Source organism: Pseudomonas sp. PAMC25584, from assembly GCF_058135675.1.
On record NZ_CM176870.1, the window covers coordinates 5565001 to 5794288 of the forward strand.

Sequence of the window (229288 nt, forward strand, 5' to 3'; positions counted from 1 at the left end):
CGACGCGCAACAAGCCACAAATGCACCTGTCGATTCGCCGTTTGCCCAGATCGAAAGCGCCCCCGACGAAACCGACAAAACCGCCCAGCAGCAGGCTGCACCTGCGCCAGCGCTGGCCAAGAACCCTCAGCATCGCGAGGTGATCGTCGGCAAGGGCGACACGCTTTCCACGCTGTTCGAGAAGGTCGGCCTGCCTGCCGCCACTGTTAATGAGGTCTTGGCCAGCGATAAACAAGCCAAGCAATTCACCCAGCTCAAGCGCGGTCAAAAACTCGAGTTCGAACTGACCCCCGACGGCCAGTTGAACAACCTGCACAGCGACCTCAGCGACCTGGAAAGCATCACCCTGACCAAGGGCGCCAAGGGCTTCGCATTCAATCGCATCACCACCAAACCAGTGATGCGTTCCGCCTATGTACACGGCGTAATCAACAGCTCGCTGTCGCAATCGGCCGCCCGCGCTGGCTTGTCCCACAGCATGACCATGGACATGGCCAGCGTGTTTGGCTACGACATCGACTTCGCCCAGGACATCCGCCAGGGTGACGAATTCGACGTGATCTACGAGCAGAAGGTCGCCAACGGCAAAGTGGTCGGCACCGGCAACATCCTTTCCGCGCGCTTTACCAACCGCGGCAAGACATACACCGCCGTGCGTTACACCAACAAACAAGGCAACAGCAGCTACTACACCGCTGATGGCAACAGCATGCGCAAGGCCTTCATCCGGACACCTGTGGATTTCGCCCGCATTAGCTCGCGCTTCTCCATGGGTCGCAAGCACCCAATTCTGAACAAAATCCGCGCCCACAAAGGCGTCGACTATGCCGCTCCGCGCGGTACGCCCATCAAGGCTGCAGGTGACGGCAAGGTTCTGCTGGCCGGACGTCGCGGCGGTTACGGCAACACGGTGATCATCCAGCACGGCAATACCTACCGCACGCTGTATGGCCACATGCAAGGGTTCGCCAAGGGCGTACAGACTGGGGGCAACGTGAAGCAGGGCCAGGTGATCGGCTACATCGGCACCACCGGCCTGTCCACCGGCCCACACTTGCACTATGAGTTCCAGGTCAATGGCGTACACGTCGATCCACTGGGCCAGAAACTGCCGATGGCCGACCCGATAGCCAAGGCCGAACGCGCGCGCTTCATGCAACTAAGCCAGCCGCTGATGGCACGCATGGATCAGGAGCGCTCCACCCTGCTGGCTTCGGCGAAGCGTTAAGGTATGCCGCTCTATATAGGTGTGATGTCAGGGACCAGCCTCGATGGCCTCGATATCGCACTGATCGAACAAGACGAGGCGATCAAGCTGATCGCCACTCACTACATCCCCATGCCTGACGACCTGCGCGAGGAACTGCTCGGCCTGTGCGCCAGCGGCCCGGATGAGATCGCCCGCTCAGCCATTGCCCAGCAGCACTGGGTGACACTCGCCGCCCAGGGCATCCATGCCCTGCTGGACCAGCACAACCTCAAGCCCCAGGACATTCGCGCGATCGGCAGCCATGGGCAGACCATCCGTCATGAACCGGCACGCGGCTTCACCGTACAGATCGGTAATCCCGCCCTGCTCACCGAGCTGACCGGAATCACCGTGGTCAGCGACTTCCGCAGCCGCGACGTTGCCGCGGGTGGCCAGGGCGCGCCCTTGGTGCCAGCTTTTCATGAAGCACTGTTTGACGAGCGCAGCGGGAATCGTGCGGTGTTGAATGTCGGAGGTTTCAGCAACCTCAGCCTGATCGAGACCGGCAAGCCCGTAGCCGGCTTCGACTGCGGCCCGGGCAATGTCTTGCTGGACGCCTGGATTCACCAACAGCGCGGTGAACACTTCGATCGAGAGGGTCAGTGGGCTGCCAGCGGTAAAGTTGAACCTCGACTGCTCAGCGCGCTGCTCGGCGACCCCTTCTTCTCGACCAAGGGCCCAAAAAGCACCGGGCGCGAAGTGTTCAACCTGGAATGGCTGCAACAGCACCTGGCACGCCTGCCCGCATTCGCCCCCCAGGACATCCAGGCCACGCTGCTCGAACTGACGGCGCTGACCATCGTCGAGTCCCTGCAAACCGCCCAACCCCAGACAGAGACCCTGCTGGTCTGCGGCGGCGGCGCCCATAACGCCACACTGATGAAGCGCCTGGCCGCGCTGCTGCCATCGACCCAGGTCAGCAGCACCGCCACCTGCGGCGTAGATCCCGACTGGGTCGAAGCCATGGCCTTCGCCTGGCTGGCCCATTGCTGCCTGGAAGGCATCGCCGCCAACCGCCCCAGCGTCACCGGCGCGCGCGGGCTGCGAGTCCTGGGCGGGATCTACCCCGCCTGACTGCCCCCCCATAATCCGCAGACAGCAAAACGCCGCTTGGCCGATCAAAGCCAAGCGGCGTTTTTGTATCCGCTACCGATCAGATCGAGAACGAAGACCCGCAACCACACGTAGTGGTGGCATTAGGGTTCTTGATCACGAAACGCGAGCCCTCAAGACCTTCCTGGTAATCCACCTCGGCGCCTGCCAAGTATTGGAAACTCATGGGGTCCACAACCAGGCTCACGCCCTCGCGCTCAACGATGGTGTCGTCATCGGCCACTTCTTCATCGAAGGTAAAACCGTACTGAAACCCTGAACAACCGCCGCCCGTAACAAATACGCGCAGCTTCAAGCGATCATTACCCTCTTCATCGACCAGGCTCTTCACCTTGTGCGCAGCACCGTGGGTGAATTGCAAAGCCGTGGGGGTGAAGGATTCAACGCTCATGCTGATAATCTCCCGGCGTACCGCCGCCATATGCGTAATGGTCGGCATTATCCGCTTCTCCTAGAAAAGCGGTCAACTATTATGGGCACAGCGGCGAGCTTCAAATCGCCAGCTCCAAGCATGCAGCTTACAACTTGAAGCCTACAACTGCTCTTAAGGCAGCATGCCCGCGTGGGACAATCCCAGCTTCTCATCCAGGCCGAACAGGATGTTCATGTTCTGCACCGCCTGGCCCGACGCGCCCTTGACCAGATTATCGATCACCGACAGCACCACCACCAGGTCACCGTCCTGAGGACGATGCACGGCAATCCGGCACACATTGGCGCCGCGCACGCTGCGGGTTTCCGGATGGCTACCGGCCGGCATCACGTCGACGAACGGCTCGTTGGCGTAGCGCTTTTCAAACAGCGCCTGCAGATCGACCGAGCGATCCACCACAGTCGCGTACAGCGTCGAGTGAATGCCACGGATCATCGGGGTCAGGTGCGGCACGAAAGTCAGCCCCACGTCCTTACCGGCGGCGCGACGCAACCCTTGGCGGATTTCCGGCAGATGGCGGTGCCCTTTTACCGCATAGGCCTTCATGCTTTCCGACGTCTCGGAGTACAGCGACCCCACTGCGGCCCCACGACCGGCGCCGCTGACACCCGACTTGCAGTCCGCGATCAAGCGCGAAGTATCCGCCAGCCCAGCTTCGAGCAATGGCAGGAAACCCAACTGCGTCGCGGTCGGATAGCAACCCGGCACGGCGATCAGGCGCGCTTGCTTGATCTGTTCACGATTGACTTCCGGCAGGCCGTACACCGCCTCTTCCAACAGCTGCGGCGCACCGTGTGGTTGGCCGTACCATTTGGCCCACTCATCGGCGTCCTGCAGGCGGAAGTCCGCCGACAGATCGATGACCTTGGTACCGGCGGCCAGCAGCTCACCGGCCAGCGCATGGGCAACGCCATGGGGTGTGGCAAAGAACACCACGTCACAGGCGCCGAGGGTCTTGATGTCCGGCACGCTGAACGCAAGGCCGTCGTAATGGCCTCGCAGGTTCGGATACATATCGGCCACAGCCAGACCGGCCTCGGATCGGGAAGTGATGACCACCACCTCAGCTTGCGGATGCTGTGCCAACAGACGCAGCAATTCGACACCGGTGTAACCCGTGCCGCCGACGATACCGACCTTGACCATAAACCTGCCCTCAACGAACCCACTGGAAAGCTGTCGATAATAGGGGCCGCATCGTTCTGCGACAACCGCCAACGTGACGTAAGGACGCATGAGCCACTACTATCTTCAGTTACCGTGAACCTGGGAATAACTAAAAATGCTCTATCTATGGGTCAAAGCCTTTCATATCGTCGCCATCGTGTGCTGGTTTGCCGGGCTGTTCTACCTGCCGCGCCTGTTCGTCTACCACGCACAAAGCGAGGACACCGTGAGCAAGGAGCGTTTCAGCGTGATGGAGCGCAAGCTGTATCGCGGCATCATGGGCCCCTCGATGCTTGCCACGCTGGTCTTCGGCATCTGGATGATCGCCCTCAACCCCAGCCTCTTCCATATGGGCGCGTGGCTCCACGTCAAGCTGACCCTGGTCGTTCTGCTGATCGGTTACCACCATATGTGCGGCGCGCAGGTAAAACGCTTCGCCCGTGGCGAAAACACCCGCAGCCATGTCTTTTATCGCTGGTTCAATGAAGTCCCGGTTCTGATATTGCTGGCTATCGTAATTTTGGTCGTGGTCAAACCGTTCTAACGTCAATGACTCGGGGTACATCTAATGTCGCTGCCCGCTTTGCTTGAACAACGTCTGCGCCTGCCCGTCGTGGCGGCGCCGATGTTCCTGATTTCCAACCCGCAACTGGTCCTGGCGTGCTGCCGAAATGGCGTGGTCGGGAGCTTCCCGGCGCTGAACCAGCGCGAAAGCAGTGGTTTCAAGGCTTGGCTGGAGGAAATCGAAGCGGGCCTGGCGCAGATGGACAACCCCGCGCCCTACGCCGTCAACCTCATCGTCCATAACAGCAACCCACGGCTGGAGGCTGACCTGGCGATCTGCGTGGAGCACAAGGTGCCGATCGTCATCACCAGCCTCGGTGCGGTGAAGGAGTTGGTCGACGCCGTACACAGTTATGGCGGCCTGGTTTTTCACGACGTGACCACGCGGCGTCACGCCGAGAAAGCCGCCGAAGCCGGGGTGGACGGTCTGATCGCGGTGGCCGCCGGCGCCGGTGGCCATGCCGGCACCTGGAGTCCGTTCGCGTTGATCGCCGAGATTCGCCAGTTCTTCGATAAAACCCTGCTGCTGGCCGGTTGCCTCAACCACGGGCACGAGATCCTTGCCGCCCAGTTGCTCGGCGCAGACCTCGCGTATCTCGGCACCCGCTTTATCGGCACCACCGAAAGCCACGCGCCGGATGCGTATAAAGAGATGCTGCTCACATCGCGCGCCGTCGACATCGTGCACACTGCCGCAGTCTCTGGCGTGCCCGCCAGCTTTATGCGCCAGAGCCTGGAAAACGCCGGATTCGACCTCGCCGCCCTGCAAGACAAAGGCGAAGTCAATTTCGGCGCCAAGCTCAAGCCGTTGAGCGACGAGGCCAAGGCCTGGAAGACGGTCTGGTCCGCCGGCCAGGGCGTCGGCGAGATCGATGATTTACCCGGCGTCGATGAACTCGTTGCCCGCCTGGATGCCGAATACCGCGAAGCCCGTGAGACGGCGGCACAATTGCGCTGGCCGCGCTGATACACTTGCTGGCCCCGCCGCTGTGACGCGGGCCTGCCCACCTCCCCCTGTAACGTGACAAGGATGCCCGCATGAGCGACAACCGTTTCAAGATTGTGTTTGATGGAGCCTTGCTCCCGGGTGTCGAAAGCACCACCGCTAAGCTGAATCTCGCCGAACTGTTCAAAAGCGACGTTGAGGCCATCGAGAAGCTCTTTACCGGCCGCCCCGTTGCCCTCAAGCGCGACCTGTCGCGCCCCGATGCCGACACCTACCTCACCGCGCTGAAGAACGCCGGGGTCGACGCACGTATCGAAGCCGAACAGCCCGTGGCCTTCAGCCTCGACGAAACCCACGAGACAGAGTTCTCCGCCCGCCCTGCCGCCTCCCCGTATGCACCACCGCGCGCGACAGTGGGCGACGACTTGCCGGAGTATGCCGAGCTCAAGGTTTTCACGATCCATGGCCGCATCGGGCGCCTGCGTTACCTGGCCTGGACGCTGGTCCTCACCGTCGCAATGCTCGTCGCCTCGGGCATCCTCGCCACTGCTGGCTTCGCCGTGGCGACCGCTTCGCCGACGGCAGGCATCATTCTGGGTTCGCTGCTGGGCTTTGCGCTGTTCGTGGCGATTGTCTGGGTCAGCGTGCAAATCGGCGTGCAGCGTCTACACGACCTGGGCTGGTCGGGCTGGCTGTACCTGCTGAACCTGGTGCCACTGGTGAACAGCATTTTCCCGTTGTTGCTGCTGGTGTTGCCGGGTAACACAGGCGCCAACCAGTACGGCGCGCCGCCACCGCGCAACTCCACGGCGGTGAAAGTCCTGGCCTCCCTGTGGCTGGCGTTTATTCCGTTGATGCTCATCATCGTGATGGCTTTGGGGATGAACGGCTACCTGGACCAACTCGAAAGCAACGTCGACAGCAGCTACGAAAGCAGCTCCATCACCTCGGATGACGACGTCGATCAAAGCGTGATCGTCGATGAAGCAGACGTGCAAAGTGCTGACGACGCGGCCGAACCTGTAGACTCTCCAGAACAGTGAAGAAACGCCCGCCGCCTGTGATGCCTCTGTCACAGGCCCGGCGGCGTTGCGATGGAGAAAGGCATGACCCGTTACGCTCTGATCACCGGTGCCTCCAGCGGCATCGGCCTGGCCTTGGCCGAAGCGCTGGCCCGGCGTGGCCGCAGCTTGATTCTGGTGGCCCGCCAGCGTGATCAGTTGGAAAGCATTGCAATCGAATTGACGCAACGCTTCGGCGTCGAGGTGCTGTTCCGTGCCTGCGACCTGGGCGAACCGCTGCGCTTGTCCGGGTTCCTGCTGGAACTTGAGGAAGGCGAGCGACAGATCGACTTGCTGATCAACTGCGCTGGCATGGGCACCAGCGGGCCGTTCCTGGCCCAGGACTGGATGACCGAGCAGGACCTGATCGAAGTCAACATCCTCGCACTGACCCGTATGTGCCACGCCCTCGGCAATGCCATGGCCCTGCATGGCGGCGGGCAGATCCTGAATGTCGCCTCGATCGCCGCATTCCAACCCGGCCCATGGATGAGCAGTTACTACGCCAGCAAGGCCTATGTACTGCACTTCTCCGAAGGCTTGCGCGAAGAATTGAAAACCTGCGGCATCAAGGTCTCGGTATTGTGCCCCGGCCCGACGCGCACGGCGTTCTTCGGCACGGCGCAAATGGACACCACCAAGCTCGAGCGCAGCGCGCACTTGATGAGCCCGGAAGAAGTGGCGCTCTACACCGTGCGCGCACTGGAAAAGAACAAAGCCATCATCATCCCCGGCCGCCGCAACCGCTGGCTGGCTTTCAGCCCGCGCTTGAGCCCACGCTGGCTGACACGCAAGATCGCCGGCGCGATCAACAAGGCCTATTGCCCGCGCTGACGGCCTGAGTACACTCACCCTGCACATTCACAATGGAGAAACAGCTTTGGATACTCTGTTCACCAAAATCATCAACAGAGAAATACCCGCGAAGATCATCTATGAAGATGACCAGGTCCTGGCCTTCCACGATATCGCCCCACAAGCGCCGGTACATTTTCTGGTTATCCCGAAAAAACCGATCCGCACCCTGAACGACCTGACCGAGGACGACAAAACCTTGGCCGGGCATATCCTGTTCACCGCCCAGCGCCTGGCGCTGGAACTGGGCTGCGAGAAAGGCTTCCGTGTGGTGATGAACTGCAATGAAGAAGGTGGACAGACCGTTTACCACATCCATATGCATGTGCTGGGTCAGCGCCAGATGAACTGGCCGCCGGGCTGATACGCCTGACACAAGGGTCGCCAGCCCCGGCATGCGACCCCATGCCCTTGACTCAGCGCAAACGCTTCGCCCTCTCTTGCGGTAAACTGGCCGCCGAGATTCTTCCCGGAGGTCAGCATGACTACCCAACGTCACTACTCGCCGATTGACCGTCTGTTGCTGCAAGCCGACACGGCCATGCGCACGCTGTTGCCATTCAGCGGCCAGCCGTATCGCCCGTCGCCCGCCATCGTGCAGCCCGATGCGCAAATGAGCGAGACCGACACCCGCCACGTCGCTGGCCTGATGCGTATCAACCATACCGGTGAAGTCTGTGCCCAAGCGCTGTACCAGGGCCAGGCGTTGACCGCCAAGCTGCCGCAAGTGCGCGCGGCAATGGAGCATGCTGCCGAGGAAGAAATCGACCACCTGGCCTGGTGCGAGCAACGTATTCGCCAATTGGGCAGTCATCCCAGCGTGCTGAACCCGCTGTTCTATGGCCTGTCGTTTGGGATTGGCGCCGCCGCCGGCTTGATCAGCGACAAAGTCAGCCTGGGTTTTGTCGCCGCCACGGAACGGCAAGTGTGCAAGCACCTGGATGAGCACCTGGAACAGTTACCGGCCGAAGACGAAAAGTCCCGGGCGATTCTTGAGCAGATGCGCATCGACGAAGAACACCACGCAGAAAGCGCACTGGATGCCGGCGGTTTCCGCTTCCCAGCGCCGGTGAGGTTTGGCATGAGCCTGATGGCCAAGGTCATGACCAAAAGCACCTACCGCATCTAAGCCGAAAAAAGGGCGCTATCAAAGCGCCCTGTCGTTATTGCCGGCGAATCCCTGGATCAGCCCAACTCAATGATTTCGTAATCATGGGTAATCGCGACACCCGCCGCGCCCAGCATGATCGACGCCGAGCAATACTTCTCCGCCGACAGCTCGATGGCGCGCTTGACCTGGGCTTCTTTCAGCGCCCGGCCCTTGACCACGAAATGCATGTGGATCTTGGTGAACACCTTGGGATCTTCAGTCGCACGCTCGGCTTCGAGGAAGGCTTCGCAGCTTTCCACGGCCTGACGGGATTTTTTCAGGATGCTGACCACGTCGAAATTGCTGCAACCGCCTACACCAAGCAGGAGCATTTCCATCGGGCGAACGCCCAGGTTGCGGCCGCCGGCTTCCGGCGGACCGTCCATGACAACGACATGGCCACTGCCCGACTCACCGAGGAACATGGCTTCGCCCGCCCATTGGATGCGTGCCTTCATCGCCCAGACTCCACTGCTAAAAAAGGGTCGCCAGCTTAGCACAGGGCCCGCGGCCGACAGCTTTTCCGCGCAACGTCATCAATCGTCAGGGTGCCACGGTAAATTGGTTAATAGAGTCACAATGTGTCTGGTAAGCTGGCGCCAAATGAGTGGCGCATTGCCATCCTTTGTGCGACGTGTATCAATGTAGATACGGCTAGATAAAAACAAGTCCAACCACCCTGTGCAGTCTTTTTCGGGATACAACCATGGTTGCTTTTACTCCCATACCCAAGATCAAGAATCTCGACAGACTGCTGACGCATTGCCAGAGTCGTCGGTACCCGGCCAAGCACAACATCATCTGCGCAGGCGAACGCTCCGAAACACTGTTCTTCATTATCAAGGGCTCGGTCACCATCCTGATCGAGGATGAAGACGGCCGCGAGATGATCATTGCCTACCTCAATACCGGCGATTTCTTCGGGGAGCTGGGGTTATTTGAACAAGCCGGCAAAGAGCAGGAGCGCAGCGCCTGGGTGCGGACCAAAATCGAGAGCGAAGTGGCGGAGATCAGTTACGCGAAGTTTCGTGAACTGACTCAGCACGATCCCGACATCCTCTACGCGCTGAGCGGCCAGATTGCCCAGCGCCTGCGGGACACCACACGCAAAGTCGGCGACCTGGCATTCTTTGATGTCACCGGCCGCGTGGCCCGTTGCCTGCTGGAGCTGTGCAAACAGCCCGACGCCATGACTCACCCGGATGGCATGCAGATCAAAGTCACGCGCCAGGAGATCGGGCGCATTGTCGGTTGTTCACGGGAGATGGTCGGCCGCGTGCTCAAGGATCTGGAAGAGCGCAACCTGGTAAACGTCAAAGGCAAGACGATGGTCGTGTTCGGCACCCGCTAACCCGGCAGGAAGCCGGCCAGCATCTGCCGGTACAAAGTATCCAGCCGGCTGATCGCGTCCGGCGCGGGGAAGGCTTCGTGCAGGGCGATATGGCTGTCGGCGCGAACGCGCTGTTCCAGGCCGCAGGCTTGATTGAAACGATTGACCGCAGCAATCAGTTCTTCGCGGTCGTTGTCCAGCAACAAGGCTCCGTGTACCAACCCCACCGGACGGCCACCACTTTGGCGCCAGCGCTGGGCGGTGCCGACCATTTTGCGGCCATTAAGGTTGACGTTGTAGCGACCGTCGCAAAACGCCCCATCGATCTCGCCGACGGAGGCATCGCCGCCCAATTCGAGCAGCAGGTCGCAGATCGGCTGGCACAAACGCAGGTAGCCGGTTTCGATGCGCGCCTGATCGCCTTCACTGCGCGGCGGTGCGTAGACCAAAGCGATATTCACCGTGGCGCTCGACTGCGGCACCGGCTCGCCGCCGGTTTCGCGCAACAGCACCGGCCAACCGGCCTGCGCCGACACCTGGCTAGCCAGCTCGAACGCCGGCAAGCGGCTCAAACGACGCGGCATCACCAATGCCTGGTCGCTGGGTTGCCAGAACAGCAAGCCAAACGCCCGCTCACCCGCGCACACTTGCGCCAGTAAGGCCTGCTCCGCAGCAAGCCCGGCTTCGACGGTCATCGACACTGGCTGGATCATCGAACACCTACCTCGCTGAATAAACACAAAACCCAATGAGGCAGGGGCGGTGCGACGGTTCGACTTGCTCCCGATGGCGGAGTGTCAGTCAGTACATCTATCAACTGATACACCGCTATCGGGAGCAAGCCCCCTCCCACATGTTGACCGCACTTCAAATACTGACCGTGGTTTGATCAATCCAGGGTCGAACCGCTGACCGCCACACCGCGCTCCGGGAAGAACAGGCGTTGCAGTTCGGCGCCCGGGTTCTCAGCGCGCATAAAGGTCTCGCCCACCAGGAACGAATACACGTCGCTGATTTCCATCAGCTCCACGTCGGCGCGGTTGACGATGCCGCTTTCGGTAATCACCAGACGGTCGCGCGGGATACGCGGCAGCAGGTCGAGGGTATTTTCCAGGCTGACTTCGAAGGTGTGCAGGTTACGGTTGTTGACCCCCACCAGCGGCGTGTCGAGGGTTTTCAGCGCACGTTCCAGTTCATCGCCGTCGTGAACTTCCACCAGCACATCCAGGCCAACGCTTTTGGCCACGGCCGCCAGCTCGGCCATCTTCACGTCATCCAGCGCAGAGACGATCAGCAGCACGCAGTCGGCGCCCAGGGCGCGGGCTTCAACGATCTGGTACGGATCGATCATGAAGTCCTTGCGGATCACCGGCAATTTGCACGCCGCGCGGGCCTGTTGCAGGAACAGATCGGAACCCTGGAAATAGTCGACGTCGGTCAGCACGGAGAGGCAAGTCGCCCCGCCTTTCTCATAGCTGACGGCGATTTCCGCCGGTGCGAAGTTTTCGCGGATCACGCCTTTGCTCGGCGAGGCCTTCTTGATTTCAGCGATGACGGCCGGCTGCTTGAGCTTGGCCTGGGCGATCAAGGCCTTGGCGAAGCCACGCGGCGCATCGGCGATTTTCGCCTGGCTTTCCAGCTCGGCCAGGCTCACGCGGGCACGGCGTTCAGCGATTTCTTCGACTTTGCGGGCCAGGATCTTTTCTAGAACGGTCGGCACACTCATCCTTCATTCTCCATCTTGAACACCGCAGTAAAGGCACCCAGTTCTTCGAGCTTCTCGCGTGCAAGGCCGGTGTGCAACGCGTCATGCGCGAGGGCCACGCCTTCTTTAAGACTATAGGCGTGATCGGCGGCATAGAGCGCAGCACCGGCATTGAGCACGATCATTTCTGCGGCTTTCTGGCCGTTTTCGGTCTTGCGACGCCCCAAGGCGTCCTGAATCAGCGCCAGGGAGGCCGCCGGGCTTTCCACCGCTAGGCCGTGCAGGCTCTGGCTCTTCATGCCCAGGTCTTCGGGCTCGACCCAATATTCGGTGATCTGATCATTCTTCAGCTCCGCCACAAAGGTCGGCGCCGCCAGGCTGAATTCGTCCAGGCCGTCTTTCGAATGCACCACCAGCACATGCTTGCTGCCCATGCGCTGCAACACTTCTGCCAACGGCCGGCACAGGGCCAGGCTGAACACGCCCACCACCTGATGCTTCACACCGGCCGGATTCGTAAGCGGGCCGAGCATATTGAACAGGGTACGCAGGCCGAGATCCTTGCGCGGGCCGGCAGCATGCTTCATCGCGCCGTGGTGGGACTGGGCAAACATGAAGCCGATGCCCACGTTGTCGATGCAGCGCGCCACTTGGACGGGTGTCAGGTTCAGGTAGATCCCGGCCGCTTCGAGCAGATCCGCGCTGCCGCTTTTGCCGGAAACCGCTCGGTTGCCGTGCTTGGCCACGGTGCAACCGGCCGCCGCGACCACGAAGGACGCCGCCGTGGACACGTTGAAAATATTCGCACCGTCGCCGCCAGTGCCGACCACATCGACCACACCGTCGAGGGTTTTGAGCTCGACCTTGTCTGCCAGCTCACGCATCACCGACACGGCGCCGACGATTTCGTCGATGCTCTCGCTCTTCATGCGCATCGCCATCATGAACGCGCCGATCTGCGCGTCGGTGCATTGACCGGTCATGATCTCACGCATCACATCGCTCATTTCCGCGGTGCTCAGGTCCAGATGGCCGACGATACGGCTCAGGGCAGTCTTGATATCCATGAAAAGTCCTTAGCGCGTGCCGCCGCTCTGCTTGAGAAAGTTGGCGAACAGCTCGTAGCCCTGCTCGGTCAGGATCGACTCGGGGTGAAACTGTACCCCTTCGATATTCAGTGTCTTGTGGCGCAGGCCCATGATCTCGTCGACCGAGCCGTCGTCCAACTGAGTCCAGGCGGTCAGTTCCAGGCAGTCGGGCAGGGTTTCGCGCTTGACCACCAGCGAGTGGTAGCGCGTCACGGTGACCGGCAGCTTGAGGCCCTCGAACACGCCGAGGTTGTTATGGAACACCGGGCTGGTCTTGCCATGCATCACTTGGCGCGCCCGCACCACCTCACCGCCAAACGCCTGGCCGATAGACTGGTGGCCCAGGCAAACGCCGAGGATCGGCAGCTTGCCGGCGAAATATTTGATGGCTTCAAGGGACACGCCCGCTTCGGTCGGCGTACACGGGCCAGGCGAAACCACGATGCGCTCCGGGTTCAGTGCGGCGATTTCGGCGACGGTCAGTTCGTCATTGCGCACCACCTTGACCTCGGCACCGAGTTCGCCCAGGTACTGCACAACGTTGTAGGTAAAGGAGTCGTAGTTATCAATCATCAGCAACATGGGGGAAACCTCAAGAATTCTTAGCCCTGGGGGGTCTGTTCAGCCAACGCCACTGCGCGGAACATGGCGCGGCGCTTGTTCAGGGTTTCTTCCCATTCGAGGGCCGGCACCGAGTCGGCGACGATCCCGCCACCGGCCTGCACATGCAGCTCCCCGTCCTTGATCACCGCAGTGCGAATCGCAATGGCGGTGTCCATGTTGCCGTTCCAGGCGAAATACCCTACGGCGCCGCCGTAAACACCGCGCTTGACCGGCTCCAGCTCGTCGATGATCTCCATCGCCCGAATCTTCGGCGCGCCCGACAAGGTGCCCGCCGGCAGAATCGCCCGCAACGCGTCCATCGCGGTCAGGCCGGCCTTCAACTCGCCGGTGACGTTGGAGACGATGTGCATCACGTTGGAATAGCGCTCGATGACCATCTTCTCCGTCAACTTCACCGAGCCGATTTCCGAGACGCGCCCGGTGTCATTACGGCCCAGGTCGATCAGCATGAGGTGCTCGGCGATTTCCTTGTCGTCGCTGAGCAGGTCTTCTTCCAGCGCCAGGTCCGCTTCCTCGGTCGCGCCACGCGGGCGGGTGCCGGCGATCGGGCGCACGGTGATCAGGTTGTCCTCGACGCGCACCAGCACTTCCGGCGAACTGCCGACGACGTGGAAGTCGCCGAAGTTGAAGAAGTACATGTACGGCGTCGGGTTGAAGCAACGCAGCGCGCGGTACAGATCGATCGGCGCGGCCTTGAAGTCGATGGACATGCGTTGCGACGGCACCACCTGCATGCAGTCGCCAGCCAGGATGTATTCCTTGATGGTATCGACCGCCCGCTCGTAGTCATCCTGGGTAAAGCTGGAGCGGAACACCGGGTCGGCCGCAGGCGGACGGCGCAGGTCCAGACCGCGACGCGGGGTGATCGGCTGGCGCAGTTTTTCCAGCAGGGCTTCGAGGCTGGCCAGGCCTTCCTCGAAAGCGTCGGCCTGGGATGGGTCGGCGAGCACGATCGCGTGCATCTTGCCAGCAAGGTTGTCGAACACCACCACGGCGTCGGAAACCATCAGCAGAATATCCGGAACGCCCAGCGGATCGGGGTTCGGGCATTTGCCCAGGCGCTTTTCCACATAACGCACGCAGTCGTAGCCGAAATACCCGACCAGGCCGCCGTTGAAACGCGGCAACCCAGGGATGGTCGGCACGTTGTAGCGCGCCTTGAAGGTTTCGACGAAGGCCAGCGGGTCTTCGACGTCATGGCTTTCGATCTCGACGCCGTCATGGGTGATGCTGACGTGATGGTCGTACACCCGCATGACAGTGCGGCACGGCAGGCCGATGATCGAGTAACGGCCCCACTTCTCGCCGCCCTGTACCGATTCGAGCAAGTACGAGTTGGGCTCGTCGGCCAGCTTCAGGTAGATCGACAGCGGCGTATCGAAGTCGGCCAGGGTTTCGCAGGCCAGGGGGATACGGTTATAGCCGGCAGCGGCCAAACGCAGGAATTCTTCGCGGATCATGAGGTGCCTCGTGGCATGAGGGTCTAACGGTCAGGTATGCAAACGTGCCGCAACGCGCGGCGAGGATCAGTCAGGCGCGCCAACGCCAGCGGGCCAGGGCCTTGATGACTTTCATCCAGAGTTTGCGAGTGACTACCACGATGGCACTTCCAGAGGGGGACGGATCGGTGTCTGGCAACGTTATCTCAGCGCCAGCTCCCAAGCAACCGGGGATTAGCCGGCGCAGGTCATCAATCACCAGCGAGGGCGACTCTTCGGCGATCGGCCGACCGTGGTTATAGCCGTAACTCAAGGCGACGCACTGCACGCCCGCCGCTTTGGCCGCGAGCACATCGCTGCGCGAGTCGCCGATAAACAACGACTCGGACGCCGGGATATTGGCCATTTTCATCACAAAGAACAGCGCCGCCGGGTCGGGCTTCTTCTGCGGCAACGTATCGCCACCGATGATCCAGCGGAAGTAACGGCCGATTTTCATCTGGTCCAACAGCGGCGCGACGAAGCGCTCCGGCTTGTTGGTGATCAGGGCCATTTCCACGCCCTGCTTGCTCAGCCATTTGAGGGTGTCGCGCACGCCGGGGTACACCACGGTCAGTTCGTGGTGGTCTTCATAGGCCGCATTGAACAATTCCAGGGCGTGCTCGGCCTCGACATCATCGACACCCTCGGCATCGATGTGGTTGGCCAGCGCCCTGCGCACCAGCTTCTGCGCGCCGTTGCCGACCCATTCGCGCACCGGCTCGATGCCGACCGGCTTGCGCCCCAGCTTGAGCAGCATCTCGTCCACCGCCGCTGCCAGGTCCGGCACCGAATCGATCAACGTACCGTCCAGATCGAACATCACCAACCGTGGCAGTTTGCCGGGGAACAGCCGCTCAAAGCCACTCATGGACGCGCCAGCGCCAGTTCTGCACGCATCTTGGCGATGACTTCCTGGTAGTCAGGCGCATTGAAGATCGCCGAGCCGGCCACAAAGGTGTCGGCGCCGGCCGCAGCGATTTCGCGGATGTTGTTGACGTTGACCCCACCGTCGATTTCCAGGCGGATGTCACGCCCCGAGGCATCGATCAGCGCGCGGGCTTCGCGCAGCTTGTCGAGGGTGCCGGGGATGAACTTCTGCCCGCCGAAACCTGGGTTGACGCTCATCAGCAACACCATGTCGACCTTGTCCATCACGTACTTGAGCACGTCCAGCGGGGTGGCCGGGTTGAACACCAGGCCCGCCTTGCAGCCGCCTTCGCGGATCAGTTGCAGGGTACGGTCGACGTGCAGCGAGGCTTCCGGGTGGAAGGTGATGTAAGTCGCACCCGCGTCAATGAAGTCACCGACGATGCGGTCCACCGGGCTGACCATCAGGTGCGCGTCGATCGGCGCGGTGACGCCGTACTTGCGCAACGCCGCGCAAACCATCGGGCCGATAGTCAGGTTGGGAACGTAGTGGTTGTCCATGACGTCGAAGTGGACGAAGTCGGCACCGGCGGCCAACACCTTGTCCACTTCCTCGCCGAGGCGGGCGAAGTCGGCGGAGAGAATCGATGGAGCGATAACGAAGGGCTGCATGACGCACCTTTTTTGAGCTAAATCACGATGGCGCGCATTGTATACCTCATGCTTTGCCCTGCGCACCGTGACCTAACTAAACGGCTAGTACGCTGCCCGGTAGATTTTCTCGATATCGGCGACGCTGAGCCGGCGCGGATTGTTGCGCATCAGGCGCTCGATACCCGCCGCTTCCGTGGCCATGCCCGCGAGGGCGTCTTCGGGGATGCCGAAACTGCGCAGGCCCGAAGGGATCTCCACGTCGGCACACAACCGCGTCATCGCCTCGACCGCCTGGTCGGCGGCAGCGTTGACGCTCAGGCCGGCGACATTCACGCCCATTGCTTGGGCAATGTCCTGCATGCGCTCGACACAGGCCAGCTTGTTCCAGTGCATGACATACGGCAGCAACAGCGCGTTGCTCACGCCATGGGCGATATTGAAGCGCCCGCCCAGCGGGTAGGCCAACGCATGCACCGCCCCGACCCCGGCGTTACCGAACGCCATCCCGGCCATCAGGCTGGCGGTGGCCATGTCGTCGCGGGCCTGCAGGTTGGCCGGGTTGGCGTAAGCCTTGGGCAACGCCTTGGTAATCAGCTTGATCGCGCCGATGGCCAAGGCATCGGTAATCGGTGAGGCATTCAGCGACAGGTAGGACTCGATGGCATGCACCAGCGCATCCACGCCACTGGCGGCGGTGACGCTGCGCGGGCAGGTCAGGGTCATCTGCGGGCTGATGAGTGCGACGTCCGGCAGCAGGAAGTCACTGACAATGCCCTTTTTCAGTTGTGCGACCTTGTCGGAGAGGATCGCGACGTTGGTCACTTCCGAGCCGGTGCCGGCCGTCGTGGGAATGGCGATCAACGGCGGGCCCTTGCGCGGTACCTGGTCGACGCCGAACAGATCCGCCAGGGCACCGTGATAACCGGCATAGGCCGCCACGCTTTTGGCGATATCGATTGCACTGCCGCCGCCCAAGCCGATCAGGCCGTCGTGCCCGCCTTCGCGGTAGGCGCGCATGCAATCTTCGACAATGGCGATTTCCGGGTCGGGCAGCACCCGGTCAAAGATCTCGTAGGCGCGCCCGCCCAAATGCGCCAGCGCCAGCGCAACAGTGCCTGACTTGACCAGCGCGGCGTCGGTGACGATCAGCGGGTTGTCGACATCCAGCCGCGTCAGCTCGGCGGCCAGTTGTTCGATGGCACCGGCGCCAGTCAGCAGTTTATGGGCGATCTTGAATGAGGAAGTACTCATGTGCGCGGCCTCTTGTTGATTGTGGGCTGGCACAAGAGTAGCTGAAGGAGATCGGTTGTATTCCATTCAACAGCTGAATGGTCACAGAACCCATGTGGGAGGGAGCAAGCTCCCTCCCACATTTAGACCTGGGCGGTACGCAGTTTTTCGCTACGGCCGCGCAGCCATTCCAGGGTCAGCAGCAACAACACCGAAAAGGCAATCAGCAAGGTCGCCGCTGCCGCAATCGTCGGGCTGAGGTTTTCGCGGATACCGCTGAACATCTGGCGCGGCAGGGTAGCTTGCTCGGGGCCGGCGAGGAACAGCGTCACCACCACTTCGTCGAACGAGGTGGCAAACGCGAACAACGCGCCGGAAATCACCCCCGGCGCAATCAGCGGCAAGGTCACCCGGCGAAACGCGGTCAACGGCGATGCCCCCAAGCTGGCCGCCGCCCGCACCAGGTTATGGTTAAACCCCTGTAAGGTCGCGGACACCGTGATGATCACAAACGGCACGCCCAACACGGCGTGGACCACGATCAGCGAGAAGAAACTGTTACCCAGCCCCAGCGGCGCGAAGAACAGGTAACTGGCCACGCCGATGATCACCACCGGCACCACCATCGGCGAGATCACCAGGGCCATCACCAGCGCCTTGCCGGGGAAATGCCCGCGGGTCAGGCCGATCGCCGCCAACGTGCCGAACACCATCGCCAGCACGGTGGCCGCCGGGGCGACGATGATGCTGTTCTTCAGCGCACGCATCCATTCGGCCGAGGCGAAGAAATCCTGGTACCAGTGCAGCGAGAAGCCTTGCAGCGGGTACACCAGGAAACTGCCGCTGTTGAAGGACAGCGGGATGATCACCAGCACGGGCAGAATCAGGAACAGCAGGATCAAGCCGCAGAGGATCCGCAAGCTGTAGAACCACACCCGCTCCACGGGCGACATATAAGGGCTCAGCATCGCAAGGTCTCCTTAGCTCAGGCGCAGGCGGCTGGCGCCCACCAGCCGGTTGTAGATCAAGTACAGCACCACGGTGGCCAGCAGCAGCAAGCCGCCCAACGCCGTCGCCATGCCCCAGTTGATGCTGGTGTTGGTGTAGAAGGCCACGAAGTAGCTGACCATCTGGTCGTTCGGGCTGCCCAGCAAGGCCGGGGTGATGTAGTAACCAATCGCCAGGATGAACACCAGCAGGCAGCCTGCGCCCACACCGGCGTAGGTTTGCGGGAAGTACACACGCCAGAAGCTGGCGAATGGGTGACAGCCCAGGGAAATCGCGGCGCGCATGTAGGTCGGCGAGATGCCTTTCATCACGCTGTAGATCGGCAGAATCATGAACGGCAGCAGGATATGCACCATGGAGATGTAGACCCCGGTGCGGTTGAACACCAGTTCCAACGGCTTATCGATCAGGCCCATGCCCATCAGCGCGCTGTTGATCAGGCCGCCGGACTGCAGCAGCACGATCCAAGCCGCCACGCGCACCAGGATCGACGTCCAGAACGGCAGCAGGACCAGAATCATCAACAGGTTGCTTTGCCGTGCAGGCAGGTTGGCCAGCAGGTAGGCCAGCGGATAGGCCAACAGCAGACAAACAAAGGTGATCACCAGGCCCATCCAGAAGGTGCGGGCGAAGATGTCCAGGTAGATCGCCTGGTCCGGCGTGGCCGGGGCCACTTCTCCGAGGTCGTCGATGCGGTGATCGACGGCCGCCAGCAGGTAGTACGGCGTCAGGCTGCTGGTATTGCGTCGGATCGCCTGCCAGTACGCCGGGTCGCCCCAGCGTTCATCGAGGGTTTCCAGCGCTTCTTTATAAGAGGCCGGCGCTGCGGTAAACGGCAGCGCACGGGCGGTTTTGGTCAGCAGGCTACGATAGCCGGCCAGTTCCATGTTCAAGCGTTTGGACAGATCGCCGAGGGTCTGGTTTTTGCGCGCTTCACCGAGGTCTTCGCTGAGCGCCTGGTACACCGGCTCGCCAGGCAAGCCGCGACCGTCCCAGGTCTTCACCGCCACCACCGTGCGCGGCAAGCCACCCACGACTTCCGGGTTACCGACACTTTTGTACAGCAGCGCAACGATCGGCACCAGGAACACCAGCAGCAAAAACAGCACCAGTGGCGCAATCAAGGCCTGGGCCTTCCAGCGATTAAGCCGCTCGGCACGCGCCAGGCGCTGCTTGAGGGTGGGGCTGTTGACCTCGGTCGAGGGAACGGCGATGGCCATGGCTAACTCCGAAACTTGAAAATGAATGCACTCTTCCAAACGCAGCAGATCCCCTGTGGGAGGGGGCTTGCTCCCGATGGCGGAATGTCAGTCAGTACATATACCAACTGATACACCGCTATCGGGGGCAAGCCCCCTCCCACATGGAGTTACTTGGCAGCCCAGGAATTGAAGCGCTGCTCGAGTTGCTCGCCGTTATCGGCCCAGAAGCTCACATCGATCTGCACCTGGTTGGCAATGTTCTCAGGCGTGGTCGGCATGTCTTTGAGCACGTCCTTGGCCAGCAACGGTACGGCTTGGGTGTTGGCCGGGCCGTAAGCGATGTTTTCCGAGTAGATCTTCTGCTGCTGCGGCTGCACCGAGAAGGCGATGAACTTCTTCGCCGCTTCTGCACGATCCTTGGCCAGGCCTTTTGGAATAGCCCACGCGTCGAAGTCGTAGATGCCACCGTTCCAGACCACTTTCAGGTTGCTCTCTTTCTGTACGGCAGCGATGCGACCGTTGTAGGCCGAGCTCATCACTACGTCACCCGAGGCGAGGTACTGCGGCGGTTGCGCGCCGGCTTCCCACCACTGGATCGACGGCTTGAGTTCGTCGAGTTTCTTGAACGCACGGTCCTGGCCATCTTTGCCGGCCAGCACTTTGTACACATCCTTCGGCGCTACGCCGTCGGCCATCAAGGCGAACTCGAGGGTGTACTTGGCACCCTTGCGCAGGCCGCGTTTGCCAGGGAATTTCTTGGTGTCCCAGAAATCCGCCCAACTGGTCGGCGCGCTGCTCAGCTTGTCGGCGTTGTAGGCGAGCACGGTCGACCACACGAAGAAGCCCACGCCGCATGGCTGGATGGCGCCTTTCACGTAGTCAGCGGTGTTACCGAACAGTTTCGGGTCCAGCGGTTCGAACATGTCTTCGTCACAACCACGGGACAGTTCCGGCGATTCCACTTCCACCAGGTCCCAGGACACGCTCTTGGTGTCGACCATGGCCTTGACCTTGGCCATCTCACCGTTGTACTCGCCAGCGACGATTTTGCCGTTGCCTGCACTTTCCCACGGTGCATAGAAGGCCTTGACCTGTGCTGCCTTGTTCGCGCCACCAAAGGACACGACCGTCAGGTCCGGGCCGGCCATGGCCTGTGTCGCGCCGATCAAACCGATCGCCAGTGCGGAATACTTAAGGGATCTCAACATTGTTGTTCTCTCCACGTGCAGGGTTGGTGAAGCCATGGGGGCGATTATTTCGCCTCTAGAAGTGGGTCGAGTGCGCGAACGTGCTCGACTTGCCAGCCAATCGGTACCACGTCGCCGACCGCCAGTGCCGGGTCCAGCTCGGCGATCGGTTGTTTCACAAAAAAATCGGTCATGCCGCAGACTTCCAGGCGCACGCGCACGTGGTCGCCCAGGTAAACGAATTCCGCTACTCGCCCGGAGAAGCGGTTCACGCAACGTTCGCTGGAGCCATTGAGGCTGACGCGCTCAGGCCGCACCGACAAGGTCACCGGGCCGCCGACCTGGCCGACGTTCACCGCCAGCGCCTCGACTTTCTCGCCCCGCGCCAGCTCGACTACGCAGCGGTCGCCGGTGTGGCTGTGCAGGCGACCGTTGAGACGGTTGTTTTCGCCGATGAAGTTGGCGACGAAGGTGTTCTTCGGCTCTTCATACAAGGTGCGCGGCGCAGCGATCTGCTGGATCTCGCCCTGGTGGAACACGGCCACCCGGTCCGACATGGTCAAGGCTTCGCCCTGATCGTGGGTCACATACACCACGGTCACGCCGAGGCGTTGGTGCAGGTGCTTGATCTCCATCTGCATGTGCTCGCGCAATTGCTTGTCGAGGGCGCCGAGGGGTTCGTCCATCAGCACCAACTGCGGTTCGAACACCAGCGCCCGAGCCAATGCCACACGCTGTTGCTGGCCGCCGGAGAGTTGCGCCGGGTAGCGCTGGGCGAAGGCGTCGAGCTGGACCATGCTCAGCACGCGTTTAACCCGCTCGCTGACATCGGTCTTGCTCAACCCCCGCACCGACAGCGGAAACGCCAGGTTCTCGGCCACGGTCATGTGCGGGAACAGCGCGTAGTTCTGGAACACCATGCCGATATCACGCTTGTGCGGCGGCACGTTGTTGATCGCGCGCCCGGCCAGCTGAATTTCGCCAGCGGTCGGCGTTTCGAAACCGGCAAGCATCATCAGGCTGGTGGTCTTACCCGAACCCGACGGCCCTAGCAGGGTGAGGAACTCGCCCTTGCGAATCTCCAGGTTGAGGTCCTTGACGATCAGGTTCTCGCCGTCGTAGCTCTTCTGCACGCCACGAAAGCTGACCAGCACATCATTTGAATCCACCTCGCTCATACCCGCACCTTTGTATTTTGGACTGCTGTGGCACAAGCGTAGTCCAGGGACGGGGCCCCGGAAATCGGGGGCCAGGAGAGAATCACATCAGCCGGATGGAAGGTTGTGGGTAGGGCATGCCCTACAGCGATGGCGGGGATAGGACAGAGCCGCTATGAGCGCCAGGCTGCAAGCGGCAAGAACCGGCAACTGTCGCTTTGAAGGGGGTCGCAAACAGGCATGTCGTCAGAGCAGCTTGTGTTCCATGGCGTACTTCACCAGTTCCGCCAGGGAGGTGATATTGAGTTTTTGCATCAGGCGCGCCTTGTGGGTGCTGATGGTCTTGCTGCTCAACGCCAGTTGCTGGGCGATGTCGTTGACGTTGGCGCCCTGGGCCAGGCGCTCGAACACCGAGAACTCGCGCTCCGACAGCAGCGAATGCAAGGGCCGTGAATCGGTCAGGCCGACCTCGAAGACCATGCGGTCGGCCAGGTCCGGGTCGATATAACGACCACCGGCCGCAACCTTGCGAATCGCCATCAGGAGCAGGGCCGGGTCGCTGTCCTTGGTGGCATAACCGGCCGCGCCCACCTTCAAGGCCCGCGCGGCCATCTGCGCTTCATCGTGCATCGACAGCACCAGGATCGCCGGCGGGTTGCTCAGCGCACGAATCCGCGCAATGGCTTCCAGGCCGTTGACGCCAGGCATCGAGATATCCAGCAGCACCACCTCGCAAGGCACATGGCGCAAGGTCTCCAGCAACTGCTCGCCATTGCCCGCCTCGCCCACCACCAGCAGGTCTTTGGCCAGGCCGATCAATTGCTTGATGCCTTCACGCACGATGGTGTGGTCTTCGGCTACCAGTACACGGATCACAGGGGCTTCCTCTTATCGTTATGCATCCAGCGGCACCGTCACACTCAGGGTGGTGCCCTCCCCCAGCTCGCTGTCCAGGCTCAACTGCCCGCCCATGATCAGCACACGCTCACGCATGCCGACCAGGCCAAACGACACCGGGCGACCCTGGGCCTCGACGAAACCGACGCCATCGTCGCTGATGGTCAGCCGCAGTTGCTTGCCCTCCACCGCCAGGGTCAATTCGACAGTATGCGCCTGCGCATGGCGCATCACATTGGTCAGCGCCTCCTGCAGGATACGGAACAGGCCGATGGCCTTGGCATCGCTCAAGGCCGGCAGGTTATCCGGGACTTGCACCAGGCAGGGAATCTGCGTGCGCGCTTCGAAGCGCCGCGCCTGCCACTCGATGGCCGAGGCGATCCCCGCGTCGAGAATTGGCGGGCGCAACGCGGTGGCCACGTCGCGCACCAATTGAAACAGTTGGGCAATCAGGCGCTTCATGCTGTTCAGGCGCTCGTTCAGGCCGGGGTCCAGTTGCGCATAGGCCAACTCGCACATGGAGGTTTCCAGCTTGAGCACGGTGAGCATTTGCCCAAGTTCGTCGTGTACTTCCCGGGCGATGCGCGCCTTTTCTTCTTCGCGCACGGTTTCCAGGTGCGCCGACAGCTCACGCAACTGCGCTTCGCTTTGCAGCAACGCGGCCACATAGCGGCGACGCTCGGTGACGTCATTAAGGTAGACCACCAAGTATTCGCCTTCGGCAAACCGCAGAAAGCTCAACGACACCTCGGCCGGCAGGATGCTGCCGTCTGCGCGCAGGCAGTCGGCGGCGAAGTGCTGCGGGCCGTCTTCACTGTTGCGCGCGCGTTTCCATAGGTTCAGCCAGCGGTCCATGCTCAGGCTCGGGTCGAAATCGGCCAGCGGACGCTCGATCAACGCGCCGGGACCGTAGCCGAGCATGGTTTCCGCCGCCAGGTTGGCGTAGCGCACATGACTGTCCCAATTGACCCAGAGGATGCCGACGGTACTTTGATCGATGGAAAATTGTGTCAGGCGCAGCGCTTCGGCGCCGGCAGCGCGTGCGGCGCTTTCTTCGCGAGCGGCGAGCAGGTTGTGCTCCAGTACTCGTTGCTGGCGACGCTGCCAAAACACTACCGCGAGGCTGGCGAGCAGCAGCAACCCCAACAGCAGGCAGAGGTTTTGCCACAGGCCGGGAGACTCGGATAGACGCGGGTATTTGGGTTGCAGCCAGCGGTTGTGCAACTGGTCCAGATCGCGGGCGGGGATGGCGCGCAACGCGCTTTCCATGATGCCGGACAGTTCCGGCCAGTCGCGGCGGGTCGCCACGCGCAGCAATTGCGGCAGGCCGATATCGCCGACCACCGCCAGCCCGGAAAACTCAGCCTCGCCCGACAACCGGCTCAGTTGCGCCTCATCCACCACGGCATAGCGTGCCTGCTGGCTGACCAGCAACTGCAAGGCCTGGCGTTCCATGGGCACGCCTTGCACGTTAAGGCCGGGATAAGTGCTGCGCAAGTAATCGGCCACGGCGCTGGGCATGCGCACAGCAACGCGGGAATGCTCGTCGAGTTTTTCCAGCTCCACCGCACCGCCGCCCTCACGGACACCGACGATGTGCTGGGGCACGCGCATATACGGGTCCGTGAACAACCACAGACGCAAACCGGCCGGGGTTTGCTGCAGACCGGGAGCAATGTCCACCTCGCCGTCGCGCAGGGCGGCTTCCAGTTGCTCCTGAGTGGGGAAGTTGCGCCACGTCAGCTCGATGTTCAGGGCCTTAGCCAGCCATTGCATCAACTCGACATTGGCCCCCGACAACCGCTGCAGACGCCGATCGTATTGCGCATACGGCGCCTGCAAGACCAGGCCCACCCGCAATTCCGGGTGCTGCGCCAGCCATTCGCGTTGCGGCACAGTGAGCTGCGCTTGCGCCGCGACAGGCGCAGGCGCCGCCCCCGCCATCAAGGCAAAGCACATACAGCCGATAACCAGCAGACAGCGAAAACCCATGATCCACGTCTCACATCACTGACAAATACTGACCAACCCATTAGGCTGCTGGAATCACTTCTGGCCGGGAATAAACGATGCCACCTCGAAACCGTTCGGCACTGCCAGCATTGTGCCTGTCACTCCTCTTTACCGCCGTCTTTTCTGCCCAGGCCGCCGACGCGCCTGCGCCGGCAGCCGAAAAACCGCTCGAACGCCTGCCCCTGCCGGAGCGTAGCCAGGAAGAAGCCAGCGCCCTCGAGCGCCAAATCCCACGGGAAGAACAGCAACAGTTGCAGGCCGGCAGCGATTCATTCCTGGCCCTGTGGAAACCGGCCAACAGCGCCGAAGCCGAAGGCGTGGTGATTATCGTCCCAGGCGCGGGTGAAAATGCTGACTCGCCGCAAGCAATTGCGCCATTGCGGCGTAAATTGCCGGATGCCGGTTGGAGCACCCTCAGCCTATCGCTGCCGGACGTGAACCTGGACACGTTGCCGCCACGGGTGATCGAGGCGCCCAAGGCTGCCGTCGACACCAGCAGCAAAGACGGCAGCACCGCCGCAAAACCGATCGAGCAAGCCGCCAGCGCAGAAGCCGAAGGCACCGACCCGGCCGTGGTGCCGGGCGCGGATGAACAGGACAAGACCGATGCCAAGCGCATCTTCGAGCGCATCGATGCCGCCGTCGCTTTCGCCCAGACCCAAGGCGCCCGCAGCGTCGTGCTGCTCGGCCATGGCAGCGGCGCCTGGTGGGCCGCGCGTTACCTGAGCGAGAAACAACCGAGCCAGGTGCAGAAGCTGGTGATGGTTGCGGGCAAGGCACCTGTAGGTCGCCAACCGGACCTGCAACAACTCGCCCCGGGTTTGAAAGTGCCCACGGCGGATGTCTTCTACCAGGACGCCGCCCAGGACCGAGACACCGCACGGGAACGCGCCCAGGCCGCCAAACGTTTGAAGAATAACGGCTACAAGCAGGTGTCACTCAAGACCGTGCCCGGTAACAGTGCAGCCGAGCATGAGCAGCTGTATCGACGGGTTCGCGGGTGGTTGAGCCCCGAGCCCAAAGACAGCTGATCGCCCGCGCCAAAACGGGGCGACTATCAGAAATCCCGCCGCTCGCGAATCAACGTATAGGCGTTATGCAGTTCGCGGGTTCGCTCGGTGGCCTCAAGCACTTGCGCCGGGCTGGCACCGGTGCCGGCGATTTTGTCCGGGTGATGGCGGCTGAGCAGGCGGCGATAGGCGTGCTTGATCACCGACGGTTCGGTGGTGGTGGTCACCCCCAGAATCCGCAACGCCTCCTGATACGCTGCGCCACGGCTGGCCACTGGCTTGCGCTCCGGCGCGTAATCGGCGGCCAGCGCCTGAAGCTGTTGTGGTGTCCAGCCCAACCACTTGCCCCACAGGCTGATCAAGTCGCGCTCGGCATCATCCGCACGGCCATCCGCCCAAGCCATCCGCCAACAGGCGCGCAATACGCCTTCTGCCGCGTGGGGCTGGGACTTGAGGACGCGCAGGTAGGCACGCACCCGGTCAGAACCGGATTTACCGCGATTGAACGCCGTAATCGCGCGGCGCTGGGCCGGCTCCGTCATGTCCAGCGCACGCATTTCCTGGCGTGCCTGCTGGATATGCCCGTCCACCACGCGGCCATTGCTTTTGGCCAGGCGGCCCAGCAGCACAAACAACAGTTCGTCATTGCGCAACGCCGGGCGCCCGCCCAGGCGCTCACGCAATTGTGCCCAGCTTTGCAGTTGCAGGCGGCGATCCAGCGCCTGCCCCAGCAAGGCGCCCAACAAGCCACCCGGAATACTGGCAATGGCGAAGCCAGCCCCGGCGCCGATCAGCGTCCCTGGCCACAACATCTTAGCGCCCCGCTGTCAGCAGGGTTTCGACTTGCGCCAGGCGCTCTAGCGTGCCGACATCAATCCAGCGTCCCGTCATGTGTTCCCCCGTTACCTGCCCTTTCGCCATCGCCGCGCGCAACAACGGCGCCAGCTTGAAAGCACCGGCGCTGCAACCCGCGAACAATTTGGGGTCGAGCACTGAAATGCCACTGAAGGTCAGGTTATCGGCACCGGGCGCTGCATCATGAAGCACGCCATGATCCAGGTAGAAATCTCCGCCCGAGGGGTGATGCGCCGGGTTATCGACCATCACCAAGTGGGCCAGGCCCTGGAGGGGGCGCTGGAGCTGGGCGAAGTCGTAGTCGGTCCAGATATCGCCATTGACCACCACAAAGGGCTCACCCCCCAGCAACGACAATGCCTGGAAAATCCCGCCGCCGGTTTCCAAAGGCTCGCCCTCGGGGGAGTAGCGGATGCGCAGACCAAACTGCGCACCGTCGCCCAAATAGCTTTCGATCTGCTGGCCGAGCCAGGCATGGTTGATCACGATATCGCTGAAACCGGCCCTGGCCAGCGCTTCCAGGTGGTACTCGATCAGGCGTTTGCCGCCCGCCTGCACCAGCGGCTTGGGCGTGTGCAAGGTGAGCGGACGCATCCGCTCGCCTTTGCCGGCCGCCAGGATCATCGCCTTCATACGCTCGCCTCGGCGGGTTCGCGCAGGCTGGCCAACAGTTCAGCCAGTTCGCCCAGCTCCGGGCGGTCCGCCAGCACCGCTTCTATATAGGCAAAGAAGCGCGGCACGTCGGCCAGGTAGCGTGGCTTGCCGTCGCGGTGGCAAATGCGCGCGAAGATACCGATCACCTTGAGGTGACGCTGCACGCCCATCAGGTCGCAGGCGCGCTGGAAGTCGTCGAAATCCGCCTGCACCGGGATGCCCAGCGTCGCGGCGCGCTCCCAGTAGCCGCGCTGCCATTCGCGCACGCGGGCCTGGGGCCAGCTGAGGAACGCGTCCTTGAACAGGCAAGTGATGTCGTAGGTCACCGGGCCATAGACCGCGTCCTGGAAGTCCAGCACGCCGGGGTTGGGCTCGCTGATCATCAGGTTGCGCGGCATGTAGTCGCGGTGTACCAGCACTTTCGGCTGGGCCAGGGCGCTGTCGATCAGGCGCTCGCTGACACGCTGCCAGAGCGCCTGCTGGTGCGCGTCGAATTCGATACCCAGGTGGCGGCGCGCGTACCATTCGGGGAAGAGTTCCAGCTCGCGGCGCAGTAAAGCGACGTCATAGCTGGGCAGCGGCGCGTGCATCGGCAACTGCTGAAAAGCCAGCAAGGCGTCGATGGCATCGGCAAACAATTGATCGGCATTTTGCTCGTCAATCACGTCCAGGTAGGTTTTTCTGCCCAGGTCGTTGAGCAAAAGAAAGCCGCGCGGCAAATCTTCTGCATAAATTTTTGGCACATTTATTCCGGATTTCGCCAACAAATCGGCGATATCGACGAAAGGTTTGCAGTTTTCCTGGGGGGGTGGAGCGTCCATCACCACGAAAGTATGCGCCCCGCCTTCCCAGCGGAAGTAGCGCCTGAAACTCGCGTCACTACTGGCCGCGGTCAATGTGGCCGGGGGTACGACGCCCCAGTCCTGAGCGTTGAAGAGGATCGGCAACTGCTCATCCAGCCAGACTTTCAGCTGTTGTAAACGTAGATCTTGCTCGGGCATTACAAGGGTCTCCGACGGCGCTAGCCGTCAAGCGGGTCATGCTTTATTATCACGCATCTTTTTCAGACCATCGAGAGGCGTGCGGCCCACACCGCGGGCAGATGGCACGCAGGAAGCCCGGACTAATAAGATGGCATTGAAATCCCCCGCGTTTCGTAGAAAATTTCCGTTGCTGGTAACCGGCAGTCTGCTGGCCATGCAACCTTTCGCCACCTCATTCGTGGTCGCCGCGGAACAGTATGACTGCTCAGTCTCTGCTTCGGGTGCCTGGGATTGCGCGCCGAAAACCGCCGCCGCCCCATTGCCACCGCGCCCGGTGCATGACGGTGCAGCCGTCAGCTCGGCCAACGGCACGGCGCAAGCCAACGCTGAAGGCAGCACCGAGGCCGAGCCGAAGACCATGCTGGTCACCGAAGCCAAGGGCCGTGGCCTGCGTTCGCGCAGCGCCGACTACAGCCACCTGGACTGGGTGCCCCGCGAGAAGCTGACCGCCGCCCAACTGGCTGAAACCGGCCCTTATTGCTCCGGCGCGTACATCGAGCCGACTCGTCCTGGCATGAACGACAAGACGAACCAGAGCGATGCACCGACCTTCATCGGCGCCAAGGCTTCGCGTTACGAGCAGGAACAACAGGTCGCGACCCTGGCCGGTGACGTCGTCATGCGCCAGGGCAGCATGCAGCTGGAGTCTGAGGAAGCCAGCCTGTACCAGGCCGAAAACCGTGGCGAGCTGAACGGCAATGTCCGTCTGCGCGACAACGGCGCCCTGATCGTCGGCGACCACGCCCAGGTCCAGCTCGATACCGGCGCGGCGCAGATCGACAACGCCGAATACGTGATGCACAAGTCACGCGTGCGCGGTAACGCGCTGTACGCCAAGCGCGCCGAAAACGCGATCATCCGTCTCAAGGACGGTACGTACACCACCTGCGAGCCAGACAGCAACGCCTGGCAGCTCAAGGGCAACAACATCACGTTGAACCCGGCCACCGGTTTCGGTACTGCCACCAACGCGACGTTGCGGATCAAGAACATCCCGATCCTGTACACCCCTTACATCTATTTCCCGATCGACAACCGTCGTCAATCCGGCTTCCTGCCGCCGAGCTTCAGCACCGGCAGCGAGACTGGCTTTACGCTGGTGACGCCTTACTACTTCAACCTGGCACCGAACTACGACGCCACGTTGTACCCGCAATACATGACCAAACGCGGCTTGTTGATGGAAGGCGAATTCCGCTACCTCACCAAATCCAGCGAAGGCCAGTTCGGCGGCGCGTACCTGAACGACGACAGCGACGAACGCAGCAAGCAGACCGATTACGAAAAAACGCGCTATATGCTCAATTGGCAGCATAAGGGCGGGCTGGATTCGCGTCTGACGACTCAGGTGGATTACACCAAGATCAGCGATCCTTACTACTTCCAGGATTTGAAGTCGTATGAAGAAGGGGTTCAGAGTCGCGATTTCCTGAACCAGCAAGGGTCTGTGGCTTATCGAGGCGATTCTTACCAAGCGCGCTTGAACGTCCAGGCTTATCAGTTGGCAACGATCTCTCAGATCACGCCATATGATCGGTTGCCTCAGATCACTTTCAATGGTGCGCTGCCGTACCATCCGGGCGGGTTGAATTTTACCTACGAGACCGAAGCGGTTCGCTTTGAACGCAGCCTCGAAAACGGCACGTTTACCGATCAGAATGGCGTAGAGTCGGCTCGACTGGACACATACGTCACAGGCCTGACCCGTGCAAACGGTACGCGTTTGAACGCGGCCCCCGCCGTCGACTACCCGATGAACTGGACCTACGGTTTTATTACGCCGAAGTTGAAGTACGTCTATACCAAGTACGACCTCGACCTTGACGGTACCGGCAAGACGCAAATGGCTGCAGCCGGTCAGACGTTCAAAAGTTCGCAAGACCGCGCCGTGCCAATCGCCAGCGTCGACAGCGGCCTGTACTTCGACCGCAACACCAACTGGTTCGGCAAAGACTATCGCCAAACCCTCGAACCGCGTGCGTTCTACCTTTATGTGCCAAATAAAGACCAGAGCGACATCCCGGTTTTCGACACCAGCGAATACTCGTTCAGCTACGCCTCGCTCTTCCGTGACAACCGCTTCAGCGGCACCGACCGGATCGGCGATGAGAACAAACTGTCCCTGGGTGTTACTAGCCGCTGGATCGAAGAAAACGGCTTCGAACGCCAACGCGTCAGCGTCGGCCAGGCTTTGTACTTCAAGGACCGCGAAGTTCAACTGCCGGGTATCGTGGCAGCCGACCGCGCCGATGCGCAGTCGAACGTATCGCCCATCGCCCTGGACTACGAGTTCCGCTTCAACCGCGACTGGCGCGCCACTGCCGATTACAACTGGGACACTGAAAGCCACGCCCCACGTTCCGGCAGCGCGATGTTCCACTACCAGCCGGAAGACAACCCGAACAAGGTCGTCAACCTCGGTTATCGCTATCGCAATGACCAGGTGGTCTACAACCAGCTGACCGGCAAATGGCAGTTTGGCGGCGACTACGGCACTCCTGGTACAGATAACTACGTGAAGGATTACTACAAAATCCAACAACACGACTTCTCGATGATGTGGCCGATCATTCCCCAGTGGAACCTGATCACCCGCTGGCAGTACGATTACGCCCGCAACCGTACCCTGGAAGCCTTCGGTGGTTTCGAGTACGACAACTGCTGCTGGAAACTGCGCGTCATCAACCGTTACTGGGTTTCCAACGACGAATACAGCCAGATCGCCCCGCTTAACGAAAAGGGTGACCACGGGCTCTTCCTCCAGATCGTCCTCAAAGGACTCGGCGGCCTGACCGGCGCCAAGGTAGAGAGCTTCCTCGACAAAGGCATTCAAGGTTATCGTGAACGTGAAGATCAAGCTTTCTGATTGTCTGCGCCCGCTCGTGCTGGGCGCGCTGTTCCTGGGTACCGTATCGGCGCATGCCGCGGTTCAACAGCTGGATAAGGTCGTGGCCATCGTCGATAACGACGTGATCATGCAGAGCCAACTGGACCAACGGGTCAAGGAAGTTCAGCAAACCATCGCCAAGCGTGGCGGTGGCGTGCCGCCTACCAGCGTCCTGGACCAACAGGTCCTAGAGCGCCTGATCGTCGAAAACCTGCAGTTGCAGATCGGCGACCGTTCCGGCATCCGTATTTCGGACGAAGAACTGAACCAGGCCGTCGGCACCATCGCGCAACGCAACAACATGAGCATCGATCAATTCCGCGCCGCCCTGGCCCACGATGGCCTGTCCTATGAGGACGCACGTGACCAGATCCGCCGCGAAATGATCATCAGCCGTGTGCGTCAGCGCCGTGTGGCCGAGCGAGTTCAGGTCTCCGAGCAGGAAGTGAAGAACTTCCTCGCATCGGACCTGGGCAAGATGCAGCTCTCCGAAGAACTGCACCTGGCCAACATCCTGATCCCGACACCGGACAGCGCCAACTCCGAGCAGCTCAATGCCGCCGCCGCCAAAACCCAGGCGATCTATGATCGCCTGAAGGGCGGTGCTGACTTTGCTCAAATGGCCATTGCCCAGTCCGGCAGCGACAACGCCTTGGAAGGCGGCGATATGGGCTGGCGCAAAGCCGCTCAATTGCCACCTCCGTTTGACCGTGAACTGAGTGCCATGGAAGTGGGCGGCATTACCCAGCCAGCCCGTACCCCTGGCGGCTTCATCATCCTCAAGCTGCTGGAACGTCGTGGCGGCGAAACCTCGCTGAAAGACGAAGTACATGTTCGTCACATCCTGGTTAAACCAAACGAAATCCGCACCGAAGCGCAAACCAAGGAACTGGCCCAGAAGATCTATGACCGCATCGAAAGCGGCGAAGACTTTGCCACCCTGGCCAAAAGTTTCTCGGAAGACCCAGGCTCTGCCCTCAACGGCGGCGACCTCAACTGGATCGACCCGAAAGCGCTGGTGCCGGAGTTCCAGGAAGTGATGGCCAAGACCCCGCAAGGCGTACTGTCCAAACCCTTCAAGACTCAATATGGCTGGCATGTACTGGAAGTCCTTGGCCGCCGCGCCACCGACAACACCAGCCAGGCCCGCGAACAGCAAGCCCTGACCGTGCTGCGCAACCGCAAGTACGATGAAGAGCTGCAAACCTGGTTGCGTCAGATCCGTGACGAAGCCTACGTTGAAAACAAACTGCCAGGCGCCGAGCAAACAGGCACCAACCAGGCAAACCAGTGAAACCCCAGCGTTTCGCAGTCACACCCGGCGAGCCGGCCGGCATTGGTCCAGACCTGTGCCTGCTGCTCGCCTCGCAACCCCAGCCACATCCCCTGATCGTCATTACCAGCCGCGACCTGCTCCTTGAGCGGGCCGCGCAACTGGGCGTGTCCGTCAAGTTGCTGGACGTTGCGCCGGGTAACTGGCCCGACCTGCCAGCCCCTGCGGGCAGCCTGTATGTGTGGGATACCCCGCTGCTGGCCAAGGTGGTCACCGGGCAACTGAACAAGGCCAATGCGGCCTTTGTGCTGGAAACCCTGACCCGCGCCGGACAAGGCTGCCTCGACGGCGACTTCGCCGGCATGATCACTGCCCCCGTACACAAGGGCGTGATCAACGAATCCGGTATCGCCTTTTCCGGCCATACCGAATTCCTCGCCGAACTGACCCACACCGCCCAAGTCGTGATGATGCTGGCCACGCATGGCCTACGCGTCGCCCTGGTGACCACACACTTGCCGCTGCGCGATGTGGCCGATGCCATCACCGTCGAGCGTCTGGAGCGCGTCACGCGCATCCTGCACGCCGACCTGCAACAAAAATTCGGCATCGCCCAACCGCGCATCCTGGTCTGTGGGCTCAACCCTCACGCCGGTGAAGGCGGCCACTTGGGCCATGAAGAAATCGACATCATCGAACCCACCCTGGAGCGTCTGCGCCAAGACGGCATGGACCTGCGCGGCCCATTGCCTGCGGACACTCTGTTTACCCCCAAATATCTGGAGCACTGCGACGCAGTGCTGGCGATGTACCATGACCAAGGGCTGCCCGTGCTGAAATACAAAGGCTTCGGCGCCGCAGTCAACGTGACATTGGGCCTGCCGATCATCCGTACTTCCGTCGACCATGGCACCGCCCTGGACCTGGCAGGCAGCGGCAAGATCGACACCGGCAGCCTGCGCGTGGCCCTGGAAACCGCCTATCAGATGGCCGAGACCCGTATATGACCGAGCATTACCAACACCGGGCGCGCAAGCGCTTCGGGCAAAACTTCCTGCACGACGCTGGCGTGATTGACCGCATCCTGCGCTCCATCCACGCCAAGCCCGAAGACCGCCTGCTGGAAATCGGCCCGGGCCAGGGCGCACTGACCCAAGGCCTGCTGGCCAGCGGCGCTCAACTGGACGTGGTTGAACTCGATAAAGACCTGATCCCGATCCTCAACCAGCAGTTTGGCGGCAAGTCCAATTTCATCCTGCACCAGGGCGATGCGCTGAAGTTCGACTTCACCAGCCTCAATGCCGCGCCCAACAGCCTGCGGGTCGTGGGCAACCTGCCGTACAACATCTCCACGCCGCTGATCTTTCACCTGCTGAACAACGCCGGGATCATCCGCGACATGCACTTCATGTTGCAGAAAGAAGTGGTTGAGCGCCTGGCTGCCGGCCCGGGCGGCGGTGATTGGGGCCGTCTGTCGATCATGGTTCAGTACCACTGCCGCGTCGAACACCTGTTCAACGTTGGCCCGGGCGCGTTCAACCCGCCGCCGAAGGTCGATTCGGCCATCGTGCGCCTGGTGCCCCACGCCGTGCTCCCGCACCCGGCCAAGGATCACAAACTGTTGGAGCGCGTCGTGCGCGAAGCCTTCAACCAGCGCCGCAAGACCCTGCGCAATACGCTCAAAGCGCTGTTGAGCAACGCCGAGATCGAAGCCGCCGGCGTCGACGGCAGCCTGCGTCCGGAACAACTGGACCTGGCCGCGTTCGTGCGCCTGGCCGACCAGCTTGCGATCCAGCCGCCACCCGTCGCGGACTGAAGCCCGACCCTGCACCCGGCCAGACAGCATGTCTGGCCTAGTGCACACCTCTTGGCCTAGACTGACCCGCATCTGCTGTCCTCCGCTTTTGCTTTTAAGGCCTCTTGCATGTCCGATCCTCGCTACCAGATCGACGTCAGCGTCGTTACCCGCTTCCTGGCGGACCAATCGCAACCCGAACACAACCGTTTCGCCTTTGCCTACACCGTCACGGTGAAAAACAACGGGCTGGTGCCGGCCAAGCTGCTGTCACGCCACTGGGTGATCACCGACGGTGACGGTCAAGTGGAGGAAGTGCGTGGTGCCGGCGTTGTCGGCCAGCAACCGCTGATCGATAGCGGTGCCAGCCATACCTACAGCAGCGGCACGGTGATGACGTCCAAGGTCGGCACCATGCAAGGCTCGTATCAGATGAAAGCCACCGACGGCAAACTGTTCGACGCGATCATCCAGCCATTTCGTCTCGCCGTGCCCGGAGCCCTGCACTGATGGCAACCTATGCGGTCGGCGACCTGCAAGGCTGCCTGGAACCCCTCAAGTGCCTGCTCGAACGCGTGGCCTTCGACCCGGCGAACGATCGCCTGTGGCTGGTGGGCGACCTGGTCAATCGTGGCCCCGAATCCCTGGAGACCCTGCGCTACTTATATGGCCTGCGCGATTCCCTGGTGTGCGTACTGGGCAACCACGACCTGCACCTGCTGGCGGCTGGCAGTAACATCGAGCGTCTGAAAAAGGGCGATACCCTGCGGGAAATCCTCGAAGCGCCGGACCGAGTCGACCTGCTGGACTGGCTGCGCAGGCAAAAGATCATGCACTACGACGAGCACCGCGACATGGTGCTGGTCCACGCCGGTATTCCACCGCAGTGGACGCTGAAAAAAGCCCTCAAGTGCGCTGCCGAAGTCGAAAGCGCCATGGCCGATGACAACCGGTACATCGCCTACCTCGAGGGCATGTACGGCAATGAGCCAGTGAAATGGGACAACGAGCTGACGGGCGTCGCGCGCCTGCGCGTGATCACCAACTATTTCACACGTATGCGCTTCTGCACCGCCGACGGCAAGCTGGACCTCAAGAGCAAGGAAGGCGCCGACACCGCGCTGCCCGGCTACAAGCCGTGGTTCGCCCACAAGGAACGCAAGACCCGCGACACGAAGATCATCTTCGGTCACTGGGCGGCCCTCGAAGGCAAATGCGATGAACCCGGCGTGTTCGCCCTCGACACCGGCTGCGTGTGGGGCGGCGCCATGACCCTGATGAACATCGACACCGGCGAGCGCCTGACCTGCCAGTGCCCCTCCCCTATTCCCCTTACCCCGACGGTCGCCGCGAAGCGCTAGACGCCGCGTGCCGCCAAGCCCAAGGAGCCCGCCATGAGCGAATTCAAACGTATCCCACCCGAACAAGCCCAGTCCCTGCGCGAACAAGGCGCGGTGGTGGTGGACATTCGTGACCCCCAGACCTACGCCCTGAACCACATCAAAGGCGCACGACACCTGGACAATCACAACATCGCCGACTTCATCCGCGCCGCCGACCTCGACGCGCCCGTGATCGTGGCCTGCTACCACGGCAACTCCAGCCAGAGCGCGGCCGCCTATCTCATCAGCCAAGGCTTCTCCGACGTCTATAGTCTGGACGGCGGCTTTGAGCTGTGGCGCACGACCTATCCTGCAGAAATTGCCTCTGACGATTTGCTATAATTTTTTTCACCCCCCGCTATCCCGCGTGACGCTTGGGCTTGCGCCGTTTCTGACGAACGGCGCAGTCAAACTAATTGTGTATCACGCCTTTACCTCGCAGATTCCGAACTATCCTTAAGCGCAGGCCATCCGAATCAGGGGAGAGCCGGTACACCGGCGTGCGGGTCATCGGTAGCGTTATAGGGTGTTCTGGGGGGAAAACGGCCATTGGCGATCGTCAATGACTGCCAGCATCGACTGATTGATCCGGCGTCGGCTCCACGTATCGAGCGAGGTGACGACGTCATGAGTATCTTTAGCCACTTCCAACAACGCTTCGAGTCCACACAGCAGGAAGAACTCACGCTGCAAGAGTATCTCGAGCTGTGCAAAAGCGACCGCAGCACCTACGCGTCTGCCGCCGAACGCTTGTTACTGGCAATTGGCGAGCCGCAGTTGGTGGACACCGCCAATAACTCGCGCCTGTCGCGAATCTTCTCGAACAAGGTGATCCGCCGCTACCCGGCCTTTGAAGACTTCCACGGCATGGAAGAGTGCATCGACCAGATCGTCTCCTACTTCCGGCACGCCGCCCAAGGCCTGGAAGAGAAGAAACAGATCCTCTACCTGCTCGGTCCTGTTGGCGGCGGTAAATCGTCCCTGGCCGAAAAACTCAAACAACTGATCGAGAAGGTGCCCTTCTACGCCATCAAGGGCTCACCGGTCTTCGAGTCGCCCCTGGGCCTGTTCAACGCCACGGAAGATGGCGCGATTCTCGAAGAAGACTTCGGCATCCCACGGCGCTATCTCAACACCATCATGTCGCCGTGGGCCACCAAACGCCTGTCCGAGTTCGGCGGTGACATCAGCCAGTTCCGCGTGGTGAAACTCTACCCGTCGATCCTCAACCAGATCGGCGTGGCCAAGACCGAGCCGGGCGACGAGAACAACCAGGACATCTCGGCGCTGGTGGGTAAAGTCGATATCCGCAAACTGGAAGAATTCCCACAGAACGACGCCGACGCCTACAGCTACTCGGGCGCACTGTGCCGGGCCAACCAGGGCCTGATGGAATTCGTGGAGATGTTCAAGGCCCCGATCAAGGTGCTGCACCCACTGCTCACCGCCACCCAGGAAGGCAACTACAACAGTACCGAAGGCCTTGGCGCGATTCCGTTCACCGGGATTTTGCTGGCCCACTCCAACGAATCGGAATGGCACACCTTCCGCAACAACAAGAACAACGAAGCCTTCATCGACCGGATCTACATCGTCAAGGTGCCGTATTGCCTGCGGGTCAGCGATGAAATCAAGATCTACGACAAGCTGCTGTTCAACAGCGCCCTGGCCAAAGCCCATTGCGCGCCCGACACCTTGAAGATGCTCGCGCAGTTCACTGTGCTGTCGCGCCTCAAGGAGCCGGAAAACTCGAATATCTACTCGAAGATGCGTGTGTACGACGGCGAAAACCTGAAGGACACCGATCCCAAGGCCAAGTCTATCCAGGAATACCGCGACACCGCCGGCGTGGATGAGGGCATGAACGGCCTGTCGACGCGCTTCGCGTTCAAGATCCTGTCCAAAGTGTTTAACTTCGACCCTCACGAGATCGCCGCCAACCCGGTCCACTTGCTCTATGTGCTGGAACAGCAGATCGAACAGGAACAGTTCCAGGCCGAGACCCGCGAACGCTACCTGCGCTTCCTCAAGGAATACCTGGCGCCGCGCTATATCGAGTTTATCGGCAAGGAAATCCAGACAGCGTACCTGGAGTCCTACAGCGAGTACGGCCAGAACATCTTCGACCGCTACGTGCTGTATGCCGACTTCTGGATTCAGGACCAGGAATACCGCGACCCCGAAACCGGCGAAATCCTCAACCGTGTGGCCCTCAACGAGGAACTGGAAAAGATCGAAAAACCGGCCGGCATTAGCAATCCGAAGGATTTTCGCAACGAAATCGTCAACTTCGTGCTGCGCGCCCGCGCCAACAACAATGGCAAGAACCCCACCTGGCTCAGCTACGAGAAGCTGCGGGTGGTCATCGAGAAGAAAATGTTCTCCAACACCGAGGATCTGCTGCCGGTCATCAGCTTCAACGCCAAAGCCAGCAAGGAGGATCAGCAAAAACACAACGACTTCGTTACACGGATGGTCGAGCGTGGCTACACCGACAAACAGGTACGGCTGCTCTCCGAGTGGTATCTGCGGGTGCGCAAATCGCAGTAAGGCAGCGACAGGTGTGCAATGCCAGGCCCATGGCCTGGCAGGCGACCGCTTGTCTCTAAGCTTCCAGCTCGCGGCTTGAAGCTTGTAACGTGAAGCTGCCCGGAGGGCTCCCCATGAGCTATGTGATCGACCGACGCCTCAATGGCAAGAACAAGAGCACGGTAAACCGTCAACGTTTCCTGCGGCGTTACCGTGACCACATCAAAAAGGCCGTTGAAGAGGCCGTCAGCCGCCGCTCCATCACCGACATGGAGCATGGCGAACAAATCAGCATTCCCGGACGCGACATCGACGAACCGGTGCTGCACCACGGCCGGGGCGGCAAGCAGACTGTCGTGCATCCGGGCAACAAGGAATTCACCACCGGCGAACATATCCCGCGCCCCCAAGGCGGTGGCGGCGGCAAGGGCCCCGGCAAGGCGGGTAACTCCGGCGAAGGCATGGATGAGTTCGTGTTCCAGATCACCCAAGAAGAATTCCTCGAGTTCATGTTCGAAGACCTAGAGCTGCCCAACCTGGTCAAGCGCAACCTGACCGGCACCGACACGTTCAAGACCGTGCGCGCCGGGATCAGCAATGAAGGCAACCCTTCGCGAATCAACATTATCCGCACCCTGCGTTCGGCTCATGCCCGGCGTATCGCCCTGTCCGGCAGCAGCCGCGCCAAACTGAGAGAGGCCAAGGAAGAGTTGGAGCGCATGAAGCGCGAAGAGCCGGACAACTTCGGCGATATCCAGGCAATCGAGGCGGAAATCGAGAAACTCAGCGCGCGCATACACCGCGTGCCGTTCCTCGACACCTTCGACTTGAAATACAACTTGCTGGTCAAACAACCCAACCCAAGCTCCAAGGCGGTGATGTTCTGCCTGATGGACGTGTCTGGCTCCATGACCCAGGCCACCAAAGACATCGCCAAGCGCTTTTTCATCCTGCTGTACCTGTTCCTCAAGCGAAACTACGACAAGATCGATGTGGTCTTCATCCGCCACCACACCAGCGCCCGGGAAGTCGACGAAGAAGAGTTCTTCTACTCGCGGGAAACCGGCGGCACCATCGTCTCCAGCGCGTTGAAACTGATGCAGGAAATCATGGCCGAGCGCTACCCGGCCAACGATTGGAATATCTACGCAGCGCAGGCCTCCGACGGCGACAACTGGAACGACGACTCGCCGATCTGCCGGGATATCTTGATCAACCAGATCATGCCATTCGTGCAGTACTACACGTATGTCGAGATCACTCCTCGTGAGCATCAGGCGCTGTGGTTCGAATACGAGCGCATCGGCGAAGCCTTCGCCGATACATTCGCCCAGCAGCAATTGGTCTCGGCCGGCGATATCTACCCGGTCTTCCGTGAACTCTTCCAGCGCAGGTTAGTGACATGACCGCCAAAGAGCAGAAACGCCAACCCATTTCCACCGGGTCCGAGTGGACCTTTGAACTGATCCAGGCCTACGACCGGGAAATCAGCCGTATCGCGGCCGGTTATGCCCTGGACACCTACCCCAACCAGATCGAAGTGATCACCGCCGAACAGATGATGGACGCCTACGCCTCGGTCGGCATGCCCCTGGGCTACCACCATTGGTCCTACGGCAAACACTTCCTCAGCACTGAGAAGTCCTACAGCCGCGGCCAGATGGGCCTGGCCTACGAGATCGTCATCAACTCCGACCCGTGCATTGCCTACCTGATGGAAGAAAACACCATCTGCATGCAGGCACTGGTGGTGGCTCATGCCTGCTACGGGCATAACAGTTTCTTTAAGGGCAACTACCTGTTTCGCACGTGGACCGACGCCAGTTCCATCATCGATTACCTGGTGTTTGCCAAGCAGTACATCATGCAGTGCGAGGAGCGCCACGGCATCGATGCGGTGGAAGACTTACTCGACTCCTGCCATGCCCTGATGAACTACGGCGTCGATCGCTACAAACGCCCTTACCCGATTTCCGCGGAAGAAGAACGCCTGCGCCAGAAGGAGCGAGAAGAACACCTGCAGAAGCAGATCAATGACCTATGGCGTACCATTCCCAAACGCGCCGGCAAAAACAACGACAAGGACAATGCACGCTTCCCCGCCGAACCTCAGGAAAACATCCTTTATTTCCTGGAAAAACACGCGCCGCTGCTAGAGCCTTGGCAACGGGAAATCGTACGCATCGTGCGTAAGATCGCCCAGTACTTTTACCCACAGCGCCAGACCCAAGTGATGAACGAAGGCTGGGCAACGTTCTGGCACTACACCCTGATCAACGATCTGTACGACGAAGGCCTGGTCACCGACGGCTTCATGATGGAGTTCCTCACTTCCCACACCAGCGTGGTGTTGCAACCTGGCTTTGACAGCCCGTATTACAGCGGCATCAACCCCTATGCGCTGGGCTTTGCCATGTACCGCGACATCCGGCGCATGTGCGAACACCCCACCGAAGAAGACCGCCACTGGTTCCCGGAAATCGCCGGCACCGACTGGCTTTCCACCATCAAGTTCGCCATGAGCAGCTTCAAGGATGAGAGTTTCATCCTGCAATACCTGTCGCCCAAGGTGATTCGCGACCTCAAGCTGTTCAGCATCCTCGATGACGACCTCAAGGACGACCTCACGGTGCCGGCCATCCACGACGAGCCCGGCTACCGCACCATCCGCGAAACCCTGGCGGCGCAATACAACCTGGGTAACCGCGAGCCCAACGTGCAGATCTACAGCATCGATGTGCGCGGCGACCGCTCGCTGACCCTGCGTCACCAGCAGCACGACCGCAAACCCCTGGGCGAGTCCACTGAGGAAGTGCTCAAGCACCTGCATCGGCTGTGGGGGTTCGATATCCACCTGGAAACCCTGCAGGGCGATCAGGTGATGAAAACCCACCACGTACCGCCGCGCAGCGATCACAACGACAACGATTACGGCCGCCTGGACCTGGCCGTCGTTCATCTCTGAAACGGCAAAGCCTCCATTGGCCGGACACAGGCGTTATCCTGTGCGGCTAATGGAGGCTTTTTCATGAAAATCTACACAGTCGGCGGCGCGGTGCGTGATCGCCTTCTCGGCATCAAAGTCACCGATATCGACCGCGTCGTCGTCGGCGCAACGACCGAGGAAATGCTCGCCAAGGGCTACAAACCGGTGGGCGCGGACTTCCCGGTATTCCTCGACCCGAAAAACGGCGACGAGTACGCCCTCGCCCGTACCGAGCGCAAGAGCGGCCGGGGCTATGGCGGCTTTGTGTTTCACGCCAGCCCCGAAGTTACGCTGGAAGAAGACCTGATCCGCCGCGACCTGACCATCAACGCCATGGCAGAGGACGACGACGGCAGGCTGACCGACCCCTATCACGGCCAACGCGACCTTGAAGCACGCATTTTACGCCACGTTTCCCCGGCGTTCGCCGAAGATCCCCTGCGTGTATTGCGGGTTGCGCGTTTTGCTGCGCGCTACGCCCACCTGGGTTTTACGGTAGCCCCGCAAACCCTGGACCTGATGCGTCAACTCAGCGAATCCGGTGAACTGCAAGCCTTGACGCCAGAGCGCAACTGGAAAGAGATTTCCCGCGCCCTGATGGAAGATCAACCCCAGGTGTTCATCCAGGTGCTGCGCGATTGCGCCGCCCTGAAAACCTTGATGCCGGAAGTCGACGCACTGTTTGGCGTGCCGCAGCCCGCAGCCCATCACCCCGAGATCGACACCGGCGTTCACACCTTGAGCGTGCTCGAACAGGCCGCCGTGCATCATCAGCCCCTGACGGTGCGCTGGGCCTGCCTGCTGCATGACGTCGGCAAAGGCCTGACGCCTGTGGATAAGTTGCCGCAGCATATTGCCCACGAGCAGCGCGGCCTGAAGCTGATCAAAGCGGTCAATGAACGCTTCAAGGCGCCCAAGGACTGCCAGGAACTGGCGCTGCTGGTGGGCCAATACCACACCCATGGTCATCGCGCGCTGGAGCTGAAAGCCTCGACATTGCTGGAGTTGCTGCAGAGTTTTGACGTTTACCGTCGGCCGCAGCGTTTTGAAGAGTTTGTGGTCGCCTGCGAGATGGACGCACGAGGTCGCACAGGCTTCGAGCAACGCAGTTATCCACAGGCTGATTATTTGCGCGGCGCCGCAAAGGCCGCGCGCGAGGTCGCGGTGGCGCCGTTGCTGGAAAAGGGCTTTAAAGGCCCCGAACTGGGCGAGGCCCTGAAGCGCGAACGGCTCAAGACATTGAAAGCCTACAAGAACCAACACGCCCTATAGGAGCGTGCTGGGTGTAAGTTGCTGGCCCTGCCATTCGAATCCGACGGGCGCCAGCACCTGATCGATCTGCGCATCCCGCCACAGCTCAGCCAGCGTCTTGCCCACTTCAGGGTGTACGCGATCCGGCGCCATCATCGACAGCGGCCACAGCACGAAGGCATTTTTCAGGATTTCTGCACGCGGCAGGACCAGGCCATCGAAGTTACCCACCAGGTCACCGTACAACAGCACATCGATATCCAGCGGCAGGCCTTTGCGATCCGGCGCATAGCGGCCATTGTCCGCCTCAATGGATTTCAACCGGCGATCCAGCTCCATCAACGACAGATCGGTGAAAGCCGACACCACCAGGTTGAAGAACGGCCCGCTCTTGATGCCCACCGGCTGGCTCTCGAACACCGCCGAGCAGCGCACGTCGATCAAGAAGCCCGCCAGCGCATCCAGGCCCGCACGCAGATGGGGCTCGCGCTCCATATTGCTGCCAAGACCCAGGTAAATCTGAGTTAGCGACATCCGCGCTCGATCTCCACGCCCACGCCCTTGGCGGCCGGCACGGCCCCCGGCTTGGTCAATTTGAGGTGCAGCCAGGGAATCTGGAATTCACTCATCAGCACTTCGGCCAGACGCTCGGCAAAGGTTTCCACCAACTGGTATTGCGACTGCTCGGCAAAGGCCTGGATGCGCGCGGACACACTGGCGTAATCCAGCGCCAGAGTGAGGTCGTCACCCGCGGCGGCCGGGCGGTTGTCCCAGGCGAAACTCAGGTCCAGGCGCAGGCATTGCTTGATGCCGCGCTCCCAGTCGTAGGCCCCGATCACGGTGTCGACTTCCAGGCCTTCGATAAACACTCTGTCCAAGCTCTTCTCCGCAGCACGACAAGGGCGCGATGCCCCGTTAGAATCAGGGCGTCCTCGCCCGGAATAGTTAGCATGTTTTGGTCACTGGCGATTCTCGCCTACCTGCTCGGCTCGCTGTCCTTCGCCATTTTGCTCAGCCGCCTGACGGGAAATCCCGACCCGCGAATGAGTGGCTCAGGCAATGCCGGCGCCACCAACATGTTGCGCCTGGCCGGCAAGAAGCTCGCCGTCCTGACGCTGCTGGGCGACGTCTGCAAGGGCCTGCTGCCCGTACTGATCGCCAGCCTCGCCGGCCTTACCCTGCAACAGCAAGCCTGGATTGGCGTATGCGCCGTCCTCGGCCATCTGTTTCCGCTGTACTTTCGTTTTCGCGGCGGCAAGGGTGTCGCCACGGCGGCCGGCATGCTGCTGGGGATTTACCCTCCGGCAGCGCTGCTGGCGGTGCTCGCCTGGCTGCTGACGTTCTACCTGACCCGCACCAGCTCGCTGGCCGCACTGATCGCCACGCCGCTCACCCTGCCGTTGCTGGCCTGGCAGGAACCGGCGGCGCTGTTGCCGATGAGCGTGCTGACCCTGCTGATCGTCTGGCGCCATCGCGGCAATTTACGCGACCTGTTTGCCGGGCGCGAACGGCATTTTTAAATCCCGCCGATGAATCCCGCTCACCTTGAGCGCTCACAACGGTGACAACTGCTCCATCGGCCAGCGTGCCTGTACGCTGATCGCCAGGCTTTCGTGCTGACCGGCCTGCAGGCGCTGGCACCCGGCATAAGCGATCATCGCGCCGTTGTCAGTGCAGAACTCGGGGCGCGCATAAAACACATCGCCCTTCATGTCGCCGAGCATTTTTTCCAGGGACGCGCGCAAAGCCTTGTTGGCGCTGACGCCGCCTGCGATCACCAGGCGCTGCATGCCCGCCTGTTTCAGGGCACGCTTGCACTTGATGGTCAAAGTCTCCACCACGGCCTGCTGGAACGCCAGCGCGATGTCGCAACGGGCTTGCTCACTGTCGTCCCCGGCGCTGACGCTGTGCTGCCAGGTATTCAACGCGGAGGTTTTCAAGCCGCTGAAGCTGAACATCAGGCCCGGGCGATCACACATCGGCCGCGGGAAGGTGAAGCGGCCGGCGACCCCCTTTTCAGCCAGGCGCGCGATTTCCGGACCGCCGGGATAATTGAGGCCCATCATCTTCGCGGTCTTGTCGAATGCTTCACCGGCGGCATCATCCAGGGACTCGCCCAACAGCGTGTATTGACCGATCCCATCGACCTGAACCAGCTGCGTATGCCCCCCCGAAACCAACAAAGCGACGAACGGGAACTGCGGCGGTGTTTTTTCCAGCATCGGCGCCAACAGATGGCCTTCCATATGGTGTACGCCGAGGGCCGGAATATCCCAGGCAAATGCCAGCGCTTGGGCGCAAGAAGCCCCAACCAGCAGGGCTCCGACCAATCCTGGGCCGGCGGTGTAGGCGATCGCATCGATCTCGGTCGGCACGCAGCCGGCCTCGTCGAGCACCTGGCGAATCAACGGCAGCATGCGCTTGACGTGATCACGGCTGGCAAGCTCCGGCACCACGCCGCCATAGGCACGGTGCAGGTCGATCTGACTGAACAGTGCATCGGCCAAAAGCCCGCGTTCACTGTCGTAAAGTGCGACACCGGTTTCGTCGCAGGAGGTTTCAAGTCCCAGTACTAGCATGGGTTTGCGCCTTGTAGAGGCTGAATTCGAAGGCGCGCATAATAGTCGCCACACCCCCTCCCGACTAGCGGTTTTCGATCAGAGGCTTTGCATTCCTGGCAATGAGGGGTTAACATCCGCAACCCTTAAAAACCGACGACCTCAGCCGCGAATTTTTTGCGACGAGAACGTTGATTCCCGGTAATGAAAGAAGGTAGCTCTGGATGCCAGCCGTCAAAGTAAAAGAGAACGAACCCTTCGACGTAGCTCTGCGTCGTTTCAAGCGCTCCTGCGAAAAAGCCGGTGTTCTGGCTGAAGTTCGTAGCCGCGAATTTTACGAGAAGCCAACTTCTGAGCGTAAGCGTAAAGCAGCAGCCGCTGTTAAGCGTCACGCCAAGAAAGTTCAGCGCGAGCAGCGCCGCGCCGTTCGTCTGTACTAATACACAGACGTTCGTAGCAAGCTTCTGCCAAGCCCGGCCCTCAGCCGGGCTGTTGGCATTTGCGGATATCGCTTGATGCTTCATCGTCGACGCCGCACACGCGACCGAGACACAGCTTCACACGTCAGGACTGGCTCTTCTGCCAGCGGTGCGCGTCTCTTCTGACGAGCCTAACAAGGCTACTGACGAGCACACTTAATTTCTTCAAGCAGACGATCGACTGTGTCGGCTGTGCCCATCGATGCGCTTCCGAGGCCTGCCATTGGCCTAAACCGGACGCCGGGGCGACATTTCTTCGCCGAACAGACTGAATAGAAATTAACGTCAGTGAATGTTCGGCAGATACACTTCCTGACAGCCCAAGCAGACGATTGATGGTCGAGCCATACGATACGTGCGCTTGAGCACTTCACGGGCCCTCATTCCCACGCAGTGATGACGAGAACGCCATGGCCGGGCTAATTCCCCAGAGCTTTATTGACGACCTTCTGAACCGCACCGACATCGTCGATGTGGTCAGCTCGCGCCTGCAAATGAAGAAGGCGGGCAAGAACTACACCGCCTGCTGCCCGTTTCACAAGGAAAAGACCCCGTCGTTCAGCGTCAGCCCCGACAAGCAGTTCTACTACTGCTTCGGCTGCGGCGCGGGCGGCAACGCCCTCGGCTTTATCATGGACCACGACAACCTGGACTTCCCCCAGGCCGTCGAGGAACTGGCCAAAGCCGCCGGCATGGAAATCCCCCGCGAAGAAAGTGGCCGCCCGCACAAACCGCGACAACCCACCGATTCGCCGCTGTACCCACTCCTGACCGCCGCCGCCGACTTTTATCGCCAGGCACTCAAGAGCCATCCGCAGCGCAAGGCCGCCGTCGACTATCTCAAGGGTCGCGGCCTGACCGGCGAAATCGCCCGCGACTTCGGCCTGGGCTTCGCCCCGCCGGGCTGGGACAACCTGTACAAACACCTGAGCAGCGACACCCTCCAGCAAAAAGCCATGATCGACGCCGGCCTGCTGGTGGAAAACGCCGAGACCGGCAAACGCTACGACCGCTTCCGCGACCGCGTGATGTTCCCGATCCGCGACAGCCGCGGCCGGATCATCGCCTTCGGTGGCCGCGTACTCGGGGACGATAAGCCCAAGTACCTCAACTCGCCGGAAACCCCAGTGTTTCACAAGGGCCAGGAACTCTACGGCCTGTTCGAAGCGCGCAAGAACAACCGCAACCTCGACGAAATCATCGTGGTTGAAGGCTATATGGACGTGATCGCCCTCGCCCAGCAGGGCCTGCGCAATGCCGTGGCGACCCTGGGCACCGCCACCAGCGAAGAACACTTGAAGCGCCTGTTCCGTGTAGTGCCCAGCGTGCTGTTCTGTTTCGACGGCGACCAGGCAGGCCGCAACGCCGCCTGGCGCGCCCTCGAAGCCACGCTGCCGTGCCTGCAGGATGGACGCCGCGCACGCTTTTTGTTCCTGCCCGAAGGCGAAGACCCGGACACCCTGGTCCGCTCCGAAGGCACCGACGCCTTCCGCGCGCGCATCAATCAACATGCGCAACCGCTGGCGGACTATTTCTTCCAACAACTGACCGAAGAAGCCGACCCGCGCTCCCTCGAAGGCAAGGCGCACATGGCCACCCTCGCAGCGCCGCTGATCGACAAAGTGCCGGGCGCCAACCTGCGCATCCTGATGCGTCAGCGCCTGCTGGAAATCACCGGACTGAGCGGCGAAGCGGTCAGCCAACTGGTCCACAGCGCGCCGCAAGACGCACCGCCCGCCTACGACCCAGGCATGGATTACGACGCCATGCCGGACTATTCCGACTTCCACCAATCGCAGGAGGCCTACACGCCCCAGCAGGAGTGGACACCGAAAAAGCCCGGCGCCGGCGGCAAGAAATGGGACAAGAAACCCTGGAGCAAAAACGGCAAGCGGGGTGATCGCGACGAGGCCTACGCCCCGCGCACCCCGGTGGCCGTAGAAGCACCTACGCTGATTGCCTTGCGCACACTCATCCACCATCCGCAATTGGCGGGCAAGGTGGAGAGTGCCGAGCACTTTGCCAACGAGAGCAACACCTATGCCCAGGTCCTGATCGCACTGATCGAGGCCGTGCAGAAAAATCCTAAGCTAAACTCCATCCAACTGATGGCCCGCTGGCATGGCACCGAACAAGGTCGTTTGTTGAAAGCCCTCGCGGAAAAGGAGTGGCTAATTGACGGCGATAACCTTGAACAACAGTTTTTAGACACCATTACTAGGTTATCTGCGGGTCAGCACACGCAGACCCTCGATGAACTCATCAAGAGAGCGAGGCAGCCGGGATTATCGGCTGAAGAGCAAATTCAGATAGCAAAACAGATGCGCGACCTCTTAAAACAGAATGTTTCCGCATCAAACCCGACCTTAACTGGCGCGTGAGGTCGTAGCTCGGGTATAATCCTCGGCTTGTTTTTTGCCCGCCAAGACCTTCAGTGGATAGGGTGTTATGTCCGGAAAAGCGCAACAGCAGTCTCGTATCAAAGAGTTGATCACCCTGGGTCGTGAGCAGAAGTATCTGACTTACGCAGAGGTCAACGACCACCTGCCTGAGGATATTTCAGATCCAGAGCAGGTGGAAGACATCATCCGCATGATTAATGACATGGGGATCCCCGTACACGAGAGTGCTCCGGATGCGGACGCCCTTATGTTGGCCGACTCCGATACCGACGAGGCAGCAGCTGAAGAAGCCGCTGCCGCGTTGGCCGCGGTGGAGACCGACATCGGTCGCACGACTGACCCTGTGCGCATGTATATGCGTGAAATGGGTACCGTCGAGTTGCTGACACGCGAAGGCGAAATTGAAATCGCCAAGCGTATTGAAGAGGGTATCCGTGAAGTGATGGGCGCAATCGCGCACTTCCCTGGCACGGTTGACCACATTCTCTCCGAGTACACTCGCGTCACCACCGAAGGTGGCCGCCTGTCCGACGTCCTGAGCGGTTATATCGACCCGGACGACGGCATTGCGCCACCTGCTGCCGAAGTGCCGCCGCCTGTCGACCCGAAAGCCGTGAAAGCGGACGACGATGCCGAAGAGGACGACGCTGAAGCCAGCACCGATGACGAAGATGAAGTCGAAAGCGGTCCAGATCCGATCGTCGCTGCCCAGCGTTTCGGTGCGGTTTCCGATCAAATGGAAATCACCCGCAAAGCCCTGAAAAAGCACGGTCGCTCCAACAAGCTGACGATTGCCGAACTGGCGGCGCTGGCTGAGCTGTTCATGCCGATCAAGCTGGTGCCGAAGCAATTCGAAGGCCTGGTTGAACGCGTTCGCAGTGCCCTTGAGCGTCTGCGCGCACAAGAGCGGGCGATCATGCAGCTCTGCGTTCGTGATGCGCGCATGCCGCGTACCGACTTCCTGCGCCAGTTCCCGGGCAACGAAGTTGACGAAAGCTGGACCGACGCACTGGCCAAGGGCAAGGCGAAATACGCTGAAGCCATTGGTCGCCTGCAGCCCGATATCATCCGCTGCCAGCACAAGTTGACCGCACTTCAGACCGAAACCGGTCTGACGATTGCCGAGATCAAGGACATCAACCGTCGCATGTCGATCGGTGAGGCCAAGGCCCGCCGCGCGAAGAAAGAGATGGTTGAAGCGAACTTGCGTCTGGTGATCTCCATCGCCAAGAAGTACACCAACCGTGGCCTGCAATTCCTCGATCTGATCCAGGAAGGCAACATCGGCTTGATGAAGGCTGTGGATAAGTTCGAATACCGTCGCGGCTACAAGTTCTCGACCTATGCCACCTGGTGGATTCGTCAGGCGATCACTCGCTCGATCGCCGACCAGGCCCGCACCATCCGTATTCCGGTGCACATGATCGAGACCATCAACAAGCTCAACCGCATTTCCCGGCAGATGTTGCAGGAAATGGGTCGCGAACCGACCCCGGAAGAGCTGGGCGAACGCATGGAAATGCCTGAGGATAAAATCCGCAAGGTATTGAAGATCGCTAAAGAGCCGATCTCCATGGAAACCCCGATCGGTGATGACGAAGACTCCCACCTGGGTGACTTCATCGAAGACTCGACGATGCAGTCGCCAATCGATGTCGCCACCGTTGAGAGCCTTAAAGAAGCGACTCGCGACGTACTGTCCGGCCTCACTGCCCGTGAAGCCAAGGTACTGCGCATGCGTTTTGGCATCGACATGAATACCGACCACACCCTTGAGGAAGTCGGTAAACAGTTTGACGTGACCCGTGAGCGGATTCGTCAGATCGAAGCCAAGGCGCTGCGCAAGTTGCGCCACCCGACGCGAAGCGAGCATCTGCGCTCCTTCCTCGACGAGTGATCCCAGAACCCCCGGCCCAGGCCGGGGGTTTTGCTTTCTATAGATTACTTTCTATAGATTCAGTCCCGCGCAACACCCCATCCTCGCAATGCCCGTCTACACTCGAAACATTCCCCGTGCCATAACGAGACCGTTATGCCCAGATTGCCGACTGTGCTGTTGCTGTCGCTGCTGACCTGGACCGCAACGGCTGGCGCCTTGACTCTCACGGAGGATGAGCGTGGCTGGTTGGCGGACCACCAGGAGCTGCGCCTGGGGGTGGATGCCTCCTGGCCCCCCTTCGAATACCGCGACGAGAATGGTCGCTACCAAGGCTTGGCGGCGGATTACGTGCGCCTGATACAGGACCGCCTGGGCGTCAGGATCAAGCTGATCGAGCCGATAAACTGGAGCGCTGTACTCGAGCAGGCCCGCAACAACCAGCTCGACCTGCTGCCGGGCATCATGTCCACCCCCGAGCGCCAGGCCTATATGGCGTTCACGCGGCCATACCTGGATTTCCCCGTCGTCATCCTCGCCCATGAAGGCGGTGCGCAACCGCGCAACCTGAAGGACCTCTACGGGCTCAAGATTGCCGTGGTGGAAAACTACGCGCCCCATGAATTGCTGCGCACCCACCACCCCGACCTCAACCTGGTGGCCATGCCGAATGTGAGCTCGACCCTGCAAGCGCTGGCCACTGATGAAGTGGACGCGGTGGTCGGCGACCTGGCCTCGATCGTGTGGAGCCTGCGCCAGCTCAAGCTCGATGGCTTGTACGTCAGCGGTGAAACGCCCTACCGCTACCAACTCGCAATGGGCGTGCCTCGTGACAACAAAATGCTGGTGGGGATTTTGGACAAGGTCCTTGCCGACCTCAGCCCGGACGAAACGCAAGCGATCCAGCAACACTGGGGCGGCAGCCTCACCGATCACCACACGTTCTGGACGGATCTGCTGACGTATGGCCTGCCCACGATACTGCTGCTGAGCACCGTATTGGTCATCGTGATTAGGATCAATCGTCGGCTCAGTTCAGAAATTTCCCGGCGTGTCGCCCTCGAGCAGGAATTGCGCAGCAGCGAATATCACTATCGCGGCCTGGTGGAAAGCTTGTCCGCCATTGCCTGGGAGGCCAGCATTGCCGATTTCACCTACAGCTACGTGTCGCCGCATGCCGAAGAATTACTCGGCTACCCTAGCGCCCATTGGCTGATTCCAGGCTTCTGGCGCAACATCATTCACCCCGCCGACCTGACGCGCACAGAAGCCTATTGCTACCGCGAAACCCGCGCCAACCGCGATCACAGCGTCGATTACCGAGTGATCACCGCCGACGGCCGGTGCCTGTGGGTACGCGACATTGTCAGCCTGATCGAACACGGCCATGAACCGGTGCTGCGCGGTTTGATGATCGATATCAGCGAAGCCAAGCGCACGGAAGAGGCGTTGCAGTTATCCGAGCAAAAGTTTGCCTCGGTGTTCCAGCAGTGCCCCGACATCCTGGTGATCGCACGGATGTCCGATGGCTGCCTGCTGGAGGTCAACAAAGCGTTTGAGGATCAAGTAGGCCTGAAGGCCGAGGACGTGATCGGTAAAACCGCTACTACGCTGAATATCTGGGGTATCCCGGGCATCGGCCTGGAGCTGTTGAAACGGGTGCAGTCCACCAGCATTCGCAACCTGGAAATGCCCTTCCTGCGCAGCAACGGCCAAGCCTTTACCGGGCTGATTTCCGCCGAGCCATTCCAGCTCGACACGACCGAAGCCTTGGTAGTGGTGGTGCGCGACATCACCGAGCTCAAGGAAACCCAGCAACAGTTGCAAACGTCTGAAGAAAAATTCGCCAAGGCCTTCCACGCCTCGCCCGACGGTTTGCTGCTGAGCCGTCAGAGCGACGGTCTGCTGATTGAGGTCAACGAGGGGTTCAGCCGCATTACCGGCTTCCCCGCCGCAACCTCCCTTGACCAGTCGACCTTGGACCTGGGCATCTGGGTCGACCTCAACGAACGCACACACATGCTGGAGCTGCTGCAACGCGACGGGTCTGTCCGCGATTTCATCTGCCATATCCGCCGCAGCGACGGGCAGATTCGGCTCTGCGAGGTGTCCAGCAGCCCGCTGCCCATCGGCAATGACGATTGCATGCTGACCATCGCCCGGGACATCACCGAACGCCAACAGATGCAGGAAAAACTGCAACAGGCCGCCACCGTCTTCGAAAGCACCGCCGAAGGCGTGTTGATCACCGACACCCGACAAAACATCAGCGCCGTTAACCGCGCCTTCAGCGAAATCACCGGCTACAGCGAAGCTGAGGCCCTCGGCCACACCCCGCGCCTGCTCGCCTCCGGCCTGCATGACAGCGCGTTCTATGCCGCGATGTGGCACCAGTTGACCACCCATGGGCATTGGCAAGGCGAGATCGCCAACCGCCGCAAGAACGGCGAGGTCTACCCCAGTTGGCTGACCATCAGCGCCGTGCGCAACCGCGACCAGGCGATCACGCACTTCGTCGCGGTGTTTGCCGACATCTCCAGCCTGAAACACGCCCAAGCGCGCCTCGACTACCAGGCGCATCACGACCCGCTGACCGGCCTGCCCAACCGAACGCTGTTTGAAAACCGGCTACAGGCCGCGCTCGCCAATCAACAGGAGAGCGGCAACCAGGGCGCCGTGCTGTTCCTCGACCTGGACCGCTTCAAACACATCAACGATAGCCTCGGTCACCCGATCGGCGATCTGCTGCTCCAGAACATCGCCGTGCGCCTCAAGGAGCAACTGCGCGACATCGACACCGTCGCCCGCCTGGGCGGCGACGAATTCATCATCCTCCTGCCCGGCCTGCAGCAAGCCAGCGACGCCCAGTACCTGGCCAATAAACTACTGGCCTGCTTCACCCCGCCATTCCAGGCGGGCGAACACGAGTTTTTTATCAGCGCCAGTATCGGCACCAGCCTATACCCGCAGGACGGCATGGACGTCGCCACCCTGGTCAAAAACGCCGACGCCGCGATGTACCGTTCCAAAGCCAAGGGCCGCAACCGTGTCGAAGGCTACACCCGCGACCTGACCGCCCAGGCCAAAGAACGCGTGGCGCTGGAACACGAACTGCGCCGGGCGATCGAGCGCGATGAGCTGAGCCTGTATTACCAGCCCAAACTGAGCCTGAAGACCCAACAACTGATCGGCGCCGAAGCGCTGATCCGCTGGCACCACCCGACCTTCGGCGACGTGTCGCCCGAACACTTCATCGCCCTGGCCGAAGAGAACGGCATGATCCTGCAAATCGGCGATTGGGTCCTGGAACAGGCCTGCCAACAAATGCACGCCTGGCAAACCGCCTTCGAGCGCTTCGGCCCGCTGTCAGTCAACCTCGCCGGGGCACAACTGCGCCAACCCAACCTGCTGTCACGCATCGAACAGTTACTGCGCGATTACCGTCTCGAACCCGGCTGCCTGCAACTGGAGATCACCGAAAACTTCATCATGAGCCAGGCCGAAGAAGCGCTGGACGTGCTGCACCAGCTCAAACACCTTGGCGTACAACTGGCGATCGATGATTTCGGCACGGGTTATTCATCCCTCAGCTACCTCAAGCGCCTGCCGCTGGACTTCCTGAAAATCGACCAATCCTTCATCCGCGGCCTGCCCGACGACCCCCACGACGTGGCGATCGTGCGCGCCATCATTGCCCTGGGCCACAGCATGCAATTCACCATCATTGCCGAAGGCGTGGAGACCCCCGCACAACAAACCTTCCTCGCCGCCGAAGGCTGCGAACAGATGCAAGGCTACATCGTCAGCCTGCCCCTGCCACCGGAGCTTTTTGCCGCGACGTTTCTTCGTATGAAGGTTCAGGATTTTTCGGATAGCACAGTGGAGAAACCATCGCTATAATCCGCGACCTGTTAAGGGCCTATAGCTCAGTTGGTCAGAGCAGAGGACTCATAATCCTTTGGTCCACGGTTCTTATGTGGTACGAATGTTGGTGTGGCATTTTAACCTGATTTTTGATAGCTTTGCACTTTCTCAGCGCCACTGTAGCTCAATTGGTTAGAGCAACCGACTCATAATCGGTGGGTCGCGGGTTCGATTCCCGCCGGTGGCCCCATCTCCCCTTACAATCAAGCACTTAGCGCACTCCGCAGACGGCCAACGGCCATGCTGACGGAGCTTTCTGCGTTGGCCTGATTCACCCACTTGAGTCTTTTCCTTGACAAAGGCAAGTGCGACACCCAAAGCTAATAGGGTGTGGTATTTGGAATAAGAGCTCATGAAAAACTTCATCTTGGTCGAAGCGCCCGTTACGAGCGAGGCTAACTACATCCTGCTTCATCTCGACCCTGGCATGCCCGACGAGGCACGCGAGTTCAAACCGTTCACCGACTACACGAGTTGGCTGGCGCGTAGGGGCTATGCCGTAAACACCGATAAGCTCTACTCGGAGCACGTTGGCCGCTTCATCGACTACGTGTACGAGGCGACGAAGACCCAATTTCCTGCAGATGTCGAGGTCACTATCGAGACCGTCATCTACAGCTATCAGGTTTATCTCCTCTTCGGTACAGACGCCACAAATCCGATAGCGAAGACGCTGGCCCATAGCCTGGGAAAGACACGGCTAACCGGTCAAAACTCAATCGCAGAATCAATAGAGTCGTCTATTCGATGGTTTCTTGAGGTAGCCGAGTCAAAAAACATGACAGCACCTGACCATCTGTTCAGTCGGTTCTGCTCGAGCAATGCCGAATATCGAAGTCAATATGAGGTTTCGGCCCAAAAAGCTAATTCATGGATGGCAGCAGTCATTCGTGGCTCGCTGAACTCAGTTTTGCCTAAACGCAAGAGAGATAAGCTGTTTGCTAAAGCAGGGCGTAGGAACAGCAAACACGACAAGCAGCCGTTCAAGATCCTCCCATTCCCTATAGAACGATCCGTCGACTTTCTCAGACAGGCCAAGCCTGCAAAGTCCACGACATTTTACAGGGATATGACGCTATACGCCCTACTTGCCGCGACAGGTTCGCGTACAAGCGAGGCGCTACAAGTTCGAATGTCTGACATCGATGATGACGATTTTGCAGTGTTCCTACGCGACCCCTTTGCGAGGAAAGCGCTTGGTATTACTGAAGAAGAGCATAAGCTTCTCTCCTGGAAAGGTCGGGAGACCGAGGTGACCTTCATGATTGAACCGTTCGCTAAAATATTCTGGGAGAACCTTGAGAAGTACCTGACCCTAGAATACAACTCTAGTGTTGGACATGATTTCTTATTTCAAAACACTGACGGCAGGCCCTTCTTCGCAAGCGACAGGAGCAGCCGTGACAAAACCTTTAAGAAATACTCTTTGAAGGCAGGCTTGCCGGACGTCACAGGCATCAGCACTCACTCTCTGAGGCATATGTACGGAACCTACACGCTTAATTACATGCCAGTTCCTGGTCAAACCCTTCCTGGCCTACCCATTACCTACGTGAAGATCCTGATGGGCCATGCCAGCGTTACATCCACGATGAAGTACGCGAAGCACGACACCGACATCATCGAAGCATACATTCAACATGCTAACCAGTACGTCATGCAAAGAGGCGATGCCTCCTTTACCACAATTCGCGAGGAATTTTATCTGCGCCAGCTCGAAGTATTGAAGGACGAGGCGAATCGCATTCAAGGGACGCAGCATGATTAACCTGACTAAGGATATTCAGATTATCAAAACTGGAGCGCCTCTTGATAGCTCCATTAAAGAGGCGATCACGAAAGCCAAGGCTTGCGTCTGCAAAGAGCTGTTTGGCACGAACTATATCTCTCCAAGTAAGGTAACAAGCGGCGCTCGTAACGAATATTACAACGCGTCCATCGTGCGCCTGTTTGATGACCACCTGAACGTGTCGAATGCACCTATTTATGATGAAGTGTGGGTGCGTAATGCTTTAGCTTGCACGAAAAAGACTGCACCGATAGAAATTGCGAAGCAGGTCGTTCCGAAGGCCTCTATTGACTGGCTCAACAAGTCTTCCTTGGAGAGGCTGAGTAAAGACTGCGTCTTAATTCTTCACTTTCTCTGGCAGGAGCGAGCTGTCCTGCTCCCGGCTGACCTAAGGAAGCCCACGGTTCACAATCAGGACGAAGGAACCAACTTCTATGAGTTTGCTGCAGCATCCTATACCGAGGTGCTTGCATTTGTGAGCAAACCGTTTGTCTCGCATGTTACCTACGAAGACATTCCGGACATTACCTCCGTAATGAAGCCTAGTGCCGTCAAAAACTTTGGATGGTACGCATGGCGCATGATTCGTTGCACAGACTGGCATAGAATCGAAGACATCAATCCAGATGACATCGCTGACCTCGCCGACCACTTGGTCTTAACGCGAAGAAATGACGTTGACTGGTTCCAGTACCCCATCGCCCCAGCCGCGTTTTGGAACTATGTTCAGAGGCTGTATTCTGACAGATGTAGCCAGGCCGCCGTCCGCCCTAAAAATGATTTGCACGCCAGTAGAAAAGCTCTGGCATCTGGCGAATATGACTGTCCTGATGAGCACAAGGAAAGTGTCGAGTCGTGGTTGAAATATCAGGACAAATACACCGGCTTACAAAAGTCTCGGGGAATTAAGTCTTTCGACGCTTACAGCAAGAGCTTCTCAGTTCTGAATACCTGGTTGTTTGGCGAATACCCTACTGCCACGGGATTGCTTCCTCCTCACCCAAGTGAGCTAAATCGGACGCACATGGAAGGCGATGGATACATAGGCTTCCTCACTTTTCTTCGTCGAGGCAGGTCAAACTCAACGATCCAGCAGATCATGTACCACATCACCAGCTTCTTCAACTACTTGACGGCTCACTCGAGCGCCGACGATAAACTTTCTGGTTTTGTTTGCCCCATACTTGAGCTCGATTTCCCCATCGTGCGAAGAAGGAATAGCTCTAATAAGCCTGCATTTCATTCTGAGCATTTCCCATACCTTCTCCAATACTGCTACGCGATAGAGTCTTTCACAACTCACCTAGCCGAAAGGGTATATCACGAACAAATAAACCTATTCGACAAAAAATTCAGGGCTGATATTGAAACAAAGGACTGGAACAATACCCAAAAAATCGTTCAAACTGAAAAACTTGGGTACGTTCCAATTGTGTTCTACCGGAACCCATCATTTGACGCTTCGCAGCCTAAATCCGAAGATAATCGCCCCATGAAGTATGAGGCGCTGCGACTTCTTCCAAGGTTCGTCGTGCCAATTATTGAACACTCGGTTGAACGCGAAGGGAAGTGGGTGTTCTATCCTCAGCTCAATTACATCAGACATAATATCATCGCACTGGAGACAGGGGTTCGTAGTATTCACATACGTTGGCTAGAGAAGCGAACCTATGATATGCGAATTGATCGTTCAAGACCCCTGCCTCCGCTTTGCAAGTTACGCATCAACACTGACAAAGTAAACGGCCCCTGGGACGCTACTGTTTCGAAGACGGTAATTGAACTGCTGGATCGTCAAAAAGCCATGATCCCTTGGTTTAACGATCCCGCAATGGATGTCGAAACCTGGTATGACTACCATGAAGAAAATGAGCATGGCAAAATCATCACGCTATTTCCGAAGGGAACAAGTCCTGGCGTGCTGACTCCGGAGGCCTATGCGAAATATTTCAAAAGGCTAATTTATTCTTTCGACTTGTTCTGCAGGTTTCAGCTGGGCATTGAGGCGACGAACGCAATGCCAGAGGCTGTGGGGGATCTGGAATCTATTGATGATCCTCACGACTATCTCACCGTGATCAAACTTGAGGGACAGGCCTGCAAATTAATCGAACATACCCCGCACTCCTGCCGAGTATCAGTTGTATCTGAATACATCCCAATTTTGCCGCCACACATCATCGGCGCATTTATTACCGGCCATGCCAGTGATGAACATGTAATGTATTACGCAAAAGTTGACCCTGCATACCTGAAATCGGTTGCCCAGTATCAAAAATTGAGTATTGAGCATGGTTGGCTAGTTGACCGCCCAGCAATGTCTAACATCAAAGCAGAAGACGTTGCATCGAAGCTTCAGCAGGCTTTCCGGCGAGACAAGGAGAAGTCTCTGATTGACTTCGGTGCGATCTCATTTGACCGTGAGACCAAGGATGATGTGGTTTCGGGTGTCAGGGAGACAAGGCAGCGCCCCATCGACTCGCTGGCCTTCATGCCCACTCATATCTGCCCATTTGGTAATCGTTGCCCAGCGGACGTCGTTAAAGACCTGGGTGCCATTCCTGGGATAAGTATGCCGTGCGGGGGCTGCTATTACTCGGTCAAAACTGTCGACCACCTGCCAAGGATATACGGTCACATTCGTGTGCTGACTGACGAGTGTAGCGAGCTGGAGGCCTATATCGCTGAGTCTAAAAGGAATGGAGCATCGCCTGAAAGCCTTGTGCCAAAAGCCAATCGTCGCAAATTCCTCGCCGCAGAGATCATCTCATGGAGCGTTACTGCTCACTGCCTCGAGCAAATGCATAACGAAATCAAAACGCGTGAGAGCTTCCTGGTAGAGAAACCTGAAATCGTCTCAGAGCACCTGGAGCGCTTAGAGCTCAAGAAAGACTCGCTTTCCAACCTGATTGCTCGCACTGCAGAAGCCAAGTCGCATGCGGAGTATTTCACTCCACAGTTAGACAAGCAGGTTAAAGTGGCAAGAAACAAGCTCCTTGCATTCACTGGGGACTTTAACCGTATGCTGCAAGAAGCTCCTACAGGATTCACGTTGATCGATGAATTTAGGGGCCTGATTCGGTCTACGTGTGAAGTTCTGGGTCTTTCACTGCATGATTTGAATGATGCAATGAGTAAGCCCATGGCCTTGGAACGACCTACTGCAATCCTGAAGCTAATTTCGAGCCCAGGAGGTGTTCCTGCATGAGCAAAGGTGCGAAAAAGGGCCAAAACCGCTTTGCAGGCTCTCAAAAGCTGAACCGCGACTATAGAATTTCCCGAATTAAAGACGAAGTAATCCCTAAGCTGAAGTCTTTCGTAGGAAAAGCATCATTCGATGGGGTTACGCCTTACTCAAGATTCTGCGCCGAACTTTACAACGATGGGCTTCCCGTAAACGAAAAGAAGATTGGCTACAGAACCTTGGTACAGAGCACTGACTATTGGACTCTGCTCGGGCCAATATTCTTCAAGCACTGGGATGCTGCTGGAAACATGGAGTCCAAGAAGGACAAGCTTGTCGGAAAGCTGGCCGTTCAGCGAGCAGACCAACTTCAAGCTGAGACAGAGAAACTGAGGAAGGAGGTCGAAGCTCTGCGCTCAGCCCTCCGTAGCCATGGTGCTCAGCCAGTAACCCTGCCGGACACAACGCATGTGGATCAAGGATTCATGGCGAAGTTTGACAAAACCTGCCGGGCCCTCAAGTTGGTGCTCGATGCAAGTGATGGGATGTTTACGGTTGACATGCAGGCTAAAAAGATTTGCTGCAGTTTTGACGACCTTGAACCTAGGGAGGGACTCGTGCCAACAGAGGTGGTTGAGCCGTTCATTCTGTGGTTGAAAGCGAAAGAGAAAAGCCATGGACACAAGTGATCAGAAGCGCTCTCCGTACGACCGCTACAGGGACTACGTGCTGCAGCTTGAACAGGCTGGAAAAAAATTCCCTGTGAATCAGTTTGGCGCCGTCAACTTCAGCAAAGTCGCTGATGAATGTGGTAATCGTAGGCAGTGGTTTTCTGAAAGCGCCAAGAAGATCTTTTGCTCACAGGGCAAAACCCTTGAGCAGGTCATCGCGAAGGACATTCGCCGCATAGGCAGTGAGTTTGTTGCGGCCAAAGATCCTGAGTCTCTGGCGATTGATATGGCGGATTCGAAAAGTCGCGAAGCGAATCGGTTGCGAGTAATGCTTGAGCAAAAGTCGAAGGAAAACGAACTGCTCCGCGAGCAAGTTGAGCAACTCTCTGCCGAGCTGCGGTTGCTTCGCACATCTGCACAGGAAATCAGTAGCCAGCAGGACTTGATGATCGACTCCGGGCGGTCATTCATCCTATGAGCAATCTGTCGAGCGTGATCCAGGTGAGCTCGGTGAAGCCAGGCAGTTTTGGCGGTGCAGTCTTTTCCGGGCGCATCATTGGCCAAAACAAAATTTACACATGCAGAGCAAGCTATAAAGTCATAACCCGCATTCCTCAACCCGGTGAATGCTGGCAGTTCAAAGGCTCGATCACAGGGCATGATCAGTACAGGGATTTCGTTCTGATCGAAAGCTGTCACATCGTAAACCTGCCCATAGCGGCATATGTGGAACGATTGCTGATAAAGCATCCTGCATTTCGCGGGCTGTCATTCGGCAAAGCGAAAGTCTCGAAACTGGTCAGGGCATTTGGCGCAGAAAACCTTGCTCAGGCATTGACTGCAGGCAGGGTCAGCTACCTGGCGGAATTTATTAATCCCGATCTCGCCCAGAAGGTCGTGGATGCCTGGAGGACACTGCAGGATGAGATTTCAACGATTGAATTTCTCATGGAGCACGACTTCGATCCTGGGCTCGCCAAAAGCATTCTCAAGGTTTGCCAGACGGATACGGTAGAGCGCCTAAAGCTTAATCCGTACAGCCTCATTGCGTTTCAAGGCATCCACCCGAACATGTGGAAAATCGTAGACGCCGCAGCAGCCAAGCTAGGCATACCTCGTGATGACCCACGCAGGCTGGCCGGCCTTGTGGAGAATTTGCTCTATGTGCGCTTGGATCAGGGCCATACCGCATACGAAATAGAAGAGCTAAAAGCCGCCCTGATGCAGAAGCTTCCATCCGCCAGACTGGCAGACCAAGCTATCGAATGCGCCCTAAAAAGGCGTGCTGTATGCGTTAAGAAGGATCAAGGGACGACGCTTATCCAGCCACTGGGAGCGGCCCTTGTCGAAAGTAAACTCGAGCAGCGAGTCGCGAGTCTACTGTCCGCTCAGGCCTCATTGCTTCACGGTTCTCCGCAGGAACTGGAGCAAGCGATTGAAGATTACTGCGCACACGGTGAGAGCGTGCCTGGACACTCACTCACCCGAGACCAGAAAAGCGCAGTGCTGATGGCGCTTACTAATCGCATCAGCACGCTGACTGGATTTGGCGGTACGGGCAAGACAACCGTGCTGAAAGCCATCGTTGATATAGCCTCTCAGCACCGCCCAGTGCATGTCTTAGCACTGAGTGGAAAAGCCAAGGAGCGCGCCAAGGAGTCTGTTGGCCGAGACACCTACACGATCCACAGCTTCTTGATCAAAATCAGCACCGCAAGCTCAGGGATCAGCACTGGAGGCGACCCTCTGGTAATCATTGATGAATCCAGCATGGTAGACATCGCCTTGATGCTGAAACTGCTGAATGCCTTCGCGAAGAAAGAACTGTCTCTCTTGCTAGTAGGCGATACCGGTCAGCTATCTCCGGTTGGTTATGGAATCTTCTTCCATGCACTGGCCAAATCGAAGGCGATACCGTCGACTCACCTGATCAAGGTTCACAGGTCTATCGGCAACAGTCACCTTCAGAACATCGCCATGAAGATTAGATCTGGTCACCTGGACACCTTGCCATTCTGGAATGGCGAGCGCGATGGGGTTTATCTGATCCCCTGCACAAACACGCAGGACATGCTGACACACCTCGCGAAGATCAAGCAGATCATCCCTGACGCTCAGATCCTGACGCCACACATGTCTGATCGCATGCCGGATTCCGGGCACAAGATAAACAAACATCTGCAAAGCGCCCTCCAGCATACAGACGAGACGCAGGGCATCTGGATGGGCAAATACTGGCTGCGAGTTAACGACCCCGTCATCGTCACCCAGAATAGCTACGAGCATAATCTGTTCAACGGCAACACCGGGATCATGACTGGCGTTACGTCAATCGATGGCCAGACTTCAGGTGTGTTTTTCTTCAATGGGTTCGAAGTGACCCTGTCCAGGATGGACTTGTTCGGGTTGGGAATGAAGCTTGCCTACGCCATATCCATTCATAAGGCGCAAGGCAGCGAGTACGAGACGTCGATCCTTTGCACTCTGAGTCAAAGTGAATTTGTGGAACGAAGCATGCTGTACACAGCCGTCTCCCGATCTAAGCGGCTGGCTTTGATCCTAAGCACGCAGAACATCATGCAGCAGGGGGTAGCTCGCCCAAACCGAAGCGACACGCTCTGTGTTGGTTTCTCGTTTTGAATACCAACAGGGAGGTCGCCAATGCCGTTCAGAGCGCTGAACTTCATTGGTTAACGGCCATGAGTGAGACGATGAATGCTTGGGATGCGGAGCTCTGATGACGCTGCTCTTTCAGTTTGGGCGTGCCCCTGCGGGTAGCGGCTGTCGCGTACCGAGCCCTGGCGCTGCCAAGGTCTCGGCCATTCGGGCTTCCATCCTCACGCCTTTGGCCATTCGGGCGGGCGCGCTCCGCTTGCCTAGTGAGTATCAGAAGGATCAGCTCCAGTCGAACGTCCACTGTGAGTTCAGCGTTGAACCAGATCAAGACAGGTTGATCAAGAAGAGTGCGAGGCTCGGATGCTTGGAGGTTAGTGCCGTTTGTCTCGCAGCCAATAACCCCTCTCCCCTCAACCAATTTGGTTGAACGGAGGGGCTGGGCAAGCGAAGTTTGCCTCGCTGGCATTACCTTCAGAAGAGGTCGGGAGAGGACTCAACGGTGAGCAGCGATCAGGACAAACCTTCCAACAGGCCGTCATCGCGAAGAATGTCTACGATTACTTGCTCATCAACCGCATACACACCTCGCGAAGCTCTCCATACCAGCTTCTTTTCTTGCAGGGCGATGAGGGCTTGCTGGACGCCTGGGACTTCAGCCTTTATATCACTAACTTCAATTCCAGCCTGCTCCATTGCTTTAGCGTAGAGCTGTACCGTTGGAGCTTCAAATGGAGCATAGCCTTCGCCTTTTGCGCTCATGACACGAAGGACGGCTGATTGGATAGGGGTAAGGCTATGGATCACCTTTTTCAGGTTGGTATTCAACTCGTCTGCCAGAGCTCGTACTAATTCGGCAAATCGTTCAGGTATCGTCTTGGGGTCGATGGCGAAGTCGAACCGAATCAGGTCAGCTGCTGCCCCGAGCAGCTCGGGGCGAAAGCCGCTGTCCTTGAAAAGCTGGAACACTTCGGAAGGGTCTAGCTGGCATTGGAGATCAATGTTTTCGCAGAGCCAGTTGATGAAATCTTGATCTAGCGTGGGGAATGGCACCATCGCTGCCCCGAAGAACGCTTGATCCTTGCTGTTGCGAAGCATGGCCAGCTTGTCCCTGTTCGAGCCGGTGCAGACGACACGAAGGCCATGATGCAAGGAGCTGTTGAGCTCGTCTCTGGCTGCCTTGAGAGCAAACAGGGCTGCTACGCCTTGTTCAGTCGTGATCGCATGCTGTGCCTCATCAATGATCAAGACGATCATTTTCTTTGACTCATCAGACAGCGCGACCAAGGCGGTTGTGAGATCAATATCTTTTCCGAGCCCAATCTTATCCAGGCTGAAATTCAATCCACCAACGGCGACCTTTTCCATCCCAGACGATTTGGCCAAACGTGTTATGAATCCCTCGTTTTTACCCACTGCCTCTCGAACGGTATTGACGATCACCTGGCCTGGGTCTTTGGTCAGATCTTTCCAGAGGTCGGCGTAAAGCACCAATGCTCCTTGCTCTTCTAAAGCAGGCCGAAGATCTTCGCGTGCGAATGTGGATTTTCCGGTACGCCGAGGTGCAGCAAGAAAGACGCCAGAGCTCGCAGAGCTTCCCACCGCCACCTGAAGGATCAGTTGCGCAATGCGTTTGGCTAATTCGGTGCGGTGGTAAACACTCACAGTCTCAGTCATGGCGACTCTCAAACCTCGTTTATAGGTAATTATAGAGTGACTATAGACCAATTATTTGGTACATGCTAGGTCAGTAGAGCGGGTTTATAGTGAATTATAGAGTGATTATAGATGAGCTGGGCTTCAGTGGACTTTATCTCAGCTCTAAGCGCTCCCAGTCCTATTTGGGCGCCTAGCACGAAATTTCCTCCATCAATGGATCGGCGTGCCCGTATATAACGGCTGTCATGAACCGAGCCACTTCGGGTTCAAGATTCCACATTCCCTGCGCCTGATTTCCACTTGTCTTGCGAAACATACTATTTTGCCATCATCGCCGGTATAGCCATGCCCCATCTTTTGAGGGGGGGGGGACAACCAATGGTGGTGTGAGCATCATTGAGGCTGTGAGGTATGATCGCCAGAGCTTGCCTCCCTCAAATCAGGCTAGGAATGATGCTGAAGTTTTTAAAACGCGTCTTTAACGTCCTCTATCCCGACCGCCGTCCCGATTGGGAGCAGAAGCGCGAGCGTGAGTTCATCCTGGCAGCGAACGGGTTAAAGACTCTTTCGGTCACCGACCGGGGCAGCATGTCTATCGACCCCGAAGAGCTCCGCGACCAGATAGTCGCCTCGCGTGAGCAGTTGAAGCATCTTGTCCACAGGCCAGAAGCGCCTAACCGATCATTCAGAGCAGCGGAAGATGCCCAGGTGGAACCGTTAGTGAGTCCCATCGTAGAGGCTCCGGTGAGCGCCACGGACTGTATAGAGGTGGTGACCTGGCGTCGGTTGCTGAGTGGCGCTGTGGTGCGGTACGTATGCCTCAAGTCCACGAGTACGGGGCGATTCGCTGTCGCGACCGCAAGCCTGTTTTCGGACGGCGCGCATAGTCTTCCATCTTGGATCGAAGCCAACACCGCCAAGCACGTCGCCAGTGCCATACAGAACGATCATCTCCGCTGGTTGGCTACTGTGGGCGAGGCGATGGATGCTTGGGATGCAGACCTTTGATTGCCTTGAGGCGAGGCTTGCCGACGCTTGGGCCTACAACTGCCATGCCTCAATAGTGTTGAAAAGTCTTTCAATCTGAGTTGGCAAGTCGGTTTGTGGGTCATAGCTATGGTTGAAAGCGCTACCCCCGGCTACGAACTTGTCCGCGATTGTAACTTTTGAATAAGTATTAATTTGCTTTAGTCTAGCGCCGAAAATCCGATAATGCTTGTCTCGAAAAGCTGCTGGCAAATAACTTTCAATCGTATAGCCATCAGTCACCCAGCAATATCCTGTCTTCGATTCATGTTCAGCAATGTCTGCCCAAACCTGATATTTCACGCAGTTTTGGTTAATGCATTCATCAGTGCCGTCAGCTGCGCGCTGAAAGTCTAGATCTCGATCCATAACTACTATGGAGTTCCTGTTTATACTGAATATGTCAATTAATCCTGGCGTAGCATTTGATGTGAAATGGCCGAGCATAGAGCCGCCGTAAAAAACGAAGGAGAAATCAAGATTCTCCATGGGCATGGATTTACCATGCGTCGAACACCAGAGCGAAAGCCAGTGCAAAATGTAGATTCGATCAGACGCCCCTTCGACCCATATCACTCCGTTAGCTTGGAAAACATCGCTTGGCTTTATGCCGAGCCCTGACAGAGCCCTTGCAGGTGATGTTAATTCTGATAATGCGTAACCATTGACTTCAAATAGCTTTGTGTCTGGTACAGACCAGCTTGATATGTCTAGAAGCACAGAAGAGTGCGTAGAGATGAAAAGCTGAAGGTTCTTGCGGGTGACGATTTCAGAAACTCTAGCCATCATGAGTCTCTGAAGCGTTGGATGCAGGTGGACTTCAGGCTCCTCGATGACACATATCTGGTCATCATTAACAGAGTTCAGCCATCCTATTAGTCCAGCAAACGCCCGCCATCCAGACGGCAGCATCTTTATTGGGATATGGTTGTACTGACCTAAGTCATCGTTGAGGTAGACACCTAAAGTGTTCTTATCAAGAAAGCTAATTGGATTGGCTTGCTTGTAGGTGTCATCTGCATTTGGAGGCCTTTTATAGTCTACTTGGTCGGGCTGCAATGGATGCGGCGCGAGTCCCACTAGATGCTTGCCATCATTATTGAGCGCATTGATGATTTTGTGAATACAAACTCCGCGCTCGTCGTGTGATGAGCGAAAACTAATTATTGCTTCTAATTTATCTAAAACCTTTAAAAGCTCTTTTGGCGGTTTTGACGATTTACTGTAAATGCTTCCCTTGAATAGGTGTGCGTCGTCTCGTGTAGTAACGGCTATGTACGTGCCAAATTCATCAATATCTAGCTTGTTGAATACTGAAGCCACCTGAGTTCCATTGTCAAAGTAAATGATGGAAGTCGCCACGGTAGTGAATCGCATGTTTTCACGAGCAATCGTTTTTATAATCTCAACATCCTTGAGTGCGCGCACCATATCTAGCACAGTTGACTTACCGCCGCCGTTGGGGCCGACAAAAATATTAACCTTTGAAGCTTTGACTTGAGGAACATCACGCGGATTGAGGGAGTTGGTCTGCATGATGTTATTGAGGCAGAGTGTTCGAAGCCCCAACAGACCAAAACTTTTAATATGCAAGATTGTATTCCTTTACTAATTGATTTTGATAGGCGCACTCATTAGACATCTTCTGAAAATGAGCCCCGAGCGGTGCAGGCGGCACGCTCGTATTGTACCTAGAGAGACGGAAGGAGAGGTGCTTGCAGGAGTTGTACTCGCCGGCACCGGCAGCTTTCACACTGGTGGGTTATCCGCGATATACAGGAAGAAACAGTATGGGCTGTGGTGAGGTTTACTGAAACCAAGGCCCCCAGGTCGGCGGGTTCTCAACAATGTCGATTGAGGTGCTGAGCTCGTCCTGAATGTGTTCAAAAACTCTGTCGAGTTTCGGATGGGCTTTCGACTCTCTCATTGTCGTCACCAGTTGCAACACCTCACGGCGCTTAGCTAAGGGCATTTGAACGTCGCAGTACACTGTGTCGTCATCGTTCTTCATTCCCATCGGCACATCCTCGCAGTATGTTCTTCGTCTCCAGTTCATACGGCCTGGCGTTGGGGCGTGCCCCTTCGGGGAAGTGGCTGTCGTAAACCGAGCCTTGACGCAAGCGCCGGCGTCTCGGCCCTTCGGGCTTCCATCCTGCACGCCTGCGCGCTCCGCTTGCCTTACAGTTCAAATGCATTAGCTGCGTTGGCTGGATGTGGATAAAATCGATGCTTGTCGGCAAGATTAATCTCAGATCGCATGGTTGATAGTAGGAGACCGACTCAGTGGACATTGCTATCGAATTACCGGGGAAATCACAAATAGCTCAGGATGCTCATTTGGGACGACCACACATGCATTTTTTTGCCCATACCATGGCCATTACCCAGTTCGATTAGTCTCCACTGACGGTCGTTGATATCTGGTGTATATCAATCGTCTACAGTTCACTCAAGCCAGGTGTCTATGGATATCAAGCATCGCCTCCATCTGACGGAAAAATTCCCGCAGATATTTCCAGCCTCTGCCCCTTCGACAAACAGCCCTTCCCTGTTCGAGTGCGAGGATGGATGGCTAGACCTGATAGATGGCATGTGCAACCTCATTCAGCAGCGCGTGGACGATGGACGCTCGGAGCAAGTGGTAGCCAGACAGGTCAAGGAAAAACAGGGCCAGCTTCGCTTTTACTACAGCGGCGCATCTGGTGATCTTTACCTAGAAGGGATTGTGGCAATGGCCGGCGAAATGTCGTTTTACACCTGTGAAGTCTGCGGTGGCCGGGGAACATTTCGTAATGGTGGAAGATTCTTTCGCACCCGGTGTGATGAGCATGATGGAAGGGAGCAAGAATGATCGAGCTCACCAGCAAACCCTTGATTGATTACATCGATCTCCAACTCGCCTTGGGCTTCCTTGAGAACGGACTCGAGTGATTGGTGAGCACCTGAGGCTCGGAGCTTTGCGATGATTTGCAGTAGCTCTCGGCCTTGAGCCATGGGCATCTGAATGCTGCAGTACACCGTGTCCTTAGAGTCTCGACTCATAAGCCTCTCCAGAAATCGTTTTGGTCGGGCGCACCCTGCCGGGTCGGCTATCGTGAACCGAGCCGCTCGCTTCGCCGGCGTCTTCGCCCTCTGGGCTTATACGGAGCTCAACGAGATGTTCGTTGACTAGACCTATCTCGACAAGGATTCTTGGGATGCAGAGATCTGAAGGCTTTACTGGTCTCCTCATCGGCACCAAGGGCCCCAAGATGGTGGATTCTCGATTATGTCAATGGATGTACTGAGTTCGTGTTGCATGTGTTCGAAGACCCTATCGAGACCTGGATGAGCTTTAGATTCTCGCAGTGCGCTCACCAGATTTAGCAGCTCTCTTCCTTGATCAACCGGCATCTGAATGTCGCAGTACACCGTGTCATCGTCGTCTTGTCCCATTCCCGTGATCCGCTCAGTCTGTTCCAGGTTTGTATCTGGCAGCCCTATGCTGCTTTAGGTGCCGCATCTCTGCGTCCCAGGCATCCAAGAATTTATCCCAGTCGCCGGCGTAAAACCCTTCTACCAACCTGGTCGACCCGATGCTTGCCTGATAGAAACGCTCCCTCCAGGGTTGCGGAATAGTACGTTCCAAGATGATGTCGATTCCGGAGTGATGACGCTGCGCCGGGACAGAGTCACGAACCTCATTGAGTTCCAGTGGTTCAGCGGTTGAAGGCATGCCGCGTCGCTCTTGATCGTCGAGTTCCTCAAAGATAGCAAGGAGCTCGGATGCAGTGGGATCGCCAGGATGGAGGCTGGCAAGCGCCCACAGAGCCCTTCGCCTAGCGCCCTCAAGCTGACGGAGTTCATCGTGGGTCATTTCAGCCTCCTTCTCACAAAGCTGGGCGATGGTTATGGCGTGCCGCCTTCGGCGGATGGCTGGCGTGAACCGAACCGTGGCAAGCCACGGCTCGGCCCTACGGGCTTTCATCCCGCACGCCTGCGCGCTCCGCTTGCCCACAGGCCAAGATCCTTAGACTCGGGCCATAGTCATCCCTTACCTTAGACAGCCAGTATCTCAACGATGAAAAAACAAAGAGGCCATATTTGGTCTGCCGAGCACTGAAACCTACAATTGCCGCGATCAATGGGCTTGAGTCCGTTCCTCCCCCCTTGCATCCTGCCAGCGAGGGCGTGCTTCCCTTCTGTATGCGACTAAGCTCCCAACAACCTTGTTGTCAGCGATCAATCGTGGAACGTGGCAAAGATCTTCGAACCCAGCGCCCATCAATCCATGCGATCAGACAGCGTAGATCTGAGACATGTCTCCATTAGCCCAGTCTAGGAGAGCTAGCCAAAGTCCATGGGGAATAGTCGTGCGACTCTCATGTCGATGGCGATATGAAAGTATCCGCAGCAGTTCAGGAGCTCGCTCAATAATGACTTCGCATACGGAGCGTAGCGCCTCAAAGGGGGCGGCGCTCATGCCAATGACCGAGCTGTGCTGCAGTTTACGTACAGATTGATAGGACTCCTCGATCTTGATCGGGTATTCGTGAGCGATCTGCAATGCCAGAATACAGAAGCGGTCGGCACCAAGCGTCGAGGCGAGGCGCTCGATTGCTTCGAGCTCATGCAGGTTGTTCCTCGTTAAGGCTATCAGATTCCGCACTCTTCCCCCGGTAGCTCCCTACAACTGTTCACTAATTCGCTCTCCCACGGCCCACGACTCCATCTGCTAGTCAGGCGGCATGCCCAGCGAACCTGGATCTTGCCGCGCTCTGAAGCAAGTGGAGCAAGCGTTGCACGTACCCCACCCACCGACAGGCGTGTTACTTATGAAACTTGCTAAAGCGGCTCGAAAGGGTCGCTGGCTCAATGGTTTCCCAGCTTTCTGGATCCGCCGTAACGCTGAACATTAGCCAGGCCCGCCACAGAAAAAAAGCAGCGACCATACTCGCTTCAATTGTCGCAAATACAGTAGTGTTATACATGTAATTCGGATCATCTTTGCCAAAGATCATCAGCACTGGAAATATTGATGCAAACCAGCCTGCAACGAACGTCAGGAAAAAAGCTATGGCAGCCGTAAATGCCATAAAAATAGGAACTTGATACCTGTAGTGAGTCGCGAACATTTTTTCGCCACTCTCTTTCTGAAGTCCATATATAAAGCCATCGTTTTCTTCTTTTTTACTTTTATTTTTAAAAACGCCGTACAACGTCACGTTTTCGCCAGCTTCCAGTTCTTCGTAAAACTTATTCGTCAGCTGTAATTTCGGTATCACTGCCCCATCAATACTGACATTAGCCTTATAACCGCCACTTATACGATCCGTATGCCGAACGTAATCGACTTTCCCAGAAAACTTCACGCAATCAAATTTCATTACTACCTATCCCTGCCTTCGGTCAAAAAATCGCATTCGGTTCATGCCTGGAAGCCTTCGATCATGGTTGCAGGTGGGCACGCGGCGGCTTCAATGCACGCTTTATAGAGCGGCTCGCTTCAAGGCAACCGAGCCATGTCCCACTAGCCCGCTCTCCTCATCAAACCAACTCTTCTGACACCGTGACGCCCTGGTCGAAGACCGCCTAATGAACCTGATGCCACGATAATATCACTATGATCTGTTTATCGGAACATGCTCCGCGTGGCTCTATCCTCGCTTTTGAGGATCCGTCTCATGCATCTGAAAGAAGCACTGGCAGGGGCGTTGCGTGGAGCTCGTGCTCATCAGGGGTTGAATTACGAAGAGTTGGCGGGGGCAACGCACAGAACGTACGTGGGGAAGCTTGAGCAGGCCCGAGCGAATGCGACGTTGGAGAAACTGGACGAGATCTCTGACTACCTAGGCCTCGATCTTTTGACTATGGTCACTCTTGCCATTGCTGCGCAGGGTGACGAACTTCCTTCCGAGGCTTTGCAACGTACTGCCCTGCGAATCAGGGAATTCGAAATTTCTGGAGGGTGGCAGTTAGTAGAGGAGCAATTCAGTGATGGAAAGCTCATCAAGCGCTCCCAGGGAAAGCCTAAGCAGCCCCTCAATGCGGACTCAATACGAGCCTTGAAAGCGCAAGGCCTTGACCGGAAAACAATCGCTGAAAAACTCGGAATTGCACGGACTACCGTTCAGAAGTATTGGAATACATAAACCTCCAGGCTATCGCGATCCCTCTTTCTTTACGTGATGTCTTTTGTGCTCGTGGCTACGGTGTATCCTTGGGCAAGGGTAAGCACTTGTGGTGTTGGCCATAACGTAGAGAGCAGGTTCGGATGGCTGAAATAGTGGGGGGTATTTGGTCGATGAAGTACGTCAGACTGATTCGCCACGGGGAAAGCGCCGCGAACGCTGGAGAAGCCAGTTCGGATCATGCGAGCATCCCGCTAACGCCAAAGGGTGTCGAACAAGCGCACTTGGTTGCTGGGGCATTCGCCCAGGCCCCGGATCTAATCGTAGCCTCACCGTTCTCTCGAGCCCAAGCAACGGCGATGCAGACAGTGGCTGCTTTCCCCTCCGTGTCGTTCGAAATATGGCCCATTCACGAGTTCACCTACCTTGAACCAGCACGGTGTACCAATACGACCATTGCCCAGAGACGAGATTGGGTGGACGCATATTGGGCTAAGACAGACCCAGCGTTCAGCGATGGTGAAGGCGCAGAGTCTTTCCTGGATTTTATATCTAGAGCTCAGTCTTTCTTGGATCGACTTGCAGAGCATGCTGCTCATGACATCGCCGTGTTCTCACATGGACAATTCATCAATGCGGTGGCTTGGCTGATTGAGTGCGCGCCACAGAAGATTGATGATCAAGCTATGGCTGAATGGCGGGAATACGAGATCACCAACCACGTGCCCAACTGTTCTGGCTACACGCTATCGAAGAGTCCAGACAGTGCGAATTGGACATTAAGTTCAGCGGAGTATCGAATAGACGTAGATCAGCGCGTCCCAGGCAGAACCTACCAAGTCACTCGCGATCCAGAGTGCCTGCCAATCGAAGAGCGTGTACAGGCTCTTTCAGCTGCGGTCTATCGACTGTCTGATGAAGATTCTGCTGTGTACGCTGAACATCTACTGCATGCGGCCAGAGAAAATGCGCCACTATCCGGGGTTCGTGACGTCGACGAAAACACGCCGCTCTCAGCGAGAGGGGTACTCATGCGCTCAATCGATTAGCTATGCGCCAACCCGCGCTAACCCGCGATCAATGTCGGGGTCTACAAAGTGCCCCGAGTGATGGCGCTGTTGCGACTGTTTCCGGAGCTTTTCCTGCTCGAGAGTAATCAGTGGGAGGAACAGTTTCGCGAGTATTGAAGCCAGTTTAATGGCCAGTTTCTGATCGAGTTCCTTGATTACACCTTTTGAGCAGCCCATCAGATAGATATCTCTGAGAGGTATATCTAAGGCAGCTAACGCACCCTCCATGAAGCCGTCGATGAAGCCATCAAGTCGCTCGCACTCAGTACGTATAGTCAACGTATCTGGGGCACTCCTGAAGTCCCAATGCACCTCAAAGGCGCTTCCTTTCATTTTTATTTGTATTTTCTGAGGTGGCTCTGGCTGGTATGACATGCTTCTTGCTCCATAGCGTTGCAACTATTGCTTTAAGCTCTTATTTCTCAAAGGCTTTTAGTCAAGGTAGCCGGTTATCGAGGAAAAGCCTGCAAAAAAATACTCCAGAGTATTTTTTTCTTGTCCAATCGTTTCGGGTCGGTGCTAACTTTGCGCTCGATTTGACCAAAGTAATACCTCGCCCGCAGCTCACCGGCAGGCATGTAGGGTGGCGGTAGGGATGGCAGTTACCCGTCCCCGCACAGATCCGTACGTGCGGAACTACCGCATACGGCTCCTGCCTCGGGTGTGTGACGCGAAGCGATCCTCAGGGTAAGGATGTGCATTTCCGGGTCTAGGTATGTAGAGGTCGGCAAGGCGCCCGTAACTGCGGTGTGATGTGGTGCAGCAATGCCGTGAACTGCATGCCCTTGTTTCTTCGGGCTGCTTCACGTACACCTTCAAGTCCCATCGACGCACAACTGATCCGGCTCAGTGTCCGGGGCGCGGGAGGGGGGGCTGTCGGTGTTCCCCTTGGCTACGTCCCTTACTCCACTATCTCCGCAGGGCCAGGCCCTTTGTTCGATGGCTTCTCAGGTAATACGGACGTATCCGACTTCTCAGCGGCGTGGGCAGTAGGGTTACGGCTTTTGACCTTTCCTGCTCCGCCCGGTGCTTGCACACCGGGCACTGCTGAGATCTCCCAGTTTCTGTGCGGAGGACTTCCCGACGTGCGCAGGGTCTCCGACCGCGCGGGATCAGAGCATGACTGGCGTATAATGCCATGCTCCGTATTGACTTCTGCTTCGCTTAATAGCATCCGCATCCCGAATTCCTGATTACGCGGCTCAATGGCTGGCCCATCGGTTTCCCCTGTCAACGCTTTACCCTGCACCTCACGGTGCAACATGCATGACTCGGGGCCTGGTTGATTCGCCATTTCTTACCAGTATCGAACTTTCATCGACGATCCTCCGCCAGCTTTAACTGGCGCCCTAAGCGTCCGGCCAATACACCTTTCGTGTTTATCCCCAAGCAACTCAGCACAGTCTTCACTTAATACCACGAAGCTTTCACATTTATCCGACAGAGGCCAGACAACTGGGCGCCTACTCTGACCGCTGCCATGAGTTGATATCGAGGGGGGGCAAGCAAAGCAGTCCTGATAGCCGGGACTTGATGGGTAATGTTGACGCAATCGTAATGACCAAGAACGCACTTACAATCCGCTCAGTAAGGAATTACCTATGTCCATCGGAGCCGTATCCGCTTCAAATCCAGTGACTATCAGTGGGTTAAGTTCTGCCCAAAGTCAGCCACAGACGAAAGAAAGTCAGGCAACGACTTCTGCCACTGCTACCGCGACTATCAATGTCGCAGCAGCACTGAAGGAAGCCACTGAAACTGCCGCGCAAACCGCTCAAGAGGCGGGGCATGGTGATCATCAGGCGCAGCGCTTGATACAAAAGCACCACCATCAACCCGCCAGCACAGCAGCGCCAACGTCTGGTGTTGTGAATGGTAACGGGCAGATAACCGGCGAGATCATTAATACTAAAGTATGATCGCTCGGACGCGCCGCAAAAGGCTGGCGAATCCTGCGCAAGCAGGGTTTTCCGGTTGCTATCAAAACACAGTAATACACCACTCCTACTGCACTCTGGCCCAGTGGGTATCTGTAGGCTTCGGCGTGAGGTTCTTTCGAAAGTCTAGCTGTCCTCGAACCTGCGCGTGCTGTTCTATCCATTCACCAGACTTTCTGGATTTTCCCTTGGGTAATCTGCTCGTACATGCGCCCCCTTCGGTGGTTTCGCGCATTACCGACCACCGCCGATACGATGCCGCTTTGAATGTGATCCAGGTAACGGACATCTTTCTCGGTGAAATAAAACGCACTTGGTAGCCCAAGGCAGTCATTCGATCCTGCAATTCATAACCCGGATTACGTTTATCTGCTGTAAGCGTCTGCCCAAAACCTCTAAGCGCCCAGCGAACCCGCCTTGCACAGATCAGGTAGGCATCCGCTGATGCGGCAGCAGTCGCTCGATCTCGCAGGCCCGCTGCGTTGGCAGTCGCACCAGCACATCTTTGAGATAAGCATACGGATCATGCCCATTCATGCGCGCGAACTGGATCAAACTCATGATCGACGCCGCCCGCTTGCCGCTGCGCAGCGTTCCAGCAAATAACCAGTTCGACCTCCCAAGCGCCCACGGCGGTTTAGGTTCTCGATTTGATTGTTGTCGATAGGCGCAGCACCATCTTCCAGGTAGCGCGTCAGCGCTACCCAGCGTTTGAGGCTTTAATCCAGAGCCTTGGCCGTGGCCGAACATCCACTCATGCAGTTTTCGACGATGGGCACCGCTGTTTCCTGGCGTAATCGCCAGCGATCTTCGTCGCTCATTTCCTTGACGTTTCGCTCGACTTCGTACAGTCCGCCAATCGAGTGAAGAGCCCGCTCCGCCAACTGGCTTTTATTGGCGATACGCAATTGATCTCGAAAACGCTCATAACCCCCAAGCGTGTCAACGACTCAGCTCAAAGCGTGAGCTACGAGCTGATATCACTGTGATTTTCGCCTGCTGCTATTCTGTCGTTTCCCAACAAGGAGTTGAAAAATGCACGGTGAATACTCGCTGTCAGACGTATTGGAAAGGATTTACCAAAACCAGCTCGCCCTGGAGGCAGCCCTGATGGAGTTGACCCTCCACGTCGAGGCTCACGGTCATGCAGATGTTGGGAATAATGTCCGAGGTGCCCTCGAGACAATCGGCGAGAACTCTGGCCACATCAAACAAGGACTAGCCCGGTTTAAAAAGCTCCCATGAGGCAGCCACTGTTCGATTTTGATCTCAAACGCGTCTCACGCGAGCACTACATAACAGGGAAAGCCGCCATCAATTTTCCGCACGCTGGGAGCACAACTGGTGGGTGGCATTTTCTGTCGTACTTCGACCGAGAAACGGGGGTGTCAAAGGTGTCGTTGGCGGGCATCCATTATCCAGATACCACCGGTTTTTTTGGTGACGCGGGCGTCATTGACGTCACTGACCAAATGGCACAGCGTGGCTGGTCTGTAAAAGATCGACAGCTGTACATGGCAAATCACTACCGAGCTACAGCCGACATCATTGTGAGGTGGGCACTGAGCAAGTCCGAGCACTGTAATGTTGAAGTGGATGAATGGTTTCCATCCCTTTCCGATAAGCAACGATTGCTCGATCTCTTAGCTACTGGGAAGTCAAAGCTTCAAGAGGTGAGCGGGCTGGAGAAGGTGGAGGTTTGGCTCAGCTCGCAGCAGCGTCGGTGGATATGATCCCGATAGTTGGAAGGCTAGGAAAGCGAGCGAGACCTCTCATGCATTGCGTGCGTATGACTAATAGCCTTCGCTGGGCAAAGGGTAGTGCCTATTTCTTGAGCTACTACTTCCTCTAGTTTATGATGGCTCTGTATCCCCCTAGGGGGGATATAAAATCATCTGAAAACGGGAAACTCGTCGCGTTCTTTCTTCGAGAAATACTCGACAACCAGATGGGAACGCGCCTTCCATTTGAGAGTTCTCATGCTGAAAATCCTAGCCAACCGAACCTACCGTCACCTCTTCCTGGCACAAGTGATTGCGCTCGTTGGGACTGGTCTTGCCACTGTTGCATTAGGACTATTAGCGTTCGACCTTGCAGGTGCCCAAGCGGGCGCTGTCCTCGGTACGGCGTTGGCGATCAAAATGATCGCTTACATTGGTGTTGCGCCGATTGCAGCCGCTTTTGCAGAACGCCTACCTCGTCGGGCAATGCTGGTCTCGCTGGATTTGGTGCGAGCCCTGATTGCGTTGGCTCTGCCGTTCGTGACTGAGGTCTGGCAAATCTATGTGCTGATTTTCGTACTACAGTCGGCCTCGGCAGCATTCACACCGACGTTCCAGGCAACCATTCCGGACATCCTGCCGGACGAGGACGACTATACCCGTGCCTTGTCGCTATCGCGTCTGGCCTACGATCTAGAAAGTGTCGCCAGCCCGATGCTAGCTGCCGCACTGTTGACTGTGATCAGCTTCCATAACCTGTTCGCCGGCACCGTCATTGGTTTCCTCGCCTCTGCGGCTCTGGTCGCAACAGTGCTGTTGCCAAAAGCGAAGCAGACACCAAGACGCAGCATCTACGAACGAACCACCCGAGGCATGCGCATTTTCCTGGCCACACCCCGCCTGCGAGGGCTGCTGGCTCTCAATCTGACGGTAGCTGCCGCCAGTGCCATGGTCATCGTCAATACGGTGGTGCTGGTGCAGTCGCGCTTTGCTCTGCCTCAGAGTTCTACGGCATTGGCACTGGCCGCATTTGGCGGAGGCTCGATGGTCGCAGCCCTAGTCTTGCCTCGACTGTTGAAAAACATCAAAGACCGAACTGCCATGCTGTTTGGCGGAGGAATATTGGTCGCAGGTTTAGCGGTTGGCATCAACCTGACCACCTACAACTTCCTGTTGCCGCTGTGGATGGTGCTCGGCGTGGGCTACTCCCTGGCTCAGACCCCGAGCGGTCGGCTGTTGCGTCGCTCAGCACATGCCGAAGATCGCCCGGCGCTGTTTGCCGCCCAATTTGCGCTATCCCATGCTTGCTGGTTGATTACCTACCCATTGGCGGGATGGCTGGGAGCCAACATCAACCTCACTGCGTCGTTTGTTGGGCTCGCCGTCGTGGCAGGTAGTGCTCTGGTGGTCAGCATCGTGATCTGGCGTCCAGCTCATGACCAGGAGTCGATCAAGCACACCCATGAGAATCTGCCGGGCGATCACACGCACTTCGACGGCCAAGAGGGTACGGGTCACGAACACCCATACGTGATCGATGATCAACATCGCCGATGGCCCAACAAGTGATCGTAAGTTTCTAAGACTTGCTAAGGCTGGTGACCGGCATTCAGACCAGCAACCGTATGGCTTGCAGAGCGGCAAGGTGGCCTGGATAGAACCAGTAGCCCCATTGCCCGACCGGCCAGACCTTGAAGGTGAAAGTCTGACGCAGAAGCCAGAGCCCGATCAGGGGAGCCGCGAACGCGGAGCTCAAAGCCAGCAATGAATAGATTTCCAAGTCCATCGCCCTGGTCACGATGCTGCTGCGGGTATTGCTCAACAGGCATAGAGCCGCTGGCAGAAACCAAAGAATTCCGGGGGTCTTGATTGCTACTAAGACAGCTGTTGGAACAAGTGCACCGTAGAAGCCGTACATCAGTGGATCATCTAGCAAGTACGCAATCGCGGCGGCCATCAACGCCATAGCGCTGCTCAACAGAGTGCGATGCTGCCACCCCCAGGCAATCACCAGCCCCAATGCAAGCGTCACCAACACGTTGAATGATCCCGAGGTGCTGATGTAGCGATAAGGCACTTCTGAAATGGCAGCAAACAACAGCATCAACGCAAGGTATCGACCATTCGTCGCCGTCAGCAATTCGCCCGGTTTGGAGCGCGCCACGTTGGCCGCAATGGCGACACAGAACAGCGGAAAAGACAGTCTTCCCAGAATAAACAAATTGCTCATCTCCGGCCACACCAGGCGCAAGTGATCGATAACCATGGTCAGCATCGCCAGCCACTTGATCAGATCCAGGCTACGGCTTCGGCTCTTGAGTGAAGAATGCGGGGTTGTATGAGCCGTCGTCATGTCCACCCCAATGTGACGGCGGTCAGCACGAGATAACGCACGCCCTTGGCCAGGGTGACGATCAGTAGGAAACTCCAAAATGGTTCGCGCATGACTCCGGCGACGACCGTCAGCGGATCGCCAATGATGGGCACCCAGCTCAGCAACAGTGACCAGCGCCCGTAGCGCAGATAGGACTGCTGGGCTTTTTCTAACTTGCTCTCGCTCACGGGGAACCAGCGCTTGTGGCGGAATCGCTCAACAGAACGGCCCAGAAGCCAGTTCAGTGCGGAGCCAAGAACGTTGCCAAAAGTGGCGACCGCCAAGAGCGTAGAAACGACGTACCGGTCGGAGAGCAACATCCCGACCAGCACAGCTTCAGACTGCATTGGCAATAACGTGGCGGCACCGAATGCAGCCAGGAAAAGACCAACGTAGCTGGTGAGTTCGAACACTCAGACGTCGCCTTATGCGTTCAGGCCGATCCAGCCATGGAAGCCAACGTACAGACCAACACCGATGATCAGCACGCTGGACAGATAAGGGGCTCGACGCGCGACGGTGCCCATCCAAGGCCAGCGGTTGGAGGCCTGCTTGGCGCCAATAGCGGCAGCTGCACCGACGGTTACCAGTGTGAGCGCCAGACCAATACTGAAGCACAGGACGAGCACGCCACCCAACGCGACTTCTTTGACCTGAAGGCAGAGCAGCAGAACAGTGATGGCCGCTGGGCAAGGAATGAGCCCCCCCGTCAAACCGAACATGATGATCTGTCCCGTGGTGACCTCACGATTGGTGAAGCGCTTACGGATATCGTTGGCATGCGCACGTTCATGCGCATCCTGGTACCCATCAATCGACAACTCCAAGCCTTCCAATTCGGAATGAGCATGCCCGTGATCGTGCTCCTGATACTGGAGATCGTAATCATGGGAGTGGCCTGCATGCCCAAGACTCAAGCGAGCACTGAACTCGTGTGGCTCCGGAATATCGACCGTCGACTCCAGGAAGCCTTCGCGCTCAACGAAAGAGAACGATTGGGCGCTACCGTCCGGACGAGTAGTCATCAGGCGAACATCTGAGGCTGCCCAAGCGTGCCCGGTCAATGTCTTCATGCGCCAGTGCGGTGGCACACCGTCTTCGAAGATCGACAGCTCAACACGACCATGGCCAGTATCGATTCGGTGGGTTTCATCATGATGGCCGTGGTCATGCTCGCCATGGTGGTGATCATCACCTTGCTCGAACTTGAACATCTGCTCACCGCGCCAGGTACGCCAAAGCATCCACAGCGCAATTACGATGATCAGGGCAGAGGATGCTAGCTGGAAGTATGGCTCAGTGGTTTGAGCGTCCAGGCCTTTGCCCAGATACATGCCGCCGATGGCGACCAGCCACACTACGGCGGTGTGCGATAGCGTTGCAGCCAGCCCCAGCAATACGGCCTGTTTTACCGAGCCACGGATGGCCACGATGAAAGCCGCCATCATGGTTTTTGAATGGCCCGGTTCAAGCCCATGCAAAGCACCGAGCAGAATGGCGCTCGGGAAGTACAGCCAGGCGTGCGAACCACCCTGTTGCAAGAGTTCAGCGAAGTTGGGCATATCAGTCCTAAAGGTACTTGGTGATTTGTTTGAAAGCTTCCAGCGGTGCACGCTCGCCATTGCCCAGCGCCGAAACGGTGTCCTCAAGGCAGTGATCAATGTGATCTTGGATGAGCGTTCGTTTTGCCTGACATACGGCTTTCTCAACTGCATGCAACTGCTGAGCAATGTCCACGCACTCACGACCCTCTTCGATCATGGTGATGATGCTGCGTAAATGGCCGTCCGCTCGTTTGAGGCGCTTGATGATCGCCTCATGACTTTGGTGGGTATGGGGATGGCTGTGTTCGTGTTCGTGCTCACTCATGACTTGAGCCTCAGGCCTCAATGAATTACGCTGGCATCCTATCCCCCCTAGGGGGATGCGGTCAAACGCGTAAAAGCCCTATAAACGAGTTGAAACCCTAACGCCATGTTCAGCAGAACACTGACAACGACGGTGGTAATCGCACTTGCTCTCGCCATGTTGGTGGCTTGGGCCGGGCATACCTATTCGTTATCAGTGGCGTCGAAACAGCCAGCCTGGGAGATCGCGCAAGACGCCCATCACTCCCACGGCGAAGAGGCTTCATCCAGCTACTCGAGTCTTTCAGATCACTACCATTCGCCATTGACCCCTGATCACCAGCACGAAACACCGCAACTTACAGCGGCGTTGATGCTGGCGACATCCCCGATGCTATCCATCCGGGTCGATGCGCTTCGAGACTCTGTTCCCCTGCCGCCGATATTCTTGATCGAGCGTCCACCCCGTCCTTCGTTCGCATCTTGACCTTGGCCGCAATGCGGCCTTCGATCTCTGCAACGTAGGATTGATCTATGCATTCGTACTCGATGAGCGGAGTCGGCGCGTTTACTGCGCCTTCGCACCGCCCACTATTGCTGTTGTTTTTACTTGTCGCTGCACTTTTCTTTGGAATGCCCGAGGTGATGGCTCACGCCGTCGCGGAAGGTGACAAGGGCTTCATCCAGGAAAGTTCCGGCGTCATGTTGCTGCCCTTCATCTACATGGGCGCCAAGCACATGATGACGGGGTACGACCACCTGCTGTTTCTGTTCGGGGTGATCTTCTTCCTCTACCGCCTGAAAGACGTGGGGCTCTACGTCACGCTATTCGCTGTAGGCCACTCGGTCACGCTGCTGCTGGGTGTGCTGACCGAGATCAGCATCAGTTCGTACATCATCGACGCCATCATCGGCTTCTCGGTGGTGTACAAGGCGCTCGACAACCTGGGCGCATTCCAGCGCTGGTTCGGTTTCCAACCCAACACCAAGGTGGCCACGCTGATCTTCGGCTTGCTCCACGGTTTTGGCCTGGCGACGAAGATCCAGGAGTACGAGATCTCGCCTGATGGCCTGATTCCGAACCTGATCGCCTTCAACGTTGGTGTTGAGATCGGCCAGTTGCTGGCCCTCAGCGCGATTCTCATTTTGATGGGTTATTGGCGGCGCACTGGCAGTTTCTGGCGCCACGCATATACCGCCAACGTCGCCATGATGAGTGCCGGTTTCCTCTTGATGGGTTACCAGATCACCGGCCTGTTTGTCTCCACGTAAGGAATTCTGACCATGTTCAATACTCCGCTTCCCACTGTTAATGAATTGCCAAGCACTCGCAAACTGGTGCGCTCCACTGTCATTGCCCTGCTGACTGCGGTCGGCCTGCTGGTGACAGTGGTTATGCCTTCGGAATATGCCGTCGATCCAACGGGTGTGGGCCGAGCACTGGGACTGACCCAAATGGGCGAATTGAAGATCATCCTTGCTCAGGAAGCTTTGGCGGACGCCGCGCCACCTCAACCAGCTACTCCAGCTCCAGCTCCACATGTTGCGCAAGTCCAGCCTATTGCGAAACCTGTTGCTCAGCCGGCGCCCACATCCACTTCAGCTTTGAAGAGGAATCAAATGAGCGTCACGCTCAAGCCCGGTGAAGGGACGGAAATAAAGCTCGAAGTCTTGAAGGGCAAGTCTGTTAGCTACGAATGGACTGCGGTTGGTGGGCCTGTGAACTTCGATACCCATGGCGAACCGTACAACGGTGAGAAGGGATACTTCCACAGCTACAGCAAGGGCAAACAGGTCAAAAGTGACAAGGGTGAATTTACCGCCATTTTTGACGGCACCCATGGTTGGTTTTGGCGTAATCGCAGCAACAGCGACGTGACCATCGCACTGAAAACAACCGGCGATTACTTGAGCGTAAAACAGTAATCCGACACAACTATGGCTGTCCTACTGCCGAAAATGCAGTGTTCAGCCTGCCCCCAGGCCATTTATTCACCAACTTTTGAAGAGTCCTTCCATGAAAACCCCAACCACTCTGTTTCGTTCGATGCTCCTGATCTGCTTCCTCGGCCTGATGACGGCATGCGGCGGTGGTGAGAAAGGAGAGACCTCCGAGAGCGCCGAGCACGGGCATTCACACGAATAACACTTTGGAAAACCACAAGGCCGCGATTGCGGCCTTATGGCTATTCAGTTATCAACAGTTCTTCAGATTGGTTCCCTCGATAATGCGAGTATCTGGGCAATAGACACGGATCCGGAAAAACTTTAGCTTGATCAAACGAAGGATCAACGGAGCGGAAACGGGATGAAAGACTCTTTTTCCAAGCGCAACGGATTTCATAGCACCCAAGAGAGTGAAATCACCATCAGGGAGGATGCGCCAGAGGAGTTGCGAGGGTATCTGGTTCAGTTGAGCTATGAATGCGGATTCAAGCCCTCAGATCTCCGTGCCATTCTTTGTAAAGCCTTAAAAAAGCAGCCTGACTCGAATAACTGGAGCGAATTTCCCAACGTTGACTGGGAGGTGAACAATCTTCTCCAAGAATGTAAGTGGTACAAAGTTTATGACGTAATCGAACGCATCCAGACCGATTTGGGTCAGCACAACTACAACCCGGATACGTACGAACATTTTCACACCGAGTTGAATGACTATTTCGTAGAGAATGGCATTGGTTGGAAGCTTGCAGATGGCCTGGTCGAAATTCGTGGCCCGGAGTCATTCGAAGTCATCGTAAAGAGTGCTCGGGAGACAGAGAGCGAATACGGTCATGTGACAGCGGGTAAGGAACTGCACGAAGCAATAGGTGATCTCTCCCGTCGCCCCTCTCCTGATCCAACAGGTGCCATCCAGCATGCTATGGCATCATTAGAGTGTGTTGCCCGAGAAGTCACTGGTGATGTCAAAGCGAATCTGGGTGACATTCTCAAACGACACAACACCATCATTCCTCCCCCACTGGATCAGGCTGTAGCGAAGGCTTGGGGTTACGCATCTGAAAATGGTCGGCACATACGCGAAGGACGAGAGCCTTCGTTCAACGAGGCTGAGTTAATAGTTGGCCTGTGTGCCTCTCTCGGTAATTACCTCATTAAAAGTGCACAGGCGGACGCCCCAGATTGAGCAAAGGATGGTGATTTCCATCAATGCTAATGGGCGCGACCGTCACTGCAAAACTCGTGGCGTGAAATGGTGCTGACCCCCGTGAAAGACGTAGGAAATCCCGCAGACTCGCACGCCCATTACCGCGCTGAAATGTTGCGAGCACGTACCTAGAGTTCTCGGTCGTCATCACCCAAAACCGGCCTTCACGCTCGACTTTCAACACGTAAGAAGTCCTGATCAGATGACCATCGCCAAACCGACCATAATGATCTTTTCGCTCGTGGCCAAAAACCACGCCGATGCCAGCACGAGCTTTTATGGATACTCCGCAGAGATAGGCTGTTATCGGTTTGCCGAAGCCTTGCGCCTGTGCTTTCAGGACTCGTGCGAGATCGAAATCTGTATGGCGCTTGCCATGAAAATTCACATCCAAAATGTTCAGCATAATTGCGCTCCTTTCGCAGCCCGTATGGCGTTACCAGGAAATCCACACGGAACCATCTGCGCTGATATCTTGCGGGATTCTTGGTAAATTTCAGGCTGTACGAATCATGTTCGCGTGATAGACCGGACGAAGGTTGCTCAGCACATCACTGTTGAAGCCAGGTTGGTGAGAGCTGTGATATTTGGAGCCTGTCTCGACCTCCAGCAGGCAGACAACACACTCGTGTTGGTCTTCGCCAAGCGTCACCTTGGTCAGTGTCTCCATGCGCCAAGCTCCCGTGCCATTCATGTGGGCGGGAGTGACTACTTGTACCTCTGTGATGATCGTCTCAGCGTCTTGGGAAATCAGGAGTTGCTGAAGTCGAGGTTCGCTGTCGACCATCAGAACCGCCTCTGAAATTCGGCCCTTGGTCTTGGCCTGAACTGTTACGTGATACCAGTGATTAAGAAGCACTTTGGATACCTGATGCCATTGGTACTGACCCTCACCGAACATGCCCGGTAGGCCCAGCATGTCGGCGTCGTGTGTTCTAAACATCGTATGTCCTTGGCCTGAAGGGGCTCCGATATAGAGCGCAGGTTAGAAGAGGGAGAAAACGTCTTTCAGGCTCGCGAGCTGTTCATGACCAGGGCCAATCAACACGTACACAGAGTTTCTGGTCTCGAACGCAACACCGTCGTGGAAACCGGTGCACATGCTTGAACGAACCCAATCGCCCCGTTCGAAACGGCCTTGGCTGTCCTCGGCCACGTTGTGAGCAAACAGGATCATCGGGAGCTGGCCCGCTGCATGGCATTTGAAGAGTTCGTCGCGAGTGACTTCAATGCGAAATATTGTCCAGTCTCGAACCAAGCAGTAAGGCTTTTCGGGAAAACGTTGGTTCGCCATCGCTCGCGCTTCAGAGCTGCTCGACAGGCCTTCCAGTGGTGTACGTGGCCCCTTCATAAACTCGGGCTCTTCGACGCTAGCCATAAGGCTTCCTCTCATTAATTACCATCAAATTGACAACTCCAACCCTCGCTACATGCTGCTTACGATGGCTCGCAAAATTCACGGCAGCGCTGCGTCCTAGTGGCCGTGGCGCGTGGATGAGGCTATTAAACCTCTACATAAGCCACAAGGCAATCATAATGAACCTAATTGGGCGTGTTATGACGCTCCAGAGTATGGCTTTATCCTCAGATTTGATTGGGGAAAAAACCAATGGATGCGGCAGAAGCACTGGCTGTCGTGGTTCGTGGGATTCGCAGAGGCCAAGGTTTGTCCCAAGAGGACATCAACAACCTCGGGCGCTCTCATTTCAGCCGGATAGAGCGGGGGGAAGTAAGTATCGGACTCGATGTCTTGGTGAAGCTCGCCGGGATCCTAGACCTCGATCCGGCTACGCTCCTGCTTATGGCGACCTCCATGCAAAATCACGAGTCATTCAAGGACGGCCAGAAACGTCTTACGAAGCAACTCGCAAGAATTAGGAAGGCAGGGATCGATCTTGAGATTGAGTCGCAGGCTCGAACTGGAAAGCCACGTCCTGGGCGGCCAGCTCGTCCTGATGCGGCTAGAAATGCCATTGAGGCCAATCGATTGAAGCAGTGGGGAATTTCTGTTGCTGAGATCGCGGAAAGGTTGGGGCTTTCTGAAGCGACTGTTCGTAGGTATTTGAAAACAACCAAGCCCGAACAGCCGTGACTTTTGAATGACCAGCATCAGGCTGAAAATTTCCCAAGAAGGTTTGCTGTGGAAGAGTGCTCTGCAACACCTTGGCCCCGTAGGGCTTCATCACATTGTTGTCGAACTATGGACAAAGGCAGAGCCGCGAGCCCGCGCAACCGTCGAGTATCTGGAAAGTCTTCACATTGGCAATGACGTGCTGAATATACTGAGAATTGCCCAAGCTTCTGTAGGCGCGGTGGTGCCTTATAGGCCGCTTGAGTCAGACAGAATCGCGATCTACTCCGCTCACGCCGAGCATCTTGCCGACAAGTTGTTGCGGGCCATGCCTATCGAAAAGCTGTCGCCCAGCTTGAAGGGTGCCAGGCTTGAGGTTGATCTGGGAATGTAGGTCGGAGCACCGGGCGACTCAAACATGCCTCCAGAAGACACGCTGGAGCAGCCATCCTAGTAGAATTTGTCGAGCTAATTACTGCCACTTTGAGATGTTCTATGAACACTGATTTAACTGAAGAAGAAATGCGTCGTGCGTTATTCGGTACGTCTCAGCCCGAAGAGCAGGTATCTGCTCCTCTAGTAGAGGAGCCTGTGGAAGAAGTTGTGCTCGCGAAACCAGTGGTCGCTCCAGCAGCCAAGAAGAAAGCGGCAAAAGCATTTACACCTAGGCTGAGGGTCACGTTACGCGTTGGAAACGAGTTTGAGGGGAAAATGATCGAGTTGATTCACGAGGCCGATACGTTGAGCTCGTTGCTTGCTGAGCAGGAGGCTGTGAAGGCAGCAAGGAAGAAGTACAAGTATGTTGAGGTGCTATCGGTTAAATCGATGTAGACAGCCCCAACTAACCTGGTTCGGCGAAGGGGCGGCCCGTACCCGGATAATCTACTGTACTGCCCATGCGGGCAGGGGGTCATGACTCTAAGCGCTTTGAAACTCACATTCGGATACTGCGCTTGCTTTAATTAGATGCGGCCCTGATTACGAACGTTACCTACGGAATAGGAACGACAAGTTCTTGTCAGTCTTCGGGCTATAATATTTAAGCATGATGCACGTGGCTAAGATGTTGCTTCACTGCTGTTAAAGAGTCACCTACAGCTCTGACAGCTGATTTGATGTCACTTCTTGCTACTCCAAATTTTTTGGCCCAATGCTTGAGTTCAGTAATGTCGTTGATATTGATTCTAATCGAGTCGGTATCGAATGCAGGATCTTGCCTTTGCATAGAAAATTCCATAGTAGATTGTTGACTTAGCAAGCTCGCGCCAGTTTCTTTGGCAAGCTAGGCTCCTCAGGTTATCTGGAAGTCCATCACTTTGCGGTGAAAATAAGCAATGGATCGGTATTATTTCGGCGGCAAGTGCACCTACCCTGTCGTTGCCTAGTAAGCCGAGATCCAGACGCCCAAGTCATGACCATGTGTGTTCAGTGCAAGCGGTAAATTTCCGCAAGTCCACAGTGTAGCTTGTATCGGTTAGCGCGCCTGAATTTAAGCGTCTGGATCGTTGTTTGTGCCCTGATAGGTCAGCGGCCCTGGAGCGGTGTCATGACTTACCCGTCATAGAATCGAAGGTTTTCAGCAGATCATCCATTGCTGCCTTGCAATCGGCTTGCTTGGGTGTACTTGCTCGCAGGGCGTCGAGTGCCCTATCAATTGCTTTGTCCAGCACATGCCAATCACTGGCAGCACGGGGTTTAATTCCTGCTTCGGCAGAGTCCCATGAGGTTTCTAGATCCTTGATGCGAGCTTTTGCTCCAGCGAGGTCGTTTTTTTCGGTGAGGCGGAAAGTATCAGCCGCGATGCTTCGGAACTCAGATAGGTCACCCAACTTTGAAGCAGACTGGGCAGATGCGCTGACCGGGGTGGGCTGTATTCCAGAGGCGACCTTATCGGAAGGTTTCGAGCAGCCAGCGGCGATGCTCAGCAAAAAAATAGACGACACGATAGCAACTTGACGGATCATAATTTGAAGAGTGGGCATGACGATTCCTCGATGGTTTTTAACCAGTTATTGATTTGCGGATTTACGGTTACTGATACTTACTTGTGCTACGCCTACCAGAAGAATAATGACGCACAGGAAAATTGCGCTCGTCCAAGTGGCCCCCATGCCAAGGCCACCATAGGTCTTAGCTTGAGTAAGCAAGTCGCCGAGAGAGGCGCCAAAAGGACGGGGCAGGATGTAAGCCAGCCAAAAGGTCAGCACCACGTTCCCACCCAAACGCCAAGCCACCAGAGTGGCGGCAATAAGCGCACCGAAAATAAAAACACCAAGGGTGAAACCCAAGCCCAGCGCTTCGGTGGCTAGATCGCCGGCTGCTGTGCCAAGCGCAAAGGTGCAAAGTACGGTCGTCCAGTAAAAAAGCTCCCTTCTAGGCGTGACAATTTCACGAATCGACAGGTTTCGCTCGACCTTGTACCAGACTAGAAAGTTGATCGTCAGCAGTACCGCAAAGAGCGCCGTGCTGGTGTACAGGCTGATATCTAGCATGTCGGTCATGACGTCGGTAATCTGTGTCCCGACGATGCTTACGAGTACCACTGTTAGCCAGTAAATCCTGGGCGAATAAGCCTTTGTACGGAGCTGGAAATACAACGCTAGCATTAGCAATGCGGCCATGCCGATGGAAGTCCAGGCAGCTCCTAAACCAGCGTTTACGGCCAGGAAGTCCGCCCCTGTTTCCCCCACCGTAGTGGACAGTATTTTTATGACCCAGAATGACAATGTCACTTCAGGTACTTTGTTGAGCCATCCGACTTTGTCGAGATTCATGTGATGACAGCCTCTTTTGATATGCGCTGAGCTTATGTAAAGGCGAAGTTAGATAGCGGAATTTTTCTGAGGTTGAGCGATTACAGCTCTGTGGCCGCGCTTTAAGTTTTTAAACCCTGCGTTATCTGGTTGTACATCCTGACTCTTCTGTGATTGCTGGTGTAGCCACCGAGTGAGGAAATCGTTCCACTTTGAATATGGTCTAGATAGCGAAACATTTTCCGAGGCGATATGAATCTAATTTTATAATCTAACTCTGCCATCCTATCCTGAAGCTCATAGCCTGGATTGCGTTCGTCCATTTGAAAGTGCAAGCTGTGCTTTTTGATCAACCTTACATTCCATAGGGTGCAGAAGCTTTTTAGGTGTTTTTCCCTATATGGTTTCGGTTCCCTTGATTTTATTCCAAGCGCTTTGAGACTACGCCTGGTGTAATGTTTAAAAAACCGTGATGATACTCTCCAGGCCGAGCGAAAAAAGCCTCTATTCAGCTGCTCCAAGCATCCAACGGCTGCTACGTCTTGTTGTTCGGCGCATTGCGCGAGCATCATGTTAAAAACTTCAAGGTCATAAATGAAAGTGTCGGTATGCAAAAGAAATACATATTCCGTCTCCACGAAACCTAAAGCGAGATCAAGAGCTCGGCCATGAGCAATATTCCCAGCCTCCAGGTGTTCTGGCTTTCGCTCAATCAAGTTGATCCATTTTAAAGTTTGAAGATACTCTGTGCTTGAATCTCTGGAGTCGTTGTCCACCACATAAACAGAAATACCTTTTTCTTGCACGGTATCTTGCAGGAGTTGAAGGCATTTCTTGGTCAGCTCGAGCGACTTGTAGTTAACCAAGGCGATGCTGTAGTTTGCTTTTTTTTGGTTATGAACGTTCATAGCTAACTAATCCTCGGATTTTATTGCCTTTGTTACAGGTTGGCTTGATTTTTTTGCACTGACTAATGGAGGTGAAAACCAGCGAAGCCGCCCAGCTACTGACCCTCGAAAAACCGCGCTCGCCCAATTCTGAAGTGTTGACTCGGATGCGCGTAATTAAACAGTCATAAAAGACTAGGCTTCTTATTGCAGAGCCATTTTCGATAGACAAGCTCAGTGCCTAGCTGTTTTTTTTTAAAACGGTTTGTGTCTTTATTTTGAGCCTAGAGGCTTATAATTCAGTTCCCTTGAAGATGAATTTTTTGACAGGTTTGCCGCTATGGAGCGACGATACTATGAGATGTGGTTGTTCCCCCCCAATGATCGTCGCTCCTAATAGGTAGGCGGAAAATGCAGGACGTAATTCTGAAACGAAGGTAGGTCAGAGACCGCTAACGTGCATAGCGGGGGATCCAAATACAGGGACATCAGTTGAGCCCAGAGGCAGGCAAGCAATCGAACAGATTGGCCGCCGATTTACGAACTCTTTAGATATGGATCCGAGGTCTCAAGCGTGTTGTGCTTTACCTATCAAGTCAACCCGGCATCCAGGCCGGGCATCGTGCACCTGTAGGGACATGTCATGTAAACGTGCCACAGCTGAAACCATACTTAAGCCCAGGCCATTTCCTGGCGTATGACGGCTGGACTCTGAGCGATAGAGTCTACGGAAAACCGCTTCCCGTTCCTCCTCCGGTATTCCGGGCCCATGGTCACGGATACTGATTCCGCAGTTGTTAGCATCTGCCGAGACTGTTACTTCAACTTCACTTCCATCCGGTGAAAACTTGATGGCGTTATCGATGAGGTTGCAAACCGCATCAAACAGTAACTGCGAGTCACCCATTACTGTATCGACTCCCTCGCATGGCTTGAACTTTAGACTCATACCACGCTCATCAGCGAGAGGTTCAAAGAGCTCAACTGCATCTGCGCAGATTTTATTGAAACCAACAAGGCTAAAATTGCTGCGTCTAGCACTACCTTCTATTTCTGAAATCCGCAGCAGTGCCCGGAAGGTTTGCATCAGGCCCTTAGCATCCTCAATGGCTGTGTCGATGGCGCTGGCGTACTCTTTTTGCGTCAAGCTACGCCGCTGTGCACGTTCTAATCCAGCGATCAAGCGAGTCAGCGGTGTTCGCAAGTCATGAGCAATATCATCGCATACACCTTTGACTTCACTCATCAGCCGTTCAAGTGCATCCAGCATGCCGTTTACCACGCCGGCAATACGATCAATATCGTCGTTATTTCCCCGTGTAGGTAAACGCCCACTGAGATCACCCTCCACAATTATTTTTATGGAGCGGCTAAGTACGTCTAAACGGCGGCGAGCAGATACGCCTAATGCAATCGCTCCTAGTAGCCCAACTACTATAAGTAGTGAGCCACCTGAAACCAGAGCATTGACTAAAAGTTCGTCAAACTCACGAATATCGTGAATGTCCTGGCCGATCAGAAGAGTGCTTCCATCATCCAGTTTATGAACAAGGTAGCGGATAGGCCGATCATGCCCGTTAGCTTTATCCCAGAAAAATTCCTCAGGCTTATCGTATGCACTGAACGTAGGCGGGGTTGATAGCGCCCCCGCAATCGTTGTACCTGCAGAGTCGAATAGCGTATATGGGAGCCGCCCTTCGGGGTCTTGTTCCGTATGTTTAAGTATTTCTGTACGTCGTAGCGCAGGCGCCTGGGCGTTTTGGCGGTCTACCTCTCGATGCAGTGCAGTATCCACCTCTGAGATCAGATATCCGGTAGTCTGCCAATAAATATAACCAAATAAGGCAAAAAACGAGCAGCCAAATAATGCCAGGAACATAAGGGCTGTTCGAAAGCTGATGGTACGTGGAATCTCACTCAGGCGAACGTAGGACATAACCAGCCCCCCGAATGGTTTGGAGCATTGGAGAATCGCCCTCGCCATCAATCTTATGACGCAGACGACCAATATGAACATCTATCACATTGGTGCGGTCGTCATAACTATAATTCCAGACAGCTTCGAAGAGCATGGTTCGCGTGACGACTTGCCCGGCATGTTGAGCGAGATACTCTAGTAACGCGTATTCACGAGGTAATAAGTCAATCTGTCTTTCGCCTCTGCGCACTGAGCGTCGTAGTAGGTCAATTTCCAGATTCCCAATGCGTAATCGACTGTCTCGATTTGCTGCGGAAGGAGGTGCCCTTCGGCGATTCAGAGCATCTAGTCGAGCAGTCAGCTCAATGAACTCGAACGGCTTGGTCAAATAGTCATCGCCTCCTGCACGAAGGCCTCGAACCCGCTCATCTAAAGCGCTTAGCGCACTGAGAATCAGAACTGGTGTGGTGATGCCGGAGGCGCGCAATGCGGTAAGCATACCTAGGCCGTCAAGCGCTCCAGGTAGCATGCGATCAAGAACAATGATGTCGAAGGTATCGCTAATGGCCGCTAACAAACCGTCACGACCATTGTTTACCAGGGTCACGTCAAAGCCGTGGTCTTGAAGGGCTGCCTCGATCTCCCGCGAGGTGACGGGATCATCCTCGATAACCAGTACGTGGGTCATAGGCGTCGCGCTGAGCTCCTGGTTTGAAATTAATAGGCCGATGTAAATCAAACGACCCCTTTGATGGCATAGTGTGCCGAGTCAGTCTATACACTGAGCTTCCGACAAAATGAAAAAAAGTTTATTTAAGTCTTTGCGAGGTTTGAGTGCGTATTTTAGTCATTGAGGATGATGCCCGTACCGCTTCATACCTAGTGCGAGGACTCGGAGAGAGCGGACATGTCGTCGATGCCAGTGCAGAAGGTCGTGACGGGCTCGCGATGGCGCTTGAGGGTATCTATGACGCTTTGATCGTTGATCGATGCCTGCCTGGTATGGACGGTTTGTCGTTGGTTCGAGAGTTACGCAGGGAGGGGATGCAGACGCCAGTATTGATGCTCAGCGCCCTAGCCTCGACCCAGCAGCGAGTTGAGGGGCTTGAGGCGGGTTGCGACGACTACTTGGCGAAGCCCTATGCCTTTGTTGAAGTATTGGCCCGACTGGAAGGGTTATTGCGCCCTAGAGATCAGCCACTTGGTAAGGCGAGTACCTTATGTGTTGGTGAACTGTGCCTTGACTGTGCAGCTCGGCAGGTAACATGGATGGGGCGAACGATATCCCTTGCTCACCGCGAAACCTTGATTCTAGAAAAACTCATGAGACATTGTGGTGAGGTTGTTACTCGCATGATGCTACTTGAGAGTGCATGGGACTATGAATTCGATCCAAACGACAACGTTATCGATAAACATATTTACCGTTTGCGTCGAAAGTTAGATGATGGATTTGGAATTGCGCTAATTGCTACCATTCCTGGCGCAGGCTATTGCCTCAACGTAGTGACGAACTTGTCTGAAACTCCCGTTCGGTAATGAACACAGCCGAAGCAGCAGGATGGTGAAATGCTGGCGTTTCATTAGAGCAGCTTTTTTGCTGCCGACCTATTACTCGGGTTGTCGGTGTACCCCGCAACCCGAGGAGGTTGTTTTGACTGTTTTTTAAAGGACGAGTCCTACTGCCACACGGCGAGTAAGCGACTTTGGTGATGCTTCCTTGCGGCAGTTTTCCCGACTGCACTTCATGGCACTTAAAGCGCATGATTAAGTAGTCGGCTGCTAATGAATTTGATGGGTAAAACGTCCTATCAATTCGAACGTGCGACATCGTTGGACGCCGCTTTCTGATTGCTGGCAACGGCGGTTGCGTGTTCAGACTGTTGGTACGTTGCCATCGCAGACTCTCTTGCGGCCTCCATCTTTGCAGTTACCGTATCGCCGCCGCCTTCTGCCATCGCAGCTACAGAGGCACTCATCAAGGTTACGATCAAAAGAGCTTTCAGGGTTTTCATGGCAAATCTCCAGTGTTTAGGTTTAGCCATCACAATGTTTGCTGGCTTGGGCTAATACTGAAGCTAGGGGCATTTCACGCTCATCCCCGCAAAATGAATTTTTTGACAGGATGCTATTACCGCTCAAGTATCCGATCAGCGTATCAATACCGTATGGTTTATTGCAGGCGCATAAGCGATCCGCCATGGTGGCGATCATCCTTTTCCTACCCATCTTGACTACAGGTGTAGGGAAAGGAGTAGCACCCTACGCCTGGTGACAATCAGCAACAGTTACGCACCGATTCGTAGTGCTTCATGACTTTGGAGATCCGTAAGCGTAAGGTAAACACACCTTGCGAATCTTTCGCCCCCTCCGGTTTCGATAGCAGCTTGCTTCGCTTATGCTTCTCGACTCACGTGTAAGGATGATCGAAATAGGTGTGACGGCATGGAAGCAGATAAATCTTGTCCTGTAGTTCTGAGAAGCCGAGAAACGCTGGAAATCTTAGCGTTCGAGCATCCATTAGCAGGCTTGCAGCTGGTCAAAGGCAGTGTCGAACCAGGTGAATCAACCGCCCTGACTGCGGTTCGAGAGCTGAAAGAAGAAGCAGGGATTCAGTCGACAGTTAAGCGAAATGTGGGGGAGTGGCGCTCCATCGTAACTGGGCAAACATGGGCATTTCATGAATGTCATGTTGCCGAAGACCTCCCAGACACCTGGGTGCATTTTGCAGAAGATGATGGAGGCCATGAATTCAGATTCTTTTGGCATCCTCTCATGAGCGAGCCCTCTGAAAAATGGCATCAGGTTTTCAAGGATGCCTTGAGCTTTCTTCGGAAGACGCACGCTGAGGCCTAAGTGCACTTTCAGCTCTTCTTGAGGTAGTCAGGACGGCATCCACTGATGCGGTAGCAACTGTCCGATCTCTCTGGCCTTCTGCGTCGGCAATCGCGTCAGTACATCCTTGAGATACACGTACGGATCATGCCCGTTCATGCGTGCCGACTGGATCAAACTCATGATCGCTGCCGCTCGTTTACCGCTGCGAAGAGACCCGGCGAACAACCAATTGGAACGCCCAAGTGCCCATGGTCTGATCGTGTTTTCGACCGGGTTATTGTCGATGGGCACGGCACCATCATCCAGGTAGCGCGTCAGCGCTATCCAGCGTATCACGCTGTAGTCCAAAGCCTTGGCCGTAGCCGAACCTTCTGGCACAAGCTCGCGTTGAGCCAGCATCCACTCATGCAACTTTCCTGCGATGGGCACCGCTATTTCCTGACGTAATCGCCTGCGGTCTTCACCGCTCATTTCTTTGGCTGCCTCTCGATCTCGTACAAGCCGCCGATTGAGTGCAGTGCCTGTTCGGCCAGTTGGCTTTTGTTCGCCACATGCAGATCGAAGAACTTACGGCGGGCGTGGGCCATGCAGCCGATTTCGGTGATGCCCAGCTCGAAGCCGGCCTTGTAGCCTGCGAAGTCATCGCAGACCAGCTTGCCGTTCCACGTGCCAAGGAAGTTACGTGCATGCCCACCTCCTTTTTCGAGGGCAACAGTCGGTATAACGGCAGTTTTTTCCCCGACCAGGGTTGTTTGCCATTTTTTTGCTTCGTCATCGCGGCCTCGCTCGCAGTGTGATCTCTTGATCGTGCTGTCACGACCAATTGCAGGCGCTATTTTCACCAGCGTTTAGCTGTGTCATCGGGAGGGGGTTGCATGGTTTTCGCAAATTCTGAAAACCCAATATGGCGGGTGAGAGAGGCCTGAGCGGCTATAGTCGGGCGTGCGCCAGGAAGATCCTGCACAACGCTGTCCCTTCGGAGTTAAGCAGAACAGGAATACTTGCCGGCAGACCTCTTATGTCCTATGCCTTCATAGATCGTGAATCAAGGGTATCCAGAATGCATTCCACGCGCCGAAGTGAAGCTGAGGTTTTTAAGGATCTGGCAGCCATGACGGGCCAGCCTGGTTACGTTCATGCACTGGCCGGGATCTGTTATCGCGACAACCTTGTGTCGTTTCAGGGTGAGCACAAGGCCTCTGACCTTGACCATCTATTCGACCGTAGAAGGCTCAACCGGAATGAGACAACTACGCTCATGGGGCTGATGATGCGTCAGCCTCTAGATTTCACCGAGGTTGATGAAAATACGCTTAAGAGCTACGCCTCACGTACAGACGAGTTGATGGGTGAGCTCCACGACGCCATGAACGGCCCAGTGATGAGCGGGCTTGTGCCACATGCCGAGGAAGGTGGGGGTATGGGCGCTTTTTGGCAGGGTGCGATGATGAAAGAGCCTTTCTTCTACGGCACCGAGTCAGCCTACAGCTTCCAGTATCGAGATTTTTTTGTTGAGAAGCATGCCCCAGATGATGACTGGTTGGTGCGGGTTATGGGGTTTAGCAGTGCACAGGCACAGCTAGTGGCGAGTGCAATGTGCTCGTTGATGGACGCGAGAGCGACTAATGGGACACGACTGAGTGGCGATACCAAGATAGGAGAGCTACCAGCAGCCTCGGTGCTAGAGTTTTTTGAATTTACTACGCAAGAGGTAGCTCAGCGTTCTGGTCAGGAGACAGCTGTCGTTGAAGCAGTTTTAAAAGCGCTTACGTACAGTGGCGACAATGGCCAATTCAATGAAGTCGGAGACTTTAATCAGGTTGCTGCAACCCCACTTCTGCCGACAGGGCGGGGTTCGGTGTTGCTGTTTTCTCACTACGCGATCTACGAAGCGCTGTACGAGTCACCTTTCTTCTGGATGCATCAGGATAAAGGTTACAGGCAGCAGGCGTCTGACAATCGAGGCGCATTCACCGAGCAGTTCTCCCAGCGCCGCCTGGCAGCGGTTTTCGGAAAGGCGAATGTCCATACCAACGTCAATCTTTACGAGGGCAAGCGGATTGTCGCGGAGGCGGACGTGCTGGTCATCTTCGGCGACCGGATCATCATCGTTCAGGCGAAAGCCAAAAAGCTAACTCTCGCTGCCCGCAAAGGTAACGATGGGCAGATCAAGGCTGATTTCGCGGCTGCGATTCAGAAAGCCTACGATCAAGGTGCTGAGTGTGCGACGGCTATCCTCTCTGGCAAATGCCGCCTAGAAGATGATCGTGGCCAAGCTGTCGTACTTCCTGAGAAGATCAAGGAGATCTATCCATTCTGCGTGGTATCCGACCATTACCCCGCATTGGCGTTTCAAGCCAGTCAGTACCTCAAATTCTCTACTGATGAAGTTGTTCGTTCCCCCCTTGTGATGGACGTTTTCCTGCTGGATGTGCTCGCTGAAATGCTAGACACGCCGCTGCGTTTCCTGAGCTATATCCGCATGCGTGTGGAGTCCGCGCATAAGCTGATGATGAGTCATGAGCTCACTGCTCTTGCCTACCATCTGCGATGCAATCTGTGGCTCGATGACAAATACGACATGGTGATGCTGGACGATTCAATCGCAGCGGATCTCGATAGCGCCATGACAGTGCGGCGAGAAGGGCTCCCCGGTCAGCGAGTCCCTCCAGGAATTTTGACCAAAATGAAGGGGACGTACTACGAACGACTGCTGGAGCAGATCGAGCGTCGTCCTGACCCAGCGGTACTAAAGTTGGGTTTCACTCTGATGTACATGGGAGAGGAGTCGTGTAATTCAGTTCACCAAGCCATCGAAGGGTTGATCAGGATGGCAAATATGGATGGCAGACGACATGACTTCGTACTTGGGATGACGGAGGCCGGAACAGGAATCTGTTTCCATTGCAACCCAACGCCTTGTGAGGCAGCCATCAGAAGCCTGGAGCTGCATTGTGCGAAGCGGAAATACACTCAACGGACGGCGAACTGGTTTGGAGTTTCGGTAGGGCTCCGGGGTGACATTCAGTTTGGGATCACGCTTGAGTTCCCGTGGGAGCAATCGTCAAAGATGGATGATTTGACCAGAGAAATGAAGACGTCCTCGTCACTGAGTATGGCGATGAAAACTGTGGAGAGAGCACTTGCTCCGAAGAAATATGGACGCAACGACCCGTGTCCTTGCGGAAGCGGCTCAAAATACAAGAGGTGCTGCCTGTAACAACGCTCGTTGGCTGCCTAAGGCAAGCGGAGCGCGCCGGCCCTCTGGGCCAAAGGCTTGAGGATGAAAGCCCGTAGGGCCAAAACCTGGCGCAGCCAGAGTTTGGTTTACGACAGCCATACCCCGAAGGGGGCAAGCCCAAAGCAGAAGCAATATGAGTCGTCCTCGAACGTCTAGGCAGGTGGGTCGCCAAAGCTTTCGCGAGAGCGCCTGCCCATCCTCAGCCGTACCTATTCGGTGGCGGGCATTTCAGTAGGGTAAGTCTTCATTAGTGATGGGGAGGTGTGCGACTGGCGGCTTTGGCATCAAGGCTCTATGAATGCCCTCGAGCCGACCTAGCATTTCGTCGAAGGTAATAACCAGGACATCCTTAAGGCTATTCCGATACTGCTCGAGGGCTCGCTGCTCACCAATTTTCGATAACGTACGGCCAATGATGACAATGGCCGCCACTGCATGTGCAGTGGACACGATCATCGAGATCTTGGCTCAGACCCAGAATGTTCTTCTGTAGAGCGCTTCGCTGACTGATGACCTTGGCCACGGATCCGCTGAGCTCGTAAGAGGGTATGTAGGTCTTGCGGTAGGCCTTTCCGAGTAGGTCGTGCTGAGGGTGTTTGATCTCGATCAGAGCAAGGTTTCCGACTGCCTTCGCAGCCATCAGGAAGTCGGAATACTGGCCCCCTTGACCTCTGATGTCCTCACCTCCGACATAGGGCTGTTCTGCAATCATCTTGACTGGATAACCAAACGCCATGTCGAGTACAAAAGAGTGTTCACTCAGTAAGCTTTGCCACTTGTTCTCAGTAACGTTGCTCTCCAGCATTCTCCGGTACACCTCAATGAGTTCACTGAGCGTGATGAGCTCAATCTCAGATTTGAGCTGATACAGGGTGTTCGGCGCAGATTTCGCCAGTGCAGGGACACTCTGCTGCGCAAGTTTGACAATTTGCTGTTAGTCGTTGGGTGATACCGAGCCGATAGTGTTCTTAAGAAGGGGTTGATGGGAAGCTTGGCTGTTGAGCGGTATAAAACGACGAAAGCTCCCAGTCGCTCATGCTTTAACTGAACATGCCGTCGATAATCCTGGTATCAGGCAACGCGTGGTGAGGCAAGTGCCCGCTCAGCGGCCTATCTCGTCAGGGCTGGTAGGCATGAGCCTTGCCGCCCGTGTTGATGGCTTCGGGTGAAATTGCGAAATTAGGTCAACTCAAGATTGGTGGTATGCTTCGTAGCTGAGTTTAGCCAGGGAAGGAATCTAGTTTCCGAACGTGCTAACGCACCGTGGTTTGCAGGCTAAAGTCTGTAGAGTCAACGGTAAATTAAAGCTAAGGAGGAAAGTAGGTGAGCGAGCAGGTCGACAAGGAAATTGTGTTTCATCACGTCAATATAAAAGTTGGATTTGAGATCCCTGCTGGAGAACACTCCTCTGCCGCCGCTCTGATGCGGTCGCTGTGTCCGGCAGACGATGCACCAACTTTACACTTTCTAGACGTCTGCGCCATTAGCCACATCAAAACTCATCTAAAAAAGCCGCCCGCCCCCTCCGTTCCGGTTCGAGAGTCGATTGCTGAACTTTTTAAGCTCGATAAGCCTAAAGACGGGATCTCGTATCTCGCAGCTTTTCTTGAGATAATCAGTAATTTGAAAAAACCTAGAACTGATGAAGATCTTATAGCTGAAGTTTCTGGCGACATAGCCGCTATACAGAAGTTTTTCACTAAAGCTAGAGTGTATGAAACAAATCTTATAACGCCAGCTATGATTCTTGAGCTCAAAGGTGAGCACCCTGAAGAGTTGGCCCCAGCCTATCTTGAGCTTCTCATATACGTTAACTCAATGGAGCTGCATGATAAGCCGCTTGCAGAAAAGCGCCTTGAGCTCGTTGCTGATATATGTTCTAGAGCGCAAAGTCTTGGGATCTTGAAAAATCATCCAGTCGTAATTGTTTCAGTTGCTTGCGTCTATAGTTTCTTGCCCGCATTCGGGGTTATGAAACTCAAGAAAAATCCGGATGAATTCGATGCAGGCAATGCACTGGCAGACATTCAGTTAGTACAGCGCATAGCCAATTTTTCAAACATGATCCTTAATATTTGGATTACTCATGGAAAAGGGTACGCAAGAACCAAATTCTTCACAGATGATAGAAACCTACGGTTATTGCTGGAATGCTTCACGGTAACGAATGTGACACGCAAAGAGATCGAAAGCCAAACTACAACCAATTATCAGATGACCACTGACTTCGCTCGCTTACTCCCTGTACTGCACACTGGGGCCGGGCATATAAAAGGACTTGCGGAGGAAGAAGAGCGCTATGAGGTATATCGTCTTCTGGGTATTGCTTCATCATGAACCCCCGTGAATTCTATGAACCTTGCCCAATCGTCCATCGTGGCGTTTCGAGCGTTATGCAAGCGGAGCGCGCCGGCCAGGGGCCACAGGCTTGAGGATGAAAGCCCGCAGGGCCAAAAACTGGCGAAGCCAGGGTTTGGTTTACGACAGACGTACCCACAGGGGCAAGTCCAAAACTGAAACGGCGTCATCGCCATCGAGCTGCAGTTATGAAGGCATACGGCGGGCCCCGCGTAACGCGTCAGCTCTGTTCACCAGCCCAGGATTTTCTCAACTCTTGCGGTGAGGTCAGCCCGATCAGTGACCTTGCTCGGCCATGCTGGGCAGGACAGTAGAGCTGGTGGTGAGAGCATTGCTGGCCGGGGGGGGGGTGTGAGTCTGACCCAAGAAGGTATGAAATCTTGGTAGCTATCCTGATTCGCAGATTCGTGCGGTTGATCTACGATGCCTTTCTGTTCAAGCCGCTCTCAGGCGCTAAAATAGTGGGCCCATAGATCATTACCTCCGAACCTTTTTTCTTAAGCTGAGCGGTATAGCTCAAGAAATATTCGTCTTGGCGGTAGTTAGTGTAAATCTCTTTTATCTCGCTCACGTTGTCGTACGAGACGATCCAAGGCTTGTCGATGTTGCCAAGCGCGTTAGCGATCTGTACGTGATCGTCGTGTACGTAGAAGTTTCGGTAGAGACCAGATCCCTTGATGTAGTAGGGAGGATCAAGATAGGTGAGGGATTTCTTTGGAAGAGTTGGGATTATATTATTAATGAAGCCAAGAGCATCTTCATTATAAATTTTGATTCGATTCTTGTACTTGCCGATTAGCTCTATGCGCTTGATAAGTTCAGGCTTATTGAAGCGAACATCTAACTTCCACTTTCCTGCTTGCTCTTTCCCACCAATAACGCCGGCCTTCAAGATGCCCGAGCGATTAGTGCGATTGAGGAAGAAGGTAGCCATGGCAAGATCCACCACTGAACAATCTTCTGGATTATCAAGTATGGCCTTAAATCTGTGCCAGTTTTCCATGGTGACAGGCGTGTCGATGATAGCCTTGCTGATATCATCTGTATGATGTACTACAGAATGCCAGAACGCGTAGATAGCCGGATCTAGGTCATTGATATGTATAACTGAAGCGTATTCGTGGAACATGAGCTCCAGAGCAACACCAGCTCCGCCTGCATAGGGTTCTGCATAATGTCCATCATGCAAGCCATTCACTTCAAACACTTGCTTTATGAAGTGAGCAAATTTTCCCTTGCCACCAGGGTAGCGTAGCGGTGTAGAAAATACCCTAGAAGCGCCCATGAATCTTATCCCAGCTTGTCAAGCTGTCCATGAGAACACATGCCAGGGCATTTTCCAATGCTTAGCGCCAGATGGCTTCAAGCATAGGCTGGTATTCCTCCGCAATGTCCTTCAACTCGGATGGTAGCGGGGCGCTATGAGTGCCATGCACGAACAGGTTGAAATGATCTACCGATCCAGGCTGGTCATAGGAGGCAGCACGCTTGAAAATGGCTTTCGCCGCTGCAGCTGCCATCTTCTTTTCTGACTCCAGATACTTGACCACAGACTGAACTTTCATAACTAACTTGTCGCCGCTGCCGCCGCCACGAAGTTCCTGATTGGTATCCCATCGCAAAACGGGCTTGCCAGACTCTTTTTGAACTCTTGCGTAATCATCGCAAGTGGTTTCAATAAATACTCGGAAAGTTATTGCGACTGCGTTAGGGCACTCATCTACCCGCAAGACCGCCCGAAGTTCGTTATATATGGCATTGATGCGCGAGTTCGAGATCTTTAGCGACCAAGGCGTCAAGTATTTTCTAGCGCGTGCTTGCGGCTTTGCACGAATCCCCGGTGGAGTTTGAGGCTCAGGTTTTATATTTTCGGTGCCGTCCCGCTTGGCCGGCTGAGTTCCGCCTGATTGAGGGCCACTGGCTACACCTGGTCGAGTGCCGTTGCCACCAGCTGGCTGCGCGTTAGTACCTTTTTCATCGCCAGAGCCACCGTTGCCACCAGCGCTGTGACCGCCCACTGTACCCCCACCATTCGTCGTGTCCGGCTGAGCCGGTCTGACCTTTACCTTTGCGGCTTCAGCCAAACTGTCGGGCAGTATTTCAGGCGGAATATGCCCAAGGGTAACTACTTGGTTCTCATACTTACGCACGTCGTTCACGTTGTATCCATGGGATACAAACATATCGAGCATGAACTCCAGCGCGGGCGCAATCTGATCGAGTGGCAGCTGTGGTGTCAGTATTTTATTTTCGACTTTTAAACGGAAGGTGTTCTGCCCGAGCGTAGACGAGAAGATCCGCGTAAGGGTCGTTACGTCGATCTCGAAGACGTCCAGAGCCGCCTTGTTCGTGAAGATGTGCTGGTTGTCGACGATCAGGTTTCTGATCTGGCGGCCAATAGATTCAATGCCAGTCTGGCGTGCCCGGCGCTCGTCTCGAATGTCACTGTCCCAGCCAACCCGTCCTGCCCCCCGATTCTCACCCGTATGCTTTAGCTCAATCCATACATCCCCGTCAGCGCGGGTAGGCACTACGCTGCATTGCAGGCTTTCAGGCACCCCATCCGTCAAATTATGATGGGCTTTCAGAAAGCCTTTATAGCCGCGATCTGCAGGACAAAGGTCGGGACGCTGAAGGAGCTTGAGGGCTGTGAGCCGGCGATTCCCTTCAAGGACTATAAAGTTGCCGTCTTCGTCCGGTGTTACAAGCTGCAGCTCTGTAGGGTCGAGACCGTTCTCAACAATATGTTCGGCTAGGCGAAGAATTTTCTTGGCCTCCTCCGGATTGGAGAGCATCAGCTTGATCGCTTCACGCTGATTCTGGGCGACATCGTTGCCGAATCGCACGTTCTCCTGGTCGAGCTTAATTTGATCCAGGGAGATAACGCGTATATCCCGCATCATTGCGTCAATTTTCATAAATTATCCATTCGGCGATTCGGTGCTGGCGCAATGATAATACAAAGCGCGGACATAGGAGGGTCGCCGTTTCTTGGTCTAGCTGCGCGTTGTAGCTGGTCGGCGACGTAGTAGCGGTGTACACCGATTTCCCCCTCTAGGCTGGTAACATTTAGCATTGAGATTAAAAGGAAAGGAGCAGAAAGGTGCGCCCAAATAATGACAATTTCAGTGAAATTACGGTGCGATTTGGAAAACCCTGCAGCCGTCAATGAAGCGAGGGCGCATGTCGCTCATCGCCGAATTGCGCCCGAAATTACCGTCGAGCAGACCGGCGACTACGAGATCCGGTGAGGCTTCAGGGATTTTCCGCAATGAGCTCGTCTCAGGTGAACGCTTCGCGGTGATTTAGATGTTCCCTAGCACACGAGAGGTGGGCGCATTGCGACGAGCCATCCAAATACAACACCAGGGTTGTATTTAAAGAGCTGTGGCTACATGATCGTTAAACGTAAATAATCACTAGAAATCACTGGCAGTTAACCGTTGAAATTACCGGACGGACAGTACACGAACGCATACTTTACATACCACATAACGGTTCAAGTCCGTGTGGGCCCACCAACTCCAAAGCCGCGCATTGCGCGGCTTTTTCATGCCAGCCACAAAAATAGCTAGACCAGTCCAAAGGTAAAAATTCAGTCAGCCTCTATTTTTTCGTCCGCTAATTTGAACGAGGGATAACGCTCACATCTCGACGGCAAAGGCCCGCTCCAGCAGCCCTTACCCTATGTTGTACGGTTCTTGACCTCGTCGCTGATGGGACTTCTCACGGTTTCACCGCTCGCTATCTCCATCCGCCCCGAGCTTAGCAGGCATCTGACTTCCGGTTGTTCGCATCAATATGGCCTACACCGCTTTCTTTCGTTCGCCCCCCTCGTCAAAAAAAGACTACTACAGCCTCTGCCGACTTCTCGCTCTGGTTATCCCGTCGCCCTTTCAGGTACGAGGCGAGATCTCACCAGGTAAGAACGCAATCCTTCACCGCACAACCGCCGGATTTATGCTGCCTCCCTTTGACCACAAGAGCTTCGCGGTTTATTGCCCGCTCACCCTAGCCGACATCGCCTTGCATCCGATTCTTGTTCATCGGCTCACGGCTTCGACTCACGCGATCTCCCCACACTCGGTCCCCCTCATGCAGTTGCGCTCCACTTCGTTCGCAATGATCAGCTCACGGCGGGACTTTTACCCACGAGATTGCGGCAATCAGCCAGCATGCCACTTCCTTTTTTACGACTCTCTTGTCATTATCTGTCATTTCTGTGACAAGGATAAAAGAGTTGGCAAGTGGTTAACCACCTACAGCTTAAAAATATGAATTTTAAGAAACCATATAGAAACTTGAAATTCTACAAATTCTATAAAACAAACAAGCCAAACCAAGCATACGCATTTAGGAATTTTAAAAAATGAAAGGGTTTCAAGATGATGTTCGCGAACTAGCGATGTGCAAACTATTTGCACTACGCAAAGACGAACTTGAAAGCAGATCAGGAATCGATGCATTCCTAGACATCAATGGCGAGTCAATTCCATTTGAATTAAAAACAACATCAAAAGGATCAGTAACAACTGTAAGAGACTTTAGTCTAGAACACGTAAAAAAGTGGGAAGATAAGCACTGGCTAATCGGCTTCTTCCACAACGGCAACAACTATTACTTATATGGCTCTCCTTGCGCAATGTCGCCCTGGATAAAAGGCAAAGAAACCTATATTGGACCGGACATAAAACTTGCCGCACTAGCATCCTCCAAGCTAGATATGCAGGACATGATCGACGTACTTGGGGACAAGCAAACATACACCCTAGACGATGCAAAATCGCTTCAAAAAAAACAGTACACAAGTACCCAATATCAACAGCTAATGGACATTAAAGATGGATACAGCAAAGTAAGAATGTTGGAGATCATGAAGGACCGTGCGACTTATTTAATGGCTCGAGGCAGCACGCTAAACAATCCACATATCCCCCTCTCGTATTTTGATGGGTGGGTTAGGATCGAGGAAAACCATGCTGACGAACTTCGCGCACTAGTCTCCTCTTACCTCATCGAAAAAGAAGCTACTACATAAGCGCTTTGGCGACATTTTTTGCAACTTGATAAGCTACGGGTGGGGAAACAGAGTTACCTATTTGACCCAAAACCTGATATACCGCACCGGAAAACTTCCAGTTTTCCGGGAAGCCTTGAAGTAGTGCAACATCTTGGACAGACATTCTAAAATGGTTATGCTTTGCAGGGAAATTTGAAGCAGATTGCCTGTTGGACTGGACTCCGTTAGGCCAAACGCCCATATCACCCCATGTCTTTTGCCCAGCTGCACTATTTAAAACTGAAGTCGTATTTCTTTTCCCTGTAAAAGCACTTCTAATGGTGGGCGCTAAATTATCAAATTTTGTATCTGCTAGTCCAAGAGCCTCTCTTACTCCCATCGTTCTCCCCAAAATACTATCGAACAGTGAAATCGTACCCTGCTTGGGTAATCCATCATATGGGGACCAGCGATGCGTAGGCTTAGGAATTTCAAATTTATTAAAATCCTTAGAGCCTCGAAACCCAACAAAAAAAACTCGTCGACGAATCTGTGGAACTCCATAATCAGAAGAGTTCATTTCAAACTTGACGACACTGTAGTCCTTTAGCTTGTCTAATATATTAACTTTAACAAACTGCTCAAATTTAGGATTCAAAATACCAAGAACATTTTCTGCAACGAAAGCTTGAGGCTTTATCGTATTAACCGCACGAATAAACTCTCCCCACATATTCCTCTCATCATCAGCACCTTTTTGCTCACCCGCGATGGAAAATGGTTGGCATGGAGGCCCCCCATGAATTACATCCACCTGCCCTTTGTACAGAGTCCAATCTACTTTAGTGACATCACCAGAATCAGGTCCGCCAAATACGTTCCACTGGGGGCGATTAGAGGACAGAGTTTCTTTACAAATAGGAATCAACTCATACGACGCAACATGTTCATATCCTGCCCGATCAAACCCCAAATCCAGGCCACCACCACCAGAAAACAGACTAAGGCAACGAAGCTTATTCCCTTCTATTTGCGGCATCAAGGCGCAAGGATTTAGTCTAGGCGTATTAATTTCATGAAGAGACTCAAGCAATCCTAGTTGAGCTGAAGACTTAGCCAAACGAGAATCCTGAGACGTTTGGCGATAGTTATCTCGCTCTTTATCGGTTAGTACATACTCCCTTTTTGATGAGTTTTTGTACACTGATACAATATTTGCCACTATGCAATCCCCATTCGGAGCATCTAATTCATGGAGGCCATACTAACAGCCTCATATCTGAAAGTCAGCTGCTTTTTTACGAAGTGAAACACGTCCCCCTTTTAGGCCACACGAACAGGGGCTCGCATGAGGATGGGGTGACGAACGGGCATCGGTAGCCAGCGATTTTGCCTCAGCCAAACGCGCATAGATCACTCCGAACGGCCCAAGCTATCTGCACCTGGTAGGTCAGCCACTGAAACAGGTATTCATCAATAGCCTAATTTTTTGACTGTACCACTCAATGCCATTAATAACGTGGATCGAAAGTCAGCTCTTTAGTCAACCTAATGATGACCCACCAAATCAGCGCTCGCATGCGTATGTCTCCAACGCTCGTCATCAATAAGATTTTATCAGATCATTACTTGCCCCTCCGCCCGCTGAATTCAGTACACCAGCGGTACAGTGCCTAGTTTCTACCCATTACTCAAAGTTACGCTCAACACCAATAGCCACGCTACTTTCAGCTCGCCACTCCTACGCTTAGCTACGCACTATTTCACTAGGCTTGCCGCGTTTCTGGACAACTCATAATTTGAGTCCACGGTTCAAGTCCGTGTGGGCCCACCAACTCCAAAGCCGTAAGCGTCCGAGCTAAACCGCCTTATAACTCAAACCTAAATCCGTTTAAACCACTGATTCACGCGCTCGCACTCAAATGCCGCTGGATCAAAAACATCGCCATGCCATTCAACCATGTCGTCATGCTCTGGATGATTGGGGTTGGCCATCGCCGCCAAAAAGTCCTCATAGCCAGGCCCGCCACCCACGTCTTCCGGTGGGCAAGCATTGGCGCCATCGATGCAATACGGCACCTGAGGACAGGCAATAGCGGGTAACGTTTTTTCGACCTTGATACTGTGATGCCAGCTGTCACCAAAGTCATAGAGATAATTAAATGTCCGCTTACCACTCAGCGCCTTGATCAGCGTTTTACGAGCTTCCGGGTTAACCGTCGGCCCCCAGCCATCGGGATCGGGCATACCATAACGCTCGCCGGCAATTTCAAACTCATGCAGATGGCTATCACTCCAGCCCATCACGGCCTGGATGACATGGTGCAGTTTGCCCAAGGTGATGTTTTCAGGCACCGCGAACCGGCGCCAAATCTTCGGAGTGATCCACTTCAGTTCAATGTGCAGCAGCAACAGGTCGGAGGCGGGTTTGGGTAAACGGACAATTTTAACCATGGATCAGGCGGCCTCGCAGTGTTCAGAGTGGTTCAAAGAAATATTCCAGGGCAGCAACTCGCTTACCCGATTGATTGGGTGCTCGGCAATGTGCTCCAGCACATAGGTCAGATACGCCTGTGGGTTCAATCCGTTTAGCTTGGCCGAACCCACTAGGCTGTAAATCGCCGCAGCTCGTTCTCCGCCGGCATCGGAACCGGCAAACAGATAGTTTTTGCGGCCGAGCGCGACGGCGCGCAGCGCCCGTTCGGCGGCGTTGTTGTCGATTTCGATTCGGCCGTCATCGCAGTAACGCGTTAAAGCCTGCCACCGGTTTAGGGCATAGAGGATTGCACCGCCCAATGTCGATTTTTTCGACAGTTGAGTGAGCGTCTGATTAAGCCATGCGTGTAGTTGTTCTAGCAGCGGACTGGCCCGGCTTTGCGTTGGTCGGGCGGTTGCCCTCGAATTTCGCTCTCGATGGCATACAGGGCAGCAATTCTTTGCAGCGCCTCGCCAGCGAGTGGTGAAGCCTGGTCTTTGTAGACATCGTAAAACTTGCGGCGGCCATGAGCCCAGCAGGCCGCTTCCTGAATAGTGCCCGTCGCATACAACTGAGCAAACCCCGCATAGCCGTCAGCCTGCAAGATCCCGCTGAAACTCTTGAGATGAGCGCGGGGATGTTCTCCCTTGCGATCCGGCGAGTAGGCAAACCATACAGCCGCGGGTGTCGTGTAACCAGCAGATCGGTCGTCCCGCACGTATGTCCAGAGGCGAGCCGTTTTGGTTTTGCCGTTGCCCGGCGCAAGCACGCCAATTGGCGTGTCGTCGGCATGGACTTTATGACCGCTCATGACATGGCGCTCAAGTGCGTTGACCAGTGGCCTGAGCAACTGACTACTCTGGCCAACCCAGTCGGCCAGAGTTGAGCGCTCCAGATCCACGCCCTCACGGGCGTAGATCTCAGACTGGCGATACAGAGGCAGATGATCGACAAATTTAGAGACAAGCACGTGAGCCAGCAGCCCAGGTCCTGCAAGGCCTCGGAGTATCGGGCGGCTCGGTGCAGGCACTTGGGCAATGTGCTCGCAGCAACTGCAAACCATCTTCGGGCGCACATGCCGGATCACTTTAAAACGCGCCGGGACGTACTCCAGCACCTCAGACACATCCTCACCCAACTGGCGCAGCTTCCCACCGCAGCCAGAGCATTGTGATTCAGGCTGATGAACGTGGATTTCGCGAGACAGGTGTTCAGGCAACGGCTTGCGCCGAGAGACGACGCGAGGGGGCGGTTCGGTTGGCGGCGTCAGTTCAGTCTGGCTGACTTGCAACTCTTCAAGACTCAACTGGAGTTGGTCGATCATCGCGTCCAATTGCTCGGAACTGCGACCGAACTGCATACGACGCAGCTTGGCGATCATCATTTTCAAGCGCTCAATCTCTGCCCGCTGGGCAGAGACCAGAGCTTTCAAGACTTGAAAATCGTTAGGCAGGGAGTCGGTCGCGAGCGTCATGACCGAATGTTACTTGGGAGTTTTTCCGCGTGGCAAGTCAGACTGCAAGGACGGGCGCTGTACGAATGGGCCTGCGCCAATCAATGCCTTCCAGCAGCATCGACAACTGCGCAGTTGTCAGCGACACGCTGCCGCTGGTTGCTTGCGGCCAGATAAAGCGCCCTTGTTCCAGCCGTTTGCAGAACAGACACAAGCCGTCGCCATCCCACCACAACAGCTTGATCCGGTCACCGCGCCGTCCACGAAAGGCAAAGATCTGACTGGAGAACGGGTCGGCTTCAAGTTGAGTTTGCACCAAGGCTGCCAATCCATCGAAGCCACGGCGCATATCCGTGACGCCGGCGGCGATCCAGATACGGGTTCCAGCAGGCGGAGCAATCATCGCAGTAACTGCAAGATGACTTCCAGGGCACGCGGGTCAGGCGTGCCAGTAATGCGCAGCTTGGCTTTGCCAAGCTCAATCAGGATCTCGGAATAAGATACGGGCTGTGACTGGAGGGTTTGCGATGTATCCGTCGACGCCTCAATCACCTGAACAGGCAAAAGCGTTGCACTCTGGTTAATCGGGCCGAACATCCCTTCATGATATTGATGCCGCCAGCGAACCAAGTTGGCATTGACGTCATACTCACGAGCGATCAACGACACGGAGGTGCCAGGCTGGAGGGTGGTCTCGACGACTTGGCGTTTGAACGCCAGCGAAAAGTTGGGGCGGCGACCGGTTCGACGAGCGGGGGCAACTGTATCCAAGATAGTGTCCACTAAAAAATGGTGTCCACTATCTTGGCTAATTTGGAGGGCTGTCAGGAGAGGGTGCTGGCCGGACGGTTACCCAAAGCCGGGCATTGCGCGGCTTTTGTGCCTCTGCCACTGCCGCTTTAGCCAGCACATCCATCCACAGACTCACTTCGCAAACAACCGCCCAATATCCCTGAACGCCTTGAACTCCAACGCGTTGCCGCAGGGGTCAAACAAGAACAGCGTCGCCTGCTCTCCCACGTCGCCCTTGAACCGAATGTGTCCGGCGATGAAAAGACCACGCAAGCCTGTAACATATGCCCCCTATCCGTCCGCACCGGAGCTGCCCTTGCCTGTCCTCGATGAAATCGACCGCCAACTGATCGCCGCGTTGCAGATCAACGCCCGCGAGAGCGTGGCCATGCTCGCCAGGCAGTTGGGTATTGCGCGCACCACGGTGACGTCGCGCCTGGCACGCCTGGAGAAAACCCAGGTGATTACCGGTTATGGCGTGCGTCTCGGCCAGCGTGTGGTGGATAGCGGTTTGCAGGCGTATGTCGGCATCACCGTGCAGGCGCGTTCGGGCAAGGACGTGCTGCGCAAGCTCAGTGCGATGGCCCAGGTTCAGCAACTGTGCGCGGTGAGCGGCGAGTTCGATTACGTAGCATGGCTGCGCACCGATTCGCCGGAACAGCTCGATCAATTGCTGGATCAAATCGGCAGCGTCGAAGGCGTGGAAAAAACCACCACGTCGATCATCCTCAGTAACAAACTCGATCGCAGACAACCAATCTGACCAGCAATCTCGTCACTTTGACTGAAAACAATTCAATTCGACGACACTTTGCGTCTTATTAACGAACGCTACGCTCCCTAAACTGGCTGCCATCTTTTCCTATACTCAGCGGGCACGTCCCGCGAGCCGCTAGTAAGGTCAGCCATGAGCATTCCGTCCAGCAGCATCAGCAAGACCAATCGCCACCCCGCCGACGGTAAGAAACCGATCACCATCTTCGGCCCGGATTTCCCGTTCGCGTTTGATGACTGGATCGAGCACCCCGCCGGCCTGGGCAGTATTCCGGCGGCCAACCATGGCGCCGAAGTGGCGATCGTCGGCGCCGGGATTGCCGGCCTGGTGGCCGCCTATGAGTTGATGAAGCTGGGCCTCAAGCCCGTGGTGTACGAGGCCTCGAAGATGGGCGGGCGCTTGCGCTCCCAGGCATTTGAAGGGGCCGAAGGCATCATCGCCGAACTGGGCGGTATGCGTTTCCCGGTGTCGTCCACCGCGTTCTACCACTATGTCGACAAACTTGGCCTGGACACCAAACCCTTCCCCAACCCGCTGACGCCGGCTTCCGGCAGCACGGTCATCGACCTGGAAGGCCAGACCCACTACGCACAAAAACTGTCCGACTTGCCTGCGCTGTTCCAGGAAGTGGCTGACGCCTGGGCCGACGCCCTGGAAGCCGGCTCGCAGTTCGGCGATATCCAGCAAGCCATCCGCGACCGCGACGTACCGCGCCTCAAAGCGCTGTGGAATAAACTCGTGCCGCTGTGGGACGACCGCACCTTCTACGACTTCGTCGCCACCTCCAAGGCCTTCGCCAAGTTGTCGTTCCATCACCGTGAAGTGTTCGGTCAAGTCGGCTTCGGCACCGGCGGCTGGGACTCGGACTTCCCCAACTCCATGCTGGAAATCTTCCGTGTGGTGATGACCAACTGCGATGACCATCAACACCTGGTGGTCGGCGGCGTGGCACAGGTGCCCATGGGTATCTGGCGCCATGTGCCGGAGCGCTGCGCCCACTGGCCAGCGGGCACCAGCCTGAGTTCGTTGCACAGCGGCGCGCCACGGGCCGGGGTCAAACGCATTGCCCACGCGGCCGGCGGCCGTTTCGCCGTGACCGACAACTACGGCGATACCCGCGAATACGCCGCCGTGCTGACTACCTGCCAAAGCTGGCTGCTGACCACCCAGATCGAATGCGACGAAACCCTGTTCTCGCAAAAAATGTGGATGGCCCTGGACCGCACCCGCTACATGCAATCGTCGAAGACCTTCGTGATGGTCGACCGCCCGTTCTGGAAAGACAAAGACCCGGAAACCGGCCGCGACCTGATGAGCATGACCCTCACCGATCGCCTGACCCGTGGCACTTACCTGTTCGACAACGGCGACGACAAGCCGGGCGTGATCTGCCTGTCGTACTCGTGGATGAGCGATGCGCTGAAAATGCTCCCGCAGCCCATCGATAAACGCGTGAAGCTGGCCCTCGACGCGCTGAACAAGATCTACCCGAAAGTCGACATCAAGGCGCGCATCATCGGCGACCCGATCACCGTGTCCTGGGAAGCCGACCCGCATTTCCTCGGGGCTTTCAAAGGTGCGTTGCCCGGTCACTATCGCTACAACCAGCGGATGTACGCGCACTTCATGCAGAAGGACATGCCCGCCGAGCAACGTGGGATTTTTATCGCCGGCGATGACGTATCCTGGACACCTGCCTGGGTCGAAGGCGCGGTGCAAACCTCGTTGAACGCCGTCTGGGGCATCATGACCCACTTCGGCGGCCACACTCACGCAGAGAACCCAGGGCCGGGTGATGTGTTCGATGAAATCGGGCCAATTGCCCTGGCCGATTAAGGAGCCAAGCCATGCGTGTCGCCCTGTACCAATGCCCACCGCTGCCGCTGGATGTGGCCGGCAACCTCAAGCGCCTGCACCGCCTCGTGCACGAGGCGTCCGGCGCCGACGTGCTGGTGCTGCCGGAGATGTTCCTCACCGGCTACAACATCGGCACCGAAGCCGTCGGCGCATTGGCCGAAGCGCAGGATGGCGAGTCGGCGCAGACGATTGCCGAACTGGCGCAAAGTGCCGGGCTGGCGATCCTGTATGGCTACCCGGAACGCGCCGCGGACGGGCAGATCTATAACGCCGTGCAGTTGATCGACGCTCATGGCCAGCGCCTGTGCAACTACCGCAAGACGCACCTGTTTGGCGACCTCGATCATTCGATGTTCAGTGCCGGGGGTGATGATTTTCCGCTGGTGGAACTCAACGGCTGGAAACTGGGCGTGCTGATCTGTTACGACCTGGAGTTCCCGGAAAACACCCGACGCCTGGCCCTGGCCGGCGCCAATCTGATCCTGGTGCCCACCGCGAATATGGTGCCGTTCGACTTTGTCGCCGACGTCACCGTGCGGGCGCGGGCCTTTGAGAACCAGTGCTACGTGGCCTACGCCAACTACTGCGGGCACGAAGGCGAGATTCAGTATTGCGGGCAAAGCAGCATCGCCGCACCGGATGGTCAGCGAATCGCCCAGGCCGGCCTGGATGAAGCCTTGATCGTCGGCACGCTGGAACACCAATCGATTCTCGATGCCCGCGCCGCCAATGACTATCTGCAAGACCGTCGCCCCGAACTGTACGGCACGCTGCACAAGCCCTGATCTGGAGGGTTTGCTAGCATAGGCACTTCCCTCGTATCGGAAGTGCCCATGCCTGCGCCGGCCCAGCCTCATCACCTTCACCTGACCCTGGTCAACGGCCTGCGGGTTTCCCTGCGCCATGCCCCGCGTTTAAAGCGCTGCGCCGCTGTTTTACGGGTGGCGGCCGGCAGCCATGACGTGCCTTTGGCGTGGCCCGGCCTGGCGCACTTTCTGGAACACTTATTGTTTCTTGGCACTGAGCGTTTTCCGACCGAAGAAGGGCTGATGGCCTACGTGCAGCGCCACGGTGGCCAGGTCAATGCCAGTACGCGTGAGCGCACCACGGATTTCTTCTTTGAGCTGCCGCAGCCGACCTTCGCCGACGGTCTCGAACGCTTGGCCGATATGCTGACCCATCCGCGCCTGGCGCTGGACGATCAACTGCGCGAGCGCGAAGTGCTGCACGCGGAATTTGTCGCCTGGTCCCAGGATGCCAGCGCGCAACAACAGGTCGCGCTGCTGGAAGGTCTGGCAGCCGATCATCCGCTTCGGGGCTTCCATGCGGGCAATCGCGACAGCTTGCCGGTGGAACGTCAGGCGTTTCAGCAAGCGTTGCGGGATTTCCACCAACACTTCTACCCGTCGGGGCAAATGACGTTGAGCCTGGCCGGCCCGCAACCGCTGGCAGAACTGGAACGCTTGGCGCGGCGCTTCGGTGAGCAACTGAACGCCGGCCCGCGGCACCCGCAGGCGGCCCCTCCGGCCCTGCTGCCCGCTCATACACCGCGTTTTCAACACAGCGCCAACGGCCATCTGCATCATGTCATCAGCGTCAACACCCCCAAGGAAGCCCTGGATTTCCTCTGTCTCTGGCTCAACGCCTCGGCGCCGGGCGGGCTGCGCGCGGAACTGCAAGCGCGCCAACTGGCCAGCGCCCTGCAGGCGTCCGTGCTTTACCACTTCGCCGGGCAAGCGTTACTGGATCTCGACTTTACCCTCGGCGCGCAAAGCGACGTGGCGACGCAGATCGAAGCACTGTTGTACGACTGGCTGAGCTTTTTCGCACACAGCGACTGGACTTCTCTGCGCGAGGAATTCGCCCTGCTCAACGCGCGTCAACAGCAGATCCAAGGCGCCCTCGCGTTGGCCAGGCATGACAGCGAAGAGCTGGAAGCATCCTTGTCGGAGCACCACGTTGCCGCCCTCAAGGCTCTGCTTGATGCCCTGCCGCTGCAAGCCTGCCGACACGCGTGGCAACTGCCGCCCAACAATCTGTTCCTGCGCCCACCCGTAAAGGACGAGCGCGCCGGCCTGATTCGCGGCCAGACCAGCGCGCACCGGGGCCTGCGCACTTTTGCCCAGGACCGTTCCCGGGGGCGGCGAGAGCTGTCGGCGTTGTCGTTCAGCCCGGCGTTGGCCGATGACCATGATGAAGGCGCGCTCTACCTGCGTTGGCGGCTTGATTGCCCGCTCCCAACGGCGCTGGAAAACGCCCTGCAGCCGTTGCGCGAAAATGCCCGCCAGGCCGGTGTCGACTTATCCTTCGATTCGATCGGCAATGACTGGCTTGTGAAAATGGTCGGTCTTCACCAGCCCATGCCGGCGATACTCGATGAACTCGCACTCAGCCTGAACCCGCCCGAAGATGATCTGCGGCCGGGCCCTGCCGCCACACCGCTGATTGCCATTCGGCAGTTGCTCAAGGCGTTGCCCGCGTGCTGTGCTGGCGTGCAGCCGAACACCCAAGCGCCCTCGATGTCGTGGACACGCGCACGCTGGGAAGGCATGGGCATTGGGCTGCCCGCCCACTGCGAAGCGGCGCTCAAGTCCGCCGCCGCCCGCTTGCCTGGGCAACCGGACACGCTCGAATGCGAATTCGCCAGCCTCAGCGGCCAGCATCTATGGCATGAGATCAATACCGATGCTCACGACGCAGCGTTGCTGCTGTTCTGCCCAACGCCGACGCAGTCCCTGGCAGATGAAGCCGCGTGGCGCCTGCTGGCGCACCTGCTCCAAGGGCCGTTCTACCAACGTGTGCGGGTAGAGCTGCAAATCGGCTACGCGGTGTTCAGCGGTATCCGACAGATCAATGGGCAAACTGGCCTGCTGTTTGGCGTGCAATCCCCCAGTGTTTCCCTTGAAGGGATCATGGAGCACCTGCGGACCTTCCTCGCACAATTGCCGGCATTGATCGACGCCAGCGACAACCTCGGCCACCCGGCGCTGGCGCAACAATTCACGGCGCAAGCGCTGCCCATCGCCCAGGCCGCCGAATTGTTGTGGCAGGCGCGCCTGGCCGGCCATCCGTCGGATTATCTCGCGCGGCTTCAACACGCAATCCAAGCCCTAACCCGGGAGGACTTGCAACGCGCCGCCCAACAGTTACGGGACGCTGCAGGCGGCTGGCACTGTATCGCCAACGGCCCGCGCATTGGCGAGGGTTGGCAATCGGCGGGCTGATCATTGCCGCCCCTGCAATAGGCTTTTTCCACCAAGACAGCGCTAACTTGGAAAAAAATGCGTAATATTCCTACGAGCACATCTGAACATCTCCGATTGGAGGTGGACTATATGTATTACTTGGTAGTAAACGCCCCATCCCTTCGTAGGAGTAAGAATATGACTTGGTCCAAACCTGCTTACACTGATCTGCGCATCGGTTTCGAAGTGACTATGTACTTCGCCAGCCGCTGATTGGCTGGGTAATACAACGCCTCGGCCCGTCCGGGGCGTTTTTGTTTTCAGCTTTGCTTGATGGAGCGGCCATGTTTGTCCAGATTCTAGGTTCCGCCGCCGGCGGCGGCTTCCCGCAGTGGAACTGCAACTGCGCGAACTGCGCAGGCTTTCGTGATGGCAGCCTGCGAGCTCAGGCGCGTACCCAGTCATCCATCGCGATTTCCGACGATGGCGTGAACTGGGTGCTGTGCAATGCCTCGCCGGATATCCGCGCACAACTGCAGGGCTTCGCGCCGATGCAACCCGGCCGCACACTGCGCGATACCGGCATCAGCGCGATCATCCTGATGGACAGCCAGATCGACCACACCACCGGCCTATTGAGCCTGCGTGAAGGTTGCCCGCACCAGGTGTGGTGTACCGACATGGTCCATGAAGACCTCAGCAGTGGTTTCCCGCTGTTCACCATGCTCACCCATTGGAACGGCGGCCTGGCCTGGAACCGCATCGAGCTGGACGCCAGCTTCACCATCCCGGCCTGCCCCAACCTGCGCTTCACCCCGCTGCCGCTGCGCAGTGCCGCACCTCCGTATTCACCGCACCGCTTCGACCCGCACCCCGGCGACAATATCGGCCTGATCGTCGAAGACCTGCGCACCGGCGGCAAACTGTTCTACGCCCCGGGCCTGGGCAAGGTTGACGCGCCGTTGCTGGACATCATGGCCGGCAGCGACTGCCTGCTGGTGGACGGCACCATGTGGGACGATGATGAAATGCAGCGCCGTGGCGTCGGCACCCGCACCGGCCGCGAGATGGGCCACCTGTCGCAGAACGGCCCGGGCGGCATGCTCGAAGTGCTGGAACACCTGCCTAAGCAGCGCAAGGTGCTTATCCACATCAACAACACCAACCCGATCCTCGATGAAGATTCTCCCGAGCGGGCCGAGCTGGTGCGGCGCAATGTCGAAGTGGCTTACGATGGCATGAGCATTGAATTGTAGGAGCAGACGACATGACTGACACACCGTTGACGCCCGCCGAGTTCGAGCATGCCCTGCGGGCCAAGGGCGCCTTCTACCATATCCATCACCCGTACCACGTGGCGATGTATGAAGGCCGCGCCACCCGCGAGCAGATCCAGGGCTGGGTCGCGAACCGTTTCTACTATCAGGTGAACATTCCGCTGAAGGATGCTGCGATCCTGGCGAACTGCCCGGACCGCGAAATCCGCCGCGAGTGGATTCAGCGCCTGCTCGACCACGATGGCGCCCCCGGTGAAGACGGCGGCATCGAAGCCTGGCTGCGCCTGGGCCAGGCCGTCGGCCTCGATCCGGACCAACTGCGCTCCCAGGAACTGGTGCTGCCCGGCGTGCGCTTTGCGGTGGACGCCTACGTCAACTTCGCCCGCCGTGCGCGCTGGCAGGAAGCCGCCAGCAGCTCGCTGACCGAACTGTTCGCGCCGCAGATCCACCAATCGCGTCTCGACAGCTGGCCGCAGCATTACCCGTGGATCGACCCCACCGGCTATGAGTATTTCCGCACCCGCCTGGGCCAGGCCCGCCGCGATGTGGAGCATGGTCTGGCGATCACCCTGCAGCACTACACCACCCGTGAAGGCCAGGAGCGCATGCTGGAAATTCTCCAGTTCAAACTGGACATCCTGTGGAGCATGCTCGATGCCATGAGCATGGCCTACGAACTGAATCGCCCGCCGTATCACAGCGTGACCGAGCAGCGGGTCTGGCATAAAGGGATCACCCTATGAGCTTTGATCGCAGCAGAACACCGGTCTGGCGTCCGGGCTATCGCTTCCAGTACGAGCCTGCGCAAAAAGGCCATGTGCTGCTCTACCCGGAAGGCATGATCAAGCTCAACGACAGCGCCGCGTTGATTGGCGGGTTGATCGACGGTGAGCGCGACGTCACGGCGATCATCGCCGCGCTGGATGAACAATTCCCTGGTGTGCCTGAGCTCGGTGACGACATCGAGCAATTCATGGAGGTCGCCCGTGCTGAGCACTGGATCACGCTTGCCTGAACAACCGGCCATCGGTCTGCCGCTGTGGCTGCTCGCCGAGCTGACCTATCGCTGCCCGCTGCAGTGCCCGTATTGCTCCAACCCGCTGGATTTCGCCGAGCAGGGCAAGGAGCTGAGCACTGAGCAATGGATCAAGGTGTTTCGCGAATCACGCGAGATGGGTGCCGCGCAGTTGGGCTTTTCCGGCGGTGAGCCGCTGGTGCGCCAGGACCTCGCCGAACTGATTGCCGAAGCGCGCAAACTGGGCTTCTACACCAACCTGATCACTTCCGGCATCGGCTTGACCGAGCAGAAGATCAGCGATTTCAAAAAGGCGGGTCTGGACCATATCCAGATCAGCTTCCAGGCCAGCGACGAACAGGTGAACAACCTGCTGGCCGGCTCGAAAAAGGCCTTCGCACAAAAACTCGAAATGGCTCGCGCGGTGAAGGCCCACGGCTACCCGATGGTGCTGAACTTCGTCACTCATCGGCACAATATCGACAAGATCGACCGCATCATCGAGCTGTGCATTGCACTGGAGGCGGACTTTGTAGAACTCGCCACCTGCCAGTTCTACGGCTGGGCGCAGCTCAATCGTGTGGGGTTGTTGCCGACCCAGGAACAACTGGTGCGCGCCGAACGTATCACCAACGAATACCGCGCCAAGCTCGAAGCCGAAGGGCACCCGTGCAAGCTGATTTTCGTCACCCCGGATTACTACGAAGAACGCCCGAAAGCCTGCATGAACGGCTGGGGCAGCATCTTTCTGACAGTCACTCCGGATGGAACCGCCCTGCCCTGCCACGGTGCCCGACAGATGCCGGTGCAATTTCCTAATGTGCGTGACCACAGCATGCAGCACATCTGGTACGACTCCTTCGGTTTCAACCGCTTTCGCGGCTACGACTGGATGCCGGAGCCGTGCCGCTCATGCGATGAAAAGGAGAAGGACTTCGGCGGCTGCCGTTGCCAGGCGTTCATGCTGACCGGCGATGCGAGCAACGCCGACCCGGTGTGCAGCAAATCCGAGCACCACGGCATCATCCTTCAAGCCCGGGAAGACGCCGAACACGCCACCCAGACCATCGAGCAACTGGCCTTTCGCAACGAGCGCAACTCCCGGCTCATCGCAAAAGGCTGAGGGCCTCAGCGCTTGGCGATGATGTACACCGCGTGAATGATGCCTGGGAAGTAACCGCACAAGGTCAGCAGAATATTCAGCCAGAACGCGCCGGCGAAACCCACTTGCAGGAACACACCCAGTGGCGGCAACAGGATGGCGATGATGATGCGAATGATGTCCATGGGGTCAGCTCCTGAAAATCGGCTCGTGTGAGCCGTCTAGCTAATCGACCTTGGACGTTCGTGAGGGTTCAGTGGGATCTGGCACTGCGGCCACCCTTCTCTGAACAAAAAAAAACGCCCCCAGCCAAAACAAACAAGCTGGGGGCGCCGCGTATACCGCGAGACGGTTCAGGAATTAGGGGTCAAACGGCGATGCCCTTGCGGCATTGCACCTGTGCGGTACGCACCCGGGAAAAAGCGTGAGTCAGGCGCAGGAGCATTTCGTCGATGTCGCTTTTGCTCACCGTTAGGGCCGGGGTGAAGCGCAGGCAGTTGGGTTGCGGGGCGTTGAGGATAAGTCCTTCGTCCAGAGCGGCTTTTACCACAGCGTCTGCAGAATCATCCGATAACGTCAGTCCCCACATCAGGCCGTGGCCGCGCAGTTGACCGTGGCTGTAGCGGTAAGACAGGCGGGCAAGACCTTCGCCGAGGTAGCAACCAGACTCTTGTACATGCTCGAAGAAACCGTGCCCCAGCACGGTATCGAGTACCGCCACCCCGGCCGAGGCCATCAGCGCATTGCCATGATGGGTGCCGTCCAGCTCACCGACTTCGAAGCAACAGGCTTTGCCGCGCGCCAGCAGTGCCGCCAGCGGCACACCACCGCCCAGGCCTTTGCCGAGCGTAATGATGTCGGCGCGCACACCGTAGTGCTCTTCGGCAAGCAAGGTGCCGCAACGGCCGATACCGGTTTGCACTTCATCGAGGATCAGCAAAATACCCAGCTCGCGGCACAGTCGCTCGACACCCTTGAGGTAATGCTCGGTCGCGAGGATAACGCCGGCTTCGCTCTGGATCGGCTCGAGCATGATGGCAACGGTTTGCGCATCAACGGCCGCGTGCAGCGCCGCCAGATCGTTGAGCGGGACGTGGCTGAAGCCCGGCAGCTGCGGTTCAAAGCGGTTTTCGCGGCTGCTCGCCGAAGCCGACATCGCCGCGAAGCTGCGCCCATGGCAACCGTTGCTGGCGCTGATGATGCGATAAGCGCCACCGCGATACAGCTGGCCCCACTTGCGCGCCAGTTTGATCGCCGCTTCACAGGCTTCCGCGCCGCTGTTGAGCAAATACGCCTGATCGCTGCCGGTGCGGTGGCACAGGCGGTCGACGAGGTTGAGTTGGGGGCGGTTATGCAAACCGTGACCGGGATTGATCAGCGCATGGGCCTGATCGGCCAAGGCCCTGATCAATACCTGCGGGCTGTGGCCGAGGCTGTTGGCCGCGCAGCCCTGGCTGAAGTCCAGATAGGCGCGATCATCGCTGTCCCACAACCAGGAACCCTGACCGCGCACGAAGACCTGCGGGGGGCGCGCTACGGTAGGCATCAAGCATTCACTGGGAAAATCTTCGCCGCAAGCATCCAGGATCAAGTCATCCAGACTGGCCGCCGAGCGGCGCAAATTGAACAGGTTCACACTTTTTCTCCCATGGCAAGCATGCCGTGGTCGGTGTACCCCGTAAAACCTGCCTGGAGGTTTTTTGTCTTGCCTATGCAAATACCATCAACATAAACGCTAATCATCGCCCGATCTGGCCCTGTAAGCCTTGTGGATAGGCGCTAGACTAGGCGTCTCGGGGGCCATCGGCCATTTCGATTTTCCAGCTTTTTCGATAAGAATTACTTATGGATTTTAAGCAACTGCGTTATTTCGTCGCGGTGTATGAGGAAGGCCACGTAGGCCGTGCCGCTGAGCGTCTGTCGATCTCCCAACCGGCCCTGTCACAGCAGATCCGCCAGCTCGAACAAAACCTCGATGTGAGCCTCTTCGAACGCAGCAGCAAGCGCCTGCTGCCGACCCTCGCAGCCCATACGTTATACAACCACGCCTTGCCGTTGATCGATGGCATGCAGCAAGCCGTGGAGGCATTGCGCAACTTCAAGGGCCAGGCATTGCGCACCTTGGCCATCGGCGTGCTGCAAACCGTACACACCAGCCTGGTCCCGCAAATGCTGGAGCGCGTGCGCAAGGCCCAGCCGCACCTAGTGGTGCAAATCTACGAACTGACCGGGATTGAAATTGAACGGCGCCTGCTCAACGGCTCGCTGGACATCGGCATCAGTTACCTGCCACCCCGCCAGCCGGGGTTGCACGGCGTGCTGCTGTATGAAGATGAGCTGAAGGTGGTCATCCCGGAGGATCACCCCCTGCGTGAATTCAAGAAAGTCTCCCTGACACAGGCGGCCGAGTTGCCGATGTTACTGCTGGGGGAGGAGTTTCAGATCAGGCAGATCTGGCAGAGCCAGTTGTCCAACCTCGGGCGGCGCCCGCAGGTACAGGCGGAGTTGAATACCATGGTGGGGATTCTCGACAGCCTGCCTCATACCAAATTGGCCACGGTGCTACCGGGACGCTCCCAGGACGAACACAACAGCAAGGCGCTGCTGTGGAAACCCTTGAGTGAACCCAGGGTGCCGCTGAAAGTGGGGTTGGTCTGCCGCGATGTGCAGCGCCAGCAAGCGACGTTGGCGTTGCTGCGCACCTTGCTGGAGGACGTGATGAATGCCCCGCAGGTGCCGGCCTGACTTTTTCGCGGGCAAAAGAAAACCCCGCCGAGGCGGGGTTTTGCAGACTGTTTCCCTGACATCCATTTCACTCCGCCATCCTGGCAGAATCCTACGTGTCCGTGTTGTTGCTTTGCGCTTCCTGCGCGACGTCCATGTGAAGTAGATTATCCGTGGATCCAATTTGGCGATAGAGGACGATTAGCAGCACGTCATGTAAGAGAATGCTTACAAAGCCTCTACACCCTTAGAACAGGGCCTCATCCAGCAAAAACAACGATTCACTACCGGCTTTTACAGACGCACTCAACGAGTGAATACGCGGCAGCAGACGGGCAAAGTAGAAGCGCGCAGTGCCCAGTTTGCTGGCGTAGAAGTCTTCCTCGGCCTCTTTGCCCAGCGCCGCCTTGGCCATCATTGCCCACATATAGGCGTAGGCCATGTATCCGAATGCATGCAAATACTCCACCGAGGCCGCACCGATTTCATTCGGGTTGCTCTTGGCGCGATCCAGCACCCAGGCCGTCAATTCATCCAGGCTATCCACTGCGGCGTTGAGCGGCGTGGTGAACTCGGCCAGCTCCGCGCCTGCAGTGGCGGTGAACTGGCGGATCTCATCAGCGAACAAGGTGTAGAACGCACCGCCACTGCCGACGATCTTGCGTCCCATCAGGTCCAGGGCCTGAATGCCGTTGGTGCCTTCGTAGATCTGGGTGATGCGCACATCACGCACCAATTGCTCCTGGCCCCACTCACGGATGTAACCGTGGCCGCCAAAGACTTGTTGGCCGAGCACCGTGGTTTCCAGGCCCAGATCGCTCAGGAATGCCTTGGCCACCGGGGTCAGCAAGGCTACCAGGCTATCCGCGCGCTCGCGGGCGGCGGTATCTTCGCTGAACTTGGCGATATCCAGCTGCATCGCCACATATGTGGAGAATGCACGGCCGCCTTCGTTCGACGCCTTCATGGTCAGCAGCATGCGACGCACGTCGGGGTGGACGATGATCGGGTCGGCGATTTTATCCTTGGCCTGCGCGCCGGTCGGCGCACGGCTCTGCAGGCGGTCGCGCGCGTATTCAATCGCGTTCTGGTAGGACCGCTCACCGGACGCCAGGCCTTGGATACCCACGCCCAGGCGCTCGTAGTTCATCATGGTGAACATCGCCGCCAGACCACGGTTCGGCTCACCCACCAGGTAACCCACGGCTTGGTCAAAGTTCATCACGCAGGTCGCCGAGGCCTGAATCCCCATCTTGTGTTCGATGGAGCCACAGCTCACCGGGTTACGCGCGCCCAGGCTGCCGTCGGCATTGACCATGAACTTCGGCACCAGGAACAACGAGATGCCCTTGGGACCGGCCGGGGCATCCGGCAGTTTGGCCAGCACCAGGTGGATGATGTTCTCGGTGAGGTCGTGTTCACCGCCGGTGATGAAGATCTTGGTGCCGCTGATGGTGTAGGAACCGTCAGCCTGCGGCTCGGCCTTGGTGCGGATAATCCCCAGATCGGTGCCGGCATGGGCCTCGGTCAGGCACATGGAACCGGCCCACTTACCGGAGTACATATTCGGCAGGTAGGTTGCCTTGAGTGCTTCACTGGCGTGGGTGTTGATCGATACGCAGGCGCCGGAGGTCAGCATCGGGTACAGGCCGAAGGCCAGGCTCGACGAGTTGATCATCTCTTCAACCTGCGCCGAGACCGCCTTGGGCATGCCCATGCCGCCAAAGGCCGGATCACCGCCCACGCCCACCCAACCGCCTTCGGCGTAGGTGGTGTAGGCCTGTGGAAAACCGTCCGGGGTGCTGACAACGGTGTCTGCCCAGCGGCAGCCCTGTTCATCGCCGCTGCGGCTGAGCGGGGCGATGGATTTGGCGGTGACTTTGCCGGCTTCTTCGAGGATTGCCTCAACGGTTTCGACGTCGACCGTGTCTGCCAATGCCGGCAATTGGGCCCAAAGTGTGGCGACCTCAAACACTTCGTTGAGGACGAAGCGCATATCACGCAGCGGCGCTTTGTAATCAGCCATGGCAAACCTCGTGAGAACGTAAAAAGTGATTCGATAGGGTCGGTTTTACAGGCGCCGAGTGTACCCGAACAACTTTTCAGACACATAGGGTCCACTTGTGACCGATTGGTATTTTTAGGTCATCACAAGCCAAATGCCTCCGAGGGCAGACTCATCAGGCACTCGCTGCCCGCCTCCACGGCGGCCCGATGGGTGGCGGTGCGTGGCAATAAGCGCTTGAAGTAAAAGTCGCAGGTGGCCAGCTTGGCCTTGGCAAACTCGGCATCATCATGCGTCTGCGCCGCGATCGCCATGCGCAGCCACAGATAGGCGAGGATGATGTAGCCGCTGTACATCAAGTAGTCCACCGCAGCAGCGCCCACTTCGTCAGGGTTTTTCATCGCGGCCAGCCCGACCTTGGTTGTCAGCTCACCCCATTGCTGGTTCAGTTGATCGAGTTGCGCCACATACGCCTTGAGCTGCGCATGCTCGGCATTCGCCTCGCAGAACTTATGCACAATCCGCGTAAAACCGCGCAGCAGCTTGCCCTGGCTGCCCAGCACCTTGCGCCCCAGCAAGTCGAGCGCCTGAATGCCGTTGGTGCCTTCGTAGATCGGCGCAATCCGGCAATCGCGCACCAACTGCTCCATGCCCCACTCGCGAATAAAACCATGGCCGCCGAACACCTGCATGCCGTGGTTGGTCACCTCCAGCCCGGTGTCGGTCATAAAGGCTTTGCAGATCGGCGTAAGGAACGCCAGCAGGTCTTCGGCTTCCTGGCGCTGGCCGGCGTCGCGGCTCAAGTGCGCGGTGTCGAGCAGTTGCGCGGTGAAATAGGTCAGCGCCCGGTTGCCTTCGTTGAACGCCTTCATGGTCAGCAGCATGCGCCGCACGTCGGGGTGGACGATGATCGGGTCGGCGGCTTTTTCCGGGGCCTTGGCGCCGGTCAGCGCGCGCATTTGCAAGCGGTCGTTGGCGTATTTGACCGCGCCCTGAAAGCTCGCTTCGCCATTGCACAGCCCTTGCATCCCGGTGCCGAGGCGCGCGTGGTTCATCATGGTGAACATGCAGTTGAGGCCTTTGTTCGCCTCGCCGATCAAAAAGCCCTTGGCAGCGTCGAAGTTCAGCACGCAGGTGGCCGAGGCCTTGATCCCCATCTTGTGCTCGATGGAGCCGCAATGTACCGCGTTGCGCTCGCCCGAATCCGCATGGAACTTGGGCACGATAAACAGCGAGATGCCTTTGGTGCCGGCCGGGGCATCCGGCAGCTTGGCCAGCACCAGGTGGATGATGTTGGCGCTCAGGTCGTGCTCACCGGCGGAGATGAAGATCTTGCTGCCGCTGACCGCATAGCTGCCATCCGCCTGGGGCACGGCGCGGGTCTTGATCAGGCCCAGGTCGGTGCCGCAATGGGCTTCGGTCAGGCACATGGTGCCGGTCCATTCGCCGGCGGTGAGTTTGCTCAGGTAGGTGGCTTTCTGTTCGTCGGTGCCGTGGGCGTGGATCGCCGACATCGCGCCGTGCGTCAGCCCTGGGTACATGCCCCAGGACGTGTTGCTGGAGCCGATCATCTCGCTGAGCACCAGCCCGAGAGATTGCGGCAAGCCTTGGCCACCGTAGGCCGGGTCGGCCGCCACGCCGTGCCAGCCACCTTGCACATACTGGGCGAACGCTTCCTTGAAGCCCTTGGGCGTGGTCACCACACCTTTGTCGAAATGGCAGCCTTCTTCATCGCCGCTGCGGTTGAGTGGCGCGAGTACGTTCTCGCAAAATTTCGCACCTTCTTCGAGGATCGCGCTGACCATGTCCGGGCTGGCGTCTGTCGCGCCGAGGGCGGCGTAGTGAGCGTGGAAATCAAACACGTTGTCGATCAGAAAGCGCATGTCGCGCAGGGGAGCTTTGTACTCAGGCATGGCAATGTCTCCGGCAGCAGATGGTTTCAACCTACTGCCGGCCGCCGCCGCGAACAATTACTGTAGAGCCGCTGAATACAGCGCTATCACTCAACCGGCAGCACTCTGCGTGCGCACCGCGCCACGGCGGGTTTGCCCGGCCGCGACCACGCAGTTACGCCCGGCGCCCTTGGCGGCATACAGCGCCTGGTCGGCGGATTTGAGCACCTCTTCGGACGTGCGGTGCTCGGCCTGGCGCTCGGCCACGCCGATGCTGACGGTCACCGACACACTCGACGCACCGCTGCCCGCGCGCCGCTGGCGGCCTTGCAGGTCATCCTGCGGGCGGTCCGGGTTGCGCAGCTTGATGTCGTAGTTGGCGATGATCTCGCGGAGTTCTTCCAAGTGCGGCATGCACTCATCCAGGGTCTTGCCGGCAAACACCACGGCGAACTCTTCACCGCCATAACGGTAGGCGCGTCCGCCGCCATTGACCTTCGACAGCTTGCTGGCCACCAGGCGCAGCACTTGGTCCCCTACGTCGTGACCATGGGTGTCGTTAAAGCGTTTGAAGTGGTCGACGTCGCTCATCGCGAGCACATAGTTGCGTCCCAGCCGCTGCATGCGCTCGTTGAGCGCGCGCCGCCCAGGCAGGCCGGTCAGCTCGTCGCGAAACGCCATTTGATACGCCTCGTGAGCCACCGCGGCCGCAATCGTCAGCATCACCTGGCTGCACATGATGTTCAGGGTGAACGGCAGGATAAACGTCTGCGGCAACATCCAGAACAGCCCGATCAACCCCACCATCTGCGCCGCGTGCAACGGACGCGGTTGGTACCAGTACTGCGCCGCCAAGGTCAGAAAACCGATCAGGAACATCGGGTATGACAGCTGGATCAGGCTCATCCAGGTGCCATGCAGCGCCGGCCAGCGGATTTCCGCCAGCCAGTTCAGCAGCGCCTGGGGATAACTTTGCTCCAGGGCCAACGCCACGCTGCCGATCGCCAGCAGCACCGCACAGCGCGCGACAAAATCACGGAACAAGTGGGTTTTTTCCTGCCACAGCGCATAGATGCTGAACAGCAGCGGCAGCAACAGGCAACACAAGTGGAACACCACGGCGGCGTCTTCGCGCACGCGGCCGTTGTCGCGGTAGAAGTCGGTCTGGGTATCGAGCAGGAAGTAGGCGATATACACCGTGATCATCAGGAACAGTTCGCGCTGGCGACGATAGACCGCGCAATACGAACCGCCGAGCAACAGCACCAGGGTCGGCAACACGTTGAACAGCGAGGTAAAGAAGACGTTGAGATCTTTGACATACGCAGCCGAGAGCCCGGCCAGTAACAGCAGCAGTGAAGGTAGGAAATGACTGAAACGTAAAGCGGACGCGCGTGACAAGGGTAAAACTCCGACCCGCCAGAAATAATGGCACTGTGCCACAGTTCAGACAGTTAAACATACCCTGCCAGGCTTGTATCACATTGCCATCACTGTAACGGCAGACCATCGCAATCCCTGAGCGCTGCGCTGTGTTTTTTATCGCGCAAAAAAAACCGCCGCCCCGAGAAGGAGCGACGGTTTTTCAAGTGGGCTCGGTGAGGCTTAGTAAGCCAGGCCGAAGTCCTCTTCTTTCATGTCCATCAGGTTGTTGGCGCCCGACAGCATGGTGACCACGTGAGTACGGGTACGCGGCAGGATGCGCTGGAAGTAGAAGCGCGCGGTCTGCAGCTTGGCGGTGTAGAACGCCGCTTCGCTGGTGCCGGCTGCCAGTTTCTCGGCCGCCAGGCGCGCCATGTCGGCCCAGAAGTAAGCCAGGCAGGCATAACCGGAGTACATCAGGTAGTCCACCGAAGCGGCACCGACTTCTTCACGGTCTTTCATCGCCGCCATGCCGACCTTCATGGTCAACTCGCCCCACTCTTTGTTCAGCGCAGCCAGCGGCGTCACGAACTCTTGGACCGCTTCGTTGCCTTCGTTGGCCTGGCAGAACTTGTGCACGATCTTGGTGAAGCCCTTGAGCGCTTCGCCTTGGGTCATCAGCACTTTACGGCCGAGCAGGTCCAGCGCCTGGATGCCGGTGGTGCCTTCGTACAGCATCGAAATGCGGCTGTCGCGCACGTTCTGCTCCATGCCCCACTCGGCGATGAAGCCGTGACCGCCGTAGATCTGCACGCCGTGGTTGGCGGATTCAAAACCGACTTCGGTCATGAACGCCTTGGCGATCGGGGTCATGAATGCCAGCAGGCCATCGGCCTGTTTCTTGGCTTCGTCGTCGGTGCCGTACTTGACGATGTCCACTTGCTTGGCGGTGAAGTACACCATCGCACGGTTACCTTCAGCGAAGGCTTTCATGGTCAGCAGCATGCGGCGCACGTCGGGGTGGACGATGATCGGGTCGGCGGCCTTGTCCGGCGCTTTCGGGCCAGTCAGGGAACGCATTTGCAGGCGGTCACGCGCATATTTCAGGCCGCCCTGGAAGCCGATTTCAGCGTGGGCCAGGCCTTGCAGCGCGGTGCCCAGGCGAGCGGTGTTCATAAAGGTGAACATGCAGTTCAGGCCTTTGTTCGCCGGGCCGATCAGAAAACCGGTGGCCGCGTCGAAGTTCATCACGCAGGTGGCGTTACCGTGGATGCCCATCTTGTGTTCCAGGGAACCACAGGTCACCGCGTTGCGCGCACCGATCGAGCCATCGGCGTTCGGCAGGAATTTAGGCACGATAAACAGCGAGATACCTTTGGTGCCGGCCGGTGCGTCCGGCAGGCGGGCCAATACGATGTGGACGATGTTATCGGCCATGTCGTGTTCGCCGGCCGAGATGAAGATCTTGGTGCCGGAGACTTTATAGGTACCGTCGGCCTGAGGTTCGGCCTTGGTGCGCAGCATGCCCAGGTCGGTGCCGCAGTGTGGCTCGGTCAGGCACATGGTGCCGGTCCATTCGCCCGACACCAGTTTGGTCAGGTAGGCCTCTTGCTGCTCGGGGGTGCCGTGCTCGGAGATGGTGTTCATCGCACCATGGGACAGGCCTGGGTACATACCCCACGACCAGTTGGCTTCGCCGACCATTTCGCTGACTGCCAGGCCCAGGGATTCCGGCAGGCCTTGGCCACCGTGCTCCACGTCGTGGGCCAGGCTCGGCCAGCCACCTTCGACGAACTGCTTGTAGGCTTCTTTGAAACCAGTAGGGGTCTTAACGCCTGACTCGCTCCAGGTACACCCTTCGATGTCACCCACACGGTTCAACGGTGCCAGTACTTGCTCACAGAACTTGGCGCCTTCTTCGAGAATGGCGTCAACCATGTCCGGAGTAGCGTCCTGGCAAGCCGGCAGGCTCTGATAGTGCGCTTCATAGCCGAGCAGTTCGTCACGAACGAAGCGAATATCACGCAAGGGGGCCTTGTAGTCAGGCATAGCGATAAACCTCTGCTGATGTATCTGGGATGAACAACCGCGTGGGATTTGTTGTTGCGGTCAAACAGGTGTTTGAAACATACGTTTACGACCTGGGGATGTCAAGCGTCGTCCCGCTGCCGTTTGTCATGACACGGCTCAACAGCGCGCACGACAATGCCTGCGGCGAGGTGCCACAAGGGTTATCGGAAAAAAGAGGCGATGTAGGCGCTCGCGGTGTACCGGGTACACCGCATTGCCATAGGGGGGTCAGGCGAAGGTGTCGATCAACGTGCCGAGCATTTCATCGGAAGCCTTGGCGACTTTCGCGCCCAGCTCCACCTGAAATTTACCTTGGGCCATTTCGACCATATTGCTCGCCGAGTTGGTCGGCTGGGCGCGGTCATTGGCCTGCAGAAGGTCGCTCTGGGCGGCCGACGGCTGGGTAGTGGCGGCACTGGCAATCCTGCCGGCGGCCTGGTCGACGCGGCTCTGCCCGGCTTGAATCGTACTCAAGCCTGAATAAAACGCGCTGCTGCCAGAGATTTCCATGGCGTGGACCTGCTGAGAGAATCGTGAAGTTGAATTGAAGCAGACATTCTGGCAAAAGGCCCGTCAAAAACACTAATGGCACAATGCCTTGTCGATAGCCAAAATCAGTCAAGCAGGTCCAAGTGCAGGTACTCGGCCACCGCTTTGCTGCCGGCGTGCTTGAGTTTGGGCACCCGGCCCAGGCACGGCGCGGGCAAGCGTTCGGCCAGGGTGGCGAGGTTTTCTTCCAGACGAGAGGTATTCGGGTCGATGATATTCGCCACCCAACCGGCCAGCGGCAGGCCGTCGCGGGCGATGGCTTCGGCCGTGAGCAGCGCATGGCTGATGCAACCCAGGCGCACACCCACCACCAGGATCACCGGCAATTGCAGCGCCATGGCCAGGTCGGACAGGTTGTCCTGATCGGCCAACGGCACACGCCAGCCGCCCGCGCCTTCGATCAGGGTGAAATCGGCTTTTCGGTCGAGGATCTGCTGCATCGGTTTGAGCAGCGATTGCACCGTCAGCGCAACGCCCGCCTCGCGCGCAGCCAGGTGCGGCGCGATGGCCGGCTCGAACGCCACCGGGTTGACCTCGGCGTAGCTCAACGGCAACGAACACTCGGCCAGCAGCGCCAGCGCATCGGCGTTGCGCAAGCCTTTGGCGGTGACCTGGCAGCCCGAGGCAACCGGCTTGCCGGCGGCGGTGCTTTTGCCGGCCAGGCGCGCGGCATGCAGCAGGCCGGCGGCGATGGTGGTCTTGCCGACATCGGTATCGGTGCCGGTGATGAAATAAGCCGCGCTCATAGCGGTTTCTCCAGCACGGCGTACACCACTTGGTAGGTGGCCGGCAGGCCCTGGGCCTGACGGAACTGCTCGTAGGCGTCGATCAATGCAACAACCCGCGCACGGCCGGTCAACCCGCCCGGCCGCCCCGGGTTGAGATTGTGCGCACCGAGCGCCTTCAATTCATGGGTCAGGCTGCGCACATCCGGGTAATGCAACACATGGGCGCGCCGCTCCAGGCTCAGCACCTGGAAGCCGCTGGCCGCGCACAGCTGTTGATAGGCCTCGAAGGTGCGGAAGCGGTTGACGTGGACCAGCCCATCCGCCGCCCGCCAGCTTTCGCGCAACTCGTCCAATGTGCCCACGCACAAGCTGGCGAAGGCCAGCACGCCGCCCGGTTGCAGCACGCGATAGGCTTCGCTGAGCACCGCCGCGAAATCCGCGCACCATTGCACCGCCAGGCTGGAGAAGATCAGCCCGCAACTGGCCGCCTGCAACGGCAGGCGCTCGGCATCACCGGCGATGAAATGCTGCGCGCCGCCCAACGGCCGCGCATGGTTGAGCATGCCTTGGGCAATATCCAGCGCCACACCTTGGCCGGCAGGCAGCCGATCGCCCAGCACGCGGCTGAAATAACCGGTGCCACAGCCCATGTCCAACCAGCGTTGCGCGGTGCAGGCCGCCGGCAGACGGGCCAGCAGTTCATGCCCCACCGCCCGCTGCAACTCGGCCACGCTGTCGTAACTGGCGGCGGCACGGGAAAACGATGCCGCCACCTGGCGCTTGTCCGGCAACCCGCCCGGCAGGCAGGCATGGGCTAAATCAGTCATCAACGCACTCGTGCAAAAAAGCCTGGATGGCCCCCGCTACACCGTGGGGGTCCTCCAGGAGAAAAGCGTGACCGGCCTGTTCAATCAGACCGATTTCGACATCCGGAAGCAGGCTCAGCAGGTCGCTGGCGGCTTCGGCGGGCACCAACTCATCCAGGCCCGCGAACAGATGCAATTGCGGGCCGCGATAGGCCACCAAGGCGTCGCGGGTGTCCAGTTGAGCCAGCAGCTCAAGGCCGCTCATCAACACGTTCGACGGCGTATTCGGCGCCCCACTGACCAGCAAACGCGCCAGCCCGCGCGGGTCTGCGGCGCCTTTGGCACACAACAGGCCGAAACGCTTGAGGGTGACCTGGGAGTCGGCATGGCAACCGGTAAGGAACGCATCGAAGGTTTCGCCAGGCATCGCGTTCGGCCAGCCATCATGGGCGACGAAACACGGGTTGCTCGCCAGGGTCAGCAACCCACAACAACGCTCGCCGCGCCGTGCGGCCAGCTCGGAAGCGAGCATGCCGCCCAGAGACCAGCCGCCGAGCCAAGCGTTGTCCGGCAGCGTCGCGTCGAGTTCGTCGAGCCATTCGCCCAGGTCGCTGGAGCCCAACGCTGGCAACGGCTCGATCTGTACGCGCAGGTGTTCGTTCAGGCCATGCAGTGCGGCGGCCAAGGGCTCCAGCGGCGAAACGCCAAGGCCCCAGCCGGGCAGCAATATCAGTCGATCACGCATGGTCGGGCTCCGTGGCACCTGACAAGCGGAAACACTCTTCCAATGCGTTCAACAATAGCTGCACCTGCGCCGCGCTGTGGGCCGCCGTCAGCGTCACGCGCAAACGGGCGCTGCCGGCGGGCACGGTGGGCGGGCGGATCGCCGTGACCATCAAGCCGCGCTCGCGCAACATCCGCGACAACGCCATGGCCTTGGCACTCTCGCCGATGAGGATCGGCTGAATCGGCGTAAAGCTGTCCATCAGCCTCAGGCCGATCTGCTCGGCGCCCTGGCGGAACTGGCGGATCAGGCTGTTGAGGTGCTCGCGTCGCCAATGCTCGGTGCGTAGCAGCTCCAGGCTTTTCAGGGTGGCGCAGGCCAGGGCCGGGGGTTGGCTGGTGGTATAGATGTAGGGCCGGGCGAACTGGATCAGGCTTTCGATCAACTCCTCACTGCCCGCGACAAAAGCGCCGGCAGTGCCGAACGCTTTGCCCAGGGTGCCGACCAGCACCGGCACGTCTTCCTGGCTCAAGCCAAAATGCTCGACGATGCCGCCGCCGTTCGCGCCCAGCGGGCCGAAGCCATGGGCGTCGTCCACCATCAACCAGGCGCCTTTGGCCCGCGTTTCACGGGCCAGCGCCGGCAAGTCGGCCAGGTTGCCGTCCATGCTGAACACGCCATCGGTGACCACCAGGGTATTGCCGGTGGCTTTCTCCAGGCGCTTGGCCAGGCTGGCGGCGTCGTTGTGCAGGTAGCGATTGAAGCGCGCCCCGGACAACAGGCCGGCATCCAGCAATGAGGCATGGTTGAGACGGTCTTCCAGCACCGTATCGCCCTGCCCCACCAACGCCGTGACCGCGCCGAGGTTGGCCATGTAGCCGGTGGTAAACAGCAACGCGCGCGGGCGCCCGGTAAGGTCGGCCAGGGCTTCTTCCAGTTCATGGTGCGGCGTGGCATGCCCGACCACCAAGTGCGAAGCGCCACCGCCCACGCCCCAACGGGACGCACCGGCACGCCAGGCCTCGATCACCTGCGGGTGATTGGCCAGGCCCAGGTAATCGTTATTGCAGAACGCCAGTAACGGTTGACCGTCCACCACCACTTCCGGGCCTTGCGGGCTGTCCAGCAGTGGGCGGTGGCGGTAAAGGTGTTCGGCACGACGGGCAGCGAGACGCGCGGCGAGATCGAAAGACATGCAGGCCTCGGATTGGCAGGTTCAACTCGGTCAGAAAATGTGCGAGGGAGCTTGCTCCCGATGGCGGCGTATCAGTATGAAATGCATTAACTGACCCACCGCTATCGGGAGCAAGCTCCCTCCCACATTTGGATCGCATTTGGATCAAACTGCGGCGTTGTAGAACTGCTCGCTGCTTTTCTGCTCAACCAACGCTTGCTCGATCGCCGCCTGGTGCACTTCATCGGCGTGCTCTTCACGCGCTTCCGGCAGGATGCCCAGGCGCGAGAACAGTTGCATGTCCTTGTCGGCCTGCGGGTTGGCGGTGGTCAGCAGTTTGTCGCCGTAGAAGATCGAGTTGGCGCCGGCAAAGAACGCCAGGGCCTGCATTTGCTCGTTCATCGCCTCACGGCCGGCCGACAGGCGCACATGCGATTGCGGCATCAGGATGCGCGCCACCGCCAGCATGCGGATGAAGTCGAACGGGTCGATGTCCTCGGCGTTTTCCAGCGGCGTCCCGGCCACCTTCACCAGCATGTTGATCGGCACCGACTCCGGATGCTCCGGCAGGTTGGCCAGTTGGATCAGCAGGTTGGCGCGGTCGTCGAGGGATTCGCCCATGCCGAGAATGCCGCCGGAGCAGATCTTCATCCCCGAATCACGCACGTAGGCCAGGGTTTGCAGACGCTCGGCATAGGTGCGGGTAGTGATGATCGAACCGTAGAATTCCGGCGACGTATCGAGGTTGTGGTTGTAGTAGTCGAGGCCGGCCTGGGCCAGGGCTTCGGTCTGGTCCTGGTCGAGACGGCCGAGGGTCATGCAGGTTTCCAGGCCCATGGCCTTCACGCCTTCGACCATCTGCAGCACATAGGGCATGTCTTTGGCCGACGGATGTTTCCACGCCGCGCCCATGCAGAAGCGGGTCGAACCGATGGCCTTGGCACGGGCCGCCTCTTCGAGGACCTTCTGCACTTCCATCAGCTTTTCTTTTTCCAGGCCGGTGTTGTAGTGGCCCGACTGCGGACAATATTTGCAATCTTCCGGGCAGGCGCCGGTTTTGATCGACAGCAGCGTCGACACCTGCACACGGTTCGCATCGAAATGCGCGCGGTGCACGGTCTGCGCCTGGAACAACAGGTCATTGAACGGCTGCACGAACAGTGCTTTGACTTCAGCTAAAGACCAATCGTGACGCAGGGTGGCAGTGGTGCGGGCGCTCATGGGCGATTCCTTGATTATGCTTTGGCAAGCCCTGCGGGAAGGGCAATACCCACAGACGCGACACGGATGCTCGGCATATTTAAGGAAGATTCATGCACTGTCAACCTGGATACAAACACCAAGTTTACATATGGTTAAAAAACATACAGACCTGTTTAATCTGCGACGAAGCCACTGAGTCGGCCGATTGTGTGTGCAACGTCTGCGAAACCGAGCTGCCCTGGCTGATGGAACAGTGTGAGGTCTGCGCCCTGCCCTTGCCGATGGACGGCCTGATCTGCGGCCAGTGCCAGAAACACCCGCCGGCCTTTAAACAGGTCATCGCCGCCTGGACCTACAGCTTCCCCATCGACACGCTGATCAGCCGGTTCAAGCATCAGGCGCGCTGGCCCCTCGGGCATCTGCTGGGCTGCTTGCTGGGACGCCACCTGCAACACCGCTTCGACAATGCCGAACTGCCGCGCCCCGACTGCCTGTTGCCGGTGCCCATGGCGCGCAAACGCCTGCGCGAGCGCGGCTATAACCAGGCGCTGATGCTGGCGCGCTGGCTCAGCGCCGAGCTGCACATTGCCTACGATGAACACCTGTTGTTACGCCCGCATGAAACCGTCGCGCAGCAGGCGCTCGACGCCAAGACCCGCCAACGCAACCTGCGCGGCGCCTTCGCCCTGGCGCGCGACATACCGGTACACGACCGCCACTTTGCGCTGGTCGACGACGTGCTCACCACCGGCGCGACCGCCCACAGCCTGGCACGCCTGTTGATGGACGCCGGGGCGCGACAGGTTGACGTGTACTGCCTGGCCCGCACGCCCAAACCGGGCGCCTGACTTGACTCCGCCCGGCCTTGCCCGCAACGTTCCGTTCATCTCATCGAAGCGTAGTCCCATGTCTCTGCCGACCTCCCTCAGCCAACACATCATCCGCCGCCCCCAGCGCATCGCCTTGCTGGCGCATATCGCCGAGCAGGGTTCGATCACCCGCGCGGCGAAGAGCGCCGGCTTGAGCTACAAGGCTGCCTGGGACGCCATCGACGAACTGAACAACCTCGCGCAAAACCCGCTGGTGGAACGCAGCGTTGGCGGCAAGGGCGGCGGCGGCGCCAAGCTGACGGCCGAAGGTGAGCGCGTGCTGCGCCTCTATCAGCGCCTGCAAGTGTTACAGGCCGAAGTGCTCGGCTCGGACGAAGCCGCCAGCGACTTCAACCTGCTGGGCCGCTTGATGCTGCGCACCAGTGCGCGCAACCAACTGCATGGCCAGGTCGTCGCCATCGAGCGCCACGGCCGCAATGATCTGATCCGCCTGCAACTGGCCGGCGGCCTGGCGCTGGACGCGCAGATCACCCACGACAGCACGCAACGGCTGGAGCTGGAAGCCGGCGTTGAAGTGGTCGCCCTGATCAAGGCCGGCTGGCTGGAAGTGTGCGCCAGCGAGCACCCCGAAACACCCGGACACAATTGCCTGATCGGCAGCGTCGACGCCATTCTCGACGCCGAGGACGGCCCCAGCGAAGTGCGGATCGCCCTGCCCAACGGCCAGGTGCTTTGCGCCCTGGCCCAGCCCCACGCGCTCAAGACCCTGGGCGCCGCCGAAGGCCAGCCGATCCAGGTGCAATTCGCGCCGAGCAATGTGTTGCTCGGCACACCCGTCTAGGCGCTGGCCCGGCGGCGCGTGCCTTCAAACTGCAACAATTTCGTCACGCCCGCTCCTTAAGGTGTCTGCAAAAACCGCAGGGAGCCTGACATGAGCCTATTAGAAGAAAACCAAGCCACCGACCTCGAACAAATGGTCGGCCTCACCCGCCGCCGCTTTATCGGCGCTGGTGCCCTGTGCGGTGCCGCGATGTTCCTCGGCGGCAACCTGCTGACCCGCAGCGCCCTGGCCGTGAATGCCGCCAACGCCAGCCCGCTGCTGGGGTTCGCCAGCATCGCCGCCGCCACCAGCGACAGCATCACCCTGCCGCCCGGCTACAGCGCCTCGGTGCTGATCAGTTGGGGCCAGCCGCTGCACAAGAACGCCCCGGCGTTCGACCCCTCCGGCAACGGCACGGCCAAGGCCCAGGAGCAGCAGTTCGGCGACAACAACGACGGCATGAGCCTGTTCGCCTTCCCCGGTGACGACAACCGCGCGCTGATGGCGATCAACAACGAATACACCAACTACCGCTACCTCTTCGCCCACGGCGGCGCGCCGCAATCGGCCGAAGACGTGCGCAAGGCCCAGGCCAGCGAAGGCGTGTCGGTGATCGAAGTGCGCCGCCAGGGCGACACCTGGCAGTTCGTCCAGGACTCGCGCTACAACCGGCGCATCCACGGTAACTCGCCGATCCGCCTCAGCGGCCCGGCGGCCGGCCATGATTGGCTGAAAACCAGCGCCGACAAATCCGGCAAGAAAGCCCTCGGCACCTTCCAGAACTGCGCCAACGGCAAGACGCCGTGGGGCACTTATCTGACGTGCGAAGAGAACTTCACCGACTGTTTCGGCAGCAGCAACCCACAGCAAGCCTTCGACGCCGGGCAAAAGCGCTACGGCGTGGTCGCGGCCAGCAAAGACATCAACTGGCACCTACACGACCCGCGTTTCGATATGGCCAAGCACCCCAACGAGCTCAATCGCCATGGCTGGGTGGTGGAAATCGACCCGTTCGACCCACAGTCCACGCCCGCCAAACGCACCGCCCTCGGCCGCTTCAAGCATGAAAACGCCGCCCTAGCGGAAACCCGCGACGGCCGCGCCGTGGTGTACATGGGCGACGACGAGCGCGGCGAGTTCATCTACAAGTTCGTCAGCCGCGACCCGATCAATCACCAGAACCCCAAGGCCAACAAAGACCTGCTCGACCACGGCACGCTGTTTGTTGCGATCTTCGACGCGGGCGACGGCAACGCCGACCACCCCAAGGGCAAAGGCCAGTGGGTCGAGCTGACCCATGGCAAAAACGGCATCGACGCCAGCACAGGTTTTGCCGGCCAGGCCGAAGTGCTGATCCACGCACGCCAGGCCGCCAGTGTGGTGAAAGCCACGCGCATGGACCGCCCGGAATGGATCGTGGTCAGCCCCACCGACGGCCAGGTCTATTGCACCCTGACCAACAACGCCAAGCGTGGCGAAGACGGCCAGCCCGTCGGCGGCCCCAACCCACGCGAGAAAAACGTCTACGGCCAGATCCTGCGCTGGAAGGCCAATGCCGATGACCACGGCGCCGCCGATTTCACCTGGGATCTGTTTGTGGTCGCCGGCAATCCCGGCGTGCATGCCGGTACGCCGAAGGGCGGCTCGTCCAACATCAACCCGCAGAACATGTTCAACAGCCCCGACGGCCTGGGTTTCGACAACGCCGGGCGCCTGTGGATCCTGACCGACGGCGACTACAGCAACAGCGGCGACTTCGCCGGCATGGGCAATAACCAGATGCTCTGCGCCGACCCGAGCACCGGAGAAATCCGTCGCTTCATGGTCGGGCCGGTGGCGTGCGAGGTGACCGGGATCAGCTTCTCGCCGGATCAGAAGACCTTGTTCGTGGGGATTCAGCATCCAGGGGAAACCGGTGGTTCGACCTGGCCGGAGCATCTGCCCAATGGCAAGCCGCGGTCGTCGGTGATGGCGATTCGGCGGGATGATGGTGGGATTGTCGGGGCCTGATAGACCGTCATCGGGGGCAAGCCCCCTCCCACAGTTGAAGGTATTCACAAATCAAAATGTGGGAGGGGGCTTGCTCCCGATAGCAATGGCACAGCCGCCCCCTATCTCAAGCCCGGTGCGTTACCATACCCGGTCGGACGCGGCGCCCTGCTGCGCGCAGGAGTTTGCATGGCCCATCCGTTTGAAACACTCACCCCCGATCTGGTGCTCGATGCTGTCGAAAGTATCGGCTTCCTCAGCGATGCGCGCGTATTGGCGCTCAACAGCTACGAAAACCGTGTGTATCAGGTGGGCATCGAAGACTCAGAACCGCTGATCGCCAAGTTCTACCGGCCACAGCGCTGGACCAACGAGGCGATCCTCGAAGAACACAGCTTTACCTTCGAGCTGGCCGAGTGCGATGTGCCGGTGGTCGCGCCGATGATCCATAACGGCGCCAGCCTGTTCGAACACGCCGGGTTCCGCTTCGCCCTGTTTCCGCGCCGTGGCGGCCGGGCGCCGGAGCCGGGCAATCTGGACCAGCTCTATCGCCTTGGCCAGTTACTCGGGCGCTTGCACGCGGTCGGCGCGACCCGTCCGTTCGAACACCGCGAAGCCCTGGGTGTGAAGAACTTCGGTCACGATTCCCTGGCCACCCTGCTCGAAGGCAACTTCATTCCCAAAAGCCTGCTGCCGGCCTACGAGTCCGTGGCCCGCGACCTGCTCAAGCGCGTGGAAGAGGTGTACAAGGCCACGCCGCACAAGAACATCCGCATGCACGGCGATTGCCACCCCGGCAACATGATGTGCCGCGATGAGATGTTCCACATCGTCGACCTCGATGACTGCCGCATGGGCCCCGCCGTGCAGGACCTGTGGATGATGCTTGCCGGCGACCGTCAGGAATGCCTGGGCCAGTTGTCGGAGTTGATGGACGGCTACCAGGAATTCCACGATTTCGACCCGCGTGAACTGGCGCTGATCGAACCGCTGCGCGCCTTGCGCCTGATGCACTACAGCGCCTGGCTGGCACGGCGCTGGGATGACCCGGCGTTCCCGCACAGCTTTCCGTGGTTCGGCAGCGAGCGGTATTGGGGTGATCAGGTGCTGGCGTTGCGCGAACAGTTGTCGGCGCTCAACGAAGAACCGCTGAAACTGTTCTGACGGCTGTGCTTCCTGTGGGAGGGGGCTTGCTCCCGATAACGGTGTGTCAGTATCGGATGAGCCGACTGATGTACCGCTATCGGGAGCAAGCCCCCGCCCACATAAAACACTGCAGGCCCCACGAGCGGAAAAATATCCTTACAATCGCGCTTTGTTAGCTGCCTAAGCAAGGATTCTGCAATGCACGCCGCCAACCCCCGCAAGGGGTACATCCTGGGCCTGAGTGCCTATGTCATCTGGGGTCTCTTCCCGCTCTACTTCAAAGCTATCGCCAGTGTCCCCGCCGCCGAAATCATCGTGCATCGCGTGCTGTGGTCAGCGCTGTTCGGCACGCTGCTGCTGATGGTCTGGAAACACCCCGGCTGGTTCCGCGAACTGCGCGATAACCCCCAGCGCCTGGCGATCCTGGCCCTCAGCGGCTCGTTGATTGCGGCTAACTGGCTGACCTATGTGTGGTCGGTGAACAGCGGACGCATGCTCGAGGCCAGCCTGGGTTACTACATCAACCCACTGGTGAACGTGTTGCTCGGCATGCTGCTCCTCGGCGAACGCCTGCGCCGCCTGCAATGGGTCGCCGTCGGGCTGGCAGCGGTGGGTGTGGCGCAGCAGGTGTGGCAGGTGGGCAGTTTGCCGTGGGTGTCGCTGGTGCTGGCGCTGACCTTCGGCTTCTATGGCCTGATCCGCAAGCAGGCGCCGGTCAAGGCGCTGCCGGGGCTGGTGGTGGAAACCTGGATGCTGGTACCGATCGCTGTCGCCTGGTTGCTGTTCAACCCCTCGGCACACAGCGCGCAACTGGCATTCTGGAGTACGTCCGAAGCCTGGTGGCTGGTGGCCGCCGGCCCGGTGACGCTGATCCCGCTGGTGTGTTTCAACGCCGCTGCGCGGCACTTGCCCTACACCGCCCTGGGCTTTTTGCAGTACGTGGCGCCGACCCTGGTGCTGCTCGAAGCGGTGCTGCTGTTTGGTGAACAACTGGCGCCCAGCACACTGATCGCCTTCGCCTTTATCTGGGCCGGCCTGGTGGTCTACAGCCTGGACGCGTGGCTGACGGTGCGCAAACGCTGATCAAATAACGTACAAAACTCTGCAAGCCACAGCCTGCCTGGCTTGAGACATCCACCCCAAGGTTATCCACAGCCTGATCCCCGCCATTTGTGTACAAGCCCTTGAAACTGCTCGTTTTTTGCTCAGTTGACGGAGAAGCACGGCCGGCGTGGCCTGGCGCCGGGTCTCTACAGGTTATCCACAGGCTCATGCAAGATTTCCATGCATAACCGTGTGGGTGGTTATTCCTCGCTGCGCAGTTCCAACTCCACCATCAAGTCGTCGGCCAGGGTTTCCAGGGCCGCTTGCAGGGTGTCCAGCGCCAGGCCCGCCGGCACGGCCAGTGACGCATCGGCGTGGAACAGCGGGTCGCCGCTCATCGGCGCCGGACGCACGTCGGTGCTCAGGCGTTCGAGGTTGACCCCCTGCTTGCTCAACAACGCGGTGATCTCACGCACGATCCCCGGCCGGTCGTTGCCCACCAGCGTCATGGTGATCGGTTTGGACGCCGCCGCCTGCCCGGCGCTGCTATCACCCACCAGCACACGGATGCCGTGTGTGGATAAGTCCTCCAGTGCATTCACCAGGGCCTGACGGTTCTCGGCGGGGACACTGACCCGCAGAATCCCGGCAAACTGCCCGGCCATGTGCGCCATGCGGCTCTCCAGCCAGTTGCCGCCGTGGGCCGCAATGTTCTGCGCGATGCGTTCAACCAGGCCGGGTTTGTCGGCGGCAATGATAGTGAGTACAAGATGGTCCATGGCGAAGCCCTCTGGAATTCAATCTACAAGGTGGACGCAGATGCCCACGAAGACAAATCGTGTACCATTTTTATATTTATCTGGAACAATCTATCGCTTTCTTGAGAACATCCGATACCCCACTGTGACCATACGACCAAAGTGGGTCGCTAAACGACGTATTTAGTCTAATTTTCACAACCGCAAGTCATCATGTAGTATGCGCAATCGCGCACTACATAAACGTTGGGTCGATGTCTGCCACGGCAACCTTGCTCCGCGACACAGCCTGCCCAGCCGCCTTCATAGGCATGTACCGGCGCAGCGTGCCTGCGGTTTAAATGGCCAGAGGCTTCATTGGTAAATTGAAAAGCTGAAAAGCGCATAAGCTCCGTAGAGTGAGGCAAGCAATGACTGAACACGTTCAAGTCGGTGGCCTGCAGGTCGCCAAAGTCCTGTTCGACTTCGTGAACAACGAAGCCATTCCCGGTACCGGCGTCACTGCCGACCAGTTCTGGGCCGGCGCCGACAAGGTCATCCACGACCTGGCACCGAAGAACAAAGCCCTACTCGCCAAACGCGACGATTTCCAAGCGCGGATCGACACCTGGCACCAGACTCACGCTGGCCAGGCGCATGACCCGGTGGCCTACAAAGCCTTCCTGCAAGATATCGGATACCTGCTGCCAGAAGCCGCAGACTTCCAGGCCTCGACCCAAAACGTCGATGACGAAATCGCCCGCATGGCCGGCCCCCAGCTGGTCGTGCCGGTGATGAACGCCCGTTTCGCCCTCAACGCCTCCAATGCGCGCTGGGGCTCGTTGTATGACGCGCTGTATGGCACCGACGCCATCAGCGAAGCCGACGGCGCCGAAAAGGGCCAGGGCTACAACAAGGTGCGCGGCGACAAGGTCATCGCCTTCGCCCGCGCCTTCCTCGACGAAGCCGCACCGCTCAGCGCCGGCAGCCACGTCGATTCCACCGGTTACAAGATCGTTGACGGCAAACTCGTGGTCAGTCTCAAAGGCGGCAGCAACAGCGGCCTGCGCGACGATGCCCAGTTGATCGGCTTCCAGGGCGACAGCGCCCAACCGATTGCAGTCCTGCTCAAACACAACGGCCTGCATTTCGAAATCCAGATCGATGCCAGCACCCCGGTCGGCCAGACCGACGCGGCCGGCGTCAAAGACGTGCTGATGGAAGCCGCGCTGACCACCATCATGGACTGCGAAGACTCCGTCGCCGCCGTCGATGCAGATGACAAAGTGGTGATCTACCGCAACTGGCTCGGCCTGATGAAAGGCGACCTGGCCGAAGAAATGGCCAAGGGCGGCAAGACCTTCACCCGCACCATGAACGCCGACCGCGTCTACACCGGCGTGGATGGCCAGGACGTGACGCTGCATGGTCGCTCGCTGCTGTTCGTGCGCAACGTTGGCCACTTGATGACCATCGACGCGATCCTCGACAAAAACGGCAACGAAGTACCGGAAGGCATTCTCGACGGCCTGCTCACCAGCCTGGCGGCGATCCACAGCCTCAATGGCAACAGCAGCCGCAAAAACAGCCGCACCGGTTCCGTGTACATCGTGAAACCGAAGATGCACGGCCCGGAAGAAGCCGCGTTCACCAACGAGCTGTTCGGCCGCATCGAAGACGTGCTGAACCTGCCGCGCAACACGCTCAAAGTCGGGATCATGGACGAGGAACGCCGCACCACGGTCAACCTCAAGGCCTGCATCAAGGCCGCCAGCGAGCGCGTGGTGTTTATCAACACCGGCTTCCTCGACCGCACCGGCGATGAAATCCACACCTCCATGGAAGCCGGCGCGATGGTGCGCAAGGCCGCGATGAAGACGGAAAAATGGATCAGCGCCTACGAAAACTGGAACGTCGATATCGGCCTGGCCACCGGCCTGCAAGGCCGTGCGCAGATCGGTAAAGGCATGTGGGCCATGCCCGACCTGATGGCGGCGATGCTCGAACAGAAAATCGCCCACCCACTGGCCGGCGCCAACACCGCCTGGGTGCCATCGCCGACAGCGGCGGCGCTGCACGCGTTGCACTACCACAAGGTCGACGTGTTCGCGCGCCAGGCCGAACTGGCCAAGCGCGAGCGTGCGTCGCTGGACGATATCCTGACCATCCCATTGGCCAGCAACCCCAACTGGTCGGACGAAGAAATCCGCAACGAGCTGGACAACAACGCCCAGGGCATCCTCGGCTATGTGGTGCGCTGGATCGACCAGGGCGTCGGCTGCTCGAAAGTGCCGGACATCAACGACATCGGCCTGATGGAAGACCGCGCCACCCTGCGCATCTCCAGCCAGCACATCGCCAACTGGCTGCGCCACGGCGTTGTCACTCAGGACCAGGTGATGGAAAGCCTCAAGCGCATGGCGCCGGTGGTGGACCGTCAGAATGCCGGGGATGCGCTGTACCGTCCGCTGGCACCGGATTTCGACAGCAACATCGCGTTCCAGGCGGCGGTGGAGTTGGTGATTGAAGGGACCCAGCAACCCAATGGTTATACCGAGCCGGTGTTGCACCGCAGGCGTCGGGAGTTCAAGGCTAAAAACGGCCTGTAAATGAAAAAGCCCTGATCTTGCGATCAGGGCTTTTTCTTTGAGGCTTGTGGTGACCGCAATGGCGCTATCGGGGGCAATCCCCCGATGAGGCCTTTACATACACCGCAAAAATCAGGAAGCCATCCCCAACTCCCGCTTCACCAACTTCGCCAACTTCACGCTATCAATCGGCTTGAGCAAAAAGTCCACCACGCTCAAATGCATCGCATCGATCACATCTGGCGCTTCGGCGTCCCCGGACATGATGATGATCGGCAACGCCGCTCGGGTAGAACTGCGCACCTGGCGAATCAACTGGAGGCCATTGCTCGGCGCCATGCGCAGGTCGGTGATCAGCAAGCCAATGGAACTGCTCGACTCCAGCAGTTTCCACGCCGTTTCACCACTCTCAGCGGTCATGCAGCGAATACCGTCCAGGCCCAGGATCTCCGCCAGCAGTTCGCGCGCGTCCTTGTCGTCGTCGACAATCAACACGCGTTGTGGCGGTAAATCAGGCTCCAGCATCACGGCGCTCAGCGCCTCGCGCTCGGCATCACTCAAAATATCGTGGTCGGACATACGGTTCTCAGCTAGCTCTCATCAATCTCCCTGCACACTCGTCAGACATCTGCGGAAGGCCGAACAATGTGCACTTCGTCGGAAAGTTTGCCTAGTGGGCGTTCTACGGGGTTTGGACGATAGTCATGTAAGGTTTTTCCCTAGTTATGCGCCGTTTTCATCGACCTAGACTTACGTCCAATGGGCACCCGCCGTGCAGGAGTCGACCATGCAGAACGATAACGACAAAAACATCGCGGTCATAGTTATGAGTAAAGCTGATGCATTCGACCAGGCGGGGAAAACTGCGGTGTTGCAGAACATCCACGGCACCTTGCAGTTCCTGCAACGCTTCCCACCGTTCAACCAAATGGAAAACGCGCACCTCGCGTTCCTGGTAGAGCAGTGCCAATTGCGCTTTTACGGCCCCGGCGACAGCATCCTCAAGCCGTCGGATGGGCCGGTGGAGCACTTCTATATCGTCAAGCAGGGGCGGGTTGTCGGCGAGCGGCCGGATTCGGCCGAAACCACCTTTGAGATTGCCACCGGCGAGTGCTTCCCCCTCGCGGCACTGCTGGGCGAACGCGCGACGCGCACCGAGCACAAGGCCGCCGAAGACACCTTCTGCCTGCAACTGAACAAGCCGGCGTTTATCAAGCTGTTCGCGCTGTCCAGCGAGTTCCGCGATTTCGCTTTGCGCGGCGTCAGCAGCCTGCTCGATCAGATCAACCAGCAAGTGCAGCAAAAGGCCGTGGAAACCCTCGGCACCCAATACTCCTTGAATACCCGCCTGGGCGAGTTGGCCATGCGCCACCCGGTGATGTGCGGCCCGGATACGCCGCTGCGCGAAGCGGTGACGCTGATGCACGAGCAACAGGTCGGCAGCATTGTGATCGTGGATGAGCACAAGGCGCCCCTGGGGATTTTCACCCTGCGCGATCTGCGCCAAGTGGTGGCCGACGGCACCAGCGATTTCACCCTCGCGATCGACGCGCACATGACCCCTGCGCCGTTCTTCCTCACGCCGGACCACAGCGCCTTCGATGCTGCCATCGCCATGACCGAGCGGCATATCGCCCACGTGTGCCTGGTCAAAGACCATCGCCTGTGCGGCGTGGTGTCCGAGCGCGACCTGTTTTCCCTGCAGCGTGTGGACTTGGTCCACCTGGCCCGCACCATCCGCAATGCGCCCAAGGTGGAAAACCTGGTGGCGATACGCGGCGAGATCGGCCAGTTGGTGGAGCGCATGCTCGCCCATGGCGCGTCGTCGACCCAGATCACCCACATTATTACGCTGCTCAACGATCACACCGTGTGCCGGGTCATCGAGTTGACCCTCGCCGACAAAGGCGACCCCGGCGTGCCGTTCACCTGGCTGTGTTTCGGCAGCGAAGGCCGCCGCGAGCAGACGCTCTACACCGATCAGGACAACGGCATCCTGTTCGACGCCAAGGACGCCGCCGAAGCGGCTGAGATTCGCGCGCGCCTGCTGCCCCTCGCGCAGCAGATCAACCAGAGCCTGGCACAGTGCGGCTTCACCCTGTGCAAAGGCAACATCATGGCCGGCAACCCCGAGCTGTGCCTGTCGCGGGCCGAATGGGCGCGACGGTTTGCGGCGTTTATACGCGAAGCGACGCCGGACAACCTGCTGGCGTCGACCATCTATTTCGACCTGCGGGTAGTGTGGGGCGATGAGCAGGGTTGTGAACAACTGCGCCAGGGCATTCTCGATCAGGTCGCGGATAACCGCCTGTTCCAGCGCATGCTGGCGGAGAACGCCTTGCGCCAACGCCCGCCGGTGGGACGCTTCCGCGAGTTCGTACTGACGCGCAAAGGCAGCGAAAAAGCCACCCTCGACCTCAAGGTGCAAGGCCTGACGCCCTTTGTCGACGGCGCGCGCCTGCTGGCCCTGGCCAACGACGTCCACGCCATCAACACCCTGGAGCGCTTGCGCCAGTTGGTGGTCAAGGAGGTGATCGAGCCGCTGGATGGCGCCGCCTATGAAGAGGCGTATCACTTTATCCAGCAAACCCGCATGCAACAGCACCAGTTGCAAACCCGGGAAAACCTGCCGTATTCCAACCGCGTCGACCCCGAGAGCCTCAACCACCTGGACCGGCGCATCCTGCGTGAATCCCTGCGCCAGGCCCAGCGCCTGCAAAGCAGCCTGACCGTGCGGTATCAGTTGTGAGCCTGTTTGGTTGGTTGCGCACGGCCAAACCCCATCTCGACGCAACGCAACGCCAGCGCCTGGAGCAATTGCCCCTGCCTATCGCGCTGGGCGACGTTGCCTTGCGCAGCCAGCGCTGGGTGGTGCTGGACCTGGAAACCAGCGGCCTGAACCTGAACCGCGACCAAGTGTTATCCATCGGTGCCGTGGTGATCGAGGACGGCGCGGTGGACTTTTCGCAAATGTTCGAGCGCACGCTGCAACGCGCCGAAACAAAACTGAACCCCGCCGTGCTGATCCACGGCCTCGGCCCCAGTGCAATCGCCGCCGGCAGTGACCCAGTGGACGCGCTGCTGGATTTCATGGACTTCGTCGGCGACAGCCCCTTGCTGGCCTTCCATGCGCCGTTCGATCAACACATGCTGGGCCGGGCGCTCAAGGACAGCCTGGGTTATCGCCTGGCCCATTCGTTCCTCGACGTGGCCGACATCGCCCCGCTGCTGTGCCCCGAGGCGCCGATCCGCGAAGCCGGGTTGGATGACTGGATCAACTACTTCCACCTGCAGGTGGGCGAACGCCACCACGCCAGCGCCGACGCCCTGGCCACGGCGGAACTGATGCTCATCCTGCTCAGCCGCGCGCGCCAGCAGCACATCGACACGCCACGCGCCCTGCAAGCACGTTTGAGCCAATGGAAACGGCGTAAACAAGCGCCCTCGTTTTAATAGCATCTCCCGACAGACGCCAATTGCGCCGGCTCCACGCCTCTGACACAATCGCGAATAATTCTCGTTATTTTAAACTTGTTTATTCGGTGATGCCTTGTCGTCGGTCCAGCCCCCCCACAGTGAGCTTGTTGGCGCGTTGTATCGCGACCATCGCGGCTGGCTGCTGGCGTGGCTGCGGCGCAACGTGGCCTGCCCGAGCCGCGCCGAAGACCTGAGCCAGGACACCTTCATGCGCCTGCTCGGCCGCGACGGGTTACGCGAACCCCGCGAGCCGCGCGCCTTTCTGGTGGCGATCGCCAAGGGCTTGTTGTTCGACTACTTCCGCCGCGCCGCCCTGGAACAGGCCTACCTCAGCGAATTGATGCTGATCCCGGAAAGCGAACACCCGTCGCCAGAAGACCAGCAACTGATCCTCGAAGACCTCAAGGCCATCGACCGCCTGCTCGGCACACTGTCGAGCAAGGCCCGCGCCGCGTTCCTCTACAACCGTATCGACGGCCTGGGCCACGCCGACATCGCCCGGCGCCTCGGCGTGTCGGTGCCGCGCGTGCGCCAGTACCTGGCCCAGGGCATCCGCCAGTGCTACATCGCGCTGTACGGCGAGCCGTTATGAGCGCGGTCAGTTGCAAACCGGTGGCGGCCCGGGTGCTGGATGCGGCGATTGCCTGGCAACTGTCCCTCGACTCAGGCGACGGCAGCGCCGTGGAACAGGAAGGATTCGCCAAGTGGCTGGCCAGCGATGCCGAACATGCCCGCGCCTGGCACCAACTGGGCCTGCTCGACCAGCGTTTCAGCGTGGCCTCGGGCCCAGCGCGTGCGGCGTTGTTGCACTCACGCGAGGGCATTCGCCAGCGTGTACGCAAACTCGGCAGCGGCCTGGCGAGTATCGCGCTGGTGTGCGGCCTGGCCTTGTTTGCCGCTGAACGTTATGGGCCGCTCGACTATTGGCTGGCCGATCAACGTACCGCCACCGGCGAACAACGCACGCTGACACTGGCGGACGGCACGCAGATCAACCTCAACACCCACAGCGCCATCGATGTGCGTTTCGATGAAACGCGCCGGCTGATCGTGTTGCAGGAAGGCGAAATCCTCGTCGAAACCGGCCACAACGATGCGCGCCCGTTCTATGTGCAAACCCGCGACGGCAGCCTGCGCGCGCTGGGCACGCGGTTTATCGTCAAGCGCGAGGACGACGCCACGCGCCTGAGCGTGCTGCAATCGGCGGTGGCCGCCCAACCCGAGGCGTTGCATCAGGCGCAGGTCTTCAAGGCCGGCCAGCAAGTGCTGATGCGCAGCGACAGCCTCGGCCCGCTGCTGGCCGTCACCCCCGCCACCGACGCCTGGACCCGCGGCATGCTGGTGGTGGACAACGCCCGCCTGGGCGATGTGGTCGAGGAACTGAGCCGTTATCGCCGTGGCCACCTGGGTGTGGATAACCGGGTGGCCGACCTGCGCATCACTGGCAGCTTCCCGCTGCACGACACCACTCTGGCGCTGAATGCCCTGCTGCCGACCCTGCCGGTGCAGATCGAGCAGCGCACGCCGTGGTGGGTGACGGTGAAGGGCAAGCCCTAGGTCCAGCGGTGTCTGAGCGATTGCTATCGCGAGCAAGCCCGCTCCCACCTTCGACCGCGTTCAGCCAGACATAACGCGATCAAAGGTGGGAGCGGGCTTGCTCGCGATGAGGCCCTCAAGAACACCGAATAGCCCCAGGCAAACATTATTTTCATCTGGCCCTATCACTTTTCGAATCTCGCTCGGCACAGGGGTAATTGCGAATTACTTCCATTCAGGAGCCGCCCCATGTCCCGCACGCTAGACACCTTGTTGCGCCCCAGCCTGTTAGCCGTGGCTATTGCCCTCAGCACCCCGCTGGCCAGCACCGTGCTGATCGCCGCCGAGCAAGCGTCCAACGTGCGCGCCTACAACCTGCCCGCCGCGCCATTGGCCACCACCCTGAACCAGATCGCCAGCCAGGCCGGCCTCGCGCTGACCCTCAGCCCGGCACTCGCCGCAGGCAAAACCTCCGCGCCGGTCCAGGGCCAGTTCGATGCGCAAGGCGCACTGAGCGAGGCACTGCGCGGCACCGGGTTGCAAGTGGAGCAGAGCAGCGCGGGGACTTACACGCTGGTGGCGATCGCCGAAGGGGCCGTGGCGTTGCCGCAGACCCGCATCGTTGCCCAAGGCAACGCTGAAAGTGCCTGGGGCCCGGTGCAAGGCTACCTGGCGACGCGTACCGCCGCCGGCACCAAGACCGATACCGCGCTGGTCGAAGCGCCGCGCTCGATCTCCGTCGCCACCCGCGAGCAGATGCAGGACCGCAACGTGCAGAACCTCGATGACGCGGTCAAATACATGCCCGGCATCGTGTCCGCCAGCTACGGCAGCGACACCCGCTACGACTGGATGCGCGTGCGTGGCTTCGAGCCCACCCAGTTCCTCGACGGTCTGCCGTTGCCACGCGGCGTGTACGCCAACCCGAAAGCCGAAACCTGGAACCTCGACCGCATCGCCTTGCTGCGCGGACCGGCGTCGTCGGTGTATGGCCAGACACCGCCTGGCGGCCTGCTGGACATGGTCAGCCGGCGTCCCAGCGCCGAATCGAGCCATGCTATTCAAGTGCAATACGGCAGTGACAACTATCGCCAGATCAATTTCGCCAGCACCGGCAAGATCGATGATGAAGGCCAGTTCCTTTACGGCGTCAGCGGCGTGGTACGGGATGCCGGCACCCAGGTCGACCACATCGACAACAAGCGCTACAACATCGCCCCCAGCCTGACCTGGAACATCGACACCGACACCCAGCTGACCCTGCTCTCGCAATTCACCCGCGACGATACCGGCACCACCAGCCAGTTCCTGCCGATCCAGGGCACCAAGATCAAATCGCCCCTGGGCGAGATCTCCCACCACAAGAACCTCGGCGATCCGGACTACGAGTTCTACGACCGCACCTACTACGCGCTGGGCTATGCCTTCGAACATCGCTTCAACGACACCTGGCAGTTCAAGCAGAACCTGCGCTACACCAAGTCGCAGTTGTCGTTCCAGCAACTGACCGTGGGTTCCTATGCCTACTCCCCGGCTGACGCTGCGGGCACCATCACTCGCTCCACCACCAACGTTGACGAGAACATCGGTCAGTTTGCGCTGGACAACCACTTCCAGGCTGACTTCACGACCGGCGACGTGACCCACACCGTGTTGCTCGGCCTGGATCACCAGCGCACCGATACCGCCTTCCGGACGATCTACGGTACGGCGTCGAGCATCAACATTTTCAACCCGGTCAACACCGTGCCCACGGTCCGCCCGACCGGCGATGCGTATTACGACTACAACCAGAAAACCGTACAGACCGGCCTCTACGCGCAAGACCAGATGGCCCTGGACAACTGGCGCCTGACCCTGGGCGGACGCGAAGACTGGGTGCACCAGGGCACCACCTACTTCAACAAACTGGATGCGACCAACACGGATCGCAGCAAGAATTTCAGCGGCAACGCGGCACTGAGCTATGTGTTCGATTCTGGCTTTGTGCCGTACCTGTCCTACGCCGAATCCTTCCAGCCGGCGAGCAACGCCAGCGTCGACCCGGTCAAGTCGTACAAGCCCACCGAAGGCCAGCAATGGGAACTGGGGATCAAGTACCAGCCGCCCGGCTCCACGACGCTGCTGAGTGCGGCGGTCTATGACCTGACCCAGAAAAACGTGCTGGTGACCCGAATCGGCTCGGGTAACCAGTCGATCACCGACCAGGCCGGCGAAGTGAAGGTCAAGGGCCTGGAGCTGGAAGCGGTGTCTGACGTGACCGAGAACCTCAAGGTCATCGCCGCCTACACCCTGGCCAAGTCCGAGGTGCAAACAGGCATCTACAAAGGCAACCGCCTGCAACTGATGCCCAATCAGCAAGCCTCGCTGTGGACCGATTACACCTGGCACACCGGTGTGCTCGACGGTTTCGGCATCGGCTTCGGCGCCCGTTACACCGGCAATACCTATGGCGACCAGGCCAATACCTGGCTGGGCAAGGCCAATGCCTACACGGTGTTCGACGGCGCGGTGCATTACGACCTGGGCCGCCTGGACAACAGCCTGAAAGGTGCCTCGGTGAAGCTGAACGCCACCAACCTGTTCAACAAGGACTACCTGTCGACCTGCGATGGCAGCTACTGCTACTTCGGCGACCAACGCAGCGTCGTCGCCAGTGCCACCTACCAGTGGTAACCGACTGGGTTAACCACCCGGCCGCCCCAAAGGGCGGCCTGGGCGTGTCCGAAGGCTAGAACATGAAAAGCACCACCATCCGCCGCTGGTCCTTTATCCACACCTGGGCCAGCCTGATCTGCACGGTGTTCCTGCTGCTGCTCGCCCTCACTGGCCTGCCGTTGATTTTCCACCACGAGATCGATCACCTGCTAGGCAACGAGCCACAACTGGCGCAGCTGCCCGCTGATACGCCGCTGCTGAACCTTGAGCAACTGGTGGCCAAGGCCCAGGCCCATCGCCCCGGCGAAGCCATGCAGTACCTGGCCTGGGACGACGACGACAAAAACGGCGTGATCGCAATCATGGCCGCCACCGCTGGCACCGAACCCAACGCCTCCCACACCTTCATGCTCGATGCACGCACCGGTGAAGCGGTCGCGATGCCGTCGGCCAACGGCGGCTTTACGCTGTTCCTGCTGCGCCTGCATGTGGATATGTTCGCCGGCCTGCCGGGCAAGTGGCTGCTGGCGTTCATGGGCCTTCTGTTCGTGCTCGCGATTGTCTCGGGCACCGTGCTGTACCTGCCGTTCATGCGCCGCTTGAAATTCGCCACCGTGCGCCAGGACAAGTCCACCCGCCTGCGCTGGCTCGACCTGCATAACCTGATCGGCGTGGTCACCCTGACCTGGGCGCTGGTGGTCGGCGTGACGGGCGTGATCAGTGCCTGTGCCGACCTGATCATCGCCGCCTGGCGCACCGACAGCCTCAGCGCGATGGTCGAACCGTACAAGCACGCGCCGCCGCTGACCCAGCGCGCACCGGCCAGCGATCTGCTCAAGATCGCCGCTGAGGCCGCGCCCGGCATGCAGCCGGACTTCATCGCCTTTCCCGGCACACGCTTTTCCAGCGAGTACCATTACGCCGTGTTCATGAAGGGCAGCACGCACCTGACCGCGCACCTGCTCACCCCCGTGCTGATCGACGCCAGCACGCTCGCCGTCACCGCCATCGCCAAACGGCCGTGGTACATGGACGCCATGGGCATGTCTCAGCCGCTGCATTTCGGCGACTACGGCGGCATGCCGATGAAAATCCTCTGGGCGGTGCTGGATGGGCTGACCCTCATCGTGCTCGGCAGCGGTGTTTACCTGTGGGTCGTCAGACGCAAGGCAGGCAAGGCATGAGGCCGCGTCAGTCGAGTTTCTGGAAGGTGTTTGGCATTCCCCTGGGGATCGGCCTGCTCAGCGCGGCCGGTTTGTTTGCCGCGCTACTGGGGGATGGGTGGTGGGATGCGCTGAGCTGGGTCGGGTTGGGTGTTCCTGCGGTCATTGGGGCTTGGAGGTTGTTCAGGCGGCGCGGTTGAGGACGCCATCGGGGGCAAGCCCCCTCCCACATTCGACCGCATTTCAAAGGCAGAACTCGGTCAACTGTGGGAGGGGGCTTGCCCCCGATGAGGCCCTCAAGAACCCCAAAAATCCCCCTCGCCAGCCACTGCGCAACCCTCTGGGCTAGCGTGCTCGGCAGCGGTGTTTACCTGTGGGTCGTCAGACGCAAGGCAGGCAAGGCATGAAGCCGCGTCAGTCGAGTTTCTGGAAGGTGTTTGGCATTCCCCTGGGGATCGGCCTGCTCAGCGCGGCCGGTTTGTTTGCCGCGCTGCTGGGGGATGGGTGGTGGGATGCGCTGAGCTGGGGCGGGTTAGGTGTTCCTGCGGTCATTGGGGCTTGGGGGTTGTTCAGGCGGCGCGATTGAGGACGCCATCGGGGGCAAGCCCCCTCCCACATTCGACCGCATTTCAAAGGCAGAACTCGGTCAACTGTGGGAGGGGGCTTGCCCCCGATGAGGCCCTCAAGAACCCCAAAAATCCCCCTCGCCAGCCACTGCGCAACCCTCTGGGCTAGCGTGCTCGGCAGCGGTGTTTACCTGTGGGTCGTCAGACGCAAGGCAGGCAAGGCATGAAGCCGCGTCAGTCGAGTTTCTGGAAGGTGTTTGGCATTCCCCTGGGGATCGGCCTGCTCAGCGCGGCCGGTTTGTTTGCCGCGCTGCTGGGGGATGGGTGGTGGGATGCGCTGAGCTGGGTCGGGTTGGGTGTTCCTGCGGTCATTGGGGCTTGGGGGTTGTTCAGGCGGCGCGGTTGAGGACGCCATCGGGGGCAAGCCCCCTCCCACATTCGACCGCATTTCAAAGGCAGAACTCGGTCAACTGTGGGAGGGCGCTTGCCCTCGATGAGGCCCTCAAGAACCCCAAAAATCCCCCTCGCCAGCCACTGCGCAACCCTCTGGGCTAGCGTGCTCGGCAGCGGTGTTTACCTGTGGGTCGTCAGACGCAAGGCAGGCAAGGCATGAAGCCGCGTCAGTCGAGTTTCTGGAAGGTGTTTGGCATTCCCCTGGGGATCGGCCTGCTCAGCGCGGCCGGTTTGTTTGCCGCGCTGCTGGGGGATGGGTGGTGGGATGCGCTGAGCTGGGGCGGGTTAGGTGTTCCTGCGGTCATTGGGGCTTGGGGGTTGTTCAGGCGGCGCGATTGAGGACGCCATCGGGGGCAAGCCCCCTCCCACATTCGACCGCATTTCAAAGGCAGAACTCGGTCAACTGTGGGAGGGGGCTTGCCCCCGATGAGGCCCTCAAGAACCCCAAAAATCCCCCTCGCCAGCCACTGCGCAACCCTCTAGGCTAGCGACGGTCCATCCAGAGGAATGCCCATGTCCGCTCCCAGCATGACCCTGTTCCACAACCCCGCTTCGCCGTTCGTGCGCAAAGTCCGCGTGTTGCTGGCTGAAACCGGCCAGCAGGACCGTGTGGCCCTGCTGCTCTGCATGCCGACACCCGTCAACCCGGACGTACAACTGGTCAACGAAAACCCGGTGGGCAAGATCCCGGCCCTGCGCCTGCCCGATGGCACGGTGCTGCACGACAGCCGGGTGATCCTCGATTACCTCGACCACCAGCACGTCGGCAACCCGCTGATCCCCCGTGACGGCTCGGCCCGCTGGCGCCGCCTGACCCTGGCCTCGATGGCCGACGGCATCATGGATGCCGCCGTGCTGGTGCGTTACGAGAGCGCCCTGCGCCCGCCGGAAAAACACTGGGCCCCGTGGCTCGACGAACAGCGCAACAAGATCCGCCGTAGCCTGGCGGAGCTGGAAGCGGATGCGATTGCCGAACTGGCCAGCCACTTCGATATCGCCGCGATCAGCGTGGCCTGCGCCTTGGGTTACCTGGACTTCCGTCACCCGGACCTGCAATGGCGCGACGCCACCCCCCGGCTTGCCGCCTGGTACGCCGAAGTCAGCCAGCGGCCTTCGATGCTTGAGACACAGCCACCCGTGTGATTGCGCGAGTCTAGTGTGGCGAGGGCGCTTGCTCCCGCTTGGGCGCGAAGCGCCCCTGCAGTCCAACGGGAGCAAGCGCCCTCGCCACACAAAACCACTGGTTAATCCGCACGACCAGTTCTGCTCGCAGCCGCTGATCCTCACGCAACCCGATCATTGCACCGCCTCCAGATCAAATGCCAACGGCTCGGCCGCCTTGCGCTTGCCCACGCCGTACCAATCCAGTTTGCGTGTCAGCACCATCACCGTGCCCAGCAGGCCGAACAGCAGCAGCGAGCCCATCAGCAGCGCGTAGTCCTCGGCACTCAACAGCCCGTACAACAAGCCATACAACGCCGCCAACCCTGCCGAGAACCCCAGGCCATGGACGACGCTGCGCAGCACATGGCACACGTAGAAACCAATCAACAACACACAGGCACTGGCGGAGATCAGGTACGCCAAGGCAAAGCCCAGGTGCTCGGACAACGACAACAACAGCAGGTAGAAAAACGCCAGGGCAACCCCCACCAGGGCGTACTGGATCGGATGCACCGCCAAGCCCTTGAGCACTTCGAACAGGAAGAAACCGGCAAAGGTCAGGGCGATGAACAGCAGCGCGTATTTGATCGCGCGGTCGCTCTTGAGGTACTGGTCCACCGGGTCGATGAAGTTCACCCCGAAGCTGCGGTTGTTGAAGTCGTCACAGCCTCGCTCGGTCAGGCAACTGCGCAGGGCCTCTTCGAGGTTGGTGGAGAAAAATGAGGTCTGCCAGTTGGCACTGAAGCCCTTGTCGGTGACTTCCCGCTGCACCGGCAGGAAGTTGCCGATAAAGCTCGGGTGCGGCCAATTGGAGGCGAGTGCAACCTGGCTGGTCTTGCCCACCGGCACCACTTGCAGTTGCTCGGTGCCTTGCAGGCGCAGGTCGAAGGCGAAGTCCAGCGCGGCCGGTTTTTTGCTGTCCTGCTCGGGGAGCGCCACATGCACGCCCTCGCCCAGCCACTCCACCTGGGTGCCTGGCGAGAACTCTAGACGCTGGCTGCCCAGCTCCAGTGTCAGCGCGTTTTCGATGCCGCGAATATCGCTGATACCCACCGCCAGAAACGCCGGCTCAAAGCGATAATCGGCGAAATCCTCCTTGATCCCCCATTGCTCGGGCAACGCAAAGCGTCCGCTGATGCGGTTGTCGGCGTGGAACAGCCGTGCCTGGTAGATGCCACGCGCGCGCAGTTCGGTTTGCACCCGGCCGTCGAGTTCAAAATGCTCCGGCAGGAAATACAGACGACCGCGCACTTCACGCGTTTCCTCGTAGCGCTTGTTGAGTTTTTCATTGAGCTTCCACTCACGGACGGTCTTGCGGTACGGCACCACCATCACCGGGCCGGTGAGGCGCTGGCTGTAGCTGGAGCTGCGGGCGATGTCCATCAGGACACTGTCGCGAGTGTATTGGCGGTCGGCGATGATGCCGTTGATCATCAGCAATGGAATCAGCAATAGCAGGATCAATAGCGCAATCGCGCCCAGTTTGAAAAGCAGGCTGCGGTTCATGGGACTCTCCCTGTTTGGATGGGCAGAGCGTGAGCCGCGCGTGTGGGGGATTTATGTGGGCACTGTGGAGACTGTATGGAGATGCAGCACCACTTGCACGCCACCTTGCACATTGCCGATCTGCAAGGTGCCGCCGTGCAGCTTCATCACTTCCTCGACAAAGTTGAGGCCCAGCCCGGTGCTCTTGCGCCCGCTGGCCGGGCGGGGCAGCGAGTAGAAGCGCTCGCTCAGGCGCGGCAAGGCGTAGTCGGGGATCGGCGCGGCCTGGTTGAACAGCGTGAACTGCACAGCGTTATGGAGGGTCTGTGCGCTGAACCGCAACACCCCGCCCGCCGGTGTGAAGTCCAGGGCGTTGTCGAGCAGGTTGCCCAGGGCCTGGCGCAGCAGGAAGGGTTCGCCGAAGACCGCCACCTCAGCGCCGATCATGTGTTCAACGTGTAAGCCGGCGCCTTCGATGCGTGCGCATTGAGCCTTGAGCACATCGTCGACCAACGCGGCCAGCGAGAGACTCGCCTGCGCCTCCAAGCCCTGGCGTTGCTCGACTTGCGCCAGGTTCAGCAAGCGCTCGATCAACTGCTGCAGGCGCTTACTTTCAGTGTCGATATTGGCGACAAAGCGCTGTTGCTGCTCACGGCTCATGTCGCCCTGCAACAGCTCCGCCGCGCCGCGAATCGCCGCCAGCGGGCTCTTCAATTCGTGGGTCAGGGTGTGTACGTAATGCTCGACGTAGGCCTTGCCCTCCAGTTGCGTGCGCATGTGCTCCACGGCGGTGGACAACTGCTTCAGCTCGCCGCCACGGTAATGGGGCAATTCGGCGCGTCGACCCTCGCTGACCGCCTCGGCATACGCGGTGAGCCGACGCAGTGCCACGCTCAACCACCATGACAACAGCGCGCCGAGCAGCAGGCCGAGGATCACCAGCCCGGTGCCGTACCACAGCAAACGCCGCTCAGTGCGGTCGACATAGGGCTGCAACGAGCTATTCGGCTTGGCCACCGTGACCACGCCGATGATCTGGCCGTTGTCGCGAATCGGCGCGCCCACGTGCATCACCGACGAGGCTGGGTCATCCGGTGCGCTGCGGGTGGAACGTGCGCCGTATTCGCCGCGCAGGGTCAGGTACACGTCGTTCCATTTGGAATAGTCCTGGCCCACGGCTTCGCCGCTGGAGTCGAGCAACACCGTGCCGTTGGCGTCGGTCACGTAGATGCGGTGGTTGACCTGGTTTTTCGGCAGGCCCCAGATGGTCGCGCCCGGCTGGCGGGTGCCGTAGGCCTTGAGCAGCTCCGGCCAGTGGCTTTGGCCGAGGGTGCCGTGCTTGACGTCATTGCGCAGGATTTCCGCCAGCAGGTTGGCGGTGTCCACCAGGGTTTCCTCGGTGGACTGGCGCACGCCGGGGCGGATTTCCTTCATCACGGTGCTCAGCACGAAGTAACCGGTGAGGCCGATAAACAGCGCGTAGACCAGGAAAATCCGCAGCCCCAGGCGCATCAGCTGTGGCTCGGGCTGTAGCTGTAGCCCAGGCCGCGATGGGTCTGGATCGGTTCGGCCTGCGCCGCCACGCTGCGTAGTTTGCTGCGCAGGCTTTTGATATGGCTGTCGATATTGCGCTCGTAACCGGCATCGGCCGGCACGCCGACCGCGTCCAACAGCTGTTCGCGGCTGAACACACGCTCGGGCTGTTCCAGCAGGCTTTGCAGCAGGCGGAACTCATGACGGGTCAGGCTCAGTGCCAGGCCCCGGTAGCTGATCTGCATGCGCTCCAGATCGACCTGGAACAACGCCGGTGCGACGCCTTGGCCGACACGTTTGAGGATCGCCCTGACCCGCGCCGCCACTTCGCGCGGGCTGAACGGCTTGACCACATAATCGTCGGCACCGATTTCCAGCCCGACCACGCGGTCGATCTCGCTATCGCGGGCACTGAGAAACATCACCGGCACTTCACTGAAACGCCGCAGTTGCTTGCAGGTTTCAAAGCCGCTGATGTCGGGCAGGCCGATGTCGAGGATGATCAGGTCGGCCGGCGTCTGGCGCTGGTGGGCCAGCGCCTCCTGGCCAAGGCTCAGCCAAGTGGTGGTGAAGCCTTCGCCTTGCAGGGCGAAGACCAGCGTGTCGGCTATCGCCGCTTCGTCTTCGACAATCAGGATGTGCGGCATGGCGGTCCGTCAGCAGTCCGGTTTGTCAGCGGTGTAGCGACGCGCCGGGTTCACCGCTGCGCCGAACTCACGCAGGGCCTTGGCGCCGATCAGCAGCGGGTAGTTGAAGCTGCTGCGGTCGGTGAGGTTGACCTCGACGGTGCGCTTGACGTTGCCCAGGCACATTTCCAGGTCGATCACCGGGCGCGTGGCCACGGTGGCTTCTTCCTTGTCCTCGTCTTCGTCGGCGCGGCTCTTGATCTTGCTGATGCGCGCTACCTTGTGTTCGTAGACTTTGTTGCCAGCATCCTTGCCGCCAACGCGAAAGCGCACCCAGTCGTCGCCGTCACGGGTGAAGGTCTCGATGTCACGGGCCGACAGCGAGGCGGTCAGCGCGCCGGTGTCCATCTTGGCCTTGAAGGTTTCGCCGATCTCCGGCAACTGGATGTATTCGTAGCGACCGTAAAGGGTCGGTTCGGCGGCCATGACCGGCAAGGCCGCCAGGGCGAGCGAGGCAAGGAGCAGTTTCACGAAGTGATTTCCTCGGAAAGAAGTGGGCGAATTCTAGACCGCAAAGGCAGCACTTAGTTAGTTCTACGACCATACCCGGCACATTGTGAAACATTCGTGGGGCGATTTGCGATTTGGCCTCTAGACGCCGCTCTCTTATCATGGCCTGCCCACAGGATTCCAAGAGTTACTTATGCGCCGCCTGCTCACCGGCTGTTTCGTCTCACTGCTGCTCCTGCTCAACACCCTGGTCCTGATCGGACCGCTGACGGTGTTGGCCCTGCTCAAACTGGTCGCCCCCGGGCGCTATCGCGATGACGCGTCATGGGCCGTGATGTGGATCGCCGAGACCTGGGCCGAAATCGACAAACTGATCTTCGCGCTGTGCATCCCGACCCAATGGGACATTCGCGGCGCAGACGACCTGCGTCGTGACACCTCCTATCTGGTGATCAGCAATCACCAATCCTGGGTCGATATCCCCGCGCTGATCCAGGCCCTCAACCGCCGCACGCCGTTCTTCAAGTTTTTCCTGAAGAAAGAACTGATCTGGGTACCCTTCCTGGGCCTGGCCTGGTGGGCGCTGGATTATCCGTTCATGAAGCGCTACAGCAAGGCGTTCCTGGCCAAGCACCCGGAACTGGCGGGCCAGGACCTGAAGATCACCCGGCAGGCCTGCGAGCTGTTCAAGCGCCAGCCAGTGACGGTGGTCAACTATCTGGAAGGCACACGCTTCAGCGCGACCAAGCATGCCCAGCAACACTCACCGTTTACCCGCCTGCTCAAGCCCAAGGCCGGTGGCGTGGCGTTCGTATTGGCGGCGCTGGGCGAACAACTGGACGCGGTGCTCGACGTCACCGTGGTCTATCCGCAAGCGAAGATTCCGGGGTTCTGGGACTTGATCAGCGGCGCGGTGCCGAAGGTGATCATCGACATCCGCACCCGTGAACTGGACCCGGCGTTATGGCAGGGGGACTACGAAAACGACCCGGCGTTTCGCCAGGCCGTGCAGAACTGGGTCAACCAGCTCTGGAGGGAGAAGGATCAGCGGATTCAGCAACTGCGAAGCACAACTGCTGAAGCCTGATTGCCAACGTAACCGTTACGAACGTTTAGGCCACGTGGCCGAATTATCGCCGGTACGCCATTGGTGCTGTCTTTCGATGGTGTCGTGATTGTTCACCGCATCAGCCTGCTCCTGGCTCGCGTGGACAGGCGCTTTTTCTTGCTCTGCAGCAGCGGGCTTATGGGTAGTTGCTTGGAGATATGCAGCGTTAGCGAGAGTGCTGAAGGTGTTAACGATGTTCATGGACGATTCCTACCTAACTGGATTGAAGAATCCACTCCAGGAGGGTTAATTTTCCTGGAGCGGTCTGCGTAGGTGGTGAAACGTCCCACACGGTTCCTCGAGAGATGTTGCGTCGTATTGCCAAAAAGGTGCTGACCAAATGCGGGCAACGCCCTTAGCTACCGGTGCCCCAAGCCTGGGCCAGTTTGCCCAGCAGCGAACTGTTGGCACCCTGGCCGCCCAGGTATTGCAGGATCACCGGGGCAAATTGGCCGACCATGCCGCTGTCCATGCCCAGCGCGCTGAACGCGGTGTTCAGGTCGTTGGTGTTCTTCACGTTACCCAGCAGGCCGTCCAAGCCGCTGGTCTTGCTGCCACCGCTCTGGCCAAGCATCCCACTCAAGGCGCCGAGGCTGCCCAACGCATTGCTGCCCGACAGTTGATCGAGGCCCGGCACGCTTTTGCCCAGTTGCGAATAGTCGGAGCCACTCAGTTGGTTCTTGGCCAGGCCGAGCATGGCACCGGTGCCGCCGACGGCTTGCTCGGGGGTGACATTCAATTGTGAGGTCAGGGCACTCAGCAAGCCGGCCGTCTCGGACGACGGTGCGGCGGCAGCGGCTTTGTTGTTACCGCCCTGCATGCCGGAAATCGCATTGGCCGCGTCGCCAAGGCTGAATCCGGCGGCGAACACCGGGCCGGCTGCCAGGGTCATCAGGCAGGAAAGGGCGAAACCGCGTGAAATCTTCATCGAAACAACCTCAGGATGTAGGGGTAAAAGCAGGCGTTTGACTGGCCTTTGCGTCACTTGTTCCAAACCCGCTCAGGAACCCAACTGTGATACGCCGGTCCATGAACTGACTACAAAATTTGTCAGGAAGCGACTTATGACTGCGATCCAACCCCAAGTGATTGATCACGAGCCTTCATTCTGGAGCCGTCCGCGCCTGTTCATAGGCGCCTGCGCAGTCGTGGCTGCCGGCGTCGGCGCCGCACTCTACACCCAGGACACCGTCAAATCCGCCGCCACGCTGGTGACCACCACCCAGCAGCCGGCGGCGCAGATCATGGCCCACAAGGACTACCTGGAAGTGCAGCCGATTGCCTCGACGGCGCCCGCTCCTGATCAAAGCCTGGAACTGTGGGCGATTCCCGAAGACGGCACACCGGTGTCCCTCGGCCTGTTGCCCGAAGATGGCAAAGGCATCATCGGCTTGAACCCACGCCAGCAGGAATCCATCAGCAAACCGGTGGATTTGATGGTGAGTTCGGAAACCAAGGGTGGGTCGGTGAGCAAGCAACCGACCGGGCCGACGGTGTATCAAGGCGCGCTGGCGACTCGCTAAGCCACAGGCACCACAAAACCCTGTGGGAGTGGGCTTGCCCGCGATAGCGGAGTTTCAGTCAATGTTGCAGGGACTGTCACACCGCTATCGCGGGCAAGCCCACTCCCACATTTGATCGTCGGCGCCCAGGCGACTTGCTCCCGGCGAAGGATGGCGCTTATAGTTCGGCGGTCGTCCACATGGCGACACGGGTTTGGCGACTCGATGGATATAAAGCATGCAAAAGCACCTGCTCCTTTGTAGGTTTTTTTGCACGCGCAAAGCTGCTCTATGGCGGCTGTACGCGGGAGACCTACGGGTCTGCCGGCTTTGCTTTATTCCCCGGTTCGCCAACCTGCGTATAGCTGCCACCCATTCGTTTGGCGACGTGTGAGTAGCAGCCTCACTCTCTGGAATAAAGGTTAAAACATGAACCGATACATGCCGCTCACCGGCCACGACAGCACCACCCCTTCCCTGCTCATCGACACCCAAGTCCCCCTCGACGTCCTCCACGACGCCGCCGTCTACCGCATCCGCGCAGTGACCCAAGTCATGGAAAACCTGGCGTTTCGCGAAGGCCTGCAAACCGACACGATCGTCCTCCAGGACTTCGCCCTGCTTTGTGCCATTCCGTTGCGCGATGGGTGTGATTTGCTCGACGTGATCAGCCGGCGCTTGCAGGCTTAAACACCAGAGGCAAAAGGGGCGACGCCCTGTCGCCCTTTCTCCTGCCTAGGGTAAGCAACTCTACGAAACCTGAACATCGTGACAGCTCACTCAAAACAGCCTCTCACAGGCTCACCCAGACAGGAGCTGTAACGATCATGATCGGATTGATACCCAACCTTTTCTCAGGCTTCAACCTATTCAGCGCACAGCAAAAACACACACCCGCCGATATAGACCAGTGCCCCGCCCCCAGCAACATCCAATCCAAAGCCTACACAGACCCCGCCCTGCCCCCACCGTATGGCGAAGGCTATCAATACACCGCCAATGCCAATGGCAAAACGTGGTCGGGGCAAACGGCAGGGACCAACGATGACTATCTGGACTCAGAATATGCACTAAAGGCAGAAGCCATCAACGAACGGGACGACAAGGTTCATTGTGATTACGGTGCAAAGCGCTTGATAAAAAACGGCGAGGGGGTCGACCCCTACCTGCGCCTCACAACGCTCAAATGACTAACGTATTGTCAGCGTCCGCCTGGAGTTATTTAGCCCATGCCTGAAACGCCAACAACAGATACAACCAAACAAAAAGAAATATCCCCCATGCAAAAAAGCCATAGCCAACTGTCAACTCTCACAGTATCAACAGCCAACCCGTCTATCTAGAATTGAGTTCCCAAATCAATCCGGGACATCGAGATGAACTCTAAACTTACGTTGGGAATGTTGGCCATCATGGCTTTTACTGGGAGCGCTTATGCTGCGGATATCAGTATCTGCCCAAAAGTCGAGGACATAACGGCAGTTCCTTTCAAAGACACTGACCCCGTCGTCGCGACTGAGAAAGTCAAAGACGCCGTAAGAGGAGAATTTGCCAATGCATTTAAATACAAAGCCTCCTCTGGCGGAAAACAATGGACAGGTGAAGTACACGGTTCCAACGACACTTACCTTGAAGACAAGTACGAACTAAAAGCAGAGACTGCTCAGGAGGCTAACGGAAAACTATTCTGCAACTACGGCGGAAAAACAATTGAAGTACCGTGGACAAATGAGAAGGGCGAGCCAGAAACTATAAAATCGACCGCTAACCTTAGACTCTCGACCCCACTCTAATTGATAAGGGCGCCCGTCGGGGCGCCCTTATTTTTTGCTCTGGCATTTACGCCGCGCTGAACAACTTATGCGGATCAATCACAAACTTCTTCGGCACACCCGCATCAAACTCGCCATACCCACGCGGCGCGTCATCCAGGCTGATCACCTCAACCCCCACGATGTCGGCAATGTGAATACGGTCCCACATGATCGCCTGCATCAGTTGGCGGTTGTACTTCATCACCGGCGTCTGCCCGGTGTGGAAGCTGTGAGATTTGGCCCAGCCCAAACCAAAGCGGATGCTCAGGCTGCCCATTTTCGCAGCGGCGTCGACGGCGCCTGGGTCTTCGGTGACGTACAGCCCGGGGATGCCGATCTTGCCCGCCACGCGCACCACGCCCATCAGTGAGTTGAGCACGGTGGCCGGGGCCTCCGCCTTGGCGCCGTCATGCCCGTGGCCGCGTGCTTCGAAGCCCACGCAGTCGACCGCGCAGTCCACTTCCGGCTCACCGAGCAGGGCGGCGATTTGTTCGTGCAGCGGGGTGTCGGTAGACAGGTCGACCACTTCAAACCCTTGCGCCTTGGCGTGGGCCAGGCGGATGGAATTGACGTCGCCGATGATCACCACCGCCGCGCCCAACAGGCGCGCGGAGGCGGCAGCGGCCAGGCCGACCGGGCCGGCACCGGCGATGTACACGGTGCTGCCTGGGCCAACGCCGGCAGTGACGGCGCCGTGGTAGCCGGTGGGCAGGATGTCGGAGAGGCAGGTCAGGTCGCGGATTTTCTCCATGGCCTTGTCGCGGTCCGGCAGTTTCAACAGGTTGAAGTCGGCGTAAGGCACCAGCACGTATTCGGCCTGGCCGCCGGTCCAGTCGCCCATGTCGACATAGCCGTAAGCGCCACCGGCACGGGCCGGGTTGACGGTGAGGCACACGCCGGTGTGTTGCTCTTTGCAGGAGCGGCAGCGGCCGCAGGCGACGTTGAAGGGCACGGACACCAGATCGCCGATTTTCAGGTTCTCGACGTCGCTGCCCTTCTCGATCACTTCACCGGTGATCTCGTGACCGAGCACCAGGCCGGTCTGGGCGGTGGTGCGGCCGCGCACCATGTGTTGATCGGAGCCGCAGATGTTGGTGGAGACCACGCGCAGGATGACGCCGTGTTCAATCTTCCTGCCACGCGGGTCCTGCATTTTGGGATAGTCGATTTTCTGTACTTCGACCTTGCCGTTGCCGAGATACACGACACCACGATTACCAGACATGCTTTCACCTCGCTGTTGTTTTTATGGAAGCGCGTTGCCCGTGGGTGGGCAGCGCGTTGAGTGCTCGGGTACAGATGCTGTTTTTGCGTTGTTAGTAATGGCCCTATCGGGAGCAAGCCCCCTCCCACAGTTGAATGTGTTCACAAATCAAAATGTGGGAGGGGGCTTGCTCCCGATGGCGTCAGTCAGAGCACCACCGTTCGATTGGCATTCAAAAACACCCGCCGCTCAATGTGATACCCCACCGCCCTGGCCAGGGTCAGCCCTTCAATATCGCGCCCCTTGGCAATCAAGTCCTCGGGATAGTGACTGTGATCCACCACCTCCACACCCTGGGCGATGATCGGGCCTTCATCCAGGTCGTTGTTGATGTAATGCGCCGTCGCGCCGACCAGCTTCACGCCCTTGTTGTACGCCTGGTGATACGGCTTGGCGCCCTTGAACCCCGGCAACAATGAGTGGTGGATATTGATCGCCTTGCCATCGAGCTTGCGGCACAGCTCCGGCGACAGCACTTGCATGTAGCGCGCAAGAATCACCAGTTCGGCGCCGGTCTGTTCAATCACTTGCCACACCTGACGCTCCTGGGACGGTTTGTCGTGGGGGTCTAGGGCGAAGTGGTGGTAGGGAATCTGGTGCCAGTCGGCCAACGGCTTCAGATCGGCGTGGTTGGACACCACCGCGACCACGTCCATCGACAGTTGGCCGATACGCTGGCGATACAGCAAGTCGTTCAGGCAGTGATCAGCCTTCGACACCATGATTACCACTTTGGGCCGGTAGTTCGGCGCCGTCAGCTCAAAGATCATCCCAAACGCTTGCCCGCGCGCGGCCAGGCCATCACGGAACGCTTGTTCATCGAAACCGTCCGGCTGACGAAACTCCACGCGGATAAAAAAGCGCGCTGACAACCGGTCATCGAACGAGTGGTGCTCAGTGACGTAGCAACCCTGCTCGAACAGGTAGCGGGTGACCGCGTCCACCGTGCCGAGCACGCTGGGGCAGTCGGCGGTCAAAATCCATGTATCGGGTGCGCGGCTCATGGGTCACTCCTCAGGCTTGAACGCTCAGGCCGAATTCGGCCGAGGCATCCTGCAACCACAACCACCAGTAATCCGAGAAGCTGCGACGAATCACCAGCTCCCAGGTGTCTTCAGCGGTATGGCGGATCACCAATTGCGACTTGGCGAACACCGTGCCCACCGCCTTGCCCACCGGGAAGTTGTCGGGGTGTACGTCATAACTGGTGGACTTCATCAGCACGTCGCGCACGTTCGGGCCGCGCAGTTCGAGGATCTGCTGACCGCCGCTGACGTTGACGATCTGGATGTGCAGATCGCCCAGGGCGGCGCGCAGGTTTTGTTCGGCGGCGAATTCTTCACCGCTCGGCACCACCAGCAACCACTCATCCGGGCCGAGCCATTGCAGGCTGGTGTCGCCCTTGACGATCACGCTCAGGGCGCCGGGCAGTTCGATGCCCAGGGCTTTGTGGACGCCTGCTGCAAACGCGGCGTCATGGCCGTCGCCACGGATAGTCAGGTGGCCGAGGAGTTTCTTTTCACGCACGGTCACGCCGGCATTCTTGCGGCCCTTGCCGATCAGGCTGGCGAGGTCGGCATGGTGCAGCGACGACTCGGCCTTGGCGCCGGTGGTGGGGCGTTGTGGGTAAACGTTGGCTGCTGTCATAAAGCACCTGTTTGAATTCTGTGGTGACTGTTCTGGCCTCATCGGGGGCAAGCCCCCTCCCACAGGGGAATGCATTTCAAAATGTGGGAGGGGCTTGCCCCCGATGCAGGCGACTCGGTCCGTCAGATGTTTTGGCGTTCGCCTTTCGGATCGAAGAACACCGAAGACACAATCTCCGCCTCGATCACGCTGCCATCGGCCTGGGGCGAAAACACCCGCTCGCCGATGCGCTTCAAGCCGCCCTTGACCACCGCCATCGCAAACGAATAACCCAGGGAGTTATGCGCATAGCTGGAAGTGACGTGGCCGACCATCTTCATCGGGATCGTCTGCTTGGCGTCGAACACCAGTTGCGCGCCTTCTGGTAGCCACACCGTCGGATCGATCGGCTTCAAGCCCACCAGTTGCTTACGCTCTTCGCGCACGCAGTCTTCACGGTTCATGCCGCGCCAGCCGATCCACGAGAACGGTTTGGTGCGGCCGACGCACCAGCCCATGTTCAAGTCGTCCGGGGTCATCGAGCCATCGGTATCCTGGCCGACGATGATGAAGCCCTTCTCGGCCCGCAATACGTGCATGGTTTCAGTGCCATACGGGGTCAGGTTGTACTGCTTGCCCGCCGCGACGATTTGTTCGAGCACGCCCATGGCGTAGTCGGCCTGCACGTTGACTTCATACGACAGCTCGCCGGTAAACGAGATGCGGAACACCCGCGCCGGCACGCCGCCGACCAGGCCTTCTTTCCAGGTCATGAACGGGAAGCCGTCCTTGTCCAGGTCGATGTCGGTGACTTCGGCCAGCAGCTTGCGGCTGTTGGGGCCGGACAGGGTCATGGTCGCCCAGTGGTCGGTGACCGAGGTGAAGTAGACCTTGAGGTCTGGCCATTCGGTCTGTTGGTAGATTTCCAGCCACTGCAGCACACGGGCGGCGCCGCCGGTGGTGGTGGTCATCAGGAAGTGGTTGTCGGCCAGGCACGCGGTCACGCCGTCGTCGAAGACCATGCCGTCTTCCTTGCACATCAGGCCGTAGCGCGCCTTGCCCACGTCGAGCTTGGTCCAGGCATTGCTGTAGATGCGGTTGAGGAACTCGCGGGCATCCGGGCCTTGAATGTCGATCTTGCCGAGGGTCGACGCATCCAGCAGGCCGACGCTGTCGCGCACCGCCAGGCATTCGCGTTTGACCGCCGCGTGCAGGTCTTCACCATTGCGCGGGAAGTACCACGGGCGTTTCCACTGACCGACGTCTTCAAACTCGGCGCCGTTCTTCACATGCCAGGCGTGCAGCGCGGTGTAGCGAACGGGCTCGAAGATATGCCCACAGTGCCGGCCCGCGACCGCGCCGAAGGTCACCGGCGTGTAGTTGGGGCGGAACATGGTGGTGCCCATCTGCGGGATGGTCACGTTCAGCGAGCGCGCGGCAATGGCCAGGCCGTTGACGTTACCCAGCTTGCCCTGGTCGGTGCCGAAGCCCAGCGCGGTGTAGCGTTTGACGTGCTCCACCGACTCGAAACCTTCGCGGGTGGCGAGCTCGATGGCCGCGGCGGTGACGTCGTTCTGCAGGTCGACAAATTGCTTGGGCGCCCGTGCGGTGGCTTTTTCGTGAGGCACCTGGAACAGCGCCAGGGTCGGTTCTTCCAGGCGGTTCAAGGCTTTTGGCAGCGTGCCTTGCACCGGCGCGAAACCGGCTTCGCTGGCGGCGCGCACGCCGCCTTCAAAACCATCCGCCAGGGAATCGCCAAGGCCGTAGACGCCGTTGATACCGCCGACGCACACGCGCTTTTGCGGTGCTTCACCCGGTACAAAACCGAGGATGTCTTCGCGCCAGGTCGGCTTGCCGCCCAAGTGCGACGCCAGGTGGACCACCGGGCTGTAGCCGCCGGAGCTGGCGACCAGATCGCAGTCCAACCACTCGCCGGGGCTGGTGACGGTATGCGCTTTGACATCGATCGCGGCAACGCGGGCGCCGGTCACGTGTTTGCTGCCACGGGCTTCGATCACGGCGCTGCCGGTGAGGATACGAATGCCTTTGGCGCGGGCTTCTTCCACCAGCGCGCCGCGTGGGTTGTGACGGGCATCGGCCACGGCCACCACCTTCAGGCCGGCCTCTAACCAGTCCAGCGCGACGCGGTAGGCGTGGTCGTTGTTGGTCGACAGCAGCAGCTTTTGACCCGGTGCCACGCCGTAACGGCGCACGTAAGTCGAGACCGCACCGGCGAGCATATTGCCCGGCACGTCGTTGTTGCCGTACACCAGCGGACGCTCGCACGCACCGGTCGCCAGCACCACGCGCTTGGCACGCACGCGGTGGATACGCTGGCGCACCTGGCCGATCGGGGCGCGGTCGCCGAGGTGATCGGTGAGGCGCTCGTGAATGGTCAGGAAGTTATGGTCGTGGTAGCCGTTGACCGTGGCGCGGGGCAGCAGCACCACGTCCGGCAGGGCTTTGAGTTCGGCAATGACGCTGGCAACCCATTGATCCGCAGGCTTGCCGTCGAGGCTTTCGCGGGAATCGAGCAACGAGCCACCGAACTCTTCCTGTTCATCGGCGATGATCACGCGGGCACCGCTGCGCGCGGCGGCCAGTGCGGCAGCCAGGCCAGCCGGGCCTGCGCCCACCACCAGCACGTCGCAGTGACGGTTGAAGTTGTCGTAGGTGTCCGGGTCGTTTTCGGTCGGCGAGCGGCCCAGGCCTGCGGCCTTGCGGATGTACTTCTCGTAAGTCATCCAGAACGACTGCGGGTACATGAAGGTTTTGTAGTAGAAACCCGGCGGCATCAGCTTGCCGCCGACTTTGCCGAGAATGCCCATCACGTCGTTGTTCACGCTCGGCCAGCCGTTGGTGCTGGTGGCGACCAACCCCTGGTACAACGCTTGTTGCGTGGCGCGCACGTTGGGAATCTGGGTGGCTTCGGTGGCGCCGATCTGCAGCACCGCGTTCGGCTCTTCGGCACCGGCGGCAAAGATGCCGCGGGGGCGCGAGTACTTGAAGCTGCGGCCGATGATGTCGACACCGTTGGCCAGCAGCGCGGCGGCCAGGGTGTCACCTTCGAAGCCTTTGTAGCTCTGGCCGTTGAAGCTGAAGGTCAGGACTTTGTTACGGTCGATCCGACCACCGTTGGACAGGCGATTGATCTGGCTCATACCTTCGCTCCAGCAGCCTTGGCGGTGAATTGCGGCGTGGTGCCGATCTTGTAGGTTTCAAGAATTTCGTAAGTCACGGTGTCGCGGGTCGCGTTGAAGTACTGACGGCAACCGGCGGCGTGAATCCACAGCTCGTGGTGCAGGCCACGGGGGTTGTCGCGAAAGAACATGTAGTCGCCCCACTCTTCATCGGTGCAGGCGTTCGGGTCCAGCGGGCGCGGGATGTGCGCTTGGCCGGACGCGTGGAATTCCTCTTCGGAGCGCAGTTCGCCACAGTGAGGACAGAAGATATGCAACATAGGAAATTTCTCCTGTTAGTGGGCGACGGCCGCGGCGCCGTGTTCGTCGATCAACGCACCGTTGTGGAACCGGTCGATGGAAAAAGGTGCGGCCAACGGGTGCATTTCACCCTTGGCCAGGCTCGCGGCAAATACGTTGCCTGAACCCGGAGTGGCCTTGAAGCCACCGGTGCCCCAACCGCAGTTGAAGAACATGTTCGGCACTGGGGTCTTGGAGATGATCGGGCAGGCGTCCGGCGTGGTGTCGACGATGCCGCCCCACTGGCGGTTCATGCGCACGCGCGACAACACCGGGAATATCTCGACGATGGCCTGGATGGTGTGTTCGATCACCGGGTACGAGCCGCGCTGGCCGTAGCCGTTGTAGCCGTCAATACCGGCGCCGATCACCAGGTCGCCCTTGTCGGACTGGCTGATGTAGCCGTGTACAGCGTTGGACATGATCACGCTGTCGATAATTGGCTTGATCGGCTCCGACACCAGCGCTTGCAGCGGGTGGGATTCGATCGGCAGGCGGAAACCGGCAAGCGAGGCCATGTGCCCGGAGTTACCGGCCGTGACCACGCCGACGCGCTTGGCGCCGATAAAGCCCTTGTTGGTTTCCACGCCGATGCACACGCCGTTTTCCTTACGGAAGCCGATCACTTCGGTTTGCTGGATCAAATCCACCCCGAGTGCGTCGGCGGCGCGGGCAAAGCCCCAGGCCACGGCGTCGTGACGGGCTACGCCGCCGCGCCGTTGCACGGTGGCGCCGAGCACCGGGTAGCGGGTGTTCTTCGAGCAATCGAGGTACGGAATTTCGTCTGCCACTTGTTGCGCGTTGAGCAACTCGCCGTCCACGCCGTTGAGGCGGTTGGCGCTGACGCGACGCTCGGAATCGCGGATGTCCTGCAGGGTGTGGCACAGGTTGTAGACGCCGCGCTGGGAGAACATCACGTTGTAGTTCAGGTCCTGGGACAGGCCTTCCCACAGTTTCATCGCGTGTTCGTACAGGTGCGCCGACTCGTCCCACAGGTAGTTGGAACGCACGATGGTGGTGTTGCGTGCGGTGTTACCGCCGCCTAACCAGCCTTTCTCGACCACGGCCACGTTGGTGATGCCGTGCTCCTTGGCCAGGTAGTAGGCGGTCGCCAGACCATGCCCGCCACCGCCGACGATGACCACGTCGTAGATCTTTTTAGGCGTCGGCGTGCGCCACATCTTCTGCCAGTTTTCGTGGTGGCTGAGTGAGTGCTTGAAGAGGCCGAAGCCCGAGTAGCGTTGCATAGTCATTACTCCAAAACCGCGCTCAGCGATAAACCGGGAAATCAGCGCACAGGGCAGACACGTGCTTGGCCACGTCGGCCTCGACATCGGCGTCGCCGAGGTTGTCGAGGATGTCGCAGATCCAGCCAGCCAGTTCGATGCATTGCGGCACTTTGAAACCGCGCGTGGTCACCGCCGGGGTGCCAATGCGCAGGCCCGAGGTCACGAACGGCGACTGCGGGTCATTCGGCACGGCGTTCTTGTTGACGGTGATGTGCGCGCGACCGAGGGCGGCGTCCGCCTCTTTACCGGTGAGGCCCTGGCGAATCAGGCTGACCAGGAACAGGTGGTTATCGGTGCCGCCCGACACTACATCGTAGCCGCGTTTGATAAACACGCTGGCCATGGCCTGGGCGTTGTCGATCACGTGTTGCTGGTAGACCTTGAAGCCCGGCTCCTGGGCTTCCTTGAAGCACACCGCCTTGCCGGCGATGACGTGCATCAGCGGGCCGCCCTGGGCGCCGGGGAATACGGCGGCGTTGAGTTTCTTTTCAATCGTCTCGTTGGCACGCGCCAGAATCAGGCCGCCACGCGGACCGCGCAGGGTCTTGTGGGTGGTGGTGGTGACCACGTCGGCGTAGGGCAGCGGGTTCGGGTACAAACCGGCAGCCACCAGGCCGGCGACGTGGGCCATGTCGACGAACAGCAGCGCACCGACCTTGTCGGCGATCTGACGAAAGCGTGGGAAATCCAGGGTTTTTGAGTAGGCGGAGAAACCGGCCACCACCATCTTCGGCTGGTGCTCCACGGCCAGGCGCTCGACTTCGTCGTAGTCGATCAGGCCGGTGTCGGTGTTGATGCCGTATTGCACCGCGTTGTACAGCTTGCCCGAGGACGACACTTTAGCGCCGTGGGTCAGGTGACCGCCGTGGGCCAGGCTCATGCCGAGGATGGTGTCACCGGCGTTCAACAGCGCCAGGTACACCGCGCTGTTGGCGGAGGAGCCGGAGTGCGGTTGCACGTTGGCGTAATCGGCGCCGAACAACTGCTTGGCGCGTTCGATGGCCAGGGCTTCGACCTTGTCCACGTGCTCGCAGCCACCGTAGTAGCGCTTGCCCGGGTAGCCTTCGGCGTATTTGTTGGTCAGGCCGCTGCCCTGGGCTTGCATCACGCGTTTGCTGGTGTAGTTCTCCGACGCGATCAGCTCGATATGATCTTCCTGCCGCTGCTCCTCAGCATTCATGGCCGCGAGCAGTGCGTCGTCATATCCCTGGATCTGGTCTTGTTTGCTGAACATCGCGTCTCTCCCAGCCTTTCGTATTGTTAAGGCCCATGCAGAGCCCTTTGATGCGATGGTAGGGCTGGCGCCGATAGGTCAAATGCCTACGGACGCCACGCAAAGGTGCGTTTACGACATGGCGACAACAACGCCGAACAAATGTGGAAGGGGCGGTGCGACGGTTCGACTTGCCCCCGATAGCGGTGGATCAGCTTGCACATGCCGTGGCAGACACACCGCTATCTAACCCCTTGGTCCATCGGGCTCGTGCGCTCTTTACCTCCGATGTTGATGTTCAACTAGCCCCAGGTATTCACTTGAGCGCTCCCCTCAGAGTAGGCATTGATCTACACTCCCGTCAGGTTGATCTGCCCGCTGGCATTAAGCTCCAGCACGCTCCTGCCGCACACCAGTCGCAGGTGTTCACCCACCTCGTCATGCCTAATATGCTTGTTCCGGTCATGCCCGACGGAGTGGCTCTCATCCACCTCAACCACGATGCCCTGATTCCTCTCGGTATGGATATACACCTGTTCCAACCCCTTCTTGTCCTCCATGCGGATTTCATTGAAGTTGGCCGGCGTGCCAGTTGTGCATAGGGAGTTATTAAACAAGTTCATTTAATTCCCTTTCCAAAACTGAACTTATGAAATTTCCGTTACCGTTTCACCCTCAAATGTTTGCACAGCTATTCGATAGATTACTGTCCAGCCACTCTCTTTCGATTTTTCGACGATGTGTTTTGAGCCAAACACATAGACGGTATCGCCCAATGACATTTTTTCTCCTAAGTGCAGCGCCGAAGGTGATATTAAAAATTGATGTAGAAAGGCCATGGGGCGCCCCTGGTGATACAACCAGGCGGGCTCTCCTACCCATACGGGTTTTTCTTTCAAACAAAGAAACTCACTTTTAAGGCGCTCAGACAGCCATTTTTTTTATTTTTTGGAGCGCCTTGCTCTACATAATCGTCATACAACGATCGAGCAAATTCCTCTGCGCCATCGGCTTCCATGGAAGCGGATTGCTTTTGTGCGACCCCCATTGCAGCGCCCCAAAAAACGTGAAAATCCGTCAACTCATTCATGTTCTCTCCTATAAGTCCCGTATCACAATTGCCCGGTTGTTTTTACAACTCTCACCACACCCCAACCAGTATGGCGATACTTGTCCATCGACTCATGCCCCCAAGGTGTGGTTTTGGTCAAATTCCAATCCTCATGAGCGACCTTCGAGCCGGAGCGCTGAGGAATGTATTGATGGTTCAGCTCCATCGATATATCTATCTCCCTCTTCGTGCCGACACGCTTGAGTCTTCGATTCCTCGCGCTGTCACGGTAACGGATCTCCACTTTCATCCTGGGCGCTTTTCCTTCCGACATCCGCGCCAGATTCTTAGCAGAGTACTTACCCTTAGGAGCTGTACGTGCCCCTTCTTTCCAGTGGTCTTTCCTAGCAGTACTCCAGCACTTCCATCCCCAAGGATCAGCCCAGCCAACTGGGTTCGATGCAAATTGGTATAGGTTCAGACCGCCCGCCAGACCAATCGGATCCGGCGTCGTAAACCGCCCCACATCCGGATCGTAAAACCGAAACGTGTTGTAGTGCAGCCCGATTTCCCGATCCAGATACTGCCCCTGAAACCGCAGGTTCTGCTCTTCAATGTAGTAAGGCTCACACACCTCTTCTACCGTGTTCCCCCACACCCGATAAGTCGCCCGCCACACCGTTTTCCCATCAGCTTCCGTCAGTTGCTCCGGCAACCCATTCAAGTCGTTGTGGTAATAGCGCACGCTCTGGTGTTCGCCCACGCCATCAATCCGGGCCAGCGGCGTGTAGCCATCGTCCTCATAGAGATACAGGCTGGTTTGACTATGCCGATGCTCCTGCAGCAGGCGCAGGCCATCCCAGGTGAAGCGGGTTTCTCCCAGCGCATAACCCCGGCTGTCGTGTTCGGTTTTAGTGATGCGTCGACCGAGCGGGTCGTAGGTCATGTTCACGACCGTTTCTCGCTCGCCTTTTTGGCTGCGCACTTGGATCAAGCGGTGTTCAGCATCGTAGGCAAAGCGCTGTACGCCGCGTTTGGCGCTGCGCTTTTCGATCATTCGGCCGAAGCCGTCGTAGCGGTAACGCTTGTCCTGGTAGGTCAGCAGTTTGTTATGCACCACCAGCCCGGCGCCGGGTTGCGGGCCGTCGAGCAGGTTGGCGGCGGCGTCGTAGGCGAAGGTTTCGCGTTGGCCTTGTATGTTGTCCTGGGTGGCGATGATGCGGCCGGTGGCGTCGTAGTGCAGCAGTTCGCGGTGTTCGTCTTCCCGGCGGCAGATCAGGTTGTTGGCGGGGTCGTACTCGAAGTGCTTTTGCGCCGCTGCCGGCATCAACGAGGGCTGGCTGGCGTGGCGGCGCTGGCGTGCGCGCAGGCGGCCGCTGCGGTCGTATTCGCTGCGGGTGCTGAGTTGGCCTTGGGTGCGCAGCACTTCGCGGTGCAGGCGGTCGCGTTCGAAGTCGCTGATGACGTGGCCGTCGAGGTTGATCTGGTGCAGGTGGCCGCTGCCGTAGTACAGGCGATTGAGCCAGCGGCCATCGGGCAGTTGCGTTTGGATCAGGTTGCCGAGTTCGTCGTAGTGGTGGTGCAGATTGCCCGCTGAACTCTGTTCGGCAAGCAACTGGCCAAGGGCGTCGTAAGCGAAACCCAGGGCTTGGGTATTGCCCTGCAAGTCGGTGAAGGTGACGGCGGTTAGCTGGTCCACCGCATCGTAGCTGTAGTGGGTGCGGCCATCGTCGGTGGTCTTGGCAATCAACCGGCCAACCGCATCGCGCTCCAGCCGATGCACGATGGGGGCGGGAGGTGTCTCGGGAATCAGGGCCAGGCCGTTTCCGTAAGGTGCCGCGAAGGCGGTCACCATCGTGATGTTATCCAGCCGGTCGTAGTCGTAGCGCTTGGCGCTGCCGTCAAGGTCTTGTTGCTCGGTCAACCGATCCCCGGCATCCCAGGCAAACCGATAACGTTCGCCGTTCTCGTTGGTCAGCGCTTGCAGTCGCCCGTAGCTGTCATACCCGAATTGCACCTGCCGGCCATGGGCATCGGTACGCTGGCGTACCTGGCCGCGACGGTTGTGCTGGTAGAGCGTGGTGTGACCGGCGGGGTCGGTATAGCCCACCAACTGACCGCTTGCATCACGCTGATATTGCTCGGTGCGCCCGTCCGGCAGTTGGCTGCTGAGCAAGCGTCCTTGAGCGTTGTAGCTAAATTGAGTGCGTTCGCCGAGGGCGTCGGTGATGACCTGCAAATAGCCCCGCTCGTCGTAGCGAAAGCGCGTGGGGTAGCCTGAGCAATCGACATGCTCGACCAGTTGCCCGAACGGGTTCCAGCGCAGCTTTTTACTTTTGCCGGTGGCGTCGATGATTTCCACTGCTTGGCCGAAGCGGTCGTATCGATAGCGCGTTGTCTGACCAAGTGGATCGATTTCGCTGACGCAGTTGCCGCGCGGGTCGTACCGGTATTGCCAGGCCTGTCCGGCGGCATCGGTTTCCACCAACGGCAGCGACCAATGCTGCAGCCACAAGGTGGATTCGATCGGCCCCAACGGATCTTGCGTCTCGCACAGGTTGCCGGACTCGTCGTAACCGAACCTCCACTGACCGCCCTGAGGATCGGTGGCACCGAGCAACTGGCGCTCGTCATTCCATTCGAATTGCCAGGTTTGGCCGAGGTTGTCGGTGTATTCGGTGATCTGGTACTGGGCATTCCACCGACGGGTGCTGACCCGTTGCAAGCCATCGGTAATCCGCGTGATCCCAGCGTGTAGGTCATAGTCGAACTGGTAGTCGTCGCCCTCATCGGTCCAGTGTCGGATCACGCGCCATTCGGCGTCGTCCACACAGGCCCACTGGTAATAGCAGCGCTGCCCGGTAGGCCGTTGGTGCTCGACCATGTGCCGGCCGCTGTCGTAGGCAAAGCGGCGCTGTAGATGCCCGGAAGTATCGCGAACTTCGGCCAGGTCGCCATGAGCGTCATAGGCATAGCTGACTAGGGTTTCGCGGCTGTGGTCGGCGAACAGCCGTTCAATCTGCTCGACCCGCCCGAGTTTTTGCTGGCTGTAGCCCAGCTCGATTCGCACATCATTGAAGGAATCGCGTAACCGGCTCAAGCGACCTTGGGCGTCATAGTCGAGGAGGATGCGGTTGTCGTTGCGGTCCCCTAACTGGCTCAGGCGCAGGTGCGACGGGTTGCCGGGCGTTGGTTCGAACAGCCGATAGAGCCCGTCGACGCTTTCAATCAGCAACTGCCCGTCGGCATGGCGCCGCACGCTCAGGCCTTCGCCCGCGCTGAACACCGCGCCGCCCAAGGGGATCACGCCCATGTCGATCTGCCGGGCCTGCTCGTCGGTGTAGACCAGGCGCTCGCCGCCCTCGGGAAGCCCACCCGTCTCGACGAAGACTTCGTAGATCACACTCCAACCGGCGCCGAACAGGCCATCGCGGCGTTCATCCCGACTGCTGTAGTAACGCTGCCACTCGATCGGCAACAGGCCCGGCAGGGCGAAGTCCACGTCGTCTTCACCGTCGAGAACTTTCGCGCCCGTGGCGCTGTGTACCGGGTTGGGCGAACCTGCGGCCGCAGCGGTCAACGCATTGCTCACCTGGCCGCTGCCCCACGACACCAGCCCGCCCACGGCCATGCACGGCAACTTGCTGAAGAATTTCGCGCCACCGCCGCGCAACGTCAGCAGCGCCGTCACCGCCAGCCCGACACCGGGCGTCTTGCCGCTGCGAATCTCGCGAACCACCACGGGCGCTCCGCCGATGATCACATTCGGCGAAATCTGTACCGTCCCAACCTTGGCCTCGCAGGTGCTCCGATCCCCACTGCGCACGGCGGGCTGGCCGTTGATAAATACGCGACTGGAACCCTCGGCCATGTATTGCTCTGGCATCGGCGGGTGTTTATGGCAGTCGACTTTATCGCCAGGACAAGGCACCGCGCCCGCCACCGGAGTAGCGGCAGTCGGGCGCCATAGCTGAGAGAAAAACCCTTCAGCGATATCCAGATAAGCAGGCTCACCACCTGGCGCTGCGATTACATCCGAGATTTTGCCAGCCGCCCGCGCAGCGGGTTTACCGTTGATGAATACGTTGGGCGAACCGCTGCTGATGAAGGCGTCGATGACGGGAGGAAACAGGGCATTGGCGAAATACTCACATAATCGCGAGAGGCCTTTATCCGCGCCGGTTTTGCTCATGCCGACGCCGACCACCGCACCCACCACAGCGCCGAGTACCACGCAGCCGAGACCGCCAGTCGCCACGGTGACACCCGCCGCCGCAACCACCGCCGCTGTCGCCAAGGCCGTCACGGCCACGCTGGCGGCAATCTCCAGGACTCCGCCTAAAACGTCGGCCAGCATGGAACTGTGCAGAAGTGCATCGCCCTCGCGGGCAGCCCAAGGCGTGTCAGTCATGCGTAACGATCCGTGTCTGAAAAAGACTCGGATCAAATCACGCAGTGACGGTATTGCTCAGGTGAGACTTTCCGAGATTCTCGTAAGAACTTTCCCAATGCAGATAGCCATAAAAGAAAATGAACACGTTTCCAGTCGAGGACAGAAATCAGATGCCCCATGAGATTTTTGATGCTCATAGAGCATTGGGTTGATCCCTAAAAGGGGTTGGCTATGGCTTCGCGGACCAGTAGCAACAGCAGGAAATGTGCGGGATACAAGGCATACGCCCAGCGGCGCATGGCCGGTGGCGAGGTGTTTTGGGTGTGTCGCAACAGGACCAGGCCGAGCAGCGGCGCAAGCAGGCAGGCGCTCAATCCCATCAGCGCCACCGGCGTGCCGCTATCGAGCAGGATTTGCCATTGATTGGCAGCCACACACAGCAGCCCCGGCAACACGCTGAAATACCATGGCCGACGAAACACCACCAGCATCGCCAACGGCAGCAACACACCAAAGAAACCGAACATCAGCTGCGTGGAAAATACAGCGCCTATCGCCAGGGCAATCAGTGCCAATCCTCGATCAACAAGCGCCTTCTGCTGCCATCCTCGGGCAACCAGCAGGCCCAGCGCCAATGTGGGCAACACGTTCAACGTATCGGCATCGTCGATAAACAGCCGGTACGGCACTTCGCTGATCACGCTGAACAGCACCAGCCAGCCCAGGTAACGCCATTGGCCGGTGAGCGCTACGTTGCGCATCCGATGCACATTCGCCGCAATCGCCAGGCAAAACCACGGGAACGCCAGGCGTCCCGGCACATACAGGCCGTCCAGGCTCAACCCGACATAACGCAAGTGGTCCAGTACCATGCTCAGCAGCGCCAGCCACTTAAGCAAATCCAAAGCGCCATCGCGGACGCGTCCGACAGGAAACGTTTCAGTACCGTGCATAATTCCCCAGTGACTTTGCATTTACAGTGCGTGCGCACGCCCGACAATCTTGGTTACAGTGCGCACCAACATCGACCACAGGAATGGGCCATGACCGACAAGAGCCAACAATTCGCCAGCGATAACTATTCCGGCATCTGCCCGGAAGCCTGGGCCGCCATGGAACAAGCCAACCACGGCCATCAACGCGCCTATGGCGATGATGAATGGACCCACCGCGCCGCCGACGGTTTCCGCAACCTGTTCGAGACCGACTGCGAAGTGTTCTTCGCCTTCAACGGCACCGCCGCCAACTCGCTGGCGCTGTCCTCGTTGTGCCAGAGCTACCATAGCGTGATTTGCTCGGAAACCGCCCACGTCGAAACCGACGAATGCGGCGCGCCGGAGTTTTTCTCCAACGGCTCCAAGCTGCTCACCGCACGCACCGAAAACGGCAAGCTGACCCCGGAGTCGATCCGCGAGATCGCCCTCAAGCGTCAGGATATCCACTACCCCAAACCCCGCGTGGTGACCCTCACCCAGGCCACTGAAGTCGGCAGCGTGTACACCCCGGAAGAAATCCGCGCCATCAGCGCCACCTGCAAAGAGCTCGGCCTGAACCTGCACATGGACGGCGCGCGCTTTGCCAACGCCTGCGCGTTCCTCGGCTGTTCACCGGCCGACCTGACCTGGAAAGCCGGGGTGGACGTGCTGTGCTTTGGCGGCACGAAAAACGGCATGGCCGTGGGCGAAGCGATCCTGTTCTTCAACCACGCCCTGGCCGAAGACTTCGACTACCGCTGCAAACAGGCCGGCCAGCTCGCGTCGAAGATGCGCTTCCTCTCGGCCCCGTGGGTGGGCCTGCTGGAAAACCACGCCTGGCTCAAACACGCGCGCCACGCCAACCACTGCGCGCAGTTGTTGAGCAGCCTGGTGGCGGATATTCCAGGGGTCGAGTTGATGTTTCCGGTGCAGGCCAACGGCGTGTTCCTGCAACTCTCGGAGCCGGCCATTGCCGCGCTGACGGCCAAGGGCTGGCGCTTCTACACCTTCATCGGCAAAGGCGGCGCGCGCTTCATGTGTGCGTGGGACACCGAGGAAGAACGCGTGCGCGAACTGGCGGCGGATATTCGTGAAGTGATGGGCGCCTGAAACGACGGCCCGCGTCGCAGGCTCATGACCTGCGGCGCGGGCCTGCAGCAACTGGCTGGCGCATGATTTAACGCCCAACGCCTACCGCTCGCGCATCTGGCTCACCCACGTATGTTCACAAGGCCTTCGGCTGAAGCGCTTGCCATTCATCAATGGGGCCGCGGTTGGTGAGATGGGTCCCGCCGTTGAATTTCACCGCCAGTTTATTGACGGCGTTCAAGGCCGTCGTCACCGCCCCTTCCGCCCAGCCTCCCGTCCACGAAACGTCGTCACCCGCGAGAATGAAGCCATCGGGGTTCGCGCTCGACACACCGTTCATGAACTGAGAAAACAACAAGCGCTGGTACTCGTACTGTCCCGGCAGGTTCATTTTGAACGCGCACAGGAAAAACGGCTGCTCTTCCCAGTTGATTTCAACAAACGGGTTGGTCATGCCGAACTCAGCGGCCAGATTCAACTGATGAGGGGCATACACGCTATCCAGCAGGGTTGTGCATAACTGCACGTGGGACGGCAGCGGCGCACTGCGATCACCCAGGAATTTGAGGGCGTCATCATTCCAGGTGTAAGACAAAAACAGGCCACTGCCGTTGTGAGGTCCCGGGCTATCGCCATAGTCCAGCAGGTAGGTGCCGCGGGTGATTCGATCCGACAACGTCACACTCATCCTGTACTGCGAATCAGCCTCCCTGTCGGTCCAGAACGGTCGTTTGGTTTGCGCGAAGATTTTTGCCGACTGCATGTAATGGGTGTACATCACCGCTTCCCATTCCTTGCCGGATAACAGGTCATTCATCGCGTTGAAGCGGGCAGCGCCATCCATATAACGGAATTTGTCGAGGACCCGTTTGTGCGGGGTATAGACCACGGCAGGAAAGGTGTATTGGCGGTCGCTTCCCAGGTTGTGATCAAACACCCACACGTCGAACTCGCCATCCTGCCGCCGCAGGATCTGCCGCACTTCCTGCTTCAAAGGCTGAGCGATGACCTGGGTAGTCAGGCCTTGGACGGTGGTGCCCACAGGCCAATGGACCATGGCGTCGTTGAAGGTGTCCGGGGCACGCGTCCAAAGCCGGTTTGGCAGCTCGCTGGAGCCGTCATACATCAGCTTGTGGTTGGTATCCAGCCCGGTATACAGCACCCGTAACACCTCCAGAAAGCAGTTCGGGTAATCGGTGTTCCAACCGCCAGTGCCGAAGCCGATCTGGCCAAACAGATCGATATCTTCGCGACTCCAACCCGCCTGCTCGACCATCGCGGCAAAAAAACTGAGGTTGTCCCAACCTGCATCAAGGATCGCGTTCCACAAGGCTTTGATCCTGGCCTGATCAAGGCTGCCCTCGGACATTGCCGCTTCCATCTCGGTGAACTTGATCGGATCCTGCTCAAGAAATACTTCGAATAACTTGCGCTCGATCTCAGCGTAATCAACCGGCAGATTATCGCCTTCGTAATAAACCTGTTTTTGCTGGTAGTCGACGACCGTGCTGGGGGTAAAAGGCGACCCCGGATTGGGAAACTCCGTCGAGTTGGCCCGCATGCCAACTTTGTCGAAATAGTGCATCAACGCCTTGCCTGAAACAGGAAAGCGCATGGCACCCATTTCGCAGATAACACTGTTCGTAGAATCTTGCGGATCACCCACCACATAGGAATACAGTCGCCCACCGATGCGGTCACTGGCCTCTACCACCACCGGGTGCAACCCCATGCGCATGGCTTCATACGCCGCCACCATTCCAGCGACTCCGGCGCCGACGATCAATACCTGGCTGCCATATGCCAGGCGGGATACCTGCGCCAACGGCGTGCCGTTACGGGCGGCCGTATCGAGAAACCGGGCGTAATGAAAAGGAAAGTCTGGAACAAGTGCAGTGACATCGTTGGCAAGCAAGCGCGCGGCGCCTTTACTGCGGGAGGGAATAGCAGACATGGCAATCATCCTTGGCATGTAATGAGGACGTCCACCTACTGCTTAACTGCGAAGGGCGAATACGACGGGTGCGCTGCTCAGCGTAGATACTTGTAGGAAATGTCTCTATATCGCTTAGGAATAAAAAACTGATTCGTAATGCAAACCCCTTGTCAGGGGGGGTTTAGGCAATCAGTTCAGAAAATCCTGAAGTGACTATTTGCGAATACCGATTCAATAATTTATTTAGTTACAAGACTCTTCGTAGCCTCACTCAATAAAAACAGACCGTGATGCCTATGAACACGCCCTCCCACCGATCGGCGGCTGCGCCATCCAGCGCGCTGAAAATCGAAACCCGCTCCATTGACTACGTGCCGCGCAATGAACGCCACGGCAAAGTCTGGCATCAGGCGCCGTTCTGGTTCACCGGTAACTTCGTACTGACCACCCTGGTCACCGGGTTTACCGGCGCAGCGTTGGGGCTGAGCCTGGTGTACGCGATCCTGGCGATTGTCATCGGCGTGTGCCTGGGCACGTTCGCCATGGCGTTCCACGCCAACCAGGGGCCGCGCATGGGTTTGCCGCAGATGATCCAGTCGCGGGCACAGTTTGGCCTGCGCGGGGCAATCGTGCCCTTTATCGCGGTGGTGTTCGTGTACATCGGCTTTAACGTGTTCAACGTGATTCTGGCGACCGACGCCATCAATACCGTGCTGCCCGGCAACCGCGCGCCGTGGTACGCCTTGATGATCATCCTGGCCGTGGTGATTGCCGTGATCGGCCACAACCTCCTGCACACCGTGCAACGCTGGCTGACCTACGTGATGATCAGTGTGTTCGCGGTCCTCACGGTCGCGGCCGTGATCAATCTGCAGGCCGACACGGCAGTGGCCGACGCGCATTTTTCCTGGTCGGCCTTTCTGATCCAGCTTTCAGCCGCCGCGGGTTACCAGATCAGCTACGCCGTCTACGTCTCGGATTATTCGCGCTACCTGCCCCATGACACGCCGTCGCGCAGGGTCATCACCTGGACGTACCTGGGGGCAGCGAGTTCGGCGCTGTGGCTGATGTCGCTGGGGGCGTTTCTCGCCTCGGCGCTGCCCTCACCCGACGCCATCGGCAGCGTGCAGGCGGTGGGCAACCAACTGCTTCCGGGGTTTGGCACCTTTACCGTGTTGATCGCCGTACCCGCACTGGTTGGCATCATGGCGGTCAACTGCTACGGCGCGATGCTGACCGGTATCAGCGCGATTGACGGCTTCATCTCGATCAAACCGGGCATCAAGGCGCGCATCGTGGGGATCAGCCTGGTGGGCGGGGTGATTTTTGCCATCGCCTTGAGTATCCCGCAGAGCTACCTGCAGAGTTTCAATACCTTCGTCTTGCTGATGCTGTATTTCCTGGTGCCCTGGACCGCCGTCAACCTCGCGGACTTCTATGTTGTCCGCAAGGGGCAATACGCAATCAGCGACATCTTCAACCCGGACGGGATCTACGGCCGCTGGTCGGGTGCCGGGCTTGTTTCCTACTTCCTCGGCCTGGGGGCGATGACACCGTTCATCTCGCTGGGGTTTTACCAAGGGCCCATCGCGAAGGCCTTGGACGGGGCGGATATTGCATTCGTGGTAGGCCTGGCAGTTTCTGCGATTGCCTACTGCCTGCTGTCGTGTACGCGTGACCTGAGCGCTGAGCAACGCGCCATTGAAGCCAGCGAACGCCTGTTTGAAGGCGATGAGTCATGACACCGATACGCGTTGTCTGCCATCAATTGGCACCGCGCCTGGGCGACGCCGACGACAACCGTCGCCTGAGCGAAACGGCGATCCGCAGCGCGGCCACCCTGGGTGCCCACGTGGTGGTGCTGCCCGAACTCATGCAAAGCGGCTACGCGTTCAATGACCTGGCAGAAGCCAGAGCGGTGTCGGAGCCGCTCGATGGCCCGACGCTGAGTCTGTGGAGAGCCCTGGCTATCGAATTGGGCTTGATCGTCGTCGCGGGCTTCTGCGAGCGCCTGAGTGCCGGCCGAGTGGCCAACAGCGCCGCGCTGATTGAGCCCGACGGTAGGCTGACGGTGTACCGCAAGGCGCATCTGTGGGACCGCGAAAAACTCATCTTCACTGCCGGCACTGCCCCGCCGCCACTGGTGGAAACGGCGGTCGGGCGCATTGGCGTGGTGATCTGCTACGACCTCGAGCTGCCCGAGTGGGTCCGCCTGGCGGCCCTGGCCGGTACCGACCTGCTGTGTGCGCCAGTGAATTGGCCGGACAGCCCACGGCCCGCCGCAGAGCGCCCAGGCGAAATCGTCCGCGTGCAGGCCAATGCGGCGGTCAATCGGATGTTTATCGCCGCGTGTGATCGATACGGTGAGGAGCGCGGTGTGAATTGGGTGGGCGGCTCAGTCATTGTCGATGCGGACGGCTATCCGCTGGCCGGCGGGGTCTCCCAGCAACAAGAACAGCGCCTGGTCGCCGACCTGCCGCTGCTACAGGCGCGGAACAAACACATTAGCGAGCATAACCACGTTCATCTGGACCGCCGCCCAGGGCTGTACTGAAACGCCTGGCGCCCGCGCAGGGCGCACGAGCGCGCCTAGAACTCGATCCGCACGTCGCCCTTCGGCACGCTGCAGCACGACAGGATGTAGCCTTCGGCTTCGTCTTCCTCGGTAATCCCGCCGTTGTGGTCCATCTCGACCTCCCCGCCCAGCTTGAGCACCTTGCACGTACCGCAAATCCCCATGCCGCAGGCCTTGGGAATCAGCAGGCCGAGCTTGGCGGCGGCGGCGTGGACGGTTTCACCCGGCGCCACGCGAATGCTCTTGCCCGAGGCGATGAACTCGACCTGATGCAGATCCGCCAGGTCGACTTCCGGCGCGTCGGCGGCTTGTTCGGCCTGTTCCACCGCGTCGGCGCGGGCCTCTGCTGGCGTCGCGCCGAACGACTCTTCGTGATAACGCGCCATGTCGAAACCAGCGGCTTCGAGCAAGCGCTTCACCGCCGTCATGTAAGGCGTAGGGCCGCAGCAGAACACTTCGCGCTCCAGGAAGTCCGGCACCATCAATTCGAGCATCTTGTGGTTCAGGTAGCCGCGATACCCGGCCCAGGGTTCGCCCAGGCCGTGTTTCTCGCAGATCAGGTGCAGGCTGAAGTTGTCGATCCGCGAGGCCATATGTTCCAGCTCGCGGTGATAGATGATGTCTTTGGGTGAGCGCGCACTGTGGATAAACGTCATGTCGACGTTGGCGTTGGTGTCGTAATACCAGCGCGCCATGGACATCACCGGGGTGATGCCGACGCCGCCGCTGAGGTACAGCACCTTGGGATTGCTGAAATCGATGGCATTGAACAGCCCGACCGGCCCGTGTACCGCCAGCTCCTGGCCCTCGTGCAGGATGTCGTGCAGCCAGTTGGAGACCTTGCCGCCGGGTACGCGCTTGATCGTCACAGAGAAGCTGTAAGGCACCGACGGTGAGCTGGAGATGGTGTAGGAACGCATGATCGGCTGACCGTCGATTTCCAGCTCTAGGGTGACGAACTGCCCCGGCTTGAAAAAGAACAGGATCGGCTGGTCGGCCATAAAGCAGAAGGTGCGCACGTCCCAGGTTTCCTGGATGACTTTGACGCAACGGACGATGTGCCGACCATTGGCCCAGGTCTGGGTGGTTACCGGATTCAGGAAGTTGCTGGACATGCTGTTCTCCACCGCCGAGGCTCGGCCTTATAGTGGCGATTCTGCGTAACGCGAGAACCACCCATTTACCTATCTGCGACATTCACATACTTATCGCGACCAGCCCCCAACGACATAGGGTTGCGCGTCGGGAACAGATTGGGCCATGTCGCCCATGGATAAGGTTCACCGCAACAGCGGCCCCACACTCGCTGCCAACAACGACGCTTTCTTTACGCCTTGCACTGCACTAACCGTAGCCACTTTTCGCCGGCCACACAGAATGGCCATGAGGACACATACGATGGACGTCACCGCAACCTTAAGCTTGGGCGATCCGCTGGAACCCGCACGCAAGGCCACCGCGCAGATGCTGCAAGAGCGCGAGCGTACATTCTCGCTGCCACAGCCGTTCTACTCTGATGAACGGTTGTTTGATATCGACATGCAGGAGATCTTCCAGAAAGAGTGGTTGATCGCTGGCATGACCTGCGAGATCCCCACCAAGGGCAACTACCTGACCCTGCAAGTGGGCAAGAACCCGATTATCGTGATCCGTGGCGCCGAGGGCGTGGTGCATGCGTTCCACAACGTCTGCCGCCACCGCGGTTCGCGCTTGTGTACCAGCGACAAAGGCAAGGTCGCCAAGCTGGTCTGCCATTACCACCAGTGGACCTACGAACTGGACGGCCGCCTGCTGTTCGCCGGCACCGAGATGGGCGCCGACTTCGACATGAAGCAGTACGGCCTCAAGCCGGTCAACGTGAAGACGGCCGGCGGCTACATCTTCATCAGCCTGGCGCAAAACCCGCCGGCCATCGATGACTTCCTGTCGACCCTGAACCACTACATGGAACCCTACGACATGGAGAACACCAAGGTGGCGGTGCAAACCACCTTGATGGAAAAGGCCAACTGGAAGCTGGTGCTGGAAAACAACCGCGAGTGCTACCACTGCAACGCCTCGCACCCGGAGCTGTTGAAAACCCTGCTCGAATGGGACGACGTCACCGACCCGCGCGCCGACCAGGCCTTCAAAGACCACGTGGCTGCTTCCGCCGCTGCCTGGGACGCCGAGAAGATCCCTTACGCCCACGCCAGCTTCGGCCTGCGCAACCGCATCGTGCGCATGCCACTGCTCAAGGGCACCGTGTCGATGACCCTGGACGGCAAACAGGGCTGCAAAAAGTTGATGGGCCGCATCAAGAACCCGGACCTGGGCTCGATGCGCATCCTGCACCTGCCGCATTCGTGGAACCACTGCATGGGCGACCACGTCATCGTGTTCACCGTGTGGCCGATCAGCGCCCAGGAAACCATGGTCACCACCAAGTGGCTGGTCCACAAGGACGCGGTCGAAGGCGTGGACTACGACGTGGAGCGCATGCGCCAAGTATGGGACGCCACCAACGACCAGGACCGTCGCCTGGCCGAAGAAAACCAGCGCGGGATCAACTCCACCGCCTACCAGCCCGGCCCTTACTCCAAGACCTATGAGTTCGGCGTGGTGAACTTCATCGACTGGTACAGCGAGCGCATGCTCAATAACCTCGGCGCGGCGCCGGCGCCCTACCTCAAAGGCGTAGCCGCCCAGTAACCGACCCTGGGGGAGCGGGCTTGCTCGCTCCCTCATTGGGTTCCGCACTGATCAAAACTTGATCAACCCCGCGAAACCCCTCTCTACGCCTGCCCTCCAGGCTTTGCCTAACAACTTATCCACAGAGCCACCCACAGCAATTGTGGGCAAGTGCGCCGGCCCGTCGAAATTAAATCAAGAAAATCCGTGACTTATTCGACTTGGCCGTTTTAAGACGCCACTGGTCAATTTTTGAACAACTCCACGTAAGCCATATAAACCGTGCCCTGCAGCGGTACGCGAACACCTTATCCACAGAAGCACCAACAGACTTTGGGGGCAACTTTGACGAGGCTGTGGAAAACCCGCTAAAACCTTCATAAACCGGGCTATCCAAGCGTTTCAGAGCGCAAAAAGCCGCAATTGATCATATTTCAACCAGATCAGCGCAAGCCTTTATTTATATGGGCTGCAGAGGGAAGCGAACATCTTATCCACAGAAGCGCCAACAGACTTTGGGGGCAAGTCTGCACAGGACAATTACCCTGAACACAAAAAAACCCAAGGAAAAACCGCGAGTTAGCCTGGTTGTTTTTCGTACAGAGGGCTGCAGGGCTTGATTTACAGGGGGTGTGGACAGCCGCGAACAGGTTATCCACAGACGGGTCAACAGGGATTGTGGGTAACCACACTCCCCGTCCAGGATCAGCGAACCACGCCTTCCTCAACCAGCAGTTTGAGAATGGCTTCAGCGCCCGCTTCCGGGCTGAGGCCCTTGAGCACCTGCCCACCGCCGCCACTGGCCTTGGCCGTGGCCGCCTTCATCCGATCCGCGCCGCTCTTGGCCTTGATCACCTTGAGCCGCTTGGGCCGGGGCTTGGCCGGTTGCAGCACGGCACCTGTGAATAACTCATCCTCTGCAACCTCGACTTCGTGGGCCGCCAGTTCGCCGCGTTGCGCCGGGCCATACGCGCTTTGCCGAGGCTTGGGCGCAGCGTTATCCACTGTGGCCAGAAACGGCAGGCGCACCTTCAAGCGCCGCCGCTGCCCGCGTGGCAAGGCTTGCAGCACGTGGGCCACGCCGCTGTCGATGGACTCCACCTGCGCCAGCCCGACAATCAGCGGCCAGCCCAGGTGTTCGGCGAGCAGGAACGGCAGCATCCCCGAACCTTCGCCGGTTTCGGCCTGGCTGCCGGTGAGCACCACCTGGGCACCGGCGTCGCGCAGATACTCGCTGAGCACCGGCAAGGCATCCGCGCCGGCCGGTTGTTCGAGGACATGCAATTGCGCCAGCCCCATGCCCAGGTAGCTGCGCAGCGTGGGCTCGGCGATGTTGCCGGCATGCAGCACCTGCAACTTATCCCCGGCCATCTGCAGGCCCAGCTCGACCGCGCGCGCGTCCTGCTCGGCGCGGCGCGGGCGCCCGGAGGTGGGGTGGGCGCCGATGGAAACCAGACTGATTACATACGTGTTCATGGCCCTATCCTTTGCTTAAGCCGCATCGCGCTTGGCGCCGTTGCGGAAGGCCTCGACCGCAGCGATCAAGGCTTGCAGAATCGCGGCGCTGTCGCCGATCACCGACAGGTCGGCACGCTTGATCATGTCGCAGCCCGGGTCGAGGTTGATCGCCACCACCTTGTCGCAGGCGCCAATGCCTTGCAGGTGCTGGATCGCCCCGGAGATACCGACCGCCACATACACCCGCGCCGTGACCCAGGTGCCGCTGGCGCCGACCTGGCGATCACGCGCCATGAAGCCATCGTCCACCGCAACCCGCGAGGCGCCTTCGGTGGCGCCCAGGGCGGCGGCGGCCTGGTGGAACAGCGCCCAGTCCTTCACGCCGTTGCCGCCAGAGAAAATGAACTCGGCCTCGGCCATCGGAGTCGCCGCCGGGTCCACCGCCACCGCGCCGAGGTCTTCGATGCGCGGCAGGCGCCGCGCCAGGGCTGTGGATAACTCCACGGGCAGCACTTCATGACGGGTCTCGCTGACCGGATCGGCGCATTCAGCGGCGGCCAGGATCAGGCGCGGCAGCGGCCGCGCCAAGTCTTGCTGACCGGCACCGGCACGGCCGATGCATTGCTCGCCGTTGATCTGCCAGACCCGCGTGGCCGGGCGCTCTTTGAGACTGGCAGCAAAACGCCGGCCCAGTTCACCGCCACCGCTGCGGCTGTCCGGCAGCAACCAATGGCGCGGGTTGAACTGGTTATCCACAGCCCGCAGGCCCTGCACGCGTTGCTCCGGTGAATAACCGTCGAAGGCGTGACCTTCCAGCACCAGCAGGCGGTCGACACCGGCCGTGGCAAACGCGTTTTCTTTGTGTTCACCAAACACCACCGCCAGCACCGCACCGTCACTGCCGGCGAGTTGCCGGGCCAGGCCGAGCAGGTCACGGTCGTGGCTGCTCAGGCGGCCGCCGACCATGTCCGGCACCACGTTGATGTAGAACGCAGGGGCCGCCACCTGATGCAGCGGCAACTGCACGTCCACTGCCGCCGTGCGCTTCGCCGCGCCGCCTTGTTGGGCGCCGCTGCGGTCGATGCGTTTGATGCCGTTGGGGCCGATAAAACCGACACCGTGGACGTTTTTGCGGATGACGCCGTTGGGCCCCATCCAGCTGTGTTGCGCCGGTTGCATCGCCGCATGCAGCGGGTGCAGGCGGTTACGGGCGATCCATTGCGCGCGTGGGTCGCGGCGGATAATGTCGCTCATCAATGCACCTCCGCGGGTTCACGTTTGATCGGTGATTTGGCGGGCACGGCGTCGTCGAGCAACGCATCGGCCACCAGCTCGGCGATGTCTTTGATCAGTGGACGCGGTTCGACCACGCCTTCGAGCATCGCGGTGCATTGCGGGCAGCCCACGGCCACCAGCTCGGCGCCGGTTTCGCGGATGTCGTCCATGCGCATATCGGGGATACGTTGCTTGCCGGGAATGTCGGTGATCGGCGCGCCGCCGCCGCCGCCACAGCAGCGTGAACGGAAGCCCGAGCGCTGCATTTCCTTGACCTCGATACCCAACGCGCGCAGCACTTGGCGCGGCGCCTCGTATTCGCCGTTGTAGCGGCCCAGGTAGCACGGGTCGTGATAGGTCACGCTGTTGCCTTTGTATTGGCCCAGGTTCAACGCGCCGTCGCCGATCAGCTCGGCCATGAAGGTGCTGTGGTGCTGTACGACATAGTCACCGTTGAAGGCGCCGTATTCGTTTTTCAGCACATGGAAACTGTGCGGGTCGCAGGTCACGATGCGCGTGAAGCTGTACTTGGCCAGGGTCTGGATATTGCGCGTGGCCAACAGTTGGAAGGTCGCTTCATCGCCCAAACGCCGGGCCACGTCGCCGCTGTCGCGCTCTTCCAGGCCGAGCACCGCGAAGTCGACCTTGGCCGCTTTCAGCACTTTGACGAAGGCGCGCAGGGTGCGTTGGTTGCGCATGTCGAAGGCGCCGTCGCCGACCCAGAACAGTACATCGGCGCTGCCCTTTTCGCTGAGCAATGGCAGGTTCAAATCCGCCGCCCAGTTCAGCCGGCCGCCCGGTGCGAAGCCGCCGGGGTTGTCGGTGGCGATCAGGTTTTCGAGGACTTCGGCGCCCTTGTTCGGCGTGGCACCTTTTTCCAGGGTGAGGTGGCGGCGCATGTCGACGATGGCGTCCACGTGCTCGATCATCATCGGGCACTCTTCCACGCAGGCGCGGCAGGTGGTGCAGGACCAGAGGGTGTCGGCGTCCACCAGGCCGTTGACGATTGGCTGGTGCGGGTTGCCGCTGTGTTCGCCGATCGCTTTTCCAGGATACGGGCTGCCGGCGAACTTGGCATCGGTGCCGCCGGCCAGGCCGACGACCATGTCCTGAATCAGCTTTTTCGGGTTCAGCGGCTGGCCGGCGGCGAACGCCGGGCAAGCCGCTTCGCACTTGCCGCACTGCACGCAGGCGTCAAAACCGAGCAATTGGTTCCAGGTGAAATCCTTGGGTTTTTCCACGCCCAGGGGCGCGTTTTTATCGTTCAGGTCCAACGGCTTCAAGCCGGTGGAACGGCCACCGCCGAAGCGCTCGGCGCGGCGGTGCCAGGCCAGGTGCAAGGCACCGGCGAAGGCGTGCTTCATCGGCCCGCCCCAGGTCATGCCGAAGAACATTTCCGACACGCCCCACAGCACGCCCACGCTCAGCAGCGCAGCCAGCAACCAACCACCGAAGTCCGCCGGCAGAATCCCGGCCACCGGCAAGGTCACCAGGAAGAAGCTCAGCGAAAACGCCATCAGGCTTTTCGGCAGGCGCATCCACGGGCCTTTCGACAGGCGCGCTGGAGGATTACGCCGACGCAGATACACAAACGTGGCGCCGACAAACATCAGCACCGACGCCAGCAACAACGCATAGCCGAGGATGCGGTTATGCAGGCCGAAACCGTGCACCAGGATCGCCAGCAGCGCCGACAGCACAAAACCCAACGCCGTGGCGACGTGGGTGTTGGCGATGTATTTGTCGCGGGCGACCACGTGGTGCAAGTCGACCATGTAGCGCTTGGGCATGGCCAGCAGACCGCCCAGCAGGTCGACCTTGGACGCACGGCCACGACGCCACATGGCGGCCCGCCGCAGTGCGCCCAGGACGGCAAGGCCCAGCGCCGCAAACAGCAGAATCGGAAGAAGAGTATTCAACATGGTGAAGCTCCCACAGACCACACAGATCTAGTGTGAAACCGGGCCCTAAATGTGGGAGGGGGCTTGCTCCCGATGGCGGACTGTCAGTTGATACAGCTGTAGCTGACCCACCGCTATCGGGGGCAAGCCCCCTCCCACATTTTCAGACCAAGTCCACATTGGTTCGGTGTCGGGTCAGAAATCCTTGCACAAGCGCAGGGCGTCATAGATCGCAGCGTGGGTATTGCGCTGCGCCACACAGTCACCGATGCGGAACAGCAAATAGCCCTCGCCCGCTTCGCTCAGGCACGGTTGCGGCTTGATCGCGAACAGCGCTTCGATGTCCATCTGGCCCTTGTTGCGCGAGCCGGGCTTGAGGGCGTAGTAGATCTCTTCATCCGGGCGCACGCCGTTCTCGACGACCACCTGATCGACCACCCGCTCCTCTTTGGCGCCGGTGTATTCGTTCTCCAGCACTGCCACCAGCTTGTCGCCTTCGCGGTAGACCTTTTCCAGCATCATGTCGCCGGTCATGATCACTTCCTTGGGGTACATGCTGCGGTAGTAAGTCGGGAACGACGTACCGCCGATGGCCACGCCCGGCTTGATGTCGTCGGTGACGATCTCGACCTGGCTGCCCTTGTCCGCGAGGAAGTCCGCCACCGACATGCCGGTGAATTCGCAGATGGTGTCGTAGACCAGCACGTTCTTGCCCGGCGCCACTTTGCCGTCGAGCACGTCCCAACTGCTGACCACCAGGCCTTCGGCCGCGCCCCAGTGTTCGTTCTGTTCCAGGAACGGATGCCCGCCCACCGCCAGCACCACCACGTCCGGGCGCAGGTCGAGGATCGCTTCGGCATTCGCCGCCACGCCCAGGCGCAGGTCGACGTTCAAACGCGCCAGTTCCAGTTGGAACCAGCGGGTGATCCCGGCGATCTGGTCGCGCTGCGGCGCTTTGGACGCGGTGGTGATTTGCCCACCGATAAAGGCTTTTTTCTCGAACAGGGTCACGTCGTGGCCACGTTCAGCGGCAACGCGCGCGGCTTCCATCCCGGCGGGACCGGCACCGACCACCACCACCTTGCGCTTGGGCCCGGTGGATTTTTCGATAATGTGCGGCACGCCCATGTATTCACGGGAAGTGGCGGCGTTCTGGATGCACAGCACATCCAGGCCCTGGTACTGGCGGTCGATGCAATAGTTGGCGCCGACGCACTGCTTGATCTGGTCGATCTGGCCCATCTTGATCTTGGCGATCAGGTGCGGGTCGGCGATGTGGGCGCGGGTCATACCGACCATGTCCACATAGCCGCCTTCGAGGATGCGCGTGGCCTGGTTCGGGTCCTTGATGTTCTGCGCGTGCAGCACCGGGGCCTTGACCACTTCCTTGATCCCGGCCGCCAAATGCAGGAACGGCTCCGGTGGATAACTCATGTTCGGGATGACGTTGGCCAGGGTGTTGTGCGTATCGCAACCCGAGCCGACCACGCCGATAAAGTCGAGCATGCCGGTGTCGTCGTAGTACTTGGCGATCTGCTTCATGTCCTCGTGGGACAAGCCGTCCGGGTGGAATTCATCGCCGCACAGGCGGATACCGACGCAGAAGTCCGGGCCCACCTCGGCACGCACCGCCTTGAGCACTTCAAGGCCGAAACGCATGCGGTTTTCAAAGCTGCCGCCCCATTCGTCGGTACGCTTGTTGACGCGCGGGCTCCAGAACTGGTCGATCATGTGCTGGTGCACCGCCGACAATTCCACGCCGTCCAGGCCACCGGCTTTCGCACGCGCTGCCGCGCTGGCGTAGTTGCCGATCACGCGCCAGATCTCTTCCGGCTCGATGGTCTTGCAGGTCGCACGGTGTACCGGCTCGCGGATGCCCGAGGGCGACAGCAGGGTTGGCCAATGCTCGCCGTCCCAGCGCGAGCGGCGGCCCATGTGGGTAATCTGGATCATGATCTTGGCGCCATGCTTGTGCATGGCATCGGCCAGGTTCTGGAAGTGCGGGATGATCCGGTCGTCGGCCAGGTTCACCGACTTCCACCAGCCTTGCGGGCTGTCGATCGCCACGCTGGAAGAGCCGCCGCAGATGGCCAGGCCGATCCCGCCCTTGGCTTTCTCTTCGTAGTACTTCACATAGCGGTCGGTGGTCATGCCGCCGTCGGTGGCATACACCTCGGCGTGGGCAGTACTGAGCACGCGGTTGCGGATGGTCAGTTTGCCGATCTGGATCGGCGCGAACATTGCTTCGAAAGCCATGGCAGGGTTCCTCGACTTACAACGGCTTGACGGTGAACAGGCCGGAATCAAAGCCCTCTTCGGAGCCGCCGTAGACTTGTTCGGCCACGGTGCGAATCTGGCTGCCGCGTGCTTGCAGAATCTGGTCCATGGCGCCGGCAAACCAGCCGGTGAACATGTAGTCGACCTTGCGCCCGACCTTGCCGTACACGTAGACGAACGCCGAGTGTTCGAGCTTGACGCTGGCGGTGCCTTTATCCAGGTCGATGTCCTGGATCTTGAACAGGCCCCAGCCGCGTTGCGACAGGCGCTTCATGTAGTGCTCGAACACCGCCACACCTTCGAGGCCGTGGCATTCGGCTTCTTTTTCACACCAGTGCCAGGCGGATTTGTAGCCGGCCTTGTAGAGGATCGCGGCGTAGGCCTCGGCACCGAGGACTTCTTCGATGCCCATGTGGTTGTTGACGAAGAAATGGCGCGGTACGTACAGCATCGGCAAGGCGTCGGAGGTCCAGACACCGGTTTCGCTGTCGACTTCGATAGGCAATTGCGGGGCGATCTTGGCCATGGAAACTTAACTCCAGAAAATTCGTAGTGGTGTTGCCCGTGGGTGTTTGGCTTATTCGCCCCAAACGTCCTTCAAGACGTTGACCCAGTTCTCGCCCATGATCTTGCGCACCACGCGTTCGCTGTGGCCGCGCTTGAGCAGGGTCTCGGTGAGGTTGGGGAACTCGCCCACGGTGCGGATGCCCAGCGGGTTGATGATCTTGCCGAAGCTGGTCAGGCGGCGGGCGTAGCCCTTGTCATGGGTCAGCATCTCGAAGAAATCCTGGCCATGGCCCTGGGTGAAGTCGGTGCCGATGCCGATGGCGTCTTCGCCGACGATGTTCATGGTGTATTCGATGGCTTCGGCGTAGTCGTCGATGGTCGAATCGATGCCCTTGGCGAGGAACGGCGCGAACATGGTCACGCCGACAAAACCGCCGTGGTCGGCAATGAACTTCAGCTCCTCATCGGACTTGTTGCGCGGGTGCTCCTTGAGCCCGGAGGGCAGGCAGTGGGAGTAGCACACCGGTTTTTTCGATTCGAGGATGACCTCTTCGCTGGTCTTGGAGCCGACGTGGGACAGGTCGCACATGATGCCGACGCGGTTCATCTCGCCGACGATCTCGCGACCGAAGCCCGACAACCCGCCATCGCGTTCGTAGCAACCGGTGCCGACCAGATTTTGGGTGTTGTAGCACATCTGCACCACACCGACGCCGAGCTGCTTGAAGATCTCGACGTAGCCGAGTTGGTCTTCAAACGCATGGGCATTCTGGAAGCCGAAGATGATGCCGGTCTTGCCCTGTTCCTTGGCTTTGCGGATGTCGGCGGTGGTTTTCACCGGGATCACCAAGTCGCTGTTCTCGCGGATCAGGGTCTGGCTGGCGACGATGTTATTGATCGTGGCCTGGAACCCTTCCCACACCGACACGGTGCAGTTGGCAGCGGTCAGGCCGCCCTTGCGCATGTCCTCGAACAGCTCGCGGTTCCACTTGGCAATGATCAGCCCGTCGATAACGATGCTGTCGGCGTGTAATTGCGCTGGGCTCATCAGGCGTCCCCTTATTGGCGATTCGTGCGCCGAATCGTCTGCCGGCGCTTTGGGGTCAGCATATGCCGAGGGGCCGACCGGACCGGGTGCAAAAACGACAGGGGAATTGCCGAAAGCGTCAATCCGCGACGAAGGTCGCTATGACAGGTCTGTCTGACGGCTGTTCTTTGTCTTACGCTTGGGCCAGAATTCGCGCATCAACCGATATGAGACGGCGCAATGAAATCAATTTTCCTGGCTTTGGCACTCATCGCAACCGGCGTCCACGCGGCCGAAGACACCGACAGCACGCCGTGCGATGGCATCGAAAACGACAAGCAAACCCTGGAATGCGCCACCTACAACAAAACCACCGCCGAACAACTGCTCAAGGATAACTATCAAGGGCTGCTGGAACGCATGGGTTCGACCTATGGCAACAACAAGACGCAACTGGCGGACATTACCGCTCGTCTGAAGGATGCCCAGCAGAAGTGGGAAAAATTGCGCGACGCCGATTGCGCAGTGGACACCTTCCCGGCGGTGACCGGCACCAAACCCTATGCGATCGAGCTGAACGATTGCCTGGCGCGGATGAGTGATGAGCGGTCGGAGTTTTTGGAGTCGATTGGGCAGGAATAAGCGACAATCCTTGCCACTTTCAATCTGAACCAAGGCCATTCATGAAAACCTGCGGCATCGAAATCAAAGGCAGCGAAGCCATTTTCGCCGTTGCCTCCCTGGATAACCAGACGCTGACCCACGTCGCCCTGGCCACCAAGAAAATCGCCCTTGAAGACGACGATGAAGCGGCCAACGTCAAAGCCTTCGCGGCCCAGGTGAAGGCGTTCGTGCAGGACAACGCCATCGAACGCATCGCAATCAAGAAGCGCAGCAAGAAAGGCGAGTTCGCCGGTGGCCCGACCACGTTCAAGATTGAAGGGGTGTTTCAGTTGCTCGACGGCGTTGAAGTGACGCTGCTGTCGCCGCAGACCCTCAATGCGCAGAACAAGAAACACAATTTTGAGCTGCCAACGACGCTGAACAAGTACCAGCATGAAGCCTTCAAGGCGGCGTGTTCGGCCCTGGTAAAGAAATAGGCCACACCGACAATTTACTGTGGGAGGGGGCTTGCTCCCGATGGCGGTGGATCAGCGGCACATGAGTGGCTGACACACCGTCATCGGGAGCAAGCCCCCTCCCACATTTGATCGTTGTCGCTGACAGGAGAAGGGGTGTTTCATGACGCTGCTGTCACCGCAGACCCTCAATGCGCAGAACAAGAAGCACAATTTTGAGCTGCCGACGACGCTGAACAAGTACCAGCATGAAGCCTTCAAAGCGGCGTGTTCGGCCCTGGTAAAGAAATAGGCCACACAGACAATTTACTGTGGGAGGGGGCTTGCTCCCGATGGCGGTGGATCAGCGGCACATGAGTGGCTGACACACCGTCATCGGGAGCAAGCCCCCTCCCACATTTGATCGTTGTCGCTGACAGGAGAAGGGGTGTTTCAGTTGCTCGAAGCCTTCAAGGCGGCGTGTGCGGCCCTGGTAAAGAAATAAGCCACACCGAAAACCCAATGTGGGAGGGGGCTTGCTCCCGATGACGGTGGATCAGCAGCACATGAGTAGCTGACACACCGCTATCGGGAGCAAGCCCCCTCCCACATTTGATCGTTGTCGCTGACAGGAGAAGGGGTGTTTCAGTTGCTCGAAGCCTTCAAGGCGGCGTGTTCGGCGCTGATAAAGAAATAAGCCACACCGAAAACCCAATGTGGGAGGGGGCTTGCTCCCGATGACGGTGGATCAGCAGCACATGAGTGGCTGACACTCCGCTATCGAGAGCAAGCCCCCTCCCACATTTGATCGTTGTCGCGTGTAGGAACTACGTTCACACCACCTCCCGTCGCCGATCCTCCCGCGGACACTTGGCAAACCGCGCCCGATAACGGCGGGTGAAATACGACGGCGACTCAAACCCGCAGGCAAGGCTCACCTCTAGCACGCTCATGTCGCTCTGGCGCAGCAGTTGCCGGGCTTTTTCCAGGCGCAGGCCGAGGTAGAAGTTGCTCGGTGTGTCGTTCAGATGCAGGCGAAACAGCCGCTCCAATTGGCGTCGCGTCACTTTGATCGCCTCGGCCAGGGCCAGGGTGCTCAGCGGCGGCTCGGTGTGTTGTTCCATCTCGCCGATCACCTGCACCAACTTCTTGTTGTTGATGCCGTAGCGCGTGACGATCTGCATGCGCTGGTGGTCTTTGCGCGGGCGGATGCGCCCGAGCACGAATTGTTCGGACACCTGGATCGCCAACTCGGGCCCATGGGCCTGGCTGATCAGGTCGAGCATTAGGTCGATGGAGGCGGTGCCGCCGGCGCAGGTGATGCGGCGGCGGTCGATCTCGAAGAGTTCCTGGGTCACCGTCAGCTGTGGATACGCTTCCTTGAACGCGTCGATGGCTTCCCAGTGCAGGGTCAGACGGTGGCCGTCGAGCAGCCCGGCTTCGGCCAGGATGCAGGCGCCGGTGTCGATGGCGCCAAGGGTCACGCCGTCATAGTCGAGGCGGCGCAGCCAGTGTTCGAGGGCCGGGGTGGCGAATTTGAGCGGTTCGAAACCGGCGACCACCATCAGCGTCGCGCCCTTTTTCAGCGGCTCCAGCGCGGCGTCGGCGTTGACCGACATGCCATTGCTCGCCAGCACCGCGCCGCCATCGGCGCTCAATACATGCCAGCGGTACAACTCGCCACGAAAGCGGTTGGCCACCCGCAGCGGTTCGAGCGCAGAGATAAAGCCGATGGCCGAGAACCCCGGCATCAGCAGAAAGTAGAAATCCTGGGACATGGTGCGCTCTCGTCGGACCGCCAGCGTGGTCACTGTGATACGCCAGTTCAACGGCCCATTCAAGAGCACAGGTCGCTGCAGTGCAAGAGCCGGTCGCCGCCGTGCGTTTTGTCGCCCCTCAAGCTGCGTAACGTGATCGCACGGCGCATAAAGACGCCGGCCCCCACAATAACGACCTGCCGAGGGAACCACCATGAACCGACTGATCAGCCGCTGCGTGCTCGCATTCAGCGCCAGCGCCATCTTGAGCACCAGCGTCCTCGCGGCCGACGCGCCCTCCTGCCAGAACGTGCGCATGGGCGTGGTGAACTGGACCGACGTCATCGCCACCAGCGCCATGACCCAAGTGTTGCTCGACGGCCTCGGCTACAAGACCAAACAAACCAGCGCGTCCCAGCAAATCATCTTCGCCGGCATCCGCGACCAGCGCCTGGACCTGTTCCTCGGCTACTGGAACCCGCTGATGACCCAGACCATCGCCCCGTTCGTCGACGCCAAGCAGGTCAAGGTCCTCGACAAACCGAGCCTGGAAGACGCACGCGCGACGCTGGCGGTGCCGACGTATCTGGCGGACAAAGGCCTGAAAACGTTCGCCGACATCGCCAAGTTCGAGAAAGAACTGGGCGGCAAGCTCTACGGTATCGAGCCGGGTTCGGGCGCCAACACCCAGATCAAAGCGATGATCGCCAAGAACCAGTTCGGCCTGGGCAAATTCCAGCTGGTGGAGTCCAGCGAAGCCGGCATGCTCGCCGCGGTCGACCGCGCGGTGCGCCGCAAGGAAGCCGTGGTGTTCTTCGGCTGGGCGCCGCACCCGATGAACGTCAATGTGGCGATGACCTACCTCACCGGCAGCGAAGACGCCCTGGGCCCGAACGAAGGCATGGCCACCGTGTGGAGCGTCACCTCGCCGACCTATGCCGAGCAGTGCCCCAACGTCCACAAGCTGCTGACCAACCTGACCTTCACCGCCGCCGACGAGAGCCGAATGATGCAGCCGTTGCTGGATCACAAGGACGCATTCGAGTCCGCCAAGCAGTGGCTCAAGGACCACCCGCAAGACCAGCAGCGCTGGCTCGAAGGCGTGACCACCTTCGACGGCAAACCGGCCGCCGCCAACCTGCAACTGACCGGCAAATAACTGTATTTGACTCACCGTTTCGCGGTCATCCCTGACCGCGAACGGCGCCCTACGCCTTGAAATCACACGCCTGTAAGGAACCTCCCCGATGAACCATGACGTCATCATCACCTGCGCACTCACCGGTGCTGGCGACACGAGCGCCAGAAGCCCCCATGTGCCGGTCACCCCCAAACAAATCGCCGCCGCCGCCGTGGAAGCCGCCAAGGCCGGCGCCACCGTAGTGCATTGCCATGTGCGCAACCCCGAGACCGGTAAGTTCAGCCGCGACGTTGCCTTGTACCGCGAAGTGATGGAGCGCATCCGTGAGGCCGACGTCGACATCATCGTCAACCTCACCGCCGGCATGGGCGGCGACCTGGAGATCGGCGGCGGCGAAAACCCGATGGAATTCGGCAGCAACACCGACCTGGTCGGCCCGCTGACCCGCCTGGCCCATGTGGAAGCGCTGCTGCCGGAAATCTGCACGCTGGACTGCGGCACGCTGAACTTCGGCGATGGCGACACCATTTACGTGTCCACCCCGGCCCAGTTGCGGGCCGGCGCCAAACGTATCCAGGAACTGGGCGTAAAAGCCGAGCTGGAAATCTTCGACACCGGCCACCTGTGGTTCGCCAAGCAGATGATCAAGGAAGGCCTGCTCGACGACCCGCTGTTCCAACTGTGCCTGGGCATCCCCTGGGGCGCGCCGGCCGACACCACCACCATGAAAGCCATGGTCGACAACCTGCCCGCCGACGCGGTGTGGGCCGGCTTCGGCATCGGCCGCATGCAAATGCCGATGGCGGCGCAGGCGGTGCTGCTGGGCGGCAACGTGCGGGTCGGCCTGGAAGACAACCTGTGGCTGGACAAGGGCGTACTGGCAACCAACGGTCAACTGGTGGAACGCGCCAGTGAAATCCTCAGCCGCCTGGGCGCGCGGGTCATGACCCCGGCCGAAGGGCGCATAAAAATGGGCCTCAAAAAACGCGGTTAACCCCCCTGCCCAAACCGGATCAAAACCTGTGGGAGGGGCGGTGCGACGATTCGACTTGCTCCCGATAGCGGTGTACCAGTCGATGCATTCGCTGCTGATCCACCGCTATCGGGGGCAAGCCCCCTCCCACAGGGGTACATCACACTATTCAGGAATGTCGCCATGCGCTTTATTACAGATATCAAAACCTTCGCCGCCCTCGGCAGCGGTGTGATCGGCAGCGGCTGGGTGTCCCGCGCCCTCGCCCACGGCCTCGATGTGGTGGCCTGGGACCCCGCGCCCGGCGCCGAAGCCGCGCTGCGCCAACGCGTCGCCAATGCCTGGGGCGCCCTGGAGAAACAAGGCCTGGCTCCCGGCGCCTCCCAGCAGCGCCTGCGCTTTGTCAGCACCATCGAAGCCTGCGTGAAAGACGCCGACTTCATCCAGGAAAGCGCCCCGGAACGCCTGGCGCTGAAACTGGAGCTGCACGGCAAAATCAGCGCGGCGGCCAAGCCCAATGCCCTGATCGGTTCGAGCACCTCGGGCCTGTTGCCCAGCGAATTCTACGAGGGCTCGACCCACCCTGAACGCTGCGTGGTCGGCCACCCGTTCAACCCGGTGTACCTGCTGCCGCTGGTGGAAGTGGTGGGCGGCAAAAACACCGCGCCCGAGGCAATCCAGGCGGCGATCAAGGTGTATCAATCCCTGGGCATGCGCCCGTTGCATGTGCGCAAGGAAGTCCCCGGCTTTATCGCCGACCGCCTGCTCGAAGCCTTGTGGCGTGAGGCGCTGCACCTGGTCAACGATGGCGTCGCCACCACCGGCGAGATCGATGACGCGATCCGTTTTGGCGCCGGCTTGCGCTGGTCGTTCATGGGCACGTTCCTGACCTACACCCTGGCCGGCGGCGATGCCGGGATGCGCCACTTCATGGCGCAGTTCGGCCCGGCGTTGCAGTTGCCGTGGACCTACCTGCCGGCACCGGAGCTGACCGACAAGTTGATCGACGATGTGGTCGACGGCACCCGCGCTCAGTTGGGCCAACACAGCATTTCGGCGCTGGAGCGCTATCGTGATGATTGCCTGCTGGCGGTACTGGAAGCGGTGAAGACCACCAAAGCCAAGCACGGCATGACCTTCGCCGAATAAGGGAAACCCCAGCATGCCCGCACTGACCACCTACACCACACAGGTCCACCCCGACTGGGTGGACTACAACGGCCACCTGCGCGACGCGTTCTACCTGCTGATCTTCAGCTACGCCACCGACGCGTTGATGGACACCCTGGGCCTGGACAGCGAAAACCGCGCCGCCAGCGGCCATTCGCTGTTCACCCTGGAGCTGCACCTGAACTACCTGCACGAAGTGAAACTCGGCGCCGAGGTCGAGGTGCGCACCCAACTGATCGCGCACGATGCCAAGCGCCTGCACCTTTATCACAGCCTGCACTGGGTGAGCGACGACAAGGAACTGGCGGGCAACGAACAGATGCTGCTGCACGTCGACCTCGCCGGGCCGCGCTCGGCGCCGTTCACCGAGGCGACGCTGGAACGACTCGCGGCCATCCGCGCCGCGCAAGTCGACCTGCCCAGGCCCGCCCTCCTCGGCCGCGTCATTGGCCTGCCCGCGCCCAATAGCCCGAAAACGACCTGTTCATAGCCATCTGAGCCATTCGTGCATTCTGCCCTTGCCGACCGCTTGGGCGGCTACCAGAATCCAAATCAATCCCCCCGCTCCCTCCACCAGGATAAACGTCATGATGCACGCGGATTTGATTGACCAGGATGACCTGCTGAACCAACTGCGCTCGCTGGGTTTCGAGGTGTCCAGCGGCGCCAGCGCCGAGCAGGCCTGTGAATGTGCGGTACGCGGTTTGAGCGAGGCACGGGCCAAGGCGCTCAAGAAGATGGTTGAGCAGATGTACAGCGGCAGCGCGACGATTTTGCCGGCGGTGCGGCAGGCGATCGATAAGCAGTTGTTGCCGGCGCTGATGCAGTTCAAACAGAAATCTGGCGCCTGATAGACCGCTATCGGGGGCAAGCCCCCTCCCACCTTCGAAGGTATTCACAATTCAAATGTGGGAGGGGGCTTGCCCCCGATGCAGGCGACTCGGTTTAGAGCCTTACACTGGCAAACGTCGACTCGTTCCGCGCCTGGCTCAACGCCGACATCGGCCCCGACAACGGTGACAACACCAGCGCTGGCGGAATCGGCATCATCGCCACTTGCTGGGTGGTGTTGGAGCCGACGCGCTCATCCCGTGGCGGAATACCGAAGTATTCGCGGTAGCACTTGGAGAAGTGCGGCGTGGACACGAACCCGCATACCGACGCCACTTCGATGATCGACATCGGCGTTTGCTTGAGCAACTGCCGTGCGCGAATCAGGCGCAGCTTGAGGTAGTAGCGCGACGGCGAGCAGTGCAGGTATTTCTGGAACAGCCGCTCCAACTGGCGCCGCGACACGGCGACGTACACCGCCAGCTCATCCAGGTCGATCGGCTCTTCGAGGTTGGCTTCCATCAGCGCGACGATTTCCTGCAACTTCGGCTGGTTGGTGCCGAGCATGTGCTTGAGCGGCACACGCTGGTGATCCTGTTCATTGCGGATGCGCTCGTACACGAACATCTCGGAGATCGCCGCCGACAGTTCACGGCCGTGGTCGCGGCTGATCAGGTGCAGCATCATGTCCAGCGGCGCGGTGCCGCCGGAGCTGGTGAAGCGGTTGCGGTCGAGGGTGAACAGGCGCGTGCTCATCGACACACGCGGGAAGGCTTCCTGCATCGACGCCAGGCATTCCCAGTGAACGCTGCAATCGAAGCCATCGAGCAACCCGGCGCAGGCCAGGGCCCAACTGCCGGTACACACCGCGCCAAGGCGACGCGACTGGCGCGCCTGGCTTTGCAGCCACGACACATGTTCACGGGTGACGGTGCGCTGGATACCCACGCCGCCGCACACGATGACAGTGTCCAGGGCCGGGGCTTTGTGCATGGAGGCATCGGGCGTGATTTGCAGACCGTCGCTGGCCCATACCTGGTTACCGTCGACACTCAGGGTGGTCCAGCGATACAACTCGCGGCCGGACAACTGGTTGGCCATGCGCAGCGGTTCCACTGCCGAAGCCAGGGAAATCAGCGTGAAATTGTCCAGCAGCAAAAAGCCGATGGATTGAGGCGCACGGTTCTGGGGTTGGGCCCCGGAGTTGAACGACGTCATCGCGGTATCTCCTCACACAAAGCGGGTGATGGCCTCAGGCGAGGCTCTTGTTATTGCGCTCTGCTCCAGCGCGGAGAGAGGCTTTGAATGGATAGAGCAAATGCCATGCCTAAAATTGAATGGCCATTCAATAACTCCTGAAAACGACCTCTTGATGTGTCTAGACAAGCCCCTGTGCGAAGTGCGGGATATGCCCCGAATCGAACGCCGAAGCGGCTCCGTTCAAGGGCCGTGAGCAGATCGGTAGCACTTGTGGGTAGGCGCTTTGAGGGTGAGGGCGGCGCCTGTCACCACAAGCACGGGTGACGGCTGGTCGAAGGGGAAAGTGTGTGGGGGGTACTTATCTGTTTGCGACGCGCTAAAAGGTGGCGCTTTTGGTTCTGGTGTTCACTTTATGAGCAGGGTTGTTTGGACTGGCGCTATCGGGGGCAAGCCCCCTCCCACACTCGACCGAGTTTGTAGTGGTCAACTCATCCCGGACACGGTTTTGAGTTTTTCTTCCGTTTTCGCTGGGGCCAATCCATCGTTAAATTGATGAGGTCGGATCCAGTTGTAGTGATGCATCAGGTACTGGCTAATGTCTCTCTGAGCCTGGTGGCCGGTCATGTAGCCAGTGGTTGGTATCCACTCTGTTTTCAAGCTGCGAAAAACCCTCTCCATCGGCGCATTATCCCAGCAGTTTCCTCGGCGGCTCATACTCTGACGCATGCGATAACGCCACAGCCGCTGGCGAAAGTTGCGGCTGCCATATTGCGATCCCTGGTCTGAGTGAAATAGCAGGCCTTGCGGCTTGCCACGCTGCTCGTAAGCCACGTCCAACGCCTTGATCACCAAGTCTGCATCCGGCTTTTCTGATAACGCCCAGCCCACCACTCGACGAGCGTAAAGATCCATGACAACCGCAAGGTAGTGCCATTTCCCCTGTGCCCAGATGTAGGTGATGTCGCCGCACCAGACCTGGTTGGGCGCTTCGACATCAAATTCTCGGTTCAATATATTTGGGATATCCGGCCGCTCGACTGTCGCCTTTTTATAGGCGTGTGATCCTGGCTGCTTGCTGACCAACTCCAGCTCACGCATCAGCCTGCGTACCTTAAACCGTCCAATTTGCTCACCTTCTTCTTGCATCATCAACGTGATGCTTCGACTGCCGGGAGCACTTCGGCCCTGGGTGAACAACTCGCTCACTCGGCTACGCAGCCTGAGCCGCTCAACATCTGGTGTTCGCCGCCTTAGACGATGCGCGTAGTACCCCGAACGAGCGACCTCAAACGCCTCGCACAAGCAGTCAACAGGCTCATGGACGCTTAGCTGATTGATCAGCGCGTACGCTCGAGATCTTCCGACATCAAGAGCGCGGTAGCCTTTTTTAATATTGATTTCTCGCGCTCGAGGCGAGCAATCCGAGCTTCCAACTCCTGGATTTTTTGCTGCTCTGGTGTCAGGGCCTTGCTCTGGGGCGTGACGCCGGTGCGCTCTTGCTGAAGCTGGTCGACCCAGCGGCGCAGCGCCGACTCACCAACACTCAGTGAACGACTGGCTTCGATGAAGCTGTAGTTTTGCTTGAGCACGAGGTCGGCAGCCTCGCGTTTGAATTCAGCGGAAAAGGTACGGCGTTGTTTGGTCATCTGACACCTCGATCTGGCGAGTATTCTCGCCTAAAAGGGTGTCCGGTTTCATTAGACCACTACAGTTCCACCTTTGAAGTGCGCCCCAGAAGTTGGACACCCATCCAACTCCTGGGGCTTTTTCATGAGCAAGTACACAACGCAGTTCAAGCTTTCCGCCATTACCGCCTTCCTGGAACGAGGCCGAGGCTTTCGCCATATTGCTGCTCGATTTCAAATGGACCCCACTTTACTTCGCCGTTGGGTGGAAGCTTACCGGCTGCACGGTGAGGCCAGTCTGAGTAGTACCGGTGGACGTTACAGTGCTTTGTTCAAGTTCTCCGTTCTGCAACGCATGTGGCGTGACTCCCTTTCTTTTCGCCGCGCAGCGGCACTCTTCAATCTGGGTGACTCTACCCAAGTGGGCAGATGGCAGCAGCAGTATTACAGTGGCGGTATTGAAGCCCTGGCCTCAGGGGAAAAAGGATCGAATACCGCTATGTCCAAGCTACCTGCTAAACCTCGAAAAACGGCCATTCCACTCACCGACCAAGAACGTGCTCACAAGGCTTTACTTGATGAACTCCAGTATTTGCGCATGGAGAACGCCTACCTAAAAAAGCTTGGGGAGTTAGGCGAGGCAGTGATGAGGCGCGAGAAAGAAGCGAAGAAAAAGCCCAATTAGTCTCTGAGTTGAGGCACAGCTTCCCCTTGGACCATTTGCTCAAGCTGGCTGGGCTCGCCCGCAGCACGTACTACTACCAACTCAAGGCGATGGACGGAGCAGACCGGTTCGTTTCGCTAAAAGCCTCTATCCAGAGCCTTCAAGACGAGCATAAGGGGCGATTCGGCTATCGCCGTATGACTTTAGCTCTGCGGAGCGACGGACAGTTGATCAACAGTAAAACTGTGCGGCGACTGATGGGGGAGTTGAGTCTGAAATGTACGGTGCGACCGAAGAAATACAGATCGTATCGAGGACCAATGGGAGAAGTATCGCCTAACATCCTGGCTCGTCAGTTCGAGGCTGAGCAACCGAATCAGAAATGGGTAACGGATGTCACCGAGTTCAAAGTGGCAGGCGAAAAGCTATATCTGTCTCCAGTTTTAGACTTGTACAACGGAGAAATTGTGGCCTATCAAACCGCCACGCGCCCCCAATATGCCCTGGTGGGCGACATGCTGGAACAAGCTCTTGAGCGCTTGCCTGAGGGCGTCAAGCCCATGTTGCACTCGGATCAAGGTTGGCACTATCGATACCCGAAGTACCGGGATCGACTAGAAAAAGCAGGGTTGGAACAGAGCATGTCACGCAGAGGAAACTGCTATGACAACGCCACAATGGAGAGCTTCTTCGGCACGTTGAAGTCAGAGTTTTACTACCGGGAAAGCTTCGAGAGTGTGGCTCAGTTGCAGGCTGGACTGGCTGAATACATCCATTACTACAACCATAAGCGAATCAAAACGAAACTTGGCGGACTGAGCCCTGTAGCGTACAGAGCCAGGTCCGCTGTAGCCTAACAATCACTGTCCAACTTTTGGGGCGCACTTCACTTTGGAATGCAGTCGAGTGTGGGAGGGGGCTTGCTCCCGATGCAGGCGACGCGGTCTCAGCACTCAACCGCACTGACCGCCAACCCACCGCGCGACGTCTCTTTGTACTTGTCATGCATGTCCGCCCCGGTATCGCGCATGGTGCGGATCACCCGGTCCAGGGAGATGAAGTGCTGGCCATCGCCGCGCAGGGCCATCTGCGCCGCGTTGATCGCCTTCACTGCGGCAATCGCGTTGCGCTCGATACACGGCACTTGCACCAGCCCACCCACCGGGTCGCAGGTCAGGCCGAGGTTGTGTTCCAGGCCGATTTCGGCGGCGTTGCACAGTTGCTCCGGGGTGGCGCCGAGAATCTCTGCCAACCCCGCCGCCGCCATGGCGCAGGCTGAGCCGACCTCGCCCTGGCAACCGACTTCGGCCCCGGAGATCGACGCGTTCTTCTTGCACAGAATCCCGACCGCCGCCGCGCTGAGCAGATAGTCGACCACGTTGGCTTCGGTGACTTCGTCGCTGAACTTCATAAAGTAGTGCAGCACCGCCGGGATGATCCCCGCCGCACCATTGGTCGGTGCGGTGACCATGCGCCCACCGGCGGCGTTTTCTTCGTTGACCGCCAGGGCGAACAGGTTGACCCACTCCATCGCGCTCAAGGTCGAGCCGATCACGTTGGGCTTGCCCAGCTCCTGCAAACTGCGGTGCAACTTGGCGGCGCGACGGCGCACATTCAGGCCGCCGGGCAGGATACCTTCGTGCTTGAGGCCCTGCTCCACGCACGCCTGCATGGCGCGCCAGAGCGTCATCAGGCCGCTGCGGATTTCATCTTCGCTGCGCCAGACTTTTTCGTTGGCCAGCATCAGCTCGCAGACGCGCAGATTGTGGCTGTTGCACAACTGCAACAGCTCCACCGCGCTGGAAAACTCATAGGGCAACTCGGTGCGATCCAGATCCGCCACGCCGCTTTGGGCCTGGGCTTCATCCACCACAAAACCGCCGCCGACCGAGTAGTAGGTATTGCGATGCAACTCGCCGTCGTCGCCGAACACCACCAGGGTCATGGCATTGGGATGGAACGGCAGGTTTTCGTCGAGCAGGCGCATGTCCCGTGCCCAGACGAAAGGCACCGGCAAACGCCCGTCCAACAGCAGCGTGTCGGTCTCGCGCAGGGTTTGGATACGCAGGCCGATCTGCGCCGGATCGATTGCGTCCGGCCACTCGCCCATCAGGCCCATTATCGTCGCGGTATCGCTGCCGTGGCCGATGCCGGTGGCCGATAGTGAGCCGTAAAGCTGAACTTCGACGCGCCGCACCTGTTCCAACAGTTCACGTTCACGCAACCGTTGAACGAACAACGCTGCGGCGCGCATGGGGCCGACGGTGTGAGAACTCGAAGGCCCGATGCCGATCTTGAACAGGTCGAAAACGCTGATAGCCATTGCCGTGAAACTCCTCGATAAGCACAGGCCAGGCTTGAACGAGCTGCTACGCTCAGATCGCCCAGACGGCCCAGATGGCGGCATCATCAGGCTTTTATCCGTCATCACGGCGTCTCACACCGACGCAACCATGCTCACCAGCGTCGCTCACGAGCAATGGCCTGTTTTGGGCGTTTTTAGCGGTGCAGATGGGCAAAAACAGCCGTTTAGCCGTGGGAAAAACCTGTAAACGACGTCACCGACACTGGATGCGACCCTGCCTGTACTGGATACGACGCCCCCTGTAGGCGTCAGATTTTCACTGGTACATGATCAGTCTCGACTCGTTTGCAAGGCACCGTGCCGCCGTTTCAAAGCACGTTCCAACCGCAACACTTATAAAGCGCGGCGAATGCCGCCACAAAACACACAGGAGTCTAGCCCCATGAAAGGTTCACCCTCGTTGTTGTTGGCCGCCATGCTGAGTCTGCCAGTCCTGGCGCACGCTGCAGAACCGGCACAATGTCAAACCGTTAACTTCTCCGATGTCGGCTGGACCGACATCACCGTGACGACCGCGACCACCAGCGAAATCCTCAAGGGCCTCGGCTACAAGCCGCGCACCACGATGATTTCGGTACCCGTGACCTACAAGTCGCTGGCCGACGGTAAGAACATGGACATCTTCCTCGGCAACTGGATGCCGACCATGGAAAACGACATCAAGCAGTACCGTGATGCCGGCACCGTGGAAACCGTGCGCGCCAACCTGGAGAACGCCAAGTACACCCTGGCCGTCCCTGAGGCGCTGTATGACAAAGGCCTGAAAGACTTCGCCGATATCGCCAAATTCAAGGATGAGCTGGAAGGCAAAATCTACGGCATCGAACCCGGCAACGACGGCAACCGCACCATTCAAACGCTGATCGACAAAGACGCGTTTGGCTTGAAGTCGGCCGGTTTCAAAGTGGTCGAGTCCAGCGAAGCCGGGATGCTCTCGCAGGTCGAACGCGCCACCAAGCGCGGCAAGGCCATCGTGTTCCTCGGCTGGGAACCACACCCGATGAACACCCGCTTCAAGATGAAGTACCTGACCGGCGGTGACGATTCGTTCGGCCCCAACTACGGCCAGGCCACCATCTACACCAACGTGCGCAAGGGCTACACCCAGGAATGCAGCAACGTCGGCCAGTTGCTGAAAAACCTGTCGTTCACGCTGAACATGGAAAGCACCCTGATGGGTAACGTCCTGGACGACAAGATGAAACCCGACGCCGCAGCGAAAGCCTGGCTGAAGAAGAACCCGCAAGTGCTCGACACCTGGCTCGCCGGTGTCACCACCGTTGATGGCAAACCTGGACTCGACGCCGTGAAAGCCTACCTCGCCCAGTAACACCGCTGACCCCGGGGCGGTGCGCTGCCCCGGGATGTTTTCCCCCTTCGCATGTGGACATTCACTACCATGCTGACTGAACAGAAAATCCCACTAGGCCAGTACATCGCTGCCTTCGTCGAATGGTTGACCCAACATGGCGCCAACTACTTCGACGCAATCGCATCGACACTGGAAACGATGATCCACGGCGTGACGTTCGCGCTGACCTGGTTCAATCCGCTGGCATTGATCGGTCTGATTGCGCTACTCGCTCACTTTATTCAACGTAAATGGGGCCTGACGGTGTTTGTCATCGCCTCCTTCCTGCTGATCCTCAACCTGGGGTACTGGCAGGAAACCATGGAGACCCTGGCGCAGGTGCTGTTCGCCACCCTGGTCTGCGTGGTCATCGGTGTGCCGCTGGGCATTGTTGCCGCGCACAAACCGCTGTTCTACACCCTGATGCGGCCGGTGCTCGATCTGATGCAGACCGTACCGACCTTCGTCTACCTCATCCCTACCCTGACCCTCTTCGGGCTGGGTGTGGTGCCCGGGTTGATTTCCACGGTGGTGTTCGCGATTGCCGCGCCGATCCGTCTGACCTACCTGGGTATCCGTGATGTCCCGCAAGAGTTGATGGACGCCGGCAAGGCCTTCGGCTGCTCGCGCCGTCAGTTGCTCTCGCGCATTGAACTGCCCTACGCCATGCCGAGTATTGCTGCCGGCATTACCCAATGCATCATGCTGTCGCTGTCGATGGTGGTGATCGCCGCCCTGGTGGGTGCCGACGGCCTCGGCAAGCCGGTGGTCAACGCACTGAACACCGCCGACATCGCCCTGGGCTTTGAAGCCGGCCTGGCGATCGTGCTGCTGGCCATCATGCTCGACCGCATCTGCAAACAACCCGACGCCAAGAAAGTAGGGGGTGATGCATGAGCATTATCCGATTCGACAATGTCGACGTGATCTTCTCCAAAGACCCACGCGAAGCGCTCAAGCTGCTGGACCAGGGCATGAGCCGTAACGAGATCCTGAAAAAGACCGGCCAGATCGTCGGTGTTGAAAAAGCCAGCCTGGATGTAGAAAAAGGCGAGATCTGTGTGCTGATGGGCCTGTCGGGCTCCGGCAAGTCGAGCCTGCTGCGCTGCATCAACGGCCTCAACACCGTCAGCCGTGGCCAGTTGTTCGTCGAGCATGAAGGGCGCCAGATCGACATCGCCTCCTGCACCCCGGCTGAGCTGAAAATGATGCGCACCAAACGCATCGCCATGGTGTTCCAGAAGTTCGCCTTGATGCCCTGGCTGACGGTGCGCGAGAACATCAGCTTCGGCCTTGAAATGCAGGGCCTCCCAGAGAAAGACCGGCGCAAGCTGGTGGACGAAAAGCTCGAACTGGTGGGCCTGACCCAATGGCGCAACAAGAAGCCCGACGAACTCTCCGGCGGCATGCAGCAGCGCGTCGGCCTGGCCCGCGCGTTGGCGATGGACGCCGACATCCTGCTGATGGACGAACCCTTCTCCGCCCTCGACCCGCTGATCCGCCAAGGCCTGCAGGACGAGTTGCTGGAACTGCAACGCAAGCTGAGCAAGACCATCGTGTTCGTCAGCCACGACCTTGACGAAGCTCTCAAGCTCGGCAGCCGCATCGCGATCATGAAAGACGGCAAGATCATCCAGTACAGCGTGCCGGAAGAGATCGTGCTGAACCCGGCGGATGACTATGTGCGCACCTTCGTCGCCCATACCAACCCGCTGAACGTGCTATGCGGGCGCAGCCTGATGCGCACGCTGGACAACTGCAAACGCGTCAACGGCTCGGTGTGTCTTGATCCGAGCGGCGACTCGTGGCTGGACCTGGCCGAAGGCAACACCCTCCAGGGCGCGCGCCAGAATGGCGTGGTGATGAACCTGCAGAACTGGGCACCGGGGCAACCCGTGGAAGGCCTGGGCCGCGTGCCGACACTGGTGGATTCGAACATCGGCATGCGCGATGCGTTGCAGATTCGCTACCAGACGGGGAACAAGCTGGTGTTGCATGACAACAACAAGGTGGTGGGGATTCTTGGCGACAGCGAGTTGTACCACGCGTTATTAGGCAAAAACCTCGGTTAACAGACACCGCAAAAGCCATTGAAGAAACAGGGTCAAAATGTGGGAGGGGGCTTGCCCCCGATAGCGGTGTATCAGTAACAGATGAACTGACTGACACACTGCTATCGGGGGCAAGCCCCCTCCCACATTTTGACCAGATGGTGTCAGTGACGACGCCACCCGTTTTTACCTATCAGCTATAGACACGGCCAAGGAGCTGCCGATGGCTTTCAAACTGATCGAGCACGTCCCGGGTGATCTGTTCCTGGGCGAAGCCCATCAGGTCGTATTCCTGAGGCCCGTTGTGCAGGTACACCTCGGCACGGTAGTAACGGGTGCGCTCTGCCTCGGGCGGCTCGTCCGACGCCACCGCGTAGCCGTCCAGGCTCACTTCGTAGACAAACGGGTTGCCCTCTTCCATCTCGATGCGCACGCCGATGCAACGCTTAGATTTGCCCAACAGCGTCTGCACCTCCAGCCCCTGGTCGCGCAACGCCGTCGCCGCGTGTTCCAGCGCCGGCGTGACGTGCTTGTCCATAAAGCGTTGCACGGTGGACTGGCTCGGTTGCAGGTCCAGGGCGGTCAAGCGCTCGCTGAAACCACGACGGCCACGCTCGGCCAATTGCGCCTGCTCCAGCTCCGTCGCCACGTCCTGGCGCATCGCTTTGTGCAAACCGAACATAAACACAATCAGCACCACCGAGAACGGCAGTCCCGCCAGCACCACCATGGTCTGCATGGCTTCGAAGTTACCCGCAAACAGCAGGCCGATGGTCACCAGGGTGATCACCGCCGACCAGAAGATCCGCAGCCAGTGCGGCGCATCTTCGTCCACGTTGCCGCCTGTGCAGGAAAGGTTGGCCATCATCACCGCGCCGGAATCCGCCGGGGTCAGGAACAGCACAAAACCCACGAAAATAGACACACCGATGACGATTTTCGACGCGGGGTAATGCTCCAGCAACTGGTAGATGGCCATCGACGGTTGTTCCAGCGCCGTCTTGCCCAACTCCACCGCCCCCTGGTTCAACACCAGGTCCAGGGCCGAGTTACCGAAGATCGACAACCACGCCAGGGTGAAGCCCAGCGGAATCAGCAGCACCCCGGCCACCAGTTCACGCACCGTGCGACCACGGGAAATCCGCGCGATGAACATGCCCACGAATGGCGCCCAGGAAATCCACCAAGCCCAATAGAACAGAGTCCACAGGCCCATCCAGCGTTCGGTCTTGTCGGCGTCGCCGGCGTACACGTACAGGTCGAAGGTTTTCAGGATGATGCCGTCGAGGTAGTCACCGGTGTTCTGCACCAGGCCGTTGAGCAGGTGCAAGGTCGGGCCGAACAACAGCACGAAGATCAGCAAGCCGCTGAACAACACGATGTTGAGGTTGGACAGGCGACGAATGCCGTTTTCCACCCCCGACACGGCGGCAATGGTCGCCACGGTGCTCATCACGATGATCACGATCAGCAGGTTGGTGTTGTTGTGCTGCATGCCGAACAGGTTTTCCAGGCCGGACGATACCTGCATCGCGCCGATACCGAGGTTGGTCACCAGGCCCAGCAGGGTCACGAACATGCCGAACCCGTCCACCGCGTGGCCGGCCGCGCCTTTGACCCAACGCTCGCCCACCAGCGGGTACAACGCCGAACGCAGGGCCAGCGGCTGGTTGTGCCGATAGGCGAAGTACGCCACGGCCAGGCCGACCAGGGCATAGATCGCCCAGCCGTGCAGGCCCCAGTGCAGGAAGGTCAATTGCAGCGCCTGGCGCGCCGCACCGTTGCTGGCGGCCGCGCCTTCAGGCGGGTTGAAGTAATGGTCCAACGGCTCCGAGGCGCCGAAGTACAGCAGCGAAATGCCGATACCCGACGAGAACAGCATGCCGGCCCAGGCGCCGTAGCTGAAGTCCGGGGTGTCGTCCTTGCTGCCCAGTTTCAACTTGCCGTAGGACGAAAACGCCAGGCCGACCACGAACACCAGGTAGGCGGCGATCACCAGCATGTAGTACCAGCCGAAACTTTTCGATAACCATGCCTGCGCCACGCCGAGCACCCGGCCGGCCTCTTGCGGGGCGATGATCAAAATGGCGGTCAACAACAGAATCAGCGCGGTGGAGGTGTAGAACACCCAACCGTTGACCCGCACCTTTTCCGGTGAGGTCTTTATTAGAGAGGCAGAACTCATGGCGCAGATGCTCCAGGCAGTGCGAGAGAGAAACACAAGGCAACGGTGATCCCGTGCTCATCGATTTTTCGGCAGTCGACGGACGGGTGTTATAAAGACACCCCGAAAATTCTTGAGGCCGCCGAGGCGGTGTTCAGGCTCTGAAATGGCCTGTTTCAAGGGTTTTTGCAGGTGTCAGATGTCGCCACCTACCCGTAGGAAATACCGGCAGGCAGCGGCAATTTGTCGCAGAGCTTATTCTTTGTTGATTGAACGTTCAATCAAAACAAAATAGACTGGCCATCAAGTCGACGGACGTTATCGCCCGCCGACAGGCCTGAGGAGAGGTACTCCATGCCCAAGGTCGGTATGCAACCCATACGCCGCCAACAACTGATCGAAGCCACGCTGACGGCCATCGATCAAGTCGGAATGGGAGATGCCAGCATTGCGCTGATCGCCCGTTTGGCCGGCGTTTCGAACGGCATCATCAGTCACTACTTCAAGGACAAGAACGGCCTGATCGCCGCGACGATGCGCTACCTGATGAATGTGCTGATCGATAACGTCCATGAACGCAGGCTGGCGCTGAACGATGACAGCCCGCGGGCACACATTCAGGTAATCATCGGGGGCAACTTCGATGCCAGCCAGGTCAATGGACCGGCAATGAAAACCTGGCTGGCCTTCTGGGCCGCCAGCATGCACCACCCGTCTTTGCACAGGTTGCAGCGGATCAACGATCAACGTCTGTATTCCAACCTGTGCTGCCAGTTCCGCCGTGAGCTGCCGTTGCCTGAAGCGCGCAGTGCAGCCCGGGGCCTGGCGGCTTTGATCGACGGTTTGTGGCTACGCGGCGCCCTGTCGGGAGACGCTTTCGACACGGCGCAAGCGCAACGGATCGCTTACGAATACATGGATTTCCAATTGGCCAAGCAGGTGAGTTAGAGCACACATAAACGCTCAACCCCTGAACGTCTGCCGCTCAGTGTTGCCACACCCCTATGGCCCACTTTGCGGCGGGTAACGCCAACCACTTATGCACTTGCGAGGACTTTATGGCCCGTTTCGACCTGCAAAAACTCTACATTGACGGCGGCTACAGCGATGCCGGCAGCGATGCCACCTTCGAAGCCATCAACCCGGCTAACGGTGAAGTTCTCGCCAACGTGCAACGCGCCACGAAAGATGACGTTGAACGTGCCGTGGTCAGCGCGGAAAAAGGCCAGAAAATCTGGGCCGCCATGACCGCCATGGAGCGTTCGCGCATCCTGCGTCGTGCCGTCGACATCCTGCGCGAGCGCAACGATGAACTGGCCGCCCTGGAAACCCTGGACACCGGTAAATCCTTCTCCGAAACCAAGTACGTCGACATCGTCACCGGCGCCGACGTGCTGGAATATTACGCAGGCCTGGTGCCGGCCATCGAAGGCGAGCAGATCCCGCTGCGCGACACCTCCTTCGTCTACACCCGCCGCGAGCCGCTGGGCGTGGTCGCCGGTATCGGCGCGTGGAACTACCCGATCCAGATCGCCCTGTGGAAATCCGCACCGGCCCTGGCTGCCGGTAACGCGATGATCTTCAAGCCCAGCGAAGTCACCTCGCTGACCACCCTGAAACTGGCCGAGATCTACACCGAAGCCGGCGTTCCGGCCGGTGTGTTCAACGTATTGACCGGTAGCGGCCGTGAAGTCGGCACCTGGCTGACCGAGCACCCGCGCATCGAGAAAGTCTCGTTCACCGGCGGCACCGACACCGGCAAGAAAGTCATGGCCAGCGCTTCCAGCTCCTCGCTCAAAGAAGTGACCATGGAACTGGGCGGCAAATCGCCGCTGATCGTGTTCGAGGACGCCGACCTGGATCGTGCCGCCGACATCGCGATGATGGCCAACTTCTACAGCTCCGGCCAGGTCTGCACCAACGGCACGCGCGTGTTCGTACCCAAGCACCTGCAAGCCGCGTTCGAAGCCAAGATCGCCGAGCGTGTTGCGCGCATCCGCATTGGCGACCCGCAAGATGACAACACCAACTTCGGCCCACTGGTCAGTTTCGCCCACATGGAAAGCGTGCTGGGCTACATCGCCAAAGGTAAGGAAGAAGGCGCTCGCGTGCTGTGCGGCGGCGACCGCCTGACCGAGGGCGACTTCGCCAAAGGCGCCTTTGTTGCCCCGACCGTGTTCACCGACTGCACCGACGAGATGACCATCGTCCGTGAAGAAATCTTTGGCCCGGTGATGAGCATCCTCACTTATGAGACGGAAGAAGAAGTGATCCGCCGCGCCAACGACACCGACTTCGGCCTCGCCGCCGGCCTGGTGACCAAGGACCTGAACCGCGCCCACCGCGTCATTCATCAGTTGGAAGCGGGTATCTGCTGGATCAACGCCTGGGGCGAGTCCGACGCAAAAATGCCGGTCGGCGGCTACAAGCAGTCGGGCGTGGGCCGTGAAAACGGGATCAGCTCGCTGAACAACTTCACCCGCATCAAATCGGTACAGGTTGAGCTGGGCGATTACGCCTCGGTGTTCTAAAGCCGAGATTTGTATTGCCTTTGAGGCCGCTATCGGGGGCAAGCCCCCTCCCACATTTGATCGGGTTTACACAGTCAAAGGTGGGAGGGGGCTTGCCCGCGATGAGGCCCGACCTGACCACACTTCAAAGAGGGTGCATTCGTGTCCCAAGAATACGACTACATCATTGTGGGTGCCGGCTCCGCCGGTAACACCCTGGCGACCCGTCTGACCGAAGACGAAGGCGTCACCGTCTTGCTGCTGGAAGCCGGCGGTCCTGACTACCGTCTCGACTTCCGTACCCAGATGCCCGCCGCCCTGGCGTTCCCGCTGCAAGGCCGCCGCTACAACTGGGCCTACGAAACCGATCCAGAGCCACACATGGACGGCCGCCGCATGGAATGTGGGCGCGGCAAGGGCCTGGGAGGCTCTTCCCTGATCAACGGCATGTGCTACATCCGTGGCAACGCCATGGACTACGACAACTGGTCGAAACTGCCCGGTCTTGAAGACTGGGCGTACCTGGACTGCCTGCCGTATTTCCGTAAAGCCGAAACCCGCGACATCGGCCCCAACGACTACCACGGTGGCGACGGCCCGGTCAGCGTGACCACGCCCAAAGCCGGCAACAACCCGCTGTTCCACGCCATGGTCGAAGCCGGCGTGCAGGCCGGTTACCCGCGTACCGAAGACTTGAACGGCTACCAGCAGGAAGGCTTCGGCCCGATGGACCGGACCGTCACGCCAAACGGCCGTCGCGCCAGCACCGCACGCGGTTACCTGGACACGGCTAAAAAGCGCTCCACCCTGACCATCGTCACCCACGCCCTGACCGACAAAGTGTTGTTCGACGGCAAGCGTGCCGTTGGCGTGCGTTACCTGATCGGTGCCGCCGAAGAACGCGTGGAAGCCCGCGCCCGTAAAGAAGTGCTGGTGTGCAGCGGCGCCATCGCCTCGCCGCAACTGCTGCAACGCTCCGGCGTCGGCCCGGCCAAACTGCTCGAAAGCCTCGACATCCCGGTGGTCCACGACCTGCCCGGCGTCGGCGAAAACCTGCAGGACCACCTTGAGCTGTACCTGCAATACGCCTGCACCCAACCGGTGTCGCTGTACCCGTCGCTGCTCTGGTACAACCAACCGGCCATCGGTGCCGAGTGGCTGTTCAACGGCACCGGCATCGGCGCCAGCAACCAGTTCGAAGCGGGCGGTTTTATCCGTACCCGGGAAGACTTCGATTGGCCGAACATCCAGTACCACTTCCTGCCGGTGGCGATTAACTACAACGGCAGCAACGGCGTGAAAGAACACGGCTTCCAGGCGCACATGGGCTCCATGCGTTCGCCGAGCCGTGGCCGCGTGCAGTTGAAGTCGAAGAACCCACGGGACTACCCGAGCATTCTCTTCAACTACATGGCTACCGAGCAGGACTGGCAGGAATTTCGCGATGGCATCCGCCTGACCCGTGAAATCATGCAGCAGCCCGCACTCGACGCCTTCCGTGGCCGCGAAATCAGCCCGGGTATCGACGTGCAAACCGATGAGCAGTTGGACACATTCATCCGCGAGCACGCCGAAACCGCGTTCCACCCGTCCTGCTCGTGCAAGATGGGCACCGACGAGATGGCGGTGGTGGATGGCGAAGGCCGTGTGCATGGCATGCAAGGCCTGCGCGTGGTCGATGCGTCGATCATGCCGATCATCACCACCGGCAACCTGAACGCGCCGACGATCATGCTCGCCGAGAAAATCGCCGACAAGATCCGTGGCCGCCAGCCGCTGCCGCGCAGCACCGCCGACTACTACGTGGCCGGCGATGCGCCAGTGCGGGGCAAGCCGATGCGTGAAGTGGGGCCGACCGCGCAGTAACTGAAAGACCGTGTCGCCCTCATCGGGGGCAAGCCCCCTCCCACACTTTGATTTGTGAATACATTCAAAATGTGGGAGGGGCGGTGCGACGATTCGACTTGCCCCCGATAGGGCCCGACCCAACACCGCAAACCTTGCACCTACACTCTCCTTGATAGCTCCCCAGCCCAGGCCTACTCTGTTCGCCTGCCCGCGCTGAGCCGCCCACAAGGAAGGCCCCATGTTCGACCACCACGCCACACTCAAAAAGCATTTCAGTGCCCTGCGCACCACCGCCGACTTCTTCTCCCTGCGTTACGTGCGCGAATCCGGCCACTACCTGTCGGTGCGCAAGAACGTCGCCGCACCGCCGCACCTGAACCACGACGAAGGCGCCATGCTCACCGTGCGCGTCAACGGGGTCGAAGCCTACGCCGCGACCCACGATATTTCCCTGCCCGGCCTGCAAGCCGCGCTTGAGCGTGCCGAACAGCAAGCACGCCTGATCAAGCCCCATGCCCTGCTCGACCTGCGCGATCAACACGTGTCCAGCGACGTCGCCGACTACCTGTCACCCAACCTTGCCCAGGCCTTTCCGTCCCTGAGCGACTGCTACCAGTTGCTCGGCGATGAATCCGCTGCCGTGCCCCAGGACGAGCGCCTGGTGAACTGGGAAGTCAGCCTCGGCTTGACCCACGTCGAGCAGATCTACCTCAACAGTGCCGGTGCCGAGCTGCGCCAGGCCCAGCGTTTTGTATTCCCCGGCGTGAACGTCACCGCCTACGACGGCAACGACAGCCAGTCGCGCACCTTCGGTGGCAGCAACTTCGGCCAGCAGGGTGGCTTCGATGTGATCGACCGCTTCGGCCTGGTCGGCGCCGCGCCGCGCATTGCCGACGAAGCCCTGCAGTTGCTGCTGGCACCGAACACGCCCCAGGGCCCGCGCGACCTGTTGCTGATGCCCGACCAGATGATCCTGCAGATCCACGAATCGATCGGCCACCCGCTGGAGCTCGACCGCATCCTGGGCGACGAGCGCAATTACGCCGGCACCAGCTTCGTCAAGGCCGAGGACTTCGGCCGCCTGCAATACGGCTCGCCCTTGCTCAACGTGACCTTCGACCCGGACATTCCCGAGCAACTGGCCAGCTACAGCCATGACGACGACGGCACCGCCGCCAGCAAGCAATTCCTGATCCGTGAAGGGTTGCTGCTCAAGCCACTGGGCGGCGCGCTGTCGCAGTTCCGTTCCGGCATGGGCGGCGTGGCCAACAGCCGTGCCAGCAGTTGGAACCGCCCGCCGATCGACCGCATGGCCAACCTGAATATCGAAGCCGGCGACCAGAGCCTGGCGCAACTGATTGGCGGCATCGAACACGGCATCCTGATGTCGACCAACCGTTCGTGGTCCATCGACGATGCACGCAACAAATTCCAGTTCGGCTGCGAGTGGGGCCAGTTGATCGAAAACGGTGAACTCAAGGGCGTGGTAAAAAACCCCAACTACCGCGCCATTTCCGCGCAGTTCTGGCGCAACCTCAGCGCCGTGGGCGACGCCAGCACCTTCAAGGTCCTGGGCACGCCGAACTGCGGCAAGGGTGAACCCAACCAAGTCATCCGCGTCGGCCATGCGTCGCCGGCCTGTGTGTTCAGCAACGTTGATGTATTCGGGGGAGATGCCTGATGAACCACTTCAAGGCATTGGTGGAGTGGCTCAAGCAAGCCCTCACCGACAAAGAACAATTTCACCTGGGCTATGCCGCAGAGTCGTCCGAATTCGTGCGTTTCAACCACGCCAAGGTGCGTCAGGCCGGCCAGGTGCAACAGGCCAGCCTCAACCTCAAACTGATCAACGACGGTCGCCATGCCGACCTCGGCATCACCCTCGGCGGCGAACCGGCGCTGGATCGCCAACGCCTCGCCGATGGCCTGCAACAACTGCGCGAAACCTTGCCGTTGCTGCCGCATGACCCTTACCTGTTGCTGAACCACAACGCCTGGCAAAGCCACAACGAACAGGCCCGGCCGCTGCCCGAGCTGGGCCAGGTGCTCGAAGACATCAGCCAGGCGGCACACGGGGTCGACCTGGTCGGCTTCTACGCCGCCGGCCCGATCAGCCGTGGCTTCGCCAGTTCCGACGGGGCGTTCGGCTGGCACCAGGCCAATAGCTTCAACTTCGACTTCAGCCTGTTCCACGCCAACGGCGAAGCGGTGAAAGCCAGTTACGCCGGGCACACCTGGAACAGCGCCGAGTTCGCCGCGCGCTTCCAGCAAGCCCGCGATCAGCTGGAATTTCTCGGCCGCCCGTTGCACACACTGGCGCCAGGACAATACCGCGCCTACCTGGCCCCGGCGGCGCTGGAAGAAATCATCAGCATCATCACGTGGGGCGGTTTTTCCGCGCAGGCCATCGCCAGCAAAGGCAGCTCGCTGCAACGCCTGTATGCCGGAGAGCAGGCGTTAAGCCCGTTGGTGACGGTGGATGAGCACATCAGCGGCTCCCTGAGCGAGGCGTTCTCCAGCGAAGGCTGCCCGCGCAGTGACGTCACGCTGATCAACGCCGGCCAGGCCGACGGCCAACTGGTCAATTCGCGCAGCGCCGCCGAATACGGCCTCGGCGCCAACGGCGCCAGCAGCGACGAATCCCCCAGCGCCTTGCAGATGGCGGCGGGCAGCCTGGCCCAGGCCGATATCCTCAAGCAATTGGGCACCGGGCTGTACATCAGCAACCTGTGGTACCTGAACTACTCCGACCTGCCGGCGGCGCGCCTGACCGGCATGACCCGGTTCGCCACGTTCTGGGTGGAAGACGGCGAGATCAAGGCGCCGGTCAGTACCATGCGCTTCGATGACAGCGTCTACAGCCTGCTCGGCTCACAGCTCGAAGCGCTGACCGCGGAGCGCGAATTGCTGCTGTCAGCCAGCACCTACAGCCAGCGCAATACCGCGTCCAATCTGTTGCCGGGGGCGTTGGTCAAGCGCCTGACCCTGACCCTCTAACCAACAGCAATCTCCTTGTGGGAGGGGGCTTGCTCCCGATAGCGGTGTGTCAGTATTCGATGGACTGACTGACACACCGCTATCGGGAGCAAGCCCCCTCCCACATTGTTTTGTGTTGATTTCAGACGTCTTGTTTCGACATGTCCTACAGCTAAATCAGACCCCTCTCACCGCCCGCCCAAGGCCGGTTGTCGCCTGCAAAAAACCTCGTTATAACGGTTGGTGGCACCCTGCCATCCACCCACGTGCCCGCACGTGATGTATGACCTTGCCCGGGATAGGGCAAGCTGGAGCGTTGACATGAACCATGGAAGTTTTGTCATAGAAAAGCTGTTCAAGCACTACAACGTCCACGTAGAACAGTTGGGTTTCGATCCACAGAAACATCCGCAAAGGAAAACCGTGCTGTTGGTCAATGGAGCGCTGTCCACCACCCGCTCGTTTGCGCGCACCAGCAAGTGCCTCGCCGAACATTTCAATGTGCTGCTGTTCGACCTGCCGTTCTCCGGCTATTCGCGCGAACACAATACTGACCTGGACCTGGTGACCAAGGACGACGAGGTACAAATCCTGCGCGCGCTGGTGGAGCGCTTCCAGGTCAACCACTTGGTGTCGGCCTCGTGGGGCGGCATCTCCACGCTGCTGACCCTGGCGCACAACCCGCCCTCCATCGAAAGCTCAGTAGTGATGGCGCTGGCACCCAACCTCAACCCGGCGATGCTCGACTATGTCGAGCGGGTGCGCGTGCTGATCGAGGCCGATGACAAGTCCGCCGTCGGCCATTTGCTCAACGAAACGGTGGGCAAATACTTGTCGCCGCGGCTCAAGCGCAACAACCATCGGCACCTGTCGAACATGGCCACCACCGAATACCGCCAGGCGCGCTTTCATATCCACCAGGTGCTGGCGATGGGCGATGGCAACTACCTGCCGCAGCTCACCCGGATCGAAACACCGGTGCACTTCCTCAACGGCACGCTGGACGAATACACCCCGGCCACCGAGGCCCGACTGTTCAAGCAATACGTGGGCCGCAGCAGCTTTGCCGTCGCCGAACATACCGGGCATTTGCTCGATCTGGAGTCCCGCGAAGCGGCGCTGGCGGTCCACCGGGCGCTGCTGGATTTCCTGGTGGGCGAGCACGCGCCGCTGTCGGATTTAGACGAACCACCAGTGGGAAAAGGAGCGACGGATGGCGCATAATCGCCGACACATAGCCTCCTAACAAAAAGGGATCCCATGCCGAATCGTGCCCCTCTCGATGCCAAGACCGCCCGCTGGCTACCCTGGGTGGTCGCGATTGCCTTCTTCATGCAATCGCTGGATGGGACGATTCTCAACACGGCACTGCCGGCCATGGCCCGGGACCTCGCAGAGAACCCGCTGCGCATGCAAGGGGTGGTGATCGCCTACATGCTCACCGTCGCCTTGCTGATCCCGGCGTCGGGCTGGATCGCCGACCGCTTCGGCACCAAGAAAATCTTCTTTGGCGCGATCATGCTGTTCAGCATTGGCTCACTGCTGTGCGCGCTGTCCAGCAGCTTGACCATGCTGGTCGGCGCGCGGGTGGTCCAGGGCCTGGGCGGTGCGCTGATGCTGCCGGTCGGCCGGCTCGTGGTGCTGCGCGCTTATCCGCGCTCCGAGCTGGTGCGGATCATGGGGTTCATCACCATCCCCGGCCTACTCGGCCCGCTGCTCGGCCCGACCCTCGGCGGCTGGATGGTGCAATACCTGACGTGGCACTGGATTTTCCTGATCAACCTGCCGGTGGGCATGATCGGCTGCTACGCCGTGTGGAAGTTCATCCCCGACCTGCGCGGCAGCGAACGCACGCGTTTCGATGGGAGCGGCTTCCTGCTGTTCGGCGCGGCGATGGTGCTGATCACCATCGCCATGGAAGGTCTGGGCGAATTGCACCTGCCGCACCTGCGGGTGATGTTGCTGCTGTTTGGCGGGCTGGCGTGCCTGGCGGCCTACTGGCTGCGCGCCGGGCATATCGATAACCCGCTGTTTTCGCCGGGGCTGTTCAAGACCCGCACCTTTGCGGTGGGCATCCTGGGCAACCTGTTCGCGCGCCTGGGCAGCGGCGCCTTGCCGTTTCTGGTGCCGTTGCTGCTGCAGGTGGCTTTGGGCTATTCACCGTCCCAGGCCGGGATGAGCATGCTGCCGCTGGCGGCGGCGGCGATGTTGGCCAAGTCTGTCGCACGGCCGTTGATCGAACGCCTGGGCTATCGCGTGGTGTTGACCGGCAACACCCTGGCCTTGGGCCTGATGCTGGCGAGCATGGGCCTGGTCAGCGAGCAGACACCCTACCCGCTGCTGCTGGGCATGCTGGCGGTACTGGGGGCCATCAACTCCTTGCAGTTCACCGCGATGAACACCGTCACCCTGATCGACCTCGACGACGCCCAGGCCAGCAGCGGCAACAGCTTGCTGTCGGTGGTAGCGCAACTGTCCCTGAGCCTCGGCGTGGCCTGCGCCGGTGCGTTGCTCGGCGGGTTTACCGCCGAATCGGGCAACGACGGCGTGAGCACCGTACTCGGTGCCTTCCAGCTGACCTTCCTCACCGTGGGCATCATGGCGATGCTGGCGGCGGCGATTTTCCTGCAACTGTCGCCAAAAGACGGCAAACGTAGGGTCAGCCGCGAGCACGACATCGAACACTAGCAGGCGTCTCGTCGAGAACTTGCAGGGAAAATCCCACGGGGCTGGTACACTGCGCGACATTTTGTTTTGCAGAGCCAGTCCCGTGACCACCATCGCCACCGCTTTTAATACGTTGCCGCTCTCCGCCGCCATGCTGGCTAACCTCGACTCGCTGGGTTATGCCGAGATGACGCAGATCCAGGCGCAGAGCTTGCCGGTGATCCTCAAGGGGCTGGACCTGATTGCCCAGGCCAAGACCGGCAGCGGCAAGACGGCTGCGTTCGGCATCGGCCTGCTGAACCCGATCAACCCGCGCTACTTCGGCTGCCAGGCCCTGGTGATGTGCCCGACCCGCGAGCTGGCCGACCAAGTGGCTAAGGAAATCCGCCGCCTGGCCCGCGCCGAAGACAACATCAAGGTGCTGACCCTGTGTGGCGGCGTGTCCCTCGGCCCGCAGATCGCCTCGCTGGAGCATGGCGCCCACGTCATCGTCGGCACCCCGGGCCGCATCCAGCAACACCTGCGCAAGGGTTCGCTGGTGCTGGACGGCTTGAACACGCTGATCCTCGACGAAGCCGACCGCATGCTCGACATGGGCTTCTACGACGCCATCGAAGACATCATCAGCAAGACCCCGGCCCGCCGCCAGACCCTGCTGTTTTCGGCCACCTACCCGGTGAGCATCAAGCAGTTGGCCTCCAAATTCATGCGCGCGCCGCAGCAAGTGAAGGCCGAAGCCTTCCACTCCGATGACCAGATCGAGCAGCGCTTCTACGAGATCTCGCCGGAAGAACGCATGGACGCGGTGACCAAGGTGCTCGCGCACTTCCGCCCGGCCTCGTGCGTGGCGTTCTGCTTCACCAAGCAGCAAGTGCAGGAAACCGTCGATCACCTGACCTCCAAGGGCATCTCAGCCGTCGGCCTGCATGGCGACCTGGAACAGCGTGACCGTGACCAGGTGCTGGCGATGTTCGCCAACCGCAGCACCTCGGTACTCGTCGCCACCGACGTTGCCGCCCGAGGCCTGGACATCGACTCGCTGGACATGGTGATCAACGTCGAACTGGCCCGCGACTCGGAAATCCACATCCACCGCGTCGGCCGCACCGGCCGTGCCGGTGAGACCGGGATCGCCATCAGCCTGGTGGCGCCGTCCGAAGCGCACCGTGCCCAAGCCATCGAGCAGTTGCAGAAATCGCCGCTGAACTGGGACCAGTTGGACAACCTCAAGCCGCAGAGCGGTGGCCCGCTGCTGCCGCAGATGAGCACCCTGTGCATCGCCGCCGGCCGTAAAGACAAGGTACGCCCGGGCGACATCCTCGGCGCACTGACCGGTGACGCCGGCATCCCCGGCGCCCAGGTCGGCAAGATCGCGATCTTTGATTTCCAGGCCTTCGTCGCCGTGGAACGCGGCGTCGCCAAGCAGGCGTTGCAGCGTTTGAATGACGGCAAGATCAAGGGCCGTTCGTTGCGCGTGCGGATCTTGTAAACGATCTCCCACCCCATGGAGATCTAATGTGGGAGGGGGCTTGCCCCCGATGGCGGTGTATCAGTCACCTGATTAATTGACTGGACCACCGCCATCGGGGGCAAGCCCCCTCCCACAGTTTTGATTGCATTTCAGATCAATATTTTGTGAGGACATTGCTGTGCGCTCGACCGAAGTTGTGATCATTGGCGCCGGCGCCGCAGGCTTGATGTGCGCACTGACCGCCGCCGGGCGTGGGCGCAAGGTGATGCTGATCGACCACGCGAACAAGGCCGGCAAGAAGATCCTGATGTCCGGCGGTGGCCGCTGCAATTTCACCAATATGTACACCGAGCCGGCCAATTTCCTCTCGCACAACGCACACTTCTGCAAATCCGCCCTGGCCCGCTACACCCAATGGGATTTCATCGGGCTGGTGGCCAAGCACGGCGTGCCGTACCACGAGAAGAAACTCGGCCAGTTGTTCTGCGATAACAAATCCAGCGACATCCTCGGCATGCTGCTCGACGAGTGCATCCAGACCGGCGTGAGCCTGCACCTGGACACTTCGATTCAAGAGATTGCCAAACTCGACAGTGGCTACCAGTTGCAGACCACGTTGGGCGAGCTGCACTGCGAGTCCCTGGTGATCGCCACCGGCGGTTTGTCGATTCCGACGCTGGGCGCAACCGGGTTTGGTTATCAGGTGGCCAAGCAGTTCGGCCACGAACTGCTGCCGACCCGCGCCGGGCTGGTGCCGTTCACCATCACCGACCAGCTCAAGGATTTGTGCGGCGAGTTGTCCGGCACCTCGGTGGACTGCCTGGTCAACTGCAACGGCCAGAGCTTTCGCGAGAACCTCCTGTTTACCCATCGCGGCCTGAGCGGGCCGGCGATTTTGCAGATTTCCTCCTACTGGGAATCCGGTGACACGGTCGAGATCAACCTGCTACCCGACCACGACGCCCACGCCTGGCTGCAACAGCAACAGGCCGAGCGCCCCAACAGCGAGCTGAAAACCCTGCTGGGTGAGATCTTCACCAAAAAGATGGCCAACCTACTGGCGGAAACCTGGTTCGTGTCCAAGCCGATGAAGCAGTACACCCACGCCGAACTGGCCGACATCGCGCAAAAACTGGCGAGCTGGCAACTCGTGCCGGCAGGCACCGAGGGCTACCGCACCGCCGAAGTGACGCTGGGCGGCGTGGATACGCGAGAAGTGTCGTCCAAGACCATGGAATCGCTGAAAAGCCCAGGCTTGTACTTTATCGGTGAAGTACTGGATGTGACCGGCCACCTCGGTGGTTTCAACTTCCAGTGGGCCTGGGCTTCCGGCTACGCCGCCGCGCAGTACGCCTGACACAACGCAGTACAAATGTGGGAGGGGGCTTGCCCCCGATGGCAGTGGACCAGTCAACTCATCAGGTGACTGACACGCCGCCATCGGGGGCAAGCCCCCTCCCACATTGACTGCATTGCACATTGAGAATGCTGTGGCCGGAATAAATTTTGCTGTCAGATGTGATCGCCACGCTTGCCGTGGCGTCATTACTGGCCCAATTTAGCGGCATCGTCCCGGAAGACTCCAGCCTTCATGTCATCGACCTCGTTCAACCAATCCATGCGGCGCCTGTGGGCGCTGGATAAATTCAGTTACAGCGTTCGGGTCTTCATCGCCCTCACCGGCAGCATGGCGCTGTGCTGGTACCAAGATGAAATGACGCTGCTGATCCCGCTGTTCCTGGGAATTATCGCCAGCGCCCTGGCCGAGACCGACGACAGTTGGCAAGGCCGCCTCAATGCCCTGGCGGTGACGCTGGTGTGTTTCAGCATTGCCGCGCTGTCGGTGGAGTTGCTGTTCCCCTATCCCTGGGCCTTTGCCGTCGCCCTGGCCCTGGCGAGTTTTGGCCTGACCATGCTCGGCGCCCTTGGCGAACGGTATGGCGCGATTGCTTCGGCCACCTTGATCCTGTCGGTCTACACCATGATCGGCGTGGACCAACGCGGCGGCGCCGTCACGGACTTCTGGCATGAACCGCTGCTGCTGGTGGCCGGGGCCGCCTGGTACGGGGCGCTGTCAGTGCTGTGGCAGGTGCTGTTTTCCAACCAGCCGGTGCAGCAGAGCCTGGCGCGGTTGTTTCGCGAATTGGGGCATTACCTCAAGCTCAAATCGTCGCTGTTCGAACCGATCCGCCAGTTGGATGTGGAGGCGCGACGCCTGGAGCTGGCCCAGCAAAACGGCCGCGTGGTGGCCGCGCTGAATGCGGCGAAGGAAATTATCCTGCACCGCGTCGGCAATGGGCGGCCGGGCTCGAAGGTCAGTCGTTACCTCAAGCTGTACTTCCTGGCCCAGGACATCCACGAACGCGCCAGTTCGTCCCACTACCCCTACAACGCCCTGGCCGAGGCCTTCTTCCATAGCGACGTGCTATTCCGCTGCCAGCGCCTGCTGCGCCAGCAAGGCAAGGCCTGCCAGGCCCTGGCCGAATCGATCCAACTGCGCCAGCCGTTCATCTATGACGCCAGCTTCGCCGAAGCCCTGGGCGACCTGAACGCGTCCATGGAACACCTGCGCATCCAGAGCAACCCGGCCTGGCGCGGCCTGCTGCGCTCCTTGCGTGCGCTGGCGGCCAACCTGTCGACCCTCGACCGCCTGCTGGGTGACGCCAGCAACCCTGACGCGCTGGCCGACGCTACTGATAGCAACCTGCTCGATCGCGCCCCGCGCAACCTCAAAGAAATGTGGACGCGCCTGCGCACCCAACTCACGCCGACCTCGCTGCTGTTCCGCCACGCCTTGCGTCTGGCGCTGGCGTTGACCATCGGCTATGGCACCCTGCATGCGATCCACGCCTCCCAGGGCTACTGGATCATCCTCACCACCCTATTCGTCTGCCAGCCCAACTACGGCGCCACCCGGCGCAAGCTCGGCCAGCGGATCATCGGCACGGCCATCGGCCTCACCGTGGCCTGGGCGTTGTTCGACCTGTTCCCCAGCGCCCTGGTGCAATCGATGTTCGCCATCGCTGCAGGCCTGGTGTTCTTTATCAACCGCACCACCCGCTACACCCTGGCCACGGCGGCGATCACCTTGATGGTGCTGTTCTGCTTCAACCAGGTGGGCGATGGCTACGGGCTGTTCCTGCCACGGCTGTTCGACACCTTGATCGGCAGCGTGATTGCCGGCCTGACCGTGTTCCTGTTCCTGCCGGACTGGCAAGGCCGGCGCCTGAACAAAGTGCTGGCGAACACCCTGACCTGCAACAGCATCTACCTGCGCCAGATCATGCAGCAATACGCCGCCGGCAAACGCGACGACCTCGCCTATCGCCTGGCCAGACGCAACGCTCACAACGCCGATGCGGCGCTGTCCACCACCCTGGCGAATATGCTGATGGAGCCGGGGCACTTCCGAAAGGAAGCCGATGTGGGCTTCCGCTTCCTGGTGCTGTCCCACACCTTGCTCAGCTACCTGTCGGGGCTCGGCGCGCACCGCGAAACCCAACTGCCGGCCGACGTGCGCGAGCACTTGATCGACGGCGCGGGGAAAACCCTGGCGGCGAGCATCGACGAAATCGCCACGGGGCTGGCCAATAAACAGCCGATCGCGATTCAGAGCGATGCCGAGGAAGCGTTGGCCGCCGAGCTGGAACAGATGCCGGATGAGATCGATGAGGGGCAGCGCTTGGTGCAGACGCAACTTGCGTTGATTTGCCGGCAGTTGGGGCCATTGCGCACCCTGGCCGCGCACCTGATCAAAGACACCAGCGCGGCGTAGGCCCCTACATCCCGTGCTGCTTCATCAACCGCGCATAGCTGCCATCAGTCTTCATCTTGGCAATCTCGCGGTCAAAGCTGGCAACGATCTGCTCATGCTCGGGGTTCTTCAGGCTGACCAGAATATGCAGGCTGTTTTCACTCAACGGCTGCGGCAAAAACTCCACCGAGCTACGCACCCGCGCCGACTCCTGTGCCAGGTAATAGCGGGCGACGTATTCGTCCTCCACCGTCAGGCGTACCCGACGCGCGACGAGCATGCGCACCGCCATGGCGAAGTTATGCACCGGGATTTTCTGTAACTGGGGGTCTTGGTCAAACGCCGCTGAATACGCATACCCACGCACCACGGCGATGGGGTAGTCGTGCAATTGCTCAAGGTTCTGAAACTCGATGGGATCGTCGCGGCGCTTGATAAACACCAAGCGGTTGATCAGGTATCCAGCGGAAAACTGCCCCAGATGCGTGCGAGCGTCGTCGTACCAGGCGTTGACCAACACGTCGTAGCGCCCATCGCCGACGCCCATCAACGCGCGGGCCCAGGGCACCTGCTCGAAATCACTGGCATAACCGGCGCGGGCCAAGGCCGTGCTGACAATATCGGTAGCCAGCCCGCCATTGACCAAGTTGGCATCGGTAAAGGGTGGCCAGGCATCCGCCACCAAGCGCAGACGCTGCGCGAACGCCGGCGGGGCCATCAACAACATTCCAATCAAAGCAAGGGCACGAGAGAATCGCGGCATGCTTAAAGTCCTTGGCGGGCAGGTGGTGGCCTTGGCTCAGGCAGTGCCTGAGGATCTAACAGTAGCTCAGATTACACAAAGAACCCGACGCTGAATGCACACAATGATGGCAGATTGACGGCACTGAAAAAAATAGCTGATTTAGACAGAAGTGCCTACCGCGCTTACTATCCGGGACAGTCACTTCCAAGAGAACCGCACTATGACAGTCGAATGGGTCTGTAAACATCACACCGAGTTGGGCAAGGAACAGCTGTACGCCATTCTGCGCCTGCGCAGCGAGGTCTTCGTCGTCGAGCAAAAGTGCCTCTATCAGGACATCGACGGGCAGGACCTGCAAGGCGATACCCACCACCTGATGGCCTGGAAAGACGATGAACTGGTGGCCTACCTGCGCCTGCTGGACCCGGAGACCCAGGCCGGGGATGTGGTGATCGGCCGGGTGATCGTGGCACCGATGACACGCGGCACCGGGCTGGGTCATCTGATGATGGAAGAAGCGCTCAAGCAGATTGACGATATCTGGCCAGAGACGCCGATCTTTCTGTCAGCCCAGGCACATTTGCAGGGTTATTACGCGCGGTATGGTTTTTTGGTGGCGGGCGAGCAATACCTTGAAGACGATATTCCCCACATCGGCATGCGGCGCGCCTGATGGCCCCATCGTGAGCAAGCCCGCTCCCACATTCGCGCGCATTCCAAACGGTGTACGCGGTTAAATGTGGGAGCGGGCTTGCTCACGAAAGCGTCAGCCCAGCGACCGCCAAGGCTCAGGGATAACCCAATACCTGTTTGATCGACGCAAGATTCGCCTCGATCCACCCCCGATCAATCGCGCCCCAATCGCGAATCCGATAATGCCCCGCATGATTGCGCGCGCCGTCTTCCTGCTCGAACTCGCAGACGATATCCAGATCCGCCAACGCCG

At 59.1% G+C, this 229288-nt stretch carries 204 protein-coding genes, 1 tRNA gene and 8 pseudogenes (2 of these 213 running past the window's edge); 111 read left to right on the plus strand and 102 right to left on the minus strand.

Annotated features, from left to right (window positions below; translation table 11 throughout):
* Together ACS5Q8_RS26085 and ACS5Q8_RS26090 are read left to right on the plus strand one after the other, a co-directional pair.
* A protein-coding gene (locus ACS5Q8_RS26085; RefSeq protein ID WP_426102361.1) for a peptidoglycan DD-metalloendopeptidase family protein crosses the window boundary here: on the plus strand, window positions 1-1228 show its 3' portion. Its footprint begins 191 nt before the window's first position; 1228 of the gene's 1419 nt are visible here — the last part of the coding sequence; its start codon lies beyond the left edge, outside the window; the stop codon is at window positions 1226-1228.
* A 3-nt stretch (window positions 1229-1231) separates the two neighbouring features.
* Window positions 1232-2323, plus strand: coding sequence for an anhydro-N-acetylmuramic acid kinase (locus ACS5Q8_RS26090; protein WP_465159564.1), 1092 nt, complete (start codon window positions 1232-1234; stop codon window positions 2321-2323).
* A 79-nt stretch (window positions 2324-2402) separates the two neighbouring features.
* Here the strand turns inward: ACS5Q8_RS26090 and erpA are convergent, their stop codons facing one another.
* Complete coding sequence (gene erpA, locus ACS5Q8_RS26095; RefSeq protein WP_007906865.1) at window positions 2403-2753, minus strand: iron-sulfur cluster insertion protein ErpA; 351 nt, start codon at window positions 2751-2753, stop codon at window positions 2403-2405.
* A gap of 153 nt (window positions 2754-2906) precedes the next feature.
* Complete coding sequence (argC, locus tag ACS5Q8_RS26100; protein ID WP_247405766.1) at window positions 2907-3941, minus strand: N-acetyl-gamma-glutamyl-phosphate reductase; 1035 nt, start codon at window positions 3939-3941, stop codon at window positions 2907-2909.
* 136 nt (window positions 3942-4077) lie between these two features.
* Between argC and hemJ the strand changes: the two genes are divergently transcribed.
* The 6 genes from hemJ (at window position 4078) to coq7 (ending at window position 8517) form a co-directional block, all read left to right on the plus strand.
* A complete protein-coding gene (hemJ, locus tag ACS5Q8_RS26105; protein WP_276195115.1) occupies window positions 4078-4506 on the plus strand; it encodes a protoporphyrinogen oxidase HemJ in 429 nt (142 codons plus the stop codon).
* Window positions 4507-4530: 24 nt separating this feature from the next.
* Window positions 4531-5493 (plus strand): NAD(P)H-dependent flavin oxidoreductase, encoded by a 963-nt coding sequence (locus tag ACS5Q8_RS26110; protein WP_276195116.1) that lies wholly within the window; start codon window positions 4531-4533, stop codon window positions 5491-5493.
* 71 nt (window positions 5494-5564) lie between these two features.
* A complete protein-coding gene (locus ACS5Q8_RS26115) occupies window positions 5565-6515 on the plus strand; it encodes a DUF805 domain-containing protein (RefSeq protein WP_276195117.1) in 951 nt (316 codons plus the stop codon).
* Between the two features lie 63 nt (window positions 6516-6578).
* A complete protein-coding gene (locus ACS5Q8_RS26120) occupies window positions 6579-7367 on the plus strand; it encodes an SDR family NAD(P)-dependent oxidoreductase (RefSeq protein WP_276195118.1) in 789 nt (262 codons plus the stop codon).
* A gap of 46 nt (window positions 7368-7413) precedes the next feature.
* Window positions 7414-7752, plus strand: coding sequence for a histidine triad nucleotide-binding protein (locus tag ACS5Q8_RS26125; RefSeq protein WP_010568016.1), 339 nt, complete (start codon window positions 7414-7416; stop codon window positions 7750-7752).
* A 117-nt stretch (window positions 7753-7869) separates the two neighbouring features.
* Window positions 7870-8517, plus strand: coding sequence for a 2-polyprenyl-3-methyl-6-methoxy-1,4-benzoquinone monooxygenase (gene coq7, locus ACS5Q8_RS26130; RefSeq protein ID WP_276195119.1), 648 nt, complete (start codon window positions 7870-7872; stop codon window positions 8515-8517).
* Window positions 8518-8573: 56 nt separating this feature from the next.
* On the opposite strand, the gene ACS5Q8_RS26135 is transcribed toward coq7, so the two are convergent.
* Window positions 8574-8996, minus strand: coding sequence for an OsmC family protein (locus tag ACS5Q8_RS26135; protein WP_005792019.1), 423 nt, complete (start codon window positions 8994-8996; stop codon window positions 8574-8576).
* Between the two features lie 248 nt (window positions 8997-9244).
* On the opposite strand from ACS5Q8_RS26135, the gene crp reads away from it, so the two are divergent.
* Window positions 9245-9889: a cAMP-activated global transcriptional regulator CRP gene (gene crp, locus ACS5Q8_RS26140; protein ID WP_247406562.1), complete on the plus strand. Its 645-nt coding sequence runs from the start codon at window positions 9245-9247 to the stop codon at window positions 9887-9889.
* On the opposite strand, the gene ACS5Q8_RS26145 is transcribed toward crp, so the two are convergent.
* The 14 genes from ACS5Q8_RS26145 to ACS5Q8_RS26210 form a co-directional block, all read right to left on the minus strand.
* Window positions 9886-10581 (minus strand): lipoate--protein ligase family protein, encoded by a 696-nt coding sequence (locus ACS5Q8_RS26145; RefSeq protein WP_276195120.1) that lies wholly within the window; start codon window positions 10579-10581, stop codon window positions 9886-9888. The two genes, crp and ACS5Q8_RS26145, sit on opposite strands and share 4 nt — an antisense overlap.
* A 176-nt stretch (window positions 10582-10757) precedes the next feature.
* The gene (gene trpC / locus ACS5Q8_RS26150; RefSeq protein ID WP_465159565.1) at window positions 10758-11594 is read right to left on the minus strand and encodes an indole-3-glycerol phosphate synthase TrpC; all 837 of its coding nucleotides are present in this window, start codon (window positions 11592-11594) and stop codon (window positions 10758-10760) included.
* Window positions 11591-12640: an anthranilate phosphoribosyltransferase gene (trpD, locus tag ACS5Q8_RS26155; RefSeq protein WP_247401722.1), complete on the minus strand. Its 1050-nt coding sequence runs from the start codon at window positions 12638-12640 to the stop codon at window positions 11591-11593. The genes trpC and trpD overlap by 4 nt, the downstream gene beginning before the upstream one ends.
* A gap of 9 nt (window positions 12641-12649) precedes the next feature.
* Window positions 12650-13243, minus strand: coding sequence for an aminodeoxychorismate/anthranilate synthase component II (locus ACS5Q8_RS26160; protein ID WP_247401720.1), 594 nt, complete (start codon window positions 13241-13243; stop codon window positions 12650-12652).
* A 20-nt stretch (window positions 13244-13263) separates the two neighbouring features.
* Entirely contained in the window at window positions 13264-14745 is a 1482-nt protein-coding gene (gene trpE / locus ACS5Q8_RS26165) for an anthranilate synthase component I (RefSeq protein WP_276195122.1), read from the minus strand.
* Between the two features lie 70 nt (window positions 14746-14815).
* Entirely contained in the window at window positions 14816-15634 is an 819-nt protein-coding gene (locus tag ACS5Q8_RS26170) for a phosphoglycolate phosphatase (RefSeq protein ID WP_465159566.1), read from the minus strand.
* Window positions 15631-16305 (minus strand): ribulose-phosphate 3-epimerase, encoded by a 675-nt coding sequence (rpe, locus tag ACS5Q8_RS26175; RefSeq protein ID WP_276195124.1) that lies wholly within the window; start codon window positions 16303-16305, stop codon window positions 15631-15633. The genes ACS5Q8_RS26170 and rpe overlap by 4 nt, the downstream gene beginning before the upstream one ends.
* An 84-nt stretch (window positions 16306-16389) precedes the next feature.
* On the minus strand, window positions 16390-17538 hold the full coding sequence (locus tag ACS5Q8_RS26180; protein WP_276195125.1) for an iron-containing alcohol dehydrogenase: 1149 nt from the start codon (window positions 17536-17538) through the stop codon (window positions 16390-16392).
* Between the two features lie 122 nt (window positions 17539-17660).
* Complete coding sequence (locus ACS5Q8_RS26185; RefSeq protein WP_024077705.1) at window positions 17661-18485, minus strand: ABC transporter permease; 825 nt, start codon at window positions 18483-18485, stop codon at window positions 17661-17663.
* A gap of 12 nt (window positions 18486-18497) precedes the next feature.
* On the minus strand, window positions 18498-19745 hold the full coding sequence (locus ACS5Q8_RS26190) for an ABC transporter permease (RefSeq protein ID WP_276195126.1): 1248 nt from the start codon (window positions 19743-19745) through the stop codon (window positions 18498-18500).
* 149 nt (window positions 19746-19894) lie between these two features.
* Entirely contained in the window at window positions 19895-20935 is a 1041-nt protein-coding gene (locus ACS5Q8_RS26195; protein WP_253399628.1) for an ABC transporter substrate-binding protein, read from the minus strand.
* Between the two features lie 44 nt (window positions 20936-20979).
* Complete coding sequence (locus tag ACS5Q8_RS26200; RefSeq protein ID WP_276195127.1) at window positions 20980-22092, minus strand: ABC transporter ATP-binding protein; 1113 nt, start codon at window positions 22090-22092, stop codon at window positions 20980-20982.
* 225 nt (window positions 22093-22317) lie between these two features.
* Complete coding sequence (locus tag ACS5Q8_RS26205; protein ID WP_017847801.1) at window positions 22318-22947, minus strand: response regulator; 630 nt, start codon at window positions 22945-22947, stop codon at window positions 22318-22320.
* A gap of 18 nt (window positions 22948-22965) precedes the next feature.
* Entirely contained in the window at window positions 22966-24960 is a 1995-nt protein-coding gene (locus ACS5Q8_RS26210) for a sensor histidine kinase (RefSeq protein WP_465159567.1), read from the minus strand.
* A gap of 77 nt (window positions 24961-25037) precedes the next feature.
* Here ACS5Q8_RS26210 and ACS5Q8_RS26215 point away from each other — a divergent pair, with 77 nt between their 5' ends.
* The gene (locus ACS5Q8_RS26215; protein ID WP_465159568.1) at window positions 25038-26012 is read left to right on the plus strand and encodes an alpha/beta hydrolase family protein; all 975 of its coding nucleotides are present in this window, start codon (window positions 25038-25040) and stop codon (window positions 26010-26012) included.
* A gap of 26 nt (window positions 26013-26038) precedes the next feature.
* Here ACS5Q8_RS26215 and ACS5Q8_RS26220 read toward each other — a convergent pair whose 3' ends face one another.
* The 3 genes from ACS5Q8_RS26220 to ACS5Q8_RS26230 are packed head-to-tail and all read right to left on the minus strand — an operon-like array spanning window position 26039 to window position 28501.
* Window positions 26039-26803 (minus strand): TerB family tellurite resistance protein, encoded by a 765-nt coding sequence (locus ACS5Q8_RS26220; protein WP_276195131.1) that lies wholly within the window; start codon window positions 26801-26803, stop codon window positions 26039-26041.
* A gap of 1 nt (window position 26804) precedes the next feature.
* On the minus strand, window positions 26805-27479 hold the full coding sequence (gene murU, locus ACS5Q8_RS26225; RefSeq protein ID WP_426102344.1) for an N-acetylmuramate alpha-1-phosphate uridylyltransferase MurU: 675 nt from the start codon (window positions 27477-27479) through the stop codon (window positions 26805-26807).
* The gene (locus tag ACS5Q8_RS26230) at window positions 27476-28501 is read right to left on the minus strand and encodes an aminoglycoside phosphotransferase family protein (protein ID WP_276195133.1); all 1026 of its coding nucleotides are present in this window, start codon (window positions 28499-28501) and stop codon (window positions 27476-27478) included. Before ACS5Q8_RS26230 ends, murU begins: the two co-directional genes overlap by 4 nt.
* A gap of 130 nt (window positions 28502-28631) precedes the next feature.
* On the opposite strand from ACS5Q8_RS26230, the gene ACS5Q8_RS26235 reads away from it, so the two are divergent.
* The 11 genes from ACS5Q8_RS26235 (at window position 28632) to ACS5Q8_RS26285 (ending at window position 42667) form a co-directional block, all read left to right on the plus strand.
* A complete protein-coding gene (locus ACS5Q8_RS26235) occupies window positions 28632-31409 on the plus strand; it encodes an LPS-assembly protein LptD (RefSeq protein WP_276195134.1) in 2778 nt (925 codons plus the stop codon).
* Window positions 31384-32724 carry a peptidylprolyl isomerase gene (locus ACS5Q8_RS26240; RefSeq protein ID WP_276195135.1) on the plus strand — a complete coding sequence of 447 codons (1341 nt, stop codon included), beginning with the start codon at window positions 31384-31386 and terminating at the stop codon, window positions 32722-32724. The genes ACS5Q8_RS26235 and ACS5Q8_RS26240 overlap by 26 nt, the downstream gene beginning before the upstream one ends.
* Window positions 32721-33710, plus strand: coding sequence for a 4-hydroxythreonine-4-phosphate dehydrogenase PdxA (gene pdxA, locus ACS5Q8_RS26245; protein ID WP_276195136.1), 990 nt, complete (start codon window positions 32721-32723; stop codon window positions 33708-33710). Before ACS5Q8_RS26240 ends, pdxA begins: the two co-directional genes overlap by 4 nt.
* Complete coding sequence (rsmA, locus tag ACS5Q8_RS26250; RefSeq protein WP_017847810.1) at window positions 33707-34519, plus strand: 16S rRNA (adenine(1518)-N(6)/adenine(1519)-N(6))-dimethyltransferase RsmA; 813 nt, start codon at window positions 33707-33709, stop codon at window positions 34517-34519. The genes pdxA and rsmA overlap by 4 nt, the downstream gene beginning before the upstream one ends.
* A gap of 108 nt (window positions 34520-34627) precedes the next feature.
* The gene (gene apaG, locus ACS5Q8_RS26255) at window positions 34628-35008 is read left to right on the plus strand and encodes a Co2+/Mg2+ efflux protein ApaG (protein WP_247395841.1); all 381 of its coding nucleotides are present in this window, start codon (window positions 34628-34630) and stop codon (window positions 35006-35008) included.
* Window positions 35008-35859: a symmetrical bis(5'-nucleosyl)-tetraphosphatase gene (locus ACS5Q8_RS26260; RefSeq protein ID WP_465159569.1), complete on the plus strand. Its 852-nt coding sequence runs from the start codon at window positions 35008-35010 to the stop codon at window positions 35857-35859. Before apaG ends, ACS5Q8_RS26260 begins: the two co-directional genes overlap by 1 nt.
* Window positions 35860-35892: 33 nt before the next feature.
* Window positions 35893-36222: a thiosulfate sulfurtransferase GlpE gene (glpE, locus tag ACS5Q8_RS26265; RefSeq protein WP_465159570.1), complete on the plus strand. Its 330-nt coding sequence runs from the start codon at window positions 35893-35895 to the stop codon at window positions 36220-36222.
* 285 nt (window positions 36223-36507) lie between these two features.
* Window positions 36508-38430 (plus strand): PrkA family serine protein kinase, encoded by a 1923-nt coding sequence (locus tag ACS5Q8_RS26270; protein WP_426102332.1) that lies wholly within the window; start codon window positions 36508-36510, stop codon window positions 38428-38430.
* A 113-nt stretch (window positions 38431-38543) separates the two neighbouring features.
* Entirely contained in the window at window positions 38544-39815 is a 1272-nt protein-coding gene (locus ACS5Q8_RS26275; protein WP_276195139.1) for a YeaH/YhbH family protein, read from the plus strand.
* The gene (locus ACS5Q8_RS26280) at window positions 39812-41374 is read left to right on the plus strand and encodes a SpoVR family protein (RefSeq protein ID WP_426102330.1); all 1563 of its coding nucleotides are present in this window, start codon (window positions 39812-39814) and stop codon (window positions 41372-41374) included. The genes ACS5Q8_RS26275 and ACS5Q8_RS26280 overlap by 4 nt, the downstream gene beginning before the upstream one ends.
* Window positions 41375-41437: 63 nt before the next feature.
* A complete protein-coding gene (locus tag ACS5Q8_RS26285) occupies window positions 41438-42667 on the plus strand; it encodes a multifunctional CCA addition/repair protein (protein ID WP_276195141.1) in 1230 nt (409 codons plus the stop codon).
* Here ACS5Q8_RS26285 and folK read toward each other — a convergent pair.
* Window positions 42662-43180 (minus strand): 2-amino-4-hydroxy-6-hydroxymethyldihydropteridine diphosphokinase, encoded by a 519-nt coding sequence (gene folK, locus ACS5Q8_RS26290; RefSeq protein WP_276195142.1) that lies wholly within the window; start codon window positions 43178-43180, stop codon window positions 42662-42664. The genes ACS5Q8_RS26285 and folK overlap by 6 nt on opposite strands.
* On the minus strand, window positions 43171-43524 hold the full coding sequence (gene folB / locus ACS5Q8_RS26295) for a dihydroneopterin aldolase (protein ID WP_026140135.1): 354 nt from the start codon (window positions 43522-43524) through the stop codon (window positions 43171-43173). The genes folK and folB overlap by 10 nt, the downstream gene beginning before the upstream one ends.
* A gap of 72 nt (window positions 43525-43596) precedes the next feature.
* Here folB and plsY point away from each other — a divergent pair, with 72 nt between their 5' ends.
* Window positions 43597-44166 (plus strand): glycerol-3-phosphate 1-O-acyltransferase PlsY, encoded by a 570-nt coding sequence (plsY, locus tag ACS5Q8_RS26300; protein ID WP_025857033.1) that lies wholly within the window; start codon window positions 43597-43599, stop codon window positions 44164-44166.
* 33 nt (window positions 44167-44199) lie between these two features.
* Here the strand turns inward: plsY and tsaD are convergent, their stop codons facing one another.
* Complete coding sequence (gene tsaD / locus ACS5Q8_RS26305; RefSeq protein WP_247395853.1) at window positions 44200-45225, minus strand: tRNA (adenosine(37)-N6)-threonylcarbamoyltransferase complex transferase subunit TsaD; 1026 nt, start codon at window positions 45223-45225, stop codon at window positions 44200-44202.
* A gap of 203 nt (window positions 45226-45428) precedes the next feature.
* On the opposite strand from tsaD, the gene rpsU reads away from it, so the two are divergent.
* From rpsU to ACS5Q8_RS26355, 10 genes are all read left to right on the plus strand, one after another.
* Window positions 45429-45644 carry a 30S ribosomal protein S21 gene (rpsU, locus tag ACS5Q8_RS26310; protein ID WP_002551877.1) on the plus strand — a complete coding sequence of 72 codons (216 nt, stop codon included), beginning with the start codon at window positions 45429-45431 and terminating at the stop codon, window positions 45642-45644.
* Between the two features lie 449 nt (window positions 45645-46093).
* Window positions 46094-48064, plus strand: a complete 1971-nt coding sequence (gene dnaG, locus ACS5Q8_RS26315) for a DNA primase (protein WP_276195145.1) — start codon at window positions 46094-46096, stop codon at window positions 48062-48064.
* A gap of 67 nt (window positions 48065-48131) precedes the next feature.
* Entirely contained in the window at window positions 48132-49982 is a 1851-nt protein-coding gene (gene rpoD, locus ACS5Q8_RS26320) for an RNA polymerase sigma factor RpoD (protein ID WP_276195146.1), read from the plus strand.
* Window positions 49983-50117: 135 nt separating this feature from the next.
* The gene (locus ACS5Q8_RS26325) at window positions 50118-53861 is read left to right on the plus strand and encodes an EAL domain-containing protein (protein WP_465159571.1); all 3744 of its coding nucleotides are present in this window, start codon (window positions 50118-50120) and stop codon (window positions 53859-53861) included.
* 137 nt (window positions 53862-53998) lie between these two features.
* Window positions 53999-54075 (plus strand) — tRNA-Ile (locus ACS5Q8_RS26330).
* 162 nt (window positions 54076-54237) lie between these two features.
* The gene (locus ACS5Q8_RS26335; protein WP_465159572.1) at window positions 54238-55653 is read left to right on the plus strand and encodes a tyrosine-type recombinase/integrase; all 1416 of its coding nucleotides are present in this window, start codon (window positions 54238-54240) and stop codon (window positions 55651-55653) included.
* Window positions 55646-58882 (plus strand): hypothetical protein, encoded by a 3237-nt coding sequence (locus ACS5Q8_RS26340; RefSeq protein WP_465159573.1) that lies wholly within the window; start codon window positions 55646-55648, stop codon window positions 58880-58882. The genes ACS5Q8_RS26335 and ACS5Q8_RS26340 overlap by 8 nt, the downstream gene beginning before the upstream one ends.
* Window positions 58879-59547 (plus strand): hypothetical protein, encoded by a 669-nt coding sequence (locus ACS5Q8_RS26345; RefSeq protein ID WP_401326288.1) that lies wholly within the window; start codon window positions 58879-58881, stop codon window positions 59545-59547. The genes ACS5Q8_RS26340 and ACS5Q8_RS26345 overlap by 4 nt, the downstream gene beginning before the upstream one ends.
* A complete protein-coding gene (locus tag ACS5Q8_RS26350; protein WP_465159574.1) occupies window positions 59534-60007 on the plus strand; it encodes a hypothetical protein in 474 nt (157 codons plus the stop codon). The genes ACS5Q8_RS26345 and ACS5Q8_RS26350 overlap by 14 nt, the downstream gene beginning before the upstream one ends.
* Window positions 60004-62169, plus strand: coding sequence for an AAA family ATPase (locus ACS5Q8_RS26355; protein WP_465159575.1), 2166 nt, complete (start codon window positions 60004-60006; stop codon window positions 62167-62169). The genes ACS5Q8_RS26350 and ACS5Q8_RS26355 overlap by 4 nt, the downstream gene beginning before the upstream one ends.
* A 486-nt stretch (window positions 62170-62655) precedes the next feature.
* Here the strand turns inward: ACS5Q8_RS26355 and ACS5Q8_RS26360 are convergent, their stop codons facing one another.
* Entirely contained in the window at window positions 62656-63819 is a 1164-nt protein-coding gene (locus tag ACS5Q8_RS26360; protein ID WP_465159576.1) for an ATP-binding protein, read from the minus strand.
* 435 nt (window positions 63820-64254) lie between these two features.
* On the opposite strand from ACS5Q8_RS26360, the gene ACS5Q8_RS26365 reads away from it, so the two are divergent.
* Window positions 64255-64809 (plus strand): hypothetical protein, encoded by a 555-nt coding sequence (locus ACS5Q8_RS26365; RefSeq protein ID WP_465159577.1) that lies wholly within the window; start codon window positions 64255-64257, stop codon window positions 64807-64809.
* Between the two features lie 33 nt (window positions 64810-64842).
* Here ACS5Q8_RS26365 and ACS5Q8_RS26370 read toward each other — a convergent pair whose 3' ends face one another.
* Window positions 64843-66420 (minus strand): ATP-dependent nuclease, encoded by a 1578-nt coding sequence (locus tag ACS5Q8_RS26370; protein ID WP_465159578.1) that lies wholly within the window; start codon window positions 66418-66420, stop codon window positions 64843-64845.
* A 214-nt stretch (window positions 66421-66634) separates the two neighbouring features.
* Window positions 66635-66844 carry a hypothetical protein gene (locus ACS5Q8_RS26375; RefSeq protein WP_465159579.1) on the minus strand — a complete coding sequence of 70 codons (210 nt, stop codon included), beginning with the start codon at window positions 66842-66844 and terminating at the stop codon, window positions 66635-66637.
* Window positions 66845-67291: 447 nt separating this feature from the next.
* On the opposite strand from ACS5Q8_RS26375, the gene ACS5Q8_RS26380 reads away from it, so the two are divergent.
* Window positions 67292-67678, plus strand: coding sequence for a hypothetical protein (locus ACS5Q8_RS26380; RefSeq protein WP_465160377.1), 387 nt, complete (start codon window positions 67292-67294; stop codon window positions 67676-67678).
* A gap of 597 nt (window positions 67679-68275) precedes the next feature.
* Here the strand turns inward: ACS5Q8_RS26380 and ACS5Q8_RS26385 are convergent.
* Both ACS5Q8_RS26385 and ACS5Q8_RS26390 read right to left on the minus strand, forming a co-directional pair.
* Window positions 68276-68683, minus strand: coding sequence for a hypothetical protein (locus tag ACS5Q8_RS26385; protein WP_465159580.1), 408 nt, complete (start codon window positions 68681-68683; stop codon window positions 68276-68278).
* Window positions 68684-69635: 952 nt separating this feature from the next.
* Window positions 69636-70193, minus strand: a complete 558-nt coding sequence (locus tag ACS5Q8_RS26390) for a hypothetical protein (protein ID WP_465159581.1) — start codon at window positions 70191-70193, stop codon at window positions 69636-69638.
* Between the two features lie 297 nt (window positions 70194-70490).
* On the opposite strand from ACS5Q8_RS26390, the gene ACS5Q8_RS26395 reads away from it, so the two are divergent.
* Both ACS5Q8_RS26395 and ACS5Q8_RS26400 read left to right on the plus strand, forming a co-directional pair.
* Window positions 70491-70958: a helix-turn-helix domain-containing protein gene (locus tag ACS5Q8_RS26395; protein ID WP_465159582.1), complete on the plus strand. Its 468-nt coding sequence runs from the start codon at window positions 70491-70493 to the stop codon at window positions 70956-70958.
* A 152-nt stretch (window positions 70959-71110) separates the two neighbouring features.
* A pseudogene (locus tag ACS5Q8_RS26400) lies at window positions 71111-71713 on the plus strand (histidine phosphatase family protein); the annotation flags it as partial.
* Window positions 71714-71986: 273 nt separating this feature from the next.
* Here ACS5Q8_RS26400 and ACS5Q8_RS26405 read toward each other — a convergent pair.
* Complete coding sequence (locus tag ACS5Q8_RS26405) at window positions 71987-72382, minus strand: hypothetical protein (protein WP_465159583.1); 396 nt, start codon at window positions 72380-72382, stop codon at window positions 71987-71989.
* Window positions 72383-73608: 1226 nt separating this feature from the next.
* On the opposite strand from ACS5Q8_RS26405, the gene ACS5Q8_RS26410 reads away from it, so the two are divergent.
* Entirely contained in the window at window positions 73609-73926 is a 318-nt protein-coding gene (locus tag ACS5Q8_RS26410; protein WP_465159584.1) for a hypothetical protein, read from the plus strand.
* A 444-nt stretch (window positions 73927-74370) separates the two neighbouring features.
* Here ACS5Q8_RS26410 and ACS5Q8_RS26415 read toward each other — a convergent pair.
* Window positions 74371-74852: pseudogene (locus tag ACS5Q8_RS26415) on the minus strand (IS66 family transposase); the annotation flags it as partial.
* Between the two features lie 127 nt (window positions 74853-74979).
* Between ACS5Q8_RS26415 and ACS5Q8_RS26420 the strand changes: the two are divergent.
* The 3 genes from ACS5Q8_RS26420 (at window position 74980) to ACS5Q8_RS26430 (ending at window position 77234) form a co-directional block, all read left to right on the plus strand.
* On the plus strand, window positions 74980-75189 hold the full coding sequence (locus tag ACS5Q8_RS26420; protein WP_465159585.1) for a hypothetical protein: 210 nt from the start codon (window positions 74980-74982) through the stop codon (window positions 75187-75189).
* Window positions 75186-75677, plus strand: coding sequence for a hypothetical protein (locus ACS5Q8_RS26425; RefSeq protein WP_465159586.1), 492 nt, complete (start codon window positions 75186-75188; stop codon window positions 75675-75677). The genes ACS5Q8_RS26420 and ACS5Q8_RS26425 overlap by 4 nt, the downstream gene beginning before the upstream one ends.
* Window positions 75678-75923: 246 nt before the next feature.
* Window positions 75924-77234, plus strand: coding sequence for an MFS transporter (locus ACS5Q8_RS26430; protein ID WP_465159587.1), 1311 nt, complete (start codon window positions 75924-75926; stop codon window positions 77232-77234).
* A 40-nt stretch (window positions 77235-77274) separates the two neighbouring features.
* Here ACS5Q8_RS26430 and ACS5Q8_RS26435 read toward each other — a convergent pair whose 3' ends face one another.
* The 4 genes from ACS5Q8_RS26435 to ACS5Q8_RS26450 are packed head-to-tail and all read right to left on the minus strand — an operon-like array spanning window position 77275 to window position 79908.
* Window positions 77275-78018: a TraX family protein gene (locus ACS5Q8_RS26435; protein ID WP_465159588.1), complete on the minus strand. Its 744-nt coding sequence runs from the start codon at window positions 78016-78018 to the stop codon at window positions 77275-77277.
* Complete coding sequence (locus tag ACS5Q8_RS26440) at window positions 78015-78452, minus strand: YqaA family protein (protein WP_465159589.1); 438 nt, start codon at window positions 78450-78452, stop codon at window positions 78015-78017. Before ACS5Q8_RS26440 ends, ACS5Q8_RS26435 begins: the two co-directional genes overlap by 4 nt.
* A 12-nt stretch (window positions 78453-78464) precedes the next feature.
* Complete coding sequence (locus ACS5Q8_RS26445) at window positions 78465-79601, minus strand: nickel/cobalt efflux protein RcnA (RefSeq protein WP_465159590.1); 1137 nt, start codon at window positions 79599-79601, stop codon at window positions 78465-78467.
* 7 nt (window positions 79602-79608) lie between these two features.
* Complete coding sequence (locus ACS5Q8_RS26450; RefSeq protein ID WP_465159591.1) at window positions 79609-79908, minus strand: metal-sensing transcriptional repressor; 300 nt, start codon at window positions 79906-79908, stop codon at window positions 79609-79611.
* A 512-nt stretch (window positions 79909-80420) separates the two neighbouring features.
* On the opposite strand from ACS5Q8_RS26450, the gene ACS5Q8_RS26455 reads away from it, so the two are divergent.
* The 4 genes from ACS5Q8_RS26455 to ACS5Q8_RS26470 all read left to right on the plus strand — a co-directional run bounded on the left by ACS5Q8_RS26455 (window position 80421) and on the right by ACS5Q8_RS26470 (window position 83013).
* Complete coding sequence (locus ACS5Q8_RS26455) at window positions 80421-81158, plus strand: HupE/UreJ family protein (protein ID WP_465159592.1); 738 nt, start codon at window positions 80421-80423, stop codon at window positions 81156-81158.
* Between the two features lie 12 nt (window positions 81159-81170).
* Window positions 81171-81812, plus strand: coding sequence for a transmembrane anchor protein (locus ACS5Q8_RS26460; RefSeq protein WP_465159593.1), 642 nt, complete (start codon window positions 81171-81173; stop codon window positions 81810-81812).
* A 91-nt stretch (window positions 81813-81903) separates the two neighbouring features.
* The gene (locus tag ACS5Q8_RS26465) at window positions 81904-82032 is read left to right on the plus strand and encodes a hypothetical protein (protein WP_465159594.1); all 129 of its coding nucleotides are present in this window, start codon (window positions 81904-81906) and stop codon (window positions 82030-82032) included.
* A 162-nt stretch (window positions 82033-82194) separates the two neighbouring features.
* Entirely contained in the window at window positions 82195-83013 is an 819-nt protein-coding gene (locus ACS5Q8_RS26470; protein ID WP_465159595.1) for an AbiJ-NTD4 domain-containing protein, read from the plus strand.
* A gap of 42 nt (window positions 83014-83055) precedes the next feature.
* On the opposite strand, the pseudogene ACS5Q8_RS26475 reads toward ACS5Q8_RS26470, so the two are convergent.
* The 3 genes and pseudogenes from ACS5Q8_RS26475 to ACS5Q8_RS26485 all read right to left on the minus strand — a co-directional run bounded on the left by ACS5Q8_RS26475 (window position 83056) and on the right by ACS5Q8_RS26485 (window position 84412).
* Window positions 83056-83440 (minus strand): annotated as a pseudogene (locus ACS5Q8_RS26475) (hypothetical protein).
* Window positions 83441-83530: 90 nt separating this feature from the next.
* The gene (locus ACS5Q8_RS26480; protein ID WP_465159596.1) at window positions 83531-83977 is read right to left on the minus strand and encodes a hypothetical protein; all 447 of its coding nucleotides are present in this window, start codon (window positions 83975-83977) and stop codon (window positions 83531-83533) included.
* A 42-nt stretch (window positions 83978-84019) separates the two neighbouring features.
* Window positions 84020-84412: a DUF6957 family protein gene (locus tag ACS5Q8_RS26485; RefSeq protein WP_448123739.1), complete on the minus strand. Its 393-nt coding sequence runs from the start codon at window positions 84410-84412 to the stop codon at window positions 84020-84022.
* Between the two features lie 231 nt (window positions 84413-84643).
* Between ACS5Q8_RS26485 and ACS5Q8_RS26490 the strand changes: the two genes are divergently transcribed.
* From ACS5Q8_RS26490 to ACS5Q8_RS26500, 3 genes are all read left to right on the plus strand, one after another.
* A complete protein-coding gene (locus ACS5Q8_RS26490) occupies window positions 84644-85126 on the plus strand; it encodes a helix-turn-helix domain-containing protein (RefSeq protein ID WP_448123738.1) in 483 nt (160 codons plus the stop codon).
* Window positions 85127-85133: 7 nt separating this feature from the next.
* Window positions 85134-85499: a hypothetical protein gene (locus tag ACS5Q8_RS26495; protein WP_465159597.1), complete on the plus strand. Its 366-nt coding sequence runs from the start codon at window positions 85134-85136 to the stop codon at window positions 85497-85499.
* 101 nt (window positions 85500-85600) lie between these two features.
* The gene (locus ACS5Q8_RS26500; RefSeq protein WP_465159598.1) at window positions 85601-85936 is read left to right on the plus strand and encodes a hypothetical protein; all 336 of its coding nucleotides are present in this window, start codon (window positions 85601-85603) and stop codon (window positions 85934-85936) included.
* 208 nt (window positions 85937-86144) lie between these two features.
* Here the strand turns inward: ACS5Q8_RS26500 and ACS5Q8_RS26505 are convergent, their stop codons facing one another.
* From ACS5Q8_RS26505 to ACS5Q8_RS26530, 6 genes are all read right to left on the minus strand, one after another.
* Window positions 86145-86342: a DUF3606 domain-containing protein gene (locus ACS5Q8_RS26505; protein ID WP_465159599.1), complete on the minus strand. Its 198-nt coding sequence runs from the start codon at window positions 86340-86342 to the stop codon at window positions 86145-86147.
* A 307-nt stretch (window positions 86343-86649) separates the two neighbouring features.
* Complete coding sequence (locus ACS5Q8_RS26510) at window positions 86650-87087, minus strand: hypothetical protein (protein WP_465159600.1); 438 nt, start codon at window positions 87085-87087, stop codon at window positions 86650-86652.
* Window positions 87088-87114: 27 nt separating this feature from the next.
* The gene (locus tag ACS5Q8_RS26515) at window positions 87115-87879 is read right to left on the minus strand and encodes a COG4705 family protein (protein ID WP_465159601.1); all 765 of its coding nucleotides are present in this window, start codon (window positions 87877-87879) and stop codon (window positions 87115-87117) included.
* A 101-nt stretch (window positions 87880-87980) separates the two neighbouring features.
* Entirely contained in the window at window positions 87981-88766 is a 786-nt protein-coding gene (locus ACS5Q8_RS26520) for a glycosyltransferase (RefSeq protein WP_465159602.1), read from the minus strand.
* Between the two features lie 547 nt (window positions 88767-89313).
* Complete coding sequence (locus ACS5Q8_RS26525) at window positions 89314-90681, minus strand: sensor histidine kinase (protein ID WP_465159603.1); 1368 nt, start codon at window positions 90679-90681, stop codon at window positions 89314-89316.
* Window positions 90659-91351: a response regulator transcription factor gene (locus ACS5Q8_RS26530; protein WP_465159604.1), complete on the minus strand. Its 693-nt coding sequence runs from the start codon at window positions 91349-91351 to the stop codon at window positions 90659-90661. Before ACS5Q8_RS26530 ends, ACS5Q8_RS26525 begins: the two co-directional genes overlap by 23 nt.
* A gap of 146 nt (window positions 91352-91497) precedes the next feature.
* Between ACS5Q8_RS26530 and ACS5Q8_RS26535 the strand changes: the two genes are divergently transcribed.
* Window positions 91498-92202, plus strand: a complete 705-nt coding sequence (locus tag ACS5Q8_RS26535) for a response regulator transcription factor (protein WP_465159605.1) — start codon at window positions 91498-91500, stop codon at window positions 92200-92202.
* A gap of 272 nt (window positions 92203-92474) precedes the next feature.
* Here ACS5Q8_RS26535 and ACS5Q8_RS26540 read toward each other — a convergent pair whose 3' ends face one another.
* Window positions 92475-92678: a co-regulatory protein PtrA N-terminal domain-containing protein gene (locus ACS5Q8_RS26540; RefSeq protein ID WP_443699150.1), complete on the minus strand. Its 204-nt coding sequence runs from the start codon at window positions 92676-92678 to the stop codon at window positions 92475-92477.
* A 22-nt stretch (window positions 92679-92700) separates the two neighbouring features.
* Window positions 92701-92877, minus strand: a complete 177-nt coding sequence (locus ACS5Q8_RS26545) for a hypothetical protein (protein ID WP_465159606.1) — start codon at window positions 92875-92877, stop codon at window positions 92701-92703.
* Window positions 92878-93108: 231 nt separating this feature from the next.
* Here ACS5Q8_RS26545 and ACS5Q8_RS26550 point away from each other — a divergent pair, with 231 nt between their 5' ends.
* On the plus strand, window positions 93109-93519 hold the full coding sequence (locus ACS5Q8_RS26550) for an NUDIX hydrolase (protein WP_465159607.1): 411 nt from the start codon (window positions 93109-93111) through the stop codon (window positions 93517-93519).
* 27 nt (window positions 93520-93546) lie between these two features.
* Here the strand turns inward: ACS5Q8_RS26550 and tnpC (ACS5Q8_RS26555) are convergent.
* Window positions 93547-94286, minus strand: a pseudogene (gene tnpC / locus ACS5Q8_RS26555) (IS66 family transposase); the annotation flags it as partial.
* Between the two features lie 275 nt (window positions 94287-94561).
* Between tnpC (ACS5Q8_RS26555) and ACS5Q8_RS26560 the strand changes: the two are divergent.
* Window positions 94562-96721 carry a YecA family protein gene (locus ACS5Q8_RS26560; protein ID WP_465159608.1) on the plus strand — a complete coding sequence of 720 codons (2160 nt, stop codon included), beginning with the start codon at window positions 94562-94564 and terminating at the stop codon, window positions 96719-96721.
* Between the two features lie 406 nt (window positions 96722-97127).
* Here ACS5Q8_RS26560 and ACS5Q8_RS26565 read toward each other — a convergent pair whose 3' ends face one another.
* On the minus strand, window positions 97128-97547 hold the full coding sequence (locus ACS5Q8_RS26565; RefSeq protein ID WP_465159609.1) for a Shedu anti-phage system protein SduA domain-containing protein: 420 nt from the start codon (window positions 97545-97547) through the stop codon (window positions 97128-97130).
* Window positions 97548-98065: 518 nt separating this feature from the next.
* Here ACS5Q8_RS26565 and ACS5Q8_RS26570 point away from each other — a divergent pair.
* Window positions 98066-99079, plus strand: coding sequence for a hypothetical protein (locus ACS5Q8_RS26570; protein WP_465159610.1), 1014 nt, complete (start codon window positions 98066-98068; stop codon window positions 99077-99079).
* Window positions 99080-99518: 439 nt separating this feature from the next.
* Here ACS5Q8_RS26570 and ACS5Q8_RS26575 read toward each other — a convergent pair whose 3' ends face one another.
* Together ACS5Q8_RS26575 and ACS5Q8_RS26580 are read right to left on the minus strand one after the other, a co-directional pair.
* Window positions 99519-100385: a DNA adenine methylase gene (locus ACS5Q8_RS26575; RefSeq protein ID WP_465159611.1), complete on the minus strand. Its 867-nt coding sequence runs from the start codon at window positions 100383-100385 to the stop codon at window positions 99519-99521.
* Between the two features lie 61 nt (window positions 100386-100446).
* Complete coding sequence (locus ACS5Q8_RS26580; protein ID WP_465159612.1) at window positions 100447-102018, minus strand: hypothetical protein; 1572 nt, start codon at window positions 102016-102018, stop codon at window positions 100447-100449.
* A gap of 1451 nt (window positions 102019-103469) precedes the next feature.
* Here ACS5Q8_RS26580 and ACS5Q8_RS26585 point away from each other — a divergent pair.
* A complete protein-coding gene (locus ACS5Q8_RS26585) occupies window positions 103470-104138 on the plus strand; it encodes a hypothetical protein (protein WP_465159613.1) in 669 nt (222 codons plus the stop codon).
* Here ACS5Q8_RS26585 and ACS5Q8_RS26590 read toward each other — a convergent pair.
* From ACS5Q8_RS26590 to ACS5Q8_RS26615, 6 genes and pseudogenes are all read right to left on the minus strand, one after another.
* Window positions 104131-105321 (minus strand): DNA cytosine methyltransferase, encoded by a 1191-nt coding sequence (locus ACS5Q8_RS26590; RefSeq protein WP_465159614.1) that lies wholly within the window; start codon window positions 105319-105321, stop codon window positions 104131-104133. The two genes, ACS5Q8_RS26585 and ACS5Q8_RS26590, sit on opposite strands and share 8 nt — an antisense overlap.
* 659 nt (window positions 105322-105980) lie before the next feature.
* Window positions 105981-106553, minus strand: a complete 573-nt coding sequence (locus tag ACS5Q8_RS26595) for a plasmid pRiA4b ORF-3 family protein (RefSeq protein WP_465159615.1) — start codon at window positions 106551-106553, stop codon at window positions 105981-105983.
* Between the two features lie 3 nt (window positions 106554-106556).
* Window positions 106557-108049, minus strand: a pseudogene (gene tnpC, locus ACS5Q8_RS26600) (IS66 family transposase).
* 37 nt (window positions 108050-108086) lie between these two features.
* Complete coding sequence (gene tnpB / locus ACS5Q8_RS26605; RefSeq protein ID WP_465159616.1) at window positions 108087-108431, minus strand: IS66 family insertion sequence element accessory protein TnpB; 345 nt, start codon at window positions 108429-108431, stop codon at window positions 108087-108089.
* On the minus strand, window positions 108428-108799 hold the full coding sequence (gene tnpA / locus ACS5Q8_RS26610; protein WP_465159617.1) for an IS66-like element accessory protein TnpA: 372 nt from the start codon (window positions 108797-108799) through the stop codon (window positions 108428-108430). The genes tnpB and tnpA overlap by 4 nt, the downstream gene beginning before the upstream one ends.
* A 153-nt stretch (window positions 108800-108952) precedes the next feature.
* Window positions 108953-109078, minus strand: a pseudogene (locus tag ACS5Q8_RS26615) (VOC family protein); the annotation flags it as partial.
* A gap of 58 nt (window positions 109079-109136) precedes the next feature.
* On the opposite strand from ACS5Q8_RS26615, the gene ACS5Q8_RS26620 reads away from it, so the two are divergent.
* The 9 genes from ACS5Q8_RS26620 to pqqE all read left to right on the plus strand — a co-directional run bounded on the left by ACS5Q8_RS26620 (window position 109137) and on the right by pqqE (window position 118052).
* Window positions 109137-109583: an Lrp/AsnC family transcriptional regulator gene (locus tag ACS5Q8_RS26620; protein WP_426102322.1), complete on the plus strand. Its 447-nt coding sequence runs from the start codon at window positions 109137-109139 to the stop codon at window positions 109581-109583.
* Between the two features lie 165 nt (window positions 109584-109748).
* Window positions 109749-111431 carry a flavin monoamine oxidase family protein gene (locus ACS5Q8_RS26625; protein WP_247395886.1) on the plus strand — a complete coding sequence of 561 codons (1683 nt, stop codon included), beginning with the start codon at window positions 109749-109751 and terminating at the stop codon, window positions 111429-111431.
* 11 nt (window positions 111432-111442) lie between these two features.
* Window positions 111443-112237, plus strand: coding sequence for a carbon-nitrogen hydrolase family protein (locus tag ACS5Q8_RS26630; RefSeq protein ID WP_465159618.1), 795 nt, complete (start codon window positions 111443-111445; stop codon window positions 112235-112237).
* Window positions 112238-112285: 48 nt separating this feature from the next.
* Window positions 112286-114676 (plus strand): pyrroloquinoline quinone biosynthesis protein PqqF, encoded by a 2391-nt coding sequence (gene pqqF, locus ACS5Q8_RS26635; RefSeq protein ID WP_465159619.1) that lies wholly within the window; start codon window positions 112286-112288, stop codon window positions 114674-114676.
* 159 nt (window positions 114677-114835) lie between these two features.
* Window positions 114836-114910, plus strand: a complete 75-nt coding sequence (gene pqqA / locus ACS5Q8_RS26640) for a pyrroloquinoline quinone precursor peptide PqqA (RefSeq protein WP_003194766.1) — start codon at window positions 114836-114838, stop codon at window positions 114908-114910.
* A gap of 71 nt (window positions 114911-114981) precedes the next feature.
* Complete coding sequence (gene pqqB / locus ACS5Q8_RS26645) at window positions 114982-115893, plus strand: pyrroloquinoline quinone biosynthesis protein PqqB (RefSeq protein WP_465159620.1); 912 nt, start codon at window positions 114982-114984, stop codon at window positions 115891-115893.
* 11 nt (window positions 115894-115904) lie between these two features.
* On the plus strand, window positions 115905-116657 hold the full coding sequence (gene pqqC, locus ACS5Q8_RS26650) for a pyrroloquinoline-quinone synthase PqqC (protein WP_276195166.1): 753 nt from the start codon (window positions 115905-115907) through the stop codon (window positions 116655-116657).
* Window positions 116654-116929 (plus strand): pyrroloquinoline quinone biosynthesis peptide chaperone PqqD, encoded by a 276-nt coding sequence (gene pqqD, locus ACS5Q8_RS26655; RefSeq protein WP_443697258.1) that lies wholly within the window; start codon window positions 116654-116656, stop codon window positions 116927-116929. Before pqqC ends, pqqD begins: the two co-directional genes overlap by 4 nt.
* Window positions 116922-118052 (plus strand): pyrroloquinoline quinone biosynthesis protein PqqE, encoded by a 1131-nt coding sequence (pqqE, locus tag ACS5Q8_RS26660; RefSeq protein ID WP_443697264.1) that lies wholly within the window; start codon window positions 116922-116924, stop codon window positions 118050-118052. Before pqqD ends, pqqE begins: the two co-directional genes overlap by 8 nt.
* A gap of 5 nt (window positions 118053-118057) precedes the next feature.
* Here pqqE and ACS5Q8_RS26665 read toward each other — a convergent pair whose 3' ends face one another.
* Both ACS5Q8_RS26665 and ACS5Q8_RS26670 read right to left on the minus strand, forming a co-directional pair.
* Window positions 118058-118216 (minus strand): YqaE/Pmp3 family membrane protein, encoded by a 159-nt coding sequence (locus ACS5Q8_RS26665; protein WP_010207008.1) that lies wholly within the window; start codon window positions 118214-118216, stop codon window positions 118058-118060.
* 182 nt (window positions 118217-118398) lie between these two features.
* Window positions 118399-119667, minus strand: a complete 1269-nt coding sequence (locus tag ACS5Q8_RS26670) for an aspartate aminotransferase family protein (protein WP_276195168.1) — start codon at window positions 119665-119667, stop codon at window positions 118399-118401.
* 209 nt (window positions 119668-119876) lie between these two features.
* Between ACS5Q8_RS26670 and ACS5Q8_RS26675 the strand changes: the two genes are divergently transcribed.
* Window positions 119877-120776 (plus strand): LysR family transcriptional regulator, encoded by a 900-nt coding sequence (locus tag ACS5Q8_RS26675; RefSeq protein ID WP_276195169.1) that lies wholly within the window; start codon window positions 119877-119879, stop codon window positions 120774-120776.
* Window positions 120777-121002: 226 nt separating this feature from the next.
* Here ACS5Q8_RS26675 and ACS5Q8_RS26680 read toward each other — a convergent pair whose 3' ends face one another.
* From ACS5Q8_RS26680 to bioB, 10 genes are all read right to left on the minus strand, one after another.
* The gene (locus ACS5Q8_RS26680) at window positions 121003-122781 is read right to left on the minus strand and encodes an acyl-CoA dehydrogenase C-terminal domain-containing protein (RefSeq protein ID WP_465159621.1); all 1779 of its coding nucleotides are present in this window, start codon (window positions 122779-122781) and stop codon (window positions 121003-121005) included.
* Between the two features lie 122 nt (window positions 122782-122903).
* Window positions 122904-124673 (minus strand): acyl-CoA dehydrogenase C-terminal domain-containing protein, encoded by a 1770-nt coding sequence (locus ACS5Q8_RS26685; RefSeq protein WP_465159622.1) that lies wholly within the window; start codon window positions 124671-124673, stop codon window positions 122904-122906.
* 90 nt (window positions 124674-124763) lie between these two features.
* Complete coding sequence (locus ACS5Q8_RS26690) at window positions 124764-126053, minus strand: GGDEF domain-containing protein (protein WP_276195172.1); 1290 nt, start codon at window positions 126051-126053, stop codon at window positions 124764-124766.
* 204 nt (window positions 126054-126257) lie between these two features.
* Window positions 126258-128063 carry a phenylacyl-CoA dehydrogenase gene (locus ACS5Q8_RS26695; RefSeq protein WP_276195173.1) on the minus strand — a complete coding sequence of 602 codons (1806 nt, stop codon included), beginning with the start codon at window positions 128061-128063 and terminating at the stop codon, window positions 126258-126260.
* 249 nt (window positions 128064-128312) lie between these two features.
* Window positions 128313-128594 carry a pyrroloquinoline quinone biosynthesis protein PqqE gene (locus ACS5Q8_RS26700; RefSeq protein WP_465159623.1) on the minus strand — a complete coding sequence of 94 codons (282 nt, stop codon included), beginning with the start codon at window positions 128592-128594 and terminating at the stop codon, window positions 128313-128315.
* 104 nt (window positions 128595-128698) lie between these two features.
* Entirely contained in the window at window positions 128699-129379 is a 681-nt protein-coding gene (gene bioD, locus ACS5Q8_RS26705; RefSeq protein WP_276195175.1) for a dethiobiotin synthase, read from the minus strand.
* A complete protein-coding gene (bioC, locus tag ACS5Q8_RS26710) occupies window positions 129376-130188 on the minus strand; it encodes a malonyl-ACP O-methyltransferase BioC (RefSeq protein WP_276195176.1) in 813 nt (270 codons plus the stop codon). The genes bioD and bioC overlap by 4 nt, the downstream gene beginning before the upstream one ends.
* Entirely contained in the window at window positions 130181-130912 is a 732-nt protein-coding gene (locus ACS5Q8_RS26715; protein WP_276195177.1) for an alpha/beta fold hydrolase, read from the minus strand. The genes bioC and ACS5Q8_RS26715 overlap by 8 nt, the downstream gene beginning before the upstream one ends.
* Entirely contained in the window at window positions 130905-132086 is a 1182-nt protein-coding gene (gene bioF / locus ACS5Q8_RS26720; protein ID WP_276195178.1) for an 8-amino-7-oxononanoate synthase, read from the minus strand. Before bioF ends, ACS5Q8_RS26715 begins: the two co-directional genes overlap by 8 nt.
* Window positions 132087-132230: 144 nt before the next feature.
* Entirely contained in the window at window positions 132231-133286 is a 1056-nt protein-coding gene (bioB, locus tag ACS5Q8_RS26725; RefSeq protein ID WP_276195179.1) for a biotin synthase BioB, read from the minus strand.
* A gap of 92 nt (window positions 133287-133378) precedes the next feature.
* Here bioB and ACS5Q8_RS26730 point away from each other — a divergent pair, with 92 nt between their 5' ends.
* The 5 genes from ACS5Q8_RS26730 to rarD all read left to right on the plus strand — a co-directional run bounded on the left by ACS5Q8_RS26730 (window position 133379) and on the right by rarD (window position 139136).
* Window positions 133379-134116, plus strand: a complete 738-nt coding sequence (locus ACS5Q8_RS26730; RefSeq protein ID WP_465159624.1) for a ComFC family protein — start codon at window positions 133379-133381, stop codon at window positions 134114-134116.
* Between the two features lie 58 nt (window positions 134117-134174).
* Window positions 134175-134939 (plus strand): TOBE domain-containing protein, encoded by a 765-nt coding sequence (locus tag ACS5Q8_RS26735; RefSeq protein WP_276195181.1) that lies wholly within the window; start codon window positions 134175-134177, stop codon window positions 134937-134939.
* A gap of 90 nt (window positions 134940-135029) precedes the next feature.
* Window positions 135030-136928, plus strand: coding sequence for a PhoX family protein (locus ACS5Q8_RS26740; RefSeq protein WP_426102298.1), 1899 nt, complete (start codon window positions 135030-135032; stop codon window positions 136926-136928).
* A 168-nt stretch (window positions 136929-137096) separates the two neighbouring features.
* Window positions 137097-138071 (plus strand): serine/threonine protein kinase, encoded by a 975-nt coding sequence (locus tag ACS5Q8_RS26745; RefSeq protein WP_276195183.1) that lies wholly within the window; start codon window positions 137097-137099, stop codon window positions 138069-138071.
* Between the two features lie 180 nt (window positions 138072-138251).
* The gene (rarD, locus tag ACS5Q8_RS26750) at window positions 138252-139136 is read left to right on the plus strand and encodes an EamA family transporter RarD (RefSeq protein ID WP_276195184.1); all 885 of its coding nucleotides are present in this window, start codon (window positions 138252-138254) and stop codon (window positions 139134-139136) included.
* Window positions 139137-139357: 221 nt separating this feature from the next.
* Here rarD and ACS5Q8_RS26755 read toward each other — a convergent pair whose 3' ends face one another.
* The gene (locus tag ACS5Q8_RS26755; protein ID WP_276195185.1) at window positions 139358-139876 is read right to left on the minus strand and encodes a glycine cleavage system transcriptional repressor; all 519 of its coding nucleotides are present in this window, start codon (window positions 139874-139876) and stop codon (window positions 139358-139360) included.
* 389 nt (window positions 139877-140265) lie between these two features.
* Between ACS5Q8_RS26755 and ACS5Q8_RS26760 the strand changes: the two genes are divergently transcribed.
* Window positions 140266-142443: a malate synthase G gene (locus tag ACS5Q8_RS26760; protein ID WP_276195186.1), complete on the plus strand. Its 2178-nt coding sequence runs from the start codon at window positions 140266-140268 to the stop codon at window positions 142441-142443.
* 111 nt (window positions 142444-142554) lie between these two features.
* Here ACS5Q8_RS26760 and ACS5Q8_RS26765 read toward each other — a convergent pair whose 3' ends face one another.
* A complete protein-coding gene (locus ACS5Q8_RS26765; protein WP_247403154.1) occupies window positions 142555-143001 on the minus strand; it encodes a response regulator in 447 nt (148 codons plus the stop codon).
* Between the two features lie 247 nt (window positions 143002-143248).
* Between ACS5Q8_RS26765 and ACS5Q8_RS26770 the strand changes: the two genes are divergently transcribed.
* From ACS5Q8_RS26770 to ACS5Q8_RS26820, 11 genes are all read left to right on the plus strand, one after another.
* On the plus strand, window positions 143249-145171 hold the full coding sequence (locus tag ACS5Q8_RS26770) for a DUF294 nucleotidyltransferase-like domain-containing protein (protein WP_276195187.1): 1923 nt from the start codon (window positions 143249-143251) through the stop codon (window positions 145169-145171).
* Window positions 145168-145875 carry a 3'-5' exonuclease gene (locus tag ACS5Q8_RS26775; protein WP_276195188.1) on the plus strand — a complete coding sequence of 236 codons (708 nt, stop codon included), beginning with the start codon at window positions 145168-145170 and terminating at the stop codon, window positions 145873-145875. Before ACS5Q8_RS26770 ends, ACS5Q8_RS26775 begins: the two co-directional genes overlap by 4 nt.
* Window positions 145876-145972: 97 nt before the next feature.
* A complete protein-coding gene (locus tag ACS5Q8_RS26780; protein WP_253399741.1) occupies window positions 145973-146491 on the plus strand; it encodes an RNA polymerase sigma factor in 519 nt (172 codons plus the stop codon).
* Window positions 146488-147456, plus strand: a complete 969-nt coding sequence (locus ACS5Q8_RS26785; RefSeq protein WP_465159625.1) for a FecR family protein — start codon at window positions 146488-146490, stop codon at window positions 147454-147456. The genes ACS5Q8_RS26780 and ACS5Q8_RS26785 overlap by 4 nt, the downstream gene beginning before the upstream one ends.
* Window positions 147457-147684: 228 nt before the next feature.
* Window positions 147685-150111 carry a TonB-dependent siderophore receptor gene (locus tag ACS5Q8_RS26790; protein ID WP_443694690.1) on the plus strand — a complete coding sequence of 809 codons (2427 nt, stop codon included), beginning with the start codon at window positions 147685-147687 and terminating at the stop codon, window positions 150109-150111.
* A 62-nt stretch (window positions 150112-150173) separates the two neighbouring features.
* Window positions 150174-151277 carry a PepSY-associated TM helix domain-containing protein gene (locus tag ACS5Q8_RS26795; protein WP_276195191.1) on the plus strand — a complete coding sequence of 368 codons (1104 nt, stop codon included), beginning with the start codon at window positions 150174-150176 and terminating at the stop codon, window positions 151275-151277.
* Complete coding sequence (locus tag ACS5Q8_RS26800; RefSeq protein WP_443694689.1) at window positions 151274-151456, plus strand: hypothetical protein; 183 nt, start codon at window positions 151274-151276, stop codon at window positions 151454-151456. Before ACS5Q8_RS26795 ends, ACS5Q8_RS26800 begins: the two co-directional genes overlap by 4 nt.
* A gap of 203 nt (window positions 151457-151659) precedes the next feature.
* On the plus strand, window positions 151660-151842 hold the full coding sequence (locus ACS5Q8_RS26805; RefSeq protein WP_465159626.1) for a hypothetical protein: 183 nt from the start codon (window positions 151660-151662) through the stop codon (window positions 151840-151842).
* A 203-nt stretch (window positions 151843-152045) separates the two neighbouring features.
* Window positions 152046-152228, plus strand: coding sequence for a hypothetical protein (locus ACS5Q8_RS26810; protein WP_276195192.1), 183 nt, complete (start codon window positions 152046-152048; stop codon window positions 152226-152228).
* Between the two features lie 203 nt (window positions 152229-152431).
* The gene (locus ACS5Q8_RS26815; RefSeq protein WP_465159626.1) at window positions 152432-152614 is read left to right on the plus strand and encodes a hypothetical protein; all 183 of its coding nucleotides are present in this window, start codon (window positions 152432-152434) and stop codon (window positions 152612-152614) included.
* Between the two features lie 174 nt (window positions 152615-152788).
* Window positions 152789-153418 (plus strand): glutathione S-transferase, encoded by a 630-nt coding sequence (locus tag ACS5Q8_RS26820; protein ID WP_465159627.1) that lies wholly within the window; start codon window positions 152789-152791, stop codon window positions 153416-153418.
* 153 nt (window positions 153419-153571) lie between these two features.
* Here ACS5Q8_RS26820 and creD read toward each other — a convergent pair whose 3' ends face one another.
* The 4 genes from creD to rloA2 are packed head-to-tail and all read right to left on the minus strand — an operon-like array spanning window position 153572 to window position 157614.
* The gene (gene creD / locus ACS5Q8_RS26825) at window positions 153572-154945 is read right to left on the minus strand and encodes a cell envelope integrity protein CreD (protein ID WP_465159628.1); all 1374 of its coding nucleotides are present in this window, start codon (window positions 154943-154945) and stop codon (window positions 153572-153574) included.
* Between the two features lie 51 nt (window positions 154946-154996).
* A complete protein-coding gene (creC, locus tag ACS5Q8_RS26830) occupies window positions 154997-156436 on the minus strand; it encodes a two-component system sensor histidine kinase CreC (protein WP_276195195.1) in 1440 nt (479 codons plus the stop codon).
* Window positions 156436-157104 (minus strand): two-component system response regulator CreB, encoded by a 669-nt coding sequence (gene creB, locus ACS5Q8_RS26835; protein WP_426102280.1) that lies wholly within the window; start codon window positions 157102-157104, stop codon window positions 156436-156438. The genes creC and creB overlap by 1 nt, the downstream gene beginning before the upstream one ends.
* Window positions 157105-157113: 9 nt before the next feature.
* On the minus strand, window positions 157114-157614 hold the full coding sequence (gene rloA2 / locus ACS5Q8_RS26840) for a retropepsin-like aspartic peptidase RloA2 (RefSeq protein WP_426102278.1): 501 nt from the start codon (window positions 157612-157614) through the stop codon (window positions 157114-157116).
* Between the two features lie 172 nt (window positions 157615-157786).
* Here rloA2 and yihG point away from each other — a divergent pair, with 172 nt between their 5' ends.
* Entirely contained in the window at window positions 157787-158680 is an 894-nt protein-coding gene (gene yihG, locus ACS5Q8_RS26845; RefSeq protein WP_276195198.1) for a 1-acylglycerol-3-phosphate O-acyltransferase, YihG family, read from the plus strand.
* A 15-nt stretch (window positions 158681-158695) separates the two neighbouring features.
* On the opposite strand, the gene ACS5Q8_RS26850 is transcribed toward yihG, so the two are convergent.
* Both ACS5Q8_RS26850 and ACS5Q8_RS26855 read right to left on the minus strand, forming a co-directional pair.
* Window positions 158696-158902 (minus strand): hypothetical protein, encoded by a 207-nt coding sequence (locus tag ACS5Q8_RS26850; RefSeq protein ID WP_276195199.1) that lies wholly within the window; start codon window positions 158900-158902, stop codon window positions 158696-158698.
* Between the two features lie 154 nt (window positions 158903-159056).
* Window positions 159057-159629 (minus strand): DUF2780 domain-containing protein, encoded by a 573-nt coding sequence (locus ACS5Q8_RS26855; RefSeq protein ID WP_247404327.1) that lies wholly within the window; start codon window positions 159627-159629, stop codon window positions 159057-159059.
* 136 nt (window positions 159630-159765) lie between these two features.
* Between ACS5Q8_RS26855 and ACS5Q8_RS26860 the strand changes: the two genes are divergently transcribed.
* The 4 genes from ACS5Q8_RS26860 (at window position 159766) to ACS5Q8_RS26875 (ending at window position 161996) form a co-directional block, all read left to right on the plus strand.
* Window positions 159766-160224 (plus strand): anti-sigma factor domain-containing protein, encoded by a 459-nt coding sequence (locus tag ACS5Q8_RS26860; RefSeq protein WP_465159629.1) that lies wholly within the window; start codon window positions 159766-159768, stop codon window positions 160222-160224.
* A 408-nt stretch (window positions 160225-160632) separates the two neighbouring features.
* Window positions 160633-160893 carry a hypothetical protein gene (locus ACS5Q8_RS26865; protein WP_247404332.1) on the plus strand — a complete coding sequence of 87 codons (261 nt, stop codon included), beginning with the start codon at window positions 160633-160635 and terminating at the stop codon, window positions 160891-160893.
* Window positions 160894-161030: 137 nt separating this feature from the next.
* Window positions 161031-161393, plus strand: coding sequence for a hypothetical protein (locus tag ACS5Q8_RS26870; protein WP_426102272.1), 363 nt, complete (start codon window positions 161031-161033; stop codon window positions 161391-161393).
* 186 nt (window positions 161394-161579) lie between these two features.
* Entirely contained in the window at window positions 161580-161996 is a 417-nt protein-coding gene (locus tag ACS5Q8_RS26875) for a hypothetical protein (RefSeq protein ID WP_276195203.1), read from the plus strand.
* A 46-nt stretch (window positions 161997-162042) separates the two neighbouring features.
* Here the strand turns inward: ACS5Q8_RS26875 and fdhA are convergent, their stop codons facing one another.
* From fdhA to ACS5Q8_RS26935, 12 genes and pseudogenes are all read right to left on the minus strand, one after another.
* Window positions 162043-163242 (minus strand): formaldehyde dehydrogenase, glutathione-independent, encoded by a 1200-nt coding sequence (gene fdhA, locus ACS5Q8_RS26880; RefSeq protein WP_048722231.1) that lies wholly within the window; start codon window positions 163240-163242, stop codon window positions 162043-162045.
* Window positions 163243-163427: 185 nt separating this feature from the next.
* Window positions 163428-164285, minus strand: coding sequence for a formyltetrahydrofolate deformylase (gene purU / locus ACS5Q8_RS26885; RefSeq protein WP_247407268.1), 858 nt, complete (start codon window positions 164283-164285; stop codon window positions 163428-163430).
* Window positions 164286-164295: 10 nt separating this feature from the next.
* Complete coding sequence (locus tag ACS5Q8_RS26890) at window positions 164296-164928, minus strand: sarcosine oxidase subunit gamma (RefSeq protein ID WP_276195205.1); 633 nt, start codon at window positions 164926-164928, stop codon at window positions 164296-164298.
* Window positions 164929-165050: 122 nt separating this feature from the next.
* Window positions 165051-168068, minus strand: a complete 3018-nt coding sequence (locus tag ACS5Q8_RS26895; protein WP_276195206.1) for a sarcosine oxidase subunit alpha — start codon at window positions 168066-168068, stop codon at window positions 165051-165053.
* Window positions 168065-168367, minus strand: a complete 303-nt coding sequence (locus ACS5Q8_RS26900; RefSeq protein ID WP_276195207.1) for a sarcosine oxidase subunit delta — start codon at window positions 168365-168367, stop codon at window positions 168065-168067. Before ACS5Q8_RS26900 ends, ACS5Q8_RS26895 begins: the two co-directional genes overlap by 4 nt.
* Window positions 168368-168382: 15 nt before the next feature.
* The gene (locus tag ACS5Q8_RS26905; protein WP_465159630.1) at window positions 168383-169633 is read right to left on the minus strand and encodes a sarcosine oxidase subunit beta family protein; all 1251 of its coding nucleotides are present in this window, start codon (window positions 169631-169633) and stop codon (window positions 168383-168385) included.
* Window positions 169634-169655: 22 nt separating this feature from the next.
* Window positions 169656-170909, minus strand: coding sequence for a serine hydroxymethyltransferase (locus ACS5Q8_RS26910; RefSeq protein WP_247403722.1), 1254 nt, complete (start codon window positions 170907-170909; stop codon window positions 169656-169658).
* 413 nt (window positions 170910-171322) lie between these two features.
* A pseudogene (locus ACS5Q8_RS26915) lies at window positions 171323-171478 on the minus strand (bacteriophage T4 gp5 trimerization domain-containing protein); the annotation flags it as partial.
* Between the two features lie 57 nt (window positions 171479-171535).
* Window positions 171536-171727, minus strand: coding sequence for a hypothetical protein (locus ACS5Q8_RS26920; RefSeq protein WP_276195208.1), 192 nt, complete (start codon window positions 171725-171727; stop codon window positions 171536-171538).
* 56 nt (window positions 171728-171783) lie between these two features.
* Complete coding sequence (locus ACS5Q8_RS26925; protein ID WP_426102262.1) at window positions 171784-171978, minus strand: hypothetical protein; 195 nt, start codon at window positions 171976-171978, stop codon at window positions 171784-171786.
* A gap of 22 nt (window positions 171979-172000) precedes the next feature.
* Entirely contained in the window at window positions 172001-176350 is a 4350-nt protein-coding gene (locus ACS5Q8_RS26930) for an RHS repeat-associated core domain-containing protein (RefSeq protein WP_465159631.1), read from the minus strand.
* 197 nt (window positions 176351-176547) lie between these two features.
* Window positions 176548-177285, minus strand: a complete 738-nt coding sequence (locus tag ACS5Q8_RS26935; RefSeq protein ID WP_276195211.1) for a TraX family protein — start codon at window positions 177283-177285, stop codon at window positions 176548-176550.
* Between the two features lie 90 nt (window positions 177286-177375).
* Here ACS5Q8_RS26935 and ACS5Q8_RS26940 point away from each other — a divergent pair, with 90 nt between their 5' ends.
* Window positions 177376-178416, plus strand: a complete 1041-nt coding sequence (locus tag ACS5Q8_RS26940; RefSeq protein WP_465159632.1) for a threonine aldolase family protein — start codon at window positions 177376-177378, stop codon at window positions 178414-178416.
* A 115-nt stretch (window positions 178417-178531) separates the two neighbouring features.
* Here ACS5Q8_RS26940 and ACS5Q8_RS26945 read toward each other — a convergent pair whose 3' ends face one another.
* Window positions 178532-180349 carry a flavin monoamine oxidase family protein gene (locus ACS5Q8_RS26945; protein ID WP_465159633.1) on the minus strand — a complete coding sequence of 606 codons (1818 nt, stop codon included), beginning with the start codon at window positions 180347-180349 and terminating at the stop codon, window positions 178532-178534.
* A gap of 278 nt (window positions 180350-180627) precedes the next feature.
* Between ACS5Q8_RS26945 and ACS5Q8_RS26950 the strand changes: the two genes are divergently transcribed.
* Complete coding sequence (locus ACS5Q8_RS26950) at window positions 180628-182073, plus strand: purine-cytosine permease family protein (RefSeq protein ID WP_465159634.1); 1446 nt, start codon at window positions 180628-180630, stop codon at window positions 182071-182073.
* Complete coding sequence (locus ACS5Q8_RS26955) at window positions 182070-182885, plus strand: nitrilase-related carbon-nitrogen hydrolase (protein ID WP_276195214.1); 816 nt, start codon at window positions 182070-182072, stop codon at window positions 182883-182885. Before ACS5Q8_RS26950 ends, ACS5Q8_RS26955 begins: the two co-directional genes overlap by 4 nt.
* A 35-nt stretch (window positions 182886-182920) precedes the next feature.
* On the opposite strand, the gene gbcB is transcribed toward ACS5Q8_RS26955, so the two are convergent.
* Window positions 182921-184021, minus strand: a complete 1101-nt coding sequence (gene gbcB, locus ACS5Q8_RS26960; RefSeq protein WP_465159635.1) for a glycine betaine monooxygenase reductase subunit — start codon at window positions 184019-184021, stop codon at window positions 182921-182923.
* A 283-nt stretch (window positions 184022-184304) separates the two neighbouring features.
* On the opposite strand from gbcB, the gene gbca reads away from it, so the two are divergent.
* Window positions 184305-185597, plus strand: coding sequence for a glycine betaine monooxygenase oxygenase subunit (gbca, locus tag ACS5Q8_RS26965; RefSeq protein ID WP_465159636.1), 1293 nt, complete (start codon window positions 184305-184307; stop codon window positions 185595-185597).
* Between the two features lie 684 nt (window positions 185598-186281).
* On the opposite strand, the gene etfB is transcribed toward gbca, so the two are convergent.
* From etfB to ACS5Q8_RS26995, 6 genes are all read right to left on the minus strand, one after another.
* Window positions 186282-187052, minus strand: a complete 771-nt coding sequence (gene etfB, locus ACS5Q8_RS26970; protein ID WP_426100002.1) for an electron transfer flavoprotein subunit beta — start codon at window positions 187050-187052, stop codon at window positions 186282-186284.
* A gap of 15 nt (window positions 187053-187067) precedes the next feature.
* Entirely contained in the window at window positions 187068-188288 is a 1221-nt protein-coding gene (etfA, locus tag ACS5Q8_RS26975) for an electron transfer flavoprotein subunit alpha (protein WP_465159637.1), read from the minus strand.
* A complete protein-coding gene (dgcB, locus tag ACS5Q8_RS26980) occupies window positions 188288-190231 on the minus strand; it encodes a dimethylglycine demethylation protein DgcB (RefSeq protein WP_465159638.1) in 1944 nt (647 codons plus the stop codon). The genes etfA and dgcB overlap by 1 nt, the downstream gene beginning before the upstream one ends.
* A 174-nt stretch (window positions 190232-190405) precedes the next feature.
* Window positions 190406-192466, minus strand: a complete 2061-nt coding sequence (dgcA, locus tag ACS5Q8_RS26985; RefSeq protein ID WP_276195220.1) for a dimethylglycine demethylation protein DgcA — start codon at window positions 192464-192466, stop codon at window positions 190406-190408.
* A 16-nt stretch (window positions 192467-192482) separates the two neighbouring features.
* The gene (locus ACS5Q8_RS26990) at window positions 192483-193013 is read right to left on the minus strand and encodes a DUF5943 domain-containing protein (RefSeq protein ID WP_276195221.1); all 531 of its coding nucleotides are present in this window, start codon (window positions 193011-193013) and stop codon (window positions 192483-192485) included.
* A gap of 51 nt (window positions 193014-193064) precedes the next feature.
* Window positions 193065-194042 carry a dipeptidase gene (locus ACS5Q8_RS26995; RefSeq protein WP_017849539.1) on the minus strand — a complete coding sequence of 326 codons (978 nt, stop codon included), beginning with the start codon at window positions 194040-194042 and terminating at the stop codon, window positions 193065-193067.
* Window positions 194043-194261: 219 nt separating this feature from the next.
* On the opposite strand from ACS5Q8_RS26995, the gene ACS5Q8_RS27000 reads away from it, so the two are divergent.
* From ACS5Q8_RS27000 to ACS5Q8_RS27010, 3 genes and pseudogenes are all read left to right on the plus strand, one after another.
* Window positions 194262-194663, plus strand: a complete 402-nt coding sequence (locus ACS5Q8_RS27000; protein WP_276195222.1) for a lysozyme inhibitor LprI family protein — start codon at window positions 194262-194264, stop codon at window positions 194661-194663.
* A gap of 41 nt (window positions 194664-194704) precedes the next feature.
* Window positions 194705-195121 carry a DUF3010 family protein gene (locus ACS5Q8_RS27005; RefSeq protein ID WP_465159639.1) on the plus strand — a complete coding sequence of 139 codons (417 nt, stop codon included), beginning with the start codon at window positions 194705-194707 and terminating at the stop codon, window positions 195119-195121.
* Between the two features lie 133 nt (window positions 195122-195254).
* Window positions 195255-195392: pseudogene (locus ACS5Q8_RS27010) on the plus strand (DUF3010 family protein); the annotation flags it as partial.
* Window positions 195393-195912: 520 nt separating this feature from the next.
* Here the strand turns inward: ACS5Q8_RS27010 and ACS5Q8_RS27015 are convergent.
* Window positions 195913-196857: a GlxA family transcriptional regulator gene (locus ACS5Q8_RS27015; protein ID WP_247403257.1), complete on the minus strand. Its 945-nt coding sequence runs from the start codon at window positions 196855-196857 to the stop codon at window positions 195913-195915.
* 193 nt (window positions 196858-197050) lie between these two features.
* On the opposite strand from ACS5Q8_RS27015, the gene ACS5Q8_RS27020 reads away from it, so the two are divergent.
* The 5 genes from ACS5Q8_RS27020 to ACS5Q8_RS27040 all read left to right on the plus strand — a co-directional run bounded on the left by ACS5Q8_RS27020 (window position 197051) and on the right by ACS5Q8_RS27040 (window position 200971).
* Window positions 197051-197995 (plus strand): choline ABC transporter substrate-binding protein, encoded by a 945-nt coding sequence (locus ACS5Q8_RS27020; protein WP_276195225.1) that lies wholly within the window; start codon window positions 197051-197053, stop codon window positions 197993-197995.
* A gap of 88 nt (window positions 197996-198083) precedes the next feature.
* Window positions 198084-198971, plus strand: a complete 888-nt coding sequence (gene cdhC, locus ACS5Q8_RS27025) for a 3-dehydrocarnitine:acetyl-CoA trimethylamine transferase CdhC (RefSeq protein WP_276195226.1) — start codon at window positions 198084-198086, stop codon at window positions 198969-198971.
* Window positions 198972-199133: 162 nt separating this feature from the next.
* The gene (locus ACS5Q8_RS27030; RefSeq protein WP_276195227.1) at window positions 199134-200099 is read left to right on the plus strand and encodes an L-carnitine dehydrogenase; all 966 of its coding nucleotides are present in this window, start codon (window positions 199134-199136) and stop codon (window positions 200097-200099) included.
* Between the two features lie 13 nt (window positions 200100-200112).
* The gene (locus tag ACS5Q8_RS27035) at window positions 200113-200610 is read left to right on the plus strand and encodes a thioesterase family protein (protein WP_276195228.1); all 498 of its coding nucleotides are present in this window, start codon (window positions 200113-200115) and stop codon (window positions 200608-200610) included.
* A 97-nt stretch (window positions 200611-200707) separates the two neighbouring features.
* Window positions 200708-200971 carry a hypothetical protein gene (locus ACS5Q8_RS27040; RefSeq protein ID WP_247397743.1) on the plus strand — a complete coding sequence of 88 codons (264 nt, stop codon included), beginning with the start codon at window positions 200708-200710 and terminating at the stop codon, window positions 200969-200971.
* 94 nt (window positions 200972-201065) lie between these two features.
* On the opposite strand, the gene gbdR is transcribed toward ACS5Q8_RS27040, so the two are convergent.
* Window positions 201066-202169, minus strand: coding sequence for a choline metabolism transcriptional regulator GbdR (gbdR, locus tag ACS5Q8_RS27045; RefSeq protein ID WP_247397746.1), 1104 nt, complete (start codon window positions 202167-202169; stop codon window positions 201066-201068).
* 465 nt (window positions 202170-202634) lie between these two features.
* Window positions 202635-203797 (minus strand): IS3 family transposase gene (locus tag ACS5Q8_RS27050; protein WP_095019831.1). Its coding sequence is split into 2 segments (ribosomal slippage): window positions 202635-203542 and window positions 203542-203797, totalling 1164 coding nucleotides; the frame shifts between segments, so codons are not numbered across the junction.
* Between the two features lie 124 nt (window positions 203798-203921).
* Here ACS5Q8_RS27050 and ACS5Q8_RS27055 point away from each other — a divergent pair.
* Window positions 203922-205297 (plus strand): IS3 family transposase gene (locus ACS5Q8_RS27055; protein ID WP_465159113.1). Its coding sequence is split into 2 segments (ribosomal slippage): window positions 203922-204422 and window positions 204425-205297, totalling 1374 coding nucleotides; the frame shifts between segments, so codons are not numbered across the junction.
* An 89-nt stretch (window positions 205298-205386) separates the two neighbouring features.
* On the opposite strand, the gene ACS5Q8_RS27060 is transcribed toward ACS5Q8_RS27055, so the two are convergent.
* Window positions 205387-206763: an L-serine ammonia-lyase gene (locus tag ACS5Q8_RS27060; protein ID WP_276195229.1), complete on the minus strand. Its 1377-nt coding sequence runs from the start codon at window positions 206761-206763 to the stop codon at window positions 205387-205389.
* A 424-nt stretch (window positions 206764-207187) separates the two neighbouring features.
* Between ACS5Q8_RS27060 and ACS5Q8_RS27065 the strand changes: the two genes are divergently transcribed.
* From ACS5Q8_RS27065 to choV, 3 genes are all read left to right on the plus strand, one after another.
* Window positions 207188-208135, plus strand: a complete 948-nt coding sequence (locus tag ACS5Q8_RS27065) for a choline ABC transporter substrate-binding protein (protein WP_276195230.1) — start codon at window positions 207188-207190, stop codon at window positions 208133-208135.
* 69 nt (window positions 208136-208204) lie between these two features.
* Complete coding sequence (gene choW, locus ACS5Q8_RS27070; RefSeq protein WP_247397755.1) at window positions 208205-209053, plus strand: choline ABC transporter permease subunit; 849 nt, start codon at window positions 208205-208207, stop codon at window positions 209051-209053.
* Entirely contained in the window at window positions 209050-210228 is a 1179-nt protein-coding gene (gene choV / locus ACS5Q8_RS27075; protein WP_276195232.1) for a choline ABC transporter ATP-binding protein, read from the plus strand. The genes choW and choV overlap by 4 nt, the downstream gene beginning before the upstream one ends.
* Before the next feature lie 172 nt (window positions 210229-210400).
* Here the strand turns inward: choV and ACS5Q8_RS27080 are convergent, their stop codons facing one another.
* Window positions 210401-212335, minus strand: a complete 1935-nt coding sequence (locus tag ACS5Q8_RS27080; RefSeq protein WP_426100013.1) for a BCCT family transporter — start codon at window positions 212333-212335, stop codon at window positions 210401-210403.
* Between the two features lie 390 nt (window positions 212336-212725).
* Here ACS5Q8_RS27080 and betI point away from each other — a divergent pair, with 390 nt between their 5' ends.
* The 10 genes from betI to yccS all read left to right on the plus strand — a co-directional run bounded on the left by betI (window position 212726) and on the right by yccS (window position 227618).
* Entirely contained in the window at window positions 212726-213319 is a 594-nt protein-coding gene (gene betI / locus ACS5Q8_RS27085; protein WP_276195233.1) for a transcriptional regulator BetI, read from the plus strand.
* Between the two features lie 110 nt (window positions 213320-213429).
* On the plus strand, window positions 213430-214902 hold the full coding sequence (gene betB / locus ACS5Q8_RS27090; protein WP_276195234.1) for a betaine-aldehyde dehydrogenase: 1473 nt from the start codon (window positions 213430-213432) through the stop codon (window positions 214900-214902).
* A 141-nt stretch (window positions 214903-215043) separates the two neighbouring features.
* Window positions 215044-216747, plus strand: coding sequence for a choline dehydrogenase (gene betA / locus ACS5Q8_RS27095; RefSeq protein WP_247397767.1), 1704 nt, complete (start codon window positions 215044-215046; stop codon window positions 216745-216747).
* A gap of 220 nt (window positions 216748-216967) precedes the next feature.
* A complete protein-coding gene (locus ACS5Q8_RS27100; protein ID WP_276195235.1) occupies window positions 216968-218410 on the plus strand; it encodes a TldD/PmbA family protein in 1443 nt (480 codons plus the stop codon).
* Complete coding sequence (locus ACS5Q8_RS27105) at window positions 218410-219726, plus strand: TldD/PmbA family protein (protein ID WP_465159640.1); 1317 nt, start codon at window positions 218410-218412, stop codon at window positions 219724-219726. Before ACS5Q8_RS27100 ends, ACS5Q8_RS27105 begins: the two co-directional genes overlap by 1 nt.
* Window positions 219727-220026: 300 nt before the next feature.
* Window positions 220027-220929: an alpha/beta fold hydrolase gene (locus ACS5Q8_RS27110; protein ID WP_276195238.1), complete on the plus strand. Its 903-nt coding sequence runs from the start codon at window positions 220027-220029 to the stop codon at window positions 220927-220929.
* Window positions 220930-220965: 36 nt separating this feature from the next.
* The gene (gene mdtD / locus ACS5Q8_RS27115) at window positions 220966-222393 is read left to right on the plus strand and encodes a multidrug transporter subunit MdtD (RefSeq protein ID WP_465159641.1); all 1428 of its coding nucleotides are present in this window, start codon (window positions 220966-220968) and stop codon (window positions 222391-222393) included.
* Window positions 222394-222523: 130 nt separating this feature from the next.
* Entirely contained in the window at window positions 222524-223861 is a 1338-nt protein-coding gene (gene dbpA, locus ACS5Q8_RS27120) for an ATP-dependent RNA helicase DbpA (RefSeq protein ID WP_247397788.1), read from the plus strand.
* A 160-nt stretch (window positions 223862-224021) separates the two neighbouring features.
* Complete coding sequence (locus ACS5Q8_RS27125; RefSeq protein ID WP_276195240.1) at window positions 224022-225200, plus strand: BaiN/RdsA family NAD(P)/FAD-dependent oxidoreductase; 1179 nt, start codon at window positions 224022-224024, stop codon at window positions 225198-225200.
* Between the two features lie 234 nt (window positions 225201-225434).
* Complete coding sequence (yccS, locus tag ACS5Q8_RS27130; protein WP_276195241.1) at window positions 225435-227618, plus strand: YccS family putative transporter; 2184 nt, start codon at window positions 225435-225437, stop codon at window positions 227616-227618.
* A 4-nt stretch (window positions 227619-227622) separates the two neighbouring features.
* Here yccS and ACS5Q8_RS27135 read toward each other — a convergent pair whose 3' ends face one another.
* Complete coding sequence (locus ACS5Q8_RS27135) at window positions 227623-228360, minus strand: substrate-binding periplasmic protein (RefSeq protein WP_276195242.1); 738 nt, start codon at window positions 228358-228360, stop codon at window positions 227623-227625.
* 202 nt (window positions 228361-228562) lie between these two features.
* Between ACS5Q8_RS27135 and ACS5Q8_RS27140 the strand changes: the two genes are divergently transcribed.
* On the plus strand, window positions 228563-229015 hold the full coding sequence (locus ACS5Q8_RS27140) for a GNAT family N-acetyltransferase (protein ID WP_276195243.1): 453 nt from the start codon (window positions 228563-228565) through the stop codon (window positions 229013-229015).
* Window positions 229016-229130: 115 nt separating this feature from the next.
* Here the strand turns inward: ACS5Q8_RS27140 and ACS5Q8_RS27145 are convergent, their stop codons facing one another.
* On the minus strand, window positions 229131-229288 hold the 3' portion of the coding sequence (locus ACS5Q8_RS27145; RefSeq protein WP_247404038.1) for a winged helix-turn-helix domain-containing protein. Its footprint extends 139 nt past the window's final position; 158 of the gene's 297 nt are visible here — the last part of the coding sequence; its start codon lies off the right edge, out of view; the stop codon is at window positions 229131-229133.

What these genes read in the sequence shown, in the direction of transcription:
- ACS5Q8_RS26090 (WP_465159564.1), top strand. Translation starts at nt 1,232, where the DNA reads ATGCCGCTCTATATAGGTGTGATGTCAGGGACCAGCCTCGATGGCCTC.
- erpA (WP_007906865.1), bottom strand. Translation starts at nt 2,753, where the DNA reads ATGAGCGTTGAATCCTTCACCCCCACGGCTTTGCAATTCACCCACGGT.
- argC (WP_247405766.1), bottom strand. Translation starts at nt 3,941, where the DNA reads ATGGTCAAGGTCGGTATCGTCGGCGGCACGGGTTACACCGGTGTCGAA.
- hemJ (WP_276195115.1), top strand. Translation starts at nt 4,078, where the DNA reads ATGCTCTATCTATGGGTCAAAGCCTTTCATATCGTCGCCATCGTGTGC.
- ACS5Q8_RS26110 (WP_276195116.1), top strand. Translation starts at nt 4,531, where the DNA reads ATGTCGCTGCCCGCTTTGCTTGAACAACGTCTGCGCCTGCCCGTCGTG.
- ACS5Q8_RS26115 (WP_276195117.1), top strand. Translation starts at nt 5,565, where the DNA reads ATGAGCGACAACCGTTTCAAGATTGTGTTTGATGGAGCCTTGCTCCCG.
- ACS5Q8_RS26120 (WP_276195118.1), top strand. Translation starts at nt 6,579, where the DNA reads ATGACCCGTTACGCTCTGATCACCGGTGCCTCCAGCGGCATCGGCCTG.
- coq7 (WP_276195119.1), top strand. Translation starts at nt 7,870, where the DNA reads ATGACTACCCAACGTCACTACTCGCCGATTGACCGTCTGTTGCTGCAA.
- ACS5Q8_RS26135 (WP_005792019.1), bottom strand. Translation starts at nt 8,996, where the DNA reads ATGAAGGCACGCATCCAATGGGCGGGCGAAGCCATGTTCCTCGGTGAG.
- crp (WP_247406562.1), top strand. Translation starts at nt 9,245, where the DNA reads ATGGTTGCTTTTACTCCCATACCCAAGATCAAGAATCTCGACAGACTG.
- ACS5Q8_RS26145 (WP_276195120.1), bottom strand. Translation starts at nt 10,581, where the DNA reads ATGATCCAGCCAGTGTCGATGACCGTCGAAGCCGGGCTTGCTGCGGAG.
- trpC (WP_465159565.1), bottom strand. Translation starts at nt 11,594, where the DNA reads ATGAGTGTGCCGACCGTTCTAGAAAAGATCCTGGCCCGCAAAGTCGAA.
- trpD (WP_247401722.1), bottom strand. Translation starts at nt 12,640, where the DNA reads ATGGATATCAAGACTGCCCTGAGCCGTATCGTCGGCCATCTGGACCTG.
- ACS5Q8_RS26160 (WP_247401720.1), bottom strand. Translation starts at nt 13,243, where the DNA reads ATGTTGCTGATGATTGATAACTACGACTCCTTTACCTACAACGTTGTG.
- trpE (WP_276195122.1), bottom strand. Translation starts at nt 14,745, where the DNA reads ATGATCCGCGAAGAATTCCTGCGTTTGGCCGCTGCCGGCTATAACCGT.
- ACS5Q8_RS26170 (WP_465159566.1), bottom strand. Translation starts at nt 15,634, where the DNA reads ATGAGTGGCTTTGAGCGGCTGTTCCCCGGCAAACTGCCACGGTTGGTG.
- rpe (WP_276195124.1), bottom strand. Translation starts at nt 16,305, where the DNA reads ATGCAGCCCTTCGTTATCGCTCCATCGATTCTCTCCGCCGACTTCGCC.
- ACS5Q8_RS26180 (WP_276195125.1), bottom strand. Translation starts at nt 17,538, where the DNA reads ATGAGTACTTCCTCATTCAAGATCGCCCATAAACTGCTGACTGGCGCC.
- ACS5Q8_RS26185 (WP_024077705.1), bottom strand. Translation starts at nt 18,485, where the DNA reads ATGCTGAGCCCTTATATGTCGCCCGTGGAGCGGGTGTGGTTCTACAGC.
- ACS5Q8_RS26190 (WP_276195126.1), bottom strand. Translation starts at nt 19,745, where the DNA reads ATGGCCATCGCCGTTCCCTCGACCGAGGTCAACAGCCCCACCCTCAAG.
- ACS5Q8_RS26195 (WP_253399628.1), bottom strand. Translation starts at nt 20,935, where the DNA reads ATGTTGAGATCCCTTAAGTATTCCGCACTGGCGATCGGTTTGATCGGC.
- ACS5Q8_RS26200 (WP_276195127.1), bottom strand. Translation starts at nt 22,092, where the DNA reads ATGAGCGAGGTGGATTCAAATGATGTGCTGGTCAGCTTTCGTGGCGTG.
- ACS5Q8_RS26210 (WP_465159567.1), bottom strand. Translation starts at nt 24,960, where the DNA reads ATGGGTTTTCGCTGTCTGCTGGTTATCGGCTGTATGTGCTTTGCCTTG.
- ACS5Q8_RS26215 (WP_465159568.1), top strand. Translation starts at nt 25,038, where the DNA reads ATGCCACCTCGAAACCGTTCGGCACTGCCAGCATTGTGCCTGTCACTC.
- ACS5Q8_RS26220 (WP_276195131.1), bottom strand. Translation starts at nt 26,803, where the DNA reads ATGTTGTGGCCAGGGACGCTGATCGGCGCCGGGGCTGGCTTCGCCATT.
- murU (WP_426102344.1), bottom strand. Translation starts at nt 27,479, where the DNA reads ATGAAGGCGATGATCCTGGCGGCCGGCAAAGGCGAGCGGATGCGTCCG.
- ACS5Q8_RS26230 (WP_276195133.1), bottom strand. Translation starts at nt 28,501, where the DNA reads ATGCCCGAGCAAGATCTACGTTTACAACAGCTGAAAGTCTGGCTGGAT.
- ACS5Q8_RS26235 (WP_276195134.1), top strand. Translation starts at nt 28,632, where the DNA reads ATGGCATTGAAATCCCCCGCGTTTCGTAGAAAATTTCCGTTGCTGGTA.
- rsmA (WP_017847810.1), top strand. Translation starts at nt 33,707, where the DNA reads ATGACCGAGCATTACCAACACCGGGCGCGCAAGCGCTTCGGGCAAAAC.
- apaG (WP_247395841.1), top strand. Translation starts at nt 34,628, where the DNA reads ATGTCCGATCCTCGCTACCAGATCGACGTCAGCGTCGTTACCCGCTTC.
- ACS5Q8_RS26260 (WP_465159569.1), top strand. Translation starts at nt 35,008, where the DNA reads ATGGCAACCTATGCGGTCGGCGACCTGCAAGGCTGCCTGGAACCCCTC.
- glpE (WP_465159570.1), top strand. Translation starts at nt 35,893, where the DNA reads ATGAGCGAATTCAAACGTATCCCACCCGAACAAGCCCAGTCCCTGCGC.
- ACS5Q8_RS26270 (WP_426102332.1), top strand. Translation starts at nt 36,508, where the DNA reads ATGAGTATCTTTAGCCACTTCCAACAACGCTTCGAGTCCACACAGCAG.
- ACS5Q8_RS26275 (WP_276195139.1), top strand. Translation starts at nt 38,544, where the DNA reads ATGAGCTATGTGATCGACCGACGCCTCAATGGCAAGAACAAGAGCACG.
- ACS5Q8_RS26280 (WP_426102330.1), top strand. Translation starts at nt 39,812, where the DNA reads ATGACCGCCAAAGAGCAGAAACGCCAACCCATTTCCACCGGGTCCGAG.
- ACS5Q8_RS26285 (WP_276195141.1), top strand. Translation starts at nt 41,438, where the DNA reads ATGAAAATCTACACAGTCGGCGGCGCGGTGCGTGATCGCCTTCTCGGC.
- folK (WP_276195142.1), bottom strand. Translation starts at nt 43,180, where the DNA reads ATGTCGCTAACTCAGATTTACCTGGGTCTTGGCAGCAATATGGAGCGC.
- plsY (WP_025857033.1), top strand. Translation starts at nt 43,597, where the DNA reads ATGTTTTGGTCACTGGCGATTCTCGCCTACCTGCTCGGCTCGCTGTCC.
- tsaD (WP_247395853.1), bottom strand. Translation starts at nt 45,225, where the DNA reads ATGCTAGTACTGGGACTTGAAACCTCCTGCGACGAAACCGGTGTCGCA.
- rpsU (WP_002551877.1), top strand. Translation starts at nt 45,429, where the DNA reads ATGCCAGCCGTCAAAGTAAAAGAGAACGAACCCTTCGACGTAGCTCTG.
- dnaG (WP_276195145.1), top strand. Translation starts at nt 46,094, where the DNA reads ATGGCCGGGCTAATTCCCCAGAGCTTTATTGACGACCTTCTGAACCGC.
- rpoD (WP_276195146.1), top strand. Translation starts at nt 48,132, where the DNA reads ATGTCCGGAAAAGCGCAACAGCAGTCTCGTATCAAAGAGTTGATCACC.
- ACS5Q8_RS26325 (WP_465159571.1), top strand. Translation starts at nt 50,118, where the DNA reads ATGCCCAGATTGCCGACTGTGCTGTTGCTGTCGCTGCTGACCTGGACC.
- ACS5Q8_RS26335 (WP_465159572.1), top strand. Translation starts at nt 54,238, where the DNA reads ATGAAAAACTTCATCTTGGTCGAAGCGCCCGTTACGAGCGAGGCTAAC.
- ACS5Q8_RS26340 (WP_465159573.1), top strand. Translation starts at nt 55,646, where the DNA reads ATGATTAACCTGACTAAGGATATTCAGATTATCAAAACTGGAGCGCCT.
- ACS5Q8_RS26345 (WP_401326288.1), top strand. Translation starts at nt 58,879, where the DNA reads ATGAGCAAAGGTGCGAAAAAGGGCCAAAACCGCTTTGCAGGCTCTCAA.
- ACS5Q8_RS26350 (WP_465159574.1), top strand. Translation starts at nt 59,534, where the DNA reads ATGGACACAAGTGATCAGAAGCGCTCTCCGTACGACCGCTACAGGGAC.
- ACS5Q8_RS26355 (WP_465159575.1), top strand. Translation starts at nt 60,004, where the DNA reads ATGAGCAATCTGTCGAGCGTGATCCAGGTGAGCTCGGTGAAGCCAGGC.
- ACS5Q8_RS26360 (WP_465159576.1), bottom strand. Translation starts at nt 63,819, where the DNA reads ATGACTGAGACTGTGAGTGTTTACCACCGCACCGAATTAGCCAAACGC.
- ACS5Q8_RS26365 (WP_465159577.1), top strand. Translation starts at nt 64,255, where the DNA reads ATGCTGAAGTTTTTAAAACGCGTCTTTAACGTCCTCTATCCCGACCGC.
- ACS5Q8_RS26375 (WP_465159579.1), bottom strand. Translation starts at nt 66,844, where the DNA reads ATGGGAATGAAGAACGATGACGACACAGTGTACTGCGACGTTCAAATG.
- ACS5Q8_RS26380 (WP_465160377.1), top strand. Translation starts at nt 67,292, where the DNA reads ATGGATATCAAGCATCGCCTCCATCTGACGGAAAAATTCCCGCAGATA.
- ACS5Q8_RS26385 (WP_465159580.1), bottom strand. Translation starts at nt 68,683, where the DNA reads ATGACCCACGATGAACTCCGTCAGCTTGAGGGCGCTAGGCGAAGGGCT.
- ACS5Q8_RS26390 (WP_465159581.1), bottom strand. Translation starts at nt 70,193, where the DNA reads ATGAAATTTGATTGCGTGAAGTTTTCTGGGAAAGTCGATTACGTTCGG.
- ACS5Q8_RS26395 (WP_465159582.1), top strand. Translation starts at nt 70,491, where the DNA reads ATGCATCTGAAAGAAGCACTGGCAGGGGCGTTGCGTGGAGCTCGTGCT.
- ACS5Q8_RS26405 (WP_465159583.1), bottom strand. Translation starts at nt 72,382, where the DNA reads ATGTCATACCAGCCAGAGCCACCTCAGAAAATACAAATAAAAATGAAA.
- ACS5Q8_RS26410 (WP_465159584.1), top strand. Translation starts at nt 73,609, where the DNA reads ATGTCCATCGGAGCCGTATCCGCTTCAAATCCAGTGACTATCAGTGGG.
- ACS5Q8_RS26420 (WP_465159585.1), top strand. Translation starts at nt 74,980, where the DNA reads ATGCACGGTGAATACTCGCTGTCAGACGTATTGGAAAGGATTTACCAA.
- ACS5Q8_RS26425 (WP_465159586.1), top strand. Translation starts at nt 75,186, where the DNA reads ATGAGGCAGCCACTGTTCGATTTTGATCTCAAACGCGTCTCACGCGAG.
- ACS5Q8_RS26430 (WP_465159587.1), top strand. Translation starts at nt 75,924, where the DNA reads ATGCTGAAAATCCTAGCCAACCGAACCTACCGTCACCTCTTCCTGGCA.
- ACS5Q8_RS26435 (WP_465159588.1), bottom strand. Translation starts at nt 78,018, where the DNA reads ATGACGACGGCTCATACAACCCCGCATTCTTCACTCAAGAGCCGAAGC.
- ACS5Q8_RS26445 (WP_465159590.1), bottom strand. Translation starts at nt 79,601, where the DNA reads ATGCCCAACTTCGCTGAACTCTTGCAACAGGGTGGTTCGCACGCCTGG.
- ACS5Q8_RS26450 (WP_465159591.1), bottom strand. Translation starts at nt 79,908, where the DNA reads ATGAGTGAGCACGAACACGAACACAGCCATCCCCATACCCACCAAAGT.
- ACS5Q8_RS26455 (WP_465159592.1), top strand. Translation starts at nt 80,421, where the DNA reads ATGCATTCGTACTCGATGAGCGGAGTCGGCGCGTTTACTGCGCCTTCG.
- ACS5Q8_RS26460 (WP_465159593.1), top strand. Translation starts at nt 81,171, where the DNA reads ATGTTCAATACTCCGCTTCCCACTGTTAATGAATTGCCAAGCACTCGC.
- ACS5Q8_RS26465 (WP_465159594.1), top strand. Translation starts at nt 81,904, where the DNA reads ATGAAAACCCCAACCACTCTGTTTCGTTCGATGCTCCTGATCTGCTTC.
- ACS5Q8_RS26470 (WP_465159595.1), top strand. Translation starts at nt 82,195, where the DNA reads ATGAAAGACTCTTTTTCCAAGCGCAACGGATTTCATAGCACCCAAGAG.
- ACS5Q8_RS26480 (WP_465159596.1), bottom strand. Translation starts at nt 83,977, where the DNA reads ATGTTTAGAACACACGACGCCGACATGCTGGGCCTACCGGGCATGTTC.
- ACS5Q8_RS26485 (WP_448123739.1), bottom strand. Translation starts at nt 84,412, where the DNA reads ATGGCTAGCGTCGAAGAGCCCGAGTTTATGAAGGGGCCACGTACACCA.
- ACS5Q8_RS26490 (WP_448123738.1), top strand. Translation starts at nt 84,644, where the DNA reads ATGGATGCGGCAGAAGCACTGGCTGTCGTGGTTCGTGGGATTCGCAGA.
- ACS5Q8_RS26495 (WP_465159597.1), top strand. Translation starts at nt 85,134, where the DNA reads ATGACCAGCATCAGGCTGAAAATTTCCCAAGAAGGTTTGCTGTGGAAG.
- ACS5Q8_RS26500 (WP_465159598.1), top strand. Translation starts at nt 85,601, where the DNA reads ATGAACACTGATTTAACTGAAGAAGAAATGCGTCGTGCGTTATTCGGT.
- ACS5Q8_RS26505 (WP_465159599.1), bottom strand. Translation starts at nt 86,342, where the DNA reads ATGGAATTTTCTATGCAAAGGCAAGATCCTGCATTCGATACCGACTCG.
- ACS5Q8_RS26510 (WP_465159600.1), bottom strand. Translation starts at nt 87,087, where the DNA reads ATGCCCACTCTTCAAATTATGATCCGTCAAGTTGCTATCGTGTCGTCT.
- ACS5Q8_RS26515 (WP_465159601.1), bottom strand. Translation starts at nt 87,879, where the DNA reads ATGAATCTCGACAAAGTCGGATGGCTCAACAAAGTACCTGAAGTGACA.
- ACS5Q8_RS26520 (WP_465159602.1), bottom strand. Translation starts at nt 88,766, where the DNA reads ATGAACGTTCATAACCAAAAAAAAGCAAACTACAGCATCGCCTTGGTT.
- ACS5Q8_RS26525 (WP_465159603.1), bottom strand. Translation starts at nt 90,681, where the DNA reads ATGTCCTACGTTCGCCTGAGTGAGATTCCACGTACCATCAGCTTTCGA.
- ACS5Q8_RS26530 (WP_465159604.1), bottom strand. Translation starts at nt 91,351, where the DNA reads ATGACCCACGTACTGGTTATCGAGGATGATCCCGTCACCTCGCGGGAG.
- ACS5Q8_RS26540 (WP_443699150.1), bottom strand. Translation starts at nt 92,678, where the DNA reads ATGAAAACCCTGAAAGCTCTTTTGATCGTAACCTTGATGAGTGCCTCT.
- ACS5Q8_RS26545 (WP_465159606.1), bottom strand. Translation starts at nt 92,877, where the DNA reads ATGATCGCCACCATGGCGGATCGCTTATGCGCCTGCAATAAACCATAC.
- ACS5Q8_RS26550 (WP_465159607.1), top strand. Translation starts at nt 93,109, where the DNA reads ATGGAAGCAGATAAATCTTGTCCTGTAGTTCTGAGAAGCCGAGAAACG.
- ACS5Q8_RS26560 (WP_465159608.1), top strand. Translation starts at nt 94,562, where the DNA reads ATGCATTCCACGCGCCGAAGTGAAGCTGAGGTTTTTAAGGATCTGGCA.
- ACS5Q8_RS26565 (WP_465159609.1), bottom strand. Translation starts at nt 97,547, where the DNA reads ATGCTGGAGAGCAACGTTACTGAGAACAAGTGGCAAAGCTTACTGAGT.
- ACS5Q8_RS26575 (WP_465159611.1), bottom strand. Translation starts at nt 100,385, where the DNA reads ATGGGCGCTTCTAGGGTATTTTCTACACCGCTACGCTACCCTGGTGGC.
- ACS5Q8_RS26580 (WP_465159612.1), bottom strand. Translation starts at nt 102,018, where the DNA reads ATGAAAATTGACGCAATGATGCGGGATATACGCGTTATCTCCCTGGAT.
- ACS5Q8_RS26585 (WP_465159613.1), top strand. Translation starts at nt 103,470, where the DNA reads ATGAAAGGGTTTCAAGATGATGTTCGCGAACTAGCGATGTGCAAACTA.
- ACS5Q8_RS26595 (WP_465159615.1), bottom strand. Translation starts at nt 106,553, where the DNA reads ATGGTTAAAATTGTCCGTTTACCCAAACCCGCCTCCGACCTGTTGCTG.
- tnpB (WP_465159616.1), bottom strand. Translation starts at nt 108,431, where the DNA reads ATGATTGCTCCGCCTGCTGGAACCCGTATCTGGATCGCCGCCGGCGTC.
- ACS5Q8_RS26630 (WP_465159618.1), top strand. Translation starts at nt 111,443, where the DNA reads ATGCGTGTCGCCCTGTACCAATGCCCACCGCTGCCGCTGGATGTGGCC.
- pqqF (WP_465159619.1), top strand. Translation starts at nt 112,286, where the DNA reads ATGCCTGCGCCGGCCCAGCCTCATCACCTTCACCTGACCCTGGTCAAC.
- pqqB (WP_465159620.1), top strand. Translation starts at nt 114,982, where the DNA reads ATGTTTGTCCAGATTCTAGGTTCCGCCGCCGGCGGCGGCTTCCCGCAG.
- pqqC (WP_276195166.1), top strand. Translation starts at nt 115,905, where the DNA reads ATGACTGACACACCGTTGACGCCCGCCGAGTTCGAGCATGCCCTGCGG.
- pqqD (WP_443697258.1), top strand. Translation starts at nt 116,654, where the DNA reads ATGAGCTTTGATCGCAGCAGAACACCGGTCTGGCGTCCGGGCTATCGC.
- ACS5Q8_RS26665 (WP_010207008.1), bottom strand. Translation starts at nt 118,216, where the DNA reads ATGGACATCATTCGCATCATCATCGCCATCCTGTTGCCGCCACTGGGT.
- ACS5Q8_RS26675 (WP_276195169.1), top strand. Translation starts at nt 119,877, where the DNA reads ATGGATTTTAAGCAACTGCGTTATTTCGTCGCGGTGTATGAGGAAGGC.
- ACS5Q8_RS26680 (WP_465159621.1), bottom strand. Translation starts at nt 122,781, where the DNA reads ATGGCTGATTACAAAGCGCCGCTGCGTGATATGCGCTTCGTCCTCAAC.
- ACS5Q8_RS26685 (WP_465159622.1), bottom strand. Translation starts at nt 124,673, where the DNA reads ATGCCTGAGTACAAAGCTCCCCTGCGCGACATGCGCTTTCTGATCGAC.
- ACS5Q8_RS26695 (WP_276195173.1), bottom strand. Translation starts at nt 128,063, where the DNA reads ATGCCTGACTACAAGGCCCCCTTGCGTGATATTCGCTTCGTTCGTGAC.
- ACS5Q8_RS26700 (WP_465159623.1), bottom strand. Translation starts at nt 128,594, where the DNA reads ATGGAAATCTCTGGCAGCAGCGCGTTTTATTCAGGCTTGAGTACGATT.
- bioD (WP_276195175.1), bottom strand. Translation starts at nt 129,379, where the DNA reads ATGAGCGCGGCTTATTTCATCACCGGCACCGATACCGATGTCGGCAAG.
- bioC (WP_276195176.1), bottom strand. Translation starts at nt 130,188, where the DNA reads ATGACTGATTTAGCCCATGCCTGCCTGCCGGGCGGGTTGCCGGACAAG.
- ACS5Q8_RS26715 (WP_276195177.1), bottom strand. Translation starts at nt 130,912, where the DNA reads ATGCGTGATCGACTGATATTGCTGCCCGGCTGGGGCCTTGGCGTTTCG.
- bioF (WP_276195178.1), bottom strand. Translation starts at nt 132,086, where the DNA reads ATGTCTTTCGATCTCGCCGCGCGTCTCGCTGCCCGTCGTGCCGAACAC.
- bioB (WP_276195179.1), bottom strand. Translation starts at nt 133,286, where the DNA reads ATGAGCGCCCGCACCACTGCCACCCTGCGTCACGATTGGTCTTTAGCT.
- ACS5Q8_RS26730 (WP_465159624.1), top strand. Translation starts at nt 133,379, where the DNA reads ATGCACTGTCAACCTGGATACAAACACCAAGTTTACATATGGTTAAAA.
- ACS5Q8_RS26735 (WP_276195181.1), top strand. Translation starts at nt 134,175, where the DNA reads ATGTCTCTGCCGACCTCCCTCAGCCAACACATCATCCGCCGCCCCCAG.
- ACS5Q8_RS26740 (WP_426102298.1), top strand. Translation starts at nt 135,030, where the DNA reads ATGAGCCTATTAGAAGAAAACCAAGCCACCGACCTCGAACAAATGGTC.
- ACS5Q8_RS26745 (WP_276195183.1), top strand. Translation starts at nt 137,097, where the DNA reads ATGGCCCATCCGTTTGAAACACTCACCCCCGATCTGGTGCTCGATGCT.
- rarD (WP_276195184.1), top strand. Translation starts at nt 138,252, where the DNA reads ATGCACGCCGCCAACCCCCGCAAGGGGTACATCCTGGGCCTGAGTGCC.
- ACS5Q8_RS26755 (WP_276195185.1), bottom strand. Translation starts at nt 139,876, where the DNA reads ATGGACCATCTTGTACTCACTATCATTGCCGCCGACAAACCCGGCCTG.
- ACS5Q8_RS26760 (WP_276195186.1), top strand. Translation starts at nt 140,266, where the DNA reads ATGACTGAACACGTTCAAGTCGGTGGCCTGCAGGTCGCCAAAGTCCTG.
- ACS5Q8_RS26765 (WP_247403154.1), bottom strand. Translation starts at nt 143,001, where the DNA reads ATGTCCGACCACGATATTTTGAGTGATGCCGAGCGCGAGGCGCTGAGC.
- ACS5Q8_RS26770 (WP_276195187.1), top strand. Translation starts at nt 143,249, where the DNA reads ATGAGTAAAGCTGATGCATTCGACCAGGCGGGGAAAACTGCGGTGTTG.
- ACS5Q8_RS26785 (WP_465159625.1), top strand. Translation starts at nt 146,488, where the DNA reads ATGAGCGCGGTCAGTTGCAAACCGGTGGCGGCCCGGGTGCTGGATGCG.
- ACS5Q8_RS26790 (WP_443694690.1), top strand. Translation starts at nt 147,685, where the DNA reads ATGTCCCGCACGCTAGACACCTTGTTGCGCCCCAGCCTGTTAGCCGTG.
- ACS5Q8_RS26795 (WP_276195191.1), top strand. Translation starts at nt 150,174, where the DNA reads ATGAAAAGCACCACCATCCGCCGCTGGTCCTTTATCCACACCTGGGCC.
- ACS5Q8_RS26800 (WP_443694689.1), top strand. Translation starts at nt 151,274, where the DNA reads ATGAGGCCGCGTCAGTCGAGTTTCTGGAAGGTGTTTGGCATTCCCCTG.
- ACS5Q8_RS26805 (WP_465159626.1), top strand. Translation starts at nt 151,660, where the DNA reads ATGAAGCCGCGTCAGTCGAGTTTCTGGAAGGTGTTTGGCATTCCCCTG.
- ACS5Q8_RS26810 (WP_276195192.1), top strand. Translation starts at nt 152,046, where the DNA reads ATGAAGCCGCGTCAGTCGAGTTTCTGGAAGGTGTTTGGCATTCCCCTG.
- ACS5Q8_RS26815 (WP_465159626.1), top strand. Translation starts at nt 152,432, where the DNA reads ATGAAGCCGCGTCAGTCGAGTTTCTGGAAGGTGTTTGGCATTCCCCTG.
- ACS5Q8_RS26820 (WP_465159627.1), top strand. Translation starts at nt 152,789, where the DNA reads ATGTCCGCTCCCAGCATGACCCTGTTCCACAACCCCGCTTCGCCGTTC.
- creD (WP_465159628.1), bottom strand. Translation starts at nt 154,945, where the DNA reads ATGAACCGCAGCCTGCTTTTCAAACTGGGCGCGATTGCGCTATTGATC.
- creC (WP_276195195.1), bottom strand. Translation starts at nt 156,436, where the DNA reads ATGCGCCTGGGGCTGCGGATTTTCCTGGTCTACGCGCTGTTTATCGGC.
- creB (WP_426102280.1), bottom strand. Translation starts at nt 157,104, where the DNA reads ATGCCGCACATCCTGATTGTCGAAGACGAAGCGGCGATAGCCGACACG.
- yihG (WP_276195198.1), top strand. Translation starts at nt 157,787, where the DNA reads ATGCGCCGCCTGCTCACCGGCTGTTTCGTCTCACTGCTGCTCCTGCTC.
- ACS5Q8_RS26850 (WP_276195199.1), bottom strand. Translation starts at nt 158,902, where the DNA reads ATGAACATCGTTAACACCTTCAGCACTCTCGCTAACGCTGCATATCTC.
- ACS5Q8_RS26855 (WP_247404327.1), bottom strand. Translation starts at nt 159,629, where the DNA reads ATGAAGATTTCACGCGGTTTCGCCCTTTCCTGCCTGATGACCCTGGCA.
- ACS5Q8_RS26860 (WP_465159629.1), top strand. Translation starts at nt 159,766, where the DNA reads ATGACTGCGATCCAACCCCAAGTGATTGATCACGAGCCTTCATTCTGG.
- ACS5Q8_RS26865 (WP_247404332.1), top strand. Translation starts at nt 160,633, where the DNA reads ATGAACCGATACATGCCGCTCACCGGCCACGACAGCACCACCCCTTCC.
- ACS5Q8_RS26870 (WP_426102272.1), top strand. Translation starts at nt 161,031, where the DNA reads ATGATCGGATTGATACCCAACCTTTTCTCAGGCTTCAACCTATTCAGC.
- ACS5Q8_RS26875 (WP_276195203.1), top strand. Translation starts at nt 161,580, where the DNA reads ATGAACTCTAAACTTACGTTGGGAATGTTGGCCATCATGGCTTTTACT.
- fdhA (WP_048722231.1), bottom strand. Translation starts at nt 163,242, where the DNA reads ATGTCTGGTAATCGTGGTGTCGTGTATCTCGGCAACGGCAAGGTCGAA.
- purU (WP_247407268.1), bottom strand. Translation starts at nt 164,285, where the DNA reads ATGAGCCGCGCACCCGATACATGGATTTTGACCGCCGACTGCCCCAGC.
- ACS5Q8_RS26890 (WP_276195205.1), bottom strand. Translation starts at nt 164,928, where the DNA reads ATGACAGCAGCCAACGTTTACCCACAACGCCCCACCACCGGCGCCAAG.
- ACS5Q8_RS26895 (WP_276195206.1), bottom strand. Translation starts at nt 168,068, where the DNA reads ATGAGCCAGATCAATCGCCTGTCCAACGGTGGTCGGATCGACCGTAAC.
- ACS5Q8_RS26900 (WP_276195207.1), bottom strand. Translation starts at nt 168,367, where the DNA reads ATGTTGCATATCTTCTGTCCTCACTGTGGCGAACTGCGCTCCGAAGAG.
- ACS5Q8_RS26905 (WP_465159630.1), bottom strand. Translation starts at nt 169,633, where the DNA reads ATGCAACGCTACTCGGGCTTCGGCCTCTTCAAGCACTCACTCAGCCAC.
- ACS5Q8_RS26910 (WP_247403722.1), bottom strand. Translation starts at nt 170,909, where the DNA reads ATGTTCAGCAAACAAGACCAGATCCAGGGATATGACGACGCACTGCTC.
- ACS5Q8_RS26920 (WP_276195208.1), bottom strand. Translation starts at nt 171,727, where the DNA reads ATGGCCTTTCTACATCAATTTTTAATATCACCTTCGGCGCTGCACTTA.
- ACS5Q8_RS26925 (WP_426102262.1), bottom strand. Translation starts at nt 171,978, where the DNA reads ATGAATGAGTTGACGGATTTTCACGTTTTTTGGGGCGCTGCAATGGGG.
- ACS5Q8_RS26930 (WP_465159631.1), bottom strand. Translation starts at nt 176,350, where the DNA reads ATGACTGACACGCCTTGGGCTGCCCGCGAGGGCGATGCACTTCTGCAC.
- ACS5Q8_RS26935 (WP_276195211.1), bottom strand. Translation starts at nt 177,285, where the DNA reads ATGCACGGTACTGAAACGTTTCCTGTCGGACGCGTCCGCGATGGCGCT.
- ACS5Q8_RS26940 (WP_465159632.1), top strand. Translation starts at nt 177,376, where the DNA reads ATGACCGACAAGAGCCAACAATTCGCCAGCGATAACTATTCCGGCATC.
- ACS5Q8_RS26945 (WP_465159633.1), bottom strand. Translation starts at nt 180,349, where the DNA reads ATGTCTGCTATTCCCTCCCGCAGTAAAGGCGCCGCGCGCTTGCTTGCC.
- ACS5Q8_RS26950 (WP_465159634.1), top strand. Translation starts at nt 180,628, where the DNA reads ATGAACACGCCCTCCCACCGATCGGCGGCTGCGCCATCCAGCGCGCTG.
- ACS5Q8_RS26955 (WP_276195214.1), top strand. Translation starts at nt 182,070, where the DNA reads ATGACACCGATACGCGTTGTCTGCCATCAATTGGCACCGCGCCTGGGC.
- gbcB (WP_465159635.1), bottom strand. Translation starts at nt 184,021, where the DNA reads ATGTCCAGCAACTTCCTGAATCCGGTAACCACCCAGACCTGGGCCAAT.
- gbca (WP_465159636.1), top strand. Translation starts at nt 184,305, where the DNA reads ATGGACGTCACCGCAACCTTAAGCTTGGGCGATCCGCTGGAACCCGCA.
- etfB (WP_426100002.1), bottom strand. Translation starts at nt 187,052, where the DNA reads ATGAACACGTATGTAATCAGTCTGGTTTCCATCGGCGCCCACCCCACC.
- etfA (WP_465159637.1), bottom strand. Translation starts at nt 188,288, where the DNA reads ATGAGCGACATTATCCGCCGCGACCCACGCGCGCAATGGATCGCCCGT.
- dgcB (WP_465159638.1), bottom strand. Translation starts at nt 190,231, where the DNA reads ATGTTGAATACTCTTCTTCCGATTCTGCTGTTTGCGGCGCTGGGCCTT.
- dgcA (WP_276195220.1), bottom strand. Translation starts at nt 192,466, where the DNA reads ATGGCTTTCGAAGCAATGTTCGCGCCGATCCAGATCGGCAAACTGACC.
- ACS5Q8_RS26990 (WP_276195221.1), bottom strand. Translation starts at nt 193,013, where the DNA reads ATGGCCAAGATCGCCCCGCAATTGCCTATCGAAGTCGACAGCGAAACC.
- ACS5Q8_RS26995 (WP_017849539.1), bottom strand. Translation starts at nt 194,042, where the DNA reads ATGAGCCCAGCGCAATTACACGCCGACAGCATCGTTATCGACGGGCTG.
- ACS5Q8_RS27000 (WP_276195222.1), top strand. Translation starts at nt 194,262, where the DNA reads ATGAAATCAATTTTCCTGGCTTTGGCACTCATCGCAACCGGCGTCCAC.
- ACS5Q8_RS27005 (WP_465159639.1), top strand. Translation starts at nt 194,705, where the DNA reads ATGAAAACCTGCGGCATCGAAATCAAAGGCAGCGAAGCCATTTTCGCC.
- ACS5Q8_RS27015 (WP_247403257.1), bottom strand. Translation starts at nt 196,857, where the DNA reads ATGTCCCAGGATTTCTACTTTCTGCTGATGCCGGGGTTCTCGGCCATC.
- ACS5Q8_RS27020 (WP_276195225.1), top strand. Translation starts at nt 197,051, where the DNA reads ATGAACCGACTGATCAGCCGCTGCGTGCTCGCATTCAGCGCCAGCGCC.
- cdhC (WP_276195226.1), top strand. Translation starts at nt 198,084, where the DNA reads ATGAACCATGACGTCATCATCACCTGCGCACTCACCGGTGCTGGCGAC.
- ACS5Q8_RS27030 (WP_276195227.1), top strand. Translation starts at nt 199,134, where the DNA reads ATGCGCTTTATTACAGATATCAAAACCTTCGCCGCCCTCGGCAGCGGT.
- ACS5Q8_RS27035 (WP_276195228.1), top strand. Translation starts at nt 200,113, where the DNA reads ATGCCCGCACTGACCACCTACACCACACAGGTCCACCCCGACTGGGTG.
- ACS5Q8_RS27040 (WP_247397743.1), top strand. Translation starts at nt 200,708, where the DNA reads ATGATGCACGCGGATTTGATTGACCAGGATGACCTGCTGAACCAACTG.
- gbdR (WP_247397746.1), bottom strand. Translation starts at nt 202,169, where the DNA reads ATGACGTCGTTCAACTCCGGGGCCCAACCCCAGAACCGTGCGCCTCAA.
- ACS5Q8_RS27060 (WP_276195229.1), bottom strand. Translation starts at nt 206,763, where the DNA reads ATGGCTATCAGCGTTTTCGACCTGTTCAAGATCGGCATCGGGCCTTCG.
- ACS5Q8_RS27065 (WP_276195230.1), top strand. Translation starts at nt 207,188, where the DNA reads ATGAAAGGTTCACCCTCGTTGTTGTTGGCCGCCATGCTGAGTCTGCCA.
- choW (WP_247397755.1), top strand. Translation starts at nt 208,205, where the DNA reads ATGCTGACTGAACAGAAAATCCCACTAGGCCAGTACATCGCTGCCTTC.
- choV (WP_276195232.1), top strand. Translation starts at nt 209,050, where the DNA reads ATGAGCATTATCCGATTCGACAATGTCGACGTGATCTTCTCCAAAGAC.
- betI (WP_276195233.1), top strand. Translation starts at nt 212,726, where the DNA reads ATGCCCAAGGTCGGTATGCAACCCATACGCCGCCAACAACTGATCGAA.
- betB (WP_276195234.1), top strand. Translation starts at nt 213,430, where the DNA reads ATGGCCCGTTTCGACCTGCAAAAACTCTACATTGACGGCGGCTACAGC.
- ACS5Q8_RS27100 (WP_276195235.1), top strand. Translation starts at nt 216,968, where the DNA reads ATGTTCGACCACCACGCCACACTCAAAAAGCATTTCAGTGCCCTGCGC.
- ACS5Q8_RS27105 (WP_465159640.1), top strand. Translation starts at nt 218,410, where the DNA reads ATGAACCACTTCAAGGCATTGGTGGAGTGGCTCAAGCAAGCCCTCACC.
- ACS5Q8_RS27110 (WP_276195238.1), top strand. Translation starts at nt 220,027, where the DNA reads ATGAACCATGGAAGTTTTGTCATAGAAAAGCTGTTCAAGCACTACAAC.
- mdtD (WP_465159641.1), top strand. Translation starts at nt 220,966, where the DNA reads ATGCCGAATCGTGCCCCTCTCGATGCCAAGACCGCCCGCTGGCTACCC.
- dbpA (WP_247397788.1), top strand. Translation starts at nt 222,524, where the DNA reads ATGCTGGCTAACCTCGACTCGCTGGGTTATGCCGAGATGACGCAGATC.
- yccS (WP_276195241.1), top strand. Translation starts at nt 225,435, where the DNA reads ATGTCATCGACCTCGTTCAACCAATCCATGCGGCGCCTGTGGGCGCTG.
- ACS5Q8_RS27135 (WP_276195242.1), bottom strand. Translation starts at nt 228,360, where the DNA reads ATGCCGCGATTCTCTCGTGCCCTTGCTTTGATTGGAATGTTGTTGATG.
- ACS5Q8_RS27140 (WP_276195243.1), top strand. Translation starts at nt 228,563, where the DNA reads ATGACAGTCGAATGGGTCTGTAAACATCACACCGAGTTGGGCAAGGAA.